Consider the following 226,631-nt stretch of genomic DNA (forward strand, 5'->3'; position numbering starts at 1 on the left):
CACGCCGGGCAGGTCGAGCGCGACCTCGATGCCATGCTCGCGCAGGTGGTCAGCGGGACCGATTCCGGACAGCATGAGCAGCTGCGGCGTGCGGATGGCCCCTGCGGAGAGCACCACGGCGCCTGCCCGGTAGCTGACGTCCCGCCCGTGGCTGTCGCGCCCGGTGATACCCCGTGCCGCACCGTTTTCCAGCAGTACTCGCTCGACCAGGAAGCCGGTGTGGAGCGTCAGGTTCGGCCGCGCCAACGCGGGGCGCAGATACTCCCGGGCCCCGCTGCTTCGCTCGCCGTCGCGCACGTTGCTGTAGAGCAGGCCCACGCCGTCCAGTTCGGCGCCGTTGAAGTCACGATTCAGCGGCAGACCGTGCTCGACTCCGGCCGTGATGAACGCCAGCGACAGCGGATCGACGTCCTTCGGTGTGGTCACGGCGATCGGGCCACCGGTTCCGTGCAGCGCCGAAGCGCCCAGCTCGTTGTCCTCGCTGCGGCGGAAACAGGGCAGAACGTCGTCCCACGCCCAGCCCTCCATGCCGCGTGCGGCCCATCCGTCGTAGTCGGAACGGTGCCCGCGGCACCAGGCCGTGTAGTTGATCGTGCCCCCGCCGCCGAGCACGCGGCCGGCCGAGATGTCGATTCGACGCCCACCCAGCTGCGGCTGCGGCACCGTGGAATCGCACCAGTCAGCCGACCCACGCCAGGTGCTCAACGCGCCGGTGGGCACCGCCATGATCGGATCGTCGTCCGGCCCGCCGGCTTCCAACAGCAGCACCCGCACGGCCGGGTCCTCGGTGAGCCTGGCCGCGACCACGCAACCGGCTGCCCCTGCGCCAACGACGATGTAGTCGAACTCTTCTGACGAGATCACGGGATGAACTCCTTGCGATCAACGGATTGCACCAGAATTCCAACGCACCTGCGGCGGCCCCGTCGGCCTCGTACCGCAGCCGTGCGGCACTGGCGACGAGCCTCGCTGATCGAGCCGGTCCCGCTCAGCCCAGGATGAAGGGGTCCCGCGTGCTGCCGGTCAATTCCACCCAGACAGCCTTGGTCTCCAGATAGGCGTCAACGGCCTCGGCGCCATTCTCGCGTCCGATTCCGGACTGCTGGTACCCACCGAACGGCACGTTGGGCGCCACGACCCGGTAGGCGTTGATCCACACCGAACCGGCCCGCACCCGGGCCGCGACCCGGTGACCACGATGCACGTCCTTGGTCCAGACCGCCCCGGCGAGGCCGTACGGAGTGTCATTGGCCAGCTTGATCGCCTCGTCCTCGTCGGTGAAGGTCACCGCGGACAGGACCGGGCCGAAGATCTCTTCGCGGAACACGGTGCTGGCGGGCGTCACGGACAACACCGTCGGCGAGACGAAGTAGCCACCGAGCTGGTCATCTGCGGCACCCCCATAGGCAACCGTGGCGCCCTCGTCCCGAGCGGCGTCCAGGTATCCGACCACCTTCTCGAACTGGGGCCGGTTGGCGACCGGACCCATCTCGGTGTGTTCGTCGAACGGGTCGCCGAGCCGGATCGCGGCGGCCCGCTCGGCCACCCGCCGGACCAGCTCGTCGTGCACGTCCACGTGGCAGATCAGCCGGGAACCGGCCATACAGCTCTGCCCGGTGGCCGCGAAGACGCCCGCGACGAGGCCGTTGGCGGCGGCGTCCAGGTCCGCGTCCGGGAATACGATCTGCGGCGACTTGCCACCGAGCTCCAACGTGGCCGGGATGAGCCGGTCGGCGGCGGCACGGGCGACCGCTCGGCCGGTGGCGGTCGATCCGGTGAACGCGACCTTGTCGACACCCTCGTGGGCGACCAAGTGCTCGCCGACTTTCCGGGACAGGCCGGTGACGACGTTGACCACCCCAGCGGGGAAGCCGGCCTGGCCGATCAGCTCGGCAAAACCGAGCGTCGACACGGGGGAGTGCTCGGACGGCTTGACCACGACCGTGCAGCCGGCGGCCAGCGCGGGCGCAAGCTTCCAGGTCATCAGCAGCAGCGGCGAGTTCCAGGGCGTGATCGCCGCGACCACGCCGACCGGCTCACGCCGCGTGTAGACGAGGTAATCGGGGTTGGGAGAGGGGATCTGCCGACCCTCCAGTCCCTGCGCGACACCGGCGAAGTAGTGGTACCAGCCGCCGATCGCCCGGAGCTGGCCGAGCATCTCGCGATAGAGCTTGCCCGAGTCCTGTACCTCCAGCCGGGCAAGCCTGTCGGCGTCCTCGGTGACGAGGTCCCCGAGGCGACGCAGGCAGGCCGCCCGGGCAAACCCCGTCATGCGGCCCCACTCGCCGTCCAGCGCAGCCCGGGCCGCGTCGACAGCCGCGTCGACATCCTCCGCCGATCCGTCCGGGACGTCCGCCCACGGTTGCCGGGTGTAGGGGGTCTCGCTCTGGAAGGTGATGCCGGAAGCGGCCTCAGCCGGCTTCCCTCCGATCAGCATCGGAAAGTGCACAAGTTCGGTCATGATCGCCTCACTTTCGATTCGGCAGGAGTAGAGCTAGGCCCGCATTGGCGGGGCAGGTGCCCGAAGCGCTAGGCCTTCGCCACCACCAGAAACGGACGCGTCACAATGCGACGCCATAAAGCGTGGTTGCCGGGTCGAACGGGATGGGCAGTGTGTCCGCTATCCCGGCAACGGTTCTTTCATCGCCTCTTCTTTGAGGCCGGGCAGCCCCGTTACGGCGGCACCGCCGGGCGACACGGTGTGTGGTCAGCGACCGGCTGAGTGGCCGGTCGGCCCGGGTATCTCCTAGTCGCCGGATGCGTCGCGCAGTTCCGGCACCCGGCCGCCAGCCAGGGTCAGGATGCGTTCGCGGGCGGCGCGCAGCGCCCGTTCCGCGCTGTCCGGGTCGATCCGGCCGGACGGGCCCGCCAGGGTCAGCGCGGTCGTCTTGAAATCGAGCTGGTGCTGCAGTGGGATCGACACCGCGTCAATCCCGTCGACGAACTCGCGACGGGTGAACGCGACGCCGGACTCCGCAACTCCCGCCAGGTATTCCTCCGACGGCAGTTCGATGCCGCGTCGCCGCAGATCGTGCCGCTGCTCCTCGGTGATGGCGAACGCCAGCAGCACGTGGCTGGACGCGCCGACGTTGAGTGGAATCCGGGTGCCGACGCGGATATCGGCGCTCAGCACCTGATCGCTTTCCGCCCGCTGGATGATCAGGCCGCTGTCCCGGTGCACCGCCGCGATCGTCGCGGTTTCCCCGGTCACCGCCACGAGCCCTTCGAGCACGTTCTGGATCTTCTGACCGAGCCCCGCGTGCTGGAGCGCGGTATTGCCTACCCGGACCGTGAGCAGGCTCAGTCCGTACCGGCCCTGCTCGTCCTGCTCCACCCAGCCGGACGCGACCAGCGTGGCCAGTTGCTTGTGGACGGTGCCGCGCGAGCTCCCCACGACGCGCGCGAGTTCGCTCACGCCATACGGCCGGGGCAGCGAGGCCAGGGTTTCCAGCAAGGCGAGGGTCTTCTGCGTCGAGCTGAGAATGTTCGCCGGGCGGTTGTCCTGGTTTGTCATCGATACGGATACAGCGTCATCGTCCACGAGACAGAGTGTAGGTCGGCCGACTCCACGGGGCAACGCTGCACGGTGCCGGGCGATCGCGTTCACGCCTGAGGTAGCCGCGACCCCCGACCCGTTGCGGCACGCGTGCGTCTCGACCTGGCTGAGGCGGGGTCGGCCGGCCCGTCTGTCCGGTGATGATCGTCATTTGGGGACTTGCAGCTGTGTACCGCCCGGTTTGCGACCCCGATCTGCCGATCATGGTCAGGTACCGGGCAGGCCGGAGCCCGGCTGCCGGAGGCCAAGTCTGGCGTCACAAGGATCTGGGTTATGGGCCTCCTCCAGATGAGACGATGACCTGCCCGGTGACCCAGCTTGCGTCGGGCCCGGTCAGCCAGCTGACGAGACGGGCAGCGTCGTCGGGTTCGCCCCAGCGGCCCATGGGCTCATGCGCGATGACTTCTCGGCGCAACTGATCGTCGGCGTAGCCGGTGTCGGTCGCGCCTGGGTCGATGGTGTTGACGGTGATGTTGCGGGGTGCGAGGTGGGCGGCCAGGCTGATCGTGAGCTGGTGGAGAGCGCCCTTCGAAGCGATGTATGGCAGTTCGTCGGGAATCGGGCCGCGATGCTGACCGGAGGTCATCAGGATGACTCGACCGGGCGTCACGCCGCTGTGCTGTCGGGCGAACTCCTTGACCAGCAGCATGCTCGCACGGGTGTTGACGGCATAGCTCAGGTCAATCTCCTCGCAGGTGAGCTGATCGAGGTTTTGTCTGCTGCTGCGGGCGTGGTTGGCGACGAGGATGTCAATGTGGCCAAAGACGCCGACTGCCTGATTCAGGATGCTCGCCGGTGCCGTGGGCTCGGAGAAGTCGGCTGCGGCGTGCTCAACACGTGCCCCGGTCGCGGTGAGTTCCTCGACGAGCAGCTCCGCGCCATTGCTGTCGGCTCCCCAAGGTTGATCGGCGTCATGCGGTTCCCACGAGTGCAGGAACAGAGAGGTTCCTGTGGCCGCGAGTCGACGTGCGATAGCAGCTCCGATGCCGATCCGGCGGCTGACTCCAGTCACGATGGCTACCCGAGGCGCTGCGCTCGCCGACATGTGATCACTGTTGCGGTTCCGCAGATTGATCGCAGCCGAGTTCCCTTTCAGGCACCGCGCCACCTGATCGTGTGGGCCGGGTAGCCGGTCCCGCCTGGCTCCGCAAGTGGCCGAATGGGCCGGGCACTCGGCCGAGGTGCTGCTCAAGGTCTACGCCAAGTGCATCGACGGACAGGACGTCATCGCGCGATGGCGAGTCATGCAGGCGCTCGGACACCGCGACGGCACGTAGGTGCCTGCTGGGCACGGCGTGGACACGCATTGGGCACAGACGGCCGATTGGCGCCGGTGCGGGCCGGACTTGGTCGGACACAACAAGATCGGCCCCTCACCTTGTTCATGCTGGTGAGGGGCCGTTTCTGGTGGTGATCCGGATGGTGCCCCCGGCAGGATTCGAACCTGCGCTCCCGCCTCCGGAGGGCGGTGCTCTATCCCCTGAGCTACGGGGGCCGTGCAACGTGGGAAACCCTAGCGCACGCCCTGATTCAGCTCGGCAGCGGCTGCCCACCCCGCTCGGCGAGGAGCTGACGCAGGTAGGCGGCCTCGGTGGTCTGGGAGCTGAGCATCTGTGCGGCGAGGTTGCGCACCTGCGGCATCGAGGCGTGCTGGGCGCCGTACTGCAGCATCGTGGCGCCTCCCTCGTGGTGACGCAGCATCAACTGCAGGAACATCACGTCGAGCTGGTGGCCGGTGGCCGCCCGCATGCCGGCCAGTTCCTCGGTGCTGGCCATGCCCGGCATCGTGGCGACGCCGCCCGAGGGCGTCGCGGTGCCCATGTGGGCGTGGTCGGCGGGGCCGGTCATCCAGGCCATGTGGCCGCCGACCGGCAGCGCCCCGGCGCCCCACAGCTCGAGCCAGCCCTGCATGCGCCCGATCTGGGAGGTCTGGGTGGCCTCGATGTCGGACGCGAGCTGGAACAGCGCCGGGTCGGTGGTGTGGTCGCGTTCCCAGGCCGCCATCGCGACGGCCTGCTGGTGGTGCACGGTCATGTCCTGCGCGAACCCGACGTCGACGGAGTCGGCGGTGGGTGTGGCCGGCGCGGGGGCCGAGCCGGGGAGGCCGGCGAGGAGGCCGCCCGCCGCCCCGAGTAGGAGCAGGGCCGCCGCGGCGGCGACGATGAGCAGCGGCCGCACCCACCGGCCCTCGTGCGGCGGAGGGTCCGCGGGTGGCGGGGCGTCCATGGTGCCGGCGGCCGGAGCGGTCGGGGTGCTCACCCGAACCATCATGAACCGCCGTCGGGGGCGACGCCCGCTCCCGGCGTTGTCTCGACCTGCGAGCCCGGCGTGCCGGGGGCGGGAGCGGGGGCGAACGGTGGCGGGTTGTCCTGGGAGAAGCCGCCGTTCGATCCGACCTCGTTGCAGCTCGCACCCGGCTCGGGGTACGTGTACTGGTTCAGGCGCAGCGCGGCGATGAACTGGTCGATCCGCGGGTCGGCGACGTCCGACAGCTTGAGCTGGTGGCCCCAGGACTGCAGCGAGATCGGCTGGTCCAGCCCCGGGTAGGGCGACATCACCGTGTAGGGCTGGCCGTCGACCTTGCTCTGGAGCGTCTCGAGTGCGTCTCCGGTGACCTGGTCGGGGTTGTACGCGATCCAGACCGCGCCGTGCTCGAGGGAGTGGACGAGGTTCTCGGTGCGCACCGCCTGCGGGTAGACGACGCCGTTGCACGCGGCCCACACGGCGTCGTGCGCGCCGCCGAACGGCGGGCTGTGCGTGTAGGCGACCTGGGTCTCGCGGCCGACGTGCTGGCCGCCCGGGTATCCCTGCACCACCACGCCGGGGATCTGCGTCGACGGGTCCTGGTTCTGCGCCGTGGGCGTGAACGGGGCGAGCGCTTCGGTCTTCGCCTGGTTCTGCTGGTTGCGCAGGAACGCGTAGCCGAACACACCGCCTGCGAAGAGGACCACCACGAGAACGGCGGCGATCAGCCCCCACGGGGTGGACTTCTGGCTGACGACGGGCGTGCGCGCGCGCGAGCTTCGAGACGCCTTGCTCTTGTTGCCGCTGACCATGATCCGTCCAGAACATAGGGGCCGGGAAAGGAGGCGCGGGCGTCACCCGGACGGCCCTTGCCGGAGGGCAAGTGTAGGAGTGAGGCGTGAGTAAGTGGCGAGCGCCACCTCCTAGACTGGGTCGGGTGAATCCCGCCCTGCTCGCCGACCTGGTCCGCTCGACCGCGTCCGAGGTGCTCACGGACCGCGGCCTGGACCTCGCGGCGCTGCCCGACGACGTCGGCGTCGAGCGTCCGCGCAACCCCGAGCACGGCGACTACGCCACCAACGTGGCCCTCCGTACCGCGAAGAAGGCCGGCGTCCCCCCGCGCGAACTGGCCGGCTGGCTCGCCGAGGCCCTCGCCGCCCGCGACGCCATCGAGAGCGCGGAGATCGCCGGGCCCGGCTTCATCAACCTCCGGCTCGCCGCCGACGCGCAGGGCGCGATCGTCGGCGACGTCCTGCAGGCGGGCGACGCCTACGGCACCGGCGACGAGCTCGCCGATCGGAACATCAACCTGGAGTTCGTCTCCGCCAACCCCACCGGGCCGCTGCACCTCGGCCACACCCGCTGGGCCGCCGTCGGCGATGCGCTCGGCCGGGTGCTCGCCGCCCGGGGCGGCAAGGTCACCCGGGAGTACTACTTCAACGACGCCGGTGGCCAGATCGACCGCTTCGTCGACTCGCTGGTCGCCGCGGCGAAGGGCGAGCCCACCCCGGAGAACGGGTACGGCGGCGCCTACATCGGCGAGATCGCGGCCCAGATCACGACCGCCGAGCCCGGAGTCCTCGACCTGCCCGACGCGCAGCGTCGCGAGGAGTTCCGCCGGATCGGCGTCAACCTCATGTTCGACGAGATCAAGCGGGCTCTGCACGCGTTCGGCACCGACTTCGACGTGTGGTTCCACGAGAAGTCCCTGCACGACTCGGGTGCGGTCGGCGCGGCGGTGCAGCGGCTCAAGGACTCGGGCAACCTCTACTTCTCCGACGGCGCGTGGTGGCTGCGCTCCACCGACCAGGGCGACGACAAGGACCGTCCGGTCATCAAGAGCGACGGCCAGCCCGCCTACATCGCGGGCGACCTCGCCTACTACCTGGACAAGCGCAAGCGTGGCTTCGACCTGTGCATCTACATGCTCGGCGCCGACCACCACGGCTACATCGCTCGGCTGCGGGCGGCAGCGGCCGCGTTCGGCGACGACCCGAACACCGTCGAGGTCCTGATCGGCCAGATGGTCAACCTGTTCCGCGACGGCCAGCCGGTGCGGATGAGCAAGCGGGCCGGCACCGCCGTGAGCATGGACGACCTGGTGGACGCCGTCGGTGTCGACGCTGCGCGCTACACGCTGATCCGGTCGTCGGTCGACTCCACCCTCGACATCGACCTGGACCTGATCGTTCGCCGCAGCAACGACAACCCGGTCTTCTACGTGCAGTACGCGCACGCCCGGCTCGCGTCGCTGGCGCGCAACGCGGCCGACCTCGGCGTCACCGTGCCCGACGTACCGGACTTCGGCCTGCTCGACCAGCCCCGCGAGGGCGACCTGATCCGCACGATCGGCGAGTTCCCGGCGGTGGTCGCGTCGGCCGCCGAGCTGCGCGAGCCGCACCGGGTGGCGCGCTACCTGGAGCAGCTGGCGAGCGCGTACCACAAGTTCTACGACGCCTGTCGCGTGCTACCGATCGGCGACGAGGAGATCTCCGACCTGCACCGCAACCGGCTCGCGCTGTGCGTGGCGGCCCGCCAGGTGTTCGCCAACGGCCTCTCGCTGCTGGGCGTGTCCGCACCGGAGCGGATGTGAGCGCCGACGTGCTCTCTCCCGCGGAGGCGCCGTCATTGCCGGCCGACGTGCTCTTCCCCGCGGCGGCGGCATCATGAGGGCGCACCCGGCCGGGCCCCTGCACGCCGGCATCCTGGCGCCTCCGGAGACCGCCGGGCCCCGGCCGCTCGACGCCGCAGGGCTCGACGAGCTGGCCCCCGCGGTGTGGCCGCGCAACGCCGCTCGCGGCGACGACGGAGCGCTCCGGATCGCCGGGGTCGACGTGCGTGAGCTGGCCGAGACCTACGGCACCCCGCTCTTCGTCGTGGACGAGGAGGACTTCCGGTCCCGCGCCGCCGAGTTCGCCCACGCCTTCGGCGCGGATGCCGTGCACTACGCGGCCAAGGCGTTCCTGTGCACCGAGGTCGCCCGCTGGGTGGCCGAGGAGGGGCTCAGCCTGGACGTGGCCAGCGGCGGCGAGCTCGCCGTCGCGCTGCGCGCCGGTTTCCCCGCCGAGCGGATCGCGATGCACGGCAACAACAAGTCCCTCGACGAGCTCGTCGCCGCCGTCGAGGCCGGGGTCGGGCGCGTGGTGCTCGACTCGTTCCACGAGATCGCCCGCCTGGACGCCATCTCGCGCGACCGTGGCGTCGTCACGCCGGTGATGATCCGCGTGACGGTGGGCGTCGAGGCCCACACGCACGAGTTCATCGCCACGGCGCACGAGGACCAGAAGTTCGGGTTCTCCATCGCCGGTGGCGAGGGGAGCGACGCCGCTGAGGCTGCGCGGCGCGTGATCGGGTCCGCCGGGCTGCGGCTCGTCGGGCTGCACAGCCACATCGGGAGCCAGATCTTCGACACCGAGGGCTTCCGGGTCGCCGCCCACCGCGTGGTGCGCTTCCACGCGCAGCTGCACAAGGAGCACGGCGACGAGGCGCTCGGGTCGATCACCACGCTCGACCTCGGCGGCGGCTTCGGCATCGCCTACCGCGCCTCCGAGGAGCCGCTGGACGTGGCGCGCCTGGCCGAGGAGCTGCGCTCGATCGTCAAGCACGAGTGCCACGAGGCCGACCTGGACGTCCCCGAGATCGCGGTCGAGCCGGGGCGCAGCATCGCGGGCCCGGGCACCGTCACGCTCTACGAGGTGGGCACCCTCAAGGACGTGCCGCTCGACGGCCACACCTCGCGTCGCTACGTGAGCGTCGACGGCGGGATGAGCGACAACATCCGCACCGCCCTCTACGACGCCGTGTACGACTGCCGGCTCGTGTCGCGGTCCTCCCAGCTCGACGGCAGCGACGAGGCCGCACTGTCCAGGGTGGTCGGCAAGCACTGCGAGAGCGGCGACATCGTGGTGCGCGACTGCTGGCTGCCCGCCGACGTCGCGCCCGGCGACCTGCTCGCGGTGGCCGCGACCGGCGCGTACTGCTACTCGATGGCGAGCTCCTACAACCGGCTGCCACGGCCCGCGGTCGTCGCGGTGCGGGACGGGCAGGCACGCGTCCTGCTCCGCAGGGAGACGCTCGACGACCAGTTCCGGCTCGAGGTCTCCGGGTGAGGCCGCCCACCCGGACTTCGTCCACGGTCCGTCACCCGCGATGATTCGGGTTTGTGACGACTGCAACGCGATGACGAGAACGCTGTGACGGCGGGGACAATGGCACGACCGACAAGCGCGTGACGGGAAGAGGGCTGTGACAGGAAAAGCGCTGTGACACCGATCCGCGTCGCGATGCTGGGCTGCGGCACCGTCGGCCGTGAGGTGGTGCGGCTGTTGCGGGAGCACGCCGACGAGCTCGCGGCCCGCGCGGGGGCGCCGGTCGAGCTGGCCGGTGTGGCCGTTCGTCGCCCCCACAAGCACGCCGACCTGGGCGATCTCCTCACGGACAACGCCGCGGGCCTGGTCACGCGCGACGACGTGGACGTCGTCGTCGAGGTGATCGGCGGCATCGAACCCGCTCGCACGCTGCTGCTGGAGGCGCTCAAGGCCGGCAAGTCGGTGGTGACGGCCAACAAGGCCCTCCTCGCCGACGACGGCCCCGCGCTGGCCGAGGCGGCCGACGCGTCCGGGGTGGACCTCTACTACGAAGCGGCCGTCGCCGCGGCGATCCCGCTGCTGCGCTCGCTGCGCGAGTCGCTGGCAGGCGACCGGATCACGCGCGTCGCCGGGATCGTCAACGGCACCACCAACTTCATCCTCTCCGCGATGACGGCCTCCGGGTCGAGCTTCTCCGAGGCGCTGGAGGAGGCCACGCGGCTCGGTTACGCCGAGGCCGACCCGAGTGCCGACGTCGACGGCTACGACGCGGCGTCCAAGGCCGCGATCCTCGCCTCGCTCGCGTTCCACACCCGCGTCACGGCCAATGACGTGCACTGCGAGGGGATTCGCTCGGTCACGGCGTCCGACATCACCGCGGCGGCGGGGATGGGATGCGTGATCAAGCTGGTGGCGATCTGCGAGCGCACCCCGCCCGACGGCGACATCCCCGAGTCGGTCTCCGCACGCGTGTACCCGGCGATGATTCCCGCCGCCCACCCGCTGGCGTCCGTCGACGGCGCCTTCAACGCGGTGTTCGTCGAGGCAGAGGCGGCGGGCCAGATGATGTTCTACGGGCAGGGGGCCGGTGGCGCGCCCACGGCCAGCGCCGTGCTCGGCGACATCGTGGCGGTGGCGCGCAACCGTGTGGGCGGTGGGCGTGCTCCCCGCGAGTCCGCCTACGCCAGCCTGCCTGTTCGCGCGATGGGGAGCGTGCGCACGCGTTATCACGTCAGCCTCGACGTCGACGACCGTGCCGGCGTGCTCGCGGCGATCTCCGGCGAGTTCGCCCATCGCGGCGTGAGCATCGCCGCAGTCCGGCAGACCGGTGGCGGCAACGGCGGAGCGGCGGCGCGCCTCGTCGTCGTCACGCACGCAGCGCCCGAGGCGGCCCTCGCCGCCACGGTGGAAGTGCTTGCCGGCCTGGACGCCGTGCGGGTCGTCGACAGCGTGCTCCGGGTCGAGGACCTGGGCCGGAAGGGTGTTGCCGGGTGAGCTCCGCGATGAAAGCGACCCGGTGGCCCGGGGTGATCGAGGCCTACCGGGAGCGGATGCCCGTCGAGCCCGGCTGGACGGTGGTGACGCTCGGTGAGGGTGGCACGCCGCTTCTGCCTGCTCCGCACCTGTCCCGGCGCACCGGCTGCGAGGTCTTCCTCAAGGTCGACGGCGCCAACCCGACGGGGTCGTTCAAGGACCGCGGGATGACGGTGGCGGTCACCGACGCGCTGGCCCAGGGCAAGAAGGGCGTGCTGTGCGCGTCCACGGGCAACACGTCGGCATCGGCCGCCGCCTATGCCGCGAGGGCCGGTCTGACCTGCGCGGTTCTCGTTCCGCAGGGCAAGATCGCGCTCGGCAAGCTGGCCCAGGCCGTGGCGCACGGCGCGCGGATTCTGCAGATCGACGGCAACTTCGACGACTGTCTCGAGCTCGCCCGCAAGACGGCGGCCGACTACCCCGTCGCCGCGCTGGTCAACTCGGTGAACCCCACCCGGATCGCGGGCCAGGCGAGCGCCGCGTACGAGATCTGCGACGAGCTGGGCCGCGCTCCCGACGTGCACTGCCTGCCCGTCGGCAACGCCGGCAACATCACCGCCTACTGGGCCGGCTACCGCGCCTACCGCGCCGACGGCCTGATCGGCGCGGCGCCCCGGATGTTCGGCTACCAGGCCGAAGGCGCCGCTCCGCTCGTGCACGGCGCTCCGGTCCGGCATCCGGAGACGATCGCCACAGCCATCCGGATCGGCGCACCGGCGTCCTGGGCGGCAGCCGTCACAGCCCGTGACGAATCGGGCGGGCAGTTCGCCGCGGTCTCCGACGACGAGATCCTCGCCGCGTACCGCCTGCTGGCTGCGCACGAAGCCGTTTTCGTGGAGCCGGCGTCCGCGGCGAGCGTGGCCGGACTCCTGCAGTCGGCGGGCGACGGCACGCTGCCGCGCGGGTCGCTCGTGGTGTGCACCGTCACCGGCCACGGTCTGAAGGACCCCGACACGGCGCTGCTCGCGGCGCCCGAGCCCACCGTGGTGCCCATCGATCCGGGCGCCGTGGCCGACGCGCTGGAGCTGCGATGAGCGTCGGTGCCCGCGCCGGAAAAGTGACATTCATGACGTTTTTGGCTGCCGCTGGCGCCGCGCCACCGGGGTCGCGCTGATGGGCAGGCCTGGCGAGGTCCGAATCCGCGTGCCCGGCTCGTCGGCGAACCTCGGGCCCGGGTTCGACTCGTTCGGCCTCGCGCTCGCGCTCCACGACGACGTCGAGGTCTCGGTCACGTCCGGGGGCGTCGACGTCGAGATCGAGGGGGAAGGGGCCGGTCAGGTCCCCTGCGACGAGGCGCACCTCGTGGTGCGCGCCATGCGTGCCACGTGGAACATCGTCGGAGATGCCCCGCCGGGCCTGCGGATGCGATGTCGCAATGCGATTCCCCATTCCCGCGGGCTGGGTAGTTCGGCGGCGGCCGCGGTCGCGGGCGCCGTTGCGGCCGTCGTGCTCGCCGGGCGTGACCTGGAGCTGGAGCGCGAGACGGTGCTGCAGGTCACGGCCGGGATGGAGGGCCACGCCGACAACGCAGCGGCCAGCCTCTACGGCGGCTTCGTCGTCGCCTGGGAAACTGCCGGGAATATCGCCGAGCGGTTTCACGCTGTACAACTCGAGACGCATCCGGGGATCCACCCGGTTGCACTCATCGCGGGAAGAGAATCGTCCACCAGCGCCACGCGAGGGCTTCTGCCCGATCACGTACCGCTGCGGGACGCGGCCTTCACCGGCAGCCGCACCGCGCTCGCCGTTCTGGCGTTCACCCAACGGCCTGACCTGCTGCTTCCGGCCACAGAGGATCGTCTGCACCAGGGTTACCGGCGTCCGGCATATCCGGAGTCGTCCCGTCTGGTGGACGCGCTGCGCGAGCGGGGCATCCCCGCCGCGATCTCCGGCGCCGGACCGTCCGTGCTGGCACTGACGGCCGACGGGACTCTGCCCGAGGGCCTGGACCTGCACAGGTTCAGGGCCGTCGCACTGCCTGTCGATGACGCCGGGGCCACGATCGAGATCGGGTAGCCCCATTCCCACAGCTGCCGTCCGGCGCGTCGAGCAGGGGGGTTGTTGCCGCACCGAGGGGTGAACGTCTACTCTCGGCACCGCAACGGCGATCCACGCGTCATCCGTGTGGCCACTCGAGCCGGAATCTTCGTATCCGTTGGATCACTTCTGATTTCGACCCGGGCGGCCTTCAGTCGCGACCGTCGCGCCGATCGCCGCCCCTGCCTGTCGGGGCGGCCGCGCTCCCGCGATCCGTTGACCGACATGTCGTCCGGCGCACCGTCCGGGCGAGTGTGTGAATCCCGCTGACCAGTGGATTTTGGTCAGGAAGGACATCAGTGAGCGAGACCGATCTCGTCAGCACCGAGACAGCCCCTGCACCGCGCAAGCGCGGTGGACTGACCGGCATGGTGCTGGCGGAGCTCCGCCAGCTCGCCGGGGAGCTCAACATCCCCGACACCGCCGGCATGCGCAAGGGCGACCTGATCGCCGCCATCAAGGAGAAGCAGGGCGGCGCTCCCGCCCGCAAGCCGGCCGCCGCGCAGCTCTCGCTGCCGGACAACTCCGTGCCCGCCGCCGCCGGCACGGACGCTCCCACGGTCGCCGACGCTGCCAGCACCAACGGTGCTGCGCAGGCCGAGGCCGCCCCGGCCGCCGCCGCCCCGCCCACCCGGCGCCGTCGCACCGCGTCGCGCCCGGCCGGCGCGCCCGACGTCACCACCGCTGTGGAGGCCCCTGCCGCCAACGGCAGCCCGGTCGCGAACGGCGGCCCCGTGGTGACCGCCCCGGCCGTCGACGCGGCACCCGTGGTCGAGGCGACCAACGGCGTCGCGCCTGCGATCGACAGCACGCCCGCCCCGAGCACCGCTCCGGCCGAGGCCCCCGCGGCCGACGCCGAGAGCGACACGGGCAGCCGCCGCAGCCGGCAGAGCCGGCGCAACCGCGGTGGTGAGCAGGGCGGCGAGACCACGGCCGACTCCACCGCACACGTCTCCACCGAGAGCCCGGCCGAAGAGCGCCAGTACAACCGCACGCGCGATGGCCGCGACGACCGCGGCGACAACCGCGGCGACACGCGCCCCGACCGTGGCGAGAACCGTAACGAGCGCAATGACCGGGGCGACCGGGGCGAGAACCGCAACGATCGTGGCGAGAGCCGCAACGACCGGGGTGACCGTTCGGACAACCGCCAGGACGGCAACCGGTCGGGGGGCCGCCCCGACAACCGTTCGGACAACCGCGCCGACAACCGCGGTCCGCGCGACAACCGGCCCGACGACGATGACGACGACGGCGACGGCCGTGGCCGTCGTGGCCGCCGGTTCCGCGACCGTCGCCGGGGCCGCGACCGGGAGCGCCCCGGCAGTGGCCAGGGCGGACAGGGCAATGTCGACACCGAGGTGCGCGACGGCGACGTGTTGCTACCCGTCGCGGGCATCGTCGACATCCTCGACAACTACGCGTTCGTGCGCACCACCGGCTACCTGTCCGGCCCCACGGACGTCTACGTGTCGCTGTCGATGGTCCGCAAGTACGGCCTGCGCCGCGGTGACGCGATCACGGGCGCCGTGCGCGAGCCCCGCGAGGGCGAGCAGTCGCGGCAGAAGTTCAACCCGCTGGTGCGCGTCGACTCGATCAACGGCCAGGACCCGGAGAGCGCTCGGAACCGGCCGGAGTTCACCAAGCTCACCCCGCTCTACCCGAACGAGCGGCTGCGCCTGGAGACCGAGCCGCACAAGCTCACCACCCGCGTGATCGACCTGGTGATGCCGGTCGGCAAGGGCCAGCGTGCGCTGATCGTGTCGCCGCCCAAGGCGGGCAAGACCACGATCATGCAGAACATCGCCAACGCGATCACCACCAACAACCCGGAGTGCCACCTCATGGTCGTCCTCGTGGACGAGCGGCCTGAGGAGGTCACCGACATGCAGCGGTCGGTGAAGGGCGAGGTCATCGCGTCCACGTTCGACCGGCCGCCGACCGACCACACCACGGTCGCGGAGCTGTCGATCGAGCGGGCGAAGCGCCTGGTCGAGATGGGTCACGACGTGGTCGTGCTCCTCGACAACATCACGCGCCTCGGCCGGGCCTACAACCTGGCGGCGCCGGCGTCGGGCCGGATCCTCTCCGGTGGTGTCGACTCCACGGCGCTCTACCCGCCGAAGCGGTTCCTCGGCGCGGCGCGCAACATCGAGGACGGCGGCTCGCTGACGATCTTCGCCACGGCGCTCGTCGAGACCGGGTCCACGATGGACACGGTGATCTTCGAGGAGTTCAAGGGCACCGGCAACGCCGAGCTCAAGCTCGACCGCAAGATCGCCGACAAGCGCGTGTTCCCGGCCATCGACGTCGGTGACTCCGGCACGCGTAAGGACGAGCTGCTGCTCTCGCCCGACGAGCACGCCGTCATGGTCAAGCTCCGCCGGGTCCTCGCGGCCCTGGACGACCAGCAGGCCATCGACCTGCTGCTCACCCAGCTCCGCAAGACGCGCACCAACATCGAGTTCCTGATGCAGGTGGCGAAGAGCACCCCTGGCGCCGACGACTGATACGCCCGGCCACCCGGACCGCCCGCGGGAATCCGCAGGCGGGCCGGGTGGTTGAATGAACTGTCACGCTCCGGTTCCGGTTCACCTCGCGATTCGCGGGGACCCGGCGCCATATCGAGAGGAACCAACGTGCGCTCCGGCATTCACCCCGAGTACGTCGAGACGCAGGTCACCTGCGGCTGCGGCAACCAGTTCACCACGCGCAGCACCAAGACCAGCGGCACCATGTCCGTCGAGACCTGTTCCGCTTGCCACCCCTTCTACACCGGCAAGCAGCGGATCCTCGACTCCGGTGGTCGCGTGGCCCGCTTCGAGGCCCGTTACGGCAAGCGCGCCGACAAGAAGTCCTAGCGTCGTCGACGGCGCCCACCTGTCCTGGTGGGCGCCGTCCGCATGTTCGCAGCAGCAGAGGAGATCGCGAGACGGACGGGAGGGGCGATGACTACACCAGCGGTGGAAGCGGTGCTTGCGGAGCACGCTGAGCTGGAGCTGCGGCTCGCCGACCCGGACGTCCACGCCGACGCGGCCACGGCACGCAAGCTCGGCCGTCGCTACTCGCAGATCGGCCCGATCGTCGCCGTCGCGCGTGAGCTGGCCTCGGTCCGCGAGGACGAGGCCGCGGCGCGTGAGCTCGCGGCCGAGGACCAGAGCTTCGCAGCCGAGGCCGACACGCTGGCCGCCCGGATCCCGGCGCTGGAGCGCCGCCTGGCAGAGCTGCTCGTGCCGCGCGACCCCCACAACGGCGACGACATCGTGCTCGAGGTGAAGTCCGGCGAAGGCGGCGAGGAGTCGGCGCTGTTCGCGGGCGACCTCGTACGGATGTACCTGCGCTATGCCGAGCGCCGCGGCTGGGCCACCGAGATTCTCGATGCCGTGCCGTCCGACCTGGGCGGATACAAGGACATCACGCTCTCGGTCCGGTCCCGCACACCGGAGGCCGACGGCGTCTGGTCGGCGCTGAAGTTCGAGGGTGGTGTCCACCGCGTGCAGCGCGTGCCGGTCACCGAGTCGCAGGGCCGTGTGCACACGTCCGCTGCCGGCGTGCTCGTCTACCCGGACACCGGCGACGACGCTGCCGTCGAGGTCGACGAGAACGACCTCCGCATCGACGTGTTCCGGTCCTCTGGCCACGGCGGGCAGAGCGTCAACACCACCGACTCGGCCGTGCGGATCACGCATCTGCCCACCGGCATCGTCGTGAGCTGCCAGAACGAGCGGTCGCAGCTCCAGAACCGGGCGCGCGCGATGGAGGTGCTGCGGTCGCGGCTGCAGGCGCTCGCCGAAGCGGAGGCCGCGGCCCAGGCCTCGGCTGATCGACGGTCGCAGGTGCGCACGGTCGACCGGTCCGAGCGGATCCGCACCTACAACTACCCGGAGAGCCGGATCTCCGACCACCGTGTCGGCTACAAGGCCCACAATCTCGCCGCCGTCCTCGACGGCGATCTCGACGATCTCTTGGCCGCGCTCGCGGCGGCCGAGCGCGCGGAGGCGGTGGGCGCGTGAGGTCGCGGTCCACCACGGCCCACCCGCAACCAGGGGGAAGGGGCGGGGCGTGACCAGGCAACCGTTGCGGCTGGCGATTCTGGAGGCCGAGCGCACGCTCGCCGCTGCGGGGATCGACTCGCCGCGCGTCGATGCCGAGCTGCTCGCCGCCCACGTCGTCGGCGTCGACCGGGGCCGGTTGCTCCTCCAGCCGCTCGTGGACCCACCGGTGGTGGAGGAGCTGCGGCAGCTCGTGGAGCGGCGAGCCGCCCGCGAACCGCTGCAGCACCTGCTCGGCACGGCGGTCCTGGGTCCGGTCACCGTTGCGGTCGGACCCGGCGTGTTCACCCCACGTCCCGAGACCGAGCTGCTGCTCGAATGGGGCCTGCAAGCGATCGCCGGTATCCCGTCTCCGCTGGTGGTGGACCTGTGTACGGGGTCGGCCGCGCTCGCGCTCGGTGTGGTCGCGTGCCGTCCGGACGCCGTGGTGCACGCCGTCGAGGCCGATTCCGTCGCGCTGACGTGGGCACAGCGCAACATCTCCGCCCACGTGAACGCCGGTGGCGCCCCGGTCACGCTGCACGCGGCCGACGTCCGCTGGACCGACCTGCTCGTCGAGCTCGAGTCACACGTCGACCTGGTGTTGTGCAACCCGCCCTACGTTCCCGACGGCACGCCGTTGCCCCCCGAGGTGGCCGGCTGGGACCCACCGGACGCCCTGTACGGCGGACCCGACGGTCTGGAGATCATCCGCGCGGTCATCGCCGCATCGGCGGGGCTGCTGCGCTACGGCGGCTGCCTCGCCATCGAGCACGACGACACCCACGGCGAGGTCGTGCCCGCGCTGCTGCGCCGTCGCCGGGTGCTCACCGACGTCGAGGAGCACCACGACCTCGCAGGTCGTCCCCGTTTCGCTACCGCGCGGCGCCGCAGCGTCGGCGCCTCGTAGGCTCCGGTCGTGGCAACCACCTACGACTGCAGCGACCCGGACGCCCGCGTCGAGGGACTCGCCGCCGCAGCCCGCACCGTACGACGCGGCCGGCTGGTCGTGCTCCCCACCGACACCGTCTACGGGATCGGCTGCGACGCGTTCAGCAGCACCGCCGTGCGCTCACTGCTCGCGGCGAAGAGGCGTGGCCCGGACATGCCCGTGCCGGTGCTCGTCGGCTCCTGGTCCACCATCGACGGGCTGGTGCTCGGAGTGCCGAAGACGGCGCGTGACCTGATCGAGGCGTTCTGGCCGGGCGGCTTGTCGATCGTGCTCCCGCACGCACCGTCGCTCGACTGGGACCTCGGGTCCACCAAGGGCACCGTGATGCTGCGGATGCCGCTGCACCCCGTGGCGCTCGAACTGCTGCGCGATGTCGGCCCCATGGCCGTGTCCAGCGCGAACGTCTCGGGCTCGGCGCCCGCGGCCTCGGCAGCCGAGGCGCAGGCCCAGCTGGGCGACTCCGTTGCCGTCTACCTCGACGGCGGGCCGTCCGGTGAGCCCATCGCCTCCACGGTGGTCGACCTCACGGGCGACGACCCGCGGGTGCTGCGCGAGGGCGCTGTCAGCACGGCTGCTGTGGCCGAGGTGCTCGGCCGCGAGGTCATCACGGTGTAGCCGCCGGCCGGCCCTCCTCCTGGCGGAGGCCGACCATCGTGGCCAGCCGCTCCACGGCGTCGTCGAAGTAGCGCGCGCGGTCGTCCACCACGTTGTTCGTGTGGCCGAAGAGCTCGAAGCTGATCAGTCCGAACAACGCCGTCCAGGCCAGCACCATCCGGGCCGCCAGCGACGAGTTCGGCTCCTCGATCGGCAGCCCGACGCTGACGGCGAGGCCGGGTGTGAGTGTCGCGTCGGCGCCGGTCGCGTCCGCGGCGGGATCGACCACGCCCGAGTCCACCCCGTCGGCGATCACCCGGCTCAGCACCACCCCGACGCGTGCCGCCGGGCCGATGGTGGACTCCGGTGCCGCGTATCCGGGCACCGGCGAGCCGTAGACCAGGGCGTACTCATGGGGATGGGCCAGCGCCCACTCCCGTGTCGCAGTGCAGACGGACCTGAAGCGGGCGCGGAGGTCGCTGCGCGGTACGGCGCGCTCGGCCTCCTCGGCGTCGGCGCCGAGCGCGTCGTAGGCGTCGACGATCAGGGTGGTGAGCAGTTCGTCGCGGCTGGGGAAGTACCGGTAGACGGCGGAGGAAGCCATGCCGAGCTCGCGGGCGACGGCCCGTAGCGAGAGCGCGGCGGCGCCGTCGGAGGCGAGGTGCCGACGGGCCACGTCGACGATCTCGCGAGTCAGTTCGGCGCGCACGCGGGCGCGGGTACCGGCAGCGACCATGGGGGGAGTCTGACATGGTTTACAGAGCATCGGCAACAAGTGTGAACAGTGCTCTTGGTGCCGGGATGGGCTGACAGACCGGTCCGGGTACCGTTGTCAAGCGTGAGCGAGCGCAGCCAGCAGAGCCCTGAGCAGCACACCCCGTTCTGGGGCCCGGACTTCGACGCGTTGCAGCACCAGGATCCCGAGATCGCGGGAGTGGTGCTCGACGAGCTGAGCCGGTTGCGCGGCGGACTGCAGCTCATCGCGAGCGAGAACCTCACGAGCCCCGCGGTGCTCGCCGCCCTCGGCTCGACGCTCTCCAACAAGTACGCCGAGGGGTACCCCGGCCGGCGCTACTACGGTGGCTGCGAGGTCGTCGACCGCGCGGAGGAGATCGGCAACGCCCGCACCCGCGAGCTGTTCGGTGCCGACCACGTCAACCTGCAGCCGCACTCCGGCGCATCGGCGAACTTCGCGGTGTACGCGGCTTTCACGCAGCCCGGCGACACCGTGCTCGCGATGGACCTCAAGCAGGGTGGCCACCTCACCCACGGCAGCAAGGTCAGCTTCTCCGGCAAGTGGTTCAACGCCGTGTCCTACACGGTGCGCGAGGACTCGGAGCTGATCGACTACGACCAGGTGCGCGACCTGGCCCGCGAGCACCAGCCGAAGATGATCATCGCAGGCGCCACGGCGTACCCGCGGCTGATCGACTTCGCCGCTTTCCGGGAGATCGCCGACGAGGTGGGCGCGAAGCTCATGGTCGACGCCGCCCACTTCATCGGCCTGGTGGCAGGCAAGGCGATCCCGTCCCCGGTTCCGTTCGCCGACGTGGTCACGGCCACCACGCACAAGGTGCTGCGCGGCCCGCGCGGGGGCATGATCCTCGCTCGTGCCGAGCACGCGAAGGCGATCGACAAGGCCGTCTTCCCGTTCTCCCAGGGCGGTCCGCTCATGCACGCCATCGCCGCGAAGGCCGTGGCCATGAAGGAGGCGGCGCAGCCGGAGTACCAGGCGTACGCCGCGCAGGTGATCGCCAACGCGCAGGCCCTGGCCAAGAGCCTCGAGGCGGAGGGCATGCGTGCCGTCTCCGGCGGCACCGACACCCACCTGGCGCTGGTCGACCTGCGGCCCATCGGTGTCACGGGCGACCAGGCCGAGACCCGTTGTGACGCCGCACGGATCACGCTCAACAAGAACGCCATCCCGTACGACCCCGCCCCGCCGCTGAAGCCGTCGGGTCTGCGGGTGGGCTCGCCGAGCGTCACCACGCAGGGGATGGTCGAGTCCGACATGGCGGAGATCGGCGCCCTGCTGGGCCGCGCCGTGCGGGCCGAGCACGGCACCCCGGCGGGCGACGCCGAGCTGGCCGACGTAGCCGAGGCGGTCAGCACCCTGGTGGCGCGCGCTCCCGCGTACCCGCGGCCCTGATCCCCGCCGGCTGCCCGGGAAGATCGTCGTGGTCCCCACGTTCGTCCTGCCGATCCGGGAGTACCTCCTCACGGGGTTGACGGCGGCCGTGGTCACGTTCCTGCTCGTCGGCCCGGTGCGGGTGCTCGCGCTCCGCTTGGGCGCCGTCGCGTGGCCGCGGGGGCGAGACGTCCACGTCACGCCCACCCCCCGCTGGGGTGGGCTGGCCATGCTCGGCGGCGTGCTCGCCGGCGTCGGGATGGCCTACCAGCTGCCCGCGCTGCGCCTCGCGTTCGACAACAACGCCTACGAGATGGTCGGCGTCTTCGGCGCCGCCGTGCTGCTCGCCGCCGTCGGTGCACTCGACGACCGCTACGAGCTCGACGCGCTCACGAAGTTCGCCGGTCAGACCACCGCGGCCGGCATACTGGTGATCTTCGGCGTGCAGTGGACCGTGTTCTACGTCCCGTGGGGTGGCGGTGGCACTGGCGTCTCCGGGTCGCTCTTGATCCTCGGCCAGGAACAGGGCGTGGTCCTGACCGTGCTGGTCACGGTGGCGCTCGTGAACGCGATGAACTTCGTCGACGGTCTCGACGGGCTGGCGTCGGGCATCGGCCTGATCGCCGCCGCGGCCACGGGCCTGTTCGCCATCGGGCTGGTGCAGCGGGTGGGCAACGACCCGTCCGCGTACTCGCCCGCTCTCATCGCGGCCGTGCTCGCCGGGGCGTGCCTCGGTTTCCTGCCCCACAACTTCAACCCTGCCCGGATCTTCATGGGCGACTCGGGGTCGATGCTCATCGGTCTGCTGCTCGCCGCCGCCACCACGAGCGCCTCCGGGAAGATCTCGATCATCGGTGCCGACGGGAGCGATGTGCTGGCGTTGTTCGCGCCGCTCTTCGTGCTCGCGGCGGTGGTGTTCGTCCCGCTGCTTGACCTGCTCATGGCGGTGGTCCGGCGCACGCGCAAGGGCATGAGCCCGTTCTCGCCCGACAAGATGCACCTGCATCACCGGCTGCTCGAGATCGGCCACAGCCAGCGGCGCGCGGTGCTCCTGATCTACCTCTGGGCCGGAGTGCTGGCGTTCGGGGCGGTGGCGCTGGCGCTGATCGACGACCCGTTCATCGTGTTGTGGGCGGTGGGGATCGGCCTGGTAGTGGCCGTGCTCGCCACCGCGATTCCGAGAGTGAGGGCCAGATGACCGATCCCGATCCACCGGTGAAGGACGCTCCACACGTCGCGTCCGTGTTGAAGCTCGCGGCCGCGATGCAGCGCAACGCCGTGATCCTGGCGGTGATCGTCGCAGTGGCGTCGATCGTCGTGGCTACGCTGATGCGCGGAACGTCGGGGGCGATCGGTGCGGTGGTCGGCTCGGTCGTCGCCGGTGGCCTGGGCTGGCTCGGCACCTTCGTGATGTCGAGGACGGCCAGGGCAGCGCCTGCCGGAGTCATGATCGGCGCCATGACCGCCTTCACCGGCAAGGTCGGTTTCCTGCTGGTGTTCCTGCTGTTGTTCCGGGGCACCACGCTGTTCGACAACCAGGCTTTCGCGTTCACCATGCTCGCCGTGACCGCGGCGTGGATCATCGGCGAGGTCGTCGGCTTCGTGCGAACGCGCATCCCGGCCGTGGATCTCTGAGTGTCACCGGATCGAGTGACAGCGTGGTGTGACCGGAATCTCTCTGAGTCGCCGGTCACTCCCCGTTAAGGTTCTACACGCGATAGAGCCACGTCGGCGTCGCTTCCGGGACACCGGAGCGGGCGTCGACGCGACGGGGGCCGTCCGCCGAGGTCATCCCTGGTAAACCAGCGCTAACTCTCCTGATATGGTCCTCTGCGATGGAGCCGGGCCAGTCGCGTGGAGGCGGCAAGCAACCGCCGCCCCCGGGCGATGCTTGGACCGCTCTGTCCTACCTGCTGTCCGGATTCTTCCTGTTCGGGGGGATCGGATGGGGGTTGGACGCACTGTTGGGTACCCGAGCGTTCACGCCGATCGGACTGCTGTTCGGCGGGGCGGCCTCGATGTACTTGATCTACATCAGGTACGTTAAGTCCTGATCGTCACGATTCTGCCGACCCGGGCCACCCGGTCGACGGAACCGGAAGGAGCATTGGGTGACCATCCTGGCCACCGCCCCACCACCTCCAGGCCCCAATCCGGGCTTCGAGTCACCGGGTGTCGCCGACTTCCAGCTACCGCCGATCTTCGGGCCTGTCACGAAGCCGGTACTGGAACTCGTACTCGCAGCGATCATCGTGTTCGCGTTCTTCATGTACACGGTGCGGGGCGGAGCCCAGCTCGTCCCGAGCAAACGGCAGTTCCTCGGCGAGTCCTTCCACGGCATCGTGCGGAACACCATCGCGCGCGACAACATCGGGCCGGAGTTCCTGAAGTTCGTCCCGTTCCTCACCACGCTGTTCGCCTTCATCCTGGTGAACAACCTGTTCGGGATCGTGCCGTTCATCCAGTTCCCCACCTTCGCGCACCCCGGCATGCCGTACGCGCTCGCCGGCGTGGTCTGGCTGCTCTACAACTACGTCGGACTTCGCAAGCACGGTTTCGTCGGCTACATGCGGGTGTCGACGTGGCCGCCGGATGTGCCGTGGTGGGTGCGCATCATCCTCACGCCGATCGAGTTCCTCTCGAACATCCTGCTGCGGCCCGTCACGCTGTCGCTGCGACTCTTCGGCAACATGTTCGCCGGCCACCTGTTGCTGCTGGTGTTCATCCTCGGCGGTGAGTACATGCTGGTGTACTCCCAGTCGATCGTTCTCCAGATCCTCTCCCCGGCCGCGTTCGCGCTCGGCATCGTGTTCACGCTCTTCGAGGCCTTCATCCAGGTCGTGCAGGCCTACATCTTCACGATCCTCACGGCCTCGTACCTCGGCGCGGTACTCGCCGACGACCACTAGGTCGCCCCGCTCCCACGAACTGACGGGTCCGCGGGACGTACCGCGGACCGGACGGAAGGAAAAGTTCAATGATCACCGGCAACCTGAACGTCATCGGGTACGGCCTCTCCGCCATCGGCCCGGGTATCGGCGTCGGCATCGTCTTCTCCGCATTCATCAACGGTGTCGCCCGCCAGCCGGAGGCCCGCGGCCAGCTGCAGGGCATCGCGTTCATCGGCTTCGCCCTCTCCGAGGCGCTCGCCATCCTGGGCCTCGTGCTCGCGTTCGCGTTCTAGTCACACGTCGAGCGCCCACAAGGCGAGGAGACACATCTCATGACATATGTGATCGCTGCGGAGGGGCCGAGCCCGCTCGCTCCCCATCCGGTCGAGATCATCGTCGGCCTCATCGCGTTCTTCCTGCTCTACTGGCTGCTGCGGAAGTACGCATTCCCGCAGTTCGAACAGGTCTACGCCGAGCGCAAGGACAAGATCGAGGGCGGGCTGAAGCGGGCCGAGGAGGTCCAGCAGCAGGCCGACGAGCTCAAGCGGCAGTACGAGGAGCAGCTCGCCGGGCTGCGGGCCGAGGCCGCCCGGATTCGCGACGACGCACGCGCCGAGGGCCAGCAGATCAAGGCCGAGCTGCGGGCGCAGGCCGAGGAAGAGGCCGCGCGCATCCGTCAGCGGGCCGATGAGCAGATCGTCGCGCAGCGCGAGCAGGTCGTGCGCCAGCTCCGCGGCGAGATCGGCGGCCTGTCCGTGCAGCTGGCGGAACGCATCATCGGTGCGTCCCTCGCCGACGACGCACGTCGGTCGGCCACGATCGACGCGTTCCTCGCCGAGGTCGACGGTCTTGCGGATCGTCGTGAGACCACCCCGGCGGGCGGGGCGAGCTGATGGCCGCCGTCCTGCAGGCGGCCAGCCGGGAGTCGCTGGCTGCGGCGATGCAGCGGCTCAACGCCTACGTGGACACCGCCGACGCCCCTGCGTTGAACACGATGGGCGACGAGCTGTTCGCGTTCGCCCGGCTCATTGCCACCGAGCGGCCGCTGCGGCGCGTCCTCGCCGACCCGTCCACGCCGGAGCAGGCCCGGGTCGGGCTCGTCGGGCAGGTGCTCGGCGGGAAGCTGGGAACGCCCACGCTCGACTTCGTCAAGGGGCTCGTGACCTCCCGCTGGTCGCAGTCGTCCGACCTGGTCGAGGCGGCTGAGGCGCTCGCCCGCCAGGCCACGCTCGCCGTGGCCGAGAAGGACAGCACTCTCGACAACGTCGAGGACGAGCTGTTCCGGTTCGGCCGGATCCTCGACCGCGAGCCGCAGCTGAACACGCTGCTCTCCGAGGAGAGCACGCCGGCCGAGGGACGCCTCCGCCTGCTGGAGCAGGTGCTCGGCAACCGGGTCTCCCCGGTCGCCGTGGCGCTGCTGCGCCAGACCGTGCGTCTGCTCCGCAGCAGGCACCTGGATGTGGTGGCCGAAGAGCTGGCGGAGCTGGCTGCGGCGCGCCGCGACCGGTCGGTCGCGCGGGTCACCGCACCGATCGCGCTCAGCAGCCAACAGGAGCAGAAGCTCACCGACTCGTTGAGCCGGCTCTACGGGCGGCCGATCTCCCTGCAGATCGAGCTGGACGAGAGCCTGCTGGGCGGACTGGTCGTGCAGGTCGGCGGCGAGGTCATCGACGGCAGCGTCGCGGGCAAGCTGGCCGCCGCCCGCCGCGCACTGCCGAGCTGACCGCCGGCCCAGAGACTGTTTAACCGACCGAGATGAAGGAACAGACGACAGCCATGACAGAGCTGACGATCTCCTCCGAGGAGATCCGGAGTGCGATCTCCAGCTACGTCTCCTCGCTGGAGACGGAGACGTCCCGCGAAGAGGTGGGGCACGTCTCCGACGCCGGCGACGGCATCGCCCACGTCGAGGGCCTGGCCTCGGCGATGACGAACGAGCTCCTCGAGTTCCACGGTGGTGTGCTCGGTGTCGCCCTGAACCTCGACGTCCACGAGATCGGCGCGGTGATCCTGGGCGACTACGCCCACATCGAGGAGGGCCAGCCGGTCAAGCGCACCGGCAACATCCTCTCCGTGCCGGTCGGCGACAACTTCCTCGGCCGCGTCGTCGACGCGCTGGGCAACCCCCTCGATGGGCTCGGTGACATCGAGGCCGAGTCGCAGCGTGTGCTGGAGCTGCAGGCCGCATCGGTGATGGAGCGGCAGAGCGTCAGCGAGCCGCTGCAGACCGGCATCAAGGCGATCGACGCCATGACGCCGATCGGGCGCGGCCAGCGCCAGCTCATCATCGGCGACCGCAAGACCGGCAAGACGGCGGTCTGTGTCGACACGATCATCAACCAGAAGCAGAACTGGGCCACCGGCGACCCGAAGCAGCAGGTGCGCTGCATCTACGTCGCGGTCGGGCAGAAGGGCTCCACGATCGCCGGCATCCGGCAGTCGCTGGAGGACGCGGGCGCGCTGGAGTACACGACGATCGTCGCGTCCCCGGCCAACGACCCGGCAGGCTACAAGTGGATCGCTCCCTACACCGGGTCCGCGCTCGGACAGCACTGGATGTACCAGGGCAAGCACGTCCTGATCGTCTTCGACGACCTGTCCAAGCAGGCCGAGGCCTACCGCGCGATCTCGCTGCTGCTGCGCCGTCCGCCGGGCCGTGAGGCCTACCCCGGTGACGTCTTCTACTTGCACTCCCGCCTGCTGGAGCGTTGCGCGAAGCTCTCCGACGACCTGGGCGCCGGATCGATGACCGGCCTGCCGATCATCGAGACCAAGGCCAACGACGTGTCCGCCTACATCCCCACCAACGTCATCTCGATCACCGACGGCCAGGTGTTCCTGGAGTCCGACCTGTTCAACCAGGGCGTCCGGCCGGCGATCAACGTCGGTATCTCGGTCTCCCGCGTCGGTGGTTCGGCGCAGGTCCGCGCGATGCGCCAGGTGTCGGGCTCACTGCGGCTCGACCTGTCGCAGTACCGCGAGCTGGAGGCGTTCGCGGCCTTCGGCTCCGACCTGGACGCGGCGTCCGCAGCGGCACTGGGCCGAGGCGCCCGCCTCGTGGAGCTGCTCAAGCAGCCGCAGTACCAGCCGCAGGCCGTGGAGGACCAGGTCGTCTCGATCTTCCTGGGCACGCGCGGACACCTCGACTCGGTGCCGGTGGGCGACATCCGCCGCTTCGAGCAGGACTTCCTCGACCACGTTCGGCGCAACCACGAGGGTATCGTCGGCGAGATCCGTGACACCGGGAAGCTGTCCGACGAGCTCGCCGAGCGCATCACCGAGGTCGTGAAGGAGTTCAAGCAGTCCTTCACCGCGTCGGATGGTTCCTCTGTGGCACCGAAGGAAGCTGCGGCCGAGGCGCTCGACGAGGACGAGGTCGACCGCGAGACGGTCAAGGTCAACAAGCCCGCTCCGTCCGGCAGCTCCTCAGAGTAGGCGGAGAACGACAATGGCGGCACAGATTCGCGTGCTGCGGCGGCGGATCCGGTCGACGCAGTCCATCAAGAAGATCACTCGTGCCATGGAGCTGATCGCGACCTCTCGCATCGCCAAGGCACGCGCCAGAGTGGAAGAGGCCAAGCCGTACGCCGAGCAGATGACGGCGGTGCTCACCGAGCTGGCCAACAACTCGGCGCTCGACCACCCGCTTCTCGTCGAGCGGGAGAACGCCAAGCGCGCCGCGGTCCTGGTGGTCACCAGCGACCGCGGGCAGGCCGGCGGCTACAACGCCAACGTGCTCAAGGAGGCGGAGCAGCTTCAGTCGCTGCTGCGTGAGCAGGGCAAGGAGCCGGTGCTCTACGTCATCGGCCGCAAGGGCGTGAACTACTTCCGGTTCCGCCGCCGCGAGGTCGAGGCCTCCTGGACCGGGTTCTCCGAGCAGCCGCGCTACGCGAATGCGGCAGAGGTTGCCCGCACGCTCGTCGCAGCGTTCATGGCCGGCGCCGGCAACGGTGGCGCCGACCAGGCCGCGGAGAACACCAACGGTGCCGACGCGGAGAACGCCGCCGCTGACGTGCAGGCGGTCGACGAGCTGCACCTCGTGTACACGCAGTTCAAGAACATGGTCACGCAGACGCCGCAGGCGCGGCGGATGGCGCCGATGGAGGTCGAGTACGCCGGTAGCGAGACCGAGCGGCTCGTCGAGGGCGAGACCATCGGCCGCACGGCGGAGGACACCGCGGTCCAGGCCGCGACCGAGGTCCGCTCGCTGTACGAGTTCGAGCCCGACGCCGACACACTGTTCGATGCGCTGCTGCCCAAGTACGTCGGGGCCCGGCTGTTCGCGGCGCTGCTCGAGTCGGCGGCTTCGGAGTCGGCGGCCCGTCAGCGGGCCATGAAGGCCGCTACGGACAACGCGAACGAACTGATCCGTACCCTGACGCTGGAGGCCAACCAGGCTCGTCAGGCTCAGATCACCCAGGAGATCAGTGAGATCGTCGGTGGCGCCGACGCTCTCGTCAGCGCAGGAAGTGAGAACTGATGACCGCCACCGCTGATACCGGCACCCCATCCGCGTCGACCCAGGGCAGGACCGGGCGGGTCGTGCGGGTCACCGGCCCGGTCGTCGACGTCGAGTTCCCGCGCAACGAGGTACCGGAGCTCTACACCGCGCTCACGGTCGACGTGAAGATCGGTGAGCTCGACCGGACGCTGACCCTGGAGATCGCCCAGCACCTCGGTGACAACCTGGTGCGTGCCATCTCCATGCAGCCCACTGACGGCCTGGTCCGCGGCCAGGAGGTCACCGACCTCGGCCGTCCGATCTCGGTGCCGGTCGGCGACCAGGTCAAGGGGCACGTGTTCAACGCGCTCGGTGAGTGCCTGGACAAGCCCGACCTGAAGATCACAGGCGACCTGTGGGGCATTCACCGCCCGGCGCCCTCCTTCGACAAGCTCGAGGGCCGCACCGAGATGCTGGAGACCGGCATCAAGGTGATCGACCTGCTCACCCCGTACGTGCAGGGCGGCAAGATCGGCCTGTTCGGCGGTGCGGGCGTCGGCAAGACGGTGCTCATCCAGGAGATGATCACCCGTGTCGCCAAGAACTTCGGTGGTACGTCGGTGTTCGCCGGCGTCGGTGAGCGCACCCGTGAGGGCAACGACCTCATCACGGAGATGACCGAGTCCGGCGTCATCAACGACACCGCCCTGGTCTTCGGGCAGATGGACGAGCCTCCGGGCACGCGTATGCGGGTGGCCCTGTCTGCGCTCACCATGGCGGAGTACTTCCGCGACGAGCAGGACCAGGACGTGCTGCTCTTCATCGACAACATCTTCCGGTTCACGCAGGCGGGCTCCGAGGTCTCCACGCTGCTCGGCCGCATGCCGTCCGCGGTGGGGTACCAGCCCACCCTGGCCGACGAGATGGGCGAGCTGCAGGAGCGCATCACCTCCACCCGTGGTCGGTCGATCACGTCGATGCAGGCGATCTACGTGCCCGCCGACGACTACACCGACCCGGCGCCCGCCACCACGTTCGCGCACCTCGACGCCACCACGGAGCTCTCCCGGCCGATCTCCCAGAAGGGGATCTACCCGGCCGTGGACCCACTGACGTCGACGTCCCGGATCCTCGACCCGCAGTACATCGGCGAGGAGCACTTCCGGGTCGCCAACGAGGTGAAGCGAATCCTGCAGAAGTACTCCGACCTGCAGGACATCATCGCGATCCTCGGTATCGACGAGCTCTCCGAGGAGGACCGCCAGCTCGTGGGCCGCGCGCGGCGCATCGAGCGGTTCCTCTCGCAGAACCTGCTGGTCGCCGAGCAGTTCACCGGCCAGCCGGGCTCCACGGTGCCGCTCAAGGAGACCATCGAGGCCTTCGACAAGATCGCCAAGGGAGAGTTCGACGACGTCCCGGAGCAGGCGTTCTTCCTCTGCGGCGGCCTCGAGGACCTCGACAAGAACCGCAAGAAGCTCGAGGGCTGATCAGTGGCTCCAGCACGAGCGAGGAGTACGCATTGGCCGAGATGAGAGTCGAGCTGGTCGCCGTCGAGCGCCGGATCTGGTCGGGTGACGCCAACTTCGTGCTCGCCCGTACCACCGTCGGCGAGATCGGCGTGCTGCCCGGGCACGAGCCCACGCTCGCGCAGCTGGAGGAGGCCGGCATCGTGCGCATCGACGGCACGGACGGCAGTTCCACCACGCTCGCGGTGCACGGCGGCTTCCTCTCGATCACACCGGAGAGCGTCACGGTGCTGGCCGAGTTCGCCGAGAGGGCCGAGGAGATCGACGTAGCGCGGGCCCGCGCCGCGCTGGACCGGGCGAACACGTCCGAGCCAGACGGTGCGGCTGCCGCGGCGCGGGCAAACGTGCGGCTGAAAGCCGCCGGCGCGGCCGAGTAGCAGGAGCCGCGTTGGGGGCGATGGCGCTGGGCGTCGGCATCCTGCTGCTGATCGCCTGCCTCGGCCTCACGTACCTGGCTGTTCGGCGTGTACGACTCATGCGGGGCGGTGGCGTGGACGTGTTCCTACGCCGCCGCCCCGCTGCCGGTTCCTGGGCCGGGTCCGGTGACGGAGCCGGATGGCACTTCGGTGTCGGGCGCTATCAGGGCAACCAGCTCGCCTGGTTCCGCCTGACGTCCTTCCGACCCGGCCCCACGGTGTTCGTCGACCGCACGGACCTGGAGATCGTGGACCGGCGCACCCCGTCGAGCACCGAGGTCTACCTTCTCCCGCCGTCGGCGTCTGTGCTGCGTTGCCGCGTGCGCGGCACAGAACTGGAAATCGCGATGGCCCAGGGCGTCCTCACGGGCTTCCTGTCATGGCTCGAGGCCACACCGCCCGGCCGTACGGGCTACCGCCAGGCCTCCTAAGCCTCGTAGGCGTGTGGCTGCTGTGCGCCCGGTTACCGGCTGTCGGCTGAGCCGCCCTGCGGCCCGCCCGGCTGCCACAGCACGTCACCGTCCGGGTTGGCCGCTCTGCCGAGGATGAACAGCAGGTCGGAGAGCCGGTTGAGGTACTTCGCCGTGAGCGGGTTGGTGTGCTCGGCGTCGACCTCGAGCAGGGCCCAGACCGAGCGTTCGGCCCGCCGGGCGACCGTCCGGGCGACGTGCAGATACGCCGCACCCGGGGTGCCGCCCGGAAGGATGAACGAGTCGAGCTTCGGCAGCCCCTCGTTGAACTCGTCGCACCAGCCCTCCAGCCGGGCGATGTAGTCCTCGGTGATGCGCAGCGGAGGGTATTGCGGATTCTCGACGACCGGGGAGCACAGGTCGGCACCCACGTCGAACAGGTCGTTCTGTACCTGGCTCAGTGGAACCAGCAGCTCGTCGGTGAGCCCGCCGACCGTGACGGCGACGCCGATCGCGGCGTTGCACTCGTCGGTGTCGGCATAGGCAGCGAGCCGCACGTCGGTCTTGCGCACACGGCTGAAGTCGCCGAGCGCGGTGGTGCCGTCGTCGCCGGTCTTCGTGTAGATCCTGGTCAGGTGCACCGCCATGAACGCAGCTTAGTTCGCGCCGCCGCAGCGCCGTGCCGTCATGCGGCTGTCATGCGTTGGCCCCGGAGTCGACGAGCAGCGCCGCGCCGGTGATCGTGCGCCCGTCGTCGCCTGCCAGGTGGGCGACGGTGGCCGCGACGTCGTCGGGGGACTGGTACCGGCCGAGCGCGGTCTGCGCACGCTGGGCGTCGGCATGGGGTGAGTCGGCCGGGTTCATGTCGGTGTCGGTCGAGCCGGGGTGCACCAGGTTGACCGTTATCCCGCGGGGGCCGAGCTCACGGGCGAGCCCCCGGGTGAGGCCGGTGAGTGCCGATTTGGTCATCGCGTAGAGCGTGATGCCGGGACGGCCCACGAACTCGGCCAGGTTGCTGCCGATGTTGATGATCCGCCCACCCGGGCCGAGGTGCGGGGATGCCGCCTGCGCGGCGACGAAGGCGGCCCGGACGTGCACGGCGATGGCTCGGTCGAGCTCGTCGGCGTCGACCTTCTCGAACGGGCCGAAGGGAAAGACCCCCGCGTTGTTGACGAGCACGTCCAGGCGCCCGAGCTGTTCGACGGTCGCGTCGACGGCGCTCGTGACGGCTGTGGGGTCGGCGCTGTCCGCGTGGATCGCGACACCGCGCCGACCCAGGCCCTCGATCTCGCGCACCACCGCCGCGGCGCGCTCCGGCGAGCTCACGTAGGTGAGAGCGACGTCGGCGCCGTCGCGGGCCAGCCGCAGTGCGATCGCGGCACCGATACCGCGGCTGCCGCCGGTCACCAGCGCCACCCGGCCGCTGAGGTCGCTCATCCTCGTCTCCATTCTGTAGCGATTGATAAATAAGTCTGACGCGTGCGGGCGAGGGCGGTCAAGGGGTATTTTGAGGGATCGCTACAGAAAGGGTGCCGATGACGGAGCGAGGGCGTCCCCGCGGCTTCGACCGGGCCGAGGCGCTCCACCGCGCGATGGAGGTGTTCTGGGAGCACGGCTACGACGGCACGTCCATCGGCGAGCTGACCGTTGCGATGGGGATCCGCCCGCCGAGCCTGTACGCGGCGTTCGGGAGCAAGGAGGCCCTGTTCCGCGAGGCCGTGGCGCTCTACGAGGAGCAGGAGGGCGATCCGACGCTCCGGGCGATGTGCGACGCGCCCACCGCTGCGGCCGGCGTCGAGGCACTCCTGCGGGCCAACGTGCTCGCCTACACCGACCCGGACAAGCCGACCGGCTGCATGATCGTGCTGGCCGCCACCACGTACACGCCCAGCACGGCAGGGATCCGCGACTTCCTCGCCGAGCAGCGCCGGGCGGCCACGGCGGCGGTGCGTGACCGGCTCGCCAAGGGCCAGGCCGACGGGGACGTGCCGCCCGGCGCGGACATCGACGCGTTGGCAGCGTATGTGAGCACCGTGCAGTTCGGGATGTCGCTGCAGGCGCGTGACGGCGCCACCCGCGAGGAGCTGTCCGCCGTGGTGAACCGGGCGATGGTCGCCGTCGAGCACCTGGTACGGCCGACCGCGTAGCGCTCGGGGCCACCGGATAGCGTCGGCGTTCGTGGCAGAGCATTTCGCGGTCAACGGGGGCGCCCGGCTCGCCGGCGCCGTCGACGTGGTCGGAGCGAAGAACAGCGTGCTGAAGCTGATGGCGGCGGCGCTGTTGGCGGAGGGCACCACGACGCTCCGCAACTGTCCGGAGATCCTCGATGTCCCACTCATGGCCGACGTGCTGCGCAGCCTCGGCTGCACCGTCACCGTCAAGGGGGACACGGTCACCATCGACGTCCCGGCGGAGCCGGGCGCGCAGGCCGACTACCGGTCGGTGTCGAAGCTGCGGGCGTCGGTGTGCGTGCTCGGTCCGCTCGTCGCCCGGTGCCGCCGGGCGATCGTGCCGCTCCCGGGTGGTGACGCCATCGGCTCCCGCCCGCTCGACATGCATCAGGCCGGTCTGCGCAAGCTCGGCGCCACCACCGAGATCGAGCACGGGCGCGTGGTCGCCCAGGCCGACGAACTGCGCGGGGCGCAGATCTGGCTCGACTTCCCCAGCGTCGGCGCCACCGAGAACATCCTGATGGCCGCCGTGCTCGCCGACGGCACCACGGTGATCGACAACGCGGCCCGCGAGCCGGAGATCGTCGACCTGTGCACGATGCTCCAGCAGATGGGCGCCAAGATCGACGGCGTCGGCACCTCCACGCTCAGCGTGCTCGGCGTCTCCGGTCTGCAGCCCGCCGAGCACCGCGTGATCGGCGACCGCATCGTCGGCGCCACCTGGGCGTTCGCCGCGGCGATGACTCGCGGCGAGGTGACGGTGCGCGGCGTGGACCCCCACCACATCGACCTGGTGCTCGACAAGCTGCGCACCGCGGGCGCCGACACCGTGGTCGGCACCGAGGAGTTCACCGTCCGGATGGACCAGCGCCCCACGGCCGTCGACTTCGTGACGCTGCCCTTTCCGGGGTTCGCCACCGACCTCCAGCCGATGGCGATCGCGCTGTCCGCTGTCGCCGAGGGCACCTCGATGATCACGGAGAACGTGTTCGAGGCCCGGTTCCGGTTCGTCGACGAGATGGTGCGGCTCGGCGCGGACGCACGCACCGACGGCCACCACGCCGTGGTGCGGGGCGTCGACCGGCTCTCGAGCGCGCCCGTGTGGGCCAGCGACATCCGGGCCGGAGCGGGGCTCGTGCTCGCCGCGCTGTGTGCCGACGGGCAGACCGAGGTGTGGGACGTCGAGCACATCGACCGCGGTTACCCGCGGTTCGTCGAGAACCTGCGTGGACTCGGTGCCGACATCCAGCGCGTCGAGGGCGAACCGAACCGGTAGCCACCCAGGGTCGAACCGGGGGTCATCCCCACCCCGGTTCAGGGCGCTGCCCGGATGGGTCGGGCGGGCCTGTCGCACCAGGCTGTGATGGTGATCAGCGACTGGCTCGGTTCCTTCTTCGCAATGATCGACGCACTGCCCGCGTGGCAGCTCTACGGCGTCGTCGGCCTGATGCTCGTGATGGAGACGTCGGTGCTGATCGGGCTCGTCACGCCAGGGGAGGTGGTCCTGCTCGCGGCGGCCACCACGGTAGGCAGTGCCGGTGAGTACGTGGCGCTGGCCGGCGTCGCGGCGGCCGCGAGCATGGTCGGGCAGGGCGGCGGCTACCTGCTCGGCAGGCAGTTCGGTCCGCGGATCAGGCTGAGCCGGCCCGGCCAATGGATCGGGGAGCACAACTGGGTGCGCGCCGAGGCGGTGTTGCGGGGCGGCACCGGGCGCGCGATCGCCGGCTCACGGTTCCTCGCGGTGGCGCACTCGCTGGTGCCCGTGCTGGCCGGGACGCTGCGCATGCCCGTGCGCCGGTTCGCGCTCTACACGGCGCTCGGAGCCGTGTTGTGGGGCGTGGTCTACGTCGGGCTGGGCAGCGCGGCCTCGGCGGCGCTGCGACACGCGGCCCACCTCGTCGGGCCGACCGTGACGGGGGTGGCGGTCGCCGCGGTGCTCGCCGTGCTGGTCGTCCGGGCGGTGCGCAAGCGGCGCGCGGAGTCCGCCGCCCGCGCGTCGCTGCTCCAGGGAACGGGAGAGCAGCCGGTGACCCGCGTGCGATAGCGGGCCGTGTAACGCAGGTGGGTCACGACGGCGGCGCGGATGGAGTAGTAGCCGCTGCGCCGAGACCGCTTCCGTGCGACGGTGCGCCCGTCCAACGGAGAGGATCAACCATGACGAGCGCCGCCGAGTCGACGAGCCGATCCGCCCGCCAGGCCGCGAACAACCGGGCCGTGAAGATCGGCGCGCGGCTGGGCATCGGCGCGTACGGCGTCACCCACGTCCTGATCGCGGTGCTGGCCCTGCAGGTGGCGTTCGGCAACAGAGGGGAACGGGCCGACCAGGCCGGCGCGTTCCAGGACCTCGCGCAGCAGCCGTTCGGTCGGGTGCTGCTGTGGGTGGTGGTCATCGGATTCGTCGCCGTGGTGCTGTGGCGGCTCGAACAGGCGATCTGGGGCTTCGCATACGAGTCCGACCGTACGAAGAAGCTCCGCAATCGCGTGACGAGCGCCGCCAATGCGGTGGTCTTCGCGGTACTGGCGGCGCTGGCCGCGACGACGGCAGCGGGAAGCGGCGGCGGTGGCGGTGGCGGACAGGGGCCTACCGCGGGGGTGCTCGGGCTGCCCGGCGGGCAGCTCATCGTCGGCGCGGTCGGGATCGGGATCGTCGTGGTGGGCGCGGTCAAGATCGTCGAGGGAGGCCAGAAGAAGTTCCTCGAGGACATGAGCCTGCCGGCGAGCACTGCCCAACGTGCGACGGTGGAACGCACCGGGCAGGTCGGCTCGGTCGCCAAGGGAATCACGATCGCGCTCATCGGGGTGCTGGTAGTGGTCGCGGCGGTCCGGTTCCGGCCCGAGGAGGCATCCGGGCTGGACGTCGCACTCAAGACGCTGGCCGCTCAGCCGTTCGGGCCCTATCTGTTGGCCGTGATCGCAATCGGGCTCGCCGCCTACGGTGTCTTCTGCTTCTTCGACGCGCGTTACCACCGCGTCTGAACCGGAATGATCGCTGCGAGATCAGCAGATTCGCCCTCACGAGGGCGGAAACCCGGATCTCGCAACGATCTCACCGGGGTCAGTCCAGCGCGCCCCGGCTCAGCACGACGCGCGCATTCACCGCGTCGGAGTGAAACACCAGCAGCCGGTAGCTCCCGCCCGTCCGGCCGATGGTGGCGCGGATGCCTGCGCCGTCGAGGCGGGACCGGAGCACCTGGGCGGCCGACTCCGTGGGGACGCGGGAGACCTCCTCGAGCAGCCCGTCGCCGGTGGGGTCGTCGGGGTCGGGGATGTGCGGGGCCGGCTGGTTGCGTCCCGTGCCGAACGTCCAGCGGAGAGCGAGAAGGAGCACGATCATCATCACCAGGGCGCCGACGAGGGCGACGACCGGTGCACCGTCGAGCATGCCGGACATTGTGCGCCTCTGACGCCGCGAGCGCGCCCTCGCAGAGCTGGATCGATACGACCCGACTATCAGGTGTGATGCCGCTCCGTCCAGCCCGCTTGAAAAGCTACGCGCCAGTAGGCTGAGTGGGTCCGCAGGCCGGATCCACGACGCGGAGGTGTCCGGTGCCTTACCCGACCGACCGTGAGCGCGACCGTCCCTGGGTGATCAGGACCTACGCGGGCCACTCCTCCGCCGAGCGGTCCAACGAGCTCTACCGGCGCAACCTGGCCAAGGGCCAGACGGGCCTGTCGGTGGCGTTCGACCTGCCGACGCAGACCGGCTACGACCCCGACGACGAGCTGGCCAGGGGCGAGGTCGGCAAGGTGGGCGTGCCGGTGAGCCACATCGGGGACATGCGCGCGCTGTTCCGCGACATCCCGATGGGCGAGGCCAACACCTCGATGACGATCAACGCGCCTGCCATGTGGCTGCTCGCGCTCTACGTGGCCGTGGCCGAGGAGCACGGGGCCGACCGCGGGACCCTGGCGGGCACCACGCAGAACGACATCGTCAAGGAGTACCTCTCGCGCGGGACGTACGTGTTCCCGCCCGCGCCGAGCCTGCGCCTGATCACCGACATGATCGCCTGGTCGGTCGCCAACATCCCGAAGTGGAACCCGATCAACATCTGCAGCTACCACCTGCAGGAGGCCGGGGCTACCCCGCCCCAGGAGCTCGCCTACGCGCTCTCCACGGCGATCGCGGTGCTCGACGCCGTGCGCGACTCCGGCCAGGTTCCGCAGGAGAAGTTCGGCAACGTGGTCGCACGCATCTCCTTCTTCGTCAACGCGGGCCTGCGGTTCGTCGAGGAGATGTGCAAGATGCGGGCGCTCGCCCAGCTCTGGGACGAGATCACGCAGGAGCGCTACGGCGTGCAGGATCCCAAGCAGCGGCGTCTGCGCTACGGCGTGCAGGTCAACTCGCTGGGGCTCACCGAGGCCCAGCCGGAGAACAACGTCCAGCGGATCGTGCTGGAGATGCTCGCCGTCACCCTGTCCCGCGGGGCCCGGGCGCGCGCGATCCAGCTCCCGGCCTGGAACGAGGCGCTGGGGCTGCCCCGGCCGTGGGACCAGCAGTGGGCGCTGCGCATGCAGCAGGTGCTGGCCTACGAGACCGACCTGCTGGAGTACGAGGACCTCTTCGACGGCAGCCGCGTGGTCGAGGCGAAGGTCGCCGAGCTCGTCGAGGGCGCTCGTGCCGAGATCGAGCGCGTGCAGGAGATGGGCGGGGCCGTCGCCGCCGTGGAGTCCGGCTACATGAAGGGCCGGCTGGTGAGCTCGCTGGCCGAGCGACGGCGTCGGATGGAGTCGGGCGAGGACGTCGTCGTCGGTGTGAACCGGTTCGACACCACCGAGCCCAGCCCGCTGCAGGCGGCCGGTGCCGCCGCGATCGAGACGGTCGACCCGGCCACGGAGGCCGCGGCCGTCGAGGCGATCCGGGCCTGGCGGGCCGGCCGCGACGCCGGTGCCGTCGAGAGCGCGCTGGCCGTCCTGCGGGATGCGGCCAAGACCGACACCAACCTGATGGACGTCTCGATCGCCTGTGCCAAGGCGGGGGTGACCACGGGGGAATGGGCAGGCGTCCTGCGTGAGGTGTTCGGTGAGTTCCGGGCTCCCACCGGGGTGTCGGGCGCGATGGCGGGCGGTGAGGCGTCCGCCGAGATCGCCGCCGTGCGCGAGCGCGTGCTGGCGGCGGGGGAGGCGATCGGCTCCCGGTTGCGGATGCTCGTGGGCAAGCCCGGGCTCGACGGCCATTCCAACGGCGCCGAACAGGTGGCCGTGCGTGCGCGCGACGTCGGCTTCGAGGTGATCTACCAGGGCATCCGGCTCACGCCCGCACAGATCGTGGCGGCCGCCGTGCAGGAGGACGTGCACGTCGTCGGGCTGTCGGTGCTGTCCGGCTCGCACCGGGAGGTGGTGCCGGCGGTGGTCGAGGGGCTGCGCGCGGCAGGTGCCGACGACGTGCCGGTGGTGGTCGGCGGCATCATCCCGCCCGAGGACGCGGCCGTGCTGCGGGAGCGCGGGGTCGCCGCGGTGTTCACGCCCAAGGATTTCCGGCTCACGGAGATGATGGACGAGATCGTGACACTGATTCGGAACGTTCATCAGCTGCCCGAGTGACACCTTTATCTGCGAATTGTCCGATTTGCCCCGACTGGCTTACTAAATCGTTACCGAACGAAGCGTTAATCGGTTGCTGATCACCCGATAGTGTGCATCAACCCGGGTGCCCGACCCCGAATCGGAGCGCCCGGAGCAGCAACGTGAGGTGGATGCATGCCGGTGCGCCGATGACGGCCCCCAGCGACGTACCCGGCTCGGCGGTCCACGCTGAGCCCGAGGCCGTCACGGTGGGCATGGGAACAACGATTCAGGGACGGTCGCTCGGTGCGATCGCATGGCGGCGACTACGCCGCGACAAGGTCGCGCTGGGCGGCGCGGCCGTCATTGTGCTGCTGATACTCGTCGCGATCTTCGCGCCGCTCATCGTCGCACTGTTCGGGCATCCGCCGCTCGACTTCCACTACGAGAAGATCGATCCCGATCTCCAGGTGGCCAACGGGCCACTCGGCGGGATCAGCCACGACTTCCTCTTCGGCGTCGAGCCCGTGAACGGTCGGGACATCTTCAGCCGGGTCGTCTACGGCTCGCGGATCTCCCTGCTCATCGCATTCCTCGCCACCCTGCTTGCGGTGCTGATCGGCGCCGTGCTCGGCGTGGTGGCCGGCTACTTCGGTGGCTGGGTCGACACGCTGATCAGCCGGACGATGGACGTGTTCCTGGCGTTCCCGATCCTGTTGTTCGCTCTCGCCCTGGCCGGGATCATCCCGGACCGCGCCTTCGGCCTGGAGGGCGACGCCCTGCGCATCGCGCTCGTCGTGGCGATCATCGGCTTCTCCAGTTGGCCCTACATCGGCCGCATCATCCGAGGCCAGGCGCTCTCGCTGCGCGAGCGTGAGTTCGTCGACGCCGCGCGCAGCCTGGGCGCCCGCAGCCCGCGGATCCTGTTCACCGAGATGATGCCCAACCTGGTGGCGCCGATTCTCGTCTACGCGACGCTGCTCATTCCCACGAACATCCTGTTCGAGGCCGCCCTGTCCTTTCTCGGGGTCGGTATCAGGCCGCCCACCCCGAGCTGGGGCGGAATGTTGTCGGACGCGACGCACTGGTTCCAGATCGCTCCGAACTTCATGCTGTTCCCCGGGCTCGCCATCTTCGTGACGGTGCTCGCCTTCAATCTGTTCGGCGACGGCCTCCGCGACGCGCTCGATCCGCGGTCGCGGTAATTCATTCCATTTCCCGGCACCACCGGGACCTCCCCCATGAGAAGTAGGCGGAAAGCGTGAGAAGTAGGAGAGTGGCGGCGGCCGCGGTCATCGCGGTCGCGGCCCTGGCCCTGGCGGCCTGCGGAGGCGGTAACGCGGGCGGGAGCTCGTCGAGCAGTGGTGGCAAGGACGCCGGCGGCGTGCACAACGTCTCGGACGTCACGGGCGGCACCATCCGGTACGCGAACGGCGGTGACTGGGACTCGCTGGACCCGGCCGACACGTACTACTCGTACTCCTGGAACTTCGCCCGCCTGTACGTCCGCGCGCTGGTGATGTTCAAGTCGGCGCCGGGCAAGGAGGGCGCCACGCTCGTGCCCGACCTCGCGGAGTCGCTCGGCAAGCCCAGCGACGACTCGAAGACGTGGACCTACACGCTGCGACAGGGCGTGAAGTTCGAGGACGGCACGCCGGTCACCAGCAAGGACGTGAAGTACGCGGTCGAGCGGTCTCTGGACAAGACGACCTTCCCGAACGGGCCGACCTACTTCAACGACTACCTCGACCTGCAGGGCTACACCAGCCCGTACGCGGACTCCGACCCGAACAAGCTCGGGCTGAAGGCGATCGACACCCCGGACGACCGCACCATCGTCTTCCACCTGAAGCAGCCCTTCAGCGGGTTCGACTACTTCGCCCAGATGCCGAGCACCGCACCGGTGCCCGTCGCGAAGGACACGGGGTCGAAGTACAAGGAGCACGTGGTCTCCACGGGCCCGTACATGTTCGAGACCAACGAGCTCGGCAAGAGCTTCTCGCTGGTGCGCAACCCGAACTGGGACCAGGCGACCGATCCGAACCGCAAGCCGTTGCCCGACCGCGTCGAGGTGGCGCTCAACGTCAACGCCGACGACATCGACAACCGGCTGCAGTCCGGTGACCTCGACGTCGCGATCGAGGGCACCGGTGTCGGGCCGTCGGCCCAGGGCAAGATCCTGGCCGACCAGACGCTCAAGGCGAACACCGACTCGGCCCTGAACGCCCGCCTCTGGTACACCGCGCTGAACCCCGACGTCGCGCCGCTCGACAACATCCACTGCCGCCGCGCGGTCGAGTACGCGACCGACAAGACCGGCTACCAGCGCGCGTACGGCGGCTCCACCGGCGGTGACATCGCGAGCAACCTGCTGCCTCCGGTGATCGCCGGTGCCCAGCAGTTCGACCCGTACCCCACCCCGGGCAACGCCGGTGACGTGGCGAAGGCCAAGGACGAGCTCGCCCAGTGCGGCCAGCCGAACGGATTCACCACGGGAATCTCCTACCGGACGGAGCGGCCGAAGGAGAAGGCCACGGCCGAGGCGCTGCAGCAGTCGCTCGCGAAGGTCGGCATCAACCTGGAGATCAAGCCCTACCCGCTCACCGACTACGGCAAGCTCTACGCGGGCAAGCCCGACTTCGCGAAGGCCAACAACCTCGGCCTGATCGTCTACGGATGGGCCGCCGACTGGCCCGACGGCTACGGCTTCCTCGCGCAGATCACCGACAGCCGGGTGATCCGCCCCACCGGCGGCAACAGCAACTTCGGTGTCAAGGACCCCGAGGTCGACGCGATGCTCGACAAGGCGGTGACCACCACCGACACCGCCGCGCGCGAGAGCATGTGGGTCGACATCGACAAGAAGGTCATGGACGACGCGTACATCGTGCCGGGCATCTGGGCCAAGGGGCTGCTCTACCGGCCGAAGAACCTGACCAACGTGTTCATCACCGACGGCTACCAGATGTACGACTACCTGGCGCTGGGCACCACCCGCAAATAGGTGCTCCCCGGCGTATCGACCTGAGGTAGGTGAAGGCACGTGGTGTGCCGGTGGTCCGCACCTGACCGGTGTGGGCCACCGGCCACCCAGCCGTAAGTGATGGCCATCTACATCGTGCGGCGGCTGGTCGCGGCGGTGATCCTGCTGCTGATCGTCACGGCCGCCGTGTTCGCGATCTTCTTCCTGGTGCCACGGATCGCCGGCGCCACTCCCGAGGATCTCGCGTCGCGCTACGTCGGCAAGACCGCCGACGCGGCGGCGATCCACGAGATCGCGGTGAAGCTCGGGTTCACGGACCCGATCTGGGTGCAGTACGGCCGGTTCCTGAAGGGCCTGGTGGCGGGTGCTGACTACAGCACCGGCCCGACCACCGTGCACTGCCCGGCTCCCTGCTTCGGGTACTCCTTCCTGACCCAGAACCCGGTGCTGCCCGACCTGCTCGACCGGCTACCCGTGACGCTGTCGCTCGCCGCGGGCGCCGCCTTCATCTGGGTGGTCGCCGGTGTCGCCACCGGCGTGGTGTCGGCGCTGCGGCCCGGCAGCATCTTCGACAGGGCCGCGATGGGCGTTGCGCTCGCCGGGGTGTCGCTGCCGATCTTCTTCACGGGGCTGCTGTCCCTGGCGGTCTTCAGCTACGCCCTCGGCATCACCGCGCCCGGCGGCAGCTACGTGCCGATCGAGGAGAACCCGCTGGAGTGGGGATATGACCTGCTCCTGCCGTGGATCACGCTGGCGTTCCTCTACGCCGCCGGGTACGCGCGGCTGACCAGGGCCGGGATGCTCGACACGATGGGCGAGGACTTCATCCGCACCGCCCGCGCGAAGGGCCTCCCGGAGCGGACGGTCGTGGTCAAGCACGGCCTGCGGTCGGCCCTCACCCCGATCCTGACGATCTTCGGGCTCGACCTCGGGCTGCTCCTGGGCGGGGCGATCCTCACCGAGAGCACCTACTCGCTGCCCGGGATCGGCAAGTACTCGGTGGACGCCGTGGTCAACAACGACCTGCCCAAGGTGCTCGGCGTCGTGATGATCGGGAGCATCTTCATCATCCTCGCCAACCTGGTGGTGGACCTGTGCTACGCCGTCGTCGACCCACGGGTGCGGTACTCGTGACTCTCGACGCAGCGATACCCGCGGAGGCGGAGTGACCGAGAACGTGCTGGCAGACGGACTGTCACCGATGCCACCGGAGAGCGCGGACGGGGCGCGTGCATTCCTCGACGTGCGCGACCTGCGGGTGCACTTCCCCACCGACGACGGCGTGGTCAAGGCCGTGGACGGGTTGTCGTTCAGCATCGAGCGCGGCAAGCGGCTGGGCATCGTCGGCGAGTCCGGTTCGGGCAAGAGCGTGACCAGCCTGTCGATCATGGGCTTGCACAAGGCAGGCGCCGCGAAGATCTCCGGCGAGATCTGGCTGGGCGGCCAGGAGCTCGTCTCCGCCGGACCGGAGCAGGTGCGCAAGCTGCGCGGCCGGACGATGGCGATGATCTTCCAGGACCCGCTGTCGGCGATGCATCCCTACTACTCCGTCGGCCAGCAGATCGTCGAGGCGTACCGGCTGCACCACGACGTGAGCAAGCGGGACGCCCGGGCCCGAGCCGTGGAGCTGCTGGACCGGGTCGGCATTCCGCAGGCGGCGCGGCGCTTCGACGACTACCCGCACCACTTCTCCGGCGGGATGCGCCAGCGCGCGATGATCGCCATGGCGCTGTCCTGCAACCCGGAGCTGCTCATCGCCGACGAGCCGACCACCGCGCTCGACGTCACGGTGCAGGCCCAGATCCTCGACCTCATCCGCGACCTGCAGGCCGAGTTCAACTCCGCGGTGATCATCATTACGCACGACCTGGGCGTGGTCGCCGAGCTGGCCGACGACATCCTGGTGATGTACGGCGGGCGCGCGATCGAGACCGGCGCGGCGGCCGACGTCTTCGCCACACCGCAGCACCCCTACACGTGGGGGCTCCTCGGTTCGCTGCCCCGGTGGGACCGGGAGCGCACCGAGCGGCTGATGCCGATCCCCGGCAGCCCGCCTAGCTTGATCAACGTGCCCAGCGGCTGCGCGTTCCATCCCCGGTGCGCCTATGACGAGCTCACCGGCGGGCTGGCCACGACCGTGCGCCCGGAGCTGCGCGCGGTGGGCACGAACGGACACCGGGTGGCCTGCCACCTGCCCGACGAGCGCAGGCGGCAGATCTTCGACGACGAGATCAGGCCGAAGCTGTGACGACCGACCGGACGGGTACCGAACCGATGATCACCGAACCGGCCGCGGGGCCCGCGCACGCCACGGAGGCGATCCCGGCCGAACGGGATGCGCTCCTGCGCGTGTCCGGGTTGCAGAAGCACTTCCCGGTTCGCCGGGGCCTACTGCAGCGCCAGGTCGGCGCGGTGCAGGCCGTGGACGGCCTGGATTTCGAGGTGTTCCGCGGCGAGACGCTGTCGCTGGTCGGCGAGTCGGGCTGCGGCAAGACCACGACGGGGCGGCTGCTCACCCGGTTGATCGAGCCGACCGGCGGCACGATCGTCTTCGAGGGGCGCGACATCAGCCACCTCCCGCAGGGGGCGATGCGGCCGCTGCGCCGGGAGATCCAGATGATCTTCCAGGACCCGTACTCGTCGCTGAACCCGCGGCACACCGTGGGCACGATCGTCGGGGCGCCGTTCCGTATCCAGGGCGTGGAGCCGCCGGGCGGTATCCGCAAGGCGGTGCAGGAGCTGCTGTCGCTGGTCGGGCTGAGCCCCGAGCACTACAACCGCTATCCCCACGAGTTCTCCGGCGGCCAGCGCCAGCGCATCGGCATCGCCAGGACGTTGGCGCTGCGACCGAGCCTCATCGTCGCCGACGAGCCCGTGTCGGCCCTGGACGTGTCGATCCAGGCGCAGGTGGTGAACCTGCTGGAGGACCTGCAGGACGAGCTCGGCCTGACCTACGTCTTCATCGCGCACGACCTCTCCGTCGTGCGGCACGTGTCGGACCGCGTGGCCGTGATGTACCTCGGCAAGATCGTGGAGATCGGGGAGAGCGCCGCCGTCTACACCCGCCCGATGCACCCGTACACCGTCGCGCTGCTCTCAGCGGTGCCGGTGCCCGAGACGCAGCGGCGGGACAAGCGTGAGCGGATCCTGCTCAAGGGCGACGTGCCCAGTCCGCTGAACCCGCCACCGGCGTGCCGGTTCCACACCCGCTGCTGGAAGGCGCAGGAGATCTGCGGCACCACCGAGCCGCCGCTCGTCGAGCTGACGCCGGGCCAGCGGGTGGCCTGCCACTTCCCGGAGAACGTGCCCGCGTAGGCGCGTCAGCGGCCGTTCTCCTCGTCCTCGCGTTCGCCGCGCCGCCGGAAGAACGCGAGGCCGGGGATGCCTTGGATCGCCTGGCGCATCTCCTTGAGCTGTTCGAGCAGCTCGTGGACGTCCGGGCCGACGCGGTCGAGCGTGGCGAGGATCGGCAGGATGTCGTTCTCCATGTGCTCCGTGAGCTGCGGGAGCTGGTCGATCAGCCGGATCGCGGCGTGCACCTCCTCCTCGGAGAACTCGTCGACGAAGCGCCGGGCGAGCGGCGCCACCTGCTGCGCGATCGGCTGGTAGACGGCGAGCAGCTCCGTTGCCCCGTCCGCGGCGCCGGACGCCTGCTCGACGACCGTGCCGGCGCGCTCGGCCACCGCGGTGGCCTTCTCGATCACCACACCCGCGCCGTCGGCCACGGCGCCCGCCCCCGCCACGAGCTCCGCGGCGTCGTCGGCCACCGTGCTCGCCCGGGCGACGAGCCCGGCCGCGTCGTCGGCGACACCTGCGGCCTGCGTGACGAGCTCGGCGGCGCCACCCGCCGCGGTGCGCACCTCGACGAGCAGCGGGTCGACCCGGCGGACGAGGTGATCGGCGTGGGTGAGCACCGTGTCCACCCTGGCGACGGCCGTGCGCACGTCGACGAGCACCTCGTCGACCGAGCCGACCAGCACGTCCGCCCGGTCGACGATGCCCTCCACCCGGTCGGCCACCGCGGCGATCCGGGCGATGAGTGCCTCGGCGTCGTCGAGCAGGGCGGACGCCCGCTCGGGCAGTGACGCGACGACCTCGACGGCTTCCTCGGTCCACCCCATCACCGCCCTGGCACCGGTGACGATGTCGGATGGGCCGACCCAGACGGGCAGCCCGGCGATGCGCAACATGCGGCCGATCCTCGCGCACAGGGGCACGTCCGGCTCGCTCGGATCGATGTTCCCTGACGCCAAGAGTTCGTATTGCTTTCCCGTAACGAGTCGAATGAGTGCGCCACTGTGCCCAGTGCGTTCGGGGGTGGTCACCTACGTTCGGTTGATGACCGGACGCCAATGGAGGTGACCGGCCCGCTCGATCCGGAAAGGAACCACCATGACGCAGCGACCCTGGAGCAGGCGCGATTTCTTCCGCCGCACCGCCGCAGCAGGTGCGGTGGCGCTCGGCGGAACAGCGGCACTATCCGCCTGCACCAGTACGAACGCCGGTGGCGGCAGCGTGCTGGAGAACGCGCGCAACAGCGGCTCGATCCGCATCGGTATCGCCGGTGAGGAGCCCTACGGTTTCACAGGCACGGACGGCCAGGTCACCGGCGAATCTCCCGAGGTGGCCCGCGCGGTGTTGCAGGCGATCGGCATCGGCACCGTGGAGGCCGAGCAGGTGGACTTCGGTTCGCTGATCCCGGCGCTCAACGCCCGCCGCTACGACATGGTCTGCGCCGGCATGAACATCACCCCCGAGCGCTGCCAGCAGGCCGCCTTCTCGAACCCGGACTACACGGCGCTCACCGCCTTCCTCGTGCCGCGAGGCAACCCGGAGCAGGTCACGACGTTCCAGAACATCGCACAGAAGAACCTGAAGCTCGCCGTGCTCGGCGCTGCCGTGGAGCAGGGGTACGCCGAGTCCGCGGGCGTCCCGGCCGCCAACATCAGTCCCTTCGACGACCAGAACGCGTTGCTGCAGGCCGTCACCGCGGGCCGGGTCTACGCTGCGGCGCTCACCGACATCTCGCTGAAGTGGCTCGCCGGCAAGAACCCGCAGGCTGCTGTGGAGGTCACCCCGGGCTTCCAGCCCAGCGAGAACGGCCAGGAGGTCGTCTCCGCGGGCGGGTTCGTGTTCCGGCAGGCCGACAACGACCTGCGGGAGGCCTTCAACACCGAGCTGCAGAACCTGCACACGAGCGGGCGCTGGGTGCAGATCGCCTCCCCGTTCGGGTTCTCCGAGGCCAACCTCCCGCCTGCCGGGCTGACCACCCAGCAGCTCTGCGCGGCCTGAGCCGCGTGGACAACGTAGGAACCTTTCTCTCCGTCATCGCCCAGGGCCTGCCGGAGACGGTGATAGCCACCGTCGGCGGGATCGCCCTGACGATCGTGCTGTCCTTCGCTGCCGGGCTCGCCCTCCTCTCGCCGAGGCGATGGGTGCGGGTGATCAGCCGGATCTACGTGGAAGGGCTGCGCGGCACCTCCGAGGTCGTGCAGCTGTTCTGGATCTTCTTCGCGCTCCCTGTGCTCGTCGGTTTCGAGATCGTGCCCATCTGGGGCGGCGTGCTCGTGCTCGGCCTCAATCACGGTGCGTACGGCGCCGAGATCGTTCGCGGGGCGATCCAGTCGGTGCCCCGGGCGCAGTACGAGGGTGCGCTCGCGCTCAGTCTTTCCCCCGCACAACGAATGTTCCGGGTGATCCTGCCGCAGGCCGTGGTGGAGATGATCCCGCCGTTCAACAACCTTTTCATCCAGTTGCTCAAGAGCACGTCGCTGCTGTCGTTCGTGTTCATCAGTGAGATCACCCGGCAGGCCACGCAGATCCTCGTGCCGCGATTCAACCCGCAGGTGCTGGAGATTTTCCTGCTCCTGCTGCTCGTCTACCTCGTGTTGTCGCTGATCATCACCGCGGTGATGCGCTTGCTGGAACGCAAGGCCGCAGCCCGGCTCGGGCGGCGTCCCTCGGAGCGGGCCAGGCGGACGGCCGTCAGGGGGGCGGTCTGATGCCGCAGCAGGTCTGGGACTGGAACTACGCCTTCTCGATCCTGCCCTCGTTGCTCGAAGGGCTGGGCCTCACGCTGCTGGCGACGGTGCTCGGCTCGATCGTCGCGATGATCCTGGGGCTGCTCCTCGCGGTGCTGCAACGCGGACCACGGCTCCTCGCTGTGGCCGTGCGCGGGTTCGTCGAGTTCGTACGCAGCACACCGCTGCTCGTGCAGATCTTCTTCCTGTTCTTCGTGCTGCCGCAGTTCGGCATCGTGCTGAGCGCGCTGACCGTCGGCGTGATCGCTCTCGGCGTGCACTACGCCTGCTACACGTCGGAGGTCTACCGCGCCGGCATCGACGCGGTGCCGCGCGGGCAGTGGGAGGCGGCCACCGCCCTCAGCCTGCCTCGGTCGCGGGTCTGGACGGGTGTGGTGCTGCCGCAGGCGATCCCGCGGGTCGTGCCGGCTCTGGGCAACTACGTCATCTCGATGTTCAAGGAGGTGCCGCTGCTCACCGCGATCGGCCTGCTGGACGTCGTCGGCCGGGCGCAGGAAGCGGGCGACACCTACTTCCGCTACGTGGAGCCGTACACGATCGCGGGGCTGCTCTTCCTGCTGCTGAGCTACCCTGCCTCCCTGCTGGTACGGAGATTGGAACGCCGTGTCGGAACCATCTGAGCCGATGATCGTCTTCGACCGCGTGGAGAAGCGGTTCGGAGACAACGTGGTGCTCTCCGATCTGAGCTTCACGGTCGCCCCCGGCGAGCACGTCACGCTGATCGGCCCCTCGGGTTCGGGCAAGACGACGATCCTGCGGCTGCTCATGAGCCTGGAGTCGGTGAACGACGGAACGATCACCGTCGGAGGGCGCTACCTCTCGCACATGGAGAAGGGCGGCAAGCTCGTTCCCGCCGACGAGAAGCACAGCCGGGAGGTGCGCAAGCACATCGGCATGGTGTTCCAGCAGTTCAACCTCTTCCCGAACATGACGGTGCGCGGCAACCTCATCGAGGCGCCCACCCGCGTGCTGGGCTTGTCCAAGGACGAGGCGAACGAGCGTGCCGGGGAGCTGCTCGACCTCGTCGGTCTCCGGGAGAAGATCGACGAGCACCCGTCGCGGCTATCCGGAGGGCAGCAGCAGCGGGTGGCCATCGCGCGGGCGCTCGCGATGCGGCCGGACGTCCTGCTGCTGGACGAGGTGACCTCGGCGCTGGACCCCGAGCTGGTCGCCGGCGTGCTCGCCCTGCTGCGCGACATCGGCACCACCACCGACATCACCATCCTCTGCGTCACGCACGAGATGGGATTCGCGCGCGACTTCTCCCACCGCGTGATGATGTTCGACGGCGGAAAGGTGATCGAGGACGCGCCACCCGCGCAGCTGTTCACCGACCCCGGGCAACCGCGCACGAAGGAGTTCCTGAAGGCGGTGCTGGGCCGGGACTGATGTCGGGGTGCGGGACAGAGCGCCCATTTCCGACCACTCGGTGACCGGTGATCGTCGCGGCACGAGCAACCTCGAATGCCTCTCAGGGGTTATTTCGGGACCCGTTCGAAACGAGTACGTCTGAGGCTGCGGATCTCGCCGGGCGAGGCCGAACGCACTTGGCCGAGCCGGTGCTGCTGACCAAGGGAAGGCTCATGAGCGTCCTCAGTCCCGAGCTCACCAAGGCGTACCACCTGCTGGCCACGATGGGCGACCACATGCCCGTCGACGATCGGCCGGAGCACGTGCGCCACCGCGACGCATATCGCCGCTGGAGCGAGCAGTTCCCCGTCCCCGCACACGCCGTGGTCACCGCAGCCCCGGGCTTCCCAGGGCTGACGGTGACCGCGCCGGAGTCGACGGCCGACCGGTTGCTGCTGTACTTCCACGGCGGCGGCTACACCGAAGGCGGGGCGTACAACCACCGGGAGATGGGTGCCCGGCTGGCCTCCGCAATCCGCGGCGTGGTGCACCTGCCGGACTACCCGCTGGCGCCCGAGAACCGCTTCCCGTCGGCGCTCGACGCCGCAGTGGCGGCCTACCGGGCCGTTCTCACCGACGTGCCGGCGGGACGCGTCGCCGTGGGTGGCGACTCAGCCGGCGGTGGCTTGTCGTTGGCGCTGCTGTTGCGGTTGAAGGAGCTGGGCCTCCCGCTGCCCGCGGCCGTGGTGCCGGTGTCACCGTGGACCGACCTGACGGTGTCCGCGCCGTCGTTCACCGAACGCGCCGACCGCGACCCGTTCGTCAGCCGGGAAGCCCTGCTCACGTTCGCGGCGTACTACCTCGGTGGTCACGACCCGCGCGACCCGCTCGCGTCACCGCTGTTCGGTGACCTGACGGGACTCCCGCCGATCCACCTCGAGGTCGGTACCGAAGAGGTCATGATCGACGACGCGGTGCAGTTCCACGCGCGTGCGCTGGCCGCGGGAGTGGCTTCGGAACTGGTTGTCACCGAGGGCGCACCGCACATCTGGCAGCACTTCGCGTCATTCCTCCCTGAGGCGGCAGCATCCATCGACCGCATCGGGCACTTCGTCCGGCAGCGCGTGCCTGAATCATGAATTGCAGCTCGGTGTCTTCGGACGGCTGAACGGCCGGTTGGCCCAGTCAGCTGCGGCGAAGTACCGCATTGCTCAGAGTGAAAGGAACCAATCCGGATGTCTCTCCCCGGCTGTGCCAGGCTCACGCGAGGCGACATTGGGATGCCGCTCGATGCCGACCACGTCCTCACGGAGGGATCCGGGAGATGAGCACGAGTTCCGACTACTTGATCGTCGGCGGTGGGTCCGCCGGTGCTGTGCTCGCAAACCGGCTGAGCGCCCGGGGCCAGTCGGTGACTCTCATCGAGGCCGGGCACGCCTACCGCCCCAACCTCTACCCCGCCGAACTCGCCAACGCCGACATCGTCGGCCCGAACGGCCACGACTGGGGGTACGTCGCCGACACCGGTCAGCTCGGTAGGCGCATCCACGCGATCCGGGCCAAGTCGCTCGGGGGCTCCTCCACGGTGAACGCTGCCGTGGCGATCCGCAGCCGTCCGGCCGACTTCGCCAAGTGGACGGCAGCCGGTCTCGAGGACTGGACGTGGGACGAGGTACTCCCGGCGTACCGCTCGATCGAGAACACGGCCGACGGAACTGACGAGCTCCGCGGTCGCAGCGGTGCTCTCCCGATCCGCACCCGCAGGCCTGAGGAGCTCACCCCCTCGCAGCTGGCGTTCATCGACGGTGCGGCCGAACTCGGCTACCGCCGGGTGGAGGACTTCAACGGTGCCGAACAGGACGGCGTCGCACCGTACCCGCTGAACGTGATCTCCGGTCGGCGGATCAACACCGGCATCGCCTTCCTCGACGACGGCGTCCGGAGCAGGGCCGGGCTTCAGATCGTCGACGACACGGAGATCGTCCGTGTGCTCCTGGAAGACCGGCGAGCCGTAGGCGTCGTCGCCGCCGACGGCACGGAGTACCGGGCGGAGACGATCGTGCTGGCGGCGGGTACCTACGGCAGCCCCGCAATCCTGATGCGATCCGGCATCGGCCCCGTCGAACACCTCCAGGACCTCGGCATCGACGTGCTTGCCGACCTGCCGGTCGGTGACGGCCTGCAGGAGCATCCCTTCTACTACAACATCTACGCCCTGACACCGGATGCCAACTCGATGCATCCCGCGTCGGGTGCGATCCTCTGGACCGCGTCGTCGAGCGCGCTTCCGGGCGACCTCGACGTTCACATCTCGGCGACCCACCTGTTCGATCCGTCAGCGAGTCCCACGGGCGGAGCGATGGTCTTGGCCGTGTCGGTGACCCAGCCCGAATCCCGTGGCCGTGTCCGCCTCGACCGGCAGAACCCGCAAGGTGCACCCGTCATCGCGTACAACCTGCTGGGGACGCCTCACGACATGGACCGGATGCTCGAGGGTGTCCGCCTGGCCCGCCGCATCGGCACCACACCGGCATTCGCCCGTGTGGTCGACCGTGAACTCACACCAGGCCCGGAGGTCACGGACGCCCTGCTCGAGCACACGGTGCTCGAGCAGCTGGACGTCTACCACCACCCCACCTCCACGGTGGCCATGGGACCCGTGGGAAAGGGTGTCGTCGACAGCCACGGCCGCGTGCACGGCATCGACGGACTCGTCGTCGCCGATGCCTCGATCATGCCGCTCGCTCCGAGCGCTCCCCCGAACATCACGACGATGATGCTCGCGGACCGCGTCGCCGGCTGGTTGCTCACCGATGCCGATCGTCTCACCGCGGCGGCGGGCCAGGACGGTTGACCTCAGCGGCTTGACCAGCCGGGACCGGCGGGCAGGTGGGCCGCTGGGGTGGGCCGCCCCGTGCACCGAGCGGCACGCCCGTCCGGGAGCAACGGATGGGCCGCTCGTCCGTCGGGCTTGAGGGGTCAGCCCGGTAGGAGTGTGTGTCGGACCGAGGGGAAGCGTGCGAAGTCCCGGTCCAGGGTGGCCACGGCGCACCCGTTCTCGATTGCGATGGCGGCCAGGACCGCGTCCGGTACGAGGTCGCCGCGAGCGTCTGCCTCGTCGCACACCTCACGTAACAGCGTCAGATGACGTGGTCCGGGCCCGGTTCGCAGATGGTGCGGCTGGGCGCAGGTTGCATCGATGAAGTCGAACGCGGCCGTGAGTGGGCTCGGCACGGTGAAGATCCGGCGGTTCGTGGCGAGCCTGAGGAAGGACGCCCAGACCGTGTCGGGCACGGTGAACGGCTCGTCGTCTGCGAGTAGGTCGTCGAACCATGCGCGAACGCGGACGTGGTGCGGATGGTCGGCCCGATGGGCGGCGAGGACGACGTTGACGTCGAGCAGCAACACCGTCAGCGCAGCTCGTCGAGGGCGGTGCCGTCGTCGAGCGCCTCGTGCAGCGCCCGGTTGGACGTGAGGTCGATGCCCGGCCGCGGACCACTCCCGCCGTCGAAGACCGGCACGACCGGCCGCTTCCCGCGCTGAGCAGGGATCGCGAGCTCCCGGCGCAGCGCCGCATCGATGACCTCGCCCAGTGTCTGACCCCGCTCCTGCGCCAGTCGCTTCGCGGCGATCAGGAGTTCGTCCGAGATCGAGACGGTGGTGCGCATGATGCGAAGTTTACTGCATCACGTGCATCAAGCGGGCGCGTGCCGACCCCCGGGTGAGGTCAGCCGCGGCGGGATTCGTGGGCGAGGATCGCGAGCTGGATGCGGTTGGTCAGGTCGAGCCTGGTCAGGGCGCTGGAGATCGTCGCCTTGATGCTCGACGTCGACAGGTGCAGGCGTTCGGCGATCTCGGCGTTGCTCAGCCCCTCGGACACTGCGTGGGCGACCTCGCGCTCGCGGTCGGTCAGGACGTTCATGCGAGCGACGGCGTCGGAGTCGCCGTGCGTGTCCGGGCCGCGTCGGGCCGCGGCCATCGCGATCACGCTGCGGGTGACGCTGGGCGAGAGCACGGGGTCGCCCGCGGCCGCGCGGCGTACGGCGTCGACGATCTGGGCGGGCGGTGTGTGCTTCAGCAGGAATCCGGCGGCGCCTGCGCGCAGTGCGGCGAGCACGGTCTCGTCCGCGTCGAACGTCGTCAGCATCACCACGGCGGGACCGTCGAGTCCGGGGCCTGTCCGGCGGCCGAGGGCCGTGGTGGCGGCGATGCCGTCGAGCACCGGCATGCGCACGTCCATCAGCACGACGTGCGGGGCGAGCCGGTCCACGGCGTCGACCACGTCCGCGCCGTCCGCGGACCCGCCCACCACCTGGATGTCGCCCGCGCCGCCCAGCATCATCGTGAGCCCGCTGCGGACGAGGGGGTCGTCGTCGACGATGAGCACGCGAATCGCCGCGTGTCCGGTTACTGGGTCTGTGGTCACTGGGTCTCCGGTCACTGCGTCTCTGCTCACTGCGGCCACGGCAAGCTCGCGCGCAGCCGGAACCGGCCGTCGGTGATCTCGCGGGTGAGCTCCCCGCCGTGCAGAGCGACCCGTTCGGCGAGCCCGGTCAGCCCTGATCCCGCTCCCGGGATCTCGCTCGTGGTGACCCCCACCGGCACAGGGTTGCCCACCTCCACCACGACCTCGCCGCCCGGTTCGCCCCTGACCAGCACGTCGACCGCCGCGCCGGGTGCGTGTTTGCGGGCGTTCGTGAGGCCTTCCTGCACCATGCGGTAGACGGTGCGCTGGAGCTGGGGGCGCAGCGCGGTGAGATGGTCGGCGAGGTCCGCGTGTACCTGCTGGCCGCTGCGCCGCGCCTCGTCCACCAGCGCGGGAAGGCGGTCCGTCGTGGGTTGGGGGGCAGCCCGGATCTCCTCCCGTTCGACGTCGGCCGTCGCGTCTTCGTGACGCAGCAGGTGGAGCACCTCGCGGAGCTCCTCGAGCGCCTGGTTCGCGTTGGACCGCACCACGCTCACCGCGCTGTGCACCTCGGCGGCCGTCGGCGGGGGCGCCGTGCCGCTCTCCGCCATGGCCGTGCGGTACTCGAGGGCGCCCGCGTGCACCGACAGCAGGGAGATCCGGTGCGCGAGCACGTCGTGCATCTCCCTGGCGATCCGTTGCCGCTCGGCGTGGCGGCTCTCCTCCAACTGCCTCGCGTGCTCGCGCCGCTCGGCGTCGGCGCGCAGTCGCAGGGCCAGCACGAGCTGGCGCCGGGCGCGGACGCCGAGCCCCGCGGTGACCACGAGGGCGGTGCCGAGAAGGATCACGATGATCCACGGCGCGGGCGGGCCGAACACGGGCGGGAAGTACGTCGCCATGTACGGCAGGCCGAGCAGCACCATGCCGAAGCTGATCGGAACCGCGTACTTCCAGCCCCGGTGCAGCGCGAGGGAGAACAACAGCAGGAACACGGCGCCGGTGGCCGTGTTGGACATCGACGCGGCGACGGCGGCCAGGATCCCGGTGGCCACCGGGAACCGCCGCCGCCACCACAGCGCGAGGCACGCCACGGCACCGAGGAGCGGATCGACGATCCGGAGCCAGGTGGGCAGGCCGAACATGTCGGGCAACATCACGAGCGTGTGCTCGGAGGCGCCGACGAGCACGGCCACCAGGAACATCACGAGATCGACACCCCAGTCGCGGGGCGTGCGCCTGGCCGAGCCGCCGCTGGGGCGGTGATCCGGGTCGGCCGCCCGGGCCAGCTCGCCGGGCAGCATCCAGCGGTCGACCGGGGGCGCGGGTAGCCGGGCGGTGTCGACCATGAGACGAACTGTACGGAAGAGACGTATGTCCGATAGAGGGTGATTTTCTGGCCGAATCGTGGTCGATCGGTCAGCGGCACTGGCCGGTCGGCCGCAGATCGCGACGCGGCGGACGGGCAGCGTTGCGCCCATGCCGATCGACTCCCCGATTGCCCTCCAGATGGAGGGACTCACCAAGGTCTTCTCCGGGAAGCCGGCTGCCGATCACGTGAGCCTGTCGGTGCCGGTCGGCTCGCTGACCGGGCTCGTCGGGCCGAACGGTGCGGGCAAGACCACCTCGCTCGCCATGACCGTCGGCCTGCTGCGCCCGGACTCCGGCACGGCCGCCGTCCACGGCATCGACGTCTGGACGGATCCGACACGGGCGAAGGCGCTCCTCGGCGTGCTGCCCGACGGCCTCGCGCTGCCCGAGCGGCTCACCGGCGGCGAGCTGCTCACCTACTGGGGGTTGCTGCGTGGCATGTCCGCCGACGTGGTGCGGGCCAGGGCGGCGGAGCTGATGCGCATCCTCGAGCTCGACGAGGCCGAGGACCGGGGGGTGCTGGTCATCGAGTACTCGACCGGCATGCGCAAGAAGATCGGGCTGGCGACCGCCCTGCTGCACGCGCCGAAGGTGCTGGTGCTCGACGAGCCGTTCGAGGCGGTCGACCCGGTCTCGGCCCGCGTGCTGCGGGGCATCCTGCGCCGTTTCGTCGCCGCCGGGGGGTCGGTGGTGATCTCGTCGCACGTGATGTCGCTGGTGGAGGACCTCTGCGACCGCGTGGCCATCATCGCGGCAGGGCGGGTGCTGGCCGCCGGAACGCTCGCGGAGGTTCGGGGGACCTCGACGCTGGAGGACACCTTCGTCCGGCTGGTCGGGGAGCGCGAGATCGGGGAGGGGGAGCTGGCGTGGTTGGCGAGCTGATCCGGCTCAAGCTCACGATCCAGCGGCACTCGCTCAGCTGGAAACGGGTGCTCGGCCTCGTCCTGGGCGTGGCCGCCGCGATTGCCACCTGGCTGGCCGTGCTGGTCGCGGCCCCCGCGGCCCGGTCGGACGTCCTGCTGTTCGCGCTGGCCGCATGGCTGGTCGGCTGGCTGATCGGACCGATCCTGACCTCGGGGGCGGCCGTTCTGCGGCCCGAGTACTTCACGCTCCTGCCGCTTCCTCGGCAGTGGCTCGGGCTGGGGTTGCTCGCGTCGGTGTTCGTCGGCGTCGGCGCCGCCGTGACGGGCGTGGCGATCCTCGCGCTGGTCGTGTACGCGGTCGTGGCGGCCTGGCCTGCGGCCGCGTCGATCGCCGTGGCCGTCGTGACCGCCGTGGTGGGGAGCGCGCTGCTGCTCGTGTTCGTGGTGGCGCTCTCCCGGACGGTGTACGCGCTGCTCGGCGCGGCGATGCGCACCCGCATGGGCGTCGAGATCGCGGCGATCCAGTACGGGCTGATGCTGTCGTCGATGTTCGTCGGGTGGCTGATCGTCTCGCCCGTGATCAGCGCGGTGCCGGTGTTCCTACGCGAGGGGTTCGGCTGGTTGGGGGTTTCGGGGGTGCTGAACCTGTTCCCCAGCAGCTGGCCCCTGCTCGCGGTCGACGCCGCGGCCTCCGGGGACTACGCGTCGGCTGCGGGGCTGATCGGTGCGCTCGCGCTGGTGACGGCGCTGGTGGTGGCTGCGGCCGTCGCGCTGCTGACGCCGTACGTGGGCAACCGCACCGTCCGGCGCAGGGGGCGGCCGTGGGGGAGCCGGGTACTCACCGGCGGCCGGGTGCTTCCCGTCACCCCGCTCGGTGCCGTGGTGGGCAAGGAGCTGCGCACCTGGTGGCGGGATCCGTGGCGCAGCCTGGAGGTCCGCTCGTCGATCTGGTTCGGGATCTTCGTCGCGATCTACGGCGTGATCGCGGGGATCCCGCAGCTCGCAGGTCTGGCCGGTATCGCCGTCGCGCTGATGGTGGGGCTCAGCGGGGCGAACCTGTTCGGCCAGGACGGAACCGCGTTGTGGCAGCTCGTCGTGGCGCAGAGTCCCCGGGCGGTGCGAGCGGACATCCGCGGCCGGCAGATCGGGTTGGTCGTGGCACTGGGCGCGCCCGCGTTCGGCCTTTCGTTGCTGATGATGCTCCTGACCGGGGCGTGGGACTTCGCGGTGCCGGTCCTCGCCGGCATCGTGGCGACGCTGGGCGTCGGCAGCGGTATCGCCGTCGTGATGTCCGTGATCGGCGTGACGCCCGGCGTCGACCCGCACCGGCGCGTCAACGCCACCGATGCCGGTGAGAACAACTTCTCCATCAACGTGGCGCTCTGGGCGATCCTGACGCTCGTCGGGCCGACGGTCGCGGTGGCCGTACCGCTGGCCGTCGGCGGTCCGGACCGGCCGGCGTGGCTCGTCCTCACGACCCTTGCCGTGGCGGTCGTGAACGGCCTGGTGGTGGCCTGGTTGGGCGGTGCCATGGCGGCCCGGCGCCTGGAGACCCACCTGCCCGAGACCTTCGCCCGGCTGCGTTATCCGGGCACTGCCGCAACCAAGGGACGCGGCGGCGGGCTCCTCGACTACCTGTCCGGCCAGGCGGAGAGCTCGGCGCTCGCGGCCGCTGCCGCGGCCAAGGGGGAGAAGCCGGCACCGCAGAAGAAGGAGCCCGCCCCGCGGGGGAAAGAGAGAGTGGGATGACTACGTCGGGACCGGTCGCGAGCGCGGGGTACGGGGGCACCCCGCAGTCGGAACGCAAGCTCGCTCCCGACTTGGCGCGCGGGGTGATGCTCCTGCTGATCGCGATGGCCTACGCCGGGGTCTACGCGGGGGTCGCGTTCGGGGGCCGGCTTCCGGAGGGCACCTCGGTCGCCGACACCGTGGCGCGGTTCGTCGTGGTGCTCGTGCTGGACAACCGGGCGTTTCCGATGTTCGCGGTCCTGTACGGCTACGGGCTGGCCTGGATGGTGGCCCGGCGGCGCCGAGCCGGTGCGGCGGATTCCGAGATCCGCAGGCTGTTGCGCCGCCGCAGCCTGCTGCTCGTCGCCTTCGGCTCGGTGCACGCGTTCCTGGTGTTCCCCGGCGAGATCCTCGCCTCGTACGGGCTGGCCGGGCTCGTGCTCGGGTGGCTGCTGTTCCGGTCCGACCGCGCTCTCGCGCGCACCATCGCGGTGCTCGTGCCCTGCTACGCCGTCACCGTGACGGCGGCGATGGTCTCCCTGGCGGCGGCGCCCGACGTCGCGGGGTACGCGGTGCCGGGGTACAAGACGGTGGCTGACTGGTCGATGCGGCTGGCCGGCGCCCCGTTCACTCCGATCTTCATCGCCGTGGCCTACCCGCTGCTCCTGCTCGTGGTGCTGGGCTTCCGGGCCGGTCGCAGCGGGTTGCTCGACGACCCGTCCCGCCATCGCCCGCTCCTGATCCGCATCGCCGTCGGCGGGATCGCCATCTCGATGCTCGGCGCGCTGCCCGCGGCGCTGATCGCGATCGACGCCGTCCGTCCCGACATCGTGTCCACCGGCGCCCTGCTCGCGCTGCAAGTGCTCACCGGTGTGCTCGGCGGGGCGGGCTATGCGGCGGCGTTCGGCCTGCTCGCCCTCCGCCTCGACGCACGGCGGGGCCCGATCACGCAGGCCGTCTCCGCGGTGGGTCAGCGGTCGCTGACCTTCTACCTGCTCAACTCGGTGCTCGTCGCCGTGGTGCTGCACCACGACCTGCTGGCTGTGGGGGACCGGGTCGACAGCATCGGGGCGCTTGCGGTTGCCGCCGCCGTCTGGCTCGTGGCCCTCGCCGTGGCGGCGTGGATGGACCGCACCGGCCGTCCCGGTCCGGTGGACGCGCTGCTGCGCCGGCTCGTGAACGGCCGCCGGGCGCATGATCAACGCGCAGTGGATCAGCCGCGCACGTGACGACGTGCGCGCTCGGCGGCCGGTAGGTCAGTCCGTCCAGACGGGCGCGCGCTTCTCCAGGAACGACGCCATGCCCTCCCGTGCACCCGGGCTCTGCGACAGCGCCGCCATGACTTCCACGGCGATCGCGTAGGCGTCGGCCTCGGGCCGGTCGAGCTGGGCGTAGAGGGTCTGCTTGCCCACGCCCTTGCCGAAGCGGCTGCCCCGGGTGGCCCGCGCGAGCAGGTCGTCCACGCGCGTGTCGAGCTCGGCGTCGGGCACCGCGTAGTTCACGAGCCCCCACTCGGCAGCGGTGGCGGCGTCGATGGGGTCGCCGGTGAGGGCCATCTCCATCAGGCGCTTGCGCCCGACGCTGCGGGCGACCGGCACGGCAGGTGTGTGGCAGAACCAGCCGCCCTTGCCGCCGGGAAGGGCGAACGCCGCTGACTCCGCCGCCACGGCGAGGTCGCAGGACGCCACGAGCTGGCAGCCTGCAGCGGTCGCGATCGCCTGCACCCGCGCGATGACGACCTGCGGCACCGACTCGATCGTGCGCATGACCTTCGTGCACAGCTGGAGGAGATCGCGGACGCCTGCCAGGTCGCGCGCGGCGACGTCGCCGAAGTCGTGGCCTGCCGAGAAGGCCTTGCCCTCGGCCCCGAGCACGATGCCCGTGGCGTCGGAGCCGGCGGTGGTCTCGAACGCGTGGAGTAGCTCCCGCAGATGCGCCTCGGTCAGGGTGTTGCGCCGCTCCGGCCGGTTCATCGTGATCCGGACCGTGTCCCCGTCCTGCTTGACCAGCAGGTGCTCGTAGTCGGCCATGTGCCAACCGTAGTCCGGACCGTCCGTCGCGTCAGGGACGTGACAATTTTCGCGAAACGGGATTGCCGCCGATTCGAGCCGGGCGTAGCGTGACCACATGACCAGATCGGCAGATCTGGTCACATCGTCAGACGGTCACAGCGTCACGAAGCAGGAGGTGAGGGTGGCCGATCCGGATTTCGCGAGCCCCCGCATGGAGCGGGTGCTCGACACGGCGGCCGACCTGTTGGTGCGGTGGGGATACCAACGGGTCACGATCGACGAGGTCGCGCGGCACGCCGGGATCGGCAAGGGCACGGTCTACCTGCATTTCCACAACAAGGAGGCGCTGTTCCTCACGGTGCTGCTGCGTGCGCAACGCCAGATCGTCGCGGCGATGGCCGACCGGATGGAGGCCGTCCCGGACGAGGTGCTGCTCTCCCGGTTGCTTCGCGGTCTCTACCTGGTGCTGAGCAACGACGCGATCGCCCGCGTGCTGTACATGGGCGACGCCGAGGTGCTCGGCCGGCTGGCGCACGAGGCGGCGGACACCCTCGGTGCACTCGTCGGACGCCGCCGGGAGGTGCTCACCGAGCACCTGCGGTTGCTCAGCGCTGCCGGGTGCCTGCGGTCCGATCTCAGTCCGGAGGCGCTGCTCTACACGTTCTCGGCGATCGGGACCGGGTTCTTCTTCGTGGGCGGGATGCCGGGGGGTACTCCCGATCTCGACGTCGAGACCCGCGCCGACCTTCTCGAGCACGCGATCGCCACCGCGATCCAGGTGCCGGATCCGGCCCCCGCCGCGCTGGCGAAGGTGGCACCCGTCATCGCCGCGCTCTATCGATCACTCATCACGGACATCGATCACGAGGTGCGCCGCCGCATCCGGTGAACCCGGGGCGGGGCGGCGCCGGGAAAGGGAGTCAACGATGACCGCATCTGTCGAGCCGAACATCATGGATCCAGCACTGATCGCGGATCCGTACGGCGGCTACAACCGGTTGCGGGAAGAGGCGCCGGTGCTGCGGGGACGCACCCCGGACGGCAGCCCCGCCTGGTACGTCACGCGCCAGGAGGACGTGCGGACGGTGCTGGGCGACCCCCGCTTCGTCAACAACGCGGCGTCCGTGCAAGGCGTCGAGGTCGACAGCGTTCGCGACAAGATGTTCGAGATGGTGGGTATCCCGCCGGAGTACGCCCGCTTCCTCAAGGACACCATCCTCGACTCCGACGGCGAGCGGCACACGCGCCTGCGCAAGCTGGTGTCGCGCGCGTTCACCGTGCGGCGCGTGAACGACCTGCGCCCGCGCGTCGAGGAGATCACCGCGCGGCTGCTGGACAAGTTCGTGGAACCGGTGGACTTCATGGCGGACTTCGCCTACCCGCTGCCGATCACCGTGATCTGCGAGCTGGTGGGCGTGCCGGAGGCCGACCGGCCGTCCTGGCGGGAGTGGGGTGCGGCGATCACCACGATGAAGCCCGACGTCGTGGGTGTCGCCGTGCGGGACATGGTCACCCACGTGCAGGACCTGATCGCGCGCCGCCGGGCCGAGCCTGCCGACGACCTGCTCGCCGCCCTCGTCCATGTGCGCGACGAGGAGGGCGACCGGCTCAGCGAGGACGAGCTCGTGACCATGGTGCTCACGCTCGTGATGGCAGGCCACGAGACCACGGCACACCTGCTCGGCAACGGCTTGGTGGCTCTGCTCGAGCACCCCGACCAGCTCGCCCTGCTCCGCTCGGACCCGGCGCTGTGGCCGGGTGCGGTGCACGAGCTGATGCGCTGGTGCAGCCCGGTGCAGGTCACGCGGATCCGCTACGCCACACAGGACCTCGAGATGGGCGGGGTGGCGATCCGGGCGGGCGACCCGATACAGGCGGTTCTCGTGTCCGCCAACCACGACCCGCGCGAGTACACCGACCCCGAACGGCTCGACGTCACCCGTCGTCCGGCCGGGCGGGGCGAGGGTCACGTCGGTTTCGGGCACGGCTTCCACTACTGCCTCGGCGCCGCCCTCGCGCGGCAGGAGGGTGAGGTGGCGCTGCGTGCCATCGTCAAGAGGTTCCCGAACCTGGCGCTGACCTCGTCGGAACACGACTGGCTGCAGGCACCGGGGATGCGCCGCCTGGCCCGCCTCCCCCTGCACCTGGGCTGACCTGGGCTGACGAATACGGCACACACCTTCCCGCTGCCGCACACAGCGCCGGCCGTCTGTGCCGGGACCGGAAGGTGTGTGCCGTGTGGTCAGGCCGTCGCCGGGATCGCTATCGCTGATTCCTGTTCCGGCACCACCCAGACCGGTTCGCCGTGGCCGAGGCCCTTCTTCTCCCGGTACATCCGGGAACGGAGCACGGTGTCCCCGACGCGGACGTGGTAGTCCCAGCAGTCGCCGCGGTAGATGCTGAACTCCACCGTTCCCTTCCAGCCCTGGCCGGCGGAGTTCTTGCGGGACAGCACCAGGCACTCCGGGCGGACGAAGACGTTTACCTCCGTGCCGGGTGGGAACTGGCCGGCCGCCAGGCAGATCAGACGGCCGTGGCCGAGCTCGATCTCGGCGCGGTCGTCCGTCCGGGAGATCACCGTGCCGGGCAGGCTGTTGGAGATGCCCATGAACCGGGCGGTGAACTCCTCGCGCGGCCAGGCGTAGATCTCCTGGGCGGGGCCGCGTTCGACGATCCGGCCCTTGTCCATGACGACGACCTCGTCGGAGACGGCGAGCGCCTCGTCCTGGTCGTGGGTGACGAACACGGTGGTGATGCCCAGGCGCTGCTGCACGGCGCGGATCTCGTCGCGGACGCGGTCGCGCAGGCCGGCGTCGAGGTTGCTCAGCGGCTCGTCGAGCAGCAGCACCTCGGGCTCGCGGGTGAGTGCTCGGGCGAGCGAGATGCGTTGCTGCTGGCCGCCGGAGAGCGCAGGCGCGGGACGGTCGGCGAGGTCGGCGAGGCCGACCATCTCCAGGGCCGCCATCGCGCGCTCGCGTGCCTCCGCCTTGGGCAGGCGCTTCTGGCCCGAGCGCAGCGGGAACATGACGTTCTGCACGGCCGTCATGTGGGGCCAGATCGCGTACGACTGGAAGACCACGCCGATCGGGCGCTGGTGCACCCCGACGAACACGCCCTCCGCGGGGGCGCACACCACCCGCCCGCCGATCCGGATCTCTCCGGCGTCCGGGCGCTCCAGGCCGGCGATCAGCCGGAGTGTGGTGGTCTTGCCGCAGCCGCTCGGCCCCAGCAGGGTCACCAGCTTGCCGTCCGGCACCTCCAGGTCGACGCCGTCGACCGCGTTGCGGGTGACCGCCCGCCCCTCGAAACGTTTGACCAGTCCACGGATCTCGATCACGGGACGCTCCTTTGCGTGCTCAGCTCGACTGCCGGTTGAGCCCGGTTCTCCTGCCGAGAAGGCGGACCAGGACGACGATCAGGGCGAGGAAGACGACGATGCAGACGCCCAGTGCAGCCACGATGGGATAGCTGCCGTTGGACCACTCCTGGTAGATCGTCACCGACACCACCTGGGTGTCCTGCGTGTAGAGGAAGATCGCCGCGGAGATCTCGCGGAACGCGACGATCACCGTGTAGAGGAACGCCGCCAGCAGCGACGGGGCCAGCAGCGGCACGTAGATCTGGCGGAAGGTGCGCAGCCAGGACGCTCCGCTGGCGGCGGCCGCCTCCTCCAGTTCGTCCTTGATCTGCGCCATGCCCGGCACGATGTAGCGCATGCCGTAGGGCAGGCCGATGGTCACGAACGCGATCACGAGGATCGTCAGCGTGCCGTAGAGATGGAACGGCAGCGGCGCCGTCAGGTACCAGTACAGGATGCCCACGCCCATCACCACGCTCGGCACGGCCAGCGGCACGGTGGCCAGCCCGTCGAGCAGTCCTCGGCCGCGGGCCCGGGTCTTGACGGTGATGTAGGCGACCAGGGCGCTCAGCACGGTGACGATCAACCCGGCCAGCACGGCCGTGATGAGGCTGTTGCGCACCGAGGACGTCAGCGCCGGGGTGTGCAGCACCTGCTGGTAGTCGGCGAGCGTCAGGTGGTGCAGGGCCGAGATCGACGGCGGCTCGTAGCCGGGCAGGAGCGAGGACCACACCAGCATCAGCAGCGGCAGTGCCACCGCGACCACGAAGAACACGACGAACACCGCGAGGCCCAGCCACCGCCAGCGGCCCAGGTCGGTGACGGTGGGCCGGAAGCCCTTGCCGGTGATGGTCTGCGCGGCGGCGCCCGAACCGGACAGGCGCCGGGAGAGCCACAGGCCGCCGCTGGACACGGCGAGGATGAAGATCCCGGTGACGCCCACGGTGCCGTAGTCGGTGGGGAAGGTCTGCAGGGCGGAGTAGATCCGGCTGACGAAGACGAACGTGTGCCCGGGTACGCCGATGAGCTGCGGCACCTCGAACGTGGAGATCGTCTGAACGAACATCAGCAGCGCGGCCGACAGGATCGCCGGCCGGATCATCCGCAGTGTGATCATGCGGAAGACCCGCAGCGGAGGGGCCCCCGACGCCTGTGCGGCCTCCTCGAGCGACGAGTCCATGTTGGAGAACGCGGCGGCACCCATCAGGAACGCGACCGGCGTCACGTGCATCGACTGCACGAGGACCATGCCGGCGAGCGAGTAGATGTCGAACGCGGGCAGGTGCACGGCACGCAGCAACACGTTGAGGGCCCCGGTCTGCGGGGCGAACAGCAGCGCCCAGGCGACGGTGTTCAGGATGCCCGGGATGATCAGCGGGATCATGGCCGCGATCTGCGCGAAGAACTTCGCCGGTGTGTTGGTGCGGGCCACGAGATAGGCCAGGCCGAACCCCAGCACGGTGCACAGCACGGCGGTGGCGCCGGCGTAGGCGAAGGAGTTGCCCACGAGCCTCCAGAAGGAGGCGCTGCCGAGGGTCTCGCTGTAGTTACGCAGGGTCCATTCGACCGGCCCGGTGGACAGGAAGGACGACTGCAGGCTCGCGACCGCCATGGTCAGCGCGGGTACGACGGCCAGGTAGGCCACCACGACCGCGACGACGGCCAGCAGGATGTGCCGCGGGTCGCCGAACCAGGACAGGACGCTTCGAACCCGGTTCTTCGGGCCGCGGGATACATGCGTGGTGCGGGACTGCGCGGTGCGCGACCCGATGGTCAGGCTCATAGCATTTGCCGTCCTTGCAGGTGAGGAGGAACCGGGGTGGCGTGGCCTGTCAGACGGCGTGCAGTGCCTCCTGGTACTCCTCGAGCAGGTGGTCGTAGGTGTCGGCGCTGATCACGGGCGTGGACCACGCGGGCGTCCAGGTCGAGGGGTTCCACACGCTCGTGTCGTTCTGCGCGGACTCGCTGAGGGAGACGTGATTGGAGACGTCCACGACCTCCTGCTGCCCGTCGTTCGACATGATCCAGTCGATAAACAGCTTCGCGGCGGCCGGATGCGGCGCGTTCTTCGCCAGCTCCGCCAGCACACCCGCCGAGGGCAGCGGGTCGGTGTTGCTGAACGCCATCCGCTCGGGGGTCTCCTTCGCGAGCGACGCCGCCTTGTAACCGTAGGCGTTGATCGCGGCGACGGGCTCGCCCGCCTGCACGTCGGTGAGCGACTGCGTGTGGCTCTCCGCCAGCCGCGGGTCGTTGTTCCCCAGCGCCTCCACCAGCGCGAGAGCCTTGTCGTGACCCATCGCGGAGATGAGGCCCTCGTACCAGTTGATGGCGTTCGGGTCGATCGAGAAGCGGCCTCTCCAGGCGGGACTCGTCAGATCCTCGATCGAACGCGGCACGGGGAGGTGCCCGGCTTCGAGAGCCTGCGGGTTGTAGGCGATGGCACTCGTGTTGACGTAGACGACGTTGCGGTAGCCGTCCGGGAGGCTCTGCAGCTGCTCGGGCAGTGCCGGGGTCTCGGGCACCCGGTAGGGAGCGAGCGTGCCCACCTGGATGAGCTGGTAGACGGGTTCGGAGTCGGCGGTGATGACGTCGGCGTTGAACTTTCCTCCGCGCTGCTCGGTGACCAGGCGGGTCGGCAGCTTGTCGGCGGACAGGCGCAACGCATCGACCTTGACCCCTGGGTAGTTCTTCTCGAACGCGGCGATCACGTCGTTGACGTCGTCGTCGGCGAAGGTCGTGTACCAGAGCAGCGAGCCCTCCTGGCGAGCCTCGGCCAGGAGCTGCTCGGGCTGCTGGGCGGGAGCCACCGCTGTTGTGGTGGTGGCCGCGGGCCCTGCGCATGCGGTCAGGAGCGCGATCAGGAGAAGCGCAGGCGTGAGGCGCGCGGGGATGCGCGGTAGTGGGGGCAGGTGCAGGTCGTGCATTCGGTCCCTCCGGGTCGTGACTGATCGGTTGCCGCCCGCCGGTGGAGGACGGGCTCTGCGGAGGAGGTCAGTAGCCCTGTGGGCGCAGCACGAGACAGCAGCCCAGGGATATCAGCACGGTGACGAACATCAGCCCGAAGCCGGCGGTGTAGGAGCCGGTGGCGGTCAGCAGAATGCCCACCAGCGCCGGCAGCGTCGCACCCACGAGGTTGGTGATCGAGGAGAACACGCTGGAGGAGTACTCGGACTGGTGTGTCGGCATCAGGCTGTGCAGCAGGGACCAGTTGGTGACCACGCACCAGGCGTTGCCGGCCAGGCCGAGGAAGATGAAGAAGCTGTCGACACCCGCGTTGGAGAACAGCACCGTGCCCGCGATGCCGACGCCCTCGATGACGAAGCCCCATGCCGCCCAGCCGGCGCGTCTGACCGTGCGGTCCGATGCCCGTCCCACCAGCACCATGACGACGATCGACAGGACGTTCGCCACGGTCAGTACGACGCCGATGTCACTGAGCTCGACGTGGCGCTCCTGCTGGAGATAGAGCGGCGCCCACGTCACCAGCCCGTAGAAAGGGGCGTTGGTGCCGACGTACATCAGCATCGTCAGCCAGTAGCGGTAGTTGCGAAAGGGCGACTCGGGTCCCCGCTTGGGCACCACCGTCGTCGACTCGAACCGTCCTTCGACGATGTGGTTGACCTCTTCGGCGCTCACGCCGTGCGCCTTCTCGGGCTGGTCCTGGAGCAGGGCCAGCACGACGCAGAACGCGAACACGGCGGCGATCAGCGCTTGCGAGAGGAAGGTGGCGCGCCAGCTGAACGCCGTGAGCATCGTCGTCGTGAGGACGCTGCCCAGTGCCGAGCCGACGAAGATGCCCGAGAGCCAGGACGCGTTGGCCCGCGCCCGTTCGTTCATCGGGAACCAGCGGGCGGTCAGAGTGTGTGCCACCGGGTAGAAGCACGCCTCGCCCACCGCGAGCAGGATGCGCGTGCCGTACAGCTCGCCCAGGCTGTTGACGAACGGCGGGAGGGCGAGCGCCACCACCCAGATCCCGGTCCCGATGAGCATCGATGTGCGTGGGCCGAGCCTTTTGAGGATGAATCCCCAGGCGAAGAGCGCGATTCCGTAGGCGTAGAGGAACAGGCTGGTCAGCCAGCCGACGGAACCGGGATGGACGTCGAGACCGAACTGATGGCTGAACGCCCGGTCGGCGACGATGACGCCGATCGAGGACTTGCTGAGCTGCGCCACCGAGAAGGCGATCAGCAACGGCAGGCTGACGTGCAGCCACCTCTGCATGTGGCGGCCGCGCAGGGCGGCGGGAAGCCATTCTCTGCCCGTTGCGGGGCGGACGTCCGTTTCGGGTGTCATCGGGATCCTTGCGTGCGGGGTGCGTCGTTGAACTCGGCGCGCTGATGAACTCGGCGACGCTCCGTGCGAAATGTGCGGCGGAACCGCAATGCGAGATCGGGGGGAGAAACCGACGTTCCTCACGCACCGGCATGCGGTCCGACGCGACGGCCACCCAGGTGGTGGGGTGGGGGCCGGTTCAGCTCTGTGGGCTCCGGGAGGCGCGGCCGATGAACAGGCAGCTGTAGAACGCCTTCCAGGCGACGTCCACGTCGCTCACGCCCGCGGCTCGATAGCCGTCGAGATGATCAGCCTCGCTGGGTAGCGGGTAGTTGTGGTGGTGGGACGGGGTGGCCGCACGGGGTGCGGCGAACGTCTTGCGCACCGATCGATAGCGCTTGTCCCACACCTCGTCCTCGGGGCCGATGTGGTCGAGGTTGACCAGCCAGCCGCCCGGGGCGAGCAGGCTGCCGGCCTCCCGGTAGAAGTTCCGGAGCTCCTCGCCTGCCAGGTGGTGGCTGGCGCGCGAGGTGAGGAGCACGTCGACCTGCTCGGGCACGCCTGCCGCGCGTAGCGCTGTCATGTCGCCCACCATGAAATCGACGCGGTCACCGAAGCGGGCCAGATCCGTCCGGGCGCGCTCCAGCATCGTGTCCGAGACGTCCGTCCAGACGCCACGCGCGTCGGGGAAGGCGTCGAGCAGGACGGACAGGAACTTGCCCGCCCCGCTGGCCACGTCCACGATCAGCGCCGGTTGCGGGGTCTCCTCGGCCACCAGCCGGGCCGCCATGTGCCGTGGCAGTTCGAGCAGGTCCTGCGGGCCTTGCGGGTCGGCACCCAGCCAGGCCTGCGCGAACTCCGCATCGGACCACACCGCCGCGGCGGAACGGCCTTGTTCCGACATCTCGTCTCCTTCGTCAGACAAGTGGGTCAGGAACGGGCGCCGGCTGGTCCGTCGTACTCGGGCGCGTTCTCCAGGAACACCGTGCTGTTGTAACCGAGCTCCTTGAAGAGCCGGTTCTGTGCGGAGACGAAGGTGAGCGGTTCCCCGTCGGCGGCGAAGTGCTGGGCCACCGTGTTCTGCGGGACGTAGAGCGTGTCGCCGGGCTTGAACTCGTGCCGCGTGGGCTCGTGCGCGATGCGGGCGTAGTACTTCTCGGACAGCTCGGCCGCCACCTCCCAGTGGAGGCTGTAGCCGGAGCCGGAGCGGACGTAGAGCACCTCGTCGGCCATGTGCCAGCGCTTGCCGGAGCGGCTGCCCGCCGGGATCTCCAGCACGGACGCGTCGACGCTGAAGGTCCGCACGTCGTCGCCGGGGCGGGACATCACCCGCACCTTGCCGAGCGGGGTCGACTCCCAGTGCGTGTCGGCCGACTTCACGACCTTGCGGCGCTTCTCCACATCAGGGGTCCACAGCTGCGACCAGTCCATGCGCGGGCCGAAGCGCTCCTCGTCGTCGACCGGGCCGCTGCGGCCCTGCTGGAGCAGGCCGAGGTACATCCACATCGACTTGGCCTTGAAGATCAGGCAGCGCGCGGTCTCGTCGTACGGGTTGAAGTGCCGGTGGATCGAGTCCGTGTGGACGATCACCAGGTCGTCCTTCTCCCAGTCGTAGCGCTGGTCGTCATGGATTTCGTAGCCGGCGCCCTCCAGGATGAAGAAGGCCGCCTCGTTCTGGTGCCCGTGGCCGTGGTTCGAGGTGCGTGGGGGCAGCTCGACGAAGTGCACCTGGAGGCTCTGCGTGAGGAAGGGATCGTCGCCCGGTCCGATCCGCCACCATGTGCGGGACTCGTGCGAGTCGCCGGAGTGTGCGACCTTCGCGTCGTCGACCACGACCGAGTCGTCCCGTACCCGTGGCGCGTCGAGCTGGCGGCGCCGGAACTCCTTGAGCCCGTACGTCTCGGACGTGATGCCGCGCAGGAAGACCCTGCCCTTGGTGTCGCTCATAGCGATGCCCTCACAGATCCCGGCCCGAGTCCGCACACTTCGGCCCCGGCCGTCGCTCATCCGACAGTGCCGTATCGGCGCTGTATCCACCCGTGCAGCGAGCCCGGCCCCGTCCGGTGGGCGGAGGCCCTGAGCAACGTGAACAAACCGGGCCGACGATAGGGGCCCAGGACGGATTCGAAGCGGTCCTGGCCTACGGCCGGAACATCCACTGCTTCTGGTGGTACGGCCAAGGTTCTGCGGCTCCGACACAACCTGGGCCTCCATTGGCCTAACAGTTATATCAATAGCCCTCAACGCGGGTCAATGGGCCGGAAGGACGCCCTGGGGATCACCGCGTTTTACGCCGATTCGGCGGCTGTACGTGAGACCGGCGCGGACGGCACCCGGAGGACGTGTCGCGCCGAATATGATCGGAAAGGGGTAATTCGAGCCGGAATGGGCAAAACGCCCGCTTGATTGATCAGCCGGTGTGGCCGGGCCGCCGCGGGTCCTCGCTGAATATCAGGGACTTGATGGTGACCGGCACGGTATTCGACGGAAAGCGCACCCGGCCGATGTCGATGTAGTCGAAGTCCCGCAGGCTGAGCCCGTCGACGACCAGGAGCTCGCCCGCGACGCCGAGCTCGTCGGTGAGCAGCCGGCCGAGCGTCATGGCCACGTCGCCGTCGAGCATCACGTACACGGGCCGCCCGAGCGCGGTGCGGTGGGCGAGCCCGTCGCGGATCCCCCGCGCGAGCGCCACGACCCGGTGGTAGCTGGGCAGCCCGCTCCACCCCATGGCCAGTGCCACGTCAGCGGTCTCCGGGACGTCGAGAGCGACCAGATGGCGCCGGACCGCGTCTGCGACGGCTTCCGGGTCGACCGTCTCGCCGAGCCGGTAAGCGGGCTTGACCACCTGGAGGTTGCGGCGGGGCAGCAGCGCGTCGGGGTCGGTGATGAAGCCGGTGTTCCCGCTGAGCTGCACGCTGTACTCGGAGGCACCCAGCGCGGTGGCGCGGATGCACTCCCCGGCGGGCAGCAACGGGAACGGCAGCTCGCCGGAGTCGATCCGGCGGCGCAGGGCCCGGCCCAGTGGGAGGCCGAGATCGCCGAACCGCCTTGCCTCGCGGTCGTACACGTACTCGGCGACCCCGCCGGAGAACATCACGCCGTCGATCGGGCCGAGCTCACCGATCGGTTCGGTCAGGTACAGCCGCTCGATCTCGGCGGGCAAGGCGGCTCCGGCGGCGACGGCCGTGATCAGTGCGTCCGCCATGGTCTCGGCGACCTTCTCGATCTCGTCGGCACGCGCCACGTCGCCGAGCGCCCAGTCGTACCCGGCGCGCGCGGCGTGGTCGCGGCCCGCGGGGTCGAGCCGTACGACGCGGTCGTCGGTGTCCACGACCTGGAGCCGGCCGCCGATGTGCACGGCCGCGGTGCGCACGACCTGCCCGCGGTCGAGCACCGCGAACTTGGTGGTGCCGCCGCCGATGTCGACGTTGAGGATGCGCGTGCCCGTGTCGTACGAGGTCTTTGCGGCACCCGAGCCGTAGGCGGCCAGCATGGCCTCCATGTTGTGGCCCGCGGTCGCCGTCACCAGTTCGCCGCCGCGCTCGGCCAGCACGCCGGCGATCGCCTCGGCGTTGCTGCGGCGCAGGGCCTCGCCCGTGAGGATCACGACGCCGGTGTCGATGTTCTCCGGATCCACCCGCGCGGTGTTGTAAGCGCGGTCGATGATCGAGCCGAGCGCCTCGGCGTCGATGCGCTCGGCGCTCGCGTACGGGGTCAGCTCGACCGGCGAGCGGTAGTCGGTCTGCCTGCGCACGACGATGTAGCGGCTGGTCAGCTCTTCGCTGATGCGGCGCAGGTGCAGTGTGGAGAAGACGACCTGGGTGCCGGAGGAGCCGATGTCCATCCCGACGCTGCGCAGGGTGACGTTGTCCTGCTGCCAGATCGGGTTGTCCTCGAGCGGGCTGAGCGGCTCGTCGTCGTGCACGTGGTCGTCGCCCGGCAGGTAGGACGACGAGTAGACCGTGTCCTGCTCCTCGTGGCCGTGGCCGTGGCCGTGGCCGTGGCCGTGGCCGTGGCCGTGCGGGGCGGCGTCCGTCACGCGCGTACTCCTCGTCGTGTCGCGAGCGTGGCCGTGCGGCCCGCCTGGGGAGCAGGCGGGCCGCACGGGATGCCCGTACCCCGGTACCTAGGGCTTCGGGGCGAGCGTGGGAAGTTCGGCCTCGTAGACCGCGTCCATGTTCGGTTCGATGCCGTACTTGGCCAGCGCCTCGCGGAACAGTTCGCGGACCACGGGTGACTCGTCGGCATAGTCGATCTGGTCGCCGCCCAGGCGCTGGCTGATCCACGCCTTGGGCACGCCCTGGGCGTTGCGGATGGAGACGCCCTCGTGCTTGAACGCGAGGTAGCGGCTGGGCTCTTCGCCGGTGTTGAAGTGCTGGTGGTACCACATGTTCGGCGGGACGATCAGCGCGCCGGGGCCCCATTCGTAGCGCCGGGGCTCTTCGCCCTCGGGCCACATGAGGCTGTAGCCGGTGCCGGACAGGATGATCACGTGGGCGCCGGGGCCGTGGCGGTGGCCCTTCTTGTAGGTGCCGACGGGGAACTGCGAGATGTGGCTGTTCATCGATCCGCGGGCCATGTTGAAGCGGATGTGCCCGCCGCCTGCGCCGCGTTCGGCGGCGTGGACCAGGGGCAGGTTGACCGCGTCAGCCACGAAGTTGGTGTCGAGCAGGAGGCCTTTCTGCTCCCCCTTGGGGGCGAAGTAGTCAGGCTCACCGTTGAAGCGTTTCGGGAAGTCCTTGGCCGTACCGAAGACGAAATCGACGTCGTCGTAGAGGTTGATGACCGGGGGCATGTTGGTGGAGGCGACGAACCGGGCGGTCTTCTGTCCGGAGCCGTTGAAGTGCTGGTGGTTGGCGTTGAGCGGGATCGCGAACAGCGACCCGGGCTGCCATTCAAAGGTGACTTCGGCGCCGTTGTCGTTCCAGACCTTGGTGGAGCCGTGCCCGTCGAGGACGAGGATCATCTCCTCGAACAGCTGCCGCTGGGGGGCCAGGGCGGCGCCGGCGGGGATCTCGCAGACGTAGCAGTCGTTGGAGGTGCGGGTGGCCTCGTGGTTGATGTACACCCCGCGCCCACCGCGGCGGTCCCAGGGCTTGAGATCCACGGTGCGCAGGTCGGGCACGTAGTGGGCGGCGATGATCTCCAGACCCTCGCCCTCGACCCACCGGGTGTAGGGGGAATCCTTCTCGGTGGCGAACTTCGCCGCCAACGTGTCGTCGACGATCGCGTCCCCGGCCATGCAGCAGACCTCCGCTTCGAGTTCAAGCTATTGGTATGACCATAAGGCCGATATTTCCACCATGTCAACGCTGCCTGTGCGGAAGGCGGCGAGCACGTGGTGCTATGCGTCCGCCGGGACCGTCGGTGCTTCGTCGGCCACCTCCGGACGCCGCCACCGTCGCAGCGTGGGGTTGGTGGCGGCCAGCACGGCCACGACGAGGGCGCACGCGAGGCCGCCGGTGACCGCGGCGACCCCGGCCGACGTGAGGTCGGCGACCGCACCCGCCCTGGCGTTGCCGATGCCCGGCCCACCGGCGCCGACGACGTTCTCGACGGAGACGATGCGGCCGAGGTAGCGATCCGGTGTCGCCAGCTGGACCAGGGATCCGCGGGAGATGACGGAGATCGTGTCGGCCGCTCCGGCGACGGCGAGGCAGGCCAGCGTCGGGAGCAACGTGTCCGCGAGGCCGAAGCCGGCCAGGGCCACGCCCCACACGCCCGCGGCCGTGAGCTGGACGAGCCCGGCCCTGGGGATGCGCGCCACGATGCCCGAGGTCAGGCCGGCGGTGATCCCGCCGACCGCTATCGCCGACAGGAACAGGCCGAGTGTCTGCGGGTCCCCGCCGAACCGTTCCTCGTTGAGCACAGGGAAGAGCGCGATGGGCATGGCGAGCACGGTTGCCGCCAGGTCGGTGGCGATCGAGCCGCTCAGGGCCGGGCGACGCAGGATGAAGCGCCATCCGTCCAGGCTCGCCCGCAGGCCGACGGTCGTGGTTCCCCCGGTGGGCCGCATGCTCGGCAGGCGGGCCACCCCGTACAGGGCGAGCGTGATCGCCGCGGCGTCCACGGCGTAGGCCCACGTCAGTCCACCGTGGGCGAGCACGAGACCGGCGACGGCCGGCCCCACCAGCATCGCGATCTGGAAGCTGACGTGGTTCAGCGCGATGCCGGCGGGGACCTGGCCGGGTGGGAGCAGCCGGGCCACGAACGTGCGGCGGGCCGAGGAGCCCAGCGCTCCGCACGCCGTCTGTGCCGCCACCAGGATCAGGACCAGTGGCAGGGAGTGCGCACCGAGGGCCGCCTGGATGGCGAGCAGTACCGCCGCGAGGGCCGTGCCGATGCTGGTGGCGGCGACGAGCCTGCGCCGGTCCATCGCGTCGGCGAGGACGCCACCGAGGAGTCCGAAGACGATGGTGGGGACGGCGGTGGCGACCCCGATCGCGCCGACCCACACGGCGCTCTGCGTGAGCTCCCACACCTGGTACATCACCGCGACCACGGCGACCTGACCGCCGAAGCTCTGTGCTGTGGTGCCGGCCCAGATGCGGCGGAACGCCGGGTGTGATCGCAGCGGGCGGGTGTCGAGGATGCCGTCGATCGCTCTCACGCCTGGCGGCCATGATCGTCGCCGGGAGCCGACGGGTGGTCGAGCTGCCGGCGGAGGCGATCGAGGAACGAGCGTTGTTGCAGCGCGGCCGCGATGTCGTCGACCACGCGGGTCAGGGGGTAGGGAATCTCGGCCTCGAGCTCCACCCATGCGCGTTCCGTCGCGCGCCATTCGTCCTCCAGGAACGGCACCAGCGCGCGGCCCTGTTCGGTGAGCGACACCGTGCGCGTGCGGGCGTCCGAGCCGGTCGAGGTGTCGACGAGCCCTTCGTGGCGCATCGCGGTGACGGTCTGGCTCATCGCCGAGTGCGTGACGTCGATCTGCTCGGCGAGCTCCTTGACCGTCATCGGACCGCGGTGGCGCAACCGGATCAACGCCATGCTGAACCGCGGGCGGACCCCCCTGACCCTGTGCTCCGTGTAGAGGCGCCCGATGTCCGCGTCCATCGCCGACAGCAGGTCCTTGAGCGGGCGGATCGAGCTCTCCAGCGTCGGGTCGGCCGGATCGTCGGGAGAAGTCACAGCACTAATATAACAGTGCTTCTTTAATATTTCTCGGGGCGGTTCCAGCCGAGATCACGCAAGATGGGGGCGGGACGACCAGGAGGTAACAGGTGGGCTTCGCCTTCGGCATCTTCGACTCGTTCGATCTCGGAGACTCCACACCCGGCGCGGTACTCGCGAACCGGCTGAACCTTGCCGTGGCAGCCGAGGCGGCGGGGATCGACCACTACCACGTCACCGAGCACCACGGCACGCCCCTGTCGGTGTGCCCGTCACCGAACCTCTTCCTCGCCGCGCTGAGCCAGCGCACCTCCCGGATGCGCATCGGGGCGCTGGTGAACGTGCTGCCGATCTACGACCCGCTGCGCCTGGCCGAGGAGATCGCCGTCCTCGACCAACTCTGTGCGGGACGGCTCGATCTCGGCGTCGGCCGTGGGGTCAGCCCCTACGAGCTTGCCTATTTCGGCGTCTCGGACGAGGACTCCAGAGCGCTCTTCACCGAGACGCTCGACGTCGTCACCACCGCGCTGACGACTGGGCGCATGGTCCATCGGGGCGAGCGCCTGCGCGACTACGACGTCGAGCTGTCGGTGCGTCCCGTGCAGCAGCCGCACCCGCCGCTCTGGTACGCCTCCAGCAACACGAACAGCGCGGAGTGGGCAGGCCGGAGCGGCATCAACTTCGTCGGCCGGTGGAACGGCGGATCCTTCACCGCTGCCGCGGACACGTACTGGAATGCCCGGGAGGCCGGCCCACGCGCACACGGCGAGATGCCACGGGTCGGGATGGCCGCGACCATCTACATCGGCGACACCGATGCCGAGGCGCTGGACCGCTACCGCAAGGCCAACGACGTCTTCGTTCGCGAGCTCACCAAGCTGTGGCACGACAACGACGACCACCGGGTGGATGCCCAGTTCGACACCGACGCCGGGCTCCGCCGTGGAGCGGCCCTCGTCGGATCGCCCGAGACCGTCCGCGATCGCCTCCTGGAGCAGGTCGAGCGCGCGGACATCAACTATTTCGAGGCAACCCTCGCCTTCGGTGACCTCGCACCCGCGGAGAGCATCGCGAACCTGGAGGCCTACGCCGAGGTGGTGATGCCGGCCGTTCGTGCGGCCACGGCCGGTCGTCCCCACACCGGATAGGCCGACGCTCCCGGCGAGCTGGCTCGCCAGAAGACGTCGACGTCACAACTCGACGTCGGTGCGCTGTGCAAATGCTGTGAATCAACGCTGGGTAGCAGATCGCTGACGGAATGGAACCGTCGGTGACTACGGACAAATAGGATAATCCACACTGGTTGCTCGGTTCCGCTGGTCCGGACGGACTAATTTTCCGACCGCGCGGTTACGCACAGTTGTGGAATGTCCGTGTTAGCAGATGTATGTCGCTTCCGACCGGTTGGGTCGATTTTAACGATATGATTTACGCCACGTTTCGGTTGCATTATGCGCCAAGCTAATTTTCGGCCGTGGAAACAAGCATGGTGCCCGTAGGGGGCGCTCGGAGTTCGAGTCGGGGACCACTTGCTCCCCGAAGAGGACGCTACCGGAAACGCGAGTTCGGGGCTGCTCGCCGATGGTTGGCACCACGCCATCGGTGAACAATGTCATCAACTTCCCGACCCGATGCTGCCCGCCGCACAGGTGGAGCGCTCTTCACGACGTCGAGTTGTCGGCAATCGGGAGAATCTGTCTCGAGTGCGGCACGATTGAGAGTCGGGATGACGAACCCGCCGGCACGGATGCAACGGTGATACCCCTGGAACGTCGCTCCACGATTCGACGCCCGCCCGCTTAGCGGGGTGGTAGCAGTAGCGGGATGTCAGGGGAAGCGCTGCTCGAAACTATTAGCTACAACTCGAATTCGAGTCGAGCATCAGTCTCCGCCCCGCGGAGGGCGGATCCGCGGATCTCGCGGCGATCATCGCGCCGGGATTCCGGGTCCGCCGGCTGGCCGGGCGCCTCGTGATCGTTGCGAGATCCGAGTTTCGGCCCGATATGGGGCGCGTATCCCGATCTCGCGGATGATCTTGCCGCTGAGGTCCGGATGTTCGCCGCTGCGAGGGCGCTCAGCCCGATCTCGTGGAGATCATTGCGCTCGGAGGTAGCGGGCGGGCCAGGCGGCCCATGATCATTCCGAGATTTGGGTATTCGCCGCGGCGAAGGCGGGTCGGCGGATCTCGCGGTGATCTTGGTGCGTCTGATCCCGGTGAGATCGGAGTTCTCGCCCTGCGGCGGGCGGATCGAGCGATCTCGCAGCGATCATCGCGCTGGGAGACTCCGGTCCCAACGGGCCGGCCAGGCTTGAGTCATGATCGTTCCGAGAGTCGCGGTGTCGCCCTTGTGGGCGGGTGGGCGGATCTCGCAGCGATCATCGTGCTCGGACCCTGGGTCCGGTGGCGGTCCAGCCGGCCCGTGATCATTCCGAGATCTGTGGTTTCGCCCTCCGGAGGGCGCGTGGCCCGATCTCGCGGTGATCTTGGCGTCGTGATCGTTGCGAGATTGGGGTTTTCGCCCCGCCGGGTTCGGCGTCAGGGTTCAACTCGGGCCTAGTACGACTTCGGCAGTCCGAGCGAGTGCTGGGCGATGTAGTTCAGGATCATCTCCCGGCTCACCGGGGCGATCCGTGCTGCGCGCACCGCGCCGATCAGCGTGCCGACGCCGTACTCGACCGACATCCCGTTGCCGCCGTGCGCCTGCACGGCCGCGTCGACGGCGTTGATGGCGGCCTCGGCGGAGGCGTACTTCGCCATGTTCGCCGCCTCGCCCGCGGCGGCCTGGTCACCCTCGTCGTAGAGCCAGGCCGCGCGGGTGGTGGCGAGGCGCGCGAGCTCGACCTCGACGTGCGCCTTGGCCAGCGGGTGGGCGATCGCCTGGTGGCTGCCGATCGGTGCCTGCCACACGGTGCGGTCCCTGGCGTAGGCAGCGCCCTTGCGCAGGGCGTAGCGGGCGAGCCCGTTGATGTACGCGGCCACGGTGATCCGCTCCGGGTTGAGCCCGGCGAACAGCGCCGCGAGCCCGGCCTCCTCGCCGCCCACCAGTGCGTCGTCGGGCACGAACGCGTCGTCGAAGAAGACCGTGAACTGCTTCTCGGGGCTGTGGATCGCCATTTCGATCAGCTGGTAAGTCATCCCCGGCGTATCGGTGGGCACGACGAACATCGCGGGTCGCAGCGTCCCGGTGGTCGCGTCCTCGAGGCGGGCCACCACGAGCGTCGCGTCCGTCTCGTCCACGCCGGAGATGTAGTACTTCGTGCCGCTCAACCGCCATCCGCCGCGGTCCTGGTCGCGCCGGGCGGTGGTGCTGATCCGGTGGGAGTTCGATCCGGCGTCCGGCTCGGTGATCGCGAACGACATCCGTACGGAGCCGTCGGCGAAGCGGGGGAGCCAGCGTTCCTTCTGGTCGACGGTGCCGGACCGGGCGATCACCGAGGCGGCGATCGCGGGCGAGACCACGATCAGCAGCAACGGACAGCCCGCCGCGGCGATCTCCTCGGCGACGATCGTGAGCTCGACCATCCCCGCACCGCCGCCGCCGTACTCGGCCGGCACGGCCACGCCGAGGTAGCCCGCCGCGGCGGCGTCGGCCCACAGTTCGGTGGTCTTGGCTCCGGTGCGCGCCTTCTCCATCAGGTAGTCGTGCCCGTACCTCGCCGCCATCGCAGCCACGGACGACCGCAGCAGCCGCTGCTCGTCGGTCTCACGAAGGTCCATGCACCGGTGCCTTTCCCGTCGTCGGGTGTCGTCGCGGGCGATCTTGCCCTGCCCGTCGTCAGCGCCGGTGGTGCGGATGCAGGAGCAGAAGTGTGCTACTTGCGCCGCAGCGTGATGCCCAGGTCGCGGGTCAGGTGCACCTCGATGAACTCGCGCAGGTAGGTCTGGCGCGACATCTCCGCGAAGAGCGCGGCCATGGACGGGTCGACCTCGTCGGTGAGGTGCACGATGCGCCAGGCGTTCAACGGCCGCTGCTCGGTGCCCCTGACCGAGTGCTCGACGTGGAACAGCGGCTGACCGGTGCCCGCGCTCACGGTGCGCCCGTCCGGGGTGTCGAACGAGGCGGCGCCGATGAAGAACGCGCGCCGCTGCTGGTCGTCGAGGTGGACGTGTTCGATGATCGTGCCGTACGTCTTGGGGTCGAGCCACAGTCGCTGTTCGGTGATACGGACGAAATCGACCGCCGGCCCTGTTGTCGGCAGGCCGAAGGTTTCCAGGCTGCCTGCCTTGACCACGCCGGAGATGTAGATGTCGGGCGCGGCGGCCTTGCGCTGCTCCATCTCCCACATCATCGACGCGGTGTAGACGAAGCCGGGGCGGTCGGTCTCGTAGTGATCGGCGAGGACCTGGTTGACGTCGACCGACGCCAGCTCGATCGCGGTCCGGCCTGGTGCGTGCCACTCCCGTTCCAGTTCGTCCAACGCAGTGCTTGCCGACGATGCCATCTGGTCCTCCCAGGTCGCAGAGCCCGAGTTAGTAAGGATTTATTACTAACCGCAGGCTAACCGCCGCCTGTCCGTCCGGCAACGAGCACAGCCCGCCGACCTCGAGCGCGTATCGGACGGAGTCGACACGGAGTGGAAATCGGCGGCGACGGATCGGTGACGTCGCTCACGCCGCTCGGGTCCGGCTTCAGCCCCGATCGTGCAGCTGCAGGAGCAGGTAGGCGGCGAGGCTCTGGGAGTCGGGCATCGCGCCCGAGCGGGCCATCGCCTCGAACTCCGCGGCGGTGAACCAGGCGGTGCGCATGTCCTGTTCGGTGTGTTCGCGCTGCGCGGGACCCTCGGTCAGCTCGGTCGCGAGCCAGACCGTGCCGGTCTGGCTCGACATCCCGGGCGCCACCTCGAGCCTGCCGATCAGCTCCATCCTGCCGGCGACGAGCCCGGTCTCCTCGCGCAGTTCCTGCACGGCGAGCTCGGCGGGGTCGACCTCGGCACGGTCGGGAGCCGTGCCGGCGGGGAACTCCCAGCGCCGCCTGCCCACCGGGTAGCGGAACTGCTCCACCATCCGTAGACGGTCGCCGTCGCGGGGGATCACCAGTGCGTATGTGGGCTTGTCGATCACTCCGTAGATGCCGTTGGTTCCGTCGGGGCGGCGCACGGCGTCCTCACGGACCGTCATCCAGCTGTTGGCGTACACCTGGCGGCTGCTGAGCATCTCCACAGGGACACGGTGCCGGGTGCGGGGATCGGGCACGATCCCGGGGTGCGCGCGTCCCGCCTGGTCACCCTGTTGTTCACCCTTCAGCGCCTGCGCGAGGCCACGGCGGGAGAGCTGGCGCGCGAGCTGGAGGTCTCGGAACGGACGATCTATCGCGACGTCGCGGCGCTCTCCGCGGCAGGCGTGCCGCTCTTCACCGAGCCGGGCCGGGGCGGGGGCATCCGGCTCGTGGACGGCTGGCGCACGCGTCTCGACGGACTGACGGCGCAGGAGGCGGCTGCGCTGTTCGCGGTCGGTGCCCCGCAGGTTCTCGCCGAGCTGGGCATGAGTGCCGCGCTGGCCGGCGCGCAGGCCAAGCTGCTCGCCACCCTGCCCGCGGAGATGCGGGAGCACGCCCGCACCGTGGCCGAGCGGTTCCATCTCGATGCGCCGGGCTGGTTCCACACCCCACATCAGGTGACCCAGCTGGCCGCCGTCGCCGAGGCGGTGTGGGGGCAGCAGCAGCTGCGCATCTCGTACCGCCGGCGGACCGATGTGGTCGACCGGACGATCGAGCCGCTCGGCGTGGTGTTGAAGGCGGGTACGTGGTACTTAGCCGCGCGCAGCGTCAGCGGAGCGCGCGTCGATTCAGCGCGCAGCGTCAGCGGAGCGCGCGTCGATTCAGCGCAGAGCGTCAGCGGAGCGCGCGTCGATTCAGCGCGCAGCGTCAGCGGAGCGCGCGCCGACTCAGCGGACACCGTGTTGACCTACCGGGTCGACCGGATCGTGGCCGCGGAGCCCACCGGCGAGGGCTTCACCCGGCCGGACGGCTTCGACCTCACCACGTGGTGGGCCGACTCGACGACCCGGTTCGCGAGCCAGATGCTGCGCGTCACAGTGCGGCTGCGGCTGGGACCGCGCGGTCTGAAGATGCTGTCGCACGTGACCGACACGGATGCGGCCGCGCAGGCGATCGCGCGAGCCGGCCCCCCGGACGCCGAGGGCCGGCGCGAGGTCGAGCTCGACGTGGAAGAGATCGCGGTGGCTGCGTCGCAGCTCACAGGCCTGGGCGGAGAGGTGGAGGCGCTCGACCCACCCGAGCTGCGCACGGCCCTGGCCGCTGCGGGCGCTGCCCTCGCGGAGCGCAACGCTCCTCGGTGATCGTTGCGGGATCGGCGGGTCGGCCCTGTGGCGCAGCGCTCGTCTGTCAATTATTGACAGAGCGTCGGGGCGGTCGTGAGCATCGTTGTCATGGAGGCGACCACGGCGCGCGGGACCGGCAGTTCCCGGCGTGCGGTCGTCGCGGGCACGGTAGGCAACTTCATCGAGTGGTACGAGTTCGGCGTCTACGGCTTCTTCGCCACGATCATCGCCACCAACTTCTTCAGCCCGGACGGGAGCGCCGGGCTGGAGAGCCTGGTCAAGACGTACGCCTCGTTCGCGCTGGCCTTCTTCTTCCGCCCGATCGGGGCGGCGTTGTTCGGCAGGGTCGGTGACCGGATCGGCCGCAAGCCCACCCTGGTGCTGGTCCTGCTGCTGATGACCGGGGCCACCTTCCTCATCGGCGTGCTGCCCACATACGCCACGGTCGGGGCCGCGGCCCCGTGGCTGCTGACGCTGGTCCGAGTGCTGCAGGGCCTCTCGGCGGGCGGTGAGTTCGGCGGCGCGGTTTCGGTGATGACGGAGTTCGCCCCCACCGGCCGGCGCGGGCTCTACGGCTCCTGGCAGTCGTTCACGGTGGCGCTCGGCCTGCTCGCCGGGGCCGGGCTCGCAGCGATCCTGGGTGCCGTGCTCAGCGCCGACCAACTCACGGCGTGGGGCTGGCGGATCCCGTTCCTGCTCGCGTTGCCGTTGGGGCTGGTGGCGCTCTGGCTCCGCCTGCGACTGGAGGAGACGCCCTCGTTCCGGCGCGCGGTGGCCGTCACGGGCGAGGCGCCTGCCCGGCCGGGCGCGTGGCAGACGACCCGGGCGATCGCGGTGGGAGCCGCGCGACTCATGGGCTGGTCGGCGGCGGGCTACACATTCCTCGTCGTGATGCCGGCGTACCTGCAGTCCTCGCTGGGGGCGTCGTTCCAGCAGGCGCTGGTGGCCACGGTGGTGGCCAACGCCGGGTTCGCGGCGACGATCCTGCCGGCAGGCCTGCTCAGTGACCGGATCGGCCGCCGCCCGGTGATGCTCACCGGAACCGTGCTGATCGTCGTACTGGCGCTGCCGCTGCTGGGCGTGCTGCAGGACAAGAGCAGCGGCCCGCTCCTGCAGGGACTCGCGGTCCTGGTGGCGGGCGGAGCCGTCGGCCTGATCGCCGGGCCCGGGCCTGCGATGTTGTCGGAGATGTTCCCCACCGGGGTCCGCTACACGGGCCTCGGCCTCGCGTACTCGTTGTCGAACGCGATCTTCTCCGGCTCGGCGGGCCTGATCATCACGGCGTTGATCGCCGAAACGTCCGATGTGGACATACCGGCGTACTACGTGATGGCCACCTGCGTGGTGAGTGCCATCGCACTCGCCACGCTGCGCGGAGACGACCACCGCAGGCCGTTGGGGGAGTCGGCGTGAGGGTGATCGGGTTGATGTCCGGGACGTCGTTCGACGGGATCGACGCCGCCGCGGCCGATCTCGACCTCGACGGCGACCGGATCGTGCTGCGTCCACTCGGCGGACTCGCCGTCCGCTACCCCGACGAGCTGCGTGTTCGGATCGCCGCGGTCCTGCCCCCGTCCATCACCACGGTCGAGGACGTCTGCCGGCTCGACACCGGCATAGGCCAGGCCTTCGCCGAGGCCGCGGCCACCGCGAACGAGAAGCTGTGCGCCGGGCGTGCCGAGCTCGTCGTCGCGCACGGCCAGACCGTCTTCCACTGGGCCGAGGGCACTGCCGTCCGGGGCACGCTGCAGATCGGCCAGCCCGCCTGGATCGCGGAGCGCACGGGTTGCGCGGTGGTGGCCGACCTGCGCAGCCGTGACGTCGCCGCGGGTGGCCAGGGCGCTCCGCTGGTCAGCGCCGTCGACGTGATGTGGCTGCGCGGCCGCCCCGGCGCTCCCGTCGCGCTCAACCTCGGCGGCATCGCGAACGTCACGGTCGTCCCGCCCGGCGCCGACGCGATCGCGTTCGACACCGGCCCGGCGAACGCACTGCTCGACCTCGCCGTGTCGGAACGCACGGCTGGGCGGCTCACCTGCGACGTCGACGGGGCCATGGCCGCGCGGGGACGCGTGGACGCCGAACTGCTCGATCGCCTGCTCGCCGAGCCCTACTACGCGCGGCGCGCGCCGAAGACCACGGGCAAGGAGCTCTTCCACCGTAAGTATCTCGACGCGGCGCTCGCGGGGCTCCCCGCCGTCGCCGACGACGACCTGGCCGCCACGCTCACCGCTCTGACGGCCCGCACCGTCGCCGATGCCGTCCGCTCCGTCGGTGGCACCGAGGTGATCGCTGCGGGGGGTGGCACCCGAAACCCCACGCTGATGCGCGCGCTCGCGGCCGAGCTGCCCGGCGTCCCGGTTCGCAGCTCGGACGAGCTGGGGCTTCCGGCGGCGTGGAAGGAGGCCTACGCGTTCGCGCTGCTGGGCTTCTGCACCGTGCACGACATCCCCGCCACCGTGGCGAGCTGCACCGGCGCCCGGCATCCGAGCGTGCTCGGTGCGGTGCTCCCGGGCCGGGCCGGGTTCCCCTGGCGGCCGCGACCCGAGCGGCTGCCCCGGGTGCTCGAGATCGTGGAGGCCGCCGCATGAGCAGCCTTGCCACCCGGATCCGCGCCGTGCTCCCGGAGCTCTCGCCCGCCGAGGCCAGGGTCGCCGCCGTGCTGGACGCCGACCCCACCGCAGCGGCCCGGCTCACGATCACCGAGCTGGCCGGGCAGACGTCGACGAGCACCGCGACCGTCGCCCGCATCGCGCGCCGTCTCGGCTATCCGGGCTACCCGGCGCTGCGACTGGCCCTGGCCGCAGTCGGCGGGCGCACGGGCGCCGCTCTGCCGCTGGACTCCGACGTCGCCGACGACGACCCGATGCCGACGGTGCTGCGCAAGCTCGCCGCGTTCGAGAGCGAGCAGCTCACCGGCACCGCCGAGCTCATCGACGGCGACACGCTGGAGGCGGTCGTCGCGGCGATGGCAGGCGCCAGGCGGATCGACGCCTACGGGATCGGGGCCTCCGGGCTTGTCGCGCTGGACCTGGCGGCGAAGCTCAGCCGGATCGGGTTGCTGTGCATCGCCCATCCGGAACACGACGCAGCCATGGTCAGCGCCGCCCTGCTGCGTCCCGGCGACGTCGTCGTCGGTATCTCGCACTCCGGCGGCACGGCGGGCGTCGTGCGTCCCGTCCAGGCAGCTCGGGCCGCCGGGGTGCTGACCGTGGCCGTCACGGGTGCGTCGCGATCCGTGCTGGCCCGCGCCGCGGACCACACGCTCCTCACCGCGGGCCGCGAGCTCGGCTTCCGCTCCGCGGCCATGGGCAGCCGGACGAGTCAGCTGCTGGTGGTCGACACCCTGTTCGTCGGCGTCGCGCGGCGCACCCCCGGAGCGCGCGCCGCACTGGAAAGCACGTACGAGGCGGTCTCCCCCCGCCGGCGCGATCGCCCCCGACCCGACCCGAACGGATGTTGATGGACCTGCAGTCACTCACGACCGAGTCTGCGCTCCCCGAGAGCACAGACCTCGACCGGATGCCGGTCGCCGACCTGCTGGCGCTGATGAACGCCGAGGACCACAAGGCCCCCGCCGCTGTTGCTGCAGCCCTGCCGCAGATCGTGAGGGCCGTCGAGCTGATCGTCGCGGCCAGAGTGCGCGGCGGACGGCTGATCTACCTGGGTGCGGGCACGAGTGGCCGGCTCGGGCTGCTCGACGCCGTGGAGTGCCCACCGACCTTCGGCACCGAGCCCGGCGATGTCGTCGGGCTCATCGCCGGAGGACGGCAGGCGGCCGGCACAGCTGTCGAGGGCGCCGAGGACGATCCCCTGCTGGGCGCCGAGGACCTGCGCCGCATCGACCTGCGTGCCGTCGACGTCGTCGTCGGCCTCACGGCGAGCGGCCGCACGCCCTACGTACTGGGCGGCCTGGACCACGCGACGTCCGTCGGGGCGTCGACGGTGTCGGTGGCCTGCAACACCGGTGCGCTGGTCAGCAGCCACGCGGATGTCGCGATCGAGCTCGCCACCGGCCCGGAGGTGCTCACCGGCTCCACCCGGCTCAAGGCAGGCACCGCGCAGAAGCTGGTGTGCAACATGCTCTCGACCGCCGCGATGGTGCAGAGCGGCAAGGTGTTCGGGAACCTCATGGTCGACGTCAGGCCGACCAACGCCAAGCTCGTCGACCGGGCCCGCCGGATCGTCGCCATCGCGGCCGGAGCGGATGCCGACACCGCCGCCGCCGCGCTGGATGCGGCAGGCGGTGAGGTCAAGGTCGCGGTCGTGATGCTGCTCGCCACGTGCCCACGCCAGACGGCGATCGACCGGCTGACGCGCGCCGACGGACGGGTCCGCCTCGCCGTCGACGGGCTGTGAGCCCGTGTCCCCACATTCGGGCGGCCCTCGCAGGGTTGAGGGGTCCTGCGAGGGCCGCGTCTTGTGCGCGCACTAGGGTCGCCGGGGTGCGTCTCGTCATCGCCCGCTGCCAGGTCGACTACGTCGGTCGGCTCACCGCGCATCTGCCGATGGCGCCGCGCCTGCTGCTGGTCAAGGCGGACGGGTCGGTGAGCATCCACGCCGATGACCGCGCCTACAAGCCGCTCAACTGGATGAGCCCGCCGTGCTGGCTCGAGGAACAGCCCGGCGTGTGGACAGTGCGCAACAAGGCCGACGAGTCTCTCGTGATCACCATCGACGAGGTGCTGCACGACACCGAGCACGAGCTGGGCGTCGATCCCGGCCTGGTCAAGGACGGCGTCGAGGCGCACCTGCAGGAGTTGCTGGCCGCGCACCCCGGCACGCTGGGCGAGGGCTTCACGCTCGTGCGGCGCGAGTACATGACCGCGATCGGTCCGGTCGACCTGCTCTGCCGGGACGCGGACGGACGCAGCGTCGCCGTCGAGATCAAGCGCCGCGGCGAGATCGACGGCGTCGAGCAGCTCACGCGGTATCTGGAGTTGATGAACCGCGACCCACTGCTCGCGCCGGTGGCGGGTGTGTTCGCCGCTCAGCAGATCAAGCCACAGGCGCGCACGCTCGCCGAGGACCGCGGAATCCGGTGCGTCACGGTCGACTACGACGCGCTGCGCGGGGTCGAGAGCACCGACCTGCGCCTGTTCTGAGCCCACCACCCTGCCGCGACCACCTGACCGCTGACCGGTCTAGATGGTGCCGGTGAAGATCGCCGGGTCGCCCATGATCACGGGCCGCACCTCGATCTGTACCTCGGCAGGGTTCTGCCCGATCGAGAACGCGGCCGGGAAGGTGATCGACTTCCCGGGCAGCACCGTTCCCGCAGGCTGCATGCCGAGACCGCGTTGGTCGTCGAAGATCTGCGTGGCTTGCTGCCCACCGTGCCTGCCGTTGACGGTGATGAGCGCGGCGTCGATCGGCTTGTCGGTGCCGTTGGTGACGGTGATGTCGACCTTGATGGCGCGGTCGCGGATGTGTCCGGCAGCGTAGGACGACGGCTTGAACGTGACAGGGGTGGCGACGAGGACCTTCATGCCGTCGTCGAACGTGGCCGCCTGCCCGAGCCGCGCGGTCGAGCCGCCGACCTGGTTGGCGGATGCTCCGATGATGGGTGCCGGTCCGGACAGGCTGTCGAACAGCTGGTTGGTGGCTCCGAACACGACGGTGACGCCCCAGGCCCCGAGGGCGAGCGCGCCGATGCCGACGATCAGGCCGAACACGGTGGTCCTGCCGTTCGAGGCGCGCCGGTAGCGGTAGCGGGACCAGCCGACGAGGGCGAGGGGGACGGCGACGAGGCCGCAGATGACGGCGATGAACCCGGTGAGCGGGACGAGTCCGAAGAGGATCCCGATGGGGGCGATGATCGCGGCGGCGAGGCCGGGGCCGTTCTTCGGCGGCGGGGCGTACCGCGGCCGGTAGTGAAGCTGCTGGGGCGGGTAGTGCTGCTGGGGTGGGTGGTGGTGCTGGGGTGAGCGGTGGTGCTGAGGCGGGTGGTAGTGCTGGGGTGGTTGGTAGTGCTGCCTGGGTGGGTGGTAGCGCTGCTGGGCCGGGTAGGGCTGAGGCATCGGGGGCTCCGCGGCTGTTCGGAATGGTTGGGCACTCAACCGTCGCTCAGAGTATCGAGCACGTTACAGAGAGTTGATTAGGCGGGGCCGTTCGGCAGACGACGTGTCGTACCGACTGCTCTTTCACGAGGGAACGCTCGGCTCGCCGTGCGACGGTCCGTCACCCGTGCGCGGTTGATCGCGTGACCGCCCCGATGCTCCGTGGCGCCCGGCTGCGCTCTGTGCGCCGTGCGGTCGTACCCCTACTCTGGAGTAATGACCGCCACCGACACGCCCCTCCCCGGCGTCAGCGGCACTCCGGCCACGTTCGAGTCGCTCGACCCGCGCACCGGAGACGTGGTGGGTACGCATCCCGTGCACGACGCCGATGCCGTGGCGGCTGCCGTTGCGCGGGCGGAGGACGCCGCGCAGTGGTGGGCGTCCCTGGGCTTCCCCGAGCGCCGTCGCAGACTGGGTGAGTGGCGCAAGGCGCTCGTGCGTCGCATCGACGACCTCGCCCGCGTCGTCACCGAGGAGACGGGCAAGCCGATCGACGACGCCCGGCTCGAACTGGTGCTCGCGATCGACCATCTGGACTGGGCGGCGAAGCACGCCGAGAGGGTGCTGGGGCGGCGCATGGTCCTGCCCGGGGCGCTGATGAGCAACCAGGCCGCGAGCGTGACCTACGTGCCGATCGGGGTGGTCGGCGTGATCGGCCCCTGGAACTACCCGGTGTTCACCCCGATGGGCTCCATCGCCTATGCCCTCGCGGCGGGCAACGCGGTTGTCTTCAAACCCAGCGAGCTGACGCCCGGTGTCGGGGTCGCCCTGGCCGACTCCCTGGCCGAGATCGTGGACGGGCGCGCGCTGTTCCAGGTCGTCACGGGCTTCGGTGAGACCGGGGCGTCCCTCTGCCGGGCCCCGGGCATCGGCAAGATCTCGTTCACCGGTTCCACCGCCACCGCCAAGCGTGTGATGGCCACATGCGCCGAGAGGCTCACTCCCGTGGTCATCGAGTGCGGCGGCAAGGATCCGATGATCGTCGACGCCGACGCCGATCTGGCCGCGGCTGCCGACGCCGCCGTCTGGGGTGGCATGTCCAACGCGGGACAGACCTGCGTGGGCGTGGAGCGGGTCTACGTGCTCGACGCGGTTGCCGAGGAGTTCATCGCGAAGGTGGTGGGCACCGCGCGGACTCTGCGCTCGGGGTCGACGGGCGACTACGGGCCGATGACGTCGCCCGCTCAGGTCGACGTGGTTCGCCGGCACGTGGAGGACGCGCTCGGCCGTGGCGGGCGCGCCATGGTCGGCGGGCCCGAGTCGGTACAGCAGCAGTTCATCGAGCCGGTCGTGATCGTCGACGTCCCCGAGGACAGCACCGCCGTCACCGAGGAGACGTTCGGGCCGCTGCTCGTCGTCAACCGGGTGCCGGACGTGGCCGAGGCCGTGCGCCGGGCCAACGCCACCGGCTACGGCCTGGGCGCCACCGTGTTCTCGAAGAACCGCGGCGAGGAGATCGCGACGCAACTGCGGTGCGGGATGGTGGCGATCAACGGGGTGATCTCGTTCGCGGGCGTGCCGAGCCTGCCGTTCGGTGGGGTGGGCGACTCCGGCTTCGGCCGCATCCACGGAGCCGACGGGCTGCGCGAGTTCACCCGCCCGCAGGCGGTCGCGCGCCAGCGGTTCCCCCTGCCGATCGCGGTCACGAGTTTCCGCCGTTCTTCGCGCGGAATGAAGGCGCTCCTGGGGGTCGTCCGGCTGCGGTACGGCCGGTAGCCCGCAGGGGTCGGTGAGGTCACAGCGGAGCCCGCACAGGGCTCTGGAGTGCGAGGATCCGGTAATTGTCCTCGGAATCGGGAGGTGGACGGGTGGCACGCGAGTTCCGGACGGTCGGCGTCGTCGGTCTGGGCACGATGGGTGCGGGCATCGTCGAGGTGTTCGCGCGCAACGGCCTCCGCGTGATCGCCGTCGAGATCGACGAGGAGGCGGTCCAACGCGGACGCGAGCACCTGCAGACGTCCACCGGACGGGCCGTGGGCCGCGGCAAGCTCACGCAGGAGGACGCCGACGCGCTCCTCGGCCGGATCATCACCACCACGTCGCTCGCGGACCTTGCCGAGGCCGACCTCGTGGTCGAAGCGGTGCCGGAGCACGTCGATCTCAAGGCCACCCTGTTCGCGGAGCTGGACGCGGTGTGTCCCCCCGACGCGATCCTCGCGTCCAACACCTCGTCGCTCTCGATCACCGAGCTCGCGGTGCACACCGGGCGTCCCGGCAAGGTCATCGGGATGCACTTCTTCAACCCGGCCCCGGTGCAGAAGCTCGTGGAGCTGGTGCGCACGGTCGTCACCGAGCACGACGTCGTGGACGACGTGAAGGCGTTCGCCGCCACTCTCGACAAGGTGCCGGTCGTCATCCGCGACCGCGCCGGGTTCATCGCCAACGCGCTGCTGTTCGGCTACCTGAACCACGCCGCCCGGATGTACGAGGCCCACTACGCGAGCCGTGAGGACCTCGACGCCGCCATGCGGTACGGCTGCGGCTACCCGATGGGCCCGCTGGCCCTGCTCGACCTGATCGGTGTCGACACGAGCTACGAGATCCTCGACACGATGTACCGGGAGTCGCGCAACCTGATGCACGCGCCGGCCCCGGTGCTCCGGCAGATGAGCACCGCAGGCCTGCTGGGCCGCAAGACCGGCCGCGGCTTCTACACCTACGCCAAGCCGCACAGCTCGGAGGTCGTGCCCGACGCGCTCACCCCGTCCGGCACGGTGGCGCCCGACACCGCGGTGCGCGACGTGCAACGTGTCGGCGTGGTCGGCACGGGCACCATGGCCACGGGCATCGTCGAGGTGTTCGCCAGGGCCGGGTTCGACGTGATCGTGCGCGGGCGCTCGCAGTCCAAGGTGGACGGCAGCGTGGGCGGTATCCGCAAGTCGCTGGACAAGGCCGTAGTGCGTGGCCGGATCACCGAGGACGACCGCGACGCCACACTGGCCCGGATCACCGGCACCACCCACCTGGAGGACCTCGCCGACGTCGACCTGGTCGTGGAGGCCATCGCCGAGGAGCTCGACGTCAAGCGCGCGGTGTTCGGGGCTCTCGACGAGATCTGCAAGCCGGGCGCGATCCTCGCCACCACCACCTCGTCGCTGCCGGTGGTGGAGTGCGCGGGGGCCACCAGCAGGCCGCAGGATGTCGTCGGGCTGCACTTCTTCAACCCGGCGCCGCAGATGAAGCTCGTCGAGGTGGTCTCGACGATCACCACCGACCCCGAGGTGGCGGCCTCCGCGCGGGTGCTGTGCGAGCGGTTGGGGAAGGTGCCGGTGTCCTGTGGCGACCGGGCCGGGTTCATCGTCAACGCTCTGCTGTTCCCGTATCTCAACGACGCGGTGAAGATGCTCGAGGCCCATTACGCCACCGCCGACGACATCGACGCGGCAATGAAGACGGGCTGCGCGCTGCCGATGGGGCCGTTCGAGTTGCTCGACGTGGTGGGGCTCGACGTCTCGCTGGCCATCCAGCGCTCGCTCTACCAGGAGTTCCGCCTCTCCGGCCTCGCACCGGCCCCACTGCTCGAGCACCTGGTCACAGCGGGCAGGCTGGGCCGCAAGACGGGGCACGGATTCCGGGACTACGCGGCGCGCTGAGACCGTTCCGACAGCCGTGCCCAGATCCAACCGTCCGCGGCGCGCCGATCACGTTCCGCTGCGGTCGGCGACGCACACGCGTGTCGAAAGTGCAGCGGACGGTGAATGGTTCGTGCGCAGTGTGCCGGGCTCGTCGTCGGCGAAGACATACCGCTGCCCTGGCTGCGACCAATCGATTCCGGGTGGGACGCCGCATGTCGTGGCGTGGCCGGCAGCGGAGTTCGGTTCGGTGGAGGAACGCAGGCACTGGCACGCGGCCTGCTGGTCGGCACGGGATCGCCGTGGCCCGGGCCGGCGGCGGTGGCGCTGAGCGCCGTTCGGACGATCGTGCTCGGATCCAGCCGTTTGAGGCGCGCCGATCACGTTTCGCTGTGTTGGGCGAGCACCCGTGTGCTGGGAGTTCGGCAATTGGGGAACGGCTGATCCCGCGGATTCCTGCTATTATTGTAATTCACCCGGGAGAGTGAACTTCGGATCCGGTTCGCGGGCTTCTCGGAATTCTGTAGCACAATCTTCGGTGCTTCGATCCGACTGCTTTGCCACAGTTTTCATCCCTGGCAAAGGGATCCTACGGCAGTGAAACCGGCCCCGTCGGCTAGGCCGTTCCGGTGTTCCGGCACGTGATTCTCAGCGAATTGTGACGTGCGGATGAGCTGTCCAGGTAGATCTGTGTCAGAAATCGATGACGATCTTGCGAAAACAGGATCCCGGCCGCAATCTGAACACGCGGCCTCCACGCCTCCCGCAGTGGGCATGCACCGGGGGCCGCCCCTCGGAAGAAGGGGGCACGTGATGGGCAACGAAACACTGTTGACCATGGTGGCGGTGGCCGGTATCGCCGTGCTGCTGGGGATCGCGTTGATCATCGGCCGCGGGGACATCACGGCCCGTTCCGGGGCCTGGAAGAGGATCGCCGCCGCCCGGCATGCGAACTGGCTCCAGGAGCAGGACCTCCGGTCGATGCTCGACCAGCCCAGGTGCGCCGAGTGCCCCATGAACCGGATGTGGCCGTGACGGCTCCGGCCCCGCGCCTGCCGCTCAGCGGTGGCCGGCTGCCGCCTGAGGGCGGGGACGGGGGCGCGGACGGCCGTTCGCCAGGGTGTCGGTCCCATCGCCGGCGTCGCCGACGGGACCGGCCTCCGCGTCGGTGATGGCTCGGCCCGCGATGGACTCACGCTGGCTGGGCACCGCGCGTCCGTCGGGTCCGACGGGGGCTCGTTCCGGAGTGGCGGTCATCCTCTCGAGTGTGCGGTCGAGCAGCACGCGCGCGTCGCTCAGCTGATCGCTGATCCGTTTGCGCAGATCGATGAGCTCTTCGAGGCGCTGTTCGGCATCTCCGACGACGGCGCGGCCCATCTCCTTGGCCCTGATCTCCTCCTCGCGGAAGCGTTGCGCGGCCAGCTCGCGCAGCTCCTCGGCCTGGCGGTGGGCTTCCCTCCGCTCGGCGGCGATCGTGGCGAGCGCCTCTGCGCGTCGCTGGTCCAGGGCCAGGGTGAAGTCCTCTTCGGCCGTCCTACGCCGCGTCTCCGACTCGGTCCAGGCGCGTGCCTGCTCCTGCTCGGCCGCCTCCCGTTCGGCGGCGAGCGCCTGCTCCACCTCGCGCTGGTGCGCGGCAAGCTGCTCCAGCGACGTCCTGCGCTCGGTCTCGAACTCGGCGCGGGCGATGGCGAGCTCCGCGGCCAACCGCTCCGACTCGGCCCTGGCCGCACTCAGCGAAGCGTCGGCCTCGGCCTTCGCGGCGTGCACGGTGGCCTCGGCGTTGGCCCTGGCGTTGCTGACCGTGGCCTCTGCTTCGACTCTCGCGCTGCTCAGCGTCGACTCGGATTCGGCTCTGGCCGCGGTCAGCGTCGACTCGGACTCGGTCCTGGCGGCGGTCAGGGTTGATTCGGCTTCGCTCCGGGCGCTGCTCAGCGTCGCTTCGGCTTCGGCTCTCGCGCTGCTCAGCGTCGACTCGGACTCCGACTTGGCCGCGGTCAGCGTCGATTCGGATTCGGCCCTGGCTGCGGTCAGGGTTGCCTCGGCTTCGCTCCGGGCGCTGCTCAGGGTCGTGTGCGCTTCGTCCCGAGCGTTGGTCAGGGTGGACTCGGCTTCGGTCCTGGCGGCGTGCAGGGTTGATTCTGCCTCGCTCCGGGCGCTGTCCAGGGTCGCTTCGGCCTCGGTCCTGGCGGCGGTCAGCGTCGTCTCGGCTTCGCTCCGGGCGCTGTCCAGGGTCGCCTGCGCCTCGGCCCTCGCGGTGGCGACGATCTGCTTGGCCTGGGCCTCGGAATCCGTGAGGCGCCGGGTGACCTCGCTGGCGGCCCCGCTGAGCATCTCGGTGACCTCGTCCTGGGCCAGTCGGAGCATCGCGCGCATCCGCTCGCTCATGCCCTGTACGTTCTGGCCCGGGCTCACGAGGGTGCGCACCTGCGCCCGCAGTTTCTCCGCGCGCACCCGGGATTCATCGAGTTCGCGAGCGAGCTGGCCGGCCTGCTCGAGCGCGGCGTTACGGTCCGCCACGAGGATGCTGACGTGCGCGTCAAGAGTGCGCAGGTGGGTGTCGACCTGGCCCTGGTCGTAACCCCTGCGGACGACCTCGAAGCCGGCTTCGGTAGAGGGCGGAACAGGGTCTCCGGGCATGTTGGTCACCGTACCGGGGAGGTTCCGCGGCGGGGCGATGCGCGGGCATTGTGGTGAACCGCCTCACTCCACCGGGCGAATGGTGCGGAGATCACACCCCGCGGAAGCGATTGATCGCGTCGAGGTGTTTCGCTCGCTTCTCCTGGTCGGTCACCCCGAGCCCTTCGGACGGGGCGAGCGCCAGCACTCCGACCTTGCCCTGATGACTGTTGGTGTGGACGTCCAGCGCAGCCTGGCCGGTTTCGGCGAGGGGGTACACCTTCGAGAGCGTGGGGTGAATGAGCCCTTTGTCGATCAATCGGTTAGCTTCGAACGACTCGCGGTAGTTGGCGAAGTGTGAGCCGATGATCCGCTTGAGGTTCATCCACAGGTACCGGTTGTCGAAGGTGTGCTCGTACCCGGAGGTGGACGCGCAGGTGACGATCGTGCCGCCGCGGCGGGCGACGTAGACGCTCGCCCCGAACGTCTCGCGCCCGGGGTGCTCGAAGACGATGTCCGGGTCGTCGCCGCCGGTCAGCTCACGGATCTTCGCGCCGAACCGCTTCCACTCCGCGGGGTCCTGGGTGTGCTCGTCCTTCCAGAACCGGTACGCCTCCGCGCTGCGGTCGATGATCAGCTCCGCGCCCATCCTCCGGCAGATCGCGGCCTTCTCCGGGGACGAGACAACGCAGACCGGGATCCCGCCCCCGTTCAGGGTGAACTGCGTGGCGTACGAGCCGAGGCCGCCCGACGCTCCCCAGATCAGGACGGTGTCGCCCTGCTTCATGTCGGCCCCGTTGCGGGAGACGAGCTGCCGGTAGGCGGTGGAGTTGACCAGGCCGGGACTCGCCGCCTCCTCCCACGTGAGGTGGCCTGGCTTCGGGAGGAGCTGGTTGGACTTGACCAGCGCCAGCTCCGCCAGCCCGCCGAAGTTCGTCTCGAAGCCCCAGATGCGCTGCTGGGGGTCCATCATCGTGTCGTCGTGCCCGTCAGGGCTCTCCAGCTCCACCGAGAGGCAGTGCGCCACCACCCGGTCGCCTGCCTTCCACAGGTTGACGCCGTCGCCTGCGCGCAGCACCACGCCCGCCAGGTCGGAGCCCACCACGTGATAGGGCAGGTCGTGGCGCTTGGTGAGCGGCGAGAGCCGCCCGTAGCGCTGCAGGAAGCCGAACGTCGGCATCGGCTCGAAGATCGACGTCCAGACGGTGTTGTAGTTGATGGCGCTGGCCATCACCGCCACGAGCACCTCGCCAGGGCCCGGCTCCGGAGTCGGCACCTCGTCCAGGTGCAGGCTCTTGCGTGGGTCCTTCTCGCGCGTCGGGATGTCGGCGAACATCTCGGTCTCGTCGGCGTGCACCGTGATGCCGCGGTAGGACTCGGGCACCTCGAGGTGGCCGAGGGTGTCGAACTGCTCGGCGAGGATCGCGTCGAGGATCTCCTGCACGGCTGCCTCCGGTGGCTCGAGTCGCGCCGGGTGGTATCCCAAAAGTTACTGCGCAGTATGGTAGCCGTAGCAGGTGATCGACGGGAGTGACCAGCGCCACTTCCACTCAGTGGGTGGCGTCCGCCGCCGGTTCCACCAGCTCGACGAGCACGCCCCCTGCGTCCTTCGGGTGTACGAAGTTGATCCGCGAGTCGGCCGTGCCCCGGCGCGGCTCGTCGTAGAGCAGGCGGATGCCCTTCTCGCGCAGGGCCGCGCACGTGGCGTCGATGTCCGCCACGCGGTAGGCCATCTGCTGGATGCCCGGGCCGCTGCGATCGAGGAACTTGCCGATCGCCGAGTCCGGACGCAGCGGGGCGAGGAGCTGCACCGCGGCCCCTGCGTCCCCGGGGGCGGACAGCATGGCCTCGCGCACCCCCTGCTCCTCGTTGGTCTCGACGTGCGTGGCGACCAGCCCGAAGGTGTCGGCGTACCAGGCGATGGCCGCGTCCAGGTCCGCTACCGCGATCCCGACGTGGTCCACTGCGACGACCGTGTGCTCTCCCATGGGTTGGGAATGTAACCCGGCGGGGTCGTGACGTGCGGTTTGTGCGGTGAGTCACCATCGGGGGCCGTCGCAGACCAGGATCATCGGTGGTAGCGCGGGTATCGTTGCCCCGCGCCGTCGGAGCTGCTGGAGGTAGTCGTGTCCGGATCCGTGATCGTCGCAGGTGCCCGCACCCCCATGGGGAAGTTGCTGGGCGGTCTGAAGGACTTCAGCGGGGCCCAGCTCGGCTCGTTCGCGATCAAGGCGGCCCTCGAACGCGCCGGTGTCGCCCCCGAGCAGGTTCAGTACGTGATCATGGGGCAGGTCCTCACGGCCGGCGCCGGTCAGATCCCGGCCCGCCAAGCCGCGGCCGGCGCAGGCATCCCGATGGATGTCCCGGCGCTCACCATCAACAAGGTGTGCCTGTCCGGGCTCGACGCCATCGCCCTCGCCGACCAGCTCATCCGCGCGGGCGAGTTCGACATCGTGGTGGCGGGCGGTCAGGAGTCGATGACGCAGGCTCCGCACCTGCTGCCGAAGTCCCGTTCCGGGTTCAAGTACGGCGACGTCACGATGCTCGACCACATGGCTCACGACGGGCTGTTCTGCGCGTTCGACCAGGTCGCGATGGGTGCGTCCACCGAGAAGTTCAACTCCCGCTACGAGCTGACGCGCGAGGAGCAGGACGAGTTCGCCGCCCGCTCCCACCAGCTCGCCGCCAAGGCCTCGGTGAACGGGACGTTCGCCGAGGAGATCACCCCCGTCGCGGTGCCGCAGCGCAAGGGTGACCCGGTGGTCATCGACACCGACGAGGGCATCCGCGGCGACACCACCGCCGAGGCCCTCGGCAAGCTGCGCCCTGCCTTCTCCTCCGACGGCAGCATCACCGCGGGCTCGTCGTCCCCGATCTCCGACGGCGCGGCCGCCGTGGTCGTCATGAGCAAGGCCAAGGCGGAGGAGCTCGGGCTCGCCTGGATCGCGGAGATCGGTGCCCACGGCATGGTCGCCGGACCGGACGCCAGCCTGCACGAGCAGCCCGCCAACGCCATCGCCGCCGCGTGCGCGAAGGAGGGCATCGACGTCGCAGACATCGACCTCGTCGAGATCAACGAGGCGTTCGCGGCGGTAGGCATCGTGTCCACACGGAAGCTCGGCATCGACCCGGAGAAGGTCAACGTCAACGGCGGCGCCATCGCGCTCGGCCATCCGATCGGCATGTCGGGCGCCCGCCTCGCGCTGCACCTCGCGCTCGAGCTCAAGCGCCGCGGTGGCGGCACCGGCGTGGCTGCGCTCTGCGGCGGCGGTGGCCAGGGCGACGCCCTGATCGTCCGCGTGCCGGCGGCGAGCTGACCCCACCGGCATGGCACGCCGGGCGGCGGTCGCCGATCTGGTCGATCGGGCCCGGCGCGGCGAACACCTGGCCGTCGCGCGGCTGATCTCCCTGGTGGAGGACGGAGTCGCGACGTCCGGTGGCGGGCAACTGCGGGAAGTGGCCGCCGCGCTCGCCCCGTACAGCGGCAGGGCCCACGTGGTGGGCCTGACCGGACCTCCCGGAGTCGGCAAGTCGACGTCGACGTCGGTGCTGGTACGTGCGCTGCGAGAGCAGGGCCGCCGGGTAGGCGTCCTCGCCGTCGACCCGACCTCACCCTTCTCCGGCGGTGCGCTGCTCGGCGACCGGGTGCGGATGGGGGAGCACGCCACCGACGACGGCGTCTTCATCCGCTCGATGGCCACCCGCGGCCACCTCGGCGGCTTGGCATGGGCCACCCCCCAAGCCCTGCGCGTGCTCGACGCGGCCGGCTGCGACGTGGTGCTGGTGGAGACCGTCGGAGTGGGACAGTCCGAGGTGGAGGTCGTGTCCCTCGCCGACACGACGGTGGTGCTGCTGGCTCCCGGCGCGGGCGACGGCATTCAGGCAGCCAAGGCCGGGATCCTCGAGGTGGCCGATGTCTTCGTCGTCAACAAGGCCGACCGCGACGGCGCCGACCAGGCGATCCGCGACCTGCGGCACATGCTCTCCCTCGGAGATCGTCCGGCCGAGGGCGGTTGGACCCGCCCGGTGGTCCGCACCGTGGCCGCTCGCGGCGAAGGCGTGGACGACCTGGTCGCGGCACTCGACGCCCACCGGCACTGGCTCGACGAGGCGGGCGAGCGTGAGCGCAGGCGGATCGCCCGGGCCGAGTCGGAGATCCAGGCCATCACCCTAGAGCAGGTCCGATCCCGCATCGGCGACCTGCGCGGTGTGCACGGGCTCCGCGAGCTGGCCCGACAGGTGCTGGCCGGCGACCTCGACCCCTACCGCGCCGCCGACCAACTGACCGGCCGCGCGGGGTCGGCCGGGGCGAGCGGGCCGCAGGCGTGATCGACGTTTCGGGGCGGGCGCCGCGAGACGGTTCCCCGTCGCGGGTGACGTGATCATCGTTCGGGGCGCGGTGGCTGTGCTGGGTGCGGCTGTGCGTCCCCAGGTGGTGATCATGATGGGGCCCGTGGCCGGCAGGCGGGTGGGGGCCGGTAGCTGGTGGCGGGCTGGCCTCCCTGCGGACCGGCGTGTCGCCGCGTGATCATCGATTGGGGCGCGGTGGCCGTGTGGGGTGCGGCTGGGCGTCCCGGACTGGTGATCTTGGTGGCGGTGGTGGCTGGTGGGCGGTGTGAGGGTGGTAGCTGCCGGCGGGCTCGCATCCACGGGCGCTTTCGATAGCCACCTCGCCCCCGGGGACCGGTGTGCCGTGACGTGATCATTGATCGGGGAGCGGTGGCTGCGTTGGGCGCCGCTGCGCGTCCCGCATTGGTGATCTCGGTGGGGGTTGCGGCTGGCGGGCATGTGGGGGTGGGAGCTGGCGGCGGGCCGGCCTCCCTCCGGTACGGGTCTGCTGTGGCGTGATCATCGATTGGGGAGCGGTAGCCGTGTGGGGTGCGGCTGCGTGTCCCGGACTGATGATCTTGGTGCTGCGTGGGATCGGCGTGCCGTGGTGATCGGAGTTTGGGGTGGCCGTCGGGTCCGGTGATCGGGTCGCGGCGGGTGGCGGCGTGATCATCGTTGGCGCAGCCGTGGCCTTGGAGCGGTTCCGCGCCCGACCGGGGGCGCCGCAGGGACGGCGGTCGTCATGATCGCTGTTTGGGGAGCGGTAGCCGTGTTGGATGCGGCTGCGTGTCCCCGATCGGTGATCATGGTGCCGCGGAGGGATGGGTTCCCCGTGATGATCGCTGTTTCGGGGGCGGTAGCTGTGTCGGACGCGCCTGCGCGTCCCCAAACGGTGATCATGGCGGGACGAACCCCGGAGTTGGGGCGTCAGTTGCGGCGGCCTGGCTGCGTGGCGCTGACCGGTGATCACCTGAGCCCGTGGGCGGGCCCGCAGTGGCGTGATCGTTGTTTCGGGCGCGGTAGCCGGGTGGGGGGCGGCTGCGCGTCCTGGTGATCATGGTGCTCGGTCGTGGACGGCGCACCGTGGTGATCGGCGTTTCGGGACCGGTAGCTGTTATTGGACGCGGCTGCGCGTCCCCAAGCGGTGATCATGATGCTGACGGCGGTTGGCGTGCGCGGTAGCCGGGGCCGGGCCGGCCCTCGCGGTGCTGACCAGCGATGACCTCATCCCGCGGATGGGTGCGCTGGCTTGATCATTACTTGTGGAGCGATAGCCGTGCTGGCCGCGGCTGCGCGTCCCAAATCGATGATCTTGGTGCCCCGGAAGGACGGCTTTCCGTGCTGGGTGCGCCTGCCCGTCCGCCAGCCGGAGATCATGGTGTGGACGGTCGACCTACGGAGCGGCAGCAGCGGCGGGTGGCCCTCGTGGCGCCGACCGGTGATCGCCTCGGTCCCGTGGGCGGACGCCTGGTGGCGTGATCATTGTTTGTGGAGCGTTGGCCGTGTTGGGTGGGGATGCGCGTCCCCAACTGGTGATCTTGGTGCCGCGGAGGGACGGCTCGCCGTGATGATCGTTGTTTCGGGGGCGGTAGCCGTGTTGGACGCGGCTGCGCGTCCGCAACTGGTGATCATGGTGCGGACCGCCTTCGGCGCGGGCGGTTCCTGGAGCTGACTGGCCCTCGGCGTTCTAACCGGTGATCACCTCATCCGGCGGGCGGACGCGCGGTGGCGTGATCATTGTTCGGGGGCGGTAACCGTGCTGCGCGTCCCGAGCTGGTGATCTTGGCGCCCCTCGGGCGCCGGCGCTCCGTGGGGGGCGGCTGGCGGGCCCGGTGATCTGCGCGGCGGGCCGTGAGGGCTTGGCGATCAACCCCTTCGGAGTGGCGGGGACCTGGCACGACAGCGGAGGGACGTTCACGCGCGGGCGCGGAGCGCGGCGAGCCGGGCACCGACCTGTTCCGAGCCGATGCGAAGGGCGAGTTCCCTGGCCCGGCGCGCGTGTTCGGCCGCGTCTTCTGGCCGGTGGGCCGCGAGTGCGAGGGCGAGGTCGGCGTGGACGGCGGCGCGGTGGCGGGCTGATCGGGGAGCGGGGTCGAGTGCCCGCTCCAGCGGCCCGACCGCCTCCGCATCGCCGAGCGCGACCAGGGTGCGCCCGTGCCATCGGTGCAGGTCGGCCAGGTCGAGAACGGGGCCGCCCCGCAGGGCGACGATGTCGACCCGGGAGCGCTGCAGCCGGCGTGCGGCCGCGGCGATGGCGTGGTGAGCGGCGGGGGAGTCGCCTGCGGCGGCGCTGGCGACGGCACGTGCGGCGTCGAGTCGTACCTGGGCGGGGTCGCCGGTGGCGGGTCCGGCGAGGTCCAGCAATTCGACGGCGGTGGCGGGCTCGCCCACGTCGACCAGCACAGCGGCCTGTCCGGCCACGGCATCGGCCTCCGGGACGCCGGCCTCCCGCGCCGCGCTGCGGGCGCGGTCGTACCGGCGCCAGGCCTCGTCGGGGCGGGCGCGGTCGAGCTCCTGGGCTCCGGCCAGCGTGGCTGCTCCGGCCAGCACGGCCGCGACCTCGGACCGCCGGGCCGGCGTCAGGGTGTGGATGAGCGTCTCCTCGAGCTGCTCGACGAGCGCTCGCACCAGTTCGCCCGCCCCGGCGGCGCCCAGCTCGTCGTCGAGCCTGCTCGCGACAGCGAGCTGCTCCCACCACAGCTCGAGTCCGGTGTGGTCGACGGCCGCGGCTGCGGCGATCGCCGACCGGAGCCGATCGGACGCGGTGGTGGCATCGGCCGCGGGCGCCACGGCGATCCCGAGGTCGCCCGGTGTGCGGCCGTACAGCTCGGCGAGGAGTGTGCGGTAATGCGGCTCGGGCAGGGCATGGCCGTTCTCCCATCGGGAGAGCAGGGTCTTCAGGCTGGCCGCAGCCGCGACGGGTGTGCCCGAGGCGCGGCCCAGCGCTACGAGCTCCCCGGCCGCGTCGGCCTGGGACCAGCCCCGCGCCGCCCTGGCGGCACGCAGACTCATGCGCCCGCCCGTGCCGGTGACGGCGGCAGGCCGACGAGCGGCCACGTGGCTGGGTCGCCGTCCACCCGGCTGCCCTCGGCGACGGCGATGGCGCCGATGTGCAGCTCCGGTGAGGTGGTCTCCACGTCGATGAAGGTGCCCACCGACGCGCCGCTGAAGGCGACCTCGCCGCAGAAGGTGGCGTGCTGGAAGGAGATCCCTCCCTCGAACCGGGCGTCGCGCATGTCCACGCGGCCCAGGAAGGCAGCGCCGGAGAACAGTGCCGGCTTGCTCGCCTGAAGACTGCCGAGCCGGGTGATGCCGTAGAACCGCGTGCGCCGCGCCGTGAGCCGGCCGATCCTCCTGCCCTCCAGCCGGAAGTGCTCCAGGCTCGCGCCGGTGAGATCGAGGTGGTAGGCGCGTGGGTCGTGGTTCGTCCCCCACGGGAGCAGGTCGGTGATCAGCCGTTGGGCGGTGAGCCGCACCTGCCGCTCCCGATCGGCCTCGGGCGCCTCGTCGGTGGTGGTCTGGTCGGGATCGTCCGCGCGCTGGGTGTAGCTGGGGTGCGAGAAGGGCCTGCGCAGGTACGCGCACAGGACATCGAGCACCGTCTGCTTGTAGCGCGGGCTGGAGTCGGCGAGCCACGCCAGCGCGTGCAGGGCGCCGACGCGCACCTGGTCGGCCTCGTTGCCCAGGAGCTCCACCGACCGCGCGAAACGCTCGTCGGCCACCTTGTCGCTCTCGAGCTCGTGGCGCGCCTCCTCGGTGCGTCGCCTGCGGTCGTTGAGCCACAGCGCGTACAGCGCGACGACGGCGCCGCCGGCAAGGCCGCCGGTCTTGATCGCCTCGGCCTTGGACGCAGTGGGTTCGACCAGCAGCAACACCACGGTAGTGCTCGCCGTGACGAGGATGGCCGCAAGCACGCTGGCAGCCAGCAGGACCCGACCTCGCACGTGAGCTCCTCGCCGTTGATCTCTCCGTCGTCGTCCAGATTGTCGGGGTCGCCGCCTACTGTCAACGCTGTTGCCGCAACCCGCGTCAACAGCGTCGGAAGGGGATGGCCATGGATCTCACCACGTGCTCGGTCTGCGTGATCGCGGGATCGGCCGGTGGAGCGGTCAGCGGCTACTACGCGGCCGGAAGGCGGGGTGTCCGCCGCCCCGGCCGCCGGGCAGCCACCAGGTCCACCCACGGCCGCACGATGCGGTCGTGGCCCGGGGCCCGCCGGCGCCACCGGCGGCGGCCGGGAGGGTGACGCGAGGCCCGCGGGCGGCGGCCCTGCCGACCTGACGCGCGGGGGCCGTGGTGCGTCAGTCGAAGTCGCCCGCTGCCCTACGCACCTTCGCCAGCAGCTCGGTCAGCTGCGCCTCCTGCTCCGGGCTCAGGCCGCTGAGGCCGAAGTCGATCTCGGTCACCGACTTGGTCGCGTCCTCCTGCAGAGCGGAGCCGGCCTGGGTGATCTCCACGAGCGTGGCCCGCCGGTCCGTCGGATGCGGGATGCGGCGCACCAGCCCGTCGGCCTGCAACCGGTCCACGATGTTGGTCACGCTCGTGGGGTGCAGCTGAAGCCGCTCGCCCATCACCCGCATCGGAAGCCTGCCGACACGGGAGAAGGTGAGCAGCACCAGCGCTTCGTACCGGGCGAAGGTGAGGCCGTGCGGGCGCAGCGCCCCGTCCACTGCGGAGAGCAGGATCTGTTGCACCCGCATCACGCTGGTCACGGCAGCCATGGTGCGGGCGGGGCCGATTCGCTCGTCCCAAATCTCCGCCGCCCGCAGGATCGGGTCGAACGGCAGCGGATCGCGAGTGGCCATGACCGGCGACGCTAGCAGTGACGTGCTCGGCCGGGGTCGCGGTCGGCCCATTCGCTACGGCAGGCTGTGGTTCATGCTCTTCGCATTCAGTATCGCCCCTGCCGGGGGCGACAGCGGCACCGACAGCGTGAGCGAGATCGTCGCGGAGGCGGTCCGCGTGGTGCGTGAATCCGGGCTGCCCAACGAAACCACGGCGATGTTCACCACAATCGAGTCCGAGACCTGGGACGAGGGCATGGACGTGGTGAAGCGGGCCGTCGAGGCGGTGCAGGCCCACGCTCCCCGCGTGAGCCTCGTCTTGAAGGCCGACATCCGGCCGGGCCACTCCGGACAGTTGAAGGCGAAGGTGGATCGGATCGAAGAGGCACTCCACAAGGAATGACACTCGAAAAGACCGGGCCACCGGGTCGGCGCACGGGCGCCCGCCCGCCGACCCGGTCGAGGGGTGGATCAGCGCATGGCAATGGCGAGGGTGAAGAAGAAGACGCCGACCAGAATGGCCGCCGCGCCGAGCGTCATCGCGATCTTCGCCTGCTTCACGCACACGGGTCGGCGCACGGCAGCGGCGCCGAGGCCGAGCGCCGTGATGCCGACGATCCACCCGAGGATCGACACCGGGCTGACGATCAGGGCGATGATGCCCACGATCAGCGCCGCCTTGCCGAGCTTCGGGCTCTCGCTCTTCGCGGTCCTGCGGCGGGCGTCGTCGAGGAGGCGGTCGGCAACGGGGTTCTTCGTGCTCATGCGGGTTCCTTCGAGGGGAAGCGGCGTGCCGCGACGGGTGGGATTGTCGGCGGGGAGCGACCATTGATCACTCGTACCTTCTCAACGATTGCCGGGGTGGCCGCGTTGTTCTGCCAGTCCGGTGACCAGCGGTCTTCCTGTACCTCTCGGAACGCCTTTTCCGACTCCAGAGGGTGACCGCCGGCGACCGGACCGGTGAATTACTGTGCGAAATCGAGTGCATCACCGAATGAGTGAGGACTGAGATGGCCGAGCGCGCAAGTGCAGAACCCGACCACCGGTCGCGCCGGATGTGGAGGGCGCTCGAGCCGATCCACACGATCACCTACTTCGCGCCGGAGTCCCAGGCGGCGTGCGAGGCGTTGGGCACCAGGGGCTACTGGATGAGCTACTTCGCGCTGCGGGCCGCTCCGCTCGGGGCGGCCCCACCCGAGATCGTCGCGGCGCTGTTCTACAACTTCCACCCGGGGCTGGTGGCCAAGGTCGTGCCCGCCGTCTGGGAGTTGGCCCCGCCCGAGCGCTTCCGGGCCATCCGCCTGGAGGCGGTGGACGCGGCCCTGCGGCGGCTCGTCGGCGCGGAGCTGCTCGGTTCCCCGGAGCTGGCCGAGGCGGCCTCGATCGCCCGTGAAGCCGCGGTCGCAGCCCCCACGGCCGGGCGGGCTCTCGCCGCTGCCAACGCCGCGCTGGAGTGGCCGGAGGAGCCGCATCTCGCGCTGTGGCACGCCCAGACGGTCTTGCGCGAGCACCGCGGCGACGGGCACGTGGCCGCGCTTCTCACGGCCGGTCTGGATCCGGCGGAGGCGCTCGTTCTCTTCGCGGCCGACAAGGAGATCGAGGCGGAGTGGTTGCGCAAGCGCAGGGGGTGGTCGGAACCGGAGTGGGCAGAGGCCGTCGGCCGGCTCACCGAGCGCGGGCTGTTCGACGCCGGTGGGATCACCGCCGCCGGGCGCGCCGTCCGCGATGAGGTCGAGGCCCACACCGACGAGCTCGCCGACGCGCCAGTGGCGGCCATCGGCGACGCGGCCGAGCGGCTGGTGGAGCTGGCGGCGCCGCTGGTCACCGCGATCATCGATGCCGACGGGTTCCTCCGCGCAAACCCGATGGCGCTTCGCCCGCTGGTGTCCCCGGGCTGAAGCTCCGGTCGAAGCGGACGGTCGCCGACTCCGGTGGCAGGATGAGTCTTGTGTCCCGACCCGATCCCCGTCAGGCGGCCAGAACGGCCGCGCTGTCGTCCGCCATGGCAGGTGCGGTCGACCTGTCCGCCCTGAAGGCCCGCTCGGAGGCCGCTGCCCGCTCGCAGCAGACGCAGGCGTCCGGGGGTGCGGAAAGCGCAGGCGCAAGTCCCTTCGTCATCGACGTCACCGAGCAGAGCTTCCAGGCCGACGTCCTCGAGCGGTCGTTGCAGGTGCCGGTCGTCGTCGACCTCTGGGCCACGTGGTGCGGCCCGTGCAAGCAGCTCTCGCCCGTGCTGGAGCGGCTCGCCGAGGCCGGCAACGGCGCCTGGGTCCTGGCCAAGGTCGACGTCGACGCCAACCCGCGGATCGCCCAGGCGTTCGGCGTCCAGTCCATCCCGATGGTGGTCGCCGTCGTCGGGGGCCAGCCGGTGGATGCGTTCAACGGAGCGCTGCCGGAGCCCCAGGTCCGTCAGTGGATCTCGGCGCTGCTAGACGCGCTGCGCGACCGGATGCCGGCCATCGCCGAAGCGGAAGCGGGGGCGGCCGCCGCAAACGGAGCACCGGCCGAGGAGCCGGAGGATCCCCGCTTCACCGCCGCCGAGGATGCGCTCGATCGCGGCGACTACGCCGCGGCGGAGGAGGCCTACCAGCAGATCCTCGCCGTCGAGCCGGCCAACGAGCAGGCGCTGGCCGCGTTGTCGCAGGTGCGGTTCCTCGCGCGTGCGGAGAAGGCCGACCCCTCGGCCATCGCTCGTGCCGACGCCGCGCCCGACGACATCGACGCGCAGCTCGCCGCGGCGGACGCCGAGGCGGCCTCCGACCGTGTCGAGGACGCGTTCGCGCGGCTGGTGGGCACGGTCGCGCGCACCTCGGGCGACGAGCGTGACCGGGTGCGCGAGCACCTCATCGGGCTCTTCGAACTGTTCCCGCCGGACGACCCTCGCGTCACCGCGGCCCGGCGGGCCCTCGCCCGCGCGCTGTTCTGAGCCAGGCGCACTCGCTGTAGTCCTCGCAGAGCCGGCGGGCCCTGCGAGGACGGGGCACGGCGCGCGTCACCGGCGGCGCGGTGGCATCCGCAGGTCGCGGGCGAGCTAGGCGCCCGCGGCCACCGCGTCGATCTCGGCGAGGATCCGGGTGCGCAGCTCGTCGGAGCAGAACGCCACCCGCGCCCCGGTCCTCGCGATCTCGGCCAGCTCCGGAATGCCCATGCCGAACGCCTCGTGGCACAGCAGGTACTCCGCGTCGAGGTCCGTGTGGAACATCCCGGGATCGTCGGTGGCGAGCGTGACCGGCACCCCGGCGGCGACCAGCGCCGGCAGTGGGTGCTCGGCGAGCGACGGGGCCGCACCAGTGCGCAGGTTGGATGTCGGGCACACCTCGAGAGCGATTCCGTGCTCGGCCAGGTGGGCGAGCAGGTGTGGATCCTGGGCCGCCGCGATGCCGTGCCCGATGCGCTCGGCGCCCAGCTCGGTGATCGCGGCCCAGACCTCGCCCGGCCCCACGGTCTCCCCGGCGTGCGGCAGGCTGTGCAGCCCGTCCGCCGCGGCCCGGCGGAACGCGGGCGCGAAGTCGGCTCGGCTGATCCCCAGCTCCGAGCCGCCCAGGCCGACCCCGACCGTTCCGTCCGGACGGTGGCCCACGGCGAAGTCGACGGTCTCCTCGGCGCCGGCCGGGCCCAGCACGGCGTCGGCGTCGAAGATCCAGCCGATCTCCACGCCGTGGCGTTCCCTGGCGAGGGCCCGGCCGTCGGTGAGGGCCTGGGCGAGGTCGTCGTAGCTCGTGCCGGCCAGGCGGTGGCGGACGGGGGTGACCTGCACCTCGGCATAGCGGACGGCGCGGGCGGCGAGGTCGGCGGCCAGGCCGGTCACCAGCGTCACGACGTCGGCTGCGGTGACCAGCAGGTTCACCCGGCGATAGACGTCGAGGAAGTGCGGGAAGTCGGTGAACGCATAGAACTGGCGCAGCGCGTCGAGTTCGGTGGGCACGCCGCCTTCGGGGTGCCTGCGCGCGAGGGCGAGCACCGTGTCGAGCGAGGCGGACCCGACGAGGTGCAGGTGCAGTTCGACCTTGGGCAATGCGGTCACGAACGACGCCACGGTGGACGTGGGCATAGCAGGGGACCTCCTGGACGAGGGGATGCGGGGGACGGGCGCGAACGGCCCGCGTCACCGGTCGGCGTCGCCCCTGTCGTGGCACCAGCCGTAGAGCGGTCGCCGCAGCAGCGCCGTCGCGACGAGATCCGCATCAGCAGCCTTCCCCCCGGCCTCTCGAAGCGTCAAGCGCCGATGTTCGTTGCCTTCAGCGGTGCGGCAGGCAGGAGCCGGGGCCGTCGAGCAGCCCGGCGCGGAACCGTGCGACGCGGTCGAACCCGTGCCCGGCGGAATCGACATCGCCCTCGGCGTCGCGGGCGGCCCAGTCGTGGGTGAGGAGCACCTGCACGGCTTCGTCGAGGTCGCCGGGGGAAAGCGTGAGCCCGCGGCCCGGCTCCATGAGCGCAGCGGTGTAGGCGCCGGCCAGGCACACCGCGGCCGCGCCGGCAGCCGGCCCCTCCGTGGCCAGGCCGAGCGCACCGAGCACCGCGATGCCGTAGCGGCTCGCCACCAGCGTGACGCCCGCGAAGTCGCCCACCTCCCGATGCACGGCGGCGAGCGCGCTGCGGTCGATCGACAGCCCGCCACCTGCCGCGCAGAGCCGCACCGGCCCCTGGGCCGTTCCACCGCGCTCCGGGCAGGCTGTGCCGTCCAGCGGCGGCACGTTCCAGCCCGGCGCCAGCGCGCCGAACCATCCGACCGCGTCGTGGTGCACGGCATCCAGCAGCAGCGGCAGCGGAAGGTCACCGCCCCGGGCCCGATCGGCCGCTCCGCCGAACCGGCGCTGGGTGAACACCCGGTTCTCCGTGGACATCGCCGCGCAGCGGGCGGCCCCGTCCCGGAAACCGTCCTGGAACGCCGAGACCCGGTCGAACGCGTTGCCGTGCGCGCTGACGTCGCCCGGCTCGACACCGAGCGGGTCGCGGAAGCCGACGAGCGCCAGCAGCGCGTCGTCAGCGACACTGGCGTCGGTGGCGAGCCCGCTCACCGACCGGAGGCCCGGCTGCGCGAACGCCACACCCGCGTAGCAGTCCGCCATCGTCTCCAGCAGGATCGCCGGGTATCGCCGCGGTTCCCGGGACTGCGCCTCGTCGATCCCGAGACGGGTCTGCACGGCGTGCCCCACCTCGTGGGCCAGCGCGACGGTCACCCCGGCGCTTCCGAACCGGCGGTGCAGGTCGGGCACCAGGGTGTCGGCGTCCCAGACGACGGCGTCGGCGGCGGGACAGTAGAAGGCCTGGCCGACGAGGTCGGCCACCCGGTCGACGCATGTCGGCGCGGGTGCGGCGGCGTTCGCGGTATGGACCGGCTCGAACCTCGCGATGTCGGTCCACTCCCGGCCGAACGCAGCCGGGAACGTGCTGCGCCAGATCTCCTGGAGTGCGGCAGTGGCTTCGGCGGTGACCTCGCCCGTGGCCGACGGGCTGCCAGGGGTCGCCGCAACTGACGCCGCCGGATGCTGGGGCGCGGGACGGGCGTGACCCGGAACCGCCTGCGTGCATCCTGCGACGAGAATGCCGAGCGCGACGGCGAGAAGGGCCGCTGCCGGCGGTCGCTGCCGGGACGGAACGCGCACGACGATCATCATCGTCACTCGGGCGATGCGGGGGAGCGGTTCCGCGGAATCCCCACGCGCGGGATAGCGTCAGTCACCGTGTCGTTGATGAAGGAGCACCCCGAGCGCCGGGCCGAGGCCGTGCGGTGGGGTATCGCCGGGCTGCTCGTGGTGGCGTCGATCGTCACGACGGTCGTGCTCTACGTGCGGCATCCCGACGCGCTGGTGACGTTGCTGCCGTCCACGGACATGCGCGAGCTACACGTCGACTTCGACACCTTCTGGCACTCCGCGGTGGCGGCCACCCACGGCGCCGACATCTACCACACCGGTGCCAAGCTCACGAACCTGAACCCGCCGCTGCTCACGGTGCTGCTCACGCCCCTCGCCGGGTTGAGCTCCCTCGTGGCGTACCGGATCTTCGCCGCGTTCACGCTGCTCATCGTCGTGGCCGCGGTGCTGGCCGTGGCCCGAGAGCTGCGCCTCGGGCGAGGTGCCACCACACTCGCCGTGCTCGCCGTGCTCTGTTCCTCACCCCTGCACGGCACGCTCGTGCTCGGTCAGATCTACCCGCTGCTGCTCGCCGGTCTCGTGGCCGGCTGGATCGCCGAACGGCGGGGCAGGCCGGTGCTCGCCGCCGTGCTCTTCGGGATCACCGTGGCGCTCAAACCGTCGCTCGCGCCGCTGCTGCTGCTCCCCGCGGTGCAGCGGCGCTGGGTGCCGTTGCGCGCCGGGCTGATCTCGGCAGCAGCCGCCACGCTGCTCGGCGTGCTGATCGCCGGGCCGTCGAGTGGGTTCGAATGGCTGCGTATCGCGGTCACGGAGCCCGTGCCCGACACGGTGGACAACGCCTCGCTGCCCGGGCTCGCGGTGCGGTTCGGGGTGCCGTCCGTGCTGGGCACGCTGCTCGGTGCGGTCGTCCTCATCGGCACGCTCATCTGGATCGGCCGCCACCGCGAGCGCATCGACCCGGCTGGCACGGCACCGTTCGCGGTGGTCGCCGCGGGCCTGCTGGTCTCTCCGATCTCCTGGCACAACTATCTGATGCTGCTGTGGCCGGGCGTGCTCGTGCTGATCGCGCTCGGACGGACCGCCACCGCGGCGGTCGCGCTCGCGGTGATCGTCATTCCGGTGTCGTGGAACGCGGAGTGGCCGCCCCACGGCCTCTGGCCGGACGTGGCGCGGTCGCTCTACTGCGCGATCCTGATCGGTTACTGGGTCGCTCTGCTGGGGTCGGCGCCGTTACGTCCGCTCGTCGGCGTGGTCGGCTCCGCGGGCTCGGCGAGATCCGACGGCCCGGCGGGCGCCGAAGCCGTGGCCACGGGCTCGACCTCCACGTGCGGCTCCCCTTCCGCGTCGGCGCGAACCTCGACCTCGACCTCGGGCACGGGCGGGGCCACCTCCGGGGCATCGTCCGTGACCGGAGCCGCAGGAGCCTGATCGACCACATCCTCCTCGGCGGGCACGACATCCATGAGCACAGCGGGTGCGGCAGCCGGGACGGATGCCCGCGCGACCGCGGCCCGGCGCACCGCGCCCTGGAACGGCTCGGGAACCAGCCACAACACACCTGACGGCGGAAGCTGCAGTGTCGCCGACGCCGGTCGGCCGTGCCACACCGACGGCTCGGCCTCCACGGCGCCGAGGTTGCCCACCCCCGAGCCGCCGTAGATCTGGGCGTCGGTGTTGAGCACCTCCCGCCACCTGCCTGCGAACGGCAGCCCTACCCGGTAGTCCGGCGTGGGGGTGCCCGAGAAGTTGGCCACGCAGGCGAGCACGGTGGGCTTGCCGTCGGCATCCACCCCGTGCCGCAGGAAGCTCAGGACGTTGCCCGAGGCGTCGTTGGCGTCGATCCAGGAGAAGCCCTCGGGGGTGGTGTCCTTCGTCCACAGCGCAGGGGTGGCCCGGTAGGTGCGGTTCAGATCGCCGACGAGCGTCTTGATGCCCTGGTGCAGTGGGTCCTCGAGCAGGTGCCAGTCGAGCGAGCGCTGCTCGGACCACTCGCGCTCCTGGCCGAACTCTCCGCCCTGGAACAGCAACTGCTTGCCCGGGTGGGCCCACATGTAGGCGAGTGTGGCGCGCAGGCCGGCGGCCTTGTTCCAGGCATCCCCGGGCATCCGCGTCCACAGCGAGCCCTTGCCGTGCACCACCTCGTCGTGGGAGAGCGGCAGCACGAAGTTCTCGCTGAAGGCGTACATCAGCGAGAAGGTCATCTGGTTGTGGTGGTAGCCCCGGTAGATCGGGTCGCGCCCGAGGTAGTCGAGCGTGTCGTGCATCCAGCCCATGTTCCATTTGAAGCCGAAGCCCAGCCCGCCGAGGTGCGTGGGGCGGGAGACACCCGGCCACGCCGTGGACTCCTCGGCGATCGTGACGACCCCCGGGTACTTGCGGTACACGGTCGCGTTCATCTCCTGCAGGAACGCGACGGCGTCCAGGTTCTCCCGGCCGCCGTGCACATTCGGCAGCCACTGGCCCTCAGGGCGCGAGTAGTCGAGGTAGAGCATGCTCGCCACGGCGTCGACCCGCAGGCCGTCGACGTGGAACTCCTCGAGCCAGTAGAGCGCGTTCGCGACGAGGAAGTTGCGCACCTCGATGCGTCCGAAGTCGAACACGAGCGTGCCCCAGTCGGGCTGCTCGCCGCGCCGCGGGTCGGCGTGCTCGTAGAGCGGCGTGCCGTCGAACTTCGCCAGCGCCCACTCGTCGCGCGGGAAGTGCGCCGGTACCCAGTCGACGATCACGCCGTAGCCGTGGCGATGCAGATGGTCGACGAAGTACCGGAAGTCGTCGGGTTCGCCGAACCGTGCGGTCGGCGCGTAGTACGACGTGACCTGGTAGCCCCACGACCCGCCGAACGGGTGCTCGGCCACGGGCAGCAGCTCGATGTGCGTGAAGCCCGTCTCGTCGAGGTAGTCGACCAGTTGGTGTGCCATCTCGCGGTAGGTGAGGCCCTGGCGCCACGAGCCGAGGTGCACCTCGTAGACGCTCATCGGCTCGACGTGCGGCTGGCGGAGCTCGCGCGCCGTCATCCACTCCTCGTCACCCCACTCGAAGGTCGACTCCTCCACGATCGACGCCGTGGCGGGCGGGATCTCGGTGCGGAATGCCATCGGGTCGGCCTTGTCGCGCCACCGGCCGTCCTTGCCGAGGATGCGGAACTTGTAGCGCACGCCGGGGCCGATGCCGGGGACGAAGAGCTCCCACACTCCCGTGCTGCCCAGCACGCGCATGGGGTGTGCCCAGCCCGACCAGCCGTCGAAGTCGCCGGTGACGCGAACGCCCTGCGCAGTGGGGGCCCAGACGGCGAAGCTCGTGCCCGTGACCGGGCCGGCCGGGGTGTCGTAGCTGCGTACGTGCGCGCCGAGCACATCCCACAGCCGTTCGTGGCGGCCCTCTCCGATCAGGTGCAGGTCGATCTCGCCGAGCGTCGGCAGCCAGCGGTACGGGTCGTCGACGATGTCCACGCGCTCGCCGTAACGCACGGCGAGGCGGTAGTCGGCGGGCGGGCCCGGCACGATGCCGGAGAACAGTCCGGCATCGTGCACCTTGACCAGCGGATGGCTCTCGCCGCCCTCGCGGACCACGTCCACCTCGTCGGCGTGCGGGCGCAGCACGCGAATCACGGTGCCGTCGGGGTGCGGATGTGCGCCGAGCACGGAGTGCGGGTCGTGATGCGCTCCACCGAGCACGCGGTCCACCGTTCTGGGGTCCGGCGGATACGCGTGGGCGACCGTGCTGGTCGTCGACGACGAGGCGGTCGAGGCCGAACTCTTCGAGGTGGAGTTCGTCATCGCTGCGCTGATCGTCCGGGTCTGGTTCTCCTCACGATCCACCCGCGCACCCTATTGTGCTGCAGCGTTCGCTGCCGACCCTGGCTCGACCATCCGGTGTACCCCGCCGGAACCGACCATCGGCCCGTAGGTGATCTCGGTGCAGGCGCCCGGTCGGATCAGCCGACGCTCCTGGTGTCGCCGCGCTCGGACATGGCGTCGGCGGTGAGCCGGGCGATCGAGGCCAGCGGGATATGAGCCCACGACGGGCGGCTGCGGGTCTCGTAGAGCACCTCGTAGACGGCCTTGTCCAGCTCGTAACCGCGCAGCAACACGGCCTGGTCGCGGGGATCGGAGCCCGCCCGGAGCGTGTAGCCGTCGCAGAACGCCGACCGGTTGCGCTCGGCCCACTCCTTCGCCCGCCACGCCATCTGTGAGTCGTGGTCCGGGTTGGTCAGATCGCCCGCAGGCTCCCACTGCGAGAGCTGGTGGAAGGCCGCGTAGTCGAACGAGCGCAGCATCCCGGCGATGTCACGCAGCGCCGAGTCGGGCTTCACCCGCTCGGCGAGCGGTGCGGCGGGCTCTCCCTCGAAGTCGATCACGAGCCAGCCGAAGGGCGTGCGCAGCGTCTGGCCGAGATGCAGGTCGCCGTGCACCCGCTGGGTGGGGATCGATCCCTCCACCGTGGCGACCGCGTCGTAGACCTCCCGGATCGGCTGCACGTACGGCTCCAGCGCGGGCACCTGCGCCACCACGCCGGAGAGCCGCTCGTGCCATATCGCCGCCAGCGCCCGCGGGTCGCGCTCACTCGTGCCGAGGGCCCGGCGCAGCTCGGCGTGCACCACCGCCACGGTCTCGCCGAGCCGTGACGCCTCGCCCGCGAAATCGCCACCGACCTCGTCGGCGTGCAGATCGCCCTCGGCCAGCAGATCACGCACGCTCGCGAGCGCCATCGACCAGCCGTCGGCCGAGTTGGCGGCGAAGTCCTGCAGCATGGCGAGCGTGACCGGCCGGCCGTCCAGCACGCCTTCGATCGCCCCCTGCAGGGCGGCGACCTCGCGGCTGCCCACCGACCGCAACGCGCGGTGGAGCTCCAGGTCCGGGTTCACGCCGGGAGACATCCGGCGGAACAACTTGAGGATCGACTGATCGCCCCACGACACCGACGTGTTGGACTGCTCGACGCCCATGACACGCCCGATCGCACCCTCCGCGATCTTGGCGCCCGGCTCGGGGACGAACCGCACGTCACCGACGGTGAGCCCGCTGCGCACCGCTTCGAGCAACCACTCGGTGACCGTGGGGTCCCACAGCCCGTCGTAGGCCATGCAGTTGCCGACCTGCCCGATGCACGCGTGCTCCAGCTCGCCACGCAGGTGCTCCCGGCGGGCGACGAGTAGCTGGTAGTGCTGCACCCGGGAGTCGTCGTCGAACGCAACGGCGAGCAGCACGAGGTCGAGGAGCGGTTCGTCCTCGGTCAGGAGCGGTGTGACGCTGGTCAGTGCCACCTGCCGGACCGGTCGGCCCTTTGCGGCGAACCAGCGCTGCTGAGGCAGCCACTGGGGCAGCAGGGACGGGAGCTCCTCGGCCAGACTCACGCAGACTCCTCCGCAGGGGTGATCGAGAACCAGTAGAAGCCGTGCCCTGGCAGCGTCAGCAGATAGGGCAGCTCACCGATTCGCGGGAACGGCACTCCTCCGGTGAGCTCGTGGGGGGCGCACCCCTGCCACGGCGACAGGTCCAGCTCGACGGGCTGCGGGAACCTCGACATGTTGTTCACGCACAGGACGACGTCGTCGCCGTAGCTGCGCACGTAGGCGAGCACCGATGGGTTGGTGCCGCCGAGCTCCTGGTATTCGCCCAGACCGAAGGCGTGGTGGCGCTTGCGGATCTCGATCATGTGCCGGTTCCAGTGCAGCAACGACGTCGTGGAGTTGACCTGCGCCTCGACGTTGACGGCCTGGTAGCCGTAGAGGGGGTCCATGATGATCGGCAGGTACATCCGCCCCGGGTCGCACGTGGAGAAGCCGGCGTTGCGATCGGGCGTCCACTGCATCGGGCTGCGCACCGCGTCGCGGTCGCCGAGCCAGATGTTGTCTCCCATGCCGATCTCGTCACCGTAGTACAGAACAGGTGAGCCGGGCAGGGACAACAGGAGCGCCGTGAACAGCTCAAGCTGGTTGCGGTCGTTCTCCAGCAGCGGGGCCAGCCGGCGGCGGATCCCGATGTTGGCCTTCATACGCGGGTCCTTGGCGTACTCCGCGTACATGTAGTCGCGCTCTTCGTCGGTGACCATCTCGAGCGTCAGCTCGTCGTGGTTGCGCAGGAAGATGCCCCACTGCGCCCCGGACGGGATCGACGGCGTCTGGGCCAGGATCTCCGAGATCGGGAAGCGGTTCTCCCGGCGCACCGCCATGAAGATGCGGGGCATCAGCGGGAAGTGGAATGCCATGTGGCACTCGTCGCCGCCGACCTCCGCGTCGCCGTAGTACTCCACGACGTCCGACGGCCACTGGTTGGCCTCGGCGAGCAGCACCCGGCCCGGGTACTCGTCGTCCATCACCTTCCGGCAGCGCTTGAGGAAGGCGTGCGACTCCGTGAGGTTCTCGCAGTTGGTGCCCTCCCGCTCGAACAGGTACGGCACCGCGTCGAGCCGGAAGCCGTCGATCCCGAGGTCCAGCCAGAACCGCAGCACCTCGAGCATCGCTTCCTGGACGGCCGGGTTGTCGTAGTTCAGGTCGGGCTGGTGGGAGAAGAAGCGGTGCCAGTAGAACTGCCCGCGCACCGGGTCGTAGGTCCAGTTCGACGTCTCGGTGTCGACGAAGATGATCCGGGCGTCGGCGTAGCCGGAGTCGTCGTCGGCCCAGACGTAGTAGTCGCCGTAGGGGCCCTCGGGGTTGCGCCGGGACTCCTCGAACCACGGGTGCGTGTCGGACGTGTGGTTCATGACCAGGTCCGTGATCACCCGGATGCCACGCTTGTGCGCCTCGTCGAGCAGCACGACGAAGTCCTCGACCGTGCCGAACTCGGGAAGCACCGCCCGGAAGTCGCGGATGTCGTAGCCGCCGTCGCGCAGCGGCGAGTCGTAGAAGGGTGGCAGCCAGAGGCAGTCCACACCCAGCCACTGCAGGTAGTCGAGCTTCTCGGTGAGCCCGCGCAGGTCTCCCGTGCCATCGCGGTTGGAGTCGGAGAACGCTCTGACGAGCACCTCGTAGAACACGGCCCGCTTGAACCAGTCGTGGTCGACGTCGAGCGTCCGAGCGTGGTCGTACTCGTCGGAGGAGTTCTCGATCAGCTGGTCATCTGAGGAGTTTTGGGCGGCAGCGGCCGAGGTGTCGATGGACATAGGGGTATCGCGTTCCTACCGGGCGGGGACGGATGGCGGGAGGAGCACCCGGCCAGTCTTACCGGGCGAAGGGCCCGCGCGCAGAACGTGGCTCGGTAGCTGGGGTGAGAGTAACTGTTGCACCGGGCGCGGCAACGACCGCGCTCGTCCTCGGATGCGCTGTGGAGATGAAGTTCTGGTAACCGATCACCGACGAACTGCTACCGATTTCGCTCGGGCCGAGCAGGGCGCAGCCGGAAGGATCTCGAGGTGCCCGGACAGGCCCAGCACGCAGGCAAAAGACGTCGTGGGGGGGGGGGGGGGGGGGGGGGGGGGGGGCGCGCCGGGGGGGGGGGGGGGGGGGGGGGGGGGCCGGGGGGGGCCCCCCCCCCCCCCGGGGCCCCCCCCCCCCCCCCCCGCCCCCCCCCCCCCCCGCGGGGGGGGGGGGGGGGCCCCCGCGCCCGCCCCCCCCCCCCCCCCCCCCCACGACGAGTGGATTCCGGCGGCGGGGCTACGCCGTCGGCCGCTCCACGCGGAAGATGTGTGCGACGTGGACCAGGGGGTCCAGCCGGACGTAGTTGAACTGGCCCCACTGGTAGGACTCGCCGCTCACCTCGTCGTGCACCGTGACGGTCTCGTCCCAGTCCACGCCGAGTGCCGGCATGTCCAGCGACGTGGTGCCCTCCTGCGTGAACTTCGAGTCGAGCGTGCACACCACGAGCACGGTGTCGCCCGTGGCAGGCTCGGTCTTCGAGTAGGCGATGAGCGCGTCGTTGTCGACGGTGTGGAACTGGATGTCGCGCAGCTGCTGAAGCGCCGGGTGCGCGCGCCGGATCTCGTTGAGCCGCGTGATGTAGGGCTCCAGCGATTTGCCGCTCGCCGCGGCGCCCTCGAAGTCACGCGGGCGCAGCTCGTACTTCTCGGAGTTGAGGTACTCCTCGCTCCCGGGCTTGACGGGCTCCCACTCGTACAGCTCGTAGCCGGAGTAGACGCCCCACGTCGGCGCCATCGTGGCGGCGAGGGTGGCCCGGATGGCGAACATCGCGGGGCCGCCGGTCTGGAGCGACTCGTGGAGGATGTCCGGGGTGTTGACGAAGAGGTTGGGCCTCGCCTCGTCGGCCCGCTCCGCATGCATCTGCGCGAACTCGGTGAGCTCGTCCTTCGTGGTGCGCCAGGTGAAGTAGCTGTAGGACTGCGTGAACCCGAGGCGGGCCAGCCCGAACAGGCGCGCGGGGCGCGTGAACGCCTCGGCGAGGAAGAGCACGTCCGGGTAGCGGGACTTCACCTGCCAGATCAGCCAGTGCCAGAAGTTCGGCGGCTTGGTGTGGGGGTTGTCCACCCGGAAGATCCGGACGCCGTGCTCGACCCAGTGCAGAACGACGCGCAGCGACTCGGCGTAGATCCCGGCCGGGTCGTTGTCGAAGTTGATCGGGTAGATGTCCTGGTACTTCTTCGGCGGGTTCTCGGCGTACGCGATGGTGCCGTCGGGCCGGACCGTGAACCACTCCGGGTGCTCGGCCACCCACGGGTGGTCGGGGGCGCACTGGAGCGCGAAGTCCAGCGCCACCTCCATGCCGAGGTCGTGGGTGCGCGCCACGAATGCGTCGAAGTCGTCGATCGTGCCGAGCTCGGCCTCGATCGCGTCGTGCCCGCCCTCCGCCGAGCCGATCGCCCACGGGGAGCCGACGTCGCCGGGGCCCGCGTTCACGGAGTTGTTGCGGCCCTTGCGGTGCACCGTGCCGATCGGGTGGATCGGCGGGAGGTAGACGACGTCGAAGCCCATCGCGGCGATGCGGTCGAGCTCCTTGGCAGCGGTGACGAACGAGCCGTGCACGGCGCGGCCGGTCTCGTCGCGACCACCCGTGGAGCGGGGGAAGAACTCGTACCAGGAGCCGAAGAGCGCCCGCTCCCGGTCGACGTAGATCTGCTGGGGACGGCCCCGCGTGATCAGCTCACGGATCGGGCGCTCCGTCATGATCGTCTGGACGGCCGGGAACAGCGCCGGCGCGACCCTGGCGTGGAGCGGCAGCGCGGTGTCGCGCAGGGCGTTGGCGGCGCCGAAGAGCAGGTCACGGTGGTTGCGCTCGCCGGGACGGCGGCCCACTCGCTGCAGCAGCCGGGCACCGACCTCGAGATCGTTGGCCAGCTCGTCGGGGCTCTGGCCTGCATCGAGCTTGACAGTGACGGCGTGGCGCCAGGTGGACCAGGGGTCGCTCCAGGCGTCGACGCGGAAGGTCCACAGGCCGGACTCGGGCGCGGTGACGATGGCTGCGAAACGGTCGGTGCCGGTGCCGGTGGGGGTCATGCGGACGTGGTGGGCGGGCTCGCGACTGCCCACCTTCTTCCAGACCACGTTGGCGGCGACGGCGTCATGGCCTTCCCGCCACACCGTGGCGCCGATAGGGATCACCTCGCCGACCACGGCCTTGCTGGGATGGCGGCCACCGCTCACCGAGGGGCTGACGTCATCGATTCCCAGCCGACCCGTCATCGTCGGCTCACCCCCCAGCTGCACGCCCATCGCGGAAGTCACAAACCTATCTACCCGTTATGGCCCAGGTCAGAACGGGTCACTGCCGTTCACGTGATCGTGACCTGATGTCCGCCGTACGGACCAGGCCGCGTCGGCGCGGCGTCTCGGTCGCCCCCACCGCGGGCCGCGCGGTGGAAGGCCTCACAACGCTTGACCGATCACGGAATCCATTCATCTATGGTTCCCGCCGTGAGAGCTCTCCGGCGGTTCACCGTACGCGCCCAGCTGCCAGCGCCGCTGGCACCGCTACAGGCCCTGGCGACAAATCTGCGGTGGAGTTGGCACGCACCCACGCAGGATCTCTTCGCCGCCCTCGACCCGGACGCCTGGGAACGGGCGGGACACGACCCCGTGCGGTTGCTGGGCGAGATCTCCTCGGCGCGCTTCGGTGAGCTCGCCAAGGACGCCGACACCGTCGTCACGGTGCGGGAGCTGGCCGACGATCTGGAGAGCTACCTCCAGGAGCCGCGCTGGTACCAGATCGAGCGCGAGGACGACCCCAGCCTGCCTGCGGCCGTCGGCTACTTCTCCATGGAGTTCGGCGTCAGCGAGGTGCTGCCGAACTACTCCGGTGGGCTCGGCGTGCTCGCGGGCGACCACCTCAAGGCCGCCTCCGACCTGGGCGTTCCGCTGATCGGGGTGGGGCTGCTGTACCGGTCGGGGTACTTCCGGCAGTCCTTGTCGCTGGACGGCTGGCAGCTCGAGCACTACCCGGTGCTCGACCCCCAGGGCCTCCCGCTGCAACTGCTCACGGACGCCGGCGGGCAGCCCGTGCTCATCGACGTGGCCATGCCGGCGGGGCGCACCCTGCGGTCCAGGGTGTGGCAGGCGGTCGTCGGCCGGGTGCCGCTCCTGCTGCTCGACTCCGACATCGAGGAGAACGAGCCCGACCACCGCAGCGTCACCGACCGGCTCTACGGGGGCGACCAGGACCACCGCATCCGGCAGGAGATCCTCGTCGGCGTCGGCGGGGTGCGGGCCGTGCGCGCGTTCTGCGCGGTCACCGGCCACCCTGAGCCCGAGGTGTTCCACACCAACGAGGGGCACGCCGGCTACCTGGGGCTGGAGCGCATCCGGGAGCTGCTGGCCCGTTCGGAAGCCGGTGTGCAGCCCCTCACCTTCGACGAGGCTGTCGCCGCCGTCCGCGCAGGCACCGTCTTCACCACCCACACCCCGGTACCTGCGGGCATCGACCGGTTCCCCGTCGACATGGTGCAGCACTACTTCTCCGACACCCTGCTGCCCGGGGTGCCGATGGACCGGATCATCGCGCTGGGCGCCGAGGAGAACCCGAACATGTTCAACATGGCGCACATGGGGCTGCGGCTGGCCCAGCGCGCCAACGGCGTCTCACGGCTGCACGGGCGGGTCTCGCGCAGCATGTTCGGCGGGCTCTGGGAAGGCTTCGACGCCGACGAGGTGCCGATCGGCTCCGTCACGAACGGCGTGCACGGCCACACGTGGGAGGCCAGGGAGGTCACGGCGCTGCTCGGCGACCCCGGGCCGGGGATCGCGCAGGCGCCGCACGAGCCGGTGTCCGACGAGACGCTCTGGGAGCTACGCGGCGCGTTGCGTGCCCGGCTGGTCTCCGAGGTTCGGCGCCGCGTCCGGGAGGCGTGGCTGCAGCGCGGCGCGTCGACGCCCGAGCTGGGCTGGACCGACCAGGTGTTCGACCCCGAGGTGCTGACCGTCGGGTTCGCCCGGCGCGTCCCCACCTACAAGCGGCTCACCCTGATGCTGCGTGACAAGGACCGGCTGCGGGACCTGCTGCTCGACCCGCATCGCCCGGTGCAGCTCGTCGTCGCGGGCAAGAGCCACCCCGCAGACGACGGCGGCAAGGCGCTCATCCAGGAGGTCGTCCGCTTCGCCGACGACCCCGCGGTGCGGCACCGGATCGTGTTCCTGCCCGACTACGACATGTCGATGGCCCGCTACCTCTACTGGGGCTGTGACGTGTGGCTGAACAACCCGCTGCGCCCGCTGGAGGCGTGCGGCACGTCGGGGATGAAGTCGGCGCTGAACGGAGGGCTCAACCTCTCGATCCGCGACGGCTGGTGGGACGAGCTCTACGACGGCGCCAACGGATGGGCCATCCCCACCGCCGACGGGATCGACGACCCGGTGCGGCGCGACGACCTCGAGGCCAACGCCCTCTACGAGCTGCTGGCCACGCAGGTGGCACCGGCGTTCTACGAGCGCACCGACGGCGTGCCTGTGCGCTGGACGGAGCTGGTGCGCCACACCCTCACCACGTTGCGCCCCCAGGTCCAGGCCACCCGCATGGTGCGCGAGTACGTGGAGGACTGGTACGCCCCCGCCGGCCGCGCCGCCGCCCGGATCGTGGCCGACGACTACGGGCCCGCGAGGGAACTGGCCGCCTACCGGGCCCGGCTCAACGCAGCGTGGACGCGCGTGGGTGTCACCGGCGTCGACGCCTCCGGGCTGCCGGACACCCCCGAGGTCGGCGCGCCCATGACGGTGCGGGCCGCCGTGGAGCTCGCCGGACTCGCCCCGTCGGACGTCATCGTGGAGGCCGTGGTGGGACGGGTCGGCCACACCGACGACTTGGCCGACGCGGTGACCGTGGCGATGCAGCACGTGGGCGATGCGGACGGGATGGGCGAGCGCTTCGAGGCGGTCGTGAAGCTCCCGCACGCCGGGCTCACCGGCTACACGGTCCGCGTGCTGCCGTCCCACCCCCTCCTGGCCACACCCGCGGAACTGGGCAAGGTCGTACTCGCCCACTGACGCCGACTCGCTGCGAACGAACGGCACTGCGGTCCGGGCCTGGTGGACGAGCGCCACGTTCTCCACAGTCCTGAGTGGACCCAGCGGCACTCTCGTCCGGATCTGCCGGACGGGGGTGCCATTCGTTCGGTCGGGCTTTTTTTGTTACTTGCCGGAATTCCGGGGGTAGGTGAAACGGGACGTTTTCCGTGTTCACGGGGTCGGCAGCTCGTGTACGGTCGGGGCGGAAGCGGGTTCGAGCGAGCCGAAATTGCCGACGCCGGCGTTCATGAATCGCTCCTTTCTGACGGGGGTGTGTCATTCCGGAGGATTCTGCTGTGTCCGCGAAACGGGTGGCGGAGGAACTGCGAGAGCGGATCGAGGGCTCGGTTCTGCTGCCCGGTGATGACGGTTACGACGGGGCGCGGGCGGTCTGGAATCAGGCCGTCGACCACCGGCCGGCCCTGGTCGTGCGGGGCGTGAGCACCGAGGACGTACGGGCCGCGGTGCGCGCGGCTCGATCGCACGGTCTGTCGTTGTCCGTGCGCGGCGGCGGCCACGACTGGCTCGGGCGGGCTGTGCGGCCCGACGGGTTGGTGCTCGACATGAGCGGGCTGCGGGCTGTCGAGGTCGACGCTGCGGCGCGGGTGGCGACGGTCGGAGGAGGGGCGCTCTCGGGTGACCTCGCGCACGCCGCCGCAGAGCACGGGCTCGTGGCGGTGCTCGGCACGGTCAGCGTGGTCGGAGTGGCCGGGTTGACGATGGCGGGCGGGTACAGCCCGCTGAGCCCGCAGTTCGGCCTGTCGTTGGACAACCTCGCCGGGGCGGAGATCGTCCTCGCCGACGGCACGGTGCTGGACGTCGACGAGTCGCACAACGCGGATCTGTTCTGGGCGCTCCGCGGTGGAGGCGGCAACTTCGGGGTCGTCACGTCGATGCGGATCCGGCTCCACGCCGTTCCCACGGTGATCTCCGGCCCGATCGTCTTCCCGTGGGCACAGGCGGAAGCGGTGCTGCGCGGGCACGCCGAGCTGGTCGCGACAGCGCCCGACGAGCTCGGCATGGTCGGGGGGATCGTCCCGGGCCCTGACGGAGGGCCGGTGGTGGCGTTGACGCCCGTCTGGTCCGGAGATCCGGCGGAGGGCCAGAAGTTCCTGGCCGAGGTGGCCGCCCTGGGCGAGCCGGTCGTCGAGCAGGTGCGGCCGATGCAGTTCCAGGAGACGTTCGTGCCGGCCGACGCCCGGGCCGCCGTGCCGGCACGTTCCGCGATGCGCACCCGATCGTTGGCGGAGCTGGGCCCCGACCCGGTGGCCACGCTGGTTGCCGCTGGTGGTGACCGGACCTCGCCGCTGTCGGTCGTGTCGTGGCAGTACCTGCGGGGGGCCGCCACGCGCGTGGCTCCCGACGCCACCGCGTTCGGGACGCGCCGGGACCACTTCATGCTGCAGATCATCCCGGTGTGGGACACGGCCGACGGGGCCGAGCGGCACGTGGCATGGGCGGAGGAGCTGAGCCGCGCGTTGGCCCCGCATGCCCTGCCAGGCGGCTACCCCAACCTGCTGGCGCCGGACATGCGTGAGCAGACCGAACATTCGTACGGCGGGAACCTGCCGAGGCTGCGGCAGGTGAAGCAGCAGTACGACCCGGACTCGGTGTTCACGGCGACGCCGATCCCCGCATGAGACCCGGGACGGTCGCGCTCAGCCCTTCGCCGTGACCTTCGCCTGCCAGGTGTAGATCTGCGTGCCGGCGGTCTCCTCGCCGTTGTCCGGCGCCGCCCACATCGTGATCACGTTCCCGTCGGCGGCGAGCTTCAGCGGGTTCCGGGTCATCACGTGGCCGGCGGCCGACCACTGCTGGAACGGGAACTCGTTGACGACGGTGTGCGAGCGCAGGTCGAGAAGCGCGACGCCGCCCAGCTCGTAGGTGGCTTTCGCGCCCCCGGCGCTCGGCATCTGCGGGAGGTTCGTGATGCCTCCGCAGGCCATCTTTCCCTTCGGCACGTACTGGCAGTCCTGGAAGTCCACCAGGTTCTCGGGGTTCTTCCACGTGGCGACGGGCTTGCCGCTCGGCGTCCACTCGTAGAACGTCCGCGAGCCCCAGTTGTTGCCGACCAGGTGGCCGGTGGAGGCGTCGTAGACGATCCCGCCGATGTGGTCGTCGACCGTGAACTCCGCGGTGACCGCGAGGGTCCGGACGTCCACACGGTCGATCTCGGCCGTGCTGCCCGGCCGGTACTGCGCCACGGGGATCCAGAGGTCGTCGCCGTGCAGGTCGATTCCGCCCGGGTGGTAGACGTCGCCCTGGCCGAGGATGACGTCCTTGACGAGCTTCCCGTCGCGGTCGATGACGAACAGGTGGCCGATCCCCTTGCCGGGCGTGCGGTCGAACCCGTCGACGGGCGCGGGATACGTCTTCGTGGGTTCGATGATCTGTGTGGACGTCAGGTAGAAGCGGTCGGCCGTGACGACGAGTCCTTCGGGGTGGTACGTCGGGAAGCCGAGCTTCACCGTCGACAGGAGCTGCCACTCGGTCGAGCGGTCCACAGCCGCGAGATCGGAGGCCAGGTCACCGCCCGAGGCCGCGGGAGAACTCGCTCGCGGCTCCGCGACGGCGTTCCCGGCGGACGGGAGCAGAGCGGCGAGTGCCAGTGCCGCCGCAGCGGCTCCCACAGCGAACATGCGCGAACGACGACCCATGACGGTGCATTTCTCCTGCGTGAGGCGGCCAGTGTGGACCGGCCACCGCAGCGTCGCCGTCGCGGGACCGCGCGAGAACGCTAGAGATCGTCACTGGCCCCGAGTGCGCACCGACATGAACGGGGCCGAACATCCACCCGACATCCCGCGACGGCTGGCGGACCGCGGGCCCCGCGGGTCAATTCCGGAGCGGCTCAGCCGCAGCAACCGCCGCCGCAGCAGCCGCCGCCACCGCCACCGACCCGGGCGGGTGCGGCGGAGCGTGAGCTCAGCCCGCCGACCGCCACGGTGGTGAGCAGCTTGACGGTGTCCTCGTGCCCGTCGGGGCACGGAGCCGGGTCGCTCGCGGCGGTCATCGAGCGGCTGACCTCGAATGTGGAACCGCACTCACGGCAGCGGAAGTCGTAACGGGGCACGGAGGGGAGCGTACGTCCTCAGGAGGTGCGCAGGAGGAGCAGCGAGCGAGGCGGGAGGGTGATGGTCGTGCGACCGGGCAGGGGGCGCGTGCTCACCGGGTCGCCGTCCGGGCGGGTGCTGTCCAGCACCGGCGTGAACGGGCCGCCTCGGGGCAGTGTCGCGGCCAGCGCGGGATCGCCGGCGTGCAGGAACAGCAGCCACTCCGCCCGCAGCAGGCCGAGGCTGTGCAGGTTGCCGTCGTGCCAGTCGTGCCCGCCCATCCGCCGCCCCGACGGGTGCCACCAGAGCACCTCGCCGTCGCGGTAGAAGCGGTCGCGGTGCAGGGCGGGGGAGCTGCGCCGGATCTGGGCCACCCGAGCCGTGAACGCGGTGAGCGCGGCGGCCTCGTCGTCGGTCCAGTCCACCCAGGACGTCTCGTCGTCGAGGCAGTAGGCGTTGTTGTTGCCGCCCTGGGTGCGCCAGAGCTCGTCGCCTCCGAGCAACATCGGGGTGCCGGTCGACAGCAGCAGCGTGGCGAGCATCGCGCGGGCCGTTGCCAGCCGCCGTGAGACGAGCACCGGTGAGGTCGTCTCGCCCTCGACGCCGAAGTTCTGCGAGCGGTTGTCGTCGGTGCCGTCACGGTTGTGCTCGCCGTTGGCCTCGTTGTGCTTGTGCTCGTAGGAGACCAGGTCGCGCAGGGTGAACCCGTCGTGCGCGGTCACGAAGTTCACCGACGCCCACGGACGGCGGCCCGAGAGCCGGTACAGGTCCGAGCTGCCGGTCAGCCGCGAGGCCACCTCGCCGATGCCGCCGTGGCCGCGCCAGAAGTCGCGCACGGCGTCGCGGTAGCGGCCGTTCCACTCCGACCAGGCCACGCCGAACCCGCCGACCCGGTAGCCCTCGCCCGTGGCGTCCCACGGCTCCGCGATGAGCTTGACGCGGGACAGCACCGGATCCACCGAGATCGCCGTGAGCAGCGGGGCGTTCGGGTCGAACGCCCCTGACCTCGGCCGCCCGAGAACGCTCGCGAGGTCGATGCGGAAGCCGTCGACGCCGAAGGTGGTGACCCAGTGCCGCATCGCGTCGCACACGAGCCGGATCACGGTGGGCGAGCCTGCGTCGAGCGTGTTGCCGGTGCCGGTGATGTCGGCGTCGTGGCCGTTGCCGCCCAGCGAGTAGTACGCGGGCGCGTCGAGGCCGCGGTAGGACAGCGTGGTGCCGCCCACCCCGCCCTCCGCGGTGTGGTTGGGGACGAAGTCGAGGATCACCTCGATGCCCGCCGCGTGCAGCGCGGCGACCATGGCGCGGAACTCCTCGATCTCCGCTCCCGGGACGCTCGCGTACCCGGCGTGGGGGGCGAGGAAGCCGAGCGTCGCATAGCCCCAGTAGTTGGTCCGGCCGCTCTCCACCAGCGGTGGCTCGTCGGCGATCGACGCCACGGGCAGCAGTTCGACGGCCGTCACGCCGAGCGCGCGCAGGTGCTCGACCACAGCAGGGTGGGCGAGTCCGAGATAGGTGCCGCGGTGCTCGGGCGGCACCTCGGGATGCAGCTTCGTGTAACCGCGGACGTGCAGCTCCGTGATCACGGTCTCCGACCACGGCACGTCCGGGCGTGGGCCCGCAGCGAGGACGTCGGGTTCGGTGACGACCGAGAGGGGCACGTGGCCGAGTGAGTCGACGGTGTTGAGCAGGCCGGTCATGGGGTCGTCGACCCAGCCGCGCGCTGCGTGCAGGTCGGTGACCCGGCCCGTGATCCGTCGGGCGTAGGGGTCGACGAGGATCTTGGCCGGGTTGGCGCGCACGCCGTCCCACGGCCGGTACGGACCGTGCACCCGGTAGCCGTAGCGCTGGCCGGGAATCACCCCTGTGAGGTACCCGTGCCAGACGCCGAAGGTGCGTTCCGTGAGCGCCACGCGCTTCTCGCTGAGAGCCCCGTCGGTGCCGTCGATAAGGCACACCTCGACCGCGTCCGCGCTGGTGGAGGCCACAGCGAAGCGGACGCCGCCCGCGTCGGCATGGGCACCCAGAGGGAAGACCGGCACGATCGGCGAGGATAGGGCCGTGGCAGCGCCGGAATCGCACTCTGAGTCCTTCCTCACCGTAGGCAGCACCCCACGCAGCGTCAGCGACAACGGTGACCTCGTCATCGGGATGGAGGGCGTGGCGGTCCGGCGCGGGAAGTCGACGCTGCTGCACGACGTCGACTGGTCCGTCGAGCTGGACGAGCGCTGGGTGGTGCTCGGGCCGAACGGTGCCGGCAAAACCACTCTTCTGAAGCTGGCCGCGGCCGAGCTGCACCCGACGCAGGGTGCGGTGCACGTGCTCGGCGAGCGTCTGGGCCGGGTGAACGTGTTCGAGCTGCGGACCCGGATCGGTCTCACCTCCGCGGCGCTGGGCATGCGCGTGCCGGGCGACGAGACGGTGCAGGACGTCGTGGTGAGCGCCGGGTACGGCGTTCTGGGCCGCTGGCGTGAGCAGTACGACACCGCCGACACCGATCGTGCGAAGCAGCTTCTCGACGCGCTCGGCATGCTCCCGCTGGCCGAGCGGATGTTCGGCACCCTGTCCGAGGGTGAGCGCAAGCGCACCCTGATCGCGCGGGCGCTGATGACCGACCCCGAGCTGCTGTTGCTCGACGAGCCCGCTGCGGGGCTCGACCTCGGTGGCCGTGAGGATCTCGTCTCCCGGCTCGCCACCCTGGCCGCCGATCCCGACGCTCCGGCGTCGGTGCTGGTCACCCACCACGTCGAGGAGATCCCGGTGGGCTACAGCCACGGCCTGCTGCTGCGTCAGGGCGGGGTGGTGGCCGCGGGACTGCTCGACGACGTGCTGACGAACGAGAACCTGAGCACGACCTTCGGGCTCCCCCTCGCGGTGCAGCGCCGCCGCGGCCGGTACACGGCCTGGCTGCGGTAGCTGACCACCCTCGGTCCGTCGTGCACCCCGCGGCGGGTCCGCGACACTAGGGTCGGGCCGTGAGCGAATTCGTGAGGCTCGAGGTCGACGGCGGCGTGGGGACGATCCGGCTGGACCGGCCGCCGATGAACGCGTTCAGCCGGCAGGTGCAGGAGGAGCTCAAGGCGTCCGCGGAAGAGGCCACGCGCCGCGCCGACGTACGTGCGGTAGTCGTCTACGGCGGGGAGAAGGTGTTCGCCGCGGGGGCCGACGTCAAGGAGATGGCCGGCATGTCCATGGCGGACATGGCGCCGGTCGCGCGCCGGCTCTCGGCCTGTTTCGGGGCCCTCTCGGAGATCCCGAAGCCGACGGTCGCGGCGATCACCGGCTACGCCCTCGGTGGCGGGATGGAGGTCGCGCTGGGCTGCGACCGGCGGGTCTGTGGTGACAACGCGAAGCTCGGCCAGCCGGAGATCCTGCTGGGGATCATCCCGGGCGGCGGCGGCACCCAGCGGATGGCCCGCCTGATCGGGCCGTCGCGGGCCAAGGACCTGATCTTCACCGGCCGGATGGTCGACGCGCAGGAGGCGCTGGCCATCGGCCTCGTCGATCAGGTCGTGCCGGCCGATGAGGTGTACTCCGCGGCCCGGAGCTGGGCCGAGCAGTTCGTCGACGGTCCGGCGATGGCGCTCGCGGCGGCCAAGAAGGCGATCGACGGCGGTCTCGATGTCGACCTGCGCACCGGCCTCGACCTGGAGGCGGAGTTCTTCGCGGCGCTCTTCGCCACCGAGGACCGGCAGACCGGGATGACGTCGTTCGTGGAGAACGGGCCGGGGAAGGCGAAGTTCAGCGGGCGCTGACGGCGTCCCCCATATGCTCCCTACCCATGAGTACGGACCCGGTCCCCAACCCGCACGCCACCGCTGACGAGGTGGCGGCCGCCCTGCACGACCGGAAGCTGGCCAACGTCCTCTACCACGACTGGGAGGCGGGCTCGTACGACGAGAAGTGGTCCATCTCGTACGACGAGCGCTGCATCACCTATGCCGCCGATCGATTCCGGTACGCGGCCGGTGAGGGCGGCTGGCCCTATGAGCACGCGCTGGAGCTGGGCTGCGGCACCGGGTTCTTCCTGCTCAACCTCATGCAGGCGGGTGTGGCGAAGCGCGGGTCGGTCACCGACCTGTCGCCCGGCATGGTGCAGACGGCCCTGCGCAACGCGCAGGGTCTCGGCCTCGACGTCGACGGGCGGGTGGCCGACGCCGAGACCATCCCGTACCCGGACGCGACGTTCGACCTGGTCGTCGGGCACGCGGTGCTCCACCACATCCCCGACGTGGAGCTCGCGCTGCGCGAGGTGCTGCGGGTGCTGAAGCCGGGCGGCCGGTTCGTGTTCGCCGGGGAGCCGACCACCGTCGGCGACTTCTACGCACGCCGCCTCGGAGCGCTCACCTGGAAGGCCGCCACGACGATCACCCGGCTGCCCGTCCTCGCCGGCTGGCGGCGGCCGCAGGAGGAGCTCGACGAGTCCTCGCGGGCGGCCGCCCTCGAGGCGGTGGTCGACATCCACACCTTCGACCCGGCGGAGCTGGAAGAGACCGCGCGCCGGGCCGGGGCAGGCGACGCACGCGTGGTCACGGAGGAGTTCACCGCAGCGATGCTCGGCTGGCCGGTGCGCACGTTCGAAGCGGCCGTGCCGCCGGGAAAGCTCGGGATGGGCTGGGCGATGTTCGCCTACCGCTCGTGGCAGCGACTGTCCTGGCTGGACCAGAACGTGCTCTCCCGCGTGGTGCCGCGCGGGTGGTTCTACAACGCGCTCGTCACGGGGACCCGATCCCGGTAGTTCCACTGATCCGCGCTGCGGCCCGGTCGGCAAGGATGGAGCGGTGAGGACGCCGCAGGCCGACATGGAGCGGCCGCTCGTGCCGCTGTGGCGCGGCCTACTGGCGTACCGGGTGCTGGCGCTGCTGAGCGCGTCGGGTGTCGTCCTCTACACGCTGCCCGAGTTCGCCTCGCCCGTGGGCGCGGTGGTGGTGCTCGTCGTGATGGCGGCCTGGACGGCGATCAGCGGCTACGCCTACGCCGGCGACGGCCTGCCGGGGGTTCTGAGGGACCGGCCGGGCCGGGTCGCGATCAGCGACGTCGTCGTCACGGTTGCCGTCATGGCGACCACTCCGATCGTGCAGACACCTGCGCAGTTCGCCGCGGACGCGCCTGTGATGGGCTCGATCTGGACGCCGGGCGCCGTACTCGCCTGTGCGTTGGCCTACGGGATTCGCGGTGGGCTGGCCGGTGCAGTGGTGGTGTCGGCGGCGCTGCTCGCCTTCCAGGCCCACTGGCGCGACGAGCTGAGCGACGTTCAGCTGCTCGTCCTCGCCGGGGTGGTGATCGGCTTCGCGTCCACGGTGCTGCGCCGGTCCGCCGAGCGGCTCCGGCTCGCGATCGCTTCCGAAGCGGCGATGGCCGAGCGTGAGCGGCTGGCCCGTGCGGTGCACGACGGCGTGCTGCAGGTGCTGGGGTTCGTGCGGCGCCGCGGCGCCGAGCTGGGCGGGGCCGCCGGGGAGCTGGGCGTGCTCGCCGGGAAGCAGGAGTTCGCGCTGCGGACGTTGCTGACCACCGGCGCGGCGCCCGTCGACGCCAACGGCCGCCGCGATCTCGCGGCCGCGCTGCGGATGCTCGGCTCCGAGCACGTCTCCGTGTCGACGCCGGCGCAGCCCGTCGAGCTTGCCGCGCACGTCGTCGACGAGCTGGTGGCGGTGGCGGCCGCCGCGCTGGCGAACGTCGCGGTGCACGTCGGCCCCGATGCGCCGGCGTGGGTGCTGCTCGATGACACCGGGGACGGCGTGGAGATCAGCGTGCGCGACGAGGGACCGGGCATTCCCGACGGCAGGCTGGAGGCGGCGGAGGCCGAGGGACGGATCGGTGTGGCCCGCTCGATGCGCGGCCGGGTGATCGACCTGGGTGGCACGATCTCCTGCGACACCGGGCCGGGCCGGGGCACGGACTGGACGATCAGGTTTCCGAAGCGGGAGATGCCGGCATGACGGAGCTCGAGACGATCACCGTGATGGTGGTTGACGACCACCCGATCTGGCGCGAGGGCGTGGCCAGGGACCTGACCGAACGCGGCCTGACGGTCGTCGCCACCGCGGCCGACGCGGATGCCGCCGTGCGGATCGCCGTCGCGGCCCGCCCACGCGTGGTGCTGATGGATCTCAACCTCGACGGCACGTCAGGTGTCCGGGCGATCGAGGGGATCCTGCAGAAGCTGCCCGAGACCCGGATCCTCGTGCTCTCGGCGAGCGGCGAGCACACCGACGTGCTGGAAGCGGTGAAGGCCGGGGCCACCGGATACCTCCTGAAGTCGGCCGGCGCCGATGAGCTGCTCGCGGCGGTGCAGCGCACGGCCGATGGCTTCCCGGTGTTCACCCCCGGGCTGGCCGGGCTGGTCCTCGGGGAGTACCGGCGGCTCGCGGGTGAGCCGGACGGCCCCGCTGTTCCTGCGCTCACCGAGCGCGAGACCGAGGTGCTGCGCCTGGTGGCGAAGGGCCTCACGGCGCGGCAGATCGGCGAGCGTCTCGTGCTGTCGCACCGCACGATCGAGAGCCACGTGCAGAGCACGCTGCGCAAGCTGCAGATGCACAATCGGGCCCAGCTCGTGCGTTACGCCATTGAGCGAGGATTGGCCGGGGACTGATCACCCGGTGTGGTTGTCGTGTGGCGAACGGGTGATCATTTCTGAACGGATTCCGCGTGGCGTAGCTCCTTGGGAGGATCCGCGACATGTTCGCGGGCGCGCCGCTGGGGCGGGTGACAGGCTCGACGGTGGGCACGGGGCCCGCGATCACCGCCGTGCTCGTCGGTGAACCCGCCGTAGGCGCGTACTCCGCGCACGAGTTGGGCCGTTGCGGCGTCGAACTGCTGCGCGCGGTCGCCATCCGGGGCGCCCTGCAGGTGGTGTTCGAGCTGCGCCCGCGGGTGGTCGTGGTCGATCTCGCCGACGGCCCCACCGCGCTGGCGGTGATCGGGTCGATCGCCGCGGCGGTCCCCCAGACCCCGGTGCTCACCCTCAGCGCTGCTCCCGACCATGCCACCGTGCTCGCCGCGGTGCGGGCCGGTGCCACGAGCCATCTCGTCGCGCCTGCCACCGCGGAGGAACTGGCCGACGCCCTGCGGCGCACCGCAACCGGGCACGCCGTGTTCAGCCCCGGACTCGCCGACGTCGTGCTGGAGGAGTTCGGCCGGCCTGCCGATCTCCTGGAGGGCTCGCGGCGGCTCACCGAGCGGGAGGCCGATGTGTTGCGCCTGGTGGTCGACGGCCTCACCGCACGCCAGATCGCCGCCCGGCTGGTCCTCTCGCCGCGCACGGTGGAGAACCACGTGCAGAACGTCCTGCGCAAACTGCGGTTGCGCAGCCGCGCCGCGCTGGTGCGCTACGCCATCGAGAACGGCCTGGCCTGACGCCTTCAGCCCAGGCGCAGCAGGCGGGTCAGGATCTCGGTCAGCACGGCGTCGACGTCGGCGCCGACGGCCACGAGCACCGATGGGGCATCGTCGTCCGCGAACGCCACCGTGGCACCGCGGGCCGGGCCGAGGTCGCATGCCACTTGGATCGGCATCGGCGTGGTTTCCAGTACGCCGGGCGTCACCGCCTCCAGCACGGCCACCGCGTCGTGCACCGCGACGGCGTCGATGCCGTAGCGGGCGAGGTAGGCCGCGCGGTAGTGGGTGATCACCTCGGCCAGCGCGCCACACCGCCGGCCGCCGGACGCCAGGGTCTCGATCCAGGCCGGACCCGCCGGACAACGCAAGGTCATGTCGAGCGGCACCATCGTGACCGGGACGGCGGGCTGGGTGAGCACCCGGTGGGCGGCCTCCGGGTCCGAGTGGATGTTGAACTCCGCGACGCCGCTGACGTTGCCCTCTCCCAGCGCGCCGCCCATCACGATGATCCGACCGATCCGGGGTGCCAGCTCCGGGTGCACCGCGAGCAGCAGAGCGATGTTGGTGAGCGGCCCGATCCCCGCGATCGTCACCGGCTCGCTCGCCGCGCTCAGCACGGCGGCCATCAACCCGACGGCGCCGCGTGCGTCGGGCGCGGCGGCCGGGGCGGGCAGCATCTCGGCCCGCCCGCCGAGCCCGTCGCCCCCGTGCCAGGCCTCGGCGCGCTTGCGCTGCGGGTGAACGATCGGACGGGTGGCACCCCGGCCGATCGGCACGTCGGAGCGGTCGCACAGCGCGAGCAGACGCCCGGCGTTCTCTGTGGTCCGCGGCTGCGGGACATTGCCGAACACCGTGGTCACGGCCCGCAGTTCGATCTCCGGTGAGGCCAGCGCCAGCATGATCGCGACGGCGTCGTCCACGCCGGGGTCGGTGTCGATGATGAGTGGGATGGGCCGGGTCGGCGCGCTCATAGGACGGCCTCCAGTTCTGCGGCGGTGGGCAGCGACGGCTGCGGCACGCGGCGCAGGTCACCGGCGGCAGGCGACTCCCCGGGGGCGGGCGGGGGCTGCACGCTGGCCACGAGGTCGACAGCGATCCGGGGCACTCCGCGGACGATGGCCGACGGTGCGGGCCTGCGCAAGGCTCTCACCCGCTGATCAGCGGGTCGGGTCGGGAAAGTGCGCTCACAGGACGGCCTCCAGTTCCGCGGCGGTGGGCAGCGACGGCTGGGCCCCGGCCTTGGTCACGGCCAGCGCACCGGCGGCGCACGCCCTCCGCATCGCGTCGGGGTCGGACGCGCCGTCGAGCAGGGCCACCGTGAGCGCGGCCGTGAAGGCGTCACCCGCCGCGGTGCCGTCGACGACGTCCACCGGTGGGGGCTGTGCGGCGGCCACCTCCCGGCCGTCCCGGCGCAACACCGCGCCCTTGGCGCCTGCGGTGACGGCGACGGCCCTGGCCGCGTCGAGCCCCTCGATCGCGGCGTACTCCGCGGTGTTGACGACCACGAGGTCGATCCGGCGGAGCAGCTCGGACGGGAGCGCCCGCGCGGGAGCGGCGTTGAGCACGACGAGCCCGGTCGCGTGCTGCACGGCGGCCGCCACCGCGGTGTCGGGGATCTCCAGCACGGTGAGCACCGCATCCGCGCCGCGGACGTCGTCCGGGCTCACGTCGAGGGTGGCGTTCGCGCCCGCTGCGACGACGATCGTGGTCTCGCCGGAGTCGTCCACGGTGATCAGCGCATGGCCCGTGGGGTGTCCGTGCTCGCGGCGCAGCCCGTCGAGCCGTACTCCGTCGTGCTGGAGCAGGGCGAGGGCCTCGTCGCAGGCGGCGTCGTCACCGACTGCGGCCACCAGCGTCACGTCGGCGCCCAGGCGGCGGGCCGCGAGGGCCTGGTTCGCGCCCTTCCCGCCCGGCACCCGGCGCAGGTCACCCGCGGCCAGCGTCTCCCCGGGAGCGGGCAGCCGGGGCACGCGGGCCACGAGATCGAGGTTGACACTGCCGACGACCGCGATCCGGGGCACCCCGCGGACGATGGTCGATCACACAGGCCTGCGCAAGCACCTCACTCCGACCGCGTCGGTTCGCTCTCGTCGCTCGAATCGAGATCGTGGCGGGCGCGCTCGGTGGTGCTCCCGCCACCCCCGCTGGATCGGTCGGGCGTGGTCGGGTCGGCGTCGGGATCGGCGGCGCGATACGCGCGCTCGTCCTGCGGGCCGGCAGCCGTGGGGTTGTCGACCCGCCGCGAGACGACCCGGTCCTCCTCGGTGGCGCTCGGCGGCTCGGGTCCGCCGATGCGCGAGCTCTCGGTGGTCACCGCCGCGACTACCCGGGCGGCAGCGGAGGGGAAACACGCCGGTCCTATCGTCGGGTCATGACCAGCATGTGGGGGGCGCCCATGCGTGATCGCTGGGGGCGGGCATCGAGGCGCGACCCGCGGCAGGCCAGGTTCCTCACGCTCGCCTCGCTGCGCTGGGTGATCCGTAACCGCGCCTACACGCCCTGGTACCTGGTCCGGTACTGGAGACTTCTGCGGTTCCGCTTGGCGAACCCACACGTGATCTTGCGCGGAATGGTGTTCCTCGGCAAACGCGTCGAGCTGCATGCGCGGCCGGGTTACGGCCGGCTCGAGATCGGCCGCTGGGTGCACATAGGCGATGGCAACTCGCTGCGCTGCCACGAAGGATCGCTGCGGATCGGCGACAAGGTCGTTCTCGGCAAGGACAACACCATCAACTGCTATCTCGATGTCGAGGTCGGCGCATCCACGATCGTGGCGGACTGGGTGTACGTCACGGACTTCGACCATCGCACCGAGGACGTGCACGTTCCCATCAAGGACCAGGGCATCGTGAAGACACCGGTTCGCATCGGGCCCGATTGCTGGGTCGGGGTGAAAGTGTCAATCCTGCGTGGCACGAGGGTGGGGCGGGGTTCGGTGCTCGGCGCGCACGCCGTGGTACGTGGCGACATCCCCGAGTACTCGGTGGCAGTTGGCGCGCCGGCGAGAGTTGTGCGCAACCGCCTGGCCGACTACGAGGCGGGCGCCGACCGCCGCGCTGCTCTCGCCGACATCGCACGCAAGACGGAGGCCGCTGTACACGAGCGTGTCGCGCAAAGTTCCAGTAGTGCGGTCGTCAAGAAGGGTTAACAAAATCTGAATCGATGTGAGCTGCGGCAACTATGGTAACGGATGCGGCCCGTCCTGCGTTGGAATAGACGTCGGAGAAACCCCGAAGCCCAGGAACAGGTGCCCCATGAAGGACGACACCGTCCGCCGCCTCAATGCTCTCGACCAGGAGTACACCGCGGCCGTCAACTCTGCCGTGGCGGAGGACCGCGACGACCTCATCCAGCAGCTCATCGCCGAGTACCCCGACGCGGCTCTGGAGATCATGAACGACGAGGCGGCCTGATCACCGCCACGGGCGCGCTGCGTCCGAAGACGTTGCCAGTAGGAATCTTCGGCCGACCCAGCTGGGTCGGCCCCTCTACGGGTGCTGCCGCGTACACCGCAGCGGTACCTGCGGCGATACGGGCCCAGTCGAAGTCGACGGCGAGCCGTGCCCGTGCCGTGTCAGCGCGCCGTGCCGCGGCCTCCGGGTCGTCGAGCACGGCGCCGACCGCGCCTGCGAGCGCCGTGACGTCCCCCGGCGCGAACGACAGCCCGGTCTTCCCGTCGACCACCACCTCGCCCAGGCCGCCCGCCGTCGATGCCACGAGTGGCGCTCCGGCCGCCGCCGTCTCCAGGGCCACGATCCCGAACGGCTCGTAGCGGCTCGGCAGCACCACCACGTCGACGGCCGCCAGCAAGGCCACCAGATCCTCGTCCGGCAGATGCCCGAGAAACTCGACGCTCCGTCGCACCCGGTGCGTCCGTGCCGTCCCCACGAGCATCTCCGTGGCGGTCCCTGTGCCCGCTATCAGCGCCTTCGTGCCCGCGTGCGCGCGACGGACCCTGGGCAGCGCCGCGATCAGGTCCTGCACGCCCTTCTCGTACTCCAAGCGTCCGAAGTAGAGGAGTAATGGTTCCCCGCCGCGTGCGAACCGCTGCCGGGCGGCCGCGACACGGGACTCGTCAGCGCGCCAGCGCCGGGGCGAAATGCCGTTGTGCAGCACGGCGATGCGGGTGGGATCCAGCTCGAACAGCTCGGCGGCTTCGTCGCGCATCGCCGTCGAACACGTGATCACGGTGTCCGCCCGGTTGGCGAGCCACCACTCCGTGGAGTGCACCTGGCGGCTCAGTGGCGAGGACAGCCATCCCGCGTACCGGCCCGCTTCGGTGGCGTGGATGGTGGCCACGAGCGGCACGCCGAACACGTCCGCCAGCGCGATGGCGGGGTGGGCTACGAGCCAGTCGTGGGCGTGGACGACGTCCGGGCGCCATCCCGTGATCCGGGTAAGTGCCGTGCGGAGCAGTGCGTGTCCCATCGCGAGCGTCCACGCCACCATGTCGCGTTCGAAGTCGAGGTGCGCCGGGTCCTCGGCGACGCGCAAGACCCGCACGCCCTCGACGACCTCGTCGACCGTCGGGTGCGTGCCGGCGTCGGTGCCGCTCGGCTGCCGGGACAGGACGACGACATCGTGGCCGGCTGCCGCCAGTTCCGTCGCGAGGGCGTGCACGTGCCGGCCCAGGCCTCCGACCACCACCGGCGGGTACTCCCACGAGACCATCAGCACCCGCACACGTCGGAACCTATCCCGCCGTGGGACCCGGCCCCGACGACGCCCCATCCCGTCGTGAGGTCAGGTGGTGGTCGAGGACACGGCTCAGCAGGTCGGTCAGCTGGGCCCGTTCGTGCTGTGAGAGCGGCGCCAGCAGCGCGTCCTGCACCCCGTCCAGCGTGGCGCCGAGGCGATGGAGGCGGTCGATCCCGGCGTCGGTGATCGTGATGATGTTGCGCCGCCGGTCGGCCGGATCGTGGGCACGTACCACCAGCTTCTGCTCGGCGAGCTCGGTGACCGCCTCTACGACGTAACTGCGGTCGATCCGGCAGCGCCGTCCCAGCTCCGCCTGGCTGGCGGGGCCGAACTCCTCGAGCGCGGCGAGAAGCGCGTAGTGGTAGCGGCGCCACTCGCCGGCATCGAACGCCTCTCCCAGTAGCCGGCCCGCGTGCGTCGCCAGGTGCGTGATGAGCCACGTGGGCTTGGAGCGCAGGCGGGTGGGAGTCCGGCGGTCCGCTGGGTTGTCCACGCAACGAGGCTACAACTGTTGGTCCAGCCCACAATCTCCGCTACTGTTGGCCGCATCAACGTTGGCCGAGCCAACATTCTTGTGTGGAGGAGCCCATGCTCAGCCCGTACCGCATCGAGATCCCCCAGAGCACCCTCGACGACCTTGCCGACCGCTTGGCGCGCACCCGCTGGCCCGACGAACCGCCCGCCGCCGGGTGGGACTTCGGCATCCCGCTGACCCGGGTGCAGGAGCTCGCCGAGCACTGGCAGAAGGCCTACGACTGGCGCGAGCACGAGGCCGAGCTGAATAAGTACCCGCAGTTCGTCACGGAGATCGACGGGCAGCGCATCCATCTCCTGCACGTACGGTGCGCCGACCCGGACGCGCTGCCGCTCGTCCTCACGCACGGCTGGCCCGGATCGATCGTCGAGTTCCTCGACGTCGTCGAACCGCTCTCGCGCGATTTCCACCTCGTGATCCCCTCGATTCCCGGGTTCGGCTTCTCCGGCCCCACTCGGGAGCGGGGCTGGGACGTGCAGCGGGTTGCCCGGGCCTGGGCCGAGTTGATGCGCAGGCTGGGCTACGACCGTTACGGCGCCCAGGGCGGCGACTGGGGGTCGGCGATCTCCCGCGCCCTTGCCGCCGTCGCGCCCGATCACGTCGTCGGTGTGCACCTGAACTACCTGCCGACCCCACCGCCGCCCGAGGGCGAGGAGGACGGCCTCTCCGAGTCGGATCTCGAGCGTCTCGCGCGTACCAGGCGCTACCTCGCCCACCAGCCCGGGGTCCGCGTGCTGAACGCCACCCGGCCACAGTCGGTGGCGTACGCGTTGACGGACTCACCGGTCGGGCAGCTGGCCTGGCTCGCCGACGTGTTCGCCGAGTGGGGCGATCCGAGTGGGGCGGTTCCGGTAGACCGCCTGCTCACCAACGTCATGCTGTACTGGCTCACCGGCACCGCCGGTTCGTCGGCGCGGCTGAATCGGGAGAGCCCACTCGGCCCGCTGCCCTGTCCGGCGCCGGTGGGCGTCGCCGTCTTCGCCCACGACATCACCCTGCCGATCAGGTCCCTGGCGGAGCGCGCCTACAAGATCACGCACTGGTCGGAGTTCGACCGGGGCGGCCACTTCGCGGCGCTGGAAGCTCCGGCCCTGTTTGCAGAAGACGTCCGCGCCTTCTTCCGCGACATGGACACGCATCGCTGATCCGCGGGCGGTCGAACAGCGTCAGGTGTCCATGTCGCGCTAGAGGGTGCGGGCGTCGACGTGGCCGAAGGGGGCAGGTGGCCAGGACGTCATCCTGTGCACGGCCTGTGACCGGCGGTCGCTCGTCAGCCGGCCGGCTATCTCCTCCACGCGGTCGGCATGTCCGAACGCGCGCTCCCGCGCGTAGCCCGCGGCGGAGTCCTTGCTGACCATGAAGGCCCAATCGCTGGACAGCGCGAGGAGGGCCTCCTGCGCGAGGCGGTCGCGCAGGAGGTCTCGTGTCCGCGCCGGCGCGACCGCGCCGAGCAGGGCCTTCTGCACGCGCTCGTTGAGCGCCACCAGGTCCGCCACCGGTTCCCCTGCCCACACCCGCCAGTCCTTGCCCGACCCCCACGACGACGGTGGCAGCTCGACAGGTTCACCGATCAGCCCCGCCGCAACGGCCCCGCGCAGCGTCGTCACGCGGACGCCGGCGTCGGGCAGCGCGCGCAGCACCGCCTCCAGCCAGGCCGGTCCCTCGTGCCACCAGTGCCCGAAGAGCTCCGTGTCGAAGGCGGCCACGGTCAGCGCGGGCCGCCCCAGCTGTTCGCGCAGGCCGAGAAGCCGTTCTCGGACGACCGACACGAAGTCGGCGGCATCCCGCGCCACAGCGGCCGTGGCCCGCTCGGGGTCGTAGGGGTGCTTCTTCTCGGGCGGCACCGACCGCCCCGTGACGCGCGCGGGTTTCAGACCGGACGGGTGGTCGAACGTGTGGAAGTCGCGGTAATCGCGGTCGCCGGGATAGCCCGAGCGCGGCGACCAGACGCGGTAGGTGACCTCCAGGTCACGGCCGAACGCCAGCACGTCCGAGCTCCCGACCGGGCGGGCGAGCGCGGTCTCGCCGCGCAGCGCCGGCCCGTCGACGAGGAACCGTCGCACACCGGCCGAGGCGTACCCGTGCTCCATCCCCGGCGCGTAGCCGCACTCGGGAGCCCAGATGCCCGCCGGACGCGTGCCGAGCCGGATGGTCGCGTCGGTGAGTCCCGTCTCGAGCGCGAACGTCCGGACCTCGGGCAGCAGCATCGGCGCGAACGGATGCGTCGCGGGCCCGCCGAGCAGCTCCAGAGCGCCCGCGCCGGCGAGGCGGCGCAGCACCGGCGACGCCCCGTGGCGCCACCGGGACTCGAACAGTCCCAGTGCGGCGGTCGCGGCGCGATGCTCGTACGTGGCGAGGTCCGGCAGTCGCGGGGCGGCGCCGTGGGCACGCAGCAGCCAGCCGCCGAGCCACTCGTGCATGCCCCGCAGGCAGTGCGGGTCGTCCAGCTGCGCGGCGAGCACGGGCGTGACGCCGAGGGTCAGCAGGTCGCGGTGGCCCTCGGCGGCGAGCCGCTCGACGACGTCGAGCACCGGGAGGTAGGCGTGCGCCCAGGATTGGTAGAGCCATTCCTCCCCGACGGGCCAGCGTCCGTGGTGGGCGAGCCACGGCAGGTGGCTGTGCAGTACCAGGCAGAACGTGCCTGCGGGGTCGCTCACGGGCGCACGGCGAGGGCGAGGAGATCCAGGCTCGCGTCCAGGTTGCCCGCGGTGAGCTCGAAGTCGGCGCACGTCACGGAGGTGACGTCGCGCAGCAGCGCCGCAGGCCAGCCCTCGCCGGACAGTGTGACCTCCACCTGCGCGTCGACGATCGAGCCGCCGTGGCGCGCGTCGATCTCACGCAGCCGTGCCCCGTGGTGCAGCCCGAGGATCTCGACGTCGGCGAACCCGGCGTCGCCGACCAGCAATGCCAGCTCGGCCCCGGACAGCTCACGGGTGTGGAACGGGTTCAGCGGGGTGTCGCGCCCGGGCGAGAACGTAAGCCGGTTGGGAGTGGACAGCGCCACCGTGCCGCCCGGGCGCACCACGCGGAAGCACTCGCGCAGGAACCGCTCCTGCTCCCAGAGGTGCTCGATCACCTGCAGGGACACGAGCGCGTCGCAGGCCTCGTCACGCACCGGGAGTGCCACGAGGTTGGCGCGCGCGGCGGCGACGTGCGGGTAGCGCCGGGCCACGTGCGCGACGGTGAGCGGGTCGTAGTCCACGGCCAGCACGGTGGGGGCGCTCCCGGCCAGCAGATCGGCGCCGTAACCCTCCCCGCATCCGGCCTCGAGCACGACGCCACCGGAGCAGCGGGTGCGCAGAGCCTTGTAGACCACCTCGTGCCGGCGGAACCAGTAGTTCTCCTCCGGGATGCCGGGCACGGTCCGCTCGCCGGTGAGGGGCAGCGCCTGAACGCCTATGTCGGTCATCGCGGGACGACCATGGACGAGCTGATCGCCTGCGCACCGGAGTGAGATCTCACGCGCGGACCGTCTCAGACGGCACGGGGGAGGTCCACGAGTGCCCTCGCGCAGTTCGGCGCACGGCCGGTGAACGTCGTCGAGCGAGCGCGCGTGGATCCGTCGGAGACGTAACGAGCGGCCGCCCGGAGCGATCGAGCAGGAGCAGCCCCCAGCGCAGGGGCGCGGCCAAGGGGGGCGGCACATGACGCAGGACGGGCCACCGCAGCAGCCGAACCTTCAGCGCCGGCTCCGGCGGCGCACGACATGGCCATGGGTGGTCGGTGCGGGTGTGCTCCTGCTCGGCGTGGTCATCGGTACCGGAGTGCGGATCTCGCCGCCGTCGACCAGCGCGTCGGTGCCGCCGCCTCCCCACCGCGCGGTCGACGCGCGGGAGTGGCAGGTCATCGCGAAGGACCCCGATGCCTACCAGGGCGAGCGCATCGTCGTGTACGGGCACGTGACCCAGATCGACCCCGCCGCGGGCGAATCCACCGTCCGTGCCAACGTCGACGGCGTCGGGCACGACGGCGAGGATCGCGCCTATCTGAAGTACACGACGATCACGATGCTCAGTGGGGACGCGAAAGCTCTCGACGGCGTCGTCAGCGGGGATCTGTTCACCGCGGAGGTCACCGTGCGCGGGTCGATGTCGTACGACACGCAGGTCGGGGGGAACGCGACGGTGCCCGTGCTCGCGATCGACTCCATCCACGTGACGGGCTAGCTCGGGTCACGTCTCCGGCACGCGGAAGAGCGTGAAGAACTGCTGTGCCGCGGCGAGGTCGCCGCCGGCCTCGAGGACGCCGGCTGCCGCGCCCGACGCGAGGGTCGCGTCGCTGAAGATGAGGTCCAACAGAACCGGCACGGGGCTCGGACGGTGGCGTCGACGGCTCCGGTGGCGCTGTGCCTGACGTCGACCGAGCCCGGATGTACCCGGGCGTCGAACGAGTCCGTGCCCACGAGCAGTCGGATCGCGATCGTCGGGGGTGGCATCCGCGGGGTGAGCCGCTTCCACCGGAGCCCGGTCAGCCGTGGGGCCTCGGGCGGGGAGCGGGGCTTCCCTTGACGGTGAGCACGCCGCCGACGTCGTGCGTGAGCCAGGCGAGGATCGTCGTGTCGTCGAGGGTGAGCGGGACTCGTGGACCCGACCAGCTCAACGTGGCCGTCGGCCGGTGGTCCAGCGCGTCTTGGAGCAGCGCGGCGAGCTCTGGGGTGGCCAGCACCGTCACCCCGTTGTGGCTGATGGGTCTGCCGCCGGGCAAGCCCTCGGCTGCGTCGGGCCCCGTGCTGAGTACGTAGCCGCAGCCCTGCCGGTCGTCGTAACCGGTCACGATCAAGGTCTTGCTCCCGTTACTCACTCGATGATGCCGGCCGCAAGGCGTGCGAGCCGGTCGGAGTCGGCGGCGAGCCGCTCGACGTTCGGGTCGTTCGCGGAGATGCCGTGCCGGACCGCGAGCCTGCGCACGTCGGGGTAGCCGATCTGGGTGAGTTGCTCGGCGTCGAGCCACACGATGAAGCGCATCGGCAGATCCAGCCCGATCGACGGCGCGGCGGTGAGAAGGGGAATCTCGGCCCCCGGGTTGCTCACGAACACCGCCGACGTCGGACGGATCGGAGGACCGGGGTCGGCCGAGCCTGCGGTCAGGTCGGCTACCGCGATCGAGCGGGTGGGCGCGCGGTCGGCGTTGCGGCGTAGTCGCTCGACGGTGGTGGGTACGTCGGCGCTGCCGTAGACGGTGACGAGGTAGTCGAAGGGGGTCACGCCGATCAGCGGGGAGCCGACCGGCACGGCGGAACCCGGCGCCGTGCCGGTGAGAACGGGCAGCGTGGCGTCACGCAGCGCGTCGCGCGGGGCGGCGGCTGCGATGCCCGACACGGCGGCGACGTAGTCGGCGCTGTTGACGGTGAGGCTCACCCAGCCTTCGGTCTCGCGCACGAGGTATCGCTGCGGCAGGTCGACGCCTGCCCGCTGGTCGACGCGCAACAGCGGCAACTGCCCTGCAGGCGACCCGCCGATGACGAGGGTGGAGGCCGGGATCGTGATACCGGCCTTCCGGGCCTCAGCTGCGTGGTCGATGACGGTGAGCACGGAACCGCCGCTGCTCGTGATCGCGTCCTGAACCCGTTGCGTGGTGGTGGCGACGTCGGTGCCGACCGTCAGCATGATCGTGCCCGACGGTTGGCCCGGCGCGGCGCGCGGTGCGAGCGCCGCCTCCCCGTTGCCGACGTTGCCGCATGCGGCAGCGACTACGGCGAGCATGACTGTGGCGCCCCACGTCCGGATGGTGTCGGATCTCCGGGTCTGGGGGGCTCGGACCAGCACGGACATGGGGCGGCTCCGCGAGTAGACGGCGTCCGACCCTATCCGCCTTCAGCCGCCTGTCCGGCGAATGAAATGGGCGCGCCGGTCAGCGGCGCCGCAGGCGCGCCAACAGGCCCCTCGCTCGCTGCTGATTGCGGGGATCGGCTGCCATCCGCCGGCCCTGTTCGGTGAGGCGTCGGCCCTGTGGGCTGGCAAGGAAGGTGCGAATGCGGTCGATGATGGGCATTCGGACCAATACCCGATCACGCGAGGGATCACACAGCCCGTCCGCCACCACGGTGAGAAGTTTCACCCGGGGTCGGTTTGCCGCTGGGGATACTCGCCGGTAACAATTGCCCGATCCGGCTGCCCCCGCGCCGAGCTGTGGTCAGTGGTGGCAGAGTCGGGGAGATTGGGCGCGGCGTGTGAGCGCCCCCGTGTGGCCCACCGCGGCTCGTCCGCACCGGCAGGAGGTCGAAGAGGTCTGATGAACATCGTCGTGCTGGTCAAGCAGGTGCCGGATACCTATTCGGAGCGCAAACTCAGCCCGTCGGACGGCACGTTGGACCGGGATGCCACCGATGCGGTGCTGGATGAGATCAATGAGCGTGCGGTCGAGGCGGCTTTGCAGTTGAAGGAGAGTCACGGCGGTGAGGTGACCGTGGTGACGATGGGTCCGGACCGTGCGACGGATGCGATCCGTAAGGCGTTGTCGATGGGTGCGGACAAGGCGGTGCACCTGTCGGATGAGGCGGTGCACGGGTCGTGTGCGGTGCAGACCGCGCGGGCGCTGGCGAAGGTGCTGGGCACGGTCGAGGGCGGGTTCGATCTGGTGGTGGCGGGTAACGAGGCCTCGGACGGGCGCAGCGCGGCGGTGCCGGCGATGGTCGCCGACGTGTTGGGGTTGCCGGCGCTGACCCACGCCCGCGAGATCACGGTGGACGGTGCGACGGTGCGGGTGCGGCGGGAGACCGACGACGGCGTGACGCACTTGAGCGCGGAGTTGCCGGCGGTGGTGAGTGTGAACGAGAAGATCAACGAGCCGCGGTATCCGTCGTTCAAGGGGATCATGGCGGCGAAGAAGAAGCCGGTGGCCACGCTGTCGTTGGCGGATGCGGGGATCGACCCGGCGGAGGTCGGGTTGGCCGGCGCGTTGTCCGCGGTGGTCTCGTCGCAGCCCAAGCCGCCCAAGAGCGCGGGGGAGAAGATCGAGGACGAGGGCGACGGCGGCGCGAAGGTGGCGGCGTTCCTGGTCGCGCAGAAGCTCATCTGAGTATCGGTTCGACGGGTAGGGGAGAAGGCTCATGGCTGAGGTGCTGGTCCTCGTCGACCACCTCGAGGGTGAGATCAAGAAGGCGACGTTGGAGTTGTTGACCGCGGCCCGCGCGTTGGGGGAGCCCAGCGCGGTGGTGGTGGGTGCGGCGGGCACGGCGGCGAAGCTGGCCGGGGCGTTGAAGGAGCACGGCGCGGAGAAGATCTACGTCGCGGAGACCGACTCGGCGGAGTTCTTGACCGCGGAGGTGGGGGTGTTGGCGTCGCTGGTGGAGTCGAAGGACCCGGCGGCGGTGCTGATCTCGGTGTCGGCGGACGGGAAGGAGATCGCCGGGCGGGTCGCGGTGCGCACCGGGAGCGGTCTGCTGGGCGACGTCGTGGCGGTGTCCCCGGACGGGGTGACGCACTCGGTGTTCGGTGGGGCGTTCATCGCCGAGGCGAAGTCGAACACGGGGCATCCGGTGATCACGTTGCGGCCGGGTTCGGTGGAGGTCGAGCCGAGGGCGGGTGCCGGGGTGGAGGAGCAAGTCGCGGTGCCCGCCGCGGCGGGTCGGGTGGCCACGGTGACCAGCCGGGAGCCGATCACGGGTGGGGACCGCCCGGAGCTGACCGAGGCGTCGGTGGTGGTCTCCGGTGGCCGTGGTGTGGGGTCGGCGGATGACTTCGCCGTGGTCGAGGCGCTGGCCGACTCGCTGGGTGCGGCCGTCGGGGCGTCGCGGGCGGCGGTGGACTCGGGGTATTACCCGCATCAGTTCCAGGTGGGTCAGACCGGGAAGACGGTCTCGCCGCAGTTGTATATCGCGTTGGGGATCTCGGGTGCGATCCAGCACCGGGCGGGCATGCAGACCTCGAAGACGATCATCGCGGTCAACAAGGACGCGGAGGCGCCGATCTTCGAGATCGCCGACTTCGGGGTGGTGGGCGATCTGTTCAAGGTGGCACCCCAACTGACCGACGAGGTCACCAAGCGCAAGGGCTGAGCGCTCGGTCGGCCGACATCACGCCCCTGCCCCGGACGGTGAACTCCGTCCGGGGCAGGTCTGTGAGAACGCTGTGCTGTTCACCCGGTTGCCATCGGCGGTCGATACCCGCGGCGGTCGGCGTTAGCTCACGACCCGTACCAACTCCCGCGTGACCTCATCGCAGGTTCTGGCCCGGACTCCACAGGCCGCCAGTTCACGCTACTCGCTGCTGATCACCACCGACCCGGACGAGGTGCGCGAAGCCCAACGGCTCCGGCACCGCGTCTTCGCGGGCGAGCTCGGCGCCGTGCTCCACACCCCGGAGCCCGGGCTCGACATCGACCGCTACGACGAGTTCTGCGACCACCTCGTCGTGCGCGACGACATCACCGGCGAGATCGTCGGGACCTACCGGATGCTTCCGCCGGAGCGGGCAGCCGCTGCCGGCGGCCTCTACATGGAGTCCGAGTTCCGGATCGACGCCCTGGCGCCGCTGCGGTCGTCGCTCGTGGAGACAGGGCGTTCCTGCGTGCACCCCGACCACCGCGACGGAGCCGTCGTCGGACTCGTCTGGGCGGGCATCGCCCGGTACATGCTGCTCACCGGCCACCGCTGGCTGGGCGGTTGCGCGAGTGTCCCGCTGGGCGACGGTGGCGGGATCGCCGCGAGCGTCCGCGACCGGGTGCGCGCCCGCCACCTCTCCCCGCAGCCCTACAGCGTCGAGCCGCTGAACCCGTGGGACCCGGACGGGGCCGTCCGGTCGCAGCGGGCGCCGATGCCCCCGCTGCTGCGCGGCTACCTGCGCCTCGGCGCGTGGGTGTGCGGCGAGCCTGCGCACGACCCGGACTTCGACTGCGCCGACTTCATGGTGCTGCTCGGCATGGACCACGTGGACGACCGCTACCTGCGCTTCTTCCTAGGGGGCGGCGCGGAGTGACCGGCGTGATCACGGCGTCGGGGATGACGCCATCGACGGCTTCACCGGCGACTTCGTTGCCGTCTCCATTGGTGACGCCGGCGACGTCCGAGCCGCCGCACCCGGTGCATACGGCGAGCTGGGCGCCGTCGTCGCCGTGCGGGCCCGGTTGCCTGCAGGACGACGAGGCGGCCGTGTCGCAGGTCCGGGTGGTCGTGCGGCTGATCCGGCTGGTGGCAGTGCTCTGCGCGGCCGTGCTGGTCGGCGCCGTGCTGGCCGTGCCGGTGCTCGGTGGGCCTGCACGGGCCCGGTGGCTGAGCGCGTGCTGCCGGGCGGCGCTGACCGCCGTGGGGGTGCGGCTGCGGGTCAACGGCGGTCCCTACAGCGACGGCGCGGGCGTGCTCGTCGTCGCCAACCACATGTCGTGGATCGATGTGCTCGCGATGGCCGCGGTGGAGCCCGTGCGGATGCTCGCCAAGCACGAGGTGCGGGACTGGCCGGTTATCGGCCCTCTGGCGGCGCGCAGCGGAGCCCTCTTCGTCGACCGCGCGGGGCTTCGCGCGCTGCCCGCCACGGTCGACGCCACGGCGCAGGCGCTGCGCTCCGGCTCGGTCGTCGGGGTGTTCCCCGAGGGCACGACCTGGTGCGGGCAGGCGGCCGGGCCGTTCCGGCGGGCTGCGTTCCAGGCGGCCATCGACGCGGGGGCCCAGGTCCGGCCGGTGGCGTTCGAGCTGCGACGCCCGGACGGGACCCCGGATCGTTCGTCGGCGTTCGTCGGCGACCAGACGCTGTGGGACTCGCTGCACCGCGTGCTGCGCCTGCCTGCACTGATCTGCGAGCTGACGGTCCTTCCGGCGATCCCGGCCGGATCCGCGGCCGACCGGCGGGAGCTCGCCCGAATGGCGGCCGACGCCGTCGCGGCGGTCACCGGAGTGCCACACACGGCGCAGTGGCAGCAGCCGCTCGGCGGTGCCGCGGGGCCGGTGCGTGTCGAGGCCGCATAGCCCGAGGCCGCAGGCTGCGGACGGCGACTACCCTGGCGTGCGATCACCGAACGGGACGGGTCGCCGACCTGAAATGGCAGCGTAGAGCTCTGTGACACCACCACCGATCTACCTCGACCACGCCGCCACCACGCCGATGCTGGATGAGGCAGTGGTGGCGATGACGGATGCGCTGCGTCGCACCGGCAACGCCTCGTCCCTGCACACCGCAGGGCGGCGGGCCCGGCGCGACGTCGAGGAGGCGCGCGAACGGATCGGGGCCGCGGTGGGTGCGCGGCCCTCGGAGGTCGTGTTCACCACCGGTGGCACGGAGAGCGACAACATGGCGGTGAAGGGCCTCTACTGGTCGCGCCGCGCCGCCGACCCACAGCGCGTGCGGGTGCTCGTCTCGTCGATCGAGCACCACGCCGTGCTCGACTCGGCGCAGTGGCTCGCCGAGCACGAGGGCGCCGAGGTGGAGCTGCTCGAGGTCGACGAGGTCGGCCGCGTCCGTCCCGAGACGTTGCGCGCCGCTCTCGCCCATGAGCCGGAGCGGGTCGCGCTGGTCTCGGTCATGTGGGCCAACAACGAGGTCGGCACGGTCAACCCGATCCGCGAGCTGGCCGCCATCGCCCACGACTTCGGCATTCCGATGCACACCGACGCCGTGCAGGCCGTCGGCGTGCTGCCGGTGGACTTCGGCGCGTCCGGAGTGGATGCACTCAGCCTCACCGGGCACAAGCTGGGCGGCCCCATCGGGGCGGGCGTGCTGCTGCTCGGGCGGGAGGTGGCGCTCACCCCGATCCTGCACGGTGGTGGTCAGGAGCGCGACGTGCGGTCCGGCACCCTGGACACCCCCGCCGTGGTGGGTCTGGCCACGGCGGTCGAGCTGGCGGCCGGCGCGTCCGCCCGCCGGGCGGCCACCCTGGCCGGGCTGCGCGACGACCTCGTCGGCAAGATCCTCGCCACCGTCCCCGACGCCACCCTGAACGGCGACCCCGGCACGGGCGTGGTCGAGGGCGGCCCGTCGCGGCTGCCCGGCAACGCGCACCTGTCCTTCCCCGGATGCGAGGGCGACAGCCTGCTCATGCTGCTCGACGCCCAGGGCATCGAGTGCTCCACCGGGTCGGCATGCACAGCCGGGGTGGCGCAGCCCAGCCACGTGCTGCTCGCCATGGGGGCCGACGAGGCCGTCGCCCGTAGCTCGCTGCGGTTCTCCCTCGGGCACACCTCCACCCCATCCGACGTCGACGCCGTGGTCGCCGTGATCGGCGCCGTGGTCGAGCGGGCGCGACGCGCCGGGCAGCCGGCGGCCGGCATCCGATGAGAGTGCTGGCGGCGATGAGCGGCGGCGTCGACTCCGCCGTGGCGGCGGCACGGGCAGTCGACGCCGGGCACGACGTCGTCGGGGTACACCTGGCGCTGTCCGAGACCCCGGCCGCACTGCGTGCCGGCTCCCGAGGATGCTGCTCGCGCGAGGACGCCGCCGACGCCAGGCGAGCCGCGGACGTCCTCGACATCCCGTTCTACGTCTGGGACTTCGCCGCGCGCTTCACCGCCGACGTGGTCGACGACTTCGTGGCCGCCTACGCCGCGGGCCAGACCCCCAACCCGTGCCTGCGCTGCAACGAGAAGATCAAGTTCTCGGCGTTGCTCGACAAGGCGCTGGCGCTCGGCTTCGACGCCGTCTGCACCGGGCACTACGCCCGGCTCACGGCAGGGGAGCTGCGCCGGGCCGTGGACGCCGGCAAGGACCAGTCCTACGTGCTGGCGGTCCTGACCTCCCACCAGCTCGCGCACGCCATGTTCCCGATCGGCGACACCGAGAAGGCGGCGGTGCGCGCCGAGGCCGCCGAGCGTGGGCTGCGGGTGGCCGACAAGCCCGACAGCCACGACATCTGCTTCATCCCCTCCGGCGACACCCGCGCGTTCCTCGGCGCCCGCGTCGGCGCCCGGCCGGGCGCTGTGGTCGACCACACCACCGGCGAGGAGCTGGCCCGCCACGACGGCGTGCACGGCTTCACGGTCGGGCAGCGCAAGGGACTCGGCGTCCATGCTCCCGCCGTCGACGGCAGGCCGCGTTACGTGATCGGGATCGAGCCGGCCAGCGGCACCGTCCGCGTGGGTCCGGCCACCGCCCTCGATGTGCACACCATCGACGCGGCGCGTCCGGTGTGGAGCGCCGGGCGGGCGCCGGCCGACCGGTTCCCGTGCGTGGTCCAGGTGCGGGCCCATGGCGGTCTGGCCGAGGCCGTCGCCGTTCCGAGCGTCGACGGGCTGCGGGTCGAGCTCGACGAGCCACTGCGTGGTGTCGCTCCCGGCCAGGCCGTCGCCCTCTACCGGCCGGACGCCGGCGGCGATGTCGTGCTGGGCAGCGCCACGATCACCAGGGCGCACTGAGGCCGATCACCGGACCGCCCACCGAGTGGCGGTGTCGCCGTGGCAGGCCGCCAGGGGACGCTTCGCGCGCACGAGGAGGTGCGCGTGGTGTCCGAGACCACCGGGGCGGCGGCGCGGGACGTGGTGCGCAGCGCACCAGTGGTCATGCTCGGCCGCGGCGGCCTCGTCGCGTACGGGGTGGTGCACCTGCTGGTTGCCGCACTCGCCGTGCAGGTCGCGCTCGGTGATCGAGAACGAGTCGACAAGAAGGGCGCGCTGCAGACGATCGCCGAGCAGTGGCCAGGGGTGGCGCTGCTGTGGGTGATCACGGTCGGCCTGAGCGCGCTGGTGGTCTGGCAGCTCGCCGAGGCGGTGTGGGGGCACCGCGGGACACCGGTCGGGAACCGCGTGCTGCGAACCGCGGTCAATCTCGCCGAAGCCGCGCTGTTCGGCGTTCTCGCCTGGTCCGCTGCGTCCATCGCCGCGTCCGCAGGCGCGCCGTCGAAGCAGCCGTCGTTCGCCACGGTCGTGTTCGGGCTGCCCGGAGGCCCGTTCCTCGTGGGGCTCGCGGGCGTCGGGCTCGTCGTCGGGGGCGGCTACGCGGTGTACCGCGGGATCACGCATGCGTTCCTCCGTGAGCTCGACCTCGCCGGGGCCGGTCTGAACCGCTCGCAGCTGGTCACCCGGATCGGGCAGATCGGCTGGGCCGCGCTCGGCGTGGCCTACGGGATACCCGGGGTGCTCCTCGTCGTCGGCGCGGTGCGGTTCGACCCGGCACAGCCGACCGGCCTCGACGCCGGGTTGCAGGCCGTCGCAGGCCAGCCGTACGGGCCGGTGGTGCTCGTGGTGCTGGCTCTCGGGCTGGTCGCGTTCGGCGTCCACTGTTTCTTCGACGCCCGGTACCGGAAGGCATGAGCGCGCGCTCCGGGTGGTAGACACCGGCCGTGAGTACCGATGACGCGCTCGAGGCCGCGATCGCCGCAGCCGGCCTGGCCGGGGTCACCCCGGGCGAGACGGCCGCAGGCGGCGCCATCGTGATGCCCGGGCCGGTCGACGAGGACGAGCCCGCAGCACCGCCTCCGCGCTGGCCCGACGGCGCTGCCACCGGCGTCGGGTCGCTGCCCGGCAGCGATCCGCGCGAGGCCGCCGCCACCGTCGTGGGGGAGGTGCCGCTGTTGCCGCACCTGCCCGAGCTGCCGGCCCGCGGTGTGGGCGCCGACATGCTCGGGCGCACGGCGGGGATGCTCGTGGACATCGCCATCGAGGTCGTGCCGACCGGGTACCGGGTCACCGCCCGGCCCGGGAGGGACCACCGCCGGGCCGTCGACCTGATGCGCGTCGACCTCGACGCCTTCGAGGAGGCATGCGAGCCCGCCCGGCCCGACTGGGTGAAGGTGCAGGCGGCCGGGCCGTGGACGCTCGCGGCAGGTGTGGAGCTGCATTCGGGGCACCGCGTACTGACCGACCACGGTGCCGTACGCGAGTTCGCCGAGAGCCTGCTCGTGGGCTTGAGCACCCACGTCGCCGAGGTGGCCGCGCGCACCGGGGCCCAGGTGCTGGTGCAGCTCGACGAGCCGACGCTGCCGGCCGTGCTGGCCGGTTCGCTGCCCACGGCGTCGGGATACGGGACGGTTCGTGCGGTCGGGCGGAACGAGGTGCAGGACACACTGCGCGACCTCGTCTCCGGACTGGGCGTGCCGGTGATCGTGCACTGCTGTGCCGACCGCCCGCCGGTGCGGCTGCTCGCGGACATCGGGGCCGCCGGGATCGGTATCGACGCCACGCGCCCGGCGTTCTCCGGGGACACCGCCCTGCCTGCGGCGCTCGACGCTCTCGGCGAGGTCTGGGACGCCGGCACCCCGCTCATGCTGGGGCTGGTGCCGGCACTCGACCCGGGACGACCGGTCACGACACGGGAGCTCGCGCGCCCCGCGTTCGATCTCGCCGACAGGCTCGGCTTCGACCGCTCGCGCCTCGCGGCACTCGCCATCCCGACGCCGACATGTGGTCTCGCAGGCGCGACGCCGGCGTGGGGCCGCCGCGCCCTCACACTCGCCCGTGAGCTGGGTGACGTATTTCTCGATCCACCCGACGTGTCCTCCGCTACCGATCGCACGTAGCGTGCGACCTATGCACGGTGACCGTCTGCTCCTCGGCCCGGGACCATCCGCGCCGTACCCGGAGGCCGTCGAGGCCCTGACCCGTCCGGTGCTGGGCCATCTCGACCCCGAGTACCTCGGTGTGGTGCACGAGATCGGTGACCGGCTCCGCGAGGTCTTCCGCACCTCCAACCAGTTGACGCTTCCGGTCAGCGGCACCGGCTCCGCCGGCATGGAGGCCTGCCTGGCGTCGCTGCTGGAGCCGGGCGAGACCGTCATCGTCGGCGTCAACGGCTACTTCGGCGAACGGATCTGCGAGGTCGCCCACCGCGGGGGTGCCCGTGTGGTGCGGGTCGAGGCGCCGTGGGGCACCGCGCTCGACCCCGCCGACGTGCTCGCCGCGCAGCGGGCGCACCCGCAGGCCGCGCTGGTTGCCGTGGTCGCGGCGGAGACGTCCACCGGCGTGCGCAACGACATCGCCCCGCTCGGGCCCGAGCTCGCGCAGACCGACACCTTGCTGCTCATCGACGCTGTCACCGCGCTGGGCGGCACCCGCCTCGAGATCGACGAATGGCAGATCGACGCCTGCTACTCGGCCTCCCAGAAGTGCCTCGGCGCACCGCCCGGGCTCGCTCCGGTGACGCTCGGCCCGCGTGCCGTCGCGAAGATGCAGGCCCGCACCACGCCGATCCACTCGTTCTACCTCGACCTCGGCCTGCTCAACGAGTACTTCCTGGCCACGCCCCCGCGCTACCACCACACCGCGTCCTCCACGCTCGCGTACTCGCTGCACGCGGGGCTGGGGCGGCTGCTGGAGGAGGGCGTCGAAGCGGTCTGGGAGCGGCACGCGCGGGTCGGCGGGCTGCTGCAGTCGGCGCTGCCGGAGCTGGGTTTCACGGTGCTCGCCCCCGACGGTGCCCGGCTGCCGCAGCTCACCACCGCGCTCCTTCCCGAGGATCTCGACGACGCCCAGGCGCGCACACGGCTGCTCGCCGACTACGGGATCGAGGTCGGGGGTGGCCTCGGCGCATTCGCCGGGCGGGCGTGGCGGATCGGGCTGATGGGCCACGCCGCCACGGAGCGTTCCGTCGTGACGTTGCTCGGCGCGGTGCGGGAGCTCCTGAAGGCCTGACCTCCTGACCTGGGGCGTCACCGGCCGATACTGTCGGTCGGTCTCGGTAGCCTCACGGCGTGAGCCCAGAACCCGCCGCCCCTTCGGCCCCGTCCGCGGAGGTCCGCGAGCGTCACTCTCGGCTGGCGACCGAGATAGCCGACCACCAGTTCCGCTACTACGTGCTCGATGCGCCCGTGGTCTCCGACGGGCAGTTCGACGCGCTGTGGCGTGAGCTGGTGGAGCTGGAGGAACAGCACCCCGAGCTGGCCACGCCCGAGTCGCCCACGCAGAGGGTGGTCGGGCGGTTCTCCACCGACTTCACGGCCTACAACCATCTCGAGCGCATGCTCAGCCTGGACAACGCGTTCAGCCCCGACGAGCTGCGCAGCTGGGCCGAGCGGGTCGCGCGCGACGTCGGCGCGGAGCAGCTTCACTATCTCTGCGAGCTCAAGATCGACGGGCTGGCCGTCAACCTGCTCTACGAGAACGGCCGGCTCACCAGAGCGCTCACCCGCGGCGACGGCCGCACCGGTGAGGACATCACGCTCAACATGCGCACGCTCGAGGAGGTGCCCGACCGGCTCACGGGCACCCCGGAGTTCCCCGTGCCCGCGGTGGTGGAGGTGCGCGGCGAGGTCTACTTCCGGCTGGAGGATTTCCAGGCGCTCAACGCGGCGCTGGTGGAGGCGGGCAAGCCGCCGTTCGCCAACCCCCGCAACACCGCGGCCGGGTCGTTGCGGCAGAAGGACCCGAAGGTCACCGCGTCGCGCCACCTACGCCTGATCTGCCACGGCTTCGGCAAGCGCGAGGGCTTCGCACTCGAGCGCCAGTCGCAGGGCTACGACGCGCTGCGCGCCTGGGGGCTGCCCGTCTCGGAGCGCACCGTGGTGCTCGACAACGTCGGTGACGTCGTCGCCCACGTCGAGTACTGGGGCGAGCACCGCCACGACATCGAGCACGAGATCGACGGTGTGGTCGTCAAGGTCGACGAGGTGGCGCTGCAGCGGCGGCTCGGGTCCACCTCGCGGGCACCCCGCTGGGCCATCGCGTTCAAGTACCCACCCGAGGAGGCCACCACCAAGCTCCTCGACATCCAGGTCAACGTTGGGCGCACCGGCCGGGTCACGCCGTTCGCGCAGATGGAACCTGTGGTGATCGCCGGGTCCACGGTCTCGCTGGCCACGCTCCACAATGCCGATGAGGTGCGGCGCAAGGGCGTTCTGATCGGCGACCGCGTCGTCATCCGCAAGGCGGGCGACGTCATCCCCGAGGTGCTCGGCCCGGTCGTCGATCTGCGCGATGGTTCGGAGCGCGAGTTCGTCATGCCCACCCACTGCCCGGAGTGCGGCACGCGCCTGGTGCGGCAGAAGGCGGGCGACGTCGACCAGCGCTGCCCCAACGCCCGTTCCTGCCCCGCGCAGCTGCGTGAGCGGCTGTTCCACGTGGCCGGGCGGGGAGCGTTCGACATCGAGGGTCTGGGCTACGAGGCCGCCACCGCGCTGCTCGCCTCCGGTGTGGTGCAGGACGAGGGCGACGTCTTCACGCTCACCGAGCAGGACCTCCTGCGCGTCGACCTGTTCCGCACCAAGGCGGGGGAGCTGTCGGCCAACGGCCACAAGCTGCTGGCCAACCTGGAGGCGGCGAAGGACCGGCCGTTGTGGCGTGTGCTGGTCGGGCTGTCGATCCGCCACGTCGGGCCCACCGCGGCGCAGGCGCTGGCCCGGGAGTTCGCGTCGATGGATGCGATCGAGGCGGCGGCGGAGGCCGCGGCCCGCGACACCGCTGCTGCGGGAGTCGCGATCACGTCCGACGGTTCGCTCGACGACTCCGACGACTCCGACGATGCGGTTGCGCTCGCGGCGGTACCGGACGTCGACGGGGCGGTCGACAGCGGAGCGGTTGACGGAGCGGCGGCCACCCACGGCGAGGCCGTCGAGGACGCTGCCGATGGCGCGGCGGGCGACGGTGCCGCGAAGCCGGGCGTCGCAGAGGCAACCGAGGAGGACGTGCCGGAGCTCTCCGCCGAGGAGCGGGCCGCCGCCGCGCAGCGCGCGGCACGCGTGGCGGCGCGGGCGCAGGCGAAGGCCCTCACTGCGGCGTTGGCGCCGATCGCCGGGGTGGAAGGGGTCGGCCCCACCATCGCCGCGGCGGTGCGCGACTGGTTCACCGTCGACTGGCACCGGGAGGTCGTCGAGAAGTGGCGGGCCGCGGGCGTCCGGATGGTCGACGAGGTCGACGCGTCGGTGCCGCGCACGCTCGAAGGCCTCTCCATCGTCGTCACCGGCTCGATGGAGGGCTATTCGCGCGACGAGGCCAAGGAGGCGATCACCGCGCGCGGCGGGCGCGCGGCGGGCTCGGTCTCGAAGAAAACCGCGTTCGTGGTGGCGGGCGACGCCCCTGGCTCCAAATACGACAAGGCGTTGGAGATCGGAGTGCCGGTGCTCGACGAGGCCGGTTTCCGAGTGCTTCTGGAACGGGGTCCGGACGCGGCGAGGCAGATGGCGACAGTAGAGTCATAAGCCCCCGATCGTGTCAGGCGTGAGTCCGTATGATCGATGTGCCGAGAGCCTCTGATGGGGCTTGTCGGCTCATTGGGGTTCGCTGCGTGGTCCGTGTGGGGGTGTTTGCGTGCTGCAGGCGGTTCTGAACGGATCGCGACCGGCGGATGCGCATCCCGCGCTCCCGGTGCTCGCCCGGCACCTCGCGCGCGACGCCCGTGACGTGGCGCAGCTGGGCATCTCGTCGGTGCACGTGCATCCACGCGGGCCCGACCAGCAGGAGACGCTCGACCCCATCTACGTCGGCGACACGGTCGCTGCCATCCGGGCCCAGGTGCCCGGCATGGAGATCGGCGTCACCACCGGCCGCTGGATCCAGCCCGACCCCGTCAAGCGCATCGAGGCAGTGCTCGCGTGGGGCCATCTCGGGGTCGGCAAGCCGGACGTCTGCTCGGTGAACGTGCACGAGAAGGGCTGGGTCGACGTGTGCGCCGCGGCGGCGTCGGTGGGGATCGGCGTCGAGCTCGGCGTGTGGACCAGCGGCGACGCCGTCACCTTGCGCACCACCGGGGTGCCCCGCGGCACCACCCGTGTGCTGGCCGAGTCCACCGTCTCCGACCCCGAGACGGCAGTGGCCGAGGCGGTGCGCATCCTGCGAGCTCTCGGCACGCTCCCGGTTCCGATCCTTCTCCACGGCGAGGAGGACGGCGCCTGGCCGGTTCTGGAGTACGCGATGCGCATGGGCATCGACACCCGCATCGGGTTCGAGGACGTCCTCGTCACGCCGAGGGGATGGCTCGCCACGGGCAACGACCATCTCGCCGAGCTGGCGTTGGAGATCCGCGTCTGATCCACGGATTTGGCTCCTGCAACAGAAGGGGCTGCCGGGACGTGGTCCGCGACGTGGCCGGTTGTGTGAAGCCGGCAATAGCGTCGGACGTATGGGGGTTCTGGGGTTATTCGGACGGCGGGCGCGAGTGGCAGCGTCCTGGTTCACGCAGCCGTTGCTACCCGATGATCTGCTCGGCACGCTGAACCCGCTGTGGTCGCGCCGCGAGCCGCACGCCCGCGTCGTCGGACTGCGCCGGGAGACCGCCGACACCACCACTCTGCTGCTGCGTTCCGGTCCTGGCCGTCCGGAGCACCGGCCGGGCCAGTTCGTCGGGGTCGGCACGCGGCTCGACGGGGTCTGGCACTGGCGGACCTACTCGGTGACGTCCTGCCCGGGCGACCCACTGCTCGCCGTCACCGTCACGGCCGTGCCGGGCGGCACCGTCTCGAACGCGCTGGCGTACAGCACGCCGATCGGCACACTGCTGCGGATCGGGCCGCCTGCAGGCGAGTTCGTGCTGCCGGAGCCGGTGCCCGAGAAACTCCTGTTCCTCACCGCAGGCAGCGGGATCACGCCCGTCATGGGCATGCTCCGCCACCTGGCCGCAACCCGGCCCGGGACGCTCGGCGGGGCGGTGCTCGTGCACTGCGACCGCACGCCGTCCGACCTCGTCTTCGGGCAGGAGCTGCGGATGCTCGCCGCGCGTACCGGGCTCACGTTCGTGGAGCGCCACACCGCCGTGGAGGGCCGGCTCACTCCGGAGAACCTCACCGACACGGTCCCCGACTGGGCGGCCCGCCAGACCTGGGCCTGCGGGCCTGCCGGCCTGCTCGACGCCCTCACCGCTCACTGGGCCAGGGTCGGTGACCCGGACGCATTGCACGTCGAGCTGTTCACCCCGCCGGTAGCCGTCGCCACCGACGCCACGGGCGGGCGCGTGTCCTTCACCGCCAGCGGGATCGAGGCCGACGCCGGCCCCGGCACTCCGCTGATGGTGGCCGGCGAGGCGGCGGGTGCGCTGCTGCCCAACGGATGCCGCATGGGCATCTGCCACACGTGCGTCGGCCGGCTGCGCTCCGGCGCGGTCCGCGACCTGCGCACCGGCGACCTGCACGACACCCCCGGCGAACCCGTACGCACCTGTGTCTCCGGTGCCGCGGGCGACGTCGAGATCGAGCTCTAGGAGGCATCTCCATGGCTACACAGACCTTCACCACGTCCACCGTCCCCAGCGCTGCCGCGCACCTCACCGACGAGCAGGTCGAGGCCCTCGGCGCGGAGTTGGACGCGATCCGCGCCGAGGTGGTCGCGTCGCTCGGCGAGGCCGACGCCCGCTACATCCACCGGGTCATCGCCGTGCAGCGAGGACTCGAGGTGGGCGGCCGCGCCGCGCTGATCTTCTCCTTGTTCCCGCCCGCCTGGGTGGCCGGTACGGCGGCGCTGTCCGTGGCCAAGATCCTCGACAACATGGAGATCGGCCACAACGTCCTGCACGGCCAGTGGGACTGGATGCGTGACCCGAAGATCCACTCCACGACGTGGGAGTGGGACCACGCCTCGCCCGCGGCGTCGTGGAAGAAGTCGCACAACTACGAGCACCACACGTTCACCAACGTCCGCGGCAAGGACCGCGACCTGGGCTACTCGGTCATGCGGATCACGCCCGAGCAGGAGTGGAAGCCCACCGACGTCTTCCAGCCGCTCGTGAACCTCGGCCTCTCGATGATCTTCGAGTGGGGCATCGCGATCTACGACATCGAGCTCGAGAAGGTCAAGGATGGCACCAAGCCGTGGCCGCAGGCCAAGGCGGAGCTGATGGGCCTCTGGCGCAAGGCGCGGCGCCAGCTCGCGAAGGACTACGTGCTGTTCCCGCTGCTGTCGGGCCCCGGGTTCCTGAGCACGGTGGCCGCGAACGCCACCGCCAACGTCGCCCGCAACATGTGGGCGCACGCCGTGATCTTCTGCGGCCACTTCCCCGACGGCGTGGAGACGTTCGACGAGGAGCGGCTCGAGGGCGAGACGAAGGGACAGTGGTACGTCCGGCAGATGCTGGGGTCGGCGAACCTGTCGGGCGGCAAGCTCTTCCACCTGATGACCGGCAACCTGAGCCACCAGATCGAGCACCACCTCTTCCCCGACGTGCCGAGCAACCGCTACGCGGAGATCGCGCCGCGGGTGCAGGAGATCTGCAAGCGCTACGGCCTGCCGTACACCACCGGGTCGCTGCCGCGGCAGTACGGAAAGGTGCTGCGCAAGATCGCTCGCCTGGCCTTCCCCGGCGGGGGCAAGTCCCCGGCGACCACCCCACCCGCCCAGCTGCCCACCCCCACCCGCCGCCCCCTGGCGGTCCCGGCCCGCCTCGCCTCCTGACCCCACCGCCACGCGGCCGGGCCAAGATCGCCGCGAGATCCGGTTCTGCGCCCTGGCAAGGGCGGAACCCTGATCTCGGAACGATCATCGGGCCAAGATCGCCGCCAGATCCGGATTTGCGCCCGCGCGAGGCGGAAACCCGGATCTCGGAACGATCAATGCGTAATACCTCCCGGGCGGAAGGCCCGCTCATAACGGTGGGCCGACCGCGGCGCTGCCGGGCGTGCGGCGGGTGGGTCAGGGCTCCGGGGGGTGGTCGGTTCCGGCGCAGCTGTCCACCGACATGCGCAGCGCTACCGCCAGTTCCAGACGAGCTGCCGGGTCGTCCAGTGCCCCGCCGAAGGCGTCGCGGAGCCCGGCCAGGCGGTAGCGCACCGTCTGGGGGTGCACGTGCAGCGCGGCGGCGGTGGCCGTGATGTCACCGTGCGCGTCGAGCCAGGCCCGCAGCGTCTCCTCGCCGCGGGCGGCTGGTCCGGCCGGCAGGGCGCGCAGCGGGGCCACAGCGCGTTCGTACAGGTCGGCCGCCAGTTGGGGTTCGGCGGCGAGGAGCAGAGCGAGCAGGTGCTCGTCGGCCCGGGCCAGTGTCTCGTCGGAACCGGGGTGAAGCAGGCCCGCGACGTGAAGCGGCCACGCCGCCTGCGCCCTCGCGATGGAGCGGTGCGCCTGCGACGGCTCGACCACCGGCCCGAGCACCGCCCGCCGCCCGCCCAACCCGGCCCGCAGCCGGTCGAGCCAGCCGGTGCCGTCCGGTGTGGGTTCGCCGCGCGTCCCGCTCGGGCCCGCAGGTCCGTTCCGGGTGGCGCCGACGCTCACGATCGCGACGCCGACCGGATCGAGGTCGGCCCCGATCGCTCCGGGCAGCCGGCCCGCCATCGCGACGGCATCCTCGACCACGAGGGCGGCGAGCCGGCCGGGCAGCACCCAGCCGGCCGCCGCGGCGACCCGTTCGACCTCGGCCGCGGCGGCTGGTGGCTGCCGGGCGAGCAGTTCCACCAGCGCGTGCCGACGGGCCTGCATCGAGCTCGCCCGGCTGGACTCCTCGTAGGCCCAGCCCGCCACCGAGGCGGCCGAGATCTGCTCGACGTAGCTGAACAGTGCCTCGGCCAGGCTGAAGATCACCTCGGGGGGCAGCTGCCGTGCGGTGGTACTGCCGCCGAGCCGGCGCCACATCGTGCGGGTACCGACCTGGTAGGCCGACTGCAACGCCGCCAGGGTGCGGCCCTCGCGGTGTTCGAGCTGGCCGAGCGCCCGGTAGACGCTGGCGTCGCCGAGGGGCTCGTCACGGCCGAGCAGATCGATGAACTGCCCGAGCGCGACCGAGACCCCCTCGGTGATCCGCATGCCGAACCGGCCCGTCAACGGGCGCGCGTAGTCGGACACCTCCGCCCGCACTGCTGCGATGACCTCGTCGGTGGCGCCGGCGAGCTCCGGCCGCAGCGCCGCGCCCACCCAGCCGGGCACGCGGGACCAGGGCCGGTCCACGGTCAGCCCTCCATCACTGGCTGCCGAGCACCGTGGTCACGATCCCCGCGAGGTGCGTGAGCCGGGCCAGCTCCGACGGCCGGAAGGCCGGACCGCCAGGCCTGCCGACGACGAGCGCCCGCGCGTCGGGCCCGAACGGCGCTGCTCCGAGCTCCGTGTCGAGAGCACGCCACGGATCGGGCACCCAGTGCACCGAGGGGTCGACGACGATCGCGCGCTTCAGCGGGAGCCATGGCAGGTCGCCCGCGCGGGTCTCCGGCGCCGCTGAGCTCTCGGCCAGCCGGTAGGAACGCGTGCCGTCGCGCTCGGCGACGAGCGCCCACCCGGCCCGGAAGATCCGCGGCACGCCGTCGGCGAGGAGTTGCAGGCCATGCGCCGGGTCGCTGGTGATCTCCTCGATCAGCTCGAGCTCGCGGTGGGTGTCGAGCTTTCCCGAGTGTGGCCGCACCGACTCCACCTCCACGCCCGGAATCGACTCGGCCGCGGTGATCAACACGTCGGGCGGTCGCCCTGACGGCAATTCGACGGCGAGGTCATCGACCGCGTGCCCCCTGCTCCGCTCGACCACGTCGACGCTGAGGATGTCGGCGCCTGCGTTGCCCAGTGCCGTGGCGAGGGCTCCGAGACTGCCCGGCTTGTCCGGCAGCACCACCCGGAGCAGGAACGACACACTTCACGTCCTCTCGCGAAAAGCTTCCAGCCGCGAGGGACCGGCGCCACTCGGGCGGGCCGACGCGGCACTCCGGGCGAGATTGTGTCAGGGTGCGCCCCCTTCGGCGCAACATCTGGCGAAGGCATCTGAATCCGCGCAGATCCGGCAGCGGATCCGGACGGAGGCCTGGTTGCCGGACGACTAGACTCGACGTAGTCGACATCTGCGCCGGTGCCGCTGCGCTTGCCCGGCGCGCGGGGAGCAGGCGCAGTGCACGCCGACACCACCCCGCATCCTGCGCCGCACTGAACCGCCCTGGAGGGACATGTCCGCCGATCCCGTGACCTCGGGTGGCGACACCGGGATCACCCGGGATGAGGTCGCGCACCTCGCCCGACTGTCTCGGCTCGCCGTCACCGACGCGGAGCTCGATGTCTTCGCCGGTCAGCTCGAGGTGATCATCGCCGCGGTCAGCCGCGTGGGCGAGGTCGCCGCCGACGACATTCCGCCTACCTCGCACGCGGTGCCGCTGCAGAACGTGTTCCGGCCCGACGAGCTGCGTCCCGGTCTCACGCAGGAGCAGGCGCTCGCCTGTGCCCCCGCTGCCGAGGACGGGCGCTTCCGGGTGCCCCAGATCTTGGGGGAGGAGGCATGAGCGAGGAGCTGACCCGCCTCAGCGCGGCCGAGCTGGCCGAGAAGATCCACTCGCGGGAGGTGTCGGCCGTCGAGGTCGCGCAGGCCCACCTCGACCGGATCGCGGCCGTCGACGACGAGGTGCATGCGTTCCTGCACGTGGCCACCGACGCCGCGCTGGCCTCGGCCGCGATGGTCGACGAGAGCCTGGACGCCGGCACGGCGCCGGCTTCGCCGCTGGCCGGTGTGCCGCTGGCCCTCAAGGACGTCTTCACGACGCTCGACATGCCCACCACGGCGGGGTCGAAGATCCTCGATGGGTGGCGCCCGCCCTACGACGCCACGGTGGCGTCGCGGTTGCGCGCCGCGGGGATCACGATCCTGGGCAAGACCAACATGGACGAGTTCGCGATGGGCTCGTCCACCGAGTACTCGGCCTACGGGCCCACCCGCAACCCGTGGGACACCACCCGCGTGCCGGGCGGCTCCGGTGGCGGCTCGGCTGCGTCGCTCGCCGCGTTCGAGGCGCCGCTCGCGATCGGCACCGACACCGGCGGCTCGATCCGTCAGCCCGCCGCCTTCACCGGCACGGTGGGCGTCAAGCCGACCTACGGCGGCGTGTCCCGCTACGGGCTCATCGCCTGCGCGTCCTCGCTCGACCAGGGCGGCCCCTGCGCGCGCACCGTGCTCGACGCGGCGCTGCTGCACGAAGTGATCGGGGGACATGACCCGCTCGACTCCACCTCGATCGACGAGCCGATCCCCGCAGTAGTCGAGGCCGTGCGGCTCGGCGCCACCGGCGACCTCTCCGGGCTGCGCGTCGGCGTGGTGCGCGAGATGGGCGGCGAGGGCTATCAGCCCGGCGTCCGTGCCTCGTTCGACGAGGCGTTGCGGCAGCTGGAGAAGCTCGGCGCCGAGCTCGTCGAGGTCTCCTGCCCCCACTTCGAGTACGGGCTCGCGGCCTACTACCTGATCCTGCCGAGCGAGGTCTCCTCGAACCTCGCCCGCTTCGACGCCATGCGCTACGGCCTTCGCGTCGACACGGGCGCGTCGGCGGAGGAGGTCATGGCGGCCACCCGCGAGGCCGGGTTCGGGCCCGAGACCAAGCGGCGCATCATTCTCGGCACCTACGCGCTCTCGTCGGGCTACTACGACGCCTACTACGGGCAGGCGCAGAAGGTGCGCACGCTCATCGCCCGCGACTTCGCCGAGGCGTTCGCCCAGGCGGACGTCCTGGTCTCGCCGACGACGCCCACCACGGCGTTCCCGATCGGCGACAAGGTCGACGACCCGCTCGCCATGTACCTGAACGACCTGGCGACGATCCCGACCAACCTGGCGGGCACGGCCGCGCTGTCGGTGCCGTCGGGACTCGCGGACGGACTGCCTGTCGGCCTCCAGGTGATGGCCCCCGCGCTCGGCGAGGCCGTCATGTACCGGGTGGGAGCGGCGTACGAGGCCGCCCGCAACGCCGAGGACGGCGGCCCGCTGATCAACCGCGTCCCTTCGATTCCCGGAGGTGCGGGATGAGCGAGCTTGCGAGCGAATCATCGATACAGCGTGTGCGCGAAGCGCCGACCGAGCTTTGCGAGGGAGGACGATGAGCGCCCCTACGCTGGTCGACTTCGACGAGGTCGTGGAGCGCTTCGAGCCGGTGCTCGGGCTCGAGGTGCACGTCGAGCTCAACACGAACACGAAGATGTTCTGCGGCTGCCCCACCACGTTCGGCGCCGAGCCGAACACGCAGGTCTGCCCCACGTGCCTGGGCCTGCCGGGGGCGTTGCCGGTGGTGAACCGCGCGGCCGTGGAGTCGGCGATCCGGATCGGCCTGGCGCTGAACTGCGAGATCGCGCCGTGGGGCCGCTTCGCGCGGAAGAACTACTTCTACCCCGACATGCCGAAGAACTTCCAGACCTCGCAATACGACGAGCCGATCGCCGTCAACGGGTACCTGGACGTGCCGCTCGACGACGGCACCACAGTCCGCGTCGAGATCGAGCGCGCCCACATGGAGGAGGACACCGGCAAGTCGCTGCACGTCGGAGGCGCCACCGGGCGGATCCACGGTGCGGAGTACTCGCTGCTGGACTACAACCGTGCAGGCGTGCCGCTGATCGAGATCGTCACGAAGATGATCCCCGGCACCGGCGCGCGGGCGCCGGAGGTGGCACGGGCATACGTCACGGCGCTGCGCGACCTGCTGCGGGCGCTCGATGTGTCCGACGTGCGGATGGACCAGGGCTCGATGCGCTGCGACGTGAACCTGTCGCTGTCCCCGCGGGGTTCCGGCGTGCTCGGCACGCGCACCGAGACCAAGAACGTCAACTCGTTGCGGTCGGTGGAGCGTGCCGTCCGGTACGAGATGACGCGGCAGGCGGGCGTGCTGCTCGCGGGCGAGCCGATCGTGCAGGAGACCCGCCACTTCGAGGAGGCAGGCGGCACCACCCGGCCCGGCCGCCGCAAGGAGACCGCCGAGGACTACCGGTACTTCCCGGAGCCCGACCTGGTGCCGATCGCCCCTCCCGCAGAGTGGGTCGAGGAGCTGCGCGGCACGCTGCCGGAGCGGCCGTGGGAGCGTCGCCGCCGGCTCCAGGCCGAGTGGTCGCTCACCGACGAGGAGCTGCGCGACCTGGTCAACGCCGGGGCGCTCGACCTCATCGAGGCCACGGTCGCGGCCGGCGCTCCCGCGGGTGAGGCCCGCTCGTGGTGGGTGGCGTACCTCGCCCAGCAGGCGAACGCGCGTGGCGTCGAGTTGGCGGGGCTGCCGATCACGCCCGAGCAGGTTGCGCGGGTCATCGAGCTCGTCGCGTCGGGCTCGCTGAACAACAAGCTCGCCCGTCAGGTCGTCGACGGGGTGCTGGCCGGAGAGGGTTCGCCCGACGACGTCGTCGCCGCGCGTGGGCTCGCCGTCGTCTCAGACGAGGGCGCGCTGGTGGCGGCGGTCGACGAGGCACTGGCCGCGCAACCGGACGTCGCGGAGAAGATCCGCGGCGGCAAGGTGCAGGCCGCCGGTGCGATCGTCGGTGCCGTCATGAAGGCCACGAAGGGCCAGGCCGACGCCAAGCGGGTGCGGGAGCTGATCATCGAGCGCGTCGGGGCGTAGCGGCGTTCGGCGTGGTGGGCCGGGTCGCTCGGTGCGGCTCGACCCACCTGCCGACGGCTGCGTAGAGGGTGGCCGGCCGGGCTCACAGCGGCCAACACTCTCGGCCTGACGCCCAGTTCGTACGACTCGTACGTTGTAGTGGTGACTGCGCCTGAGGAACTGCCCATCTCCGACGCCCGCGACCACTTCGCCGACGTCCTCGGGCGGGCGACGTACGCAGGGCAGATCACCTACATCACGAAGCGTGGACAGCGCGTCGGTGCGGTCGTCCCCGTCGAGGTCGCCGAAGCCGCGGAAGCCGCCGAAGACGCACACCTGTGGAGGCTCGCGCGGGAAGCGGCGGAGGAATTGGACGCCGGCGCCTCGACCCGGCCGCTGCTCGACGTCGCCGACGAGCTGGACATCCTTCCTCCGCCAGCCCTCAGGGGACGCAAGGCCGCCTGGTCGTCGGGGGCGCAACAGCCGGTCGATCGAGTCGACCACAGCCGATGACGCCACGCCGCGCGAGCGTCCCTGAACGAGGACGGCGACCTCCGCCGGTTCGAGGTCGAGTTGACCCCGCGGCTGAACGTACGCAAGCGCGACAAGCCCATCGCCCGTCGCCTCGTGGTGGCGATGTACAACCTCGCCCTCGACCCGCGGCCATCCGGGGGCGCTGCGGCCCCGGTGCCGACGAGAACGATCTTCCCGGGCGGGTGGCGCAGCGGTAGGACTTCCGGAATGGAGTTCAACCAGATCGTCCGCAGGCGCCGCATGATCCGGAACTACGATCCTGAACGGTCCGTGCCGTCTCCGATCCGGGACCGCATCCTGGCCAACGCCCTGCACGCTCCCTCGGGCGGCTTCAGCCAGGGCTGGGCGTTTCTCGTACTCGAGAGTCCGCAGGACCGGGAGCGGTTCTGGGCGGCCGCGGCCGAGGAGGAGGCCGACGGGAGCTACGACTGGGTCCTTGCCGGCCTGCAGCGGGCGCCGTTGCTGGTGATCCCTTTCGCGCACAAGGCCGGCTACCTCGAGCGCTACGCCGAGCCGGACAAGGGCTGGACCGACCAGGACGAGGCCCGCTGGCAAATGCCCTACTGGTACATCGACACGGGCATGGCGTCTCTGCTGATGCTGCAGACCGTGGTGGACGAGGGGCTGGGTGCCTGCTTCTTCGGGCTCCCGCCGTCGCGGGTGCCGGCCGTCCGGGCCGAGTTCGGGGTGCCGGACGCGTACGAGCCGATCGGTGTGCTCTCCATCGGCTACCCGGCCCCCGACACACCTTCCCCCTCCTTGAAGCGGGGACGGCGGGGCGTTGCCGAGGTCGTCCACCACGGGCAGTGGGGGCAGCACCAGCCCTGACCGCCCTGATCATCGACGTCCGGCGCCGGCTCCCTCGTCGATATGAATGCGGGAATTCGCATATCCGGATTCCTGATCCGGGCGGATGTGATTCCTTCCACGTGACTCGACCGGCTTGCCCGCCGCGCACGTCTGCCTTGGTGTGCGTGCGCATCACCTGCGCATCACGGGGGCGACCAGTGCCGGGGGGAACGATGGAGCAACAGCGCCAGATCGCGTGGCAGCGAGCCAGATGCGGCTACGGGGCGGTCCGACTGCTCGGTGAACGGACCCTGCCCCACAGACTCCAGTTCCGCGGCACGACGGTCGGCGGGTTCTCCGGTGTCGAGTACGACCCTCACACCGGCTGCTACCTGCTCCTCAGCGACGACCGCTCCGCCGTCGACCCCGCCCGCTTCTACACGGCCGAGATCGAACTGGACGCCGGCGGGCTTCACGACGTCATGCTGACCGGGGTCACCTTCTTCCGTCGGCCCGACGGAAAGGCATATCCGTCACTCGACGAATGGGCCACGGAGCAGTTCGACTTCGGACCGGGCGAACGCAATGTGTTCGGCACCGTGGACCCCGAGGAGATCCGTGTGGATCCGCGCACCGGCCGCATGTTGTGGAGCCACGAGGGAATCCTCGCCGAGTCGAGCGCGGGGCAGCGCATCGTCGTCGATCCCGCGCTGCGGATCTCGACGCGCGACGGCCGTTTCCTCCGCGACCTGCCGATTCCGCGTAACGAGCTGTACTCGGAGGGGCTCGGGCCGAGGCAGGACCACGCCATCGAGAGCGTCACGTTCGCCCGCAACGGCGACCTCGTCGTCTCCGTGCTGGAGGACCCGCTCGTGACGGACGGGCCCGAGCCGACGGCTGGTGCGGGCGGCGTCACGAGGATCACGGTGCAGTCGGTGGAGGGGGCGGTCCTCGCGCAGTACGCCTACGAGCTCGACGCCCTTCCCGAGGGGCCGGCGGAGGGAAACTCCGGCGTGGCGTCGATCCTCGCCTGCGAACCGGCGACGTCCACCCGGTTCCTCCTCCTGGAGCGAGCCTTCGTGACCGGCTTCGGCAACCGGATCCGCGTCTATGTGGCCGACATCTCGCGTGCCACCGACGTGCGCGCTCTGCCGTCGCTGGTCGGGGCCTCGATCCAGCCGGCGCGCAAGACGCTGCTCGTCGATCTCGCCGACGTCGGGCTGGAGCGGATCGAGAACATCGAAGGCATGACGTGGGGGCCGGACGTGTGCACCGGTGAGCGAACCCTGGTCCTGGTCAGCGACGACAACTTCGCAGCGACTCAGCGCACGCAGGTCGTCGCGCTCGCCATGGCCCGTACGGGGGGACGCATCCGGCCGGTCTGACGCCGTCGACCTCAGGTGCGGCTCTCCCCGCCTCCCGCCGGCGGCTGGATCCGGATCACCCTGTCGTCGCTGGGCACGGGCTTGCCGCCCGCCTTGTTGACGGTGCCCAGCCAGAGCAGCCCGTCCGAGGCGAAGGCTGCCGCCGACAGCCGGCCGTAGGTGTTGGTGAGCATCTTCTCCGGCGTCCCCGTGAACATGGCGTTGTCGCCCGGGTGCAGCACGAAGAGCGACGCGGCTCCGGTGAGCGCGATGGCGACCAGCCCCGGCTGGGCCACGCAGCCGGCCACACCGGGCCGGTCGGGCCAGGTCCAGGCGGGCGCGGGGAGCGGCCCGGGCACGACGAGGTGCAGGACGTCCTGCGTGCCGGTGCGGTCGGTCACCCACACCATCGTCGTCACCGGGTCGATGCAGATCCCGCCCGGCGCCCGCAGCCCCGAACTGAGCACCAGCGAGGCGGGGTCCGGGTTGCCGGGGGCGGGACGGCCCAGCGTGTCGATGCGCAGCAGCTTGCCCGCGAGCGAACCGGGCGCCGCCGGGTCGCCGCCTGCGTCACCCGTGGCCACCAGCAGCGACCCGTCGACGTCCACGCCGAGGGCTCCACTGTTGTCCCGGGGGCCGCGGGGGATGCCGGTGAGCACGGGTTTCGGGGCCTCGCCAGGAGCGATCCGCACCACACGGTTGTCCTCGCGGGTCGTGGCGTAGGCGTAGACGAGCTGGTCCTCGGCGTAGGACGGGGAGAGCACGAGCCCGGTGAGGCCGCCGCCACCGCTCGGGTCCACCGGCACGGTGGTGACCAGAACCGGGTCCGCCCCGCGCTGCACTCGCAGCACCCGACCGGTCGCGCGCTCGGCCACGAGTGCCGAATGGCCGTCGGGAAGGACCGCGATCGCGCCCACCGGCTCCAGGCAGGTCGCCACGACCTGCGGGTCGGGGTCGACGCACCCTGTGGGCTGCTGGGGCGCGCCGGGCTGCCCGGCGTCTCCTCCGGGGGGCGCGGACTGCGGCGGGGTGGGTTCCGGAATGACGGGCGGGCCTCCGAGCTCTCCCGCGCCCTCCACCTGCTCCCGCCATTCCCGCGGGCCCTGGTCGGGGAACGTCGCGCAGCCGGCCAGCAGCAGGCCGAGCAACGCCGTGGCCGCCGCGCGCCGAACCCGTCCTCCCACGGACCCAGGCTATGCGGCACGGAGTGAGCGGCCGGTGAACGGTTCGTGCTGGACCCCCACACCCGCAGGCCGTCCCGAGCCACGTCATTAGGGTCGGGGCATGGGCGACATCGTTGTTCTGGTTCCACATGAGGAGGGGATGACCGCTCTCGCCGCCGTCCCCGGCATCACTCCGTTGAGATACGACGTCGGCAGCGAGCTCCCGGAGGCGGCGGAGACCGCACAGGTGCTCGTGCCGGCCCTCGCGAACAGCGACGGGCTGGCCATGGCGAGGTCGTTGCCGAAGCTGCAGTTGGTGCAGCTCCTGTCGGCGGGTGCGGAGAACTGGGTCGGTCAGCTGCCCGACGGTGTCGCACTCTCCGACTGCCGGGGCGCCCACGGTGGCGCCACGGCGGAGTGGGTCGTCGGCGCCCTCCTGGCGGTCTATCGCGAGTTCCCGCGGTTCGTCCGGGCGCAGGACGAGGGGAACTGGGACCAGCACGTCACCGAGGAACTGGCCGGGAAGCGGGTGCTCATCCTCGGCGCGGGCGACCTCGCCGAGAACACGGTGCACCGCCTCGCGCCCTTCGACGTCGAGACCACACTGGTCGGGCGCCGGGCCCGTCCGGGCGTGCACGGCATCGACGAGGTGCTCGACCTGCTGCCCCGACACGACGCCTGCGTGGTGGTCGTTCCCCTCACCGACGAGACTCGCGGGCTCGTCGGCGCCGAGTTCCTGGCCGCGATGCCGGACGGCGCGCTGCTGGTCAACGCCGCGCGCGGGTCGGTGGTCGACACCGACGCACTCACTGCGGAGCTCACGAGCGGCCGGCTGCGTGCCGCGCTCGACGTCACCGAGCCCGAGCCCCTGCCCGCCGACCACCCGTTGTGGCGCGCGCCCGGGCTGCTCGTCACGCCGCACGTTGGCGGCAGCGTGCCGAGCATGAGGCGACACGCCTACGAGGTGGTCGCCGAGCAGCTCGGTGCCTACGTGCGCGGGGAGCAGCCGCCGAACCTGGTGGAGAACGGGTACTGATCCGGGTGAGTGACGAGCCGAGTCGAGTGCGTAACCGGCCCGGCGCGTCTACCCTCCCGGCATGACCGACCGGCCGACGTCGATGCTCCCGGGTCCTGGCAGTTCCTTCGGCGAGCCGGAGGCGGGCACGACGCGTCCGAACCGCAGGCCGTTGGTATGGAACGGCGCCACGGACGTCGGGCTGCTGATCCTTCGGTTCGCGGTGGGCGGCACGTTCTTCGCCCACGGCATGCAGAAGGTGTTCGGGCTGTGGGACGGGCCTGGGCCTGCCGAGTTCGGCCGCATGCTCGAGCGGTACGGCTACCAGCGGGCCCCCGCGCTGTCGTGGGCCACCGGGATCGCGGAGCTGGTGGCCGGGGCGTTCGTCGTGCTGGGGGTGCTCACGCCGCTCGCGGCTGCCGCGCTGGTCGCCATCAAGATCAACGCGGTGCTGATCAAGATGACGAGCGGGTTCTTCATCACGGCCGCGGGGGCCAACGCCGTAGAGCTGGACGTCGTGCTCGGGCTCGCGGCCGCCGCGCTCGTGCTCACCGGGGCCGGGAGGATCGCGATCGAGAACGGCAGCGCCTGGCACCGGCGGCCGGCCTCGTGGGGCGTGCTGGCGCTGGTGATCGGCGTGGCCGTGGGTGTGCTGGTGTACGTGTTCCTGCGCGTCTGACGGGAAGCCGGCCCGGACGCCACGGCGGCGTCCGAGCCGGCCGGAGACGTCAGGGCACCCGGCGAACGGCGCCCGTGTGCGCGCTCGTGGCGAGCGCCGCGTAGGCGCGCAGTGCCTTCGAGACCGTGCGCTCGCGGTCCTTCGGCTGCCAGGGCTGCTCGGAAGCGTCCATCTTGGACCGGCGTTCGGCCAGCACCTCGTCGCTGACCTGCACCTCGAGCGTGCGGCTCCGGACGTCGATGAGCACCGTGTCGCCGTCCTCGATCAGGCCGATCACACCGCCTGCAGCGGCCTCGGGGGAGATGTGCCCCACCGAGATGCCGCTCGACCCACCCGAGAAGCGGCCGTCGGTGATCAGGGCGCACTTCGCGCCGAGCCCCGCCCCCTTGAGGAACGCGGTGGGGTGCAGCATCTCCTGCATTCCCGGCCCGCCCGCCGGACCCTCGTAACGCACCACCAGCACGTCACCGGGCTGGATCTGCTTGGTGAGGATGACCGACACGGCCTCCTCCTGGCTCTCCACCACGCGGGCGGGCCCGGAGAAGCGCCAGATGTCCTCGGGAATGCCGGCGGTCTTGATCACCGCACCGTCCGGGGCGATGTTGCCGCGCAGCACGGCGAGCCCACCGTCGGCGGTGTAGGCGTGCTCCGCGTCGCGGATGCAGCCGTCGGCCGCGTCCGTGTCGAGCGACGACCAGCGGTTCTCCGTGGAGAACGCCTCCGTCGTGCGCACCCCGCCCGGTGCCGCGTGGTACAGCTCAACGGCCTTCTCCGACGGCGCCTGCGCCCGGACGTCCCACTCGGACAGCCACTGCCGCAGCGACGGCGAGTGGACCGTGTGGACGTCCTCGTTGAGCAGCCCGGCCCGCCAGAGCTCGCCGAGGATGGCGGGGATTCCACCGGCCCGGTGCACGTCCTCCATGTGGTAGCTGGAGTTCGGCGACACCTTCGCCAGGCAGGGAACCCGGCGCGACAAGGCGTCGATCGCCGCCAGGTCGAAGTCGATCTCGCCCTCCTGCGCGGCGGCGAGGATGTGCAGCACGGTGTTGGTGGAGCCACCCATCGCGACGTCGAGCGCCATCGCGTTCTCGAACGCCTTCCGGTTCGCGATCGACCGGGGCAGCACGGAGGCGTCGTCGTCGCCGTACCAGCGCTTCGCGAGCGCCATCACCGTGCGGCCTGCCTCGAGGAACAGCTCGCGCCGCGCGGCGTGCGTGGCCAGCGTGGAGCCGTTGCCGGGCAGCGCGAGGCCGAGGGCCTCGGTGAGGCAGTTCATCGAGTTGGCGGTGAACATCCCGGAGCACGAACCGCAGGTCGGGCAGGCCGAGCGCTCCACGAGCCCCAGGCCCTCGTCGTCGACCTGCGAGGAGGCCGAGGCGGAGATCGCGGTGATCAGGTCGGTGGGCGCGTGCGCCACCCCGTCGACGACGACAGCCTTGCCGGCCTCCATCGGCCCGCCCGAGACGAACACGGTGGGGATGTTGAGGCGCATCGCGGCGTTGAGCATGCCGGGCGTGATCTTGTCGCAGTTGGAGATGCAGACCAGCGCGTCGGCGGCGTGCCCGTTGACCATGTACTCGACGGCGTCGGCGATCACCTCACGGCTGGGCAGCGAGTAGAGCATCCCGCCGTGGCCCATCGCGATGCCGTCGTCCACGGCGATGGTGTGGAACTCCCGCGCCACGCCGCCCGCTTCCCGGATCGCGCCCGCCACGAGCTCGCCGAGCTCCTTGAGGTGCACGTGACCGGGCACGAACTGGGTGTAGGAGTTGGCGATGGCGACGATCGGCTTGTCGAAGTCGTCGTCGGTCATGCCGGTGGCGCGCCAGAGCGAACGCGCTCCGGCGGCATTACGGCCTTGGGTGGTGACGCGGGAACGCAGAGCCGGCATCGGCTCACTCTCCAGCCGGGTCGGGCAGCCTGCCGCCACTGACGGCGGCGAGCTGAGGCAGGTCGCGGACTCCGACGGCGGGGAGCGAGAGCTCGGCGCCGTCGGTCAGCACCGCGCTGACCCCGGCACGACCGCGAATTCGAGAACGTTGGCCGAGGCGCAGCGAGCTGATTTCCGGCCACGTTACGCGCCTTCCGCCGACTATCCGGCGGATGGTCACTGCGTCCTGATCGGCCACGGTGCGCACCCGCAGCGTCCAGACGATGATGCCGATCGGTATGAGGTAGAGCAGCCACAGGTACGGGCCCCCCAGCGCCACGGGTGTGGCGCAGAAGGCGAACGCGAGCGCCACCAGGATCGTCAGCGGCGAGGTGCGGAAGACGGCGCGGGGGACGGGATCGGGGCCGGTGGTGCTCACCAGGCCATGGTCTCACCCATCGGGGATCGCCACCTGCGGACCGGGCGGTTGCGGGGACGTCGGGGTGCAGGCGTTGATCGGGCTTGTGCAGACTTCGATCCCACGGTTCGGCGTCCCACGGTTCGACAGGAGGCCCGGTGACAACGCGCACCCTGGCCGTCGCCCGGTACGTGGCAGCCGACGTCGTCCGGTCCCAGCGGGTCCTGATCCCCGTGGTCGTCTACGGCGTCGCGCTCGCCGTCGTGCTCAGCGACAGCGTCGGCCGCCCGCCCGGTGTGTGGCCCGCGACGGCGCTCGCGCTCTACCCCACTGCCGCATGGCTGACGTTGGTGGTGGCCAACATCGAGGCCCCGGCCCAGCGTCTCGTCACGATGGCCGCGGCGGGCGGGCCGGTCCGGCTGGTGACCGGCACCGTGCTGGTCGCTCTGGCCGCCGACGCCGTGCTCGTCCTGCTCTCCGTGGTGGTGCCGGTGGTGCGGGCGGCCGACCCGTATCCGGCGGAGGCGGTGCTCTCCGGTGTGCTCGTCCACGTCGCCGCGGCCACCACCGGTACCGCGATCGGGACGCTGTGTGCCCGGCCCGTTGTCACACGCATCGGCTGGTCGTTCCTCCTCGCCGTCAGCGTCGTGACGGTCACGGCCGTACAGCCGTGGCTCCCGCCGGTCGGCAGTGCGGTGCGCGCGCTCACGAGCGACGCCCCGCCACCGCTCGGTGAAGCGCTTCTCGGTTTACTGTTCGTCGCGGCTGCGGCCGCCGTGGCCGTGGTGGTGGATCGGCGGGCATGACAGGCCGGACGATCCGGACGAGCACGACCGGAATCGCGCGGTGACGTCCCAGCATCTGGTATCACAGTCCCAGGGATTTGACGCCCTCATGGGCGGGCGGCTAGCGTCCCGCGCATGCCCGCCGTCCAGGATCTCGTACTTATCAGGCGCGTCCACGCCTGAGCGAGCCCTCGGTCGTCGACGCGCCACCCTCGTTCCGCCCGCTGGCGGTCGGGGGTTTTTTCATGTCCGGCCCCAACTCCCGGAGCTGCCGCAGATGACCACCGCAACGCCCCGTTCCGGCTCGGTCCCCGGACCGTCCGGACCGAAGCCGGCGCCGCCGCCGGGCCGCCAGGGTGCCCAGCCCGGCTCGGGCCCCGCTCAGCCGGCGTCGGCGCAGACCGTCCCCGGTCCGCGCTTCGACCGTGTACCGATGACCGGCGCACAGTCGCTCGTCCGCTCCCTCGAGGAGCTGGGCTGCGAGGTCGTATTCGGTATTCCGGGAGGCACGATCCTTCCCGCGTACGACCCGCTGCTCGACTCGACGCGCGTGCGCCACGTGCTCGTGCGTCACGAGCAGGGCGCGGGGCATGCGGCCGAGGGGTACGCGCAGGCCACCGGCAAGGTCGGCGTCTGCATGGCGACGTCGGGGCCGGGTGCCACGAACCTCGTCACGCCGATGGCCGACGCCTACATGGACTCGGTCCCGATCGTCGCGATCACCGGCCAGCAGACGCGCGCGCTGATCGGCACCGACGCGTTCCAGGAAGCCGACATCACCGGCATCACCATGCCGGTGACCAAGCACAACGTTCTCGTGAAGGACGCGACGGAGATCCCGCGCGCGATCGCGGAGGCGTTCCACCTGGCATCCACGGGCCGACCCGGCCCCGTCCTGGTGGACATCCCGAAGGACGTGCTGCAGGAGCGCACCACGTTCTCCTGGCCGCCGGAGTTCAAGCTCCCCGGCTACCGGCCCACCACGCGGCCGCACGGCAAGCAGATCCGGGAGGCCGCCAAGCTGATCAGCTCGGCGCAGCGACCGGTGCTCTACGTCGGCGGCGGCGTCCTCAAGGCAGAGGCCTCGGCCGAGCTCCTGGAGCTGGCGGAGCTCACCGGCATCCCGGTGGTCACCACCCTGATGGCCCGCGGCGTCTTCCCGGACAGCCACCGCCAGCACGTCGGGATGCCCGGCATGCACGGCACGGTCACCGCGGTGGCGGCCATGCAGGAGTCCGACCTGCTCGTCGCACTCGGGGCGCGCTTCGACGACCGGGTCACCGGTCATCTCGCGAGCTTCGCGCCCGACGCTGCGGTCGTGCACGCCGACATCGACCCGGCCGAGATCTCCAAGAACCGCCGGGCCGACGTCCCGATCGTCGGGGACGCCAAAGAGGTCATCGCCGAGCTCATCGACGCGCTGCACGTCGAGCGGGCCGAGCGCGGCCAGACCGATCTCACCACGTGGTGGAAGAGGCTCGACGGGCTGCGCTCCACCTACCCGCTGGGCTACGACTGGCCCGCCGACGGCTCGCTGTCGCCCGAGTACGTGATCGAGCGGATCGGCCAGACCGCAGGTCCGGACGCCGTCTACGTGGCGGGGGTCGGGCAGCACCAGATGTGGGCCGCGCAGTTCGTCCGGTACGAGAAGCCGCGCACGTGGCTCAACTCCGGGGGCCTCGGCACCATGGGCTACGCGGTGCCTGCGGCGATGGGCGCGAAGATGGGCCGCCCGGACACGGTGGTGTGGGCCATCGACGGCGACGGCTGCTTCCAGATGACCAACCAGGAGCTCGCCACCTGCGTGCTCGAAGGCATCCCGATCAAGGTCGCCGTCATCAACAACGGCAACCTCGGCATGATCAGGCAGTGGCAGACGCTCTTCTACTCGGAGCGCTACTCCCAGAGCGACCTCGGCACGCACAAGCACCGCATCCCCGACTTCCTGCTGCTCGCCGAGGCGATGGGCTGCGTCGGGCTGCGCGCGGAGTCCCAGGACGAGGTCGATGCCGTCATCCAGCAGGCCATGGAGATCAACGACCGGCCGGTTGTGATCGACTTCGTGGTCGGCGCCGACGCCCAGGTGTGGCCCATGGTCGCAGCGGGCACCGGCAACTCCGAGATCATGGCGGCCCGCAACATCCGGCCGTTGTTCGACACCGACGAGATCGTCGCCGACGACGCCGGCACCGGCGCCGTCACGGCAGAGGCCATGAGGCAGGGTGAGGAAGAGTGATCGAACGGCACACCCTGTCGGTGCTCGTCGAGGACAAGCCGGGGGTGCTCGCCCGGATCTCGGGCCTGTTCTCCCGGCGAGGTTTCAACATCGAGTCGCTCGCCGTGGGACCCACCGAGCACCCGGACATCTCGCGGATGACGATCGTCGTTGCCGTCGACGAGTTTCCGCTCGAGCAGGTCACCAAGCAGCTCAACAAGCTCGTGCACGTGATCAAGATCGTGGAGCTGGAGCCGGCAGCGTCCGTCCAGCGCGAACTTCTGTTGGTCAAGGTGCGCGCCGACCCCGGCGTGCGCAGCCAGGTGCTCGAGATCGTCAACCTGTTCCGCGCGAAGGCGGTGGACGTGACACCGGAGGCACTGACGATCGAGGCCACCGGAACCGCTGAGAAGCTGAGCGCGCTGCTCAAGAACCTCGAGCCCTTCGGTATCCGCGAGATGGTGCAGTCGGGGATGGTGGCCGTCGGCCGCGGTCCCCGCTCGATCACCGCCGCCGCTGCCATCCGTTAGCCACGATCCGAGAGGAACACTTCACCCGTCATGGCCGTGAACATCTACTACGACGACGACGCCGATCTGTCGATCATCCAGGGCCGCAAGGTCGCGGTGATCGGCTACGGCAGCCAGGGCCACGCGCACGCCCTGTCGCTGCGTGACTCCGGCGTCGACGTCCGGATCGGGCTCCCGGAGGGCTCCAAGTCGCGGCAGAAGGCTGCCGACGAGGGGCTCCGGGTCGTCACGCCTGCCGAGGCGTCCGCCGAAGCCGACGTGATCATGATCCTGGCGCCCGACACCAAGCAGCGCTTCATCTACGCCGACGACATCGCGCCGAACCTGAAGCCGGGCGACGCCATCTTCTTCGGCCACGGCTTCAACATCCGCTACGAGCTGATCAAGCCCCCGGCCGATGTCGACGTGGCCATGGTCGCGCCGAAGGGCCCCGGTCACCTCGTGCGCCGCCAGTTCATCGACGGCAAGGGCGTGCCGTGCCTCATCGCGGTGGAGCAGGACCCCACCGGCAACGCGAAGGCCCTCGCCCTCTCCTACGCCGCGGCCATCGGCGGCGCCCGCGCGGGCGTCATCGAGACCACGTTCAAGGAGGAGACCGAGACCGACCTGTTCGGTGAGCAGGCCGTGCTCTGCGGTGGCGCCGCTGCGCTCGTCCAGACCGGCTTCGAGGTGCTCACGGAGGCCGGCTACGCGCCGGAGATCGCGTACTTCGAGTGCCTGCACGAGCTCAAGCTGATCGTCGACCTCATGTACGAGGGCGGCATCGCGAACGAGCGCTTCTCGATCTCCGACACCGCCGAGTACGGCGACCTCACCCGCGGCCCGCGCATCATCACGCCCGCGGTGAAGGACGAGATGCGCAAAATTCTCGCCGAGATCCAGGACGGGCGTTTCGCGAGCGAGTGGGTGGCCGAGGACGAGGCAGGCCGCCCGAACTTCACCCGGCTCCAGAAGGAGGGGGCGGAGCACCCGATCGAGCAGGTCGGCGAGAAGCTCCGCGGCCTGATGAGCTGGGTGGGCTCGAAGGCGACCTGAGCCCCCCGCCCAGCGCCGCGAACGGCACTCTCGCCCGACAGGTCGGTGCGAGAGTGCCGTTCGCGCTTTCCGGTTAGATCTCCGGTGGTGGCACGTACTCGTACGGCAGCCCGTTGCTGGTGCCGCCCGGCGTCGTGACCGTCACCTGGACAGTGCCTGTACCCGCTGGTGCTGTCGCAACGATCTGGCTGTCGGACAGCACCGTGAACGCAGCGGGTGCAGCGCCGAACTGCACCGCGCTCGTGAAGGTCAGGCCGGAACCGCTGATCGTCACCGAGGTCCCACCGGCCTGCGGGCCTGCGGTCGGCGCCAACGCGGTGATCACAGGAGCAGCAACATAGGCGTACGGAGCACCGGTGCTCGTGCCGCCCGGGGCCGTGACGACGACGTCGGCCGTGCCGGGCGCGTGCGCCGGCGCAGTAGCCGTGATCTGGGTGTCCGAGTCCACGGTGAACGCGGTGGCGAGTGTGCCACCGAAGGTCACCGAGGTGGCCCCCGTGAACCCGGTACCGGTGATCGTCACGACTGTGCCACCTGAAGCGGGCCCTTGATCAGGGGACAGCTGCGTGATCACAGGAGCGTTCAGGTAGAAGAACGCCACGTTGTTGTTGCTGCTTCCGCTTGGTGTGGTGACCACGACGGGAGCCGTGCCGGCTGCGTGCACCGGCGTGGTCGCGGTGATCTGAGTGGCGGAGTTGACCATGAAGCTGGTGGCCGGTGTTCCGCCGAAGGTCACCGCGGTGGCGCCGGTGAACCCCGAGCCGGTGATCGTCACGACCGTTCCACCGGTGGTGGGTCCGGACGACGGCACGACGCTGGACACGATCGGGCCCGCGGGCGCCTGGTAGGCGAAGTTCGCGGGGTTGCTCGTGCCACCGGGCCCGGTCACCGTCACCTGGACGACACCCGCCGCGTGTGCAGGTGCGGTGGCGGTGATCTGGGTGGCGGAGTTGACCGTGAACGTGGTGGCCGGTGTTCCACCGAAGCTCACCGCGGTGGCGCCGGTGAACCCGGAGCCGGTGATCGTCACGATCGTTCCACCGGTGGTGGGGCCGGCAGATGGGACGATGCTGGTGATCACGGGCGCGGCGGGCGCCTGGTAGACGAAGTTCACCGGGTTGCTGGTGCCGGTGGGCCCCGTGACCGTGACCGCGACGGTGCCTGCGGCGTGTGCGGGTGTGGTGGCGGTGATCTGGGTGGCGGAGTTGACCGTGAAGGTGGTGGCCGGCGTTCCGCCGAAGCTCACCGCGGTGGCGCCGGTGAACCCGGAGCCGGTGATCGTGACGACGGTGCCACCGGTGGTGGGACCTGTCGCCGGGGCGATGCTGTTGATGACGGGCGGCGTGGTGGTGCCCTGGTAGATGATGTTCACGGCGTTGCTGGTGCCGGTGGGCCCGGTCACGGTGACGCCGGCGATGCCCGCGGCGCGCGCGGGCGTGGTGGCGGTGATCTGGGTGTCGGAGTTGACCGTGAACGTGGTGGCAGGCGTGCCGCCGAAGCTGACGGCGGTGGCGCCGATGAATCCGGTGCCGGTGATCGTGACGACGGTGCCACCGGTGGTGGGGACGATTGACGGGACGACAGTCAATACCGTAGGCATGGCTGCCTCACTGGGCTGACGGCGCCCGAAGGCACCATGGTTGCGCTGGTCACGATTCCTTTTCTCCCACGATTCGTGTGCTTGCTGCTTATCGCTATGAGGCATGGTGGGCATGCGTCGACCGCGCGCCGCGGCGGTGGCGACGGCGCGGAGCCGACCAGAGCACTTCCTATTTGAATATTTGCGCGAGCACCTTCCCTGTCGATGGGCGGTCGGTGTGCATTCTTGCTGAAATCGCCGCGGCCTCGGGCGGTGCGGCGGAAGGAGCGCCGGGCCCCGGCGGGCCGTCGGCGGGTGTTCTATTCGTGCACAACGGGGTCGATCAGTCGGAATCGGCGCGATGCACCGAGCGGCCGAGGGTGATGAATCGAGGGGCCGCCGATGTGTGCGGCGTCCCCTCGATTCATCAGGTACCTCAGATGCCAGGTCCGGCGACGTAGGTGAAACCGTCCTCCAGCGTGGCGCTGCCGCCCGTGGTCGTCACGACCACGTCAACCGCCCCGGCGGCCCCGGCCGGTGTGGTCGCGCTGACCTCCGTCGGGGAGATGACGACGAAGCTGGCAGGCGTGCCGCCGAACGTCACCGAGCTGGTGGTCGTGAGACCGGTGCCGGTGATGGTGACGCCCGTTCCGCCGGCCGTCGGGCCCGAGTCGGGGTCGATGGTCGCGACGGTCGGTGCGACCACGTACTCGTAGGACAGGCCGTTGGTGCTGCCGCCGGGCGTCACCACCGTGACCGGCACCGAGCCGGTGCCGGCCGGAACCGTCACCACGATCGAGCCGGAGTTGTTGGCGGTGATGGTCCCGGCGTTGGCCCCGAAGGTCACCGAGGTCGCCCCGTTCAGGTTGGAACCGGTGATGGTGACCGAGTTGCCCCCCGCCTCGACGCCCGAGGTGGGGCTGAGGGCGAACTTGGCCGGCGGCTCGAGGTAGAAGTAGGACAGCGGATTACTGGTGCCGCCCGGAGTGGTGACGGTGACGCCCACGACGCCGTGACCGGCCGGGCTGGTCACGTTGATCTGGGTCGGCGTGTTCGCCGTGATCGTCCCCAGGTTCGCGCCGAATCGGACCGCGCTCGCATTCGCGAGATTGGTACCGGTGATCACCACGGCCGTGCCTCCGGCACTGGAGCCCTGGTTGGGGGAAATGGGCATGACAAAACCCTCGCTTCAACCTCTGGGATTGGGAATTCGCCGAATGGGAGAACGTGCCTCGAGAATTGGGCGACGAGACGGGAGTCGCCGCCGGGTCTTGAGACAGTCCTGTCTGCGGCAGGCGAAACTCTACCGGGTGAATCAAGCACTATGAAGGAGCCCGGCAGAATACATCTATTCGGCGCAAGGTGATCATTTCCATGCACGCACGGTTCGGGGGTGTTCAGCCGAACGGCGTAGCCGCGGGCAGCTGGGCGGCCTCGGGGAAAGTTTCGATCACCGCCTGTGCTGGCGTCCTGGCAAATGTGCCTGACATTTTGTCGGCGAAACAGTAGGAACCCGTTTCAAGCGAGGTGGCGCAGTTTCATGCAACGGCACGATTCGTTTCGGCCGATCGTGCGGATGCTCGCGCAAATCGCGCTCCGCGGTGGCCGGCCGGGTGTCGCGTCAGGCGTAGGCGCCCGGGCGCACGATCATCAGCACGACGACGATCGCCCACAGCAGGTTGTAGATCCCGGCGGTCATGCTCAGCTTGCGCAGCCGCGTGCCGTCGTCCGGAGCGGCGAGCGCGTCGCGTTGCCGTGGGTAGATCTGCAGTGCCAGCAGCAGTCCCGCGGCCGCGGTGAGGACCATGGAGATCATGATCCAGATCTCTCCCATGCGGCCTTGCGCGATGGCGAGTGCGATTCCCACGGCGGGGACCACGATCCCGAAGATGCCGTAGACGCGTGTGATGCGGTGCAGTGCGAGTGCGACGGCGCGGCTGCGCTCGTCCGAACCCTCTGGCGCGCTCTCGCCTGCCGTCGCTCCTGCGCCGACCGACGCGAGGACGGGCGCGTAGCGCGGGAAGAGGCTCGTGGCGACGGCCGACCCCCCGACGAAGACGATGCCGGCGAGCACGTGTACCGACAGCAGTAGACCTTCCATCGATCCCCCCAGATCACCTTCAGCTTTCCTGAAGGCTAGCAGGAGCTTCAGGGAGGCTGAAGCTGTGGCCGGGATCAGTCTCCGAACGCGGCGCGCACGGCGTCGCCGACCTGTCGGAGGATGGGGTCGGCGTCGGCGCCGAACAACCGGCCGTCCACGTCGGACACTGCGGTCATCGCCTGCTCGAGCAGCCGGGAGCCCGCAGGCGTGAGCTCGATGGTGGAAGCGGCTCCGGCGCGCGCGGTGTTGTCCCGCACGAGCCCCGCGCCTGCCAGCGTCTTCACGGCTGCGTGGATGCTCTGGACGCTGATCCCCGACATCCGCGACAGATCGCTGAACGATGCCCCGGGCACCCCGGCGATGTGCCCGAGGAGTCCGAGCCTGCTGACCGTCAGTCCGAGCGGCGCGAGTGCGGTGCCCAGTTCGGTCTCGATCCGGTGTGCCAGCGTGAGCAGCACGATCGACGTGCTGGTCGGCGGCGGAGCCGGACGGGCGTCGTTCTCCGTGGTCACCTGTCCAGTCTTCAGCACCGCTCCGGGCCCGGTCGTGACGCTGTGCAGCCCGGACTGCTCGCTGCGGGTTCGAGGCGCGGCGCAGAACGGACGATCGCGCGCCGCGAGATCCACCCGTTCGTGTCTGGTGACCGACTCGATTGCTCCATCGGTAGGACCGGACGAGTGAGACGTTCCCCCGTTCATCCTGTTGCGCGGCCCACGCCGCAGCGCCCTGGGCACCGTGCCGCATCTACCATCGGGAGCGTCCCAGCCGTCGATTCGGGGAGCACACAACCGCCGTGAGCACCGCAGCCACCCGCCCCGTCGTCCTGATCGCCGAGAAGCTCGCGCCGTCCGCGATCGCGTGTCTGGGCGAAGAGGTCGAGATCCGCAGCGTGGACGGCACCGATCGCCCCGCGCTGCTGAGTGCCATCGCCGGCGCCGACGCGCTCCTCGTGCGTTCGGCCACCAAGGTCGACGCCGAAGCGCTCGCCGCCTCCAGCCGACTCAAGGTCGTGGCCAGGGCCGGCGTCGGACTGGACAATGTGGACGTCCCTGCCGCCACCGCCCGTGGCGTCATGGTCGTCAACGCGCCCACGTCCAACATCGTCTCCGCCGCCGAGCACGCCGTCGCGCTGCTGCTGGCCGCCGCCCGGCGGATCCCCGCTGCCGACGCGAGCCTGCGTGCCGGGCAGTGGAAGCGCAGCTCATACACCGGCGTCGAACTCAACGGCAAGCTCGTCGGCATCGTCGGCCTGGGCAAGATCGGCCAGCTCGTGGCCCAGCGCCTCGCCGCGTTCGGTGTCGAGCTGATCGCCTACGACCCCTACGTCGCGCCGGCCCGCGCGGCGCAGCTCGGTATCGAGCTCGCGAGCCTCGAGGAGCTGCTGCGGCGCGCCGACGCCATCTCGATCCACCTGCCGAAGACCGCCGAGACGCTCGGGCTCATCGGCAAGGACCAGCTCGCGATCACGAAGCCTGGCGTGATCATCGTCAACGCCGCGCGCGGCGGCCTGGTCGACGAGGACGCCCTGGCCGATGCCGTGCGCAGCGGTCACGTCGGCGCGGCGGGCATCGACGTGTACGTCACCGAGCCCACCACCTCGAGCCCGCTGTTCGAGCTGCCGCAGGTGGTCGTCACCCCGCACCTGGGTGCGTCCACCGACGAGGCGCAGGACCGGGCGGGCACCGACGTCGCCCGCTCCGTGCAGCTGGCGCTGGCCGGTGAGTTCGTGCCGGACGCGGTCAACGTGCAGGTCCGCGGCGTGGTCGGCGAGGAGGTCCGGCCGTGGCTGCCGCTCACGCAGAAGCTCGGCACGGTGCTGCACGCCGTCGCGGGCCGGCTGCCCAGCTCGGTCACGGTGGACGTCGCCGGTGAGCTGGCGTCCGAGGACGTCTCCGTGCTGGCGCTCGCCGCGCTGCGGGGCGTCTTCACCCACGTCGTCGAGGACCAGGTCACGTTCGTCAACGTGCCGAGCATCGCCGCGGAGCGCGGTGTGGAGGTCGAGGTGACCACCGCACCGGAGAGTGAGAACCACCGCAGCGTCGTGCAGCTGCGCGCCGCCATGCCCGACGGTGCCGCGGTCACGGTGTCCGGCACGCTCACCGGGCGCTCCCAGGTGGAGAAGCTCGTCGAGGTCAACGGCCGCCACTTCGACCTGCGGGCCGAGGGCGACGTGCTGCTCCTGGAGTACGCCGACCGTCCCGGCGTGATGGGGCGGGTCGGCTCGCTCCTCGGCGAGGCCGCCGTCAACATCGAGGCAGCCCAGATCAGCCAGACCACCGACGGCACCGACGCGATCATGCTGCTGCGTGTCGACCGCCCGGTCGACCCCGGCGTGCTGGAGCCGATCGGCGCCTCGGTGGGCGCGCGCACCACGCGGCTGATCTCCTTCGAGAGCGACTGACCCCTCCAGGTCAGCCTCGGACCGTGACGACCGGTCGCCCGTGCGGCGATCGGTCTCATCGGATCCGGTGGCGCCCCGGCGCCTGATCGGTCACCAGCGGCGAGCGTCGAACTGTTCCCCGCCGCGGCTTCGCAACCGCGAACCGCGGCGGGTCACAGCCGCTCCCGGCGTCCGCCCGGTGTCCGGCAAACCCTTGCCGACCTCCCCGAAGACGGCACCCGCGGCAGGCCGGGCAGCACCGTCAGGGTGTCGAGGCCTGTCCGCCGGCAGTTCGCCGCCGTAGCTGCGTGCGGCGCCGGTAGCGGCTCCGGTGGGAATCAGCAGCGCTCGACGCGGCGGGGCCGCGGCACGCTCGTGATGGCAGCGAGCAGTTCCTCATGGGCGAACGGGTGAAGCTCTCTGACCTGCGACAACACGACCGGGGCAGTGACAGTGCCGACGTGACCGGCGGCTGCGTCCGGGGGTTGCGCGATGCCCAGCATCTGGGCGGGGCAGAATGGCCCGCATGGGGGCGTGTCGCGTCGGGAGTGGTTCCGGCGACATCGCTTCCGCATCAGTTCCACCCTATGGGGTGACCCCGATCGGATGGCGGAAAGCATAGCGGTCCCGTAGCAGCGGGTAACGTGCCCCCGGCTGCTCTCGGGCCAACTGGAGAGAGGACATCGGTAATGCGCCTTGCGGTCATTCCCGGAGACGGCATCGGGCCGGAGGTCATCGACGAGGCGCTGAAGGTCCTTGGCGAGGTCGAGCCCAACGCGGAGACCACGACCTACGACCTGGGCGCCGCCCGCTGGCATTCCACGGGCGAGCTGCTGCCGGAGTCCGTCCTCACGGAGCTGCAGGCACACGATGCGATCCTGCTCGGCGCCGTGGGCGACCCGTCCGTGCCGAGCGGCATCCTCGAGCGTGGGCTCCTGCTGCGGCTGCGGTTCGAGCTCGACCACCACGTGAACCTGCGTCCCGCTCGGCTCTACCCGGGCGTGCGCGGCCCGCTGGCGTCCAACAACGAGATCGACCTGCTGGTGGTGCGTGAGGGCACCGAGGGTCCCTACGTCGGCACCGGCGGCCTGCTGCGCAAGGACACCCCGAACGAGATCGCCACCGAGGTCAGCGTGAACACGGCCTTCGGTGTGGAGCGCGTGGTCCGCGACGCCTTCGCCCGCGCGGCCCGCCGCACGCGCAAGCACCTCACGCTCGTGCACAAGACCAACGTGCTGAGCTACTCCGGGCGCCTGTGGTCGCGGCTGGTGGAGGAGGTCTCGCTCGAGCACCCCGAGGTCAGCGTGGCCTACCAGCACATCGACGCCACCACGATCCACCTGGTCACCGATCCCGGCCGGTTCGACGTGATCGTCACCGACAACCTCTTCGGCGACATCCTCACCGACCTGGCCGCCGCCGTGACCGGTGGCATCGGGCTCGCCGCGAGCGGCAACCTCGACGTGAGCCGGCGCAACCCGAGCATGTTCGAGCCGGTGCACGGCAGCGCTCCCGACATCGCCGGGCAGGGCATCGCCGACCCCACCGCCGCCGTGCTGTCCGTGGCGCTGCTGCTCGACCACCTCGGCAACCGAGACGCGGCCCGCCGCATCGAGGCCGCGGTGGCGTTCGATCTCGCCACCCGCGACCACAGCGCCACCGGCCACACGCAGTCGATCGGCGACCGCCTCGCCGCGCTCGTGAGCTCGCACGCCGCGGCCCCGTCCACGAGCTGAGGCGGTCCGGCCGGGGCCGAGGCGAGCGGGGCTCGGGTCAGACGAGCGTCTGGCCCTTCGAGGTCAGCATGGTCACGCCCGCACCCGCGAAGTTGGCCAGGTCCGCCACCGCTGCCTGACCCTCGGGGCTGCTCATCGCGCTGCCCAGGGCCGCCTCGTCGTCGAACTCGAGCACGGCGACGAGGTGGTAGGGCGGGGTGTTCCCGTCCGCGTCCGGCACGGGCCTGGCCGCCGTGAACCGGCGCAGGCCGGGCATCTTCATGGCGAGCGGGGCGTGCACGTCGTCGTAGTGCCGGTCGAAAGCGTCTTTGTCCTCGGGGTGGTTGTAGAGCGCGGTGAGCTGGAGCATCGTCGGCCCTCTCGTGATCGGCCCGCCTGCCTGTGCTGACGGGCTCGACATCAATCCCTAGCCGACGCACCACCGTGTGAACACCGTCTCTCCCACGATCTGGGAACGCGGTGTGACGTCTCCGGAAGCGCCGTGCAACACTCGTCGACGTGCAGCACCTCTACGTGATCATTATCGACAGGCGCGTCGGCTAACCAGCACCACAGCCGACGCGCAGACCTCTCGCATTCGCGGGGGGTCTTTTTTGTTGCCCGATGAATCCCTGATCACGTCCGACCCACTTCCAGGAGCCCCCGGATGTCCCGCACAGAACCGGCCGGAACCCCGCTCGGAGACGCGTTCCACGTCTACGACACGACGTTGCGCGATGGCGCTCAGCGCGAGGGCATCAGCTACTCCATCGCTGACAAGCTGGCCGTCGCCCGGCATCTGGACGCGCTCGGGGTGGGGTTCATCGAAGGGGGCTGGCCGGGCGCACTGCCGAAGGACACCGAGTTCTTCGCCCGCGCCGCTGCGGGTGAGCTCGAACTGCGGCACGCGGTGCTCGTGGCGTTCGGCTCGACCCGTCGGGCCGGGACGACAGCTGCGGCGGACCCGCAGGTCAGGGCCCTTCTGGACAGCGCGGCGCCGGTCGTCACGCTGGTGGCGAAGTCGGACCGCCGCCACATCGAGCGCGCCCTGCGCACCGACGTGGCCGAGAACTGCGCGATGGTGGCCGACACGGTGGCGTTCCTCCGTGGCGAAGGCCGCCGGGTGTTCCTCGACGCCGAGCACTTCTTCGACGGCTACCGCTTCGACCCGGACACGGCGCTGCGGGTGCTGGACGCCGCGGTCGGCGCGGGTGCGGACGTCGCGGTGCTGTGCGACACGAACGGCGGCATGCTCCCGATGGGCATCGCCGAGGTGGTGACCGAGGTGGCCGGGCGCACCGGTTTCCGCCTCGGGATCCACTGCCAGGACGACACGGGCTCCGCGGTGGCCAACTCGGTCACCGCGGTACAGGCCGGCGCGACGCACGTGCAGTGCACCGCGAACGGCTACGGCGAGCGGACGGGCAATGCCGACCTGTTCGCCGTCGTCGGGAACCTGGTGACCAAGCTGGACATGCCCGTCCTACCGGACGGCGCGTTCGGCGAGCTGACCCGCACCTCGCACGCGTTGGCGGAGATCGCCAACATCGCTCCCGATACCCACCAGGCCTACGTCGGGACGTCAGCGTTCGCTCACAAGGCGGGCCTGCACGCGAGTGCGATCAAGGTGGACCCGGAGCTGTACAACCACATGGACCCTGCGGTTGTCGGCAACGGGCAGCGGGTGCTGGTCACCGAGATGGCCGGCCGGGCCAGCGTCGAGCTCAAGGGTGCTGAGCTCGGCCTGGACCTGGCCGGCCACCCCGAGGCGGTGTCATCGCTCGTCGCGACCGTGAAGGATCGAGAGGCGCAGGGGTGGTCGTTCGAGGCCGCCGACGCCTCCCTGGAGTTGCTCATGCGCTCCGCAGTGGGCGGCACGGAGCCGGTGCCGTTCGCCCTCGAGTCCTATCGCGTGATCGTCGAGCACGGCGCCGACGGCAACGTGATCGCCGAGGCGACGGTACGGGTCGTCCTGGCCGACGGCGAGCGGCTCATCGCCACCGCGGAAGGGAACGGGCCGGTCAACGCGCTCGACGCGGCGCTGCGGGCCGCGCTCACGCCGACGTGCCCGTGGCTCTCGGACGTGGAGCTGTCCGACTACAAGGTCCGCATCCTCACCACGGGCCGGTCGCAGAGCTACGGCACCGACGCGGTGACGCGGGTGCTGCTCGAGTCCACCGGACACGCGGGCTCGTGGACCACGGTGGGGGTGCACAGCAACGTCGTCGAGGCGTCCTGGCTCGCTCTCGTCGACGCGCTGGCGTACGCGGCGCTGCGTGCTCCCGTCTCCGTGGGAGCACGCTCCTAGGGCAGGATCAGCGCGTGGACGACGTGCTGCGGAGGATCGACCGGTTCTGCGACGAGGTCCCGCGGCACTGGGCCATGGCGGCCGACGACGGTCCGTTGCGCCTCTTCGTCCGCAACCGCGCGGGATCCGGCTGGCCGTTCTACGCGCGCCCGATCCCCGGTGGCCCGCCGGTCACCGCTGAGGACATCGAGCGGGTGCGGGCACGCCAGCGGTCGCTGCGCGTGCCGGAGGCGTTCGAGTGGGTCGCCGACACGACCCCGTCGATGGCCGACGCAGCCCGCGATGCGGGTCTGCCGGTGACGATCTGCCCGCTGCTCGTGCTGAACAGCGACCCGATCGCCCCCTCGCTCCCGCCCGGCTACTCGGCCCGCCTGCTCGGACCGGCCGACGGTGATCTCCAGGCGGCAGCGCACGCCGTGATGACCGTTGCGGCCGCTGCCTTCAAGGCCCCGCCTCCCGGGCCACCGGTCGGCGCCGCCCTTGCCGAGCTACAGGCCGACCTCGCGGCAGGGGCGATCGCGCGAGCGCTGGTCACGGGCCCGCGCGGACCGGTCGCTGCGGGATCGGTGCAACGGGTCGGGAACGTGGTCGAGCTGGTCGGGATCGGCACCGTTGCGGCCGCGCGCGGCCAGGGGCTCGGCGCCGCCGTCACGGCGCTGCTGGCAGGCGCCGCCCGGGACGCAGGTGCGGAGGTGGTGTTCCTCGCCGCGGGCGACGAGGCCGCCACCCGCGTCTATGAGCGCGTGGGCTTCCGGCGGGTGGGCGAGTGCGGAATGGCGGAAGCCGCCTGACAGGTCCTTCAGGCAGCGGGCTGCGGCGAGCGCCGTGCCCACTCCGGCGCGTGCTCCGGCAATGGACCGATCGCGATGAGCCGGGCCGGCACACCCTGCAGTGCCGGGAAACGCTGCAACATGCTCAGCGGGAACGGAACCTCGCTGCCGGCGGCCGGAGTGGCGTCTCCGTCGCGGTCGAACATGCCGGACGTCGCCTGTGACTGCGGCGGGCCGTCGGTGGGCTGAGCGACGCGCTCGCCGAGGATCCCGCGGTGTGCCGCGCGTTGGGCGCCCTGGATGAGCGCGGTGGCCCACCAGCGGCGGAGCTGGACCCGGCGCAGCAGGGCAGGGGGCACGATGCCGCCGGAGCGCAGCGCGGGCGCGAGCAGCCGGGCTGTGGCCACCGCGTCGGCCACGGCGAGGTTGATGCCCACCCCGCCGACCGGTGACATCGCGTGTGCCGCGTCGCCGATCAGCAGCAGGCCGTCGCGGTACCAGCGGCGCAGCCTGTCGAGCTTGACGTCGAGCAGCTTCACGTCGTCGAACGACGTGAGCGTGTCCATCCGGTCGCTCAGCCACGGCAGCAGCCCTGCGATCCGGGCGCGGAACTGCGCGATCCCGGCCGCCCGCATCTCCGCGTCGCTGCCCTTGCGGATCAGGTACGCGCACTGCCAGTAGTCGCCGCGGTCGATCATCACCGCGAACTCGCCGGTGCCGACACGGCCGACGCCGCCGTCGGGATCGCCTGCGTGGCGCGGCAGCCGGAACCACCACACGTCCATCGGCACGCCGAACGAGCGCGGCCGCATCCCGGCCGCTGCCCGGACCGCGGACGCCCGCCCGTCGCAGCCGATGGTGAGGCCTGCCCGGATCTGGTGTTCGGTGCCGTCGGTGCGGTCGCGGTAGCGCACGCCGGCCACACGGCCGCCGTCGTAGAGCAGATCCACGACCTCGGCGTTGCGTCGAAGCGTGAAGGTGGGCTCGGCCTCCGCCGCGTCGGCGACGAGATCGAGGAAGTCCCACTGCGGCACCATCGCGATGTGCTGGTGGGCGCCGGGGAGCCGGCGCAGGTCGGCCACCTGCGCGCTGCAGCCGTCCAGCTGCACCTGCATGCGGTTGATCCGCTGCTGGGGCAGGGCCGCGAACCGCTGCCCGAGGCCCAGCTCGTCGAGCAGGGTAAGGGTGGATGCGTGCACGGTGTCGCCGCGGAAGTCACGCAGGAAGTCGGGGTGCTTCTCCAGAACCGTGACCTCGACCCCGGCCCGAGCGATGAGTAGACCGAGGACCAGCCCGGCAGGGCCGCCACCGACGACGAGGCAGGTCGTGCGCTCGTTTCTCAACATGTGTTGAATTCTAGGCGCAGCGGGCCGGGAAGGCCAGGCATCTGCCCGGATAGGCTTGGCCACATCATGAGTGAGCCTGCGAGCGAATCCCGGCCGGCCGGCGTCCGGGTCCGGTTCAGCCCGTCGCCGACGGGCACCCCCCATGTCGGTCTCATCCGCACCGCGCTGTTCAACTGGGTGCACGCCCGCCATCACGGCGGCACCTTCGTGTTCCGGATCGAGGACACCGACGCCAGCCGCGACTCGGACGAGTCCTACGCGGCGCTGCTCGACGCCCTGCGGTGGCTCGGGCTCGACTGGGACGAGGGTCCCGAGGTCGGCGGCCCGCACGCCCCGTACCGGCAGAGCGAGCGCGGTCCTGTCTACGCCGACGCGCTGCAACGGCTGATCGACGGGGGAGAGGTCTACGAGTCGTACTCGCGGGCCGACGAGATCGAGGCCCGCCACCGCGCAGCAGGCCGCGACCCGAAACTCGGCTACGACAACGCCGACCGCGACCTCACCGATGAGCAGCGCGCCGCGTTCCGGGCCGAGGGGCGCGCGCCCGTGTACCGGCTGCGGATGCCCGACCGGGACATCACCTTCACCGACCTGGTGCGAGGCGACGTCACCTTCCGGGCGGGCACCGTGTCCGACTTCGTGCTCGCCCGCGGCGACGGCACCCCGCTCTACCCGCTCACCAACCCGCTCGACGACGCGCTCATGGGCATCACCGACGTGCTGCGCGGGGAGGACCTGCTCTCCTCCACACCGCGGCAGATCGCGCTGCTCGAGGCGCTTCAGCGCGTCGGAATCGGCACAGGACCGTTCCGCTACGGGCATCTCCCGCTCGTCACCGGAGAGGGCAACCGCAAGCTCTCCAAGCGCGATCCCGAGTCGAACCTGTTCCTCTACCGGGAGCGCGGATTCATCCGCGAGGGCCTGCTCAATTACCTGGCCCTGCTCGGCTGGTCGATTGCCGAGGACCGCGACGTGTTCACGATCGACGAGATGGTCGCCGCCTTCGACATATCGCGGGTGTCCAGCAACGCCGCTCGTTTCGACCTGAAGAAGGCCGAGGCCATCAATGCGGCTCATCTGCGGGCGCTGCCCGTTGACGAGTTCGCACGGCGGGTCGAGCCCTACCTCGTTGACGAAGGTGTGATCGAGGGCACGATCACCGAGGAGCAGCGTGAGCTGCTGGCCGCGGCTGCGCCCCTGGTGCAGGAGCGCAGCGTCGTGCTGTCCGATGCGGCCCGCATGCTCCGGTTCCTGTTCGTGCCGGAAGAGGGCTTCGTCCCCGAGGTCGAGGCTGCGGAGAAGAATCTCGGCGCCGACGCGGCCCCGGTGCTCGAAGCGGCCCTGACCGGCCTGAACGGCGTCGACGACTGGTCGACCGAGCACATCGAGACGGCGCTGAAGTCGGCTCTCATCGACGGGCTGGGACTCAAGCCGCGCAAGGCGTTCGCGCCCGTCAGGGTGGCTGTGAGCGGCCGTACGGTGTCCCCGCCGCTGTACGAATCGATGGAGCTGCTGGGCCGGGAACGATCACTCGCCCGGCTGAGGGCCGGTTTGGAGCGGGCTGGAGGCCTCGGCTAGAGTACTCCACGCAGGGCAGGCGAGACCGGCTCCCGCAGTAGAGGGGCCGGTTGATCCTGAACTCTTGGGGTATGGTGTAATTGGCAGCACGACTGATTCTGGTTCAGTTAGTCTAGGTTCGAGTCCTGGTACCCCAGCGGAAACGCACCAGAAGTGGTCTGATAAGCTAATAGCGTTTCCACGGCCCCGTCGTCTAGCGGCCTAGGACGCCGCCCTCTCAAGGCGGTAGCGCGGGTTCAAATCCCGTCGGGGCTACACCGAAAAGGCCCGTTCCGGTTCTCCGGAACGGGCCTTTTCGCATTCAGTATTCGACCGGGCGGCCTCAGGCTCAGTCGCCCCAGGGTTCCGGCTGACCCGCCACACGAGGTCGACTCTGCCGGCGGATGGTCGCCGTCGCAGGCGTAACGCGTGCGGGCACGACTCGGTCCCGATGATCAGGTGCCTTCCGCCCTGATCATCGGGACCGAGCCGTGCCCGGTGTGCGAGCCGCAGTTCTCGGCGTCTCGCCGAGCTCAGCTCACGCCGTGCCCGCCACGACCTTGCCCGCTCCCGGCGGCCACCGCGGGTGTCGACGCTGATGACCCCGAAGCACCGACCGAGGGCGGCGGGCTGGTCGGTTGCGTCGTGGTCGTCGGCGGGGTCGTGGTGGGAGTCGGCCTGGTCGTCGTTGGGTTCGTGGTGGTGGAAGTCGGCCGGCTCGGGGTCGTAGTGGGCTCCACCGGATCGGTGGTGGGTGCGGGCTTCGTCGTCGGGACCGGCTGGTCGGGGGGACGCGAGTCTCCGGGCGCGGGCTGTGAGCCCGGCCGACCATGATCGGCCGGGTCCGTGTCCGGTTCTTGCTCCGGCTCGGGCGTGGCCTCGCCGGGATCCGTCACCGCGGAGATGGGCGGGTCACTGCTCGTGACGTCGGGCTCGAGCGGCACCGACCCACCGGTGGGCCACAGCGCGATCGCCGCGACCACGGCGATCGCGGCGGCGATCCCGCCGATGGTCACCAGCCGGGCGGCCGACGGGCCGCGGGGACGGTCGGCGTACTCGATGAAGTCGCGACCGTCGTCCGGGTCGAGCTGCGGGCGCTCGGGGTAGGAGGGCGCCGGGGGCATCGGGCCGTTGCGGGAGCCCGACATCCACTGGGTGGGGGCCGGGGCGGCTGCCGCCGCGGCTTCGCCGTAGCCCGGCCGAGGTGGGTAGGACGAGGAGCCGACGCCGATCGGCGGGGTGGCGCCCGTGCCCATCGGGGCGCCTGCGCCGGCGAGCGCCGCGGCGCCCATCGGCTGGCCTGCGGGCCCGGGGCGCGCGGGCGACACCTGCGGCATCGCGCCGCTGCCGGACGGGGGACGCAGCGACAGCGCGGCGCCCATGGCGATCGCGTTCTTCGGGTCGGCGTCCACCGCGACCGGTCGGCCCAGCTGCTCGGAGACGAGCTGGCCGACGAGCGGGATGCGCGAGGACCCCCCGACGAGCAGCACGGCCGACAGCTGTGCCGGTGCCAGACCGGCCGAGCCGACTGCTCGGCGCAGGGCGTCGACCGTCTCCTCGACGCGCGGTCGGATCATGGCTTCGAACTCGCTGCGGTGCAGCCGTACCGAGCCTTGCCCGGCGGGCGTCATGACCTGGATCGAGACCTCGGTGTCGCTGCTCAGCGCTTCCTTGGCCTCGGTGCACTCACGCCGCACCGCAGCAACGGCCGACAGTACGGCCGGGTCGGTCTCGTCGAGCCCGTCGAACGCCTCGGGGAGCCCCTGGCGGACGTGCTCGAACACAACCTCGTCGAAGTCGATGCCGCCGAGGCGCTCGATGCCCTCGGGGCGGCCGAGCAGCGTGAACCCGTGGTCGTCCTTGTGGACGACGGCGGCGTCGAAGGTGCCTCCGCCCAGGTCGTACACGGCGATCGTGGAGCCCGGCTCCACGCGCTCGCCCGCCGCGTAGTGCAGCGCGGCGGCCTGGGGCTCCGCGATGAACGTGATGGGCACGCCCTGGGCTGCGACTGCAGCGCCCAGCCGATCTTTCTTGTGGGAACCCCACGACGCGGGATGGGCGACGGCGACCCGCATCGCGGGCCCGCCCTCACGCTGAGCCGCGCGGTCGACGACCCAGCGCACGAGGCGGGCCGAGAGCTCCTCCGGTGCCCACGGCCTGCCGGCGACGAGGATCGGCGTGGGATCGCCGATCCGGCGCTTGAACTCGCGCACCACGTGGTCGGGGCTGCTCACGGCCCGGCGTTCGGCCGCTTCGCCGACGACCACCGACCCGTCGTCGCCTATGTAGAGGACGGAGGGCACGGCACTGGAACGGTCGCCGAGATTGACGATCTCCGTATCGCTCGGGCGGGCCCCCGACCGTCCGATGGCGGCTGCGGTGCGGGTCGTGCCCACATCGATGCCGAGCAGATAACTCATCGTCACCCGTTTTCGTGTCCGTACGACTCTCTGTGCCCATCGAGCAGAGCGTCGGTCACGTTAGCCGCGCCACGCCGGGGACCGATCGGGCGGGTATACATCGCAATGCGACATACCGCCCGCGCCGCAACCGAGTGTCGCGGTTAGGCAACTGGGTGTCACAGGCGGTGCTGCAGAGCCTCCGCGGCTGCCAGTAGATCAGCTGCCCATCGGACGCCCGGACGCCGGCCGATCCGATCGACCGGACCCGACACCGAGACCGCTGCGATGACCTGGCCAGAGCTGTCGCGGACGGGAGCCGACACGCTCGCGACGCCGGACTCGCGCTCGGCAACGCTCTGTGCCCAGCCGCGTCTTCGGACGTCGACGAGCACTCGCTCGCCGAACATGGCGTCGGCCAGCACGGCGCGTTGCACCGTGGGCTCGGCCCAGGCTGCCAGCACCTTTGCCCCGGAACCGGCGGTCATCGGCATCCGGGTGCCGACGGGAACGGTGTCGCGCAGCCCGCTGGCAGGCTCCGCGGAAGCGACGCAGACGCGCTGGGCGCCGTCGCGGCGGTAGAGCTGCACGCTCTCGCCGGTGATGTCGCGGAGCCGGGGCAGCACGGCCGCCGCGGCTTCGAGCAGTGGGTCGACACCGCCTGCCGACAGTTCGGCGAGCGTGGGCCCGGGGCGCCAGCGGCCGTCGGCGCCGCGGTGCAGGAGGCCGTGGACCTCGAGGCCCACGGCGAGTCGATGCGCCGTGGCGCGGGGCAGACCGGTGCGCTGACACAGTTCGGCCAGCCCGCAAGGCTCGGCAGCTGCGGCCCGGAGAACCCCCACGGCCTTGTCCAGAACTCCGACGCCGCTAAGCTGTCTCACGGGACGATATTAACGTCCCGATATATGGGACGTCCAGCGGAGGATGGGATGGTTATGGGACGCACGCTGGCGGAGAAGGTTTGGGAAAGGCATGTCGTCCGACGTGGCGAGGGTGACGAGCCCGACCTCCTCTACATCGACCTCCACCTCGTCCACGAGGTGACGAGTCCCCAGGCGTTCGACGGGCTCCGGCTCTCCGACCGCGGCGTTCGCCGTCCCGACCTCACGGTCGCCACCGAGGACCACAACGTTCCCACCGCCGACGTCGAGCTCCCGATCGCCGACCCGGTGTCGCGCACCCAGGTGGAGACGCTTCGCAAGAACTGCGCCGAGTTCGGCGTGCCCCTCTACCCGATGAACCACGCCGAGCAGGGCATCGTGCACGTCGTCGGTCCCCAGCTCGGGCTCACGCAGCCGGGCATGACCGTCGTCTGCGGCGACAGCCACACGTCCACCCACGGCGCGTTCGGGGCGCTGGCCTTCGGAATCGGCACGTCAGAGGTGGAGCACGTACTGGCCACCCAGTCGCTGCCGCTGAAGCCGTTCCGCACGATGGCGATCAACGTCAACTCGGCCGACGGCCGGCTGCGGGAGGGTGTCACCAGCAAGGACATCGTGCTCGCGATGATCGCCCAGATCGGCACCGGCGGCGGGCAGGGCTATGTGCTCGAGTACCGCGGCAACGTCATCGAGAACCTCTCGATGGAGGCCCGGATGACGATCTGCAACATGTCGATCGAGGCCGGCGCCCGGGCCGGCATGATCGCCCCGGACGACACCACGTACGCCTACCTGAAGGGCCGCGACCGCGCCCCGAAGGGCGAGGCATGGGACGAGGCCGTCGCGTCGTGGAATGCGCTCCGCACCGACGACGACGCCACGTTCGACTCCGAGGTGTTCATCGACGCCGACGCGCTCACGCCGTTCGTCACCTGGGGCACCAACCCCGGCCAGGGGCTCCCGCTCTCGGAGAACGTGCCCGACCCGTCCCGCATCGTGGACGAGCAGGAGCGCGCGTCGGCCGAGAAGGCGCTCGCCTACATGGGTCTGGAGGCGGGCACCCCGCTGCGCGAGGTGGCCGTCGACACCGTGTTCGTCGGCTCCTGCACCAACGGGCGCATCGAGGACCTGCGCGCCGCCGCCGCCGTGATGAAGGGCCGGAAGGTGGCCGACGGTGTCCGGATGCTGGTGGTCCCGGGCTCGATGCGCGTGCGCTTCCAGGCCGAGGACGAGGGGCTCAGCGACATCTTCGCCGAGGCAGGCGCCGAGTGGCGCTCCGCGGGCTGCTCGATGTGCCTGGGCATGAACCCCGACCAGCTGGCGCCGGGCGAGCGCAGCGCGTCCACCTCGAACCGCAACTTCGAGGGCCGCCAGGGCAAGGGCGGCCGCACCCACCTCGTGTCCCCGCTCGTCGCCGCGGCCACCGCGGTGCGCGGCACCCTGAGCTCCCCGGAGGACCTGGACTGATGGAACCGTTCAGCACCCACACCGGCATCGGCGTGCCCCTGCGCCGGTCCAACGTCGACACCGACCAGATCATCCCCGCGGTGCACCTCAAGCGCGTCACGCGCACGGGCTTCGAGGACGCGCTGTTCGAGGCCTGGCGCCAGCAGCCGGACTTCATCCTGAACGTCGAGCCGTTCACGCGCGGGTCCGTGCTCGTGGCCGGGCAGGACTTCGGCACGGGCTCCTCCCGGGAGCACGCCGTATGGGCGCTCATGGACTTCGGGTTCCGGGCCGTCATCTCGTCCCGGTTCGGCGACATCTTCCGTGGCAACTCGGCAAAGGCGGGGCTCGTGGCGGCGCAGGTGGCGCAGCCCGACGTCGAGCTGCTGTGGAAGCTGCTGGAGAACGCCCCCGGCACCGAGGTGACCGTCGACCTGGTGGAGAAGACGGTGCGGGCGGACGAGCTCGTCGTCCCGTTCGAGATCGACGAGTACACGCGCTGGCGCCTGCGTGAAGGCCTCGACGACATCGGCCTCACGCTGCGCCACGCCGACGACATCACGGCCTTCGAAGCGGCCCGGCCCGGCCACCTGCCCACCACGGCCCAGGTCTGATCCGGGCATTCGCGCCTTTTCGTCCGGCGTTCGGTCGAAAAGGCGAGGATGCGGCCCAGGCAGTCGTACTTTCGACCGAGATCAACACTGCGACGCGCGCCGTAGCGTCATTTCCCGTCGATGACCGTGGAAATCGGGGGGAATCCGATGGCGTGGGGAAGTTCAGGGCGACGGTGGGCGCGAGCGGGAGTGCTCGGCTCGCTGGGGGCGGCCGTGGCGGTCGTCCTGTCCGCGGCGCCGGCACAGGCGATCACCGGTGGCACCCCGGTGCCCGATGCCGCTGACGCGCCGTGGATGGTGACGCTCGCACGCCCCGGTGACGAGCCATTGGCGCAGCGCACGTTCTGCGGCGGGGCATTGATCGCGCCGGACCGGGTGCTGACCGCGGCGCACTGCGTGGCGGAGGGGGATCCCCGGCGGGTCGAGGTCCATCTGGGCGCGTCGGTGCTGTCACGCGATCCCGGCCGGATCCTTCCGATCGCGGGTGTCGCCGTGCACCCCGAGTACAAGCAGGTTCCCTCGCCTGCCGATCCGACGAGCTTCACCAAGTCGAGCGCGGTGGCCGACGTCGCGATCATCGGCCTGGCCGAGCCCGTGCCCGGCGCGGAGCCCTTGGCGGTGGCGGACGAGACACCGTCGCCCGGCGCCACGCTGACGGCGTACGGGCACGGCATCACGGCGGCGCCGTCGACGGACCCCGCGATGCCGCCGCCGTCCAGCAGCGATGAGCTGCTGAGGGCTGATCTCGACCTGATCTCGGCGCAGGACTGTGCGAGCCGGCTCCACACGCCCTCGGGCAGCGACGAGACGGTGGTGTGCGCTCAGGCGCCGCAACCGGACGGGCCGGCGATCTGCCCCGGCGACAGCGGCGGCCCGCTCGTCGAGATTGCGGACGGGCGCGCGGTCGTCGTCGGAGTGACGAGTTTCAGTGGCGAGGTGACCGACCAGATGTGCGCGGCCGGCACCGCAGCGGCGTTCGCCGACGTGGCGGGGTTGCGGGACTGGATCACGCAGCCCCACCCCGTCTTCGAGCCGTCGCCCGCCGAGGACGTCACGGTGACCGGGAAGCTCGCCGTGGGCTCGACGATCACCTGCGCGACACCGGGATGGGAGGGCGGCGAGCCCGCGACGCTCGAGTACAGCTGGTCGCGTGGCGAGATCGACACGACCACGCCCAAGGAGGCGTGGAACACCCCCACCGGGTTCCTCTTCTTCGTTCCGATCGACGGCCAGACCGCTCCGACGCTGACCGTGCCCGCCGATCTGTCCGGACGCGACGTCCTGTGTTCGATCGAGGCCGGTAACGCAGGGGGTTCGGTCTCGTACTACTCGGACAGTGTGTCGATTCCCGAACACTCGTAGAGACGGCCGTCCATCCCGTCACTGCGGAACCGGCACGCCGGTTCCGCAGTGACTCGCGACGCGTTCGGCCAGGTCATATGCCATCGGCGCGGCGCGCGATCTACGTTGGTCGGATGAACAAAACCCAACTCGTGGATGTACTCGCGGAACGGCTCGGGGATCGGCGCACCGCGGCGGGTGCTGTCGACGGCCTACTCGAGACCATTGTGGACGCCGTGCGCTCAGGTGATTCGGTCTCGCTCACCGGGTTCGGTGTGTTCACCAGCCGCGCCCGGGCCGCCCGCGTCGCCCGTAACCCGCGCACCGGCGAGACCGTGAACGTCCCGGCCACCACGGTGCCGGCGTTCCGTCCGGGCACGGCGTTCCGCACGGCCGTCAGCGGCGTCGAGCCGCAGACCTCCCCACGCACCGCTGCGGCGGCCCTGGCACCCGCGGTCGTCGTGACCGAGCAGGTCGACGCCCTGGAGAAGCCCGGCAAACCCGAGAAGGCGAAGCAGGACGATCGGATGGCCGACAAGCTCGACAAGGCCGACAAGATCGACAAGGCGGCGAAGGGGGGAAAGAAGGCGGCGAAGGCGAAGGACGGCAAGCCCCGCAAGGGCAAGAAGAAGTAGGCGGCGCCGCGTGCGTGGTCATCCGGTGGGGCGCGGGTAGTAGTCGGCGGTGCACAGCTCGGCGTCCCTGCAGAACGTCAGCGCCCAGGTGCTGCCCTTCTTGGCCGGGACGTCCTCAGGGTCCACGGAGAGGGCCGAGTCGGTGGCGAGTGCCGCCACGATGTCGGGGATCACACCACCCTGGCTGCACACGACCGTGACGCCGGGCTCCTTGGCCAGCTCCCGGAATCGGGCGAGCCCGGCGGCGATGTCGCGGTAGAAGGCGTGCTCACCGAGCAGCGGCTCGTCGAGGACGGGAACCCCGAGCGTCTCGGCGAGCGGTGCCACCGAGTCCCGGCAGCGCACCAGGGGCGCGCTGATGACGCGCTCCGGTCCGAACAGCGTCAGCAGCCCGGTCAGCCGGCGGACCTGCTCCCGGCCCGTTCCCGACAGCGGCCGCAGGTCGTCGTCGCCGTTCCAGTCGCCACGGCTGCCGGCCTTGGCATGCCGCACGAGCAGCACCATCGAGCTGGGGACGCCCACCTCCGCGAACCGCTGCAGCACCTCGAGGTCGTGCCGGTAGGACAGCATGTCGGCGGCGCGCTGGATGTTGACCCACCGCAGCTCGTCGGTTTCCTCGCCCGGCACGAACTCGCCGCCGAGGGCCTCCGCGCCCCAGTACCGCACCAGCTTCTGGCCCTCGGCCACGGGATAGTGCACGTCGCCGAGTGCCGGCCCGAGACGGACGCGCTCTCCCGTCTCCTCGGCCACCTCCCGGACCGCGGCGAACGGCATGGTCTCGCCCGCGTCGAGCTTGCCCTTCGGAAACGACCAGTCGTCGTAGCGCGGCCGGTGTACGAGCCCCAGCTCGGGGCCGCGGGTACCGGGCCGCCACAGCACCGTTCCCGCGGCCAGCACGTCGGCGTTGTTCGTGTCTGCGGTGGCCTGCGGAGGCCCGGACCGGAAAACCCCGTTCATCGCTCGCCCTCGCTGCGCTCGGCCGGTGCTTCGCGAAGGCGCTGTGACACCGATTCGCGCGCAAGCTCGCTCATTCGTCGTCGGCCGCCGCGCCTACGCCGGCGTGCAGCAGCATCATCTCCGCCTGGTGGTCGCGCACCGGTGACACCCCGGATTCCGGCGGCGGCGACGGCTCCCACGATCCGTCGGCGTGCAGCGTCCAGCACCGGGTGGCCGGGTCGAGGCAGGAGTCGAGCATCAGGCCGAGCCTGCTCGCCAACCTCGGGTCGGCCACCCGCAACAGCACTTCGACCCGACGGTCGAGGTTGCGGTGCATCATGTCGGCGCTGCCGATCCAGTACTCGTCGGCCGCCCCGAAGTGGAACACCCGCGAGTGCTCCAGGAACCGGCCGAGGATCGACCGGACGTGGATGTTCTCCGACAGCCCAGGGCGATCCGGCCGGATCGCGCAGATGCCGCGCACCACCACGTCCACCGGAACGCCGGCCAGCGACGCGCGGTAGAGCGCGTCGATCACCTGCTCGTCGACCAGTGAGTTGACCTTGATCCGGATCCGGGCGGCGGGGTTGCCCTCGCGGTGGGCCTCGATCTCGTCCTCGATCCGGCGGACGATGCCGCGGCGAACGCCGTAGGGCGCCACCAGCAGGCTCCGGTAGGACGTCTGGTGGGAGTAGCCGGTGAGCGAGTTGAACAGGTCGGTGAGGTCGGCACCGATCGTCGGATCGGCCGTGAGCACGCCCAGGTCCTCGTAGAGCCGGGCGGTCTTCGGGTTGTAGTTGCCGGTGCCGATGTGGCAGTAGCGCCGGATCGTCGACCCCTCCTGCCGCACCACGAGCGAGGTCTTGCAGTGCGTCTTCAGGCCGACGAGCCCGTAGACGACATGCACGCCCGCCTTCTCCAGCTCGCGTGCCCAGCGGATGTTGGCCTGCTCGTCGAACCGCGCCTTGATCTCCACCAGCGCGACCACCTGCTTGCCGGCCGCGGCGGCGTCGATCAGGGCGTCGACGATCGGGGAGTCGCCGGAGGTGCGGTAGAGGGTCTGCTTGATGGCGAGGACGTTCGGGTCGGACGCCGCCTGCTCGATGAACCGCTGCACGCTCGTGGAGAACGAGTCGTAGGGATGGTGGACGAGCACGTCACCCTCGCGCAGGGTGGCGAACACGCTGCGTGGGGTCTCCCGGTCAGCGAAGGCCGGGTGCGTGGCCGGGACAAAAGGGTCGTCCTTCAGATCCGGGCGGTCGACCCCGTGCACCGCCCACAGCGAGGTGAGGTCGAGCAGCCCGGGCACGGTGACGACGTCGGCGGGGTCGACGTCCAGCTCGCGCAGCAGCAGCTCCAGCACGTGCTCGCTCATCGTGTCGGTGACCTCGAGGCGCACCGGCGGCCCGAACCTGCGCCTGGCGAGCTCGCGCTCCAGTGACTGCAGGAGGTCCTCGTCGCGGTCCTCCTCGACCTCCACGTCGGCGTTGCGGGTGACGCGGAAGGCGTGGACCTCGGCGAGCTCCATGCCGGTGAACAGCTCACCGAGATGGGCTGAGATGAGGTCCTCGAGCGGAAGGAACGTGATCGTGTCGTCGTCGGTGCGCACGCGCACCAGCCGCGGGACGTTGTTGGGCACCTTGACCCTGGCGAACCGCTCGGTACGGCCCTCGGGGTCGCGCACGGTGACGGCGAGGTTCAGCGACAGCCCGGAGATGTAGGGGAACGGATGGGCCGGGTCGACGGCCAGCGGGGTGAGCACCGGGAACACCTGGGCCGAGAAGTATGCCGAGAGCCTGATCCGCTGGTCGTCGGTCAGGTCGCCCCAGCGCAGGATGCGGATGCCCTCGGCCGCCAGTTCGGGGCGCACCTGGTCGAGGAAGACGCGTGCGTGCGCCTCGGCGATCGCCTGCGTGCGGGCCGCGATCCTGGCGAGCTGCTCACGGGGGGAGAGGCCGTCGGCGCTGCGGACGGCGAGCCCGGTCTCGTCGCGGCGCTTCAGCCCGGCCACCCGGACCATGTAGAACTCGTCGAGGTTGGACGCGAAGATCGCGAGGAACTTGGCCCGCTCTAGCAGCGGCTGGCTGGGGTCCTCGGCGAGGGCGAGCACCCTGGCGTTGAAGTCCAGCCAGGACAGCTCGCGGTTGAGGTAGCGATCTTCGGGCAGGCTCGACGCCGGGGCGATGGTGCGTGCAGGCGGACTCACCGGCACGGCGGCGGCTGTGCCGGTGACGTCCGGAACCGTGGCGGTGGCGGGGGCCGCAGGGCCAGGCCGCCGGTCGCTCCTACTCCGTGAGTCCGTGTCCGGTTCCTCGCGGCGGACGGGCACCGTCGTGCTGCTCACAGGGCGGCTCGCCGCATGCACCCGACGGGTCGACGGCCGCGGGGACCGTCGCCCGCGCGTGCCCTGCCGGGCGGGCATCTGGTCCTCGGGGCCGGGTTCCGGGACAGAACTGCTCACGTCGTCACCCACGATGGTGATTCTGGCCCACCCGGCGACTGTCTGCGGATCCCGTCGAGAGTCGAGCGGGTGAACTGCGCCGCAGGAAGCAGCCGATATGCGAGCCAACGGCGGATTCGAGCAGCTCCGATCGGGGGCTGCGTCAGTGGTGCGGACTCGGGGCGAGGACGCTCGACGTGTGCTCACCCAGTCCGAGGTCCATGGCTTCGCGCAGGTCGTCGCCCGTGTCGACGTCTCGCCGCAGGCCCGGCCATTCGCCGTGCAGCGGCTGCGCACCGGACTCGCGGTGACGCAGGGCGGAGCCCACGCCGAACAGCGGGTCGAGCCCCACGCCCGGCGCGGCGAGCAGGAAGGTCGTGCCGGTGCCCTCGGCGTCGGAGCAGAAGGCGCGCCCCGCCCGGCCCGAGGCGAAGAGCTCTGCCGCCGCGGTGATCGCGTCGTCCAGCTCGGCGGGGCGAAGCGCCGGCAGGTCGGCCTGCAGCGCCCCGACCGCCGCTGCGGGGTCGTGCTCACGCAGAAGCGCCGCGCCGCCCGCGTAGGCGGCGTTGAGGCCCGGCACGGGGCCGTCCGGAACGACCTCGACGCCCACGGCGCAGAGCTCGGCGGCGACCACCGGGTCGGAGCTGATCACGACCAGGCGCCGCACCATGGTCGAGGCGCGCACCGCGGCCACCGTGTCATGCGCCAGCGCCAACGCCAGCCGTGCGTGGGCGTCGGCGGCGCCGATGCCCTGGTCGGCGGCGCCGCGCAGCCGGGACTTGGCCACGCCCAGCTGCTTGACCGGGACCACCAGGTCCACGGTCGACATCTTCGAGCCCACCCCTCCATCGTGCACCGAACCCGGAGGTGGACCCCGAGCGCCCGGCCAGGAAGACTCTGCGCGTCAGGCCGGGATCGGAGGTTCGTGCGTGAGGCGTGAGAAGGGCGGCTTCTGGATCGCGTTCTGCGCGGTGTTCTTCTATCCCATGGGCTGGCTGCTGGGCCGCTCCCGGTTCGACGGCAAGGAACACATCCCCTCGACCGGCGGTGCCCTACTCGTGGCCAACCACATCTCCCACCTCGACCCGATCTTCAGCGGCCTCGTGGTGCACCGGGCCCGGCGGGTGCCCCGGTTCCTGGCCAAGAACAGCCTGTGGAGCAAGCCGGTGCTCGGCTGGGCCATGCGCGGCAGCGGCCAGATCCCCGTCTACCGGGAGTCCGCCGACGCGCAGCACAGCCTGCGGGAGGGCACTCGGGCGCTGAGCGAGGGCAAGGTCGTGGTGATATACCCGGAGGGGACGATCACCCGCGACCCGGAGGGATGGCCGATGCTCGCGCGCACCGGCGTCGCCCGGCTGGCGCTTTCGGCCGACGTTCCGGTCGTTCCGTTCGTCCACTGGGGCACGCGGGACGTCTACGACGGCTACAAGCGGAAGTTCCGGCCGTTGCCCCGCAAACCGATCATCGTGCGCTGCGGCGAACCCATCGACCTGACGGCGTACCGCGGGCGTCCGCTCGATGCCGCGCTCCTGCGCGAGGTCACCGACGTGATCATGTGCCGGGTCAAGGAGCTGCTCGCCGAGGTTCGCCAGGAGGAGGCCCCCGTGCAGTTCTTCCGCCGCGGAGCGGATTCGTGAGCGGTGGCGAGGTCCGCCGCGTCGCAGTCCTCGGGGCGGGGTCGTGGGGCACGGCGTTCGCGAAGGTCATGGCCGACGCCGGACGCGAGGTGCGGCTGTGGGCCCGCCGTCCCGAGGTGGCCGCGGCCGTCAACGAGCGACGCAGCAACCCGGACTATCTGGCGGGCATCGTCCTGCCCGCGCTGCTGACGGCCACCACCGACGCGGCGATCGCGCTCGACAAGGCCGATGCGGTGGTGTTCGCGGTGCCGTCGCAGACCCTGAGGGCGAACCTCGTCCTCTGGCGGGATCTGCTGCCCCCCGACAGCACGCTGGTGAGCCTCGCGAAGGGTGTGGAGCTCGGCACGCTGCTGCGGATGAGCGAGGTGATCTGCGAGGTCGCGAGGGTCCCCGCCCAACGGGTGGCCGTCGTGTCCGGCCCCAACCTGGTGCGCGAGATCGCGGCGGAGGAGCCCACCGCCACCGTGATCGCCTGCTCCGACCACGACCGCGCGGTGGCCCTGCAGCAGGCGTGCACCACCGGCTACTTCCGCTCCTACACCAACACCGATGTCATCGGCTGCGAGCTGGGTGGCGCGGGCAAGAACGTCATCGCGCTCGCCTGCGGCATCGCCACCGGAATGGGGTTCGGCGACAACACCACTGCCTCGCTGATCACCCGCGGGCTCGCGGAGATCGCACGGCTGGGGGTGGCGCTGGGGGCGGACCCCCTGACGTTCGCCGGGCTCGCCGGGCTCGGTGACCTGGTTGCCACGTGCTCGTCGCCGCTGTCTCGCAACCGCACGTTCGGCGAGCACCTGGGTCGCGGGGAGTCACTGGCGAAGGCGGAGGCCGCCAATCACGGGCAGGTGGCCGAGGGCGTGAAGTCGTGCCTGTCGATCTGCCAGCTCGCGGCCCGGCACGGGGTGGAGGTCCCGATCGCCGACGCCGTGCGGCGCGTCTGCCACGAGGGCCTCTCCGCTGCGGAGATGGGCAAGGAACTGATCAGCCGGGCTCCGCGCCCCGAATAACCCACGTCGTAGTGTGAGTGCGTGACGGGGGACGGGACGCGCTGCGTGCACGGTGGCCACGGCGAAGGTGTCCTCGGAGAAGCCCTGCACCCCGGCCCCGTGCTGTCGTCGACGTTCCACCTCGGCGGGCCCGGCGACCCGACACCCACGGACTTCTACGGTCGCGCGGACAACCCCACGTGGCGTGTGCTCGAGGCCGCCATCGGCGATCTCGACGGCGGTGAGTGCGTCGTGTTCGCGTCGGGGATGGCCGCGATCGCTGCGGTGCTGCGGCTGGCGGGCCGCGACGGTGCGCTGGTCCTGCCCTCCGACGGGTACTACCTGGCTCGTTCGCTCGCCCATGACGAGCTGGGCCCGTTCGGGGTCGAGGTGCGGGAGGTGCCGACCGCGGGCGAGTGGCCGGCCAAGGTGCTCGACGGCGCCGCGCTCGTGCTGCTGGAGACGCCCTCCAACCCCGGCCTGGACGTGGCCGACATCGCAGCCGCCGCAGCCGCTGCCCACGCCGCCGGGGCGCTCCTGGCGGTCGACAACACCACGGCGACGCCGCTGGGCCAGCAGCCGCTGGCCCTCGGCGCCGACTTCGCGGTGGCCAGCGACACCAAGGCGCTCTCGGGGCACGGGGACGTCGTTCTCGGACACGTCAGCGTCCGCGACGGGGCACTGGCTGCACGGCTGCGAGAGGCGCGTTCCCGTGGCGGCGCCGTGCCCGGGCCGATGGAGGCCTGGCTCGCCCACCGCGGGCTCGGCACCCTCGACCTGCGCCTCGCCCGGCAGGCCGCCAACGCGGCCGCCGTGGCAGCCGCGGTCGCCGAACACCCGTTGGTGTCGGACGTCCGGTGGCCGGGACTGCCGCACGATCCCGCTCACGCCGTGGCGGCCCGGCAGATGCGGCGCTGGAACGGAGTGCTGCGTTTCACCCTTCCCGATGAGCACGCGGTGGGGCAGTTCCTGGCCGCGTCCCGGCTCGTCACGTCGGCCACCAGCTTCGGGGGCCTACGCAGCAGCGCCGATCGCCGGCAACGCTGGGGCGACGACGTGGCTCCAGGGCTGGTGCGCTTCTCGGCGGGCTGTGAGGATGAACACGATCTTGTCGCGGACGTCCGAGCCGCGTTGGCCGCCATCACCGGGTGAGAGTTGCCACTCGACCAAACGTGATTCGGACCCATATCACACGTGCGTCGCCCCCTCCCGCTATGGTCTGATCTGCGAGGGAGGTGGTCGCGTGAAGCATCGACAACCCGACCCCATCAGTGCCGACCCCGAGCCAGGGGAGGCGCTGGGGATCACGCCGCACCCGAGCGTGGTCCCGACGGGGTCCCGGGTCCTGCTCCTCAATGCGACGTTCGAGCCGCTTGCCGTAGTCACGGCGAAGCGTGCTGTCGTCCTGATGCTCACCGGCAAGGCCGAATGCGTCGAGGCCGCACTCGACGAGGTCTTCCACTCGGAGAACCTCACGGTTCCCGCGCCGTCGGTGATGCGCCTTTCCCGTTACGTGCGAGTGCCCTACCGCCGCGCCGTCCCGATGACGAGGGCGGGCGTCCTGCGCCGCGACAGCCGCCGCTGCGGCTACTGCGGCAAGCGCGCCGACACGATCGACCACGTCGTTCCCCGCAGCCGCGGCGGCACCCACTCCTGGGAGAACTGCGTCGCCGCCTGCCGCACCTGCAACTCCCGCAAGGCCGACAGGATGCTGGCCGAGCTCGGCTGGAGCCTCGAGTTCGTTCCTCGGGCACCTGACCGTGCTGCCGGGGGCATCCTCGTGCTGGCCGTGGAGCCGCTCCCCGCGTGGGAGCCGTGGCTCGGTGTCGCCGCGTAGATCCCGAAACACGACAAACCCACCGCTAACGTCAACTACCGTTCTTGCGAGCCCTCTCTCGACATAGACCTGGAAGCGTTCGGGGGGGCTTGTGTCGATGTCGCCATCTGTTCCCGTGCTCGTCGTAGGACCGCACGACCTGGTCACGACCTCAGTGGTCATCGCGTTGCAGGCCAACGGGTTTGCCGCGGAGGAGCGCGAGATCAACGGGACTTGTGCGTTTCCCAGAGTGGACAGAGCACGGGGCGTGGTCGTGGTGAACCTCGATCTCCCCGAGGGCGTCGGCCTGGTCGCCAAGGCCGTGACGTCCGGCTGGCCGACGCTGGTCGTCGGTCAGCAGACCGACCGGGAGCGCACGGCGGCGGCCGTGGCCGCGGGTGCCGCGGCGTACGTCCCGCGCAGCTGTCCGCTCGACGTGCTGGTCCGCACGGTCTTGCACATGAGCGTCGGCCGCCCGGTGATGATGGCCAAGGAACGCATGGCCTGGCTCGAGCTGCACCGCGTGGCACGAGCTGAGGTCAACACGCGCCGGCGCCGCCTCGACCTGCTCACCGACCGAGAGTTCGAGGTGCTGCGACGGCTGGAGCGTGGCCAGAAGGCCGCCGACATCGCCGTGGACGCCGTGCTGGCGATGAGCACGGTGCGCACCCACATCCGGTCCATCCTCGTGAAGCTCGAGGTCAACTCCCAGCAGCACGCGATCGCGATCTACCGCGAGACGAGGCGGCAGGGCGAATAGCCGGACCGGGGCACTGTTCCGGAACTTCGGGCGCCTCCCGTTCGTGATCCGGACATGGGGGGAGCAACAAGGCACGCGCGCGTGCCGCAGCCGGCCGTTCTCGACGAGCTGGGGACGACGACTTCCGCATGACCGTCCAGCCCGGCGTCGTCGCATCTCTCGTACCCGCAGCCCACGCGTCTTCGCCCGCGGAGCCGTCGGCGGGGATCTCCCGGTGGTTGTCGCCGCTGCTCGCCTTCGCAGCGCTCGCTCTGCTTCCGGTGGCCGCGGCGACCACCGATCTGGCAGCGCTCGACGGCTGGGGGCTGGCCCGGGTGCTCGGGCCTGCCGCCTGGGCGTCCTTGTCGTGCGCGGTGGGCGCCTGCGTGGTCGAGATGCGGTCGCCACGCCCGCGGATCCCGATGCTCGGTGGAGCCACCGCCGTTCTCATCCTCTGCTCGTTCGGCATGCCGTCGGTGGTGGAGCCGGCGGCCCGGTTCACCACGGCGTGGCTGATCGCCGGGTTCACCAACGCGATCACGGGCGATGGCCAGGTGCCGATCGGTATCGACGCCCGGTTCTACTGGCCGGCGTTCTTCGCGCAGTGGGCGTTCTTCCAGGACGCCGGGGGTGTCAACCAGCTCGACCTGGTGCTGCGGTGGTTCCCACCGGTGATCGTCGGTGTGTGGGCGATCGGCGTGTACGCGTTGGCCCGTTCGATGTTGGGGGGCACCCGTGCACCCTGGGTGGCCGCCTGGCTCTTCCTCGGCTTGAACTGGATCGAGCAGGACTACTTCTCGCCGCAGGCCATCGGCATCGTGTTGATGCTGATGGTGCTGGCGTTCGCGCTCGGGCCGCTGGCCACCCGGCGCACCGACTCGGCCGGAGTGCCGGGCTGGCCATCCCCGCATCCCGACGCGCCGCGGCTGCCGCTGTGGCGCAGATGGGTGGTCGCGGCGAGGACGCGGCCGAACCGGCCGAGTCTGCCGCCCCGCCAGCTGCTGCTGATCTACTTCTGCGCCGCGCTGTGCCTGATCGCGATCGCACCTGAGCACCAGCTCACACCGTTCGCGATCATCGGTCAGCTGGTTCTGCTCGCGGTGGTCGGCCGCTTCAGGGGCCGCGGCCTCGTGCTCGTCGCGATCCTCGCCGTGGCCGTGTACGTCATGATCGCGGGCCGGGAGTTCTGGCTCACCCAGCTGAGCCTCATCACGGGCGCGGGGGAGGAGGGCAACGCGCTGGAGGTAGGCGTCGCAGGCCGGCTGGAGGGCGACTTCGGTCAGGTCGCGGTGAAGCTCCTGCGCATCGTCGTCCCGGTCGCCACGTGGCTGCTCGCGATCGTCGGGGCGTGGGTGTACTGGCGGCGCAGGCGTGACTTGGTGCCGATCGCGCTCGCCGCGGTGCCCATGGGCATGGCGGCCGTACAGAGCTACGGCGGTGAGCTGTTCCTGCGCATCGTGCTGTACGGCCTGCCGATCCTCGCGATCCTCGGCGTCGACGCACTACGGGCGCTCGTGCGCTGGCGGCGCGGCATGGAATACGTCCTCGCCGCCGGGATGCTGCTGCTGTTCGGGTCGATCATCCTGATCCGCGGAGGCAATGAGGCCTACATGATCGTCTATCCGGACGAGGTGGACATGGTGCGCGAGGTGTACGCCACCACCCCGCACGGCCTGGAGGTCATGCCGCTGATCAACGTCGGCCCGTACGCCGTGGAGGGCATCGACACCCACGGCCGCGGCACAGTGATCGAGGGATGCACCCAGCTGGCCGACGACCCGATCCGCTGCATCAACGCCGAGTACCCCGACGTCCTGCTCACCTTCGACGCCGTCGAGGCCCAGGGCCGCTTCCTCGATCTGAAGCCGCCGGGTTGGTCGCTGCAGGTGGTGGAGGAACTCGTGGCGTCGGGCCGCTACGTCATCACGTACCAGAACGGATTCGACGTGGTGCTGCGCAAGACCGTGCCTCCACCACCGGGCTGAACGACGTGGGTGAGCTGCTACGTGGTGCTCTCGAGCGTGTAGCGCACGGTCTGGACGCGGATGCCGTCGTCGTCGAAGACGAACGTGTCGACGCCGTCCAAGGCCTGTTGAGATGCGGACACCGCGCTCCACGTGATGAACAGGACGTTCTTCTCGAAGATCTGGGTCGGCACGTCCCACTTCGCGTCCGGGAGGTCGGCGAGGAGCTGGGTGAAGGCCTCGCGGACGCCTGCCTTGCCGTGCCGGACCCCGTGCGGCGTGATGAACACCGCATCGTCGGTGTAGTCCTCGACGATCCCGTCGACGTCGCCGGCGATCAACGCACCGGCGTGGTGCTCGAAGATCTGCTGCGGAGTTCTCGCCATCGCTGCCCCCTCGGTCCTACAAGGTTCGATCAGCGTGTCCTGCCTGCGCACCGGTGTCCAGAGGGTGGGCCGACGGCTGAGGGAGAGGACAGGCGCCCTGACGATACTGATCTCGAGATGACCCGAAAGTGAACGGGGTGCTTCGCTCCGTGCTCGCCCCGTGGCGGGATGATCGAGCCATCACCGCACGCGCCGCCGTAGCCGCGGGCCTCGTTGAGTCGCCGAGCGAGCCGGGCATGCACACGGGGCCGGCTGGTGCAGAACTTCAGCGACCGCTGGTGCCATCGCAGGCCCAGGCCGCGGTCGGACCCCCTTCGGAGATTCCGCGTGTATTTCAGTACCCCCACAGCTCTGGCCGATCATCCACTCGCCGTCGTCGACGTGCAGGGCAACGGGCAGCAGCCGCCGGAGATCGTCGACATCGCCGTGCTGCCCATCGAGCCCGCCGCGGACGTGCGGCAGGCGAGCATGCGTGTCTGGCTCGTCCGCCCGGACCGTCCGATCACGCCCGACGTCACCGACGGCGTCCACGGCATCCGCAACACCGACGTCCTCGCCTGCCCGAGTTGGGCACGGGTGGCCGAAGAGGTGTACGCCGCGATCAAAGGGCGGGTGCTCGTGGCGCACAACGCGGCCGTCGAGCTGCGGGTGATCGCCAACCACCTGCCCCAGTGGCGCCCCTCGCTCGTCCTCGACACGGCGCGCCTCGCGAGGGCGGTCTGGCCGGGGTTGCCCGGCGGCTACGGCTTGAGCCGCCTCGCCACCTACGCCGGGCTTCATCCGCCACACATCCAGCCAGGGGAGCGGCGCCACCGGGCCGGCTATGAGACGTGGATGACCGGGCAGTTGCTGTTCGCTCTGGTTCAGAGCAGCGGTCTCACGTGGGAACAGGTCGTCGAGGCGGGCAGTGTCGCGGATCTCTCGCCGTGACAACTACTCACCGTGGTAACGGATGCACACCGCAGAATGAATAACTCTTTGATCGACATCGAGCATCGAGGAGCGCAGTGGATATCCAGCAGATCGACAAGCAAGCCACGTGGCCAATGCGAAGCACCCGTCGGGGCGGTGCAGTCGTCCGGTATGTCCTCACCGAGGCGCTACGTATCGATGAGTGAGCCGCAGGAGGCCCAGGCGAGGATCCATCTCACGGAGTCCGACGCGCACGCGCTGAGCGCGTGGCTCAACCGGGCAGGGCACTTCCGTGGCCTGGTCGACGTCAGCACGTGCGTACCGGGCCGGGGCGGGTCGACGTGCATGGTCGACGTGGTGATCGTCCTGGTCGGCAGCCGCATGCTGGCTCTGCTGGTCAGCAAGATCTACGACTGGATCGCGGTGCAGCGTGACGCGAAGAGCGTGACGGCGACGTACACGAGTCCGGGAGGCAGGCCGCTGGAGATCGAGGTCGATCGCTCCGACGACCGCTCCCAGCTGATCGACCGGGTTCGCAGGCTCGTCGAGTCGGGCGAGGCCCGTGCCTGACCTCACCACCCGATCGAGTGAGGAACCAGGCAGCCCATCCGTCCGTTTTCCGGAGGCCGGCGTCGAGAGGGATCGTCACTTATGGGCATGAAAAGCACATTGCGCGTCGCGGCAGCGGCCGTCCTGGCCGGATCTGCGGCGAGCGTGGTTCTTCCCGATTGGATTCGGCGTGACCGTCGATTCCCTTTCGTGGCCATCGTCGCTTTTCGCCCGCAGTTCGCGGTTTCGGCGCTGGCCGCCGCTGCACTGCTTGCGAGGGGTTCGCGCGCCCGTCCGGCGGCAGCGGCCGTCGGGGCGGTCGCCGTGGCGGGCCTCGGCGCGGTCGCCGCTCGGGCGATCCGGTTCCCGATGCCTGAGGCTGCCCCGGACGACCTCTCCATCCTGACGTTCAACGTGCTCAACGGGCGGGCCGACACCGGGGAGCTAGCCACTCTGATCGCCCGGGAGACCCCGCATTTCGTCGTGCTCCCTGAAGCGGGCTCCGACTTCCGCGACAAGCTGATCCCGCTGGTGGAGACGCTGGGCTACCGGTCGTGGGTCTCGACGGCACCGGGTGTGAAGGACGGCCAGGGCGTCACGCTGCTGGCGGCGTCCGGGGCAGGGGACGTGCAGGTGCGTTCGGGCACCGGGATGCGGTTGCGGCACCTGGAGGCAAGCGGCGGGATCCTCGGCAGGCGAAGCCTCTTCGCGATACACACCGCCGCACCCGTGGACCGCAGGCGGACGGCCCAGTGGCTGCGCGACCTCGCGGTGGTCGAGCGGTGGTGTCACGGTCCCGTGGCGCCGATCGTCGTCGGCGACTTCAACGCCACACTCGACCACTCGGCGTTCCGCGCCGCGCTCGGGGGATGTCGCAGCGCGGCCATCGGCACCGGGAAGGGACTGGTCGGCACCTACCCGTCGTCGGCCGCACCGTGGGCCGGCATCCAGATCGACCATGTGCTGGTGCCGGCCGGCACGGTGACCACCGGGTTCGAGGTGGTCGAGGTGGAGGGCACCGATCACCGTGGTGTTCTCGCGCGCGTCCGCGTGCCCCGGTGAGGAGCAGGCCCCGATCCCTCTCGGGGAGCCGGGCCGACCACGCACGGCAGAGCTCAGGCGCGGCGGCGGAACACCGGCTTCACCGGCCTGCCGCCCATCCACGGTGAGGGGTCGCCCGCGTCGAGCGCTTTCCGGTAGACGGCGCACGCCTGGGACACCACCTCGACGGTGCGGTCGATGTCGTCCTCGGTGAGCGCGCTGCTGACCACGAAGGACGGTCCGATCACGCCACCGGCGATGAGCCGGCGCAGAAACAGCGTGCGATAGGGCTGCGACGGTTTCAGCTCCTCGTCGAGCGTGGCAAACACGAGATTGCTCGCCCGCCCCCGGACGAGGACGTGGTCGGCAACGCCCATCCCGGCCGCTGCCGCGGTGACGCCGGCGGCCAGCCGCTCCCCGAGACTGTGCAGCCGGGCCGCGATCCCCTCCTCGGCGTAGGTGTCCATCACCGCCATCGCGGCGGCGAGCGAGTGCGTCTCGGCGCCGTGGGTGGTGGAGAGAAGGAAGACCCGGTCGCGATCGTGGCGCAGCCCGCCCCACTCCATCACGTCACGACGTCCGGCCAGGGCCGACACGGCGAAGCCGTTACCCAGCGCCTTGCCGAACGTCGACAGGTCGGGCACCACGCCGTACACGCCCTGAGCCCCCGCCTCCGACCAGCGGAAGCCGGTGATCATCTCGTCGAAGACCAGCAGGGCGCCGTGCTTGTCGGCGAGCGCCCGCATGCCTTGCAGGTAGCCGTGAGGGGGTTCCCGCTGGGCCGCGGCCTCGAGGATCAGGCACGCGATCTCGCCCTCGTGCTGCTCGAGCAGCTCCGCGGTGGCGTCGAGGTCGCCGTAGGGAAAGGACAGGGTGAGCCGCTCGGGGATCCCCGCGGACATCGGTGTGGTGCCGATGAACCAGTCGTCGGTGGAGAAGAACGGCTGGTCACGGCACATGGCCACGTGGGAGCGTCCGGTGACCGCCCGCGCCAGGCGCACGGCAGCCGTGGTGGCGTCCGAGCCGTTCTTGGCGAACTTCACCATCTCTGCGGTGGGGACGGTGGCGAGGAAACGTTCCGCCGCCTCCAGCTCGACGACACTCGGCCGCACGAAGTTGCTGCCCCGATCGAGCTCCCGGCGCACCGCCTCGACCACGCGCGGGTGGGCGTGCCCGAGGCTGACCGAGCGGAGGCCCGACCCGTACTCGATGTACTCGTTGCCGTCGACGTCCCAGACGTGGCTACCGCGACCGTGGGAGATGATCGGGGCGAGATCCTCGGGGTACTGGTCGTCGCCCTTTGCGTAGGTGTGCGCACCCCCGGGGACCAGGGTGTGCAGGCGCACGTTGATGTGGTTGGACACCGGCAGTGGCGATTCGGCGATCCCGGCAACCGGAACTGCTCGCAACAAGGACCTCCTCCACGCCCTGGTCCCCGAGGCGGCCCGACATATGGGACCAGCATGACGATTCGACGGAGCGGAAACGGTACAGGGCCGCCGTCCCGCCCTGCGCCGGGCCGGTCGGGCGAGGCCCGGTAGCGTCGTCCTCCGGTTCGTGACCTCGAGGTGGTTCACAACTCATGAAGGCTGTGCAGGACGTGCACATGTGCCGGTTCTGCCGCGCCACGGGCGGCACTCTCGTGTTGGATCTCGGAGAACAGCCGCCGAGTGAGCTGTTCCCACCCCTCGACGCGCCGGGGCCCGACCCCGTCTTCCCGTTGCGACTGTGGATGTGCGGCGAATGCGGGCTCGCTCAGCTGGCCGACGACATGGACGTGCCGGAGGACCCACAGGGCGTTCAGCCCGAGGCGCTCACCCGGCAGGCCGCCGACGCCGTGGCCCAGCTCGTGTCGGCCCGGCTGTTGCCCGCAAGCGGCACGGTCGCCGAGTTCCCCAGCCCGCACGGGGGCAGCTGGCTGGCGCTGCTCGCCGAGCAGGGGCTCGTGCCGGCCGCTGCGGCGGAGCCTGCCGACGTGGTGGTCGACTGCTCATTCGGCCTGATGCACGCCCACGACCAGGCGGCTGCGATGGCCGAGCGGGCTGTGGCGGTGGCGCCGGGTGGCCTGCTCCTCGTCCAGTTCCAGTCGCTCGCCTCGATCGTGGAGCAGCGGGAGTGGAACGCCGTCCGGCACGGGCACTTCGCCTACTACTCGGTGCCGGTGATGCGCACGATGATGGCCGAGGTGGGGCTCGCGGCCTTCGCCGCGTTCTGGTTCCCGCTGTACGGCGGCACGGTGCTCGTGGCGGGCCGGGCCGGTGCCGAGCCGGAGGAGTCGATCGAGACGCTCACGAAGCAGGAGATCGCCACCGGCGTGCTCGACCCGGCCGCGGTGGCCGCTCTCGACGACGTGGTCCGGATCGGCGGCGCCCGGCTCGACGACTGGCTCCTGGCCGAGCAGCGCAGTGGCCGCCGCGTCTACGGGTACCCCGCGGCATCGCGGGCGGTGCCGCTGCTGCACCGCGCGGGCGTACGTCGTGAACTGCTCGCGGGAGTCGCCGACGCCTCGGTGGCGAAGCAGGGCGGCCGCATCCCCGGTTCGGACATCCCGGTGATCGGCCCGGGTGACCTGGTGGACGCCGCACCCGACTCCGTCCTGCTGTTCGTGCCCGACCTCCTCGACGAGGTCAGGAAGGCGATGCCGGGAATCGAGGCGGCCGGTGGCCGGTGGGTGGGGGCCGACGAGGTCCTTGCGTCCGATCGCCGGACCGGTGGGGCCGGGCCGCGCCATGACCTCTGACGGGAAGTCCCAGCCGCACGACCTCACTGCACTGGAGCAGGCTGCGGCCTTGCGCCGGGGCGAGCTGTCCGCGGTGGAGTTGGTGGAGCACTACCTCCGGCGAATCGAGTCGCTCGACCACCTGCTCGGCGCCTTCGTCACGCTCACCCCGGACGCCGCGCTCGCGCAGGCGGCAGCGGCGGACCGCGCGCTGCGGGACGGCGACGAGCGTCCACTGCTCGGCGTCCCCACGGCGATCAAGGATCTTGCGATGACAGCGGGGGTCCGCACCACGTTCGGGTCCCCGGTGTACGGCGACTACGTCCCGGACGTCGACGACGACTCGGCCCGGCTGTTGCGGGCCGCGGGCACGGTCAGCCTGGGCAAGACGTCGACCCCGGAGTTCGGGCTGCCGCCCTACACCGAACCGGCGGGCCGCCCGCCCGCCGTCACGCCGTGGGACACCGGCAGGCTCGCTGGTGGTTCGTCGGGCGGTGCCGGCGCGGCCACCGCGGGTGGGCTCGTCCCGTTCGCGCACGGCACCGACGGTGGCGGCTCGATCCGGATCCCGGCTGCCGCGTGCGGCCTCGTCGGGCTCAAGACCAGCCGCGGGCTGGTGTCTCGTGGGCCGGCAGGCGGCGACCCGCCCGGCATGTCGGTGTCCGGGCCGCTCGCCCGCACGGTTGCCGATGCCGCCGCGATGCTCGATGTGCTCGCCCGGCCCGTGACCGGAGAGCCGTACGTCCTGGAGGCCCGGGTCGACGGCCATCTCGCCGCCGCCGGCCGCCCGCCGTCGAGGCTGCGGGTGGGCCGGTACGCCGTTCCGCCGGTCCCGGGTGTGGTGGTCGACCCCGCTTGCCTCGCCGCGTACGAGAAGACGTCCGCCGTGCTGGCCGAGCTGGGACACGAGGTCGTCGAGTTCGACCCCTGCATCCCCGAGGACCTCCTGCCCGTGTTCGAGGTGCTGTGGGCGGTGCTCGCGCACGGGCACCCCGTGCCGCCGGAAGCCGAGCCGCTGCTCGCTCCGCTCACCCGGTGGTGGCGCGACCGCGGCACGGCGATCAGCGGGCCGGAGTACATGGCAGCCACCCAGTCGGCGATCCAGGCCACCCGCCGGGTCGTGAGGGCGCAGGCGGCCGTCGACGTCGTGCTCACGCCGATGCTTGCCCAGCTGCCGCGTCCGGTCGGCTGGTTCACCGCGGGTGGGAACCCTGCGCAGGACTACGAACGGCAGAAGCACTTCACGCCGTTCACCGCGATCTACAACCTCACCGGGCAGCCCGCGTTGAGCCTTCCCGTGGCGTGGGGGCGGGAAGACGGCGGTCCGGAGCTGCCCGTGTCCGTGCAGCTGGTCGGCGGGATGGGTGACGATGCGCTACTGCTCGCACTCGGCTCGCAGCTGCACGTGGCGGCAGGGTGGGGCGGTCGGCGCCCGCCCACCTGGTGAGCTACGTTCTCCCTCGTGAGCGTGCCCGAGACGATCTTGTACTTCGCGGTGCCGCCGGTCGGGCTGTACCTGGTCATCGTCCTGCTCGTCGTCGGTCCCCGGATGGCGCGGCGGCCTCGATACCGGTCCGGTCAGCCGTGGACCTTCGAGCCGATGTGGTTCACCGCCAACCCCGAGGGCGCCCAGCTCCCGGCGGCCGACGAGAGCCATGGCACCGGGGCCCACGGCGCTGCGGTGCGTAGCAATCTCGAACGAGGAGGTGCCCGTGGCAGCTGGTGAGACCACACATCCGGGCAGCACGAGCCACCACGGTGGCGCGGGCACGGCCGTCGCTGTTCCGAGCGAGGAGCTGCCCGTCGGCGCTGTCGTGACCGCATCCGGCCGGGTGTCGGCTGCGGAGGTCTACCGCGAGGAGTCGCGAGCCGACCAGCCGTTCTCGCCGGTGCAGCTCACTCGCCTCGACGAGGCACTGACCCTGGCGAGCCGCGAGTCCGGGCTGCTGTTCAGCGTCTACATCGGCGACCTGGGCGAGGACCCGACGGCGCGGGTCGCCGAGCTGCACGATCAGCTCGACGGTTCGAGCGAGGCCGTGCTGGTGGCGGTGAGCCCTGGGCAGCGGATCGTCGAGGTGCTGAGCGGAGCCGACGCGCGCATGCGGCTGCCTGACCGGGGCGCGAAGCTCGCGGTGATGAGCATGGTGGCGTCATTCCGCGAGAGCGACCTGTTGGGCGGATTGCTCAGCGGCCTGCGCATGCTCGCCGACCAGGCCGGCGGTCGTCGCCGCACGCAGTAACCGTTCGTCGCTGGGGTAGGGCAAATCACCGACAGCCGCGTAACCTCTCGTCATTCACTACAGTTGGTGGGACCCGAGCGGGTGGTCCCATCGCATAACGTGCGGTGCAGTCCTCGGGCAACACCGACTGACGAAGGGCAGGAACCCTCATGGGGGACTCGGTAGCGGGGCGTCCGACCGGTGGTGGTGGACGGCCTGACCGTCGGCACTCGGCCGGCTCGTCCGTTCTGACTCCGCCCACCGGGGTGCCTGCGGTTCCTGCGCAGCGCAAGCCCGCACCTGCGCCGGCCTCGCGGAAGCCGCAGGCCCCACCGGTCACGCCGCCCGCCCCGCCGGTGCAGCCCACCGTGGTCGAGCCGTGCACCTGTGGCCACGCGCGCGAGGCGCACGAGCACTACCGCTCCGGCACCGACTGCGGTGTGTGCGGGGCCACGGGTTGTTCCGCATATCGCGCCCGCGGCGGGTCGGTCAGCAGCATGCTTCGCCGCCTGGGCCTCATCGACTGACGCCGCCACCCGCGCCACACCCTGCGCCCGGTCGTCCCAACGGACGGCCGGGCGTCGTCATGTTCGAGTGGTTTCGACGTGGCATTCGGGTGGATGTGGGCCTACGCATGCCATGACGTCGGCACGTGGTCGTCTCCAGCAGGCCCCGGATCCTGACGGTGGGCCTGTCCACTCGGCCGTTCCGGATACCCCGGTCGTCGGAGCGCTGGGCGTGCTGTCAGCCGAGTGCGACCGGCCCGCGATGGGCCGGTAGGCCGTTCAGCATCCGTGATGCGGCATTCGGGCGATCGCGAACCCGGCCAGGCAGGCGAGCGGGTATGCCAGCAAACGATCCGAAACGTTGCGACTCGCGAGTGCGATAACCGGATCGCCTCGTGCAGGAGACCGAACCATGTCTCGGCCCATCTGTAGATCGCACCTGTCGCGTCGAGATTCGGGGCTGGGCCACGGCGCGGCTCGAACTGTCCGTGGCCCGCAGGCTGGGAGGATCGATGACCTTGCTCGAGCATGGTGGGTTTGCGCGGCCCTGTGTGGTGGGGGAGGTACCGGGGCCACGGTCGCAGGAGTTCCTCGACCGTCAGGGTCGTCGTGAGTCGAACGCTCGGGTGTATCCGCGCCATTTTCCGATTGCTGTCGAGACGGCGTCGGGGAGCTTCGTGCGGGACGTCGACGGGAACGTGTTCATCGACTTCCTGGCCGGCGCCGGCGTGTTGTCGCTGGGGCACAACCATCCCGATCTCGTGCAGGCGGTGATCGATCAGCTCGGCCGTTTCACCCACGGGCTCGATCTGCCGAGCCCCGCGAAGGACGCGTTCACCGAAGCGCAGCTGTCGATGTTGCCGTCGGGTCTGCGTGAGCGGATGAAGGTGCATTTCTGTGGCCCCACGGGGGCCAATGCGGTGGACGCGGCGATCAAGCTGTGCAAGATCGCCACCGGTCGTGGCGATGTCGTGTCGTTCCAAGGCGGATTCCACGGAACGACGCACCTCGGGACGGCAGTGACGGGGGTGGTGGCGAACAAGGGCTCGGTCGCCAACGGGGTGCCAGGAGTGCACTTCTTCCCGTACTCGAACTGTTCGAGTTGCCCGATGGGGCTGGCCCGCGACAGTTGCTCGACCAACTGCATCGGCTTCCTGGAACGATCGCTGCGCGATCCGAACGGTGGCGTTCCGCTGCCGGCCGCGGTGGTCGTGGAGATGGTGCAGGGCGAGGGCGGAGTCGTCCCGGCGGACGACGAGTTCGTTCGCCGGCTGCGCCTGCTGACCCGCGAGCTCGGTGTGCCTCTGGTCGTGGACGAGGTGCAGACCGGATGCGGGCGGACGGGCACGTGGTTCGCCTTCGAGCAGTACGGGATCGAGCCCGACGTCATCGTCGCCTCGAAGGCGCTGAGCGGGATCGGTCAGCCGGTGGCGATCATCCTCTACAACGAGCGGCTCGACGTGTGGGCGCCGGGGGCGCACACCGGAACGTTCCGCGGGAACCAGTTGGCATTCGCGGCCGGTGCCGAGGCCGTGCGCGTGGTGGAGCGCGACGACGTGCTGGGCAACGTCCGGCGTCGAGGTCTCCAGATCGACCGGCGGCTGGGTGAGCTGAGCGGGAACCGCTGGGTTCGCGAGGTGCGGGGCCGGGGCCTGATGTGGGGAGTCGAGCTCAAGGACGCTCCGGGCTCAGCACCGGGAGAGCTTGCGGGGAAGGTGCAGGCCCGGGCGCTTCGTGAGGGCCTCATCGTGGAGCTGGGCGGCCGCAACGACACGGTGGTGCGGATGTTGCCTCCGCTGAACGTGACCGCCGAAGTGGTCGACATGGCGTGCACGATTCTGATCGACGCCATCGAGCACTGCGCGCCGAAGTCCGGACGCCTGCTGAGTCTGGTTCCTGCTCCCGTGAGGGCGCGGACCTGATGGTGCAGCCGGCCCTGGTGTGGAAGTTCGGCGGAACCTCGGTCGCCGATCCGATCCGTCTGCGAGCGGTCGCAGAACGAATGGTCGCCGCCCAGCGGGCAGGTCATCGGATGGTGACGGTGCTCTCGGCCATGGGCGGTTCCACCGATGAGCTCAACAGAATGGCCTACGCGATGTCGTCGCGCCCGCAGCTCCGTGAGCTCGACGCGCTGCTGTCCGTGGGCGAATGCATTTCCTGCGCGCTCGCCGCGCTGGCGGTGCACGATCTGGGATCGCGAGCGGTGTCGTTGACCGGTGCGCAGGCCGGAATTCTGACCGACGCCCACTACGGCAACGCACGATTGCAGGACTTACGCCCGCAACGGATCCTCGACGCCCTCGACACCGGGGCCGTCGTCCTGGTGGCCGGCTATCAGGGGATCTCCCCGTCGGGTGACGTCACGACATTGGGACGCGGCGGTTCGGACGCCTCGGCCGTGGCGATCGCCGCGGCTCTCGGACTGCGCGAATGCGAGATCTTCACCGACGTCGCCGGCGTGTTCTCGGCGGATCCGCGGGTCGTTCCGGATGCGCGGCAGCTGGCCACGATCAGCCGGGAGGAGATGTTGCAGCTCGCCGCTGCGGGTGCGCGGGTTCTCCAGCCTCTCGCGGTGGAGCTCGCCGCTGCCCACGACATCGACATCCACGTGCGGTCGAGCTTCACGACGGCTGCCGGGACCTGGCTGCAGGAGGAGACCGTGTTCGATCAACCCGACATCACCGGGGTGGCACATCGGGAGCGCGAGAGCTTCTACACGGTCTCCGGGGCGTCGCCCGCGGTGATCACCGCGGCCCTGGCCGAGCGCGGTGCGGCCGTCGGCTCGATGGTGCGCGACGGCGACAAGGTGCACATCACGGCCCCCGGGGCGGAGGAGTCCGAGATCGTCGCGGCCCTGTTCGCCGCGGGAGCCCGCGTCCTGGTCCGCGACGACATGGGTTCGGTGAGCATCGTCGGTTCGGGCGTGGGCCGGCGCCCCGGGGTGACCGCACGGGCGCTGCGCACCCTCGAGGCCGAGGGCATCCAGCCCCAGCTGGTGACGAGCACCCCGAGCCGCGTCTCCTTCCACGTGCCGGAACGCACCGTGCACCACGCGGTCCGGCTGCTCCACAAGACGTTCGGTCTTCACCAGGACATCGGCACTGAGCGGAGGCGTGACCGTGTTACGCGATCGGCATCCTGAGACAGGGGTCCCGCCGGAACTGTCCGACCTGGTCCTCGTCGGTGACGAGCCCGGTCGGGGGGTCCGGTGGCGCCCGGGGGAACGTCTGGAGCAGTTGTTCGAGGACCGGTGCGACGAGCTCTCTTCTGCCGGCCGGACGGACCACCTGGCGGTGGACGGGGCCGAGGAGGCGCTGACCTACCCCGAGTTGGACTGTCGCGCCAACCGGCTGGCCCGCTACCTGCTGGATCTGGGCGTCGGCCCGGGTGAGCGGGTGGCGCTGCTGCTCGACGACGCGGTGCGCGCCTACGTCGGCATGCTGGCGGTGCTGAAGGTGGGCGCCGCGTACGTGCCGCTGGATGTGGGCTTCCCGGCCGATCGGCTCGCCTTCATCGTGTCCGACGCCGACGTGGCCGTGGTGTTGTCGCTCGAGCACCTGCGGCCGCACCTGGCGGATGCCGACGCCGAGGTGGTGTGCCTCGACTCGACCGCGGCCGACATCGACGAGTACGACGAACAGCGACTCGATCCCGACGAGCGCGGGGAGTTCGCCGACGGGCCCGCGTACATCATCTACACGTCGGGCTCGACCGGGCGCCCGAAGGGTGTGGCGGTGGCCCACTCGGCCATCTGCAACTTCGTGCGGGTGGCGACCGAGGTGTACGGGTACCGGTCCGACGACCGTGTGTACCAGGGCCTGACCATGGCGTTCGACTTCTCCGTCGAGGAGATCTGGGTGCCGTGGGCGGTCGGTGCGACGCTCGTGCCGAAGCCGTCGGGGTCGAGCTTGCTGGGCGTGGATCTCCACGAGTTCCTCACCGAGCAGCGGGTCACCGCCATGTGTTGCGTGCCCACCCTGTTGGCGACGCTGGACGACGAGTTGCCGGAGGTGCGGTTCCTGCTGGTGTCGGGGGAGGCGTGCCCGCACGACCTGATCGTGCGCTGGTCACGGCCGGGTCGCCGCTTCCTGAACGTGTACGGGCCGACCGAGGCGACGGTGACAGCGACATGGACGGTGCTGGATCCGGACCGGCCGGTGACGATCGGCGGGCCGTTACCCACCTATGCCACGGTCATTCTCGATCCCGAGGATCCGGGGCGGGCGTTGCCGTTCGGTGAGACGGGGGAGATCGGTATCGCCGGGGTGGGCCTGGCGATCGGCTACGTCAACCGCGACGATCTGACGGAGTCGGCGTTCGTCCCGGATTTCCTCGGTGTTCCGGACAATCCGTCCGGGCGGATCTACCGCACGGGCGACCTGGGCCGGGTGAATCCCGACGGGGAGATCGAGTACCTGGGCCGCATCGATCTGCAGGTGAAGATCCGCGGATATCGGATCGAGCTGACCGAGATCGAGTCGGTGCTGCTCGAGGTGCCGGGAATCGCGCAGGCGGTGGTGGACACCTACGAGCCGGCGCACGGCACCGTGGAACTGGTGGGCTACTACAGCCTGCGCCGCGACACCGAGAACGTGGAGCCGGCCGAGGTCCATGCGGCCTTGTCCGAGCGGCTGCCCGCCTACATGGTTCCGGCGTACCTGGAACAGCTCGACGTCATACCGATGACCACGAACGGCAAGGCGGACCGGGAGAACCTGCCCGCGCCGACACAGCGGGGCCTGCGCGTGGCGCGCGAGGTCGTGGAGCCGTCGACCGTGACGCAGCAGGTGCTGGCCGAGCTCATGGCGGAAACCGTGGGCGTCGACCATGTGTCGGCCGACAGCCACTTCTTCGACGATCTCGGCGCCAACTCGCTCCTGATGGCGAAGTTCTGTGGGCGGGTGCGCAAGCGCGACGACCTGCCGTCGATCTCGATCCGTGACGTCTACACGCATCCGACGGTCGCCTCGCTCGCCGCGTCGCTGCCGGAACCGGACGTCGCGCGGCAGCCCGTCTCGGCTGACGACTCGGCATCGGTCCGGCCCGTGGTCCCGGCCAAGTCGCTCGCGGTGAGGGCGAAGCGGGTGAGCACGGCGGGCTACGTGCTGTGCGGCACGCTGCAGCTACTGGCCTTCGTCGCCTCGCTGTGTCTCGGCGGGGTCGTGCTGGAGCGGGGGTTCGACTGGGTGTCGCGAGCCACCGACTGGCAGGGCGCCTACCTGCGCTCGCTCGCGTACGGCGCTGCGGTGTTCGCGGGGTACTGCCTGCTGCCGATCGTGGCGAAATGGCTGCTGATCGGACGCTGGAAGGCCACGGAGTTCCCGATCTGGGGCCTGCGGTACTTCCGCTTCTGGTTGGTCAAGCTGCTCATCCGCGCCAACCCGATGGCCCTCTTCCGCGGCTCGCCGCTCTTCGTCCTGTATCTGCGTGCACTCGGCGCGAAGATCGGGCCCGGCACGACGATCTTCTCCCGCTCCGTTCCCGTCTGCACCGACATGCTGACGATCGGCGCCGGAACGGTGATCCGCGAGAGCGCGGTGGTGCTGGGTTACCGGGCGCAGGCAGGAATGATCCAGATCGGTCCCATCACGCTGGGAAACAACGTCCTGGTGGCGGAGAAGACCGTGCTCGAGATCGGCACGTCCATCGGTGACGGCGCCCAGCTCGGCCATTGTTCGTCGCTGCATCCGGGTCAGCACATTCCGACGGGGCAGGCTTGGCACGGGTCACCCGCGGTGCCCACCGACGTCGACTACCGCGTGATCGCCGAAGCGCGCTGTGGCAAGGTGCGCCGGTTCTGGTACGGCTTCCTGCAGCTGTTCAACGTGCTGCTGCTCGCCCCGCTCGGGCTGGCCGTGCTGGTCGAGGTGGTCTCGGTCGTGCCGTGGACGGTTGAGCTGCTCGGTGAGGGACACCACCGGCTCACCGGCTGGCTGTTCTACGTCGAGGTGCTGGCGGTATCGCTGGTGCTGTTCCTCGGGGCCGCTGTGCTCGGGCTGGTGGGCGTGGCCGTGGTGCCCCGCTTGCTCAGCCGGCTCGTCGTGCCCGGGAAGGTGCACGCGCTCTACGGCTTCCACTACTACGTCCACCGCATGATCCGGCGCCTGACGAACGTGCGGTTCTACCACTCGGTCTTCGGCGACAGCTCCTACATCGTCCACTACCTGAAGTGGCTCGGGTACCGGCTCCCGCGGGTGGTGCAGACCGGCTCGAACTTCGGGTCCGAGCTCGCTCACGACACGCCCTACCTGACGACGGTGGGCGCCGGCACGATGGTGTCCGACGGCCTGACGGTCATGAACGCCGATTACACCAGCACCTCCTTCCGGGTTGCCAAGGCCCAGCTCGGTGAGGACAACTTCCTCGGCAACAGCCTCGCCTTCCCTGTCGGGGCGAAGGTCGGTGACAACTGCCTGCTCGCGACGAAGGCGATGATCCCGATCGGCGGGCCGTTGCGGGAGAACGTCGGGCTGCTCGGGTCGCCGTGCTTCGAGATCCCGCGCTCGGTACAGCGAGACGACGACCTGCGTAAGACGGGGGCGGAGCTGGAGCGCGGGCTCGCCCTCAAGAACCGCTACAACCGGCGGACCATTGTCCTGTTCCTGATGGTGCGATGGTTCCAGACGTTCCTGCTGCTGCTGGTCACCGCCATGGCCGGTGACCTCTACCACCTGTTGGGCCAGTGGGCGGTGGCTGCGGCGCTGCTCCTCGTGATGCTGCTCGCAATCGGCTACTCCACGCTGGTCGAGCGGCTCACCACCGGGTTCCGCGCCCTGAAGCCACGGGTCTGCTCCATCTACGACCCCTACTTCTGGTGGCACGAACGGCACTGGAAGATGCTCGCCGCGCCGCTGTTCAACGGCACGCCCTTCAGGCCGATGATGATGCGGATGCTCGGAGTCAAGGTCGGGCGCCGGGTCTTCGACAACGGGTGCTCGATCCCGGAGAAGACCCTCGCCATCATCGGCGACGAGGCCACGATCAACGAGGGCACGGTCATCCAGTGCCACTCCCTCGAGGACGGTGCCTTCAAGTCCGACCGCACGGTGATCGGTGCACGCTGCACGTTGGGTGTCCAGGCGTTCGTCCACTATGGCGTCACGACGGGCCCGGACTCCGTGATCGACGCCGATTCCTTCCTCATGAAGGGCGAGGAGGTGGCCGCGGGCGCTCGGTGGCGGGGCAACCCCGCCGTCGAGATGCAGGAGGCGACGTTGCGTGCGGTCATCCCGGCTCCGCCGGTGCTGGCGGCCATCGAGACGCCCGTGGCCCCCCTCCCGATGCCGCGCATTCTTCCGGCCGGGGTGGCCGTCGCGGTCTCGATGGCGCTGTCGCTCTCGATCGCGGTGACGGTCGCGCTGGCGAGCACTCCTGACAGGAGGGCCGCCGTCGCGGTGCCACCGGACGGGGCCACGGGCTCCGTCCCGCCGCCCCCGGCGACGGGCGCACAGCCGCAACTGGAGCCCGGGGTGCCACAGCGGCGGACAGAGCCACATGAGACGGTGCCGGACGGCGACGAGATCGCCGTCACGCCCGATCCCGGCGCGGCGAGACAATCGTCACCGGGCTCGGCGCAGTCACTTGGCCCGGGGCGGGCGGTGCAGGGCGCAGCCGTCGAGCGCGCGCGGAACTCGGCGCGGGGACCGATGCCAGAGCAGCCCGCGATCCGCCGGCCCGCGGCCCAGCCTCCGGTGGCCCAGCCGCCGGTGGCGGAGCCTCTTGTGGCGGAGCCGCCAGTAGCGGAGCCTCCTGTGGCCCAGCCTCCCGTGGCCCAGCCGCCTGCAGCGGAGCCGCCTGTGGCGGAGCCGCCAGTAGCGGAACCGCCCGCCGAGCAGCCGCCTGCGGTCGACCCGCCGGTGGTGGAGTCGCCTGCGGCCCTGCCGCCCGTGCTCCGGCCGCCCGCGGTGCAACCGCCGGTCGTCCGGCCTCCTGCGGCACCGCCGTCTGTGGACCAGCCGCCTGCCTCCGAGCCCTCTGCGGTCCGGCTTCCGGCGACGCGGCACCCTGTGAGCCGGCCGCCCTCGGATGTGACGCAGGCGCCCACGTCGAGGTCGCAGCGCCCGCCCCGCGGTGACTCGGGAACGCCGCCGACGCCGTCATCGGCATCGGACACGCCGGACGAGGACGCGTCCACACCTGGCAGTACAGGGCGCTGAGCAGGCCCGACAGGCCGTCCGGCCATCCCGAAGGGGATGGCCGGACTCCGCCATTCCGGGGCCGGACGGGTGAGTGCGCAGATCGCGCAGCTAGATGATATTACTGCTATCTGCGCGAACTCGGGCGAAATACCCGACCGAAATGGGGCCGCATGGGTGAGTATTTGTGTTCTCTTGACCCAGACGGGATCGAAGATCTTCACTGTAACAGCCGGAGCGGGGCGGGGCGATCGTCACAAGGTGTGGGATCTGCGCGCGTTCGGGTTACACTTTTGATGGGGTGGGGGCCAGCCGGGTGAACGCCGATCTGCGGTGAAACACTCAGTGCCGTACCCACGATTTCCCGGATGTCTCTCTCCGACCGCCAGGTTCTCGGGCGCGTCGGCCGGAAGTGCGGATCGCACCGCCAAGCCCGGGACCAGGAGATCGCGCTCGGCGCGATCTGAACCCTGATGAGTGGTCGCACGTAAGGAAGTTGGGTACTTGCACGTTGGGAGGATCGATGACCTTGCTCCGACATGGCGGGTTCGACGCGCCGTGTGTGGTTGGGGATGTGCCGGTTGCGCGATTCGAGACGGAATCTTGGCCAAGTGCTCCAGGTTCCCCGCGCCACCTGTTCATTCCCGATCTCGGGAGCGATGTAGGTCACTGTGAGGATCTTTCTTCCGACTGGTCGGAGCGGCTCTGCGATGAGCTCCCCGGAGCCTGCGCCGAAATGGTCGGCTTCCTGCGCAAGGAGCCCGCGTAGTGGGAGAGTCGACGGAGGTCCTGACAGACGTCGTGGCCGAATCCCTCACCGCCGTGGGTGGGTCGCTGACCACCGCCCACGGCGGCTACGCCGAGTCGTTGACCAGCACCGAACGTGGCCTTGCCAGCGTGCTGGCGGACGTCATGCATGTCGATCGGGTGCCGGTCGACAGCCACTTCTTCGATGATCTGGGTGCCGACTCGCTGGTGATGGCGCACTTCTGTGCCCGGGTGAGAAAACGGGCGGACCTGCCGTCGGTGTCGATAAAGGACGTCTACCGGAACCAGACGGTGCGGAGTCTGGCAAAGGCGGTCACCCCGGATGCGCCGGATCCGGTCGTCACCTGGCTGCCAACCGTTACGACGCCTGTCGCGAAGGTCGATCCGGCCGTGCTTCCGGTGTCGGCGCCGGCCGCTGCGAAACCGGCGAGCAGGACCGAGTACGTCTTCTGTGCGGCGCTGCAGCTGTTGACCTTTCTGGCATATTCGTACCTCGCCGCGATCGTCACCGACGAGGGCTATCTCTGGATCTCGGCGGCGCCGAGTCTGGGCGATATCTACCTGCGGTCGGTCGAGTTCGGCACCGTTGCTGTGATTTGCCTGTGTCTTCTGCCGGTCGTGGCGAAATGGCTGATCATCGGTCGTTGGAAGCCTAGTGAGATTCGGGTGTGGAGCCTGGGGTACGTCCGCTTCTGGATCGTCAAGACGCTGGTCCGGTCGAACCCGCTGCTCCTGTTCATCGGGGGTCGCTCGCGCATGAGCACGACCTCGCCGCTCTACAACATGTATCTGCGGGCGCTGGGTGCGAAGGTCGGACGAGGCGCCGCGATCTTTTCTCGGAACATGCCCGTCTGTACCGACATGCTCACCATCGGCGATGGTGCAGTGGTTCGTAAGGACGTGTTCTTCAACGGGTACCGCGCCTACGCCGGCGTGATCCAGACGGGGGCGATCACCCTCGGGAAGGACGCGTTCGTCGGCGAGATGACGGTGCTCGACATCAACACCGCGGTGGGCGATGGCGCGCAGGTCGGCCACGCCTCCTCCCTGCAGAGCGGGCAGGTCGTGCCGGATGGCGAGAGCTGGTCCGGGTCGCCGGCGCAGCTGATCGGGGAGGACTACCGGGTGGCGCCCGTGCCGGGGCACTCCAGCGCCCGGAGGTTCATGTTCGGTCTCACGCAGGTGCTGAAAGTGCTCCTCGTGGGCATGCCTCTTGTGGTCGGCGGCCTGGTGCTGCTGCTCGCCGAGGTGCCGGCGCTCAACACGCTCATGGATGGGGACCCCGCCGCCTTCACGAGCTGGTGGTTCCACCGCGACGCCCTGATCTTCTCGACCGCTCTGTTCCTCGGCCTGATGATCTTCGGGCTCCTGTTCGTGGGCACCGTCCCGCGCCTGCTGAACAAGTTGATCGAGCCGGGCAAGGTCTACCGCCTCTACGGCTTCCGCGCCTCCGCCCACCGGTTGATCGCACGGACGACCAACGTGCGGTTCTTCACAACGCTCTTCGGTGACACCTCGTACATCGTCAACTACCTCCGATGGATCGGGTACAAGCTGACGCCGGTCGTGCAGACCGGGTGCAACTTCGGCATGGAGGTGAAGTCGGAGAACCCGTTCGTGACCTCGGTCGGTAGCGGCACGGTGGTCGCCGACGGACTGTCGATCATGAATGCCGACTACTCGAGCACGTCCTTCCGGGTGTTACCGGCTTCGATCGGTTCGAACAACTTCATCGGAAACTGGGTCGTTTATCCCGCGCACGGCAGGACCGGCGACAACTGCCTCCTCGCGACCAAGGTCGCAATCCCCGTCGACGGTGCGGTTCGGGCGAATACGGGCGTTCTCGGATCGAACAGCTTCGAGATTCCCCGATCGGTGCAGCGGGACACTCGGATGGCCCACCTCAAACGGGGTCAGCAGCGCCGCGCCGTCGCCGCGAAGAACCGTTACGACATTGCCAGTATGGGATTGTTCTTGGTTGCGCGGTGGTTCCTCTTCTACGTGATCTCCCTCGTCCTGTTGACCACCGCGGACCTCTATGGATCGTTCGGTGCAGCAGTGATCGCGGGCGCCGGTGTGCTCACCCTGCTGTTCGGGATCTTCTACCTCGTGCTGGTGGAGCGTGCCGTGAGTCACTTCCAACGGCTCCGGCCCCGGTACTGCTCGATCTACGACTCGTACTTCTGGTGGCACGAGCGCTTCTGGAAGCTGTCGGTGAACCCGAAGGTGCTGGACGGCACACCGTTCAAGAACGTTGTCTGGCGGCTTCTCGGGGTGCGCCTCGGGGCGCGCGTTTTCGACGACGGCTGCGCAATCATCGAGAAGACCCTCACTACGGTCGGTGACGGTTGCACGCTCAATGCCGGAAGCCGGTTGCAGAGCCACTCGCAGGAGGACGGCGCCTTCAAGTCCGATCACATCACGATCGGCGCCGGAAGCACGCTCGGGGTCGGTTCCTTGGTCCACTACGGAGTAACGATGGGGGAGGGTGCGGTTCTCGCCCCGGATTCCTTCTTGATGAAGGGCGAGGACGTCCCGTCGTGTGCCCGTTGGGGCGGAAATCCCGCCCGGGAGATTGATGACAATCGCGCCACCGTCCAGGTTGGCGGAAAGTGACACCGTGACCACGGTGCGTGAAGGGAAGGCTGGAATGGGAATGCCAGCGGAGGGCAGCCGGGATTACTGGCGTGGGGTGCTCGTCGCCGGTGGGTTCACGGCGATCCCGCGGTGGACCCTGGACTCGGCGCCGGGCGTCGCCGAGCACGAGGTGCCGGTTCCTGACGAGCTCGTGACCGCCATGCGCGGCCTCGCGGGCGAGCAGGCTGTATCGCTCGGTTCGGTGCTGCTGGCCGCGCATGTCAAGGTGCTCGCGGCGCTGTCGGGCGAGCAGGAGGTCGTCACCGGCTACGTCGCTGCAGGCGGCAGACCGCTGCCGTGCAGGCTCACGACGGAGTCGGGCTCGTGGCGGACCCTTCTCGTGGACGCGCACCGAGTCGAGACGGACCTGGAGGCGCACAAGGACTTCCCGGTCGATGAGCTGCGCGGCGAGCTGGGCCTGTCCGAGCCGCCCTTCGAGACCGTGCTCGACCCGGCGGGCGCCGGCGGCGACCTCGCCGCGGACACCGTGTTGTG

199 protein-coding genes, 3 tRNA genes and 2 pseudogenes (1 of these 204 cut by a window edge) are annotated in these 226,631 nt (G+C 70.7%); 128 read left to right on the top strand and 76 right to left on the bottom strand.

Going from position 1 to position 226,631, the window contains the following annotated elements:
- The 4 genes from MMF94_RS08965 to MMF94_RS08980 form a co-directional block, all read right to left on the bottom strand.
- Positions 1-864, bottom strand: partial view of a GMC family oxidoreductase gene (locus MMF94_RS08965; protein WP_241035841.1) — the 5' portion only. The gene continues 747 nt to the left of window position 1, outside the view; 864 of the gene's 1,611 nt are visible here — the first part of the coding sequence; its start codon is at positions 862-864; its stop codon lies beyond the left edge, outside the window.
- 124 nt (positions 865-988) lie between these two features.
- Positions 989-2,461: an aldehyde dehydrogenase gene (locus MMF94_RS08970; protein ID WP_241035842.1), complete on the bottom strand. Its 1,473-nt coding sequence runs from the start codon at positions 2,459-2,461 to the stop codon at positions 989-991.
- A gap of 285 nt (positions 2,462-2,746) precedes the next feature.
- Positions 2,747-3,541: an IclR family transcriptional regulator gene (locus tag MMF94_RS08975; RefSeq protein WP_241035843.1), complete on the bottom strand. Its 795-nt coding sequence runs from the start codon at positions 3,539-3,541 to the stop codon at positions 2,747-2,749.
- Positions 3,542-3,827: 286 nt separating this feature from the next.
- Positions 3,828-4,601: an SDR family oxidoreductase gene (locus MMF94_RS08980; protein WP_277398680.1), complete on the bottom strand. Its 774-nt coding sequence runs from the start codon at positions 4,599-4,601 to the stop codon at positions 3,828-3,830.
- Positions 4,602-4,707: 106 nt separating this feature from the next.
- Between MMF94_RS08980 and MMF94_RS43295 the strand changes: the two genes are divergently transcribed.
- A complete protein-coding gene (locus tag MMF94_RS43295) occupies positions 4,708-4,833 on the top strand; it encodes a hypothetical protein (RefSeq protein WP_277398681.1) in 126 nt (41 codons plus the stop codon).
- 143 nt (positions 4,834-4,976) lie between these two features.
- Here the strand turns inward: MMF94_RS43295 and MMF94_RS08985 are convergent.
- From MMF94_RS08985 to MMF94_RS08995, 3 genes are all read right to left on the bottom strand, one after another.
- A tRNA-Arg gene (locus tag MMF94_RS08985) sits at positions 4,977-5,051 on the bottom strand.
- A 35-nt stretch (positions 5,052-5,086) separates the two neighbouring features.
- On the bottom strand, positions 5,087-5,824 hold the full coding sequence (locus MMF94_RS08990) for a DUF305 domain-containing protein (protein ID WP_379660483.1): 738 nt from the start codon (positions 5,822-5,824) through the stop codon (positions 5,087-5,089).
- A complete protein-coding gene (locus MMF94_RS08995; protein ID WP_241035846.1) occupies positions 5,824-6,612 on the bottom strand; it encodes a DUF3105 domain-containing protein in 789 nt (262 codons plus the stop codon). Before MMF94_RS08995 ends, MMF94_RS08990 begins: the two co-directional genes overlap by 1 nt.
- A gap of 125 nt (positions 6,613-6,737) precedes the next feature.
- Here MMF94_RS08995 and argS point away from each other — a divergent pair, with 125 nt between their 5' ends.
- From argS to MMF94_RS09045, 10 genes are all read left to right on the top strand, one after another.
- A complete protein-coding gene (gene argS / locus MMF94_RS09000) occupies positions 6,738-8,393 on the top strand; it encodes an arginine--tRNA ligase (protein WP_241035847.1) in 1,656 nt (551 codons plus the stop codon).
- Positions 8,394-8,466: 73 nt separating this feature from the next.
- Positions 8,467-9,909, top strand: coding sequence for a diaminopimelate decarboxylase (lysA, locus tag MMF94_RS09005; RefSeq protein WP_241035848.1), 1,443 nt, complete (start codon positions 8,467-8,469; stop codon positions 9,907-9,909).
- A gap of 153 nt (positions 9,910-10,062) precedes the next feature.
- The gene (locus MMF94_RS09010) at positions 10,063-11,382 is read left to right on the top strand and encodes a homoserine dehydrogenase (protein ID WP_277398682.1); all 1,320 of its coding nucleotides are present in this window, start codon (positions 10,063-10,065) and stop codon (positions 11,380-11,382) included.
- An 8-nt stretch (positions 11,383-11,390) separates the two neighbouring features.
- Positions 11,391-12,455: a threonine synthase gene (gene thrC, locus MMF94_RS09015; RefSeq protein ID WP_241035849.1), complete on the top strand. Its 1,065-nt coding sequence runs from the start codon at positions 11,391-11,393 to the stop codon at positions 12,453-12,455.
- 79 nt (positions 12,456-12,534) lie between these two features.
- The gene (gene thrB, locus MMF94_RS09020) at positions 12,535-13,437 is read left to right on the top strand and encodes a homoserine kinase (RefSeq protein WP_241035850.1); all 903 of its coding nucleotides are present in this window, start codon (positions 12,535-12,537) and stop codon (positions 13,435-13,437) included.
- 389 nt (positions 13,438-13,826) lie between these two features.
- Positions 13,827-15,968 carry a transcription termination factor Rho gene (rho, locus tag MMF94_RS09025; protein ID WP_241036027.1) on the top strand — a complete coding sequence of 714 codons (2,142 nt, stop codon included), beginning with the start codon at positions 13,827-13,829 and terminating at the stop codon, positions 15,966-15,968.
- Positions 15,969-16,097: 129 nt separating this feature from the next.
- A complete protein-coding gene (gene rpmE, locus MMF94_RS09030; RefSeq protein ID WP_241035851.1) occupies positions 16,098-16,319 on the top strand; it encodes a 50S ribosomal protein L31 in 222 nt (73 codons plus the stop codon).
- A gap of 87 nt (positions 16,320-16,406) precedes the next feature.
- Positions 16,407-17,471 (top strand): peptide chain release factor 1, encoded by a 1,065-nt coding sequence (gene prfA, locus MMF94_RS09035; RefSeq protein WP_241035852.1) that lies wholly within the window; start codon positions 16,407-16,409, stop codon positions 17,469-17,471.
- Positions 17,472-17,520: 49 nt separating this feature from the next.
- Positions 17,521-18,399, top strand: a complete 879-nt coding sequence (prmC, locus tag MMF94_RS09040; RefSeq protein ID WP_241035853.1) for a peptide chain release factor N(5)-glutamine methyltransferase — start codon at positions 17,521-17,523, stop codon at positions 18,397-18,399.
- 9 nt (positions 18,400-18,408) lie between these two features.
- Positions 18,409-19,056, top strand: coding sequence for an L-threonylcarbamoyladenylate synthase (locus MMF94_RS09045; protein WP_241035854.1), 648 nt, complete (start codon positions 18,409-18,411; stop codon positions 19,054-19,056).
- Here MMF94_RS09045 and MMF94_RS09050 read toward each other — a convergent pair.
- Positions 19,046-19,771 carry a TetR/AcrR family transcriptional regulator gene (locus MMF94_RS09050; RefSeq protein ID WP_241035855.1) on the bottom strand — a complete coding sequence of 242 codons (726 nt, stop codon included), beginning with the start codon at positions 19,769-19,771 and terminating at the stop codon, positions 19,046-19,048. The two genes, MMF94_RS09045 and MMF94_RS09050, sit on opposite strands and share 11 nt — an antisense overlap.
- Before the next feature lie 102 nt (positions 19,772-19,873).
- Between MMF94_RS09050 and MMF94_RS09055 the strand changes: the two genes are divergently transcribed.
- The 12 genes from MMF94_RS09055 (at position 19,874) to MMF94_RS09110 (ending at position 30,868) form a co-directional block, all read left to right on the top strand.
- Positions 19,874-21,184 (top strand): serine hydroxymethyltransferase, encoded by a 1,311-nt coding sequence (locus MMF94_RS09055; RefSeq protein WP_241035856.1) that lies wholly within the window; start codon positions 19,874-19,876, stop codon positions 21,182-21,184.
- Between the two features lie 28 nt (positions 21,185-21,212).
- Positions 21,213-22,361 (top strand): glycosyltransferase family 4 protein, encoded by a 1,149-nt coding sequence (locus MMF94_RS09060; protein WP_241035857.1) that lies wholly within the window; start codon positions 21,213-21,215, stop codon positions 22,359-22,361.
- Entirely contained in the window at positions 22,358-22,798 is a 441-nt protein-coding gene (locus MMF94_RS09065) for a Cg1360 family ATP-synthase-associated protein (protein ID WP_241035858.1), read from the top strand. The genes MMF94_RS09060 and MMF94_RS09065 overlap by 4 nt, the downstream gene beginning before the upstream one ends.
- Before the next feature lie 476 nt (positions 22,799-23,274).
- Positions 23,275-24,072 (top strand): F0F1 ATP synthase subunit A, encoded by a 798-nt coding sequence (gene atpB, locus MMF94_RS09070; protein ID WP_241035859.1) that lies wholly within the window; start codon positions 23,275-23,277, stop codon positions 24,070-24,072.
- A 68-nt stretch (positions 24,073-24,140) separates the two neighbouring features.
- A complete protein-coding gene (gene atpE / locus MMF94_RS09075) occupies positions 24,141-24,347 on the top strand; it encodes an ATP synthase F0 subunit C (RefSeq protein WP_241035860.1) in 207 nt (68 codons plus the stop codon).
- Between the two features lie 39 nt (positions 24,348-24,386).
- Positions 24,387-24,947, top strand: a complete 561-nt coding sequence (locus tag MMF94_RS09080) for a F0F1 ATP synthase subunit B (RefSeq protein ID WP_241035861.1) — start codon at positions 24,387-24,389, stop codon at positions 24,945-24,947.
- Positions 24,947-25,777, top strand: a complete 831-nt coding sequence (locus tag MMF94_RS09085) for a F0F1 ATP synthase subunit delta (RefSeq protein ID WP_241035862.1) — start codon at positions 24,947-24,949, stop codon at positions 25,775-25,777. Before MMF94_RS09080 ends, MMF94_RS09085 begins: the two co-directional genes overlap by 1 nt.
- A 53-nt stretch (positions 25,778-25,830) precedes the next feature.
- Positions 25,831-27,489 carry a F0F1 ATP synthase subunit alpha gene (gene atpA / locus MMF94_RS09090; protein ID WP_241035863.1) on the top strand — a complete coding sequence of 553 codons (1,659 nt, stop codon included), beginning with the start codon at positions 25,831-25,833 and terminating at the stop codon, positions 27,487-27,489.
- A 13-nt stretch (positions 27,490-27,502) separates the two neighbouring features.
- A complete protein-coding gene (locus MMF94_RS09095; protein ID WP_241035864.1) occupies positions 27,503-28,534 on the top strand; it encodes a F0F1 ATP synthase subunit gamma in 1,032 nt (343 codons plus the stop codon).
- Complete coding sequence (gene atpD, locus MMF94_RS09100; RefSeq protein WP_241035865.1) at positions 28,534-29,982, top strand: F0F1 ATP synthase subunit beta; 1,449 nt, start codon at positions 28,534-28,536, stop codon at positions 29,980-29,982. Before MMF94_RS09095 ends, atpD begins: the two co-directional genes overlap by 1 nt.
- 32 nt (positions 29,983-30,014) lie before the next feature.
- A complete protein-coding gene (locus MMF94_RS09105; protein ID WP_241035866.1) occupies positions 30,015-30,398 on the top strand; it encodes a F0F1 ATP synthase subunit epsilon in 384 nt (127 codons plus the stop codon).
- 20 nt (positions 30,399-30,418) lie between these two features.
- The gene (locus MMF94_RS09110) at positions 30,419-30,868 is read left to right on the top strand and encodes a DUF2550 domain-containing protein (RefSeq protein ID WP_241036028.1); all 450 of its coding nucleotides are present in this window, start codon (positions 30,419-30,421) and stop codon (positions 30,866-30,868) included.
- Positions 30,869-30,900: 32 nt separating this feature from the next.
- On the opposite strand, the gene MMF94_RS09115 is transcribed toward MMF94_RS09110, so the two are convergent.
- Together MMF94_RS09115 and MMF94_RS09120 are read right to left on the bottom strand one after the other, a co-directional pair.
- Entirely contained in the window at positions 30,901-31,494 is a 594-nt protein-coding gene (locus MMF94_RS09115; protein ID WP_241035867.1) for a cob(I)yrinic acid a,c-diamide adenosyltransferase, read from the bottom strand.
- A gap of 49 nt (positions 31,495-31,543) precedes the next feature.
- Complete coding sequence (locus MMF94_RS09120) at positions 31,544-32,284, bottom strand: SDR family NAD(P)-dependent oxidoreductase (protein WP_241035868.1); 741 nt, start codon at positions 32,282-32,284, stop codon at positions 31,544-31,546.
- Positions 32,285-32,382: 98 nt separating this feature from the next.
- Here MMF94_RS09120 and MMF94_RS09125 point away from each other — a divergent pair, with 98 nt between their 5' ends.
- The 4 genes from MMF94_RS09125 (at position 32,383) to MMF94_RS09140 (ending at position 35,994) form a co-directional block, all read left to right on the top strand.
- Positions 32,383-32,994 (top strand): TetR/AcrR family transcriptional regulator, encoded by a 612-nt coding sequence (locus MMF94_RS09125; protein WP_241035869.1) that lies wholly within the window; start codon positions 32,383-32,385, stop codon positions 32,992-32,994.
- A gap of 31 nt (positions 32,995-33,025) precedes the next feature.
- Positions 33,026-34,294, top strand: a complete 1,269-nt coding sequence (gene murA / locus MMF94_RS09130; RefSeq protein WP_241035870.1) for a UDP-N-acetylglucosamine 1-carboxyvinyltransferase — start codon at positions 33,026-33,028, stop codon at positions 34,292-34,294.
- A 90-nt stretch (positions 34,295-34,384) separates the two neighbouring features.
- Positions 34,385-35,062 (top strand): DedA family protein, encoded by a 678-nt coding sequence (locus tag MMF94_RS09135; protein WP_241035871.1) that lies wholly within the window; start codon positions 34,385-34,387, stop codon positions 35,060-35,062.
- A 110-nt stretch (positions 35,063-35,172) separates the two neighbouring features.
- On the top strand, positions 35,173-35,994 hold the full coding sequence (locus tag MMF94_RS09140; protein ID WP_241035872.1) for a DUF1206 domain-containing protein: 822 nt from the start codon (positions 35,173-35,175) through the stop codon (positions 35,992-35,994).
- Between the two features lie 79 nt (positions 35,995-36,073).
- Here MMF94_RS09140 and MMF94_RS09145 read toward each other — a convergent pair whose 3' ends face one another.
- A complete protein-coding gene (locus tag MMF94_RS09145) occupies positions 36,074-36,400 on the bottom strand; it encodes a hypothetical protein (RefSeq protein WP_241035873.1) in 327 nt (108 codons plus the stop codon).
- Between the two features lie 164 nt (positions 36,401-36,564).
- Between MMF94_RS09145 and MMF94_RS09150 the strand changes: the two genes are divergently transcribed.
- The 6 genes from MMF94_RS09150 (at position 36,565) to MMF94_RS09175 (ending at position 44,821) form a co-directional block, all read left to right on the top strand.
- Positions 36,565-38,562, top strand: coding sequence for a protein meaA (locus MMF94_RS09150; RefSeq protein WP_241035874.1), 1,998 nt, complete (start codon positions 36,565-36,567; stop codon positions 38,560-38,562).
- Positions 38,563-38,732: 170 nt separating this feature from the next.
- Positions 38,733-39,728, top strand: coding sequence for an ABC transporter permease (locus tag MMF94_RS09155; protein WP_241035875.1), 996 nt, complete (start codon positions 38,733-38,735; stop codon positions 39,726-39,728).
- 56 nt (positions 39,729-39,784) lie between these two features.
- Complete coding sequence (locus MMF94_RS09160; protein ID WP_241035876.1) at positions 39,785-41,527, top strand: ABC transporter substrate-binding protein; 1,743 nt, start codon at positions 39,785-39,787, stop codon at positions 41,525-41,527.
- A gap of 99 nt (positions 41,528-41,626) precedes the next feature.
- Positions 41,627-42,640: an ABC transporter permease gene (locus MMF94_RS09165; RefSeq protein ID WP_241035877.1), complete on the top strand. Its 1,014-nt coding sequence runs from the start codon at positions 41,627-41,629 to the stop codon at positions 42,638-42,640.
- A 31-nt stretch (positions 42,641-42,671) separates the two neighbouring features.
- Positions 42,672-43,754, top strand: coding sequence for an ABC transporter ATP-binding protein (locus MMF94_RS09170; RefSeq protein ID WP_241035878.1), 1,083 nt, complete (start codon positions 42,672-42,674; stop codon positions 43,752-43,754).
- A 26-nt stretch (positions 43,755-43,780) separates the two neighbouring features.
- Positions 43,781-44,821 (top strand): ABC transporter ATP-binding protein, encoded by a 1,041-nt coding sequence (locus MMF94_RS09175; protein ID WP_241035879.1) that lies wholly within the window; start codon positions 43,781-43,783, stop codon positions 44,819-44,821.
- Between the two features lie 5 nt (positions 44,822-44,826).
- On the opposite strand, the gene MMF94_RS09180 is transcribed toward MMF94_RS09175, so the two are convergent.
- The gene (locus tag MMF94_RS09180) at positions 44,827-45,696 is read right to left on the bottom strand and encodes a hypothetical protein (RefSeq protein ID WP_241035880.1); all 870 of its coding nucleotides are present in this window, start codon (positions 45,694-45,696) and stop codon (positions 44,827-44,829) included.
- A 202-nt stretch (positions 45,697-45,898) separates the two neighbouring features.
- On the opposite strand from MMF94_RS09180, the gene ehuB reads away from it, so the two are divergent.
- The 6 genes from ehuB to MMF94_RS09210 all read left to right on the top strand — a co-directional run bounded on the left by ehuB (position 45,899) and on the right by MMF94_RS09210 (position 51,751).
- Entirely contained in the window at positions 45,899-46,798 is a 900-nt protein-coding gene (ehuB, locus tag MMF94_RS09185; RefSeq protein WP_241035881.1) for an ectoine/hydroxyectoine ABC transporter substrate-binding protein EhuB, read from the top strand.
- 5 nt (positions 46,799-46,803) lie between these two features.
- A complete protein-coding gene (gene ehuC / locus MMF94_RS09190; protein WP_241035882.1) occupies positions 46,804-47,508 on the top strand; it encodes an ectoine/hydroxyectoine ABC transporter permease subunit EhuC in 705 nt (234 codons plus the stop codon).
- The gene (gene ehuD / locus MMF94_RS09195; protein ID WP_241035883.1) at positions 47,508-48,167 is read left to right on the top strand and encodes an ectoine/hydroxyectoine ABC transporter permease subunit EhuD; all 660 of its coding nucleotides are present in this window, start codon (positions 47,508-47,510) and stop codon (positions 48,165-48,167) included. Before ehuC ends, ehuD begins: the two co-directional genes overlap by 1 nt.
- A 4-nt stretch (positions 48,168-48,171) precedes the next feature.
- On the top strand, positions 48,172-48,936 hold the full coding sequence (gene ehuA / locus MMF94_RS09200) for an ectoine/hydroxyectoine ABC transporter ATP-binding protein EhuA (protein ID WP_241036029.1): 765 nt from the start codon (positions 48,172-48,174) through the stop codon (positions 48,934-48,936).
- A 194-nt stretch (positions 48,937-49,130) separates the two neighbouring features.
- Positions 49,131-50,036: an alpha/beta hydrolase gene (locus MMF94_RS09205; RefSeq protein ID WP_241035884.1), complete on the top strand. Its 906-nt coding sequence runs from the start codon at positions 49,131-49,133 to the stop codon at positions 50,034-50,036.
- 185 nt (positions 50,037-50,221) lie between these two features.
- Complete coding sequence (locus MMF94_RS09210) at positions 50,222-51,751, top strand: GMC family oxidoreductase (RefSeq protein ID WP_241035885.1); 1,530 nt, start codon at positions 50,222-50,224, stop codon at positions 51,749-51,751.
- A gap of 125 nt (positions 51,752-51,876) precedes the next feature.
- Here MMF94_RS09210 and MMF94_RS09215 read toward each other — a convergent pair whose 3' ends face one another.
- Genes MMF94_RS09215 through MMF94_RS09230 form a run of 4 tightly spaced genes read right to left on the bottom strand, consistent with a single transcriptional unit; the run spans position 51,877 to position 54,648 of the window.
- Positions 51,877-52,305 carry a type II toxin-antitoxin system VapC family toxin gene (locus tag MMF94_RS09215; RefSeq protein WP_241035886.1) on the bottom strand — a complete coding sequence of 143 codons (429 nt, stop codon included), beginning with the start codon at positions 52,303-52,305 and terminating at the stop codon, positions 51,877-51,879.
- A 2-nt stretch (positions 52,306-52,307) separates the two neighbouring features.
- Positions 52,308-52,565, bottom strand: coding sequence for a CopG family transcriptional regulator (locus tag MMF94_RS09220; protein ID WP_241035887.1), 258 nt, complete (start codon positions 52,563-52,565; stop codon positions 52,308-52,310).
- Positions 52,566-52,624: 59 nt separating this feature from the next.
- A complete protein-coding gene (locus tag MMF94_RS09225; protein ID WP_241035888.1) occupies positions 52,625-53,323 on the bottom strand; it encodes a response regulator in 699 nt (232 codons plus the stop codon).
- A gap of 26 nt (positions 53,324-53,349) precedes the next feature.
- On the bottom strand, positions 53,350-54,648 hold the full coding sequence (locus MMF94_RS09230; protein ID WP_241035889.1) for a sensor histidine kinase: 1,299 nt from the start codon (positions 54,646-54,648) through the stop codon (positions 53,350-53,352).
- Between the two features lie 130 nt (positions 54,649-54,778).
- On the opposite strand from MMF94_RS09230, the gene MMF94_RS09235 reads away from it, so the two are divergent.
- From MMF94_RS09235 to MMF94_RS09245, 3 genes are read left to right on the top strand one after another with little or no spacing between them, the layout of a single operon-like run.
- Positions 54,779-55,552 carry an ABC transporter ATP-binding protein gene (locus MMF94_RS09235; protein WP_241035890.1) on the top strand — a complete coding sequence of 258 codons (774 nt, stop codon included), beginning with the start codon at positions 54,779-54,781 and terminating at the stop codon, positions 55,550-55,552.
- The gene (locus MMF94_RS09240) at positions 55,537-57,282 is read left to right on the top strand and encodes a hypothetical protein (RefSeq protein ID WP_241035891.1); all 1,746 of its coding nucleotides are present in this window, start codon (positions 55,537-55,539) and stop codon (positions 57,280-57,282) included. Before MMF94_RS09235 ends, MMF94_RS09240 begins: the two co-directional genes overlap by 16 nt.
- A complete protein-coding gene (locus MMF94_RS09245; protein WP_241035892.1) occupies positions 57,279-58,490 on the top strand; it encodes a DUF418 domain-containing protein in 1,212 nt (403 codons plus the stop codon). Before MMF94_RS09240 ends, MMF94_RS09245 begins: the two co-directional genes overlap by 4 nt.
- A gap of 27 nt (positions 58,491-58,517) precedes the next feature.
- Here MMF94_RS09245 and MMF94_RS09250 read toward each other — a convergent pair whose 3' ends face one another.
- On the bottom strand, positions 58,518-59,291 hold the full coding sequence (locus MMF94_RS09250; RefSeq protein ID WP_241035893.1) for an enoyl-CoA hydratase-related protein: 774 nt from the start codon (positions 59,289-59,291) through the stop codon (positions 58,518-58,520).
- Positions 59,292-59,454: 163 nt separating this feature from the next.
- Here MMF94_RS09250 and MMF94_RS09255 point away from each other — a divergent pair, with 163 nt between their 5' ends.
- Complete coding sequence (locus MMF94_RS09255; RefSeq protein ID WP_241035894.1) at positions 59,455-60,162, top strand: TetR/AcrR family transcriptional regulator; 708 nt, start codon at positions 59,455-59,457, stop codon at positions 60,160-60,162.
- A 37-nt stretch (positions 60,163-60,199) separates the two neighbouring features.
- A complete protein-coding gene (locus tag MMF94_RS09260) occupies positions 60,200-61,426 on the top strand; it encodes a cytochrome P450 family protein (RefSeq protein WP_241035895.1) in 1,227 nt (408 codons plus the stop codon).
- A gap of 89 nt (positions 61,427-61,515) precedes the next feature.
- On the opposite strand, the gene MMF94_RS09265 is transcribed toward MMF94_RS09260, so the two are convergent.
- The 10 genes from MMF94_RS09265 to MMF94_RS09310 all read right to left on the bottom strand — a co-directional run bounded on the left by MMF94_RS09265 (position 61,516) and on the right by MMF94_RS09310 (position 74,034).
- Positions 61,516-62,610 (bottom strand): ABC transporter ATP-binding protein, encoded by a 1,095-nt coding sequence (locus MMF94_RS09265; protein WP_241035896.1) that lies wholly within the window; start codon positions 62,608-62,610, stop codon positions 61,516-61,518.
- Positions 62,611-62,629: 19 nt separating this feature from the next.
- Positions 62,630-64,414 (bottom strand): ABC transporter permease, encoded by a 1,785-nt coding sequence (locus tag MMF94_RS09270; RefSeq protein ID WP_241035897.1) that lies wholly within the window; start codon positions 64,412-64,414, stop codon positions 62,630-62,632.
- 49 nt (positions 64,415-64,463) lie between these two features.
- On the bottom strand, positions 64,464-65,555 hold the full coding sequence (locus tag MMF94_RS09275; protein WP_241035898.1) for an ABC transporter substrate-binding protein: 1,092 nt from the start codon (positions 65,553-65,555) through the stop codon (positions 64,464-64,466).
- Positions 65,556-65,622: 67 nt separating this feature from the next.
- Positions 65,623-66,924, bottom strand: coding sequence for an MFS transporter (locus MMF94_RS09280; RefSeq protein WP_241035899.1), 1,302 nt, complete (start codon positions 66,922-66,924; stop codon positions 65,623-65,625).
- Positions 66,925-67,102: 178 nt separating this feature from the next.
- Positions 67,103-67,807, bottom strand: coding sequence for a class I SAM-dependent methyltransferase (locus MMF94_RS09285; RefSeq protein WP_241035900.1), 705 nt, complete (start codon positions 67,805-67,807; stop codon positions 67,103-67,105).
- Between the two features lie 26 nt (positions 67,808-67,833).
- Complete coding sequence (locus MMF94_RS09290; RefSeq protein WP_241035901.1) at positions 67,834-68,850, bottom strand: cupin domain-containing protein; 1,017 nt, start codon at positions 68,848-68,850, stop codon at positions 67,834-67,836.
- 463 nt (positions 68,851-69,313) lie between these two features.
- Positions 69,314-70,942 (bottom strand): ethanolamine ammonia-lyase reactivating factor EutA, encoded by a 1,629-nt coding sequence (locus tag MMF94_RS09295; RefSeq protein WP_241035902.1) that lies wholly within the window; start codon positions 70,940-70,942, stop codon positions 69,314-69,316.
- A gap of 87 nt (positions 70,943-71,029) precedes the next feature.
- Positions 71,030-72,145 carry a cupin domain-containing protein gene (locus tag MMF94_RS09300; protein ID WP_241035903.1) on the bottom strand — a complete coding sequence of 372 codons (1,116 nt, stop codon included), beginning with the start codon at positions 72,143-72,145 and terminating at the stop codon, positions 71,030-71,032.
- Positions 72,146-72,247: 102 nt separating this feature from the next.
- Complete coding sequence (locus MMF94_RS09305) at positions 72,248-73,513, bottom strand: MFS transporter (protein ID WP_241035904.1); 1,266 nt, start codon at positions 73,511-73,513, stop codon at positions 72,248-72,250.
- Positions 73,510-74,034, bottom strand: coding sequence for a MarR family winged helix-turn-helix transcriptional regulator (locus MMF94_RS09310; protein ID WP_241035905.1), 525 nt, complete (start codon positions 74,032-74,034; stop codon positions 73,510-73,512). Before MMF94_RS09310 ends, MMF94_RS09305 begins: the two co-directional genes overlap by 4 nt.
- Before the next feature lie 92 nt (positions 74,035-74,126).
- Here MMF94_RS09310 and MMF94_RS09315 point away from each other — a divergent pair, with 92 nt between their 5' ends.
- Complete coding sequence (locus MMF94_RS09315; RefSeq protein ID WP_241035906.1) at positions 74,127-75,164, top strand: LLM class flavin-dependent oxidoreductase; 1,038 nt, start codon at positions 74,127-74,129, stop codon at positions 75,162-75,164.
- Positions 75,165-76,570: 1,406 nt separating this feature from the next.
- Here MMF94_RS09315 and MMF94_RS09320 read toward each other — a convergent pair.
- From MMF94_RS09320 to MMF94_RS09330, 3 genes are all read right to left on the bottom strand, one after another.
- Positions 76,571-77,734 (bottom strand): acyl-CoA dehydrogenase family protein, encoded by a 1,164-nt coding sequence (locus tag MMF94_RS09320; RefSeq protein WP_241035907.1) that lies wholly within the window; start codon positions 77,732-77,734, stop codon positions 76,571-76,573.
- Between the two features lie 95 nt (positions 77,735-77,829).
- Positions 77,830-78,459: a hypothetical protein gene (locus MMF94_RS09325; protein ID WP_241035908.1), complete on the bottom strand. Its 630-nt coding sequence runs from the start codon at positions 78,457-78,459 to the stop codon at positions 77,830-77,832.
- Positions 78,460-78,646: 187 nt separating this feature from the next.
- Positions 78,647-79,171 carry an NUDIX domain-containing protein gene (locus MMF94_RS09330; protein ID WP_425564128.1) on the bottom strand — a complete coding sequence of 175 codons (525 nt, stop codon included), beginning with the start codon at positions 79,169-79,171 and terminating at the stop codon, positions 78,647-78,649.
- 48 nt (positions 79,172-79,219) lie between these two features.
- Between MMF94_RS09330 and MMF94_RS09335 the strand changes: the two genes are divergently transcribed.
- From MMF94_RS09335 to nucS, 6 genes are all read left to right on the top strand, one after another.
- Complete coding sequence (locus tag MMF94_RS09335) at positions 79,220-80,314, top strand: helix-turn-helix transcriptional regulator (RefSeq protein WP_241035910.1); 1,095 nt, start codon at positions 79,220-79,222, stop codon at positions 80,312-80,314.
- Positions 80,315-80,389: 75 nt separating this feature from the next.
- Positions 80,390-81,709, top strand: a complete 1,320-nt coding sequence (locus MMF94_RS09340; protein ID WP_241035911.1) for an MFS transporter — start codon at positions 80,390-80,392, stop codon at positions 81,707-81,709.
- Positions 81,706-82,884, top strand: coding sequence for an anhydro-N-acetylmuramic acid kinase (locus tag MMF94_RS09345; RefSeq protein ID WP_241035912.1), 1,179 nt, complete (start codon positions 81,706-81,708; stop codon positions 82,882-82,884). Before MMF94_RS09340 ends, MMF94_RS09345 begins: the two co-directional genes overlap by 4 nt.
- On the top strand, positions 82,881-83,756 hold the full coding sequence (locus tag MMF94_RS09350) for a MurR/RpiR family transcriptional regulator (protein WP_241035913.1): 876 nt from the start codon (positions 82,881-82,883) through the stop codon (positions 83,754-83,756). The genes MMF94_RS09345 and MMF94_RS09350 overlap by 4 nt, the downstream gene beginning before the upstream one ends.
- Complete coding sequence (gene murQ, locus MMF94_RS09355; protein ID WP_241035914.1) at positions 83,756-84,652, top strand: N-acetylmuramic acid 6-phosphate etherase; 897 nt, start codon at positions 83,756-83,758, stop codon at positions 84,650-84,652. Before MMF94_RS09350 ends, murQ begins: the two co-directional genes overlap by 1 nt.
- 86 nt (positions 84,653-84,738) lie before the next feature.
- Complete coding sequence (gene nucS, locus MMF94_RS09360; RefSeq protein ID WP_241035915.1) at positions 84,739-85,398, top strand: endonuclease NucS; 660 nt, start codon at positions 84,739-84,741, stop codon at positions 85,396-85,398.
- Between the two features lie 39 nt (positions 85,399-85,437).
- Here the strand turns inward: nucS and MMF94_RS09365 are convergent, their stop codons facing one another.
- On the bottom strand, positions 85,438-86,313 hold the full coding sequence (locus tag MMF94_RS09365) for a hypothetical protein (RefSeq protein ID WP_241035916.1): 876 nt from the start codon (positions 86,311-86,313) through the stop codon (positions 85,438-85,440).
- Between the two features lie 255 nt (positions 86,314-86,568).
- On the opposite strand from MMF94_RS09365, the gene MMF94_RS09370 reads away from it, so the two are divergent.
- The 3 genes from MMF94_RS09370 (at position 86,569) to MMF94_RS09385 (ending at position 90,959) form a co-directional block, all read left to right on the top strand.
- Positions 86,569-88,068 (top strand): aldehyde dehydrogenase family protein, encoded by a 1,500-nt coding sequence (locus MMF94_RS09370; RefSeq protein WP_241035917.1) that lies wholly within the window; start codon positions 86,569-86,571, stop codon positions 88,066-88,068.
- A gap of 92 nt (positions 88,069-88,160) precedes the next feature.
- Positions 88,161-89,945 carry a 3-hydroxyacyl-CoA dehydrogenase family protein gene (locus tag MMF94_RS09375; protein ID WP_241035918.1) on the top strand — a complete coding sequence of 595 codons (1,785 nt, stop codon included), beginning with the start codon at positions 88,161-88,163 and terminating at the stop codon, positions 89,943-89,945.
- A gap of 792 nt (positions 89,946-90,737) precedes the next feature.
- Positions 90,738-90,959 carry a hypothetical protein gene (locus tag MMF94_RS09385; protein ID WP_241035919.1) on the top strand — a complete coding sequence of 74 codons (222 nt, stop codon included), beginning with the start codon at positions 90,738-90,740 and terminating at the stop codon, positions 90,957-90,959.
- Between the two features lie 24 nt (positions 90,960-90,983).
- Here MMF94_RS09385 and MMF94_RS09390 read toward each other — a convergent pair whose 3' ends face one another.
- The 3 genes from MMF94_RS09390 to mce all read right to left on the bottom strand — a co-directional run bounded on the left by MMF94_RS09390 (position 90,984) and on the right by mce (position 94,528).
- Complete coding sequence (locus MMF94_RS09390) at positions 90,984-92,561, bottom strand: coiled-coil domain-containing protein (protein ID WP_241035920.1); 1,578 nt, start codon at positions 92,559-92,561, stop codon at positions 90,984-90,986.
- A 91-nt stretch (positions 92,562-92,652) separates the two neighbouring features.
- Positions 92,653-93,984, bottom strand: a complete 1,332-nt coding sequence (gene ccrA / locus MMF94_RS09395) for a crotonyl-CoA carboxylase/reductase (RefSeq protein ID WP_241035921.1) — start codon at positions 93,982-93,984, stop codon at positions 92,653-92,655.
- Positions 93,985-94,090: 106 nt separating this feature from the next.
- On the bottom strand, positions 94,091-94,528 hold the full coding sequence (gene mce, locus MMF94_RS09400; protein WP_241035922.1) for a methylmalonyl-CoA epimerase: 438 nt from the start codon (positions 94,526-94,528) through the stop codon (positions 94,091-94,093).
- A gap of 138 nt (positions 94,529-94,666) precedes the next feature.
- Between mce and MMF94_RS09405 the strand changes: the two genes are divergently transcribed.
- Entirely contained in the window at positions 94,667-95,857 is a 1,191-nt protein-coding gene (locus MMF94_RS09405; protein ID WP_241035923.1) for an acetyl-CoA C-acetyltransferase, read from the top strand.
- 10 nt (positions 95,858-95,867) lie between these two features.
- Positions 95,868-96,869, top strand: coding sequence for a methylmalonyl Co-A mutase-associated GTPase MeaB (gene meaB, locus MMF94_RS09410; protein WP_241035924.1), 1,002 nt, complete (start codon positions 95,868-95,870; stop codon positions 96,867-96,869).
- Positions 96,870-98,783: 1,914 nt separating this feature from the next.
- Here the strand turns inward: meaB and MMF94_RS09415 are convergent.
- Positions 98,784-99,881 carry a helix-turn-helix domain-containing protein gene (locus tag MMF94_RS09415; RefSeq protein WP_241035925.1) on the bottom strand — a complete coding sequence of 366 codons (1,098 nt, stop codon included), beginning with the start codon at positions 99,879-99,881 and terminating at the stop codon, positions 98,784-98,786.
- Positions 99,878-100,813 carry a pentapeptide repeat-containing protein gene (locus MMF94_RS09420; RefSeq protein WP_241035926.1) on the bottom strand — a complete coding sequence of 312 codons (936 nt, stop codon included), beginning with the start codon at positions 100,811-100,813 and terminating at the stop codon, positions 99,878-99,880. Before MMF94_RS09420 ends, MMF94_RS09415 begins: the two co-directional genes overlap by 4 nt.
- A gap of 110 nt (positions 100,814-100,923) precedes the next feature.
- On the opposite strand from MMF94_RS09420, the gene MMF94_RS09425 reads away from it, so the two are divergent.
- Positions 100,924-101,115: a hypothetical protein gene (locus MMF94_RS09425; protein WP_241035927.1), complete on the top strand. Its 192-nt coding sequence runs from the start codon at positions 100,924-100,926 to the stop codon at positions 101,113-101,115.
- 55 nt (positions 101,116-101,170) lie between these two features.
- Here the strand turns inward: MMF94_RS09425 and MMF94_RS09430 are convergent, their stop codons facing one another.
- Positions 101,171-101,674 carry a MarR family winged helix-turn-helix transcriptional regulator gene (locus MMF94_RS09430; protein ID WP_241035928.1) on the bottom strand — a complete coding sequence of 168 codons (504 nt, stop codon included), beginning with the start codon at positions 101,672-101,674 and terminating at the stop codon, positions 101,171-101,173.
- A gap of 73 nt (positions 101,675-101,747) precedes the next feature.
- On the opposite strand from MMF94_RS09430, the gene MMF94_RS09435 reads away from it, so the two are divergent.
- The gene (locus MMF94_RS09435; protein WP_241036031.1) at positions 101,748-102,056 is read left to right on the top strand and encodes a thiamine-binding protein; all 309 of its coding nucleotides are present in this window, start codon (positions 101,748-101,750) and stop codon (positions 102,054-102,056) included.
- Positions 102,057-102,124: 68 nt separating this feature from the next.
- On the opposite strand, the gene MMF94_RS09440 is transcribed toward MMF94_RS09435, so the two are convergent.
- Positions 102,125-102,418: a hypothetical protein gene (locus MMF94_RS09440; RefSeq protein WP_241035929.1), complete on the bottom strand. Its 294-nt coding sequence runs from the start codon at positions 102,416-102,418 to the stop codon at positions 102,125-102,127.
- Between the two features lie 245 nt (positions 102,419-102,663).
- Between MMF94_RS09440 and MMF94_RS09445 the strand changes: the two genes are divergently transcribed.
- Together MMF94_RS09445 and MMF94_RS09450 are read left to right on the top strand one after the other, a co-directional pair.
- On the top strand, positions 102,664-103,551 hold the full coding sequence (locus MMF94_RS09445) for an SCO6745 family protein (RefSeq protein ID WP_241035930.1): 888 nt from the start codon (positions 102,664-102,666) through the stop codon (positions 103,549-103,551).
- A gap of 104 nt (positions 103,552-103,655) precedes the next feature.
- The gene (locus MMF94_RS09450) at positions 103,656-104,579 is read left to right on the top strand and encodes a tetratricopeptide repeat protein (RefSeq protein WP_241036032.1); all 924 of its coding nucleotides are present in this window, start codon (positions 103,656-103,658) and stop codon (positions 104,577-104,579) included.
- 105 nt (positions 104,580-104,684) lie between these two features.
- Here the strand turns inward: MMF94_RS09450 and add are convergent, their stop codons facing one another.
- Both add and MMF94_RS09460 read right to left on the bottom strand, forming a co-directional pair.
- Positions 104,685-105,704, bottom strand: coding sequence for an adenosine deaminase (gene add, locus MMF94_RS09455; RefSeq protein WP_241035931.1), 1,020 nt, complete (start codon positions 105,702-105,704; stop codon positions 104,685-104,687).
- Between the two features lie 187 nt (positions 105,705-105,891).
- Positions 105,892-107,259, bottom strand: a complete 1,368-nt coding sequence (locus MMF94_RS09460; RefSeq protein WP_241035932.1) for a neutral zinc metallopeptidase — start codon at positions 107,257-107,259, stop codon at positions 105,892-105,894.
- A 228-nt stretch (positions 107,260-107,487) separates the two neighbouring features.
- On the opposite strand from MMF94_RS09460, the pseudogene MMF94_RS09465 reads away from it, so the two are divergent.
- Positions 107,488-108,249: pseudogene (locus tag MMF94_RS09465) on the top strand (glycosyltransferase family 87 protein); the annotation flags it as partial.
- A gap of 200 nt (positions 108,250-108,449) precedes the next feature.
- Here the strand turns inward: MMF94_RS09465 and glgB are convergent.
- The 4 genes from glgB to MMF94_RS09485 form a co-directional block, all read right to left on the bottom strand.
- Positions 108,450-111,068 (bottom strand): 1,4-alpha-glucan branching protein GlgB, encoded by a 2,619-nt coding sequence (gene glgB / locus MMF94_RS09470; RefSeq protein WP_241035933.1) that lies wholly within the window; start codon positions 111,066-111,068, stop codon positions 108,450-108,452.
- A gap of 116 nt (positions 111,069-111,184) precedes the next feature.
- On the bottom strand, positions 111,185-112,603 hold the full coding sequence (locus MMF94_RS09475; RefSeq protein ID WP_241035934.1) for a maltokinase N-terminal cap-like domain-containing protein: 1,419 nt from the start codon (positions 112,601-112,603) through the stop codon (positions 111,185-111,187).
- Complete coding sequence (treS, locus tag MMF94_RS09480) at positions 112,600-114,351, bottom strand: maltose alpha-D-glucosyltransferase (protein ID WP_241035935.1); 1,752 nt, start codon at positions 114,349-114,351, stop codon at positions 112,600-112,602. The genes MMF94_RS09475 and treS overlap by 4 nt, the downstream gene beginning before the upstream one ends.
- A 490-nt stretch (positions 114,352-114,841) precedes the next feature.
- On the bottom strand, positions 114,842-116,821 hold the full coding sequence (locus MMF94_RS09485) for an alpha-1,4-glucan--maltose-1-phosphate maltosyltransferase (protein WP_241035936.1): 1,980 nt from the start codon (positions 116,819-116,821) through the stop codon (positions 114,842-114,844).
- 231 nt (positions 116,822-117,052) lie between these two features.
- Here MMF94_RS09485 and glgP point away from each other — a divergent pair, with 231 nt between their 5' ends.
- Together glgP and MMF94_RS09495 are read left to right on the top strand one after the other, a co-directional pair.
- Positions 117,053-119,611 carry an alpha-glucan family phosphorylase gene (gene glgP / locus MMF94_RS09490; RefSeq protein ID WP_241035937.1) on the top strand — a complete coding sequence of 853 codons (2,559 nt, stop codon included), beginning with the start codon at positions 117,053-117,055 and terminating at the stop codon, positions 119,609-119,611.
- 317 nt (positions 119,612-119,928) lie between these two features.
- The gene (locus tag MMF94_RS09495; protein WP_241035938.1) at positions 119,929-121,272 is read left to right on the top strand and encodes an FAD-binding oxidoreductase; all 1,344 of its coding nucleotides are present in this window, start codon (positions 119,929-119,931) and stop codon (positions 121,270-121,272) included.
- Positions 121,273-121,290: 18 nt separating this feature from the next.
- On the opposite strand, the gene MMF94_RS09500 is transcribed toward MMF94_RS09495, so the two are convergent.
- From MMF94_RS09500 to glgX, 3 genes are all read right to left on the bottom strand, one after another.
- Positions 121,291-122,271, bottom strand: a complete 981-nt coding sequence (locus MMF94_RS09500) for a DUF6454 family protein (protein WP_241035939.1) — start codon at positions 122,269-122,271, stop codon at positions 121,291-121,293.
- A 212-nt stretch (positions 122,272-122,483) separates the two neighbouring features.
- Positions 122,484-122,705 (bottom strand): FmdB family zinc ribbon protein, encoded by a 222-nt coding sequence (locus MMF94_RS09505; protein WP_241035940.1) that lies wholly within the window; start codon positions 122,703-122,705, stop codon positions 122,484-122,486.
- An 18-nt stretch (positions 122,706-122,723) separates the two neighbouring features.
- A complete protein-coding gene (glgX, locus tag MMF94_RS09510; RefSeq protein WP_241035941.1) occupies positions 122,724-124,727 on the bottom strand; it encodes a glycogen debranching protein GlgX in 2,004 nt (667 codons plus the stop codon).
- A gap of 109 nt (positions 124,728-124,836) precedes the next feature.
- Between glgX and MMF94_RS09515 the strand changes: the two genes are divergently transcribed.
- The 6 genes from MMF94_RS09515 (at position 124,837) to MMF94_RS09540 (ending at position 130,041) form a co-directional block, all read left to right on the top strand.
- The gene (locus MMF94_RS09515) at positions 124,837-125,601 is read left to right on the top strand and encodes an ABC transporter ATP-binding protein (RefSeq protein WP_241036033.1); all 765 of its coding nucleotides are present in this window, start codon (positions 124,837-124,839) and stop codon (positions 125,599-125,601) included.
- Between the two features lie 59 nt (positions 125,602-125,660).
- A complete protein-coding gene (locus MMF94_RS09520; protein ID WP_241035942.1) occupies positions 125,661-126,440 on the top strand; it encodes an enoyl-CoA hydratase/isomerase family protein in 780 nt (259 codons plus the stop codon).
- A 26-nt stretch (positions 126,441-126,466) separates the two neighbouring features.
- The gene (locus MMF94_RS09525) at positions 126,467-127,423 is read left to right on the top strand and encodes a class I SAM-dependent methyltransferase (protein WP_241035943.1); all 957 of its coding nucleotides are present in this window, start codon (positions 126,467-126,469) and stop codon (positions 127,421-127,423) included.
- 43 nt (positions 127,424-127,466) lie between these two features.
- Complete coding sequence (gene macS / locus MMF94_RS09530) at positions 127,467-128,624, top strand: MacS family sensor histidine kinase (protein WP_338104181.1); 1,158 nt, start codon at positions 127,467-127,469, stop codon at positions 128,622-128,624.
- Entirely contained in the window at positions 128,621-129,277 is a 657-nt protein-coding gene (locus tag MMF94_RS09535; RefSeq protein WP_241035944.1) for a response regulator, read from the top strand. The genes macS and MMF94_RS09535 overlap by 4 nt, the downstream gene beginning before the upstream one ends.
- Before the next feature lie 86 nt (positions 129,278-129,363).
- A complete protein-coding gene (locus MMF94_RS09540; protein WP_241035945.1) occupies positions 129,364-130,041 on the top strand; it encodes a response regulator transcription factor in 678 nt (225 codons plus the stop codon).
- 5 nt (positions 130,042-130,046) lie between these two features.
- On the opposite strand, the gene MMF94_RS09545 is transcribed toward MMF94_RS09540, so the two are convergent.
- From MMF94_RS09545 to MMF94_RS09560, 4 genes are all read right to left on the bottom strand, one after another.
- A complete protein-coding gene (locus tag MMF94_RS09545) occupies positions 130,047-130,994 on the bottom strand; it encodes a nucleoside hydrolase (RefSeq protein ID WP_241035946.1) in 948 nt (315 codons plus the stop codon).
- Positions 130,991-131,128: a hypothetical protein gene (locus tag MMF94_RS09550; RefSeq protein WP_241035947.1), complete on the bottom strand. Its 138-nt coding sequence runs from the start codon at positions 131,126-131,128 to the stop codon at positions 130,991-130,993. The genes MMF94_RS09545 and MMF94_RS09550 overlap by 4 nt, the downstream gene beginning before the upstream one ends.
- 79 nt (positions 131,129-131,207) lie before the next feature.
- The gene (locus tag MMF94_RS09555; RefSeq protein WP_241035948.1) at positions 131,208-132,044 is read right to left on the bottom strand and encodes a ribokinase; all 837 of its coding nucleotides are present in this window, start codon (positions 132,042-132,044) and stop codon (positions 131,208-131,210) included.
- Positions 132,045-132,085: 41 nt separating this feature from the next.
- Positions 132,086-132,337, bottom strand: coding sequence for a hypothetical protein (locus tag MMF94_RS09560; RefSeq protein WP_241035949.1), 252 nt, complete (start codon positions 132,335-132,337; stop codon positions 132,086-132,088).
- A gap of 57 nt (positions 132,338-132,394) precedes the next feature.
- Between MMF94_RS09560 and MMF94_RS09565 the strand changes: the two genes are divergently transcribed.
- Both MMF94_RS09565 and MMF94_RS09570 read left to right on the top strand, forming a co-directional pair.
- Entirely contained in the window at positions 132,395-133,171 is a 777-nt protein-coding gene (locus MMF94_RS09565; RefSeq protein WP_241035950.1) for an acyltransferase, read from the top strand.
- A 106-nt stretch (positions 133,172-133,277) separates the two neighbouring features.
- The gene (locus MMF94_RS09570; protein ID WP_241035951.1) at positions 133,278-133,436 is read left to right on the top strand and encodes a hypothetical protein; all 159 of its coding nucleotides are present in this window, start codon (positions 133,278-133,280) and stop codon (positions 133,434-133,436) included.
- Here the strand turns inward: MMF94_RS09570 and MMF94_RS09575 are convergent.
- Positions 133,414-134,706, bottom strand: coding sequence for a glycosyltransferase family 4 protein (locus tag MMF94_RS09575; RefSeq protein ID WP_241035952.1), 1,293 nt, complete (start codon positions 134,704-134,706; stop codon positions 133,414-133,416). The two genes, MMF94_RS09570 and MMF94_RS09575, sit on opposite strands and share 23 nt — an antisense overlap.
- Before the next feature lie 10 nt (positions 134,707-134,716).
- A complete protein-coding gene (locus MMF94_RS09580) occupies positions 134,717-135,214 on the bottom strand; it encodes a MarR family winged helix-turn-helix transcriptional regulator (protein WP_241035953.1) in 498 nt (165 codons plus the stop codon).
- A 95-nt stretch (positions 135,215-135,309) separates the two neighbouring features.
- Here MMF94_RS09580 and MMF94_RS09585 point away from each other — a divergent pair, with 95 nt between their 5' ends.
- A complete protein-coding gene (locus tag MMF94_RS09585; RefSeq protein WP_241036035.1) occupies positions 135,310-136,401 on the top strand; it encodes an epoxide hydrolase family protein in 1,092 nt (363 codons plus the stop codon).
- A 39-nt stretch (positions 136,402-136,440) separates the two neighbouring features.
- Here the strand turns inward: MMF94_RS09585 and MMF94_RS09590 are convergent, their stop codons facing one another.
- The gene (locus MMF94_RS09590) at positions 136,441-137,913 is read right to left on the bottom strand and encodes a 1,4-alpha-glucan branching protein domain-containing protein (RefSeq protein ID WP_241035954.1); all 1,473 of its coding nucleotides are present in this window, start codon (positions 137,911-137,913) and stop codon (positions 136,441-136,443) included.
- Positions 137,910-138,665: a class I SAM-dependent methyltransferase gene (locus MMF94_RS09595; RefSeq protein ID WP_241035955.1), complete on the bottom strand. Its 756-nt coding sequence runs from the start codon at positions 138,663-138,665 to the stop codon at positions 137,910-137,912. Before MMF94_RS09595 ends, MMF94_RS09590 begins: the two co-directional genes overlap by 4 nt.
- Positions 138,666-138,900: 235 nt before the next feature.
- On the opposite strand from MMF94_RS09595, the gene MMF94_RS09600 reads away from it, so the two are divergent.
- Positions 138,901-139,422: a hypothetical protein gene (locus MMF94_RS09600; RefSeq protein WP_241035956.1), complete on the top strand. Its 522-nt coding sequence runs from the start codon at positions 138,901-138,903 to the stop codon at positions 139,420-139,422.
- A 6-nt stretch (positions 139,423-139,428) separates the two neighbouring features.
- On the opposite strand, the gene MMF94_RS43300 is transcribed toward MMF94_RS09600, so the two are convergent.
- The 3 genes from MMF94_RS43300 to MMF94_RS09610 all read right to left on the bottom strand — a co-directional run bounded on the left by MMF94_RS43300 (position 139,429) and on the right by MMF94_RS09610 (position 141,027).
- Positions 139,429-139,563 (bottom strand): hypothetical protein, encoded by a 135-nt coding sequence (locus tag MMF94_RS43300; RefSeq protein WP_277398683.1) that lies wholly within the window; start codon positions 139,561-139,563, stop codon positions 139,429-139,431.
- A gap of 160 nt (positions 139,564-139,723) precedes the next feature.
- Positions 139,724-140,056, bottom strand: coding sequence for a 4a-hydroxytetrahydrobiopterin dehydratase family protein (locus tag MMF94_RS09605; protein WP_241035957.1), 333 nt, complete (start codon positions 140,054-140,056; stop codon positions 139,724-139,726).
- Positions 140,053-141,027 (bottom strand): DUF302 domain-containing protein, encoded by a 975-nt coding sequence (locus tag MMF94_RS09610; protein ID WP_241035958.1) that lies wholly within the window; start codon positions 141,025-141,027, stop codon positions 140,053-140,055. Before MMF94_RS09610 ends, MMF94_RS09605 begins: the two co-directional genes overlap by 4 nt.
- 457 nt (positions 141,028-141,484) lie before the next feature.
- On the opposite strand from MMF94_RS09610, the gene MMF94_RS09615 reads away from it, so the two are divergent.
- From MMF94_RS09615 to MMF94_RS09675, 13 genes are all read left to right on the top strand, one after another.
- Positions 141,485-142,273 carry an electron transfer flavoprotein subunit beta/FixA family protein gene (locus tag MMF94_RS09615; RefSeq protein WP_241036036.1) on the top strand — a complete coding sequence of 263 codons (789 nt, stop codon included), beginning with the start codon at positions 141,485-141,487 and terminating at the stop codon, positions 142,271-142,273.
- Positions 142,274-142,304: 31 nt separating this feature from the next.
- A complete protein-coding gene (locus tag MMF94_RS09620) occupies positions 142,305-143,252 on the top strand; it encodes an electron transfer flavoprotein subunit alpha/FixB family protein (RefSeq protein WP_241035959.1) in 948 nt (315 codons plus the stop codon).
- A gap of 151 nt (positions 143,253-143,403) precedes the next feature.
- Positions 143,404-144,171 carry a GNAT family N-acetyltransferase gene (locus MMF94_RS09625; RefSeq protein WP_241035960.1) on the top strand — a complete coding sequence of 256 codons (768 nt, stop codon included), beginning with the start codon at positions 143,404-143,406 and terminating at the stop codon, positions 144,169-144,171.
- A 71-nt stretch (positions 144,172-144,242) separates the two neighbouring features.
- Positions 144,243-145,154, top strand: a complete 912-nt coding sequence (locus MMF94_RS09630; RefSeq protein ID WP_241035961.1) for a lysophospholipid acyltransferase family protein — start codon at positions 144,243-144,245, stop codon at positions 145,152-145,154.
- Between the two features lie 91 nt (positions 145,155-145,245).
- Positions 145,246-146,460 carry a cysteine desulfurase family protein gene (locus MMF94_RS09635; RefSeq protein WP_379660480.1) on the top strand — a complete coding sequence of 405 codons (1,215 nt, stop codon included), beginning with the start codon at positions 145,246-145,248 and terminating at the stop codon, positions 146,458-146,460.
- Complete coding sequence (gene mnmA, locus MMF94_RS09640) at positions 146,457-147,533, top strand: tRNA 2-thiouridine(34) synthase MnmA (protein WP_241035962.1); 1,077 nt, start codon at positions 146,457-146,459, stop codon at positions 147,531-147,533. Before MMF94_RS09635 ends, mnmA begins: the two co-directional genes overlap by 4 nt.
- Before the next feature lie 84 nt (positions 147,534-147,617).
- Complete coding sequence (locus MMF94_RS09645) at positions 147,618-148,427, top strand: DUF1206 domain-containing protein (protein WP_241035963.1); 810 nt, start codon at positions 147,618-147,620, stop codon at positions 148,425-148,427.
- A 122-nt stretch (positions 148,428-148,549) separates the two neighbouring features.
- A complete protein-coding gene (locus MMF94_RS09650) occupies positions 148,550-149,632 on the top strand; it encodes a uroporphyrinogen decarboxylase/cobalamine-independent methonine synthase family protein (RefSeq protein WP_241036038.1) in 1,083 nt (360 codons plus the stop codon).
- 10 nt (positions 149,633-149,642) lie between these two features.
- Positions 149,643-150,743 carry a pyridoxal-phosphate-dependent aminotransferase family protein gene (locus MMF94_RS09655; protein WP_241035964.1) on the top strand — a complete coding sequence of 367 codons (1,101 nt, stop codon included), beginning with the start codon at positions 149,643-149,645 and terminating at the stop codon, positions 150,741-150,743.
- A gap of 59 nt (positions 150,744-150,802) precedes the next feature.
- Positions 150,803-153,244 carry an NAD-dependent DNA ligase LigA gene (gene ligA / locus MMF94_RS09660; protein ID WP_241035965.1) on the top strand — a complete coding sequence of 814 codons (2,442 nt, stop codon included), beginning with the start codon at positions 150,803-150,805 and terminating at the stop codon, positions 153,242-153,244.
- Between the two features lie 109 nt (positions 153,245-153,353).
- Positions 153,354-154,073: a 3-keto-5-aminohexanoate cleavage protein gene (locus MMF94_RS09665; RefSeq protein ID WP_241035966.1), complete on the top strand. Its 720-nt coding sequence runs from the start codon at positions 153,354-153,356 to the stop codon at positions 154,071-154,073.
- A 127-nt stretch (positions 154,074-154,200) separates the two neighbouring features.
- Complete coding sequence (locus MMF94_RS09670) at positions 154,201-155,238, top strand: ferredoxin reductase (protein ID WP_241035967.1); 1,038 nt, start codon at positions 154,201-154,203, stop codon at positions 155,236-155,238.
- A gap of 11 nt (positions 155,239-155,249) precedes the next feature.
- Positions 155,250-156,425, top strand: coding sequence for a fatty acid desaturase family protein (locus MMF94_RS09675; RefSeq protein ID WP_241035968.1), 1,176 nt, complete (start codon positions 155,250-155,252; stop codon positions 156,423-156,425).
- A 237-nt stretch (positions 156,426-156,662) separates the two neighbouring features.
- Here the strand turns inward: MMF94_RS09675 and MMF94_RS09680 are convergent, their stop codons facing one another.
- Together MMF94_RS09680 and MMF94_RS09685 are read right to left on the bottom strand one after the other, a co-directional pair.
- On the bottom strand, positions 156,663-157,907 hold the full coding sequence (locus tag MMF94_RS09680; protein WP_241035969.1) for a helix-turn-helix domain-containing protein: 1,245 nt from the start codon (positions 157,905-157,907) through the stop codon (positions 156,663-156,665).
- Between the two features lie 13 nt (positions 157,908-157,920).
- Positions 157,921-158,577: an ACT domain-containing protein gene (locus tag MMF94_RS09685; RefSeq protein ID WP_241035970.1), complete on the bottom strand. Its 657-nt coding sequence runs from the start codon at positions 158,575-158,577 to the stop codon at positions 157,921-157,923.
- Between the two features lie 307 nt (positions 158,578-158,884).
- Here MMF94_RS09685 and gatC point away from each other — a divergent pair, with 307 nt between their 5' ends.
- From gatC to MMF94_RS09715, 6 genes are all read left to right on the top strand, one after another.
- Entirely contained in the window at positions 158,885-159,214 is a 330-nt protein-coding gene (gene gatC / locus MMF94_RS09690; protein ID WP_241035971.1) for an Asp-tRNA(Asn)/Glu-tRNA(Gln) amidotransferase subunit GatC, read from the top strand.
- Entirely contained in the window at positions 159,211-160,722 is a 1,512-nt protein-coding gene (gene gatA, locus MMF94_RS09695) for an Asp-tRNA(Asn)/Glu-tRNA(Gln) amidotransferase subunit GatA (RefSeq protein WP_241035972.1), read from the top strand. The genes gatC and gatA overlap by 4 nt, the downstream gene beginning before the upstream one ends.
- A 70-nt stretch (positions 160,723-160,792) precedes the next feature.
- On the top strand, positions 160,793-162,295 hold the full coding sequence (gene gatB, locus MMF94_RS09700; RefSeq protein ID WP_241035973.1) for an Asp-tRNA(Asn)/Glu-tRNA(Gln) amidotransferase subunit GatB: 1,503 nt from the start codon (positions 160,793-160,795) through the stop codon (positions 162,293-162,295).
- Between the two features lie 141 nt (positions 162,296-162,436).
- On the top strand, positions 162,437-162,787 hold the full coding sequence (locus tag MMF94_RS09705; protein ID WP_241035974.1) for a type II toxin-antitoxin system prevent-host-death family antitoxin: 351 nt from the start codon (positions 162,437-162,439) through the stop codon (positions 162,785-162,787).
- A 60-nt stretch (positions 162,788-162,847) separates the two neighbouring features.
- Positions 162,848-163,636 carry a nitroreductase family protein gene (locus MMF94_RS09710; RefSeq protein WP_241035975.1) on the top strand — a complete coding sequence of 263 codons (789 nt, stop codon included), beginning with the start codon at positions 162,848-162,850 and terminating at the stop codon, positions 163,634-163,636.
- 194 nt (positions 163,637-163,830) lie between these two features.
- Positions 163,831-164,982: an esterase-like activity of phytase family protein gene (locus MMF94_RS09715; protein WP_241035976.1), complete on the top strand. Its 1,152-nt coding sequence runs from the start codon at positions 163,831-163,833 to the stop codon at positions 164,980-164,982.
- An 11-nt stretch (positions 164,983-164,993) separates the two neighbouring features.
- On the opposite strand, the gene MMF94_RS09720 is transcribed toward MMF94_RS09715, so the two are convergent.
- Complete coding sequence (locus tag MMF94_RS09720) at positions 164,994-166,145, bottom strand: PQQ-dependent sugar dehydrogenase (RefSeq protein WP_241035977.1); 1,152 nt, start codon at positions 166,143-166,145, stop codon at positions 164,994-164,996.
- 100 nt (positions 166,146-166,245) lie between these two features.
- Between MMF94_RS09720 and MMF94_RS09725 the strand changes: the two genes are divergently transcribed.
- Positions 166,246-167,160, top strand: coding sequence for a 2-hydroxyacid dehydrogenase (locus MMF94_RS09725; RefSeq protein ID WP_241035978.1), 915 nt, complete (start codon positions 166,246-166,248; stop codon positions 167,158-167,160).
- A 61-nt stretch (positions 167,161-167,221) separates the two neighbouring features.
- Positions 167,222-167,818, top strand: coding sequence for a DoxX family protein (locus MMF94_RS09730; RefSeq protein ID WP_241035979.1), 597 nt, complete (start codon positions 167,222-167,224; stop codon positions 167,816-167,818).
- A gap of 49 nt (positions 167,819-167,867) precedes the next feature.
- Here MMF94_RS09730 and ilvD read toward each other — a convergent pair whose 3' ends face one another.
- Together ilvD and MMF94_RS09740 are read right to left on the bottom strand one after the other, a co-directional pair.
- Entirely contained in the window at positions 167,868-169,709 is a 1,842-nt protein-coding gene (gene ilvD / locus MMF94_RS09735; protein WP_241035980.1) for a dihydroxy-acid dehydratase, read from the bottom strand.
- Positions 169,710-169,713: 4 nt separating this feature from the next.
- Entirely contained in the window at positions 169,714-170,127 is a 414-nt protein-coding gene (locus tag MMF94_RS09740; protein WP_241035981.1) for a PH domain-containing protein, read from the bottom strand.
- Positions 170,128-170,264: 137 nt separating this feature from the next.
- Here MMF94_RS09740 and MMF94_RS09745 point away from each other — a divergent pair, with 137 nt between their 5' ends.
- From MMF94_RS09745 to ilvC, 4 genes are all read left to right on the top strand, one after another.
- Positions 170,265-170,912 (top strand): hypothetical protein, encoded by a 648-nt coding sequence (locus MMF94_RS09745; protein ID WP_241035982.1) that lies wholly within the window; start codon positions 170,265-170,267, stop codon positions 170,910-170,912.
- Positions 170,913-171,168: 256 nt separating this feature from the next.
- Entirely contained in the window at positions 171,169-173,127 is a 1,959-nt protein-coding gene (locus tag MMF94_RS09750; RefSeq protein WP_277398684.1) for an acetolactate synthase large subunit, read from the top strand.
- Positions 173,127-173,636 carry an acetolactate synthase small subunit gene (gene ilvN / locus MMF94_RS09755; RefSeq protein WP_241036039.1) on the top strand — a complete coding sequence of 170 codons (510 nt, stop codon included), beginning with the start codon at positions 173,127-173,129 and terminating at the stop codon, positions 173,634-173,636. The genes MMF94_RS09750 and ilvN overlap by 1 nt, the downstream gene beginning before the upstream one ends.
- A gap of 30 nt (positions 173,637-173,666) precedes the next feature.
- Positions 173,667-174,671, top strand: coding sequence for a ketol-acid reductoisomerase (gene ilvC, locus MMF94_RS09760; protein ID WP_241035984.1), 1,005 nt, complete (start codon positions 173,667-173,669; stop codon positions 174,669-174,671).
- A 73-nt stretch (positions 174,672-174,744) separates the two neighbouring features.
- On the opposite strand, the gene MMF94_RS09765 is transcribed toward ilvC, so the two are convergent.
- From MMF94_RS09765 to MMF94_RS09780, 4 genes are all read right to left on the bottom strand, one after another.
- On the bottom strand, positions 174,745-176,271 hold the full coding sequence (locus tag MMF94_RS09765; RefSeq protein ID WP_241035985.1) for an IPT/TIG domain-containing protein: 1,527 nt from the start codon (positions 176,269-176,271) through the stop codon (positions 174,745-174,747).
- A gap of 415 nt (positions 176,272-176,686) precedes the next feature.
- On the bottom strand, positions 176,687-177,424 hold the full coding sequence (locus tag MMF94_RS09770) for an IPT/TIG domain-containing protein (protein WP_241035986.1): 738 nt from the start codon (positions 177,422-177,424) through the stop codon (positions 176,687-176,689).
- 447 nt (positions 177,425-177,871) lie between these two features.
- The gene (locus MMF94_RS09775; RefSeq protein WP_241035987.1) at positions 177,872-178,351 is read right to left on the bottom strand and encodes a hypothetical protein; all 480 of its coding nucleotides are present in this window, start codon (positions 178,349-178,351) and stop codon (positions 177,872-177,874) included.
- A gap of 74 nt (positions 178,352-178,425) precedes the next feature.
- Positions 178,426-178,863 carry a MarR family winged helix-turn-helix transcriptional regulator gene (locus MMF94_RS09780; RefSeq protein ID WP_241035988.1) on the bottom strand — a complete coding sequence of 146 codons (438 nt, stop codon included), beginning with the start codon at positions 178,861-178,863 and terminating at the stop codon, positions 178,426-178,428.
- A 281-nt stretch (positions 178,864-179,144) separates the two neighbouring features.
- Here MMF94_RS09780 and serA point away from each other — a divergent pair, with 281 nt between their 5' ends.
- Together serA and MMF94_RS09790 are read left to right on the top strand one after the other, a co-directional pair.
- Positions 179,145-180,752: a phosphoglycerate dehydrogenase gene (serA, locus tag MMF94_RS09785; RefSeq protein ID WP_241035989.1), complete on the top strand. Its 1,608-nt coding sequence runs from the start codon at positions 179,145-179,147 to the stop codon at positions 180,750-180,752.
- 668 nt (positions 180,753-181,420) lie between these two features.
- Positions 181,421-182,467 carry a 3-isopropylmalate dehydrogenase gene (locus MMF94_RS09790; RefSeq protein WP_241035990.1) on the top strand — a complete coding sequence of 349 codons (1,047 nt, stop codon included), beginning with the start codon at positions 181,421-181,423 and terminating at the stop codon, positions 182,465-182,467.
- Between the two features lie 37 nt (positions 182,468-182,504).
- Here MMF94_RS09790 and MMF94_RS09795 read toward each other — a convergent pair whose 3' ends face one another.
- Positions 182,505-182,867, bottom strand: a complete 363-nt coding sequence (locus tag MMF94_RS09795; protein WP_241035991.1) for an EthD family reductase — start codon at positions 182,865-182,867, stop codon at positions 182,505-182,507.
- A gap of 246 nt (positions 182,868-183,113) precedes the next feature.
- On the opposite strand from MMF94_RS09795, the gene cimA reads away from it, so the two are divergent.
- Entirely contained in the window at positions 183,114-184,754 is a 1,641-nt protein-coding gene (cimA, locus tag MMF94_RS09800) for a citramalate synthase (protein ID WP_241035992.1), read from the top strand.
- A gap of 14 nt (positions 184,755-184,768) precedes the next feature.
- Positions 184,769-185,545, top strand: coding sequence for a GNAT family N-acetyltransferase (locus tag MMF94_RS09805; protein WP_241035993.1), 777 nt, complete (start codon positions 184,769-184,771; stop codon positions 185,543-185,545).
- Positions 185,546-185,553: 8 nt separating this feature from the next.
- Here the strand turns inward: MMF94_RS09805 and MMF94_RS09810 are convergent, their stop codons facing one another.
- Positions 185,554-186,870 carry an FAD-dependent oxidoreductase gene (locus MMF94_RS09810; protein ID WP_241035994.1) on the bottom strand — a complete coding sequence of 439 codons (1,317 nt, stop codon included), beginning with the start codon at positions 186,868-186,870 and terminating at the stop codon, positions 185,554-185,556.
- A 66-nt stretch (positions 186,871-186,936) separates the two neighbouring features.
- Between MMF94_RS09810 and gltX the strand changes: the two genes are divergently transcribed.
- The 3 genes from gltX to MMF94_RS09825 all read left to right on the top strand — a co-directional run bounded on the left by gltX (position 186,937) and on the right by MMF94_RS09825 (position 188,703).
- A complete protein-coding gene (gene gltX, locus MMF94_RS09815) occupies positions 186,937-188,448 on the top strand; it encodes a glutamate--tRNA ligase (RefSeq protein ID WP_241035995.1) in 1,512 nt (503 codons plus the stop codon).
- Between the two features lie 65 nt (positions 188,449-188,513).
- Positions 188,514-188,585, top strand: a tRNA-Gln gene (locus MMF94_RS09820).
- 45 nt (positions 188,586-188,630) lie between these two features.
- Positions 188,631-188,703, top strand: a tRNA-Glu gene (locus MMF94_RS09825).
- Between the two features lie 257 nt (positions 188,704-188,960).
- On the opposite strand, the gene MMF94_RS09830 is transcribed toward MMF94_RS09825, so the two are convergent.
- Together MMF94_RS09830 and MMF94_RS09835 are read right to left on the bottom strand one after the other, a co-directional pair.
- Positions 188,961-190,847 carry an Hsp70 family protein gene (locus MMF94_RS09830; protein WP_241036040.1) on the bottom strand — a complete coding sequence of 629 codons (1,887 nt, stop codon included), beginning with the start codon at positions 190,845-190,847 and terminating at the stop codon, positions 188,961-188,963.
- A 158-nt stretch (positions 190,848-191,005) separates the two neighbouring features.
- Positions 191,006-191,707 carry an IclR family transcriptional regulator gene (locus MMF94_RS09835; RefSeq protein WP_241035996.1) on the bottom strand — a complete coding sequence of 234 codons (702 nt, stop codon included), beginning with the start codon at positions 191,705-191,707 and terminating at the stop codon, positions 191,006-191,008.
- Positions 191,708-191,761: 54 nt separating this feature from the next.
- Here MMF94_RS09835 and leuC point away from each other — a divergent pair, with 54 nt between their 5' ends.
- From leuC to MMF94_RS43305, 4 genes are all read left to right on the top strand, one after another.
- Entirely contained in the window at positions 191,762-193,174 is a 1,413-nt protein-coding gene (leuC, locus tag MMF94_RS09840; protein WP_241035997.1) for a 3-isopropylmalate dehydratase large subunit, read from the top strand.
- Complete coding sequence (gene leuD / locus MMF94_RS09845; RefSeq protein WP_241035998.1) at positions 193,174-193,767, top strand: 3-isopropylmalate dehydratase small subunit; 594 nt, start codon at positions 193,174-193,176, stop codon at positions 193,765-193,767. Before leuC ends, leuD begins: the two co-directional genes overlap by 1 nt.
- A 189-nt stretch (positions 193,768-193,956) precedes the next feature.
- Positions 193,957-195,129 carry a S1 family peptidase gene (locus MMF94_RS09850; protein ID WP_241035999.1) on the top strand — a complete coding sequence of 391 codons (1,173 nt, stop codon included), beginning with the start codon at positions 193,957-193,959 and terminating at the stop codon, positions 195,127-195,129.
- 113 nt (positions 195,130-195,242) lie between these two features.
- Positions 195,243-195,743, top strand: a complete 501-nt coding sequence (locus tag MMF94_RS43305) for an HU family DNA-binding protein (RefSeq protein ID WP_277398685.1) — start codon at positions 195,243-195,245, stop codon at positions 195,741-195,743.
- Positions 195,744-195,761: 18 nt separating this feature from the next.
- Here MMF94_RS43305 and MMF94_RS09860 read toward each other — a convergent pair whose 3' ends face one another.
- The 3 genes from MMF94_RS09860 to cofC form a co-directional block, all read right to left on the bottom strand.
- A complete protein-coding gene (locus MMF94_RS09860; protein WP_241036000.1) occupies positions 195,762-196,700 on the bottom strand; it encodes an NUDIX hydrolase in 939 nt (312 codons plus the stop codon).
- A gap of 70 nt (positions 196,701-196,770) precedes the next feature.
- The gene (locus tag MMF94_RS09865) at positions 196,771-199,101 is read right to left on the bottom strand and encodes an RNA degradosome polyphosphate kinase (RefSeq protein WP_241036041.1); all 2,331 of its coding nucleotides are present in this window, start codon (positions 199,099-199,101) and stop codon (positions 196,771-196,773) included.
- Positions 199,102-199,282: 181 nt separating this feature from the next.
- A complete protein-coding gene (gene cofC / locus MMF94_RS09870; protein ID WP_241036042.1) occupies positions 199,283-199,948 on the bottom strand; it encodes a 2-phospho-L-lactate guanylyltransferase in 666 nt (221 codons plus the stop codon).
- A 100-nt stretch (positions 199,949-200,048) separates the two neighbouring features.
- On the opposite strand from cofC, the gene MMF94_RS09875 reads away from it, so the two are divergent.
- The 6 genes from MMF94_RS09875 (at position 200,049) to MMF94_RS09900 (ending at position 206,285) form a co-directional block, all read left to right on the top strand.
- Positions 200,049-200,756 carry a lysophospholipid acyltransferase family protein gene (locus MMF94_RS09875; RefSeq protein ID WP_241036001.1) on the top strand — a complete coding sequence of 236 codons (708 nt, stop codon included), beginning with the start codon at positions 200,049-200,051 and terminating at the stop codon, positions 200,754-200,756.
- A complete protein-coding gene (locus MMF94_RS09880; protein WP_277398686.1) occupies positions 200,753-201,766 on the top strand; it encodes an NAD(P)H-dependent glycerol-3-phosphate dehydrogenase in 1,014 nt (337 codons plus the stop codon). Before MMF94_RS09875 ends, MMF94_RS09880 begins: the two co-directional genes overlap by 4 nt.
- A gap of 21 nt (positions 201,767-201,787) precedes the next feature.
- Positions 201,788-202,897 carry a cystathionine gamma-lyase gene (locus MMF94_RS09885; protein WP_241036002.1) on the top strand — a complete coding sequence of 370 codons (1,110 nt, stop codon included), beginning with the start codon at positions 201,788-201,790 and terminating at the stop codon, positions 202,895-202,897.
- Positions 202,898-202,988: 91 nt separating this feature from the next.
- Positions 202,989-203,582, top strand: a complete 594-nt coding sequence (locus MMF94_RS09890) for an HNH endonuclease (protein WP_241036003.1) — start codon at positions 202,989-202,991, stop codon at positions 203,580-203,582.
- 115 nt (positions 203,583-203,697) lie between these two features.
- Positions 203,698-204,321 carry a response regulator transcription factor gene (locus MMF94_RS09895; RefSeq protein ID WP_241036004.1) on the top strand — a complete coding sequence of 208 codons (624 nt, stop codon included), beginning with the start codon at positions 203,698-203,700 and terminating at the stop codon, positions 204,319-204,321.
- Positions 204,322-204,449: 128 nt separating this feature from the next.
- Entirely contained in the window at positions 204,450-206,285 is a 1,836-nt protein-coding gene (locus MMF94_RS09900; protein ID WP_241036005.1) for a hypothetical protein, read from the top strand.
- Positions 206,286-206,302: 17 nt separating this feature from the next.
- Here the strand turns inward: MMF94_RS09900 and MMF94_RS09905 are convergent, their stop codons facing one another.
- Positions 206,303-206,650, bottom strand: a complete 348-nt coding sequence (locus tag MMF94_RS09905) for a nuclear transport factor 2 family protein (protein ID WP_241036006.1) — start codon at positions 206,648-206,650, stop codon at positions 206,303-206,305.
- A gap of 327 nt (positions 206,651-206,977) precedes the next feature.
- Here MMF94_RS09905 and MMF94_RS09910 point away from each other — a divergent pair, with 327 nt between their 5' ends.
- From MMF94_RS09910 to MMF94_RS09920, 3 genes are all read left to right on the top strand, one after another.
- Positions 206,978-207,580: a 3'-5' exonuclease gene (locus MMF94_RS09910; protein ID WP_241036007.1), complete on the top strand. Its 603-nt coding sequence runs from the start codon at positions 206,978-206,980 to the stop codon at positions 207,578-207,580.
- A 180-nt stretch (positions 207,581-207,760) separates the two neighbouring features.
- Positions 207,761-208,132, top strand: coding sequence for an effector-associated constant component EACC1 (locus MMF94_RS09915; RefSeq protein ID WP_241036008.1), 372 nt, complete (start codon positions 207,761-207,763; stop codon positions 208,130-208,132).
- A gap of 189 nt (positions 208,133-208,321) precedes the next feature.
- Positions 208,322-209,173 carry an endonuclease/exonuclease/phosphatase family protein gene (locus MMF94_RS09920; RefSeq protein WP_241036009.1) on the top strand — a complete coding sequence of 284 codons (852 nt, stop codon included), beginning with the start codon at positions 208,322-208,324 and terminating at the stop codon, positions 209,171-209,173.
- Between the two features lie 53 nt (positions 209,174-209,226).
- Here MMF94_RS09920 and MMF94_RS09925 read toward each other — a convergent pair whose 3' ends face one another.
- On the bottom strand, positions 209,227-210,522 hold the full coding sequence (locus MMF94_RS09925) for a glutamate-1-semialdehyde 2,1-aminomutase (RefSeq protein WP_241036044.1): 1,296 nt from the start codon (positions 210,520-210,522) through the stop codon (positions 209,227-209,229).
- Positions 210,523-210,734: 212 nt separating this feature from the next.
- On the opposite strand from MMF94_RS09925, the gene MMF94_RS09930 reads away from it, so the two are divergent.
- The 10 genes and pseudogenes from MMF94_RS09930 to MMF94_RS09975 form a co-directional block, all read left to right on the top strand.
- A complete protein-coding gene (locus MMF94_RS09930) occupies positions 210,735-211,892 on the top strand; it encodes a class I SAM-dependent methyltransferase (RefSeq protein ID WP_241036010.1) in 1,158 nt (385 codons plus the stop codon).
- A complete protein-coding gene (locus tag MMF94_RS09935; RefSeq protein ID WP_241036011.1) occupies positions 211,882-213,318 on the top strand; it encodes an amidase in 1,437 nt (478 codons plus the stop codon). Before MMF94_RS09930 ends, MMF94_RS09935 begins: the two co-directional genes overlap by 11 nt.
- Before the next feature lie 15 nt (positions 213,319-213,333).
- On the top strand, positions 213,334-213,597 hold the full coding sequence (gene ctaJ / locus MMF94_RS09940) for an aa3-type cytochrome oxidase subunit CtaJ (protein ID WP_241036012.1): 264 nt from the start codon (positions 213,334-213,336) through the stop codon (positions 213,595-213,597).
- Positions 213,584-214,111 (top strand): DUF5130 family protein, encoded by a 528-nt coding sequence (locus MMF94_RS09945; RefSeq protein WP_379660482.1) that lies wholly within the window; start codon positions 213,584-213,586, stop codon positions 214,109-214,111. Before ctaJ ends, MMF94_RS09945 begins: the two co-directional genes overlap by 14 nt.
- 149 nt (positions 214,112-214,260) lie before the next feature.
- Positions 214,261-214,617 carry a hypothetical protein gene (locus MMF94_RS09950; RefSeq protein ID WP_241036013.1) on the top strand — a complete coding sequence of 119 codons (357 nt, stop codon included), beginning with the start codon at positions 214,261-214,263 and terminating at the stop codon, positions 214,615-214,617.
- 491 nt (positions 214,618-215,108) lie between these two features.
- On the top strand, positions 215,109-216,518 hold the full coding sequence (locus tag MMF94_RS09955; RefSeq protein WP_241036014.1) for an aspartate aminotransferase family protein: 1,410 nt from the start codon (positions 215,109-215,111) through the stop codon (positions 216,516-216,518).
- The gene (locus tag MMF94_RS09960; RefSeq protein WP_241036015.1) at positions 216,518-217,738 is read left to right on the top strand and encodes an aspartate kinase; all 1,221 of its coding nucleotides are present in this window, start codon (positions 216,518-216,520) and stop codon (positions 217,736-217,738) included. Before MMF94_RS09955 ends, MMF94_RS09960 begins: the two co-directional genes overlap by 1 nt.
- Positions 217,710-222,752 (top strand): Pls/PosA family non-ribosomal peptide synthetase, encoded by a 5,043-nt coding sequence (locus tag MMF94_RS09965; protein ID WP_241036016.1) that lies wholly within the window; start codon positions 217,710-217,712, stop codon positions 222,750-222,752. Before MMF94_RS09960 ends, MMF94_RS09965 begins: the two co-directional genes overlap by 29 nt.
- A gap of 747 nt (positions 222,753-223,499) precedes the next feature.
- Positions 223,500-226,115 carry a Pls/PosA family non-ribosomal peptide synthetase gene (locus MMF94_RS09970; RefSeq protein WP_241036017.1) on the top strand — a complete coding sequence of 872 codons (2,616 nt, stop codon included), beginning with the start codon at positions 223,500-223,502 and terminating at the stop codon, positions 226,113-226,115.
- A gap of 34 nt (positions 226,116-226,149) precedes the next feature.
- Positions 226,150-226,631, top strand: a pseudogene (locus MMF94_RS09975) (non-ribosomal peptide synthetase); the annotation flags it as partial.

Origin of the sequence: Pseudonocardia alaniniphila (genome assembly GCF_022524485.1) — a bacterium.
GTDB classification, from domain to species: Bacteria; Actinomycetota; Actinomycetes; order Mycobacteriales; family Pseudonocardiaceae; genus Pseudonocardia; species Pseudonocardia alaniniphila.

Excerpts from the sequence above, each read along its gene's own strand:
- ehuA (WP_241036029.1), top strand. The coding sequence starts at position 48,172 with ATGATCGTCTTCGACCGCGTGGAGAAGCGGTTCGGAGACAACGTGGTG.
- MMF94_RS09915 (WP_241036008.1), top strand. The coding sequence starts at position 207,761 with ATGAGTGAGCCGCAGGAGGCCCAGGCGAGGATCCATCTCACGGAGTCC.
- MMF94_RS09425 (WP_241035927.1), top strand. The coding sequence starts at position 100,924 with ATGGATCTCACCACGTGCTCGGTCTGCGTGATCGCGGGATCGGCCGGT.
- MMF94_RS09370 (WP_241035917.1), top strand. The coding sequence starts at position 86,569 with ATGACCGCCACCGACACGCCCCTCCCCGGCGTCAGCGGCACTCCGGCC.
- MMF94_RS09270 (WP_241035897.1), bottom strand. The coding sequence starts at position 64,414 with ATGAGCCTGACCATCGGGTCGCGCACCGCGCAGTCCCGCACCACGCAT.
- MMF94_RS09205 (WP_241035884.1), top strand. The coding sequence starts at position 49,131 with ATGAGCGTCCTCAGTCCCGAGCTCACCAAGGCGTACCACCTGCTGGCC.
- MMF94_RS08980 (WP_277398680.1), bottom strand. The coding sequence starts at position 4,601 with ATGTCGGCGAGCGCAGCGCCTCGGGTAGCCATCGTGACTGGAGTCAGC.
- cofC (WP_241036042.1), bottom strand. The coding sequence starts at position 199,948 with ATGTCGACCGTGGACCTGGTGGTCCCGGTCAAGCAGCTGGGCGTGGCC.
- MMF94_RS09290 (WP_241035901.1), bottom strand. The coding sequence starts at position 68,850 with ATGAGCGACACCAAGGGCAGGGTCTTCCTGCGCGGCATCACGTCCGAG.
- MMF94_RS09325 (WP_241035908.1), bottom strand. The coding sequence starts at position 78,459 with ATGGCATCGTCGGCAAGCACTGCGTTGGACGAACTGGAACGGGAGTGG.
- MMF94_RS09330 (WP_425564128.1), bottom strand. The coding sequence starts at position 79,171 with ATGCTCAGCAGCCGCCAGGTGTACGCCAACAGCTGGATGACGGTCCGT.
- leuC (WP_241035997.1), top strand. The coding sequence starts at position 191,762 with ATGGGACGCACGCTGGCGGAGAAGGTTTGGGAAAGGCATGTCGTCCGA.
- MMF94_RS09485 (WP_241035936.1), bottom strand. The coding sequence starts at position 116,821 with ATGACGGGTCGGCTGGGAATCGATGACGTCAGCCCCTCGGTGAGCGGT.
- MMF94_RS09950 (WP_241036013.1), top strand. The coding sequence starts at position 214,261 with ATGGGGGACTCGGTAGCGGGGCGTCCGACCGGTGGTGGTGGACGGCCT.
- MMF94_RS09770 (WP_241035986.1), bottom strand. The coding sequence starts at position 177,424 with ATGCCCATTTCCCCCAACCAGGGCTCCAGTGCCGGAGGCACGGCCGTG.
- MMF94_RS09080 (WP_241035861.1), top strand. The coding sequence starts at position 24,387 with ATGACATATGTGATCGCTGCGGAGGGGCCGAGCCCGCTCGCTCCCCAT.
- MMF94_RS09540 (WP_241035945.1), top strand. The coding sequence starts at position 129,364 with ATGTTCGCGGGCGCGCCGCTGGGGCGGGTGACAGGCTCGACGGTGGGC.
- MMF94_RS09725 (WP_241035978.1), top strand. The coding sequence starts at position 166,246 with ATGGGCGACATCGTTGTTCTGGTTCCACATGAGGAGGGGATGACCGCT.
- MMF94_RS09860 (WP_241036000.1), bottom strand. The coding sequence starts at position 196,700 with ATGAACGGGGTTTTCCGGTCCGGGCCTCCGCAGGCCACCGCAGACACG.
- MMF94_RS09275 (WP_241035898.1), bottom strand. The coding sequence starts at position 65,555 with ATGCACGACCTGCACCTGCCCCCACTACCGCGCATCCCCGCGCGCCTC.
- MMF94_RS43305 (WP_277398685.1), top strand. The coding sequence starts at position 195,243 with ATGAACAAAACCCAACTCGTGGATGTACTCGCGGAACGGCTCGGGGAT.
- MMF94_RS09515 (WP_241036033.1), top strand. The coding sequence starts at position 124,837 with ATGGAGGGCGTGGCGGTCCGGCGCGGGAAGTCGACGCTGCTGCACGAC.
- MMF94_RS09210 (WP_241035885.1), top strand. The coding sequence starts at position 50,222 with ATGAGCACGAGTTCCGACTACTTGATCGTCGGCGGTGGGTCCGCCGGT.
- MMF94_RS09220 (WP_241035887.1), bottom strand. The coding sequence starts at position 52,565 with ATGCGCACCACCGTCTCGATCTCGGACGAACTCCTGATCGCCGCGAAG.
- MMF94_RS09610 (WP_241035958.1), bottom strand. The coding sequence starts at position 141,027 with ATGTCCGTGCTGGTCCGAGCCCCCCAGACCCGGAGATCCGACACCATC.
- atpE (WP_241035860.1), top strand. The coding sequence starts at position 24,141 with ATGATCACCGGCAACCTGAACGTCATCGGGTACGGCCTCTCCGCCATC.
- thrC (WP_241035849.1), top strand. The coding sequence starts at position 11,391 with ATGAAAGCGACCCGGTGGCCCGGGGTGATCGAGGCCTACCGGGAGCGG.
- MMF94_RS09765 (WP_241035985.1), bottom strand. The coding sequence starts at position 176,271 with ATGCCTACGGTATTGACTGTCGTCCCGTCAATCGTCCCCACCACCGGT.
- MMF94_RS09620 (WP_241035959.1), top strand. The coding sequence starts at position 142,305 with ATGGCTGAGGTGCTGGTCCTCGTCGACCACCTCGAGGGTGAGATCAAG.
- MMF94_RS09365 (WP_241035916.1), bottom strand. The coding sequence starts at position 86,313 with ATGCCTCAGCCCTACCCGGCCCAGCAGCGCTACCACCCACCCAGGCAG.
- MMF94_RS09445 (WP_241035930.1), top strand. The coding sequence starts at position 102,664 with ATGGCCGAGCGCGCAAGTGCAGAACCCGACCACCGGTCGCGCCGGATG.
- ehuB (WP_241035881.1), top strand. The coding sequence starts at position 45,899 with ATGACGCAGCGACCCTGGAGCAGGCGCGATTTCTTCCGCCGCACCGCC.
- MMF94_RS09120 (WP_241035868.1), bottom strand. The coding sequence starts at position 32,284 with ATGAGCGACCTCAGCGGCCGGGTGGCGCTGGTGACCGGCGGCAGCCGC.
- MMF94_RS09050 (WP_241035855.1), bottom strand. The coding sequence starts at position 19,771 with ATGGTCGCTGCCGGTACCCGCGCCCGCGTGCGCGCCGAACTGACTCGC.
- add (WP_241035931.1), bottom strand. The coding sequence starts at position 105,704 with ATGCCCACGTCCACCGTGGCGTCGTTCGTGACCGCATTGCCCAAGGTC.
- MMF94_RS09095 (WP_241035864.1), top strand. The coding sequence starts at position 27,503 with ATGGCGGCACAGATTCGCGTGCTGCGGCGGCGGATCCGGTCGACGCAG.
- MMF94_RS09650 (WP_241036038.1), top strand. The coding sequence starts at position 148,550 with ATGCCCGGGCCGGTCGACGAGGACGAGCCCGCAGCACCGCCTCCGCGC.
- MMF94_RS09565 (WP_241035950.1), top strand. The coding sequence starts at position 132,395 with ATGACCAGCATGTGGGGGGCGCCCATGCGTGATCGCTGGGGGCGGGCA.
- MMF94_RS09385 (WP_241035919.1), top strand. The coding sequence starts at position 90,738 with ATGGGCAACGAAACACTGTTGACCATGGTGGCGGTGGCCGGTATCGCC.
- MMF94_RS09435 (WP_241036031.1), top strand. The coding sequence starts at position 101,748 with ATGCTCTTCGCATTCAGTATCGCCCCTGCCGGGGGCGACAGCGGCACC.
- gatA (WP_241035972.1), top strand. The coding sequence starts at position 159,211 with ATGAGCGAGGAGCTGACCCGCCTCAGCGCGGCCGAGCTGGCCGAGAAG.
- MMF94_RS09830 (WP_241036040.1), bottom strand. The coding sequence starts at position 190,847 with ATGAGTTATCTGCTCGGCATCGATGTGGGCACGACCCGCACCGCAGCC.
- MMF94_RS09300 (WP_241035903.1), bottom strand. The coding sequence starts at position 72,145 with ATGGCCGGGGACGCGATCGTCGACGACACGTTGGCGGCGAAGTTCGCC.
- MMF94_RS09065 (WP_241035858.1), top strand. The coding sequence starts at position 22,358 with ATGACCGATCCCGATCCACCGGTGAAGGACGCTCCACACGTCGCGTCC.
- MMF94_RS09810 (WP_241035994.1), bottom strand. The coding sequence starts at position 186,870 with ATGTTGAGAAACGAGCGCACGACCTGCCTCGTCGTCGGTGGCGGCCCT.
- MMF94_RS08995 (WP_241035846.1), bottom strand. The coding sequence starts at position 6,612 with ATGGTCAGCGGCAACAAGAGCAAGGCGTCTCGAAGCTCGCGCGCGCGC.
- ehuD (WP_241035883.1), top strand. The coding sequence starts at position 47,508 with ATGCCGCAGCAGGTCTGGGACTGGAACTACGCCTTCTCGATCCTGCCC.
- MMF94_RS09390 (WP_241035920.1), bottom strand. The coding sequence starts at position 92,561 with ATGCCCGGAGACCCTGTTCCGCCCTCTACCGAAGCCGGCTTCGAGGTC.
- MMF94_RS09230 (WP_241035889.1), bottom strand. The coding sequence starts at position 54,648 with ATGGTCGACACCGCCCGGCTACCCGCGCCCCCGGTCGACCGCTGGATG.
- mnmA (WP_241035962.1), top strand. The coding sequence starts at position 146,457 with ATGAGAGTGCTGGCGGCGATGAGCGGCGGCGTCGACTCCGCCGTGGCG.
- MMF94_RS09955 (WP_241036014.1), top strand. The coding sequence starts at position 215,109 with ATGACCTTGCTCGAGCATGGTGGGTTTGCGCGGCCCTGTGTGGTGGGG.
- MMF94_RS09545 (WP_241035946.1), bottom strand. The coding sequence starts at position 130,994 with ATGAGCGCGCCGACCCGGCCCATCCCACTCATCATCGACACCGACCCC.
- MMF94_RS08990 (WP_379660483.1), bottom strand. The coding sequence starts at position 5,824 with ATGGTTCGGGTGAGCACCCCGACCGCTCCGGCCGCCGGCACCATGGAC.
- MMF94_RS09900 (WP_241036005.1), top strand. The coding sequence starts at position 204,450 with ATGACCGTCCAGCCCGGCGTCGTCGCATCTCTCGTACCCGCAGCCCAC.
- gatB (WP_241035973.1), top strand. The coding sequence starts at position 160,793 with ATGAGCGCCCCTACGCTGGTCGACTTCGACGAGGTCGTGGAGCGCTTC.
- MMF94_RS09415 (WP_241035925.1), bottom strand. The coding sequence starts at position 99,881 with ATGAGTCTGCGTGCCGCCAGGGCGGCGCGGGGCTGGTCCCAGGCCGAC.
- treS (WP_241035935.1), bottom strand. The coding sequence starts at position 114,351 with ATGTCCATCGACACCTCGGCCGCTGCCGCCCAAAACTCCTCAGATGAC.
- MMF94_RS09145 (WP_241035873.1), bottom strand. The coding sequence starts at position 36,400 with ATGCTCGACGGTGCACCGGTCGTCGCCCTCGTCGGCGCCCTGGTGATG.
- MMF94_RS09235 (WP_241035890.1), top strand. The coding sequence starts at position 54,779 with ATGCCGATCGACTCCCCGATTGCCCTCCAGATGGAGGGACTCACCAAG.
- MMF94_RS09125 (WP_241035869.1), top strand. The coding sequence starts at position 32,383 with ATGACGGAGCGAGGGCGTCCCCGCGGCTTCGACCGGGCCGAGGCGCTC.
- MMF94_RS09320 (WP_241035907.1), bottom strand. The coding sequence starts at position 77,734 with ATGGACCTTCGTGAGACCGACGAGCAGCGGCTGCTGCGGTCGTCCGTG.
- MMF94_RS09285 (WP_241035900.1), bottom strand. The coding sequence starts at position 67,807 with ATGTCGGAACAAGGCCGTTCCGCCGCGGCGGTGTGGTCCGATGCGGAG.
- gatC (WP_241035971.1), top strand. The coding sequence starts at position 158,885 with ATGTCCGCCGATCCCGTGACCTCGGGTGGCGACACCGGGATCACCCGG.
- MMF94_RS09930 (WP_241036010.1), top strand. The coding sequence starts at position 210,735 with ATGAAGGCTGTGCAGGACGTGCACATGTGCCGGTTCTGCCGCGCCACG.
- MMF94_RS09180 (WP_241035880.1), bottom strand. The coding sequence starts at position 45,696 with ATGTTGCGCATCGCCGGGCTGCCCGTCTGGGTCGGCCCATCCGACATC.
- thrB (WP_241035850.1), top strand. The coding sequence starts at position 12,535 with ATGGGCAGGCCTGGCGAGGTCCGAATCCGCGTGCCCGGCTCGTCGGCG.
- MMF94_RS09600 (WP_241035956.1), top strand. The coding sequence starts at position 138,901 with ATGACGCAGGACGGGCCACCGCAGCAGCCGAACCTTCAGCGCCGGCTC.
- MMF94_RS09775 (WP_241035987.1), bottom strand. The coding sequence starts at position 178,351 with ATGGAAGGTCTACTGCTGTCGGTACACGTGCTCGCCGGCATCGTCTTC.
- MMF94_RS09245 (WP_241035892.1), top strand. The coding sequence starts at position 57,279 with ATGACTACGTCGGGACCGGTCGCGAGCGCGGGGTACGGGGGCACCCCG.
- MMF94_RS09450 (WP_241036032.1), top strand. The coding sequence starts at position 103,656 with ATGGCAGGTGCGGTCGACCTGTCCGCCCTGAAGGCCCGCTCGGAGGCC.
- MMF94_RS08970 (WP_241035842.1), bottom strand. The coding sequence starts at position 2,461 with ATGACCGAACTTGTGCACTTTCCGATGCTGATCGGAGGGAAGCCGGCT.
- MMF94_RS09260 (WP_241035895.1), top strand. The coding sequence starts at position 60,200 with ATGACCGCATCTGTCGAGCCGAACATCATGGATCCAGCACTGATCGCG.
- meaB (WP_241035924.1), top strand. The coding sequence starts at position 95,868 with ATGGCACGCCGGGCGGCGGTCGCCGATCTGGTCGATCGGGCCCGGCGC.
- MMF94_RS09595 (WP_241035955.1), bottom strand. The coding sequence starts at position 138,665 with ATGACCGACATAGGCGTTCAGGCGCTGCCCCTCACCGGCGAGCGGACC.
- MMF94_RS09715 (WP_241035976.1), top strand. The coding sequence starts at position 163,831 with ATGGAGCAACAGCGCCAGATCGCGTGGCAGCGAGCCAGATGCGGCTAC.
- MMF94_RS09350 (WP_241035913.1), top strand. The coding sequence starts at position 82,881 with ATGAGCAGCCTTGCCACCCGGATCCGCGCCGTGCTCCCGGAGCTCTCG.
- MMF94_RS09155 (WP_241035875.1), top strand. The coding sequence starts at position 38,733 with ATGACGGCCCCCAGCGACGTACCCGGCTCGGCGGTCCACGCTGAGCCC.
- lysA (WP_241035848.1), top strand. The coding sequence starts at position 8,467 with ATGAGGGCGCACCCGGCCGGGCCCCTGCACGCCGGCATCCTGGCGCCT.
- MMF94_RS09750 (WP_277398684.1), top strand. The coding sequence starts at position 171,169 with ATGACCACCGCAACGCCCCGTTCCGGCTCGGTCCCCGGACCGTCCGGA.
- prfA (WP_241035852.1), top strand. The coding sequence starts at position 16,407 with ATGACTACACCAGCGGTGGAAGCGGTGCTTGCGGAGCACGCTGAGCTG.
- MMF94_RS09905 (WP_241036006.1), bottom strand. The coding sequence starts at position 206,650 with ATGGCGAGAACTCCGCAGCAGATCTTCGAGCACCACGCCGGTGCGTTG.
- MMF94_RS09140 (WP_241035872.1), top strand. The coding sequence starts at position 35,173 with ATGACGAGCGCCGCCGAGTCGACGAGCCGATCCGCCCGCCAGGCCGCG.
- MMF94_RS09165 (WP_241035877.1), top strand. The coding sequence starts at position 41,627 with ATGGCCATCTACATCGTGCGGCGGCTGGTCGCGGCGGTGATCCTGCTG.
- MMF94_RS09250 (WP_241035893.1), bottom strand. The coding sequence starts at position 59,291 with ATGGCCGACTACGAGCACCTGCTGGTCAAGCAGGACGGGGACACGGTC.
- MMF94_RS09535 (WP_241035944.1), top strand. The coding sequence starts at position 128,621 with ATGACGGAGCTCGAGACGATCACCGTGATGGTGGTTGACGACCACCCG.
- gltX (WP_241035995.1), top strand. The coding sequence starts at position 186,937 with ATGAGTGAGCCTGCGAGCGAATCCCGGCCGGCCGGCGTCCGGGTCCGG.
- MMF94_RS09730 (WP_241035979.1), top strand. The coding sequence starts at position 167,222 with ATGACCGACCGGCCGACGTCGATGCTCCCGGGTCCTGGCAGTTCCTTC.
- MMF94_RS09110 (WP_241036028.1), top strand. The coding sequence starts at position 30,419 with ATGGCGCTGGGCGTCGGCATCCTGCTGCTGATCGCCTGCCTCGGCCTC.
- MMF94_RS09175 (WP_241035879.1), top strand. The coding sequence starts at position 43,781 with ATGATCACCGAACCGGCCGCGGGGCCCGCGCACGCCACGGAGGCGATC.
- atpD (WP_241035865.1), top strand. The coding sequence starts at position 28,534 with ATGACCGCCACCGCTGATACCGGCACCCCATCCGCGTCGACCCAGGGC.
- MMF94_RS09570 (WP_241035951.1), top strand. The coding sequence starts at position 133,278 with ATGAAGGACGACACCGTCCGCCGCCTCAATGCTCTCGACCAGGAGTAC.
- ilvD (WP_241035980.1), bottom strand. The coding sequence starts at position 169,709 with ATGCCGGCTCTGCGTTCCCGCGTCACCACCCAAGGCCGTAATGCCGCC.
- atpA (WP_241035863.1), top strand. The coding sequence starts at position 25,831 with ATGACAGAGCTGACGATCTCCTCCGAGGAGATCCGGAGTGCGATCTCC.
- MMF94_RS09585 (WP_241036035.1), top strand. The coding sequence starts at position 135,310 with ATGCTCAGCCCGTACCGCATCGAGATCCCCCAGAGCACCCTCGACGAC.
- MMF94_RS09525 (WP_241035943.1), top strand. The coding sequence starts at position 126,467 with ATGAGTACGGACCCGGTCCCCAACCCGCACGCCACCGCTGACGAGGTG.
- MMF94_RS09675 (WP_241035968.1), top strand. The coding sequence starts at position 155,250 with ATGGCTACACAGACCTTCACCACGTCCACCGTCCCCAGCGCTGCCGCG.
- MMF94_RS09430 (WP_241035928.1), bottom strand. The coding sequence starts at position 101,674 with ATGGCCACTCGCGATCCGCTGCCGTTCGACCCGATCCTGCGGGCGGCG.
- cimA (WP_241035992.1), top strand. The coding sequence starts at position 183,114 with ATGTCCCGCACAGAACCGGCCGGAACCCCGCTCGGAGACGCGTTCCAC.
- MMF94_RS09085 (WP_241035862.1), top strand. The coding sequence starts at position 24,947 with ATGGCCGCCGTCCTGCAGGCGGCCAGCCGGGAGTCGCTGGCTGCGGCG.
- MMF94_RS09500 (WP_241035939.1), bottom strand. The coding sequence starts at position 122,271 with ATGTTCGCTGTGGGAGCCGCTGCGGCGGCACTGGCACTCGCCGCTCTG.
- MMF94_RS09935 (WP_241036011.1), top strand. The coding sequence starts at position 211,882 with ATGACCTCTGACGGGAAGTCCCAGCCGCACGACCTCACTGCACTGGAG.
- MMF94_RS09960 (WP_241036015.1), top strand. The coding sequence starts at position 216,518 with ATGGTGCAGCCGGCCCTGGTGTGGAAGTTCGGCGGAACCTCGGTCGCC.
- MMF94_RS09440 (WP_241035929.1), bottom strand. The coding sequence starts at position 102,418 with ATGAGCACGAAGAACCCCGTTGCCGACCGCCTCCTCGACGACGCCCGC.
- MMF94_RS09115 (WP_241035867.1), bottom strand. The coding sequence starts at position 31,494 with ATGGCGGTGCACCTGACCAGGATCTACACGAAGACCGGCGACGACGGC.
- MMF94_RS09865 (WP_241036041.1), bottom strand. The coding sequence starts at position 199,101 with ATGCCCGCCCGGCAGGGCACGCGCGGGCGACGGTCCCCGCGGCCGTCG.
- rho (WP_241036027.1), top strand. The coding sequence starts at position 13,827 with ATGGTGCTGGCGGAGCTCCGCCAGCTCGCCGGGGAGCTCAACATCCCC.
- MMF94_RS09280 (WP_241035899.1), bottom strand. The coding sequence starts at position 66,924 with ATGACACCCGAAACGGACGTCCGCCCCGCAACGGGCAGAGAATGGCTT.
- MMF94_RS09795 (WP_241035991.1), bottom strand. The coding sequence starts at position 182,867 with ATGTCGAGCCCGTCAGCACAGGCAGGCGGGCCGATCACGAGAGGGCCG.
- MMF94_RS09790 (WP_241035990.1), top strand. The coding sequence starts at position 181,421 with ATGCGCCTTGCGGTCATTCCCGGAGACGGCATCGGGCCGGAGGTCATC.
- mce (WP_241035922.1), bottom strand. The coding sequence starts at position 94,528 with ATGGGAGAGCACACGGTCGTCGCAGTGGACCACGTCGGGATCGCGGTA.
- MMF94_RS09655 (WP_241035964.1), top strand. The coding sequence starts at position 149,643 with ATGCACGGTGACCGTCTGCTCCTCGGCCCGGGACCATCCGCGCCGTAC.
- leuD (WP_241035998.1), top strand. The coding sequence starts at position 193,174 with ATGGAACCGTTCAGCACCCACACCGGCATCGGCGTGCCCCTGCGCCGG.
- ilvC (WP_241035984.1), top strand. The coding sequence starts at position 173,667 with ATGGCCGTGAACATCTACTACGACGACGACGCCGATCTGTCGATCATC.
- murQ (WP_241035914.1), top strand. The coding sequence starts at position 83,756 with ATGGACCTGCAGTCACTCACGACCGAGTCTGCGCTCCCCGAGAGCACA.